205 protein-coding genes, 2 tRNA genes and 5 pseudogenes (2 of these 212 only partly in view) are annotated in these 230686 nt (G+C 69.9%); 114 read left to right on the top strand and 98 right to left on the bottom strand.

Going from position 1 to position 230686, the window contains the following annotated elements:
• Window positions 1-271: the 5' portion of an isoamylase early set domain-containing protein gene (locus ACQPYK_RS38775; RefSeq protein ID WP_433242827.1), read on the bottom strand. Its footprint begins 59 nt before the window's first position; the window shows 271 of its 330 coding nt (coding positions 1-271); the start codon lies at window positions 269-271; the stop codon falls past the left edge of the window.
• 485 nt (window positions 272-756) lie between these two features.
• Here ACQPYK_RS38775 and ACQPYK_RS38770 point away from each other — a divergent pair, with 485 nt between their 5' ends.
• Window positions 757-1386 carry a uridine kinase gene (locus ACQPYK_RS38770; protein WP_433242824.1) on the top strand — a complete coding sequence of 210 codons (630 nt, stop codon included), beginning with the start codon at window positions 757-759 and terminating at the stop codon, window positions 1384-1386.
• 132 nt (window positions 1387-1518) lie between these two features.
• Here ACQPYK_RS38770 and ACQPYK_RS38765 read toward each other — a convergent pair whose 3' ends face one another.
• The 3 genes from ACQPYK_RS38765 to ACQPYK_RS38755 all read right to left on the bottom strand — a co-directional run bounded on the left by ACQPYK_RS38765 (window position 1519) and on the right by ACQPYK_RS38755 (window position 2914).
• Window positions 1519-1791 (bottom strand): hypothetical protein, encoded by a 273-nt coding sequence (locus tag ACQPYK_RS38765; protein ID WP_433242821.1) that lies wholly within the window; start codon window positions 1789-1791, stop codon window positions 1519-1521.
• Window positions 1792-1914: 123 nt separating this feature from the next.
• Window positions 1915-2151, bottom strand: coding sequence for a hypothetical protein (locus ACQPYK_RS38760; protein WP_433242818.1), 237 nt, complete (start codon window positions 2149-2151; stop codon window positions 1915-1917).
• 94 nt (window positions 2152-2245) lie between these two features.
• Window positions 2246-2914: a hypothetical protein gene (locus tag ACQPYK_RS38755; RefSeq protein WP_433242815.1), complete on the bottom strand. Its 669-nt coding sequence runs from the start codon at window positions 2912-2914 to the stop codon at window positions 2246-2248.
• A gap of 205 nt (window positions 2915-3119) precedes the next feature.
• Between ACQPYK_RS38755 and ACQPYK_RS38750 the strand changes: the two genes are divergently transcribed.
• Window positions 3120-4016, top strand: a complete 897-nt coding sequence (locus tag ACQPYK_RS38750; RefSeq protein WP_433242812.1) for a hypothetical protein — start codon at window positions 3120-3122, stop codon at window positions 4014-4016.
• Here the strand turns inward: ACQPYK_RS38750 and ACQPYK_RS38745 are convergent.
• Together ACQPYK_RS38745 and abc-f are read right to left on the bottom strand one after the other, a co-directional pair.
• A complete protein-coding gene (locus ACQPYK_RS38745; protein ID WP_433242809.1) occupies window positions 3994-4902 on the bottom strand; it encodes a Vgb family protein in 909 nt (302 codons plus the stop codon). The two genes, ACQPYK_RS38750 and ACQPYK_RS38745, sit on opposite strands and share 23 nt — an antisense overlap.
• 73 nt (window positions 4903-4975) lie before the next feature.
• Entirely contained in the window at window positions 4976-6586 is a 1611-nt protein-coding gene (gene abc-f, locus ACQPYK_RS38740; RefSeq protein WP_433242806.1) for a ribosomal protection-like ABC-F family protein, read from the bottom strand.
• Between the two features lie 133 nt (window positions 6587-6719).
• On the opposite strand from abc-f, the gene ACQPYK_RS38735 reads away from it, so the two are divergent.
• Complete coding sequence (locus tag ACQPYK_RS38735; RefSeq protein WP_433242803.1) at window positions 6720-7322, top strand: TetR/AcrR family transcriptional regulator; 603 nt, start codon at window positions 6720-6722, stop codon at window positions 7320-7322.
• Between the two features lie 7 nt (window positions 7323-7329).
• Here ACQPYK_RS38735 and ACQPYK_RS38730 read toward each other — a convergent pair whose 3' ends face one another.
• Window positions 7330-7791: a MarR family winged helix-turn-helix transcriptional regulator gene (locus ACQPYK_RS38730; protein WP_433242800.1), complete on the bottom strand. Its 462-nt coding sequence runs from the start codon at window positions 7789-7791 to the stop codon at window positions 7330-7332.
• Window positions 7792-7847: 56 nt separating this feature from the next.
• Here ACQPYK_RS38730 and ACQPYK_RS38725 point away from each other — a divergent pair, with 56 nt between their 5' ends.
• A complete protein-coding gene (locus tag ACQPYK_RS38725) occupies window positions 7848-8252 on the top strand; it encodes a VOC family protein (protein ID WP_433259046.1) in 405 nt (134 codons plus the stop codon).
• Between the two features lie 316 nt (window positions 8253-8568).
• Here ACQPYK_RS38725 and ACQPYK_RS38720 read toward each other — a convergent pair whose 3' ends face one another.
• The 5 genes from ACQPYK_RS38720 to ACQPYK_RS38700 all read right to left on the bottom strand — a co-directional run bounded on the left by ACQPYK_RS38720 (window position 8569) and on the right by ACQPYK_RS38700 (window position 13434).
• A complete protein-coding gene (locus tag ACQPYK_RS38720) occupies window positions 8569-9030 on the bottom strand; it encodes a hypothetical protein (protein WP_433242797.1) in 462 nt (153 codons plus the stop codon).
• 290 nt (window positions 9031-9320) lie between these two features.
• Window positions 9321-9470, bottom strand: coding sequence for a hypothetical protein (locus tag ACQPYK_RS38715; protein WP_433242794.1), 150 nt, complete (start codon window positions 9468-9470; stop codon window positions 9321-9323).
• A gap of 359 nt (window positions 9471-9829) precedes the next feature.
• Window positions 9830-11455 carry an ISL3 family transposase gene (locus tag ACQPYK_RS38710; protein WP_433258777.1) on the bottom strand — a complete coding sequence of 542 codons (1626 nt, stop codon included), beginning with the start codon at window positions 11453-11455 and terminating at the stop codon, window positions 9830-9832.
• A gap of 325 nt (window positions 11456-11780) precedes the next feature.
• Window positions 11781-12641 (bottom strand): alpha/beta fold hydrolase, encoded by an 861-nt coding sequence (locus tag ACQPYK_RS38705; protein ID WP_433242791.1) that lies wholly within the window; start codon window positions 12639-12641, stop codon window positions 11781-11783.
• A gap of 178 nt (window positions 12642-12819) precedes the next feature.
• Window positions 12820-13434, bottom strand: a complete 615-nt coding sequence (locus ACQPYK_RS38700; protein WP_433242788.1) for a TetR/AcrR family transcriptional regulator — start codon at window positions 13432-13434, stop codon at window positions 12820-12822.
• Window positions 13435-13835: 401 nt separating this feature from the next.
• On the opposite strand from ACQPYK_RS38700, the gene serS reads away from it, so the two are divergent.
• On the top strand, window positions 13836-15128 hold the full coding sequence (gene serS / locus ACQPYK_RS38695) for a serine--tRNA ligase (protein WP_433242785.1): 1293 nt from the start codon (window positions 13836-13838) through the stop codon (window positions 15126-15128).
• Between the two features lie 114 nt (window positions 15129-15242).
• Here the strand turns inward: serS and ACQPYK_RS38690 are convergent, their stop codons facing one another.
• Entirely contained in the window at window positions 15243-16463 is a 1221-nt protein-coding gene (locus ACQPYK_RS38690) for a hypothetical protein (RefSeq protein ID WP_433242782.1), read from the bottom strand.
• A 305-nt stretch (window positions 16464-16768) separates the two neighbouring features.
• Window positions 16769-19846 (bottom strand): class IV lanthionine synthetase LanL, encoded by a 3078-nt coding sequence (gene lanL, locus ACQPYK_RS38685; RefSeq protein WP_433242779.1) that lies wholly within the window; start codon window positions 19844-19846, stop codon window positions 16769-16771.
• A gap of 367 nt (window positions 19847-20213) precedes the next feature.
• On the opposite strand from lanL (ACQPYK_RS38685), the gene ACQPYK_RS38680 reads away from it, so the two are divergent.
• Window positions 20214-21125, top strand: coding sequence for a helix-turn-helix domain-containing protein (locus tag ACQPYK_RS38680; RefSeq protein WP_433242776.1), 912 nt, complete (start codon window positions 20214-20216; stop codon window positions 21123-21125).
• Here the strand turns inward: ACQPYK_RS38680 and ACQPYK_RS38675 are convergent.
• The 3 genes from ACQPYK_RS38675 to ACQPYK_RS38665 all read right to left on the bottom strand — a co-directional run bounded on the left by ACQPYK_RS38675 (window position 21117) and on the right by ACQPYK_RS38665 (window position 24012).
• Window positions 21117-21914, bottom strand: coding sequence for an SAM-dependent methyltransferase (locus ACQPYK_RS38675; RefSeq protein ID WP_433242773.1), 798 nt, complete (start codon window positions 21912-21914; stop codon window positions 21117-21119). The genes ACQPYK_RS38680 and ACQPYK_RS38675 overlap by 9 nt on opposite strands.
• 146 nt (window positions 21915-22060) lie before the next feature.
• On the bottom strand, window positions 22061-23257 hold the full coding sequence (locus tag ACQPYK_RS38670) for an FAD-dependent monooxygenase (protein ID WP_433242771.1): 1197 nt from the start codon (window positions 23255-23257) through the stop codon (window positions 22061-22063).
• A gap of 170 nt (window positions 23258-23427) precedes the next feature.
• The gene (locus ACQPYK_RS38665) at window positions 23428-24012 is read right to left on the bottom strand and encodes a TetR/AcrR family transcriptional regulator (protein WP_433242768.1); all 585 of its coding nucleotides are present in this window, start codon (window positions 24010-24012) and stop codon (window positions 23428-23430) included.
• A gap of 100 nt (window positions 24013-24112) precedes the next feature.
• Between ACQPYK_RS38665 and ACQPYK_RS38660 the strand changes: the two genes are divergently transcribed.
• From ACQPYK_RS38660 to ACQPYK_RS38650, 3 genes are all read left to right on the top strand, one after another.
• A complete protein-coding gene (locus ACQPYK_RS38660; protein ID WP_433242765.1) occupies window positions 24113-24244 on the top strand; it encodes an NAD(P)H-binding protein in 132 nt (43 codons plus the stop codon).
• Window positions 24245-24268: 24 nt separating this feature from the next.
• Window positions 24269-25144, top strand: a complete 876-nt coding sequence (locus tag ACQPYK_RS38655; protein ID WP_433242762.1) for an SGNH/GDSL hydrolase family protein — start codon at window positions 24269-24271, stop codon at window positions 25142-25144.
• Between the two features lie 242 nt (window positions 25145-25386).
• Window positions 25387-26163 carry a GDSL-type esterase/lipase family protein gene (locus ACQPYK_RS38650; RefSeq protein ID WP_433242759.1) on the top strand — a complete coding sequence of 259 codons (777 nt, stop codon included), beginning with the start codon at window positions 25387-25389 and terminating at the stop codon, window positions 26161-26163.
• A gap of 101 nt (window positions 26164-26264) precedes the next feature.
• Here ACQPYK_RS38650 and glpK (ACQPYK_RS38645) read toward each other — a convergent pair whose 3' ends face one another.
• Both glpK (ACQPYK_RS38645) and ACQPYK_RS38640 read right to left on the bottom strand, forming a co-directional pair.
• Window positions 26265-27782 (bottom strand): glycerol kinase GlpK, encoded by a 1518-nt coding sequence (gene glpK / locus ACQPYK_RS38645; RefSeq protein ID WP_433242756.1) that lies wholly within the window; start codon window positions 27780-27782, stop codon window positions 26265-26267.
• A gap of 36 nt (window positions 27783-27818) precedes the next feature.
• The gene (locus ACQPYK_RS38640; RefSeq protein WP_433259044.1) at window positions 27819-28586 is read right to left on the bottom strand and encodes an IclR family transcriptional regulator; all 768 of its coding nucleotides are present in this window, start codon (window positions 28584-28586) and stop codon (window positions 27819-27821) included.
• 323 nt (window positions 28587-28909) lie between these two features.
• On the opposite strand from ACQPYK_RS38640, the gene ACQPYK_RS38635 reads away from it, so the two are divergent.
• Together ACQPYK_RS38635 and glpK (ACQPYK_RS38630) are read left to right on the top strand one after the other, a co-directional pair.
• Window positions 28910-29737, top strand: coding sequence for an MIP/aquaporin family protein (locus ACQPYK_RS38635; protein WP_433242753.1), 828 nt, complete (start codon window positions 28910-28912; stop codon window positions 29735-29737).
• Window positions 29738-29779: 42 nt separating this feature from the next.
• Entirely contained in the window at window positions 29780-31297 is a 1518-nt protein-coding gene (gene glpK / locus ACQPYK_RS38630; RefSeq protein WP_433242750.1) for a glycerol kinase GlpK, read from the top strand.
• Between the two features lie 218 nt (window positions 31298-31515).
• Here glpK (ACQPYK_RS38630) and nhaA read toward each other — a convergent pair whose 3' ends face one another.
• On the bottom strand, window positions 31516-33405 hold the full coding sequence (gene nhaA / locus ACQPYK_RS38625) for a Na+/H+ antiporter NhaA (protein ID WP_433242747.1): 1890 nt from the start codon (window positions 33403-33405) through the stop codon (window positions 31516-31518).
• A 366-nt stretch (window positions 33406-33771) separates the two neighbouring features.
• Between nhaA and ACQPYK_RS38620 the strand changes: the two genes are divergently transcribed.
• The 9 genes from ACQPYK_RS38620 (at window position 33772) to ACQPYK_RS38580 (ending at window position 45717) form a co-directional block, all read left to right on the top strand.
• Complete coding sequence (locus tag ACQPYK_RS38620; protein ID WP_433242744.1) at window positions 33772-34809, top strand: ABC transporter substrate-binding protein; 1038 nt, start codon at window positions 33772-33774, stop codon at window positions 34807-34809.
• On the top strand, window positions 34806-36437 hold the full coding sequence (locus ACQPYK_RS38615) for a sugar ABC transporter ATP-binding protein (protein WP_433242741.1): 1632 nt from the start codon (window positions 34806-34808) through the stop codon (window positions 36435-36437). Before ACQPYK_RS38620 ends, ACQPYK_RS38615 begins: the two co-directional genes overlap by 4 nt.
• A 6-nt stretch (window positions 36438-36443) precedes the next feature.
• Window positions 36444-37556, top strand: a complete 1113-nt coding sequence (locus ACQPYK_RS38610) for an ABC transporter permease (protein ID WP_433242738.1) — start codon at window positions 36444-36446, stop codon at window positions 37554-37556.
• Between the two features lie 258 nt (window positions 37557-37814).
• Window positions 37815-39158, top strand: a complete 1344-nt coding sequence (locus ACQPYK_RS38605; RefSeq protein ID WP_433242735.1) for an ABC transporter substrate-binding protein — start codon at window positions 37815-37817, stop codon at window positions 39156-39158.
• Between the two features lie 31 nt (window positions 39159-39189).
• Complete coding sequence (locus ACQPYK_RS38600) at window positions 39190-40113, top strand: carbohydrate ABC transporter permease (RefSeq protein ID WP_433242732.1); 924 nt, start codon at window positions 39190-39192, stop codon at window positions 40111-40113.
• Window positions 40110-40937: a carbohydrate ABC transporter permease gene (locus ACQPYK_RS38595; RefSeq protein WP_433242729.1), complete on the top strand. Its 828-nt coding sequence runs from the start codon at window positions 40110-40112 to the stop codon at window positions 40935-40937. The genes ACQPYK_RS38600 and ACQPYK_RS38595 overlap by 4 nt, the downstream gene beginning before the upstream one ends.
• Window positions 40934-42682 (top strand): glycoside hydrolase family 36 protein, encoded by a 1749-nt coding sequence (locus ACQPYK_RS38590; protein WP_433242726.1) that lies wholly within the window; start codon window positions 40934-40936, stop codon window positions 42680-42682. The genes ACQPYK_RS38595 and ACQPYK_RS38590 overlap by 4 nt, the downstream gene beginning before the upstream one ends.
• Window positions 42679-43674: a LacI family DNA-binding transcriptional regulator gene (locus ACQPYK_RS38585; RefSeq protein WP_433242723.1), complete on the top strand. Its 996-nt coding sequence runs from the start codon at window positions 42679-42681 to the stop codon at window positions 43672-43674. Before ACQPYK_RS38590 ends, ACQPYK_RS38585 begins: the two co-directional genes overlap by 4 nt.
• 75 nt (window positions 43675-43749) lie before the next feature.
• The gene (locus ACQPYK_RS38580) at window positions 43750-45717 is read left to right on the top strand and encodes a hypothetical protein (RefSeq protein WP_433242720.1); all 1968 of its coding nucleotides are present in this window, start codon (window positions 43750-43752) and stop codon (window positions 45715-45717) included.
• A 121-nt stretch (window positions 45718-45838) separates the two neighbouring features.
• Here the strand turns inward: ACQPYK_RS38580 and ACQPYK_RS38575 are convergent, their stop codons facing one another.
• Entirely contained in the window at window positions 45839-47050 is a 1212-nt protein-coding gene (locus tag ACQPYK_RS38575; protein ID WP_433242717.1) for a cytochrome P450, read from the bottom strand.
• A 226-nt stretch (window positions 47051-47276) separates the two neighbouring features.
• Window positions 47277-48245 (bottom strand): aldo/keto reductase, encoded by a 969-nt coding sequence (locus ACQPYK_RS38570; RefSeq protein WP_433242714.1) that lies wholly within the window; start codon window positions 48243-48245, stop codon window positions 47277-47279.
• Between the two features lie 413 nt (window positions 48246-48658).
• Between ACQPYK_RS38570 and ACQPYK_RS38565 the strand changes: the two genes are divergently transcribed.
• On the top strand, window positions 48659-50215 hold the full coding sequence (locus tag ACQPYK_RS38565; RefSeq protein ID WP_433242711.1) for a hypothetical protein: 1557 nt from the start codon (window positions 48659-48661) through the stop codon (window positions 50213-50215).
• A 41-nt stretch (window positions 50216-50256) separates the two neighbouring features.
• Window positions 50257-51537: an esterase-like activity of phytase family protein gene (locus ACQPYK_RS38560; protein ID WP_433242708.1), complete on the top strand. Its 1281-nt coding sequence runs from the start codon at window positions 50257-50259 to the stop codon at window positions 51535-51537.
• Between the two features lie 68 nt (window positions 51538-51605).
• Here the strand turns inward: ACQPYK_RS38560 and ACQPYK_RS38555 are convergent, their stop codons facing one another.
• Window positions 51606-52331 (bottom strand): Mut7-C RNAse domain-containing protein, encoded by a 726-nt coding sequence (locus ACQPYK_RS38555; RefSeq protein ID WP_433259042.1) that lies wholly within the window; start codon window positions 52329-52331, stop codon window positions 51606-51608.
• Between the two features lie 276 nt (window positions 52332-52607).
• Here ACQPYK_RS38555 and ACQPYK_RS38550 point away from each other — a divergent pair, with 276 nt between their 5' ends.
• Entirely contained in the window at window positions 52608-54755 is a 2148-nt protein-coding gene (locus ACQPYK_RS38550) for an alpha/beta hydrolase-fold protein (protein WP_433242705.1), read from the top strand.
• A gap of 211 nt (window positions 54756-54966) precedes the next feature.
• Here the strand turns inward: ACQPYK_RS38550 and ACQPYK_RS38545 are convergent, their stop codons facing one another.
• On the bottom strand, window positions 54967-55311 hold the full coding sequence (locus ACQPYK_RS38545) for an MmcQ/YjbR family DNA-binding protein (protein WP_433242702.1): 345 nt from the start codon (window positions 55309-55311) through the stop codon (window positions 54967-54969).
• 242 nt (window positions 55312-55553) lie between these two features.
• Between ACQPYK_RS38545 and ACQPYK_RS38540 the strand changes: the two genes are divergently transcribed.
• From ACQPYK_RS38540 to ACQPYK_RS38495, 10 genes are all read left to right on the top strand, one after another.
• A complete protein-coding gene (locus ACQPYK_RS38540; protein WP_433242699.1) occupies window positions 55554-57446 on the top strand; it encodes an ABC transporter substrate-binding protein in 1893 nt (630 codons plus the stop codon).
• The gene (locus tag ACQPYK_RS38535) at window positions 57439-58479 is read left to right on the top strand and encodes an ABC transporter permease (RefSeq protein WP_433242696.1); all 1041 of its coding nucleotides are present in this window, start codon (window positions 57439-57441) and stop codon (window positions 58477-58479) included. The genes ACQPYK_RS38540 and ACQPYK_RS38535 overlap by 8 nt, the downstream gene beginning before the upstream one ends.
• Before the next feature lie 25 nt (window positions 58480-58504).
• Entirely contained in the window at window positions 58505-59404 is a 900-nt protein-coding gene (locus tag ACQPYK_RS38530; RefSeq protein ID WP_433242693.1) for an ABC transporter permease, read from the top strand.
• Between the two features lie 107 nt (window positions 59405-59511).
• Entirely contained in the window at window positions 59512-60501 is a 990-nt protein-coding gene (locus tag ACQPYK_RS38525; protein ID WP_433259040.1) for an ABC transporter ATP-binding protein, read from the top strand.
• The gene (locus ACQPYK_RS38520; protein ID WP_433242690.1) at window positions 60498-61451 is read left to right on the top strand and encodes an ABC transporter ATP-binding protein; all 954 of its coding nucleotides are present in this window, start codon (window positions 60498-60500) and stop codon (window positions 61449-61451) included. Before ACQPYK_RS38525 ends, ACQPYK_RS38520 begins: the two co-directional genes overlap by 4 nt.
• Before the next feature lie 12 nt (window positions 61452-61463).
• The gene (locus ACQPYK_RS38515; RefSeq protein WP_433242687.1) at window positions 61464-62417 is read left to right on the top strand and encodes a S66 peptidase family protein; all 954 of its coding nucleotides are present in this window, start codon (window positions 61464-61466) and stop codon (window positions 62415-62417) included.
• Window positions 62418-62703: 286 nt separating this feature from the next.
• Window positions 62704-63714: an endonuclease domain-containing protein gene (locus ACQPYK_RS38510; RefSeq protein ID WP_433242684.1), complete on the top strand. Its 1011-nt coding sequence runs from the start codon at window positions 62704-62706 to the stop codon at window positions 63712-63714.
• 34 nt (window positions 63715-63748) lie between these two features.
• Window positions 63749-64411 (top strand): hypothetical protein, encoded by a 663-nt coding sequence (locus ACQPYK_RS38505; RefSeq protein WP_433242681.1) that lies wholly within the window; start codon window positions 63749-63751, stop codon window positions 64409-64411.
• Window positions 64408-67824 carry a helicase HerA domain-containing protein gene (locus ACQPYK_RS38500; RefSeq protein ID WP_433242678.1) on the top strand — a complete coding sequence of 1139 codons (3417 nt, stop codon included), beginning with the start codon at window positions 64408-64410 and terminating at the stop codon, window positions 67822-67824. The genes ACQPYK_RS38505 and ACQPYK_RS38500 overlap by 4 nt, the downstream gene beginning before the upstream one ends.
• A gap of 271 nt (window positions 67825-68095) precedes the next feature.
• On the top strand, window positions 68096-68995 hold the full coding sequence (locus ACQPYK_RS38495; RefSeq protein WP_433242675.1) for an aminoglycoside phosphotransferase family protein: 900 nt from the start codon (window positions 68096-68098) through the stop codon (window positions 68993-68995).
• Here the strand turns inward: ACQPYK_RS38495 and ACQPYK_RS38490 are convergent.
• Window positions 68977-69300, bottom strand: a complete 324-nt coding sequence (locus ACQPYK_RS38490) for a hypothetical protein (RefSeq protein ID WP_433242672.1) — start codon at window positions 69298-69300, stop codon at window positions 68977-68979. The two genes, ACQPYK_RS38495 and ACQPYK_RS38490, sit on opposite strands and share 19 nt — an antisense overlap.
• On the opposite strand from ACQPYK_RS38490, the gene ACQPYK_RS38485 reads away from it, so the two are divergent.
• Window positions 69299-69757 carry a hypothetical protein gene (locus tag ACQPYK_RS38485; RefSeq protein WP_433242669.1) on the top strand — a complete coding sequence of 153 codons (459 nt, stop codon included), beginning with the start codon at window positions 69299-69301 and terminating at the stop codon, window positions 69755-69757. The genes ACQPYK_RS38490 and ACQPYK_RS38485 overlap by 2 nt on opposite strands.
• 132 nt (window positions 69758-69889) lie before the next feature.
• Here the strand turns inward: ACQPYK_RS38485 and ACQPYK_RS38480 are convergent, their stop codons facing one another.
• The gene (locus tag ACQPYK_RS38480) at window positions 69890-71707 is read right to left on the bottom strand and encodes an alpha/beta hydrolase family protein (protein ID WP_433242666.1); all 1818 of its coding nucleotides are present in this window, start codon (window positions 71705-71707) and stop codon (window positions 69890-69892) included.
• Window positions 71707-74505, bottom strand: coding sequence for a class IV lanthionine synthetase LanL (gene lanL / locus ACQPYK_RS38475; RefSeq protein WP_433242663.1), 2799 nt, complete (start codon window positions 74503-74505; stop codon window positions 71707-71709). The genes ACQPYK_RS38480 and lanL (ACQPYK_RS38475) overlap by 1 nt, the downstream gene beginning before the upstream one ends.
• A 766-nt stretch (window positions 74506-75271) precedes the next feature.
• Here lanL (ACQPYK_RS38475) and ACQPYK_RS38470 point away from each other — a divergent pair.
• Window positions 75272-75388: an ALQxL family class IV lanthipeptide gene (locus ACQPYK_RS38470; RefSeq protein ID WP_433242660.1), complete on the top strand. Its 117-nt coding sequence runs from the start codon at window positions 75272-75274 to the stop codon at window positions 75386-75388.
• A 241-nt stretch (window positions 75389-75629) separates the two neighbouring features.
• On the opposite strand, the gene ACQPYK_RS38465 is transcribed toward ACQPYK_RS38470, so the two are convergent.
• The 3 genes from ACQPYK_RS38465 to ACQPYK_RS38455 form a co-directional block, all read right to left on the bottom strand.
• Window positions 75630-78257, bottom strand: a complete 2628-nt coding sequence (locus ACQPYK_RS38465) for a BTAD domain-containing putative transcriptional regulator (RefSeq protein WP_433242657.1) — start codon at window positions 78255-78257, stop codon at window positions 75630-75632.
• 556 nt (window positions 78258-78813) lie between these two features.
• Window positions 78814-79308: a hypothetical protein gene (locus ACQPYK_RS38460; RefSeq protein WP_433242654.1), complete on the bottom strand. Its 495-nt coding sequence runs from the start codon at window positions 79306-79308 to the stop codon at window positions 78814-78816.
• Between the two features lie 221 nt (window positions 79309-79529).
• Window positions 79530-79766, bottom strand: a complete 237-nt coding sequence (locus tag ACQPYK_RS38455) for a hypothetical protein (protein ID WP_433242651.1) — start codon at window positions 79764-79766, stop codon at window positions 79530-79532.
• 180 nt (window positions 79767-79946) lie between these two features.
• Between ACQPYK_RS38455 and ACQPYK_RS38450 the strand changes: the two genes are divergently transcribed.
• The 4 genes from ACQPYK_RS38450 to ACQPYK_RS38435 all read left to right on the top strand — a co-directional run bounded on the left by ACQPYK_RS38450 (window position 79947) and on the right by ACQPYK_RS38435 (window position 84359).
• Window positions 79947-80567, top strand: a complete 621-nt coding sequence (locus tag ACQPYK_RS38450) for an L-threonylcarbamoyladenylate synthase (protein ID WP_433242648.1) — start codon at window positions 79947-79949, stop codon at window positions 80565-80567.
• A 92-nt stretch (window positions 80568-80659) separates the two neighbouring features.
• On the top strand, window positions 80660-81280 hold the full coding sequence (locus ACQPYK_RS38445; protein ID WP_433242645.1) for a hypothetical protein: 621 nt from the start codon (window positions 80660-80662) through the stop codon (window positions 81278-81280).
• 210 nt (window positions 81281-81490) lie between these two features.
• A complete protein-coding gene (locus ACQPYK_RS38440) occupies window positions 81491-83107 on the top strand; it encodes an FAD-dependent oxidoreductase (RefSeq protein ID WP_433242642.1) in 1617 nt (538 codons plus the stop codon).
• Between the two features lie 34 nt (window positions 83108-83141).
• Window positions 83142-84359: a cytochrome P450 gene (locus ACQPYK_RS38435; protein ID WP_433242639.1), complete on the top strand. Its 1218-nt coding sequence runs from the start codon at window positions 83142-83144 to the stop codon at window positions 84357-84359.
• 78 nt (window positions 84360-84437) lie between these two features.
• Here ACQPYK_RS38435 and ACQPYK_RS38430 read toward each other — a convergent pair whose 3' ends face one another.
• Both ACQPYK_RS38430 and ACQPYK_RS38425 read right to left on the bottom strand, forming a co-directional pair.
• Window positions 84438-85016: a hypothetical protein gene (locus tag ACQPYK_RS38430; RefSeq protein WP_433242636.1), complete on the bottom strand. Its 579-nt coding sequence runs from the start codon at window positions 85014-85016 to the stop codon at window positions 84438-84440.
• A gap of 161 nt (window positions 85017-85177) precedes the next feature.
• Window positions 85178-85813, bottom strand: a complete 636-nt coding sequence (locus ACQPYK_RS38425) for a TetR/AcrR family transcriptional regulator (RefSeq protein WP_433242633.1) — start codon at window positions 85811-85813, stop codon at window positions 85178-85180.
• A gap of 113 nt (window positions 85814-85926) precedes the next feature.
• On the opposite strand from ACQPYK_RS38425, the pseudogene ACQPYK_RS38420 reads away from it, so the two are divergent.
• Window positions 85927-86555: pseudogene (locus tag ACQPYK_RS38420) on the top strand (IS3 family transposase); the annotation flags it as partial.
• A 50-nt stretch (window positions 86556-86605) separates the two neighbouring features.
• On the opposite strand, the gene ACQPYK_RS38415 reads toward ACQPYK_RS38420, so the two are convergent.
• The 9 genes from ACQPYK_RS38415 to selD form a co-directional block, all read right to left on the bottom strand.
• On the bottom strand, window positions 86606-87697 hold the full coding sequence (locus ACQPYK_RS38415; protein WP_433242630.1) for a hypothetical protein: 1092 nt from the start codon (window positions 87695-87697) through the stop codon (window positions 86606-86608).
• Window positions 87694-88200, bottom strand: coding sequence for a SigE family RNA polymerase sigma factor (locus tag ACQPYK_RS38410; protein WP_433242627.1), 507 nt, complete (start codon window positions 88198-88200; stop codon window positions 87694-87696). The genes ACQPYK_RS38415 and ACQPYK_RS38410 overlap by 4 nt, the downstream gene beginning before the upstream one ends.
• 69 nt (window positions 88201-88269) lie before the next feature.
• A complete protein-coding gene (locus ACQPYK_RS38405) occupies window positions 88270-88656 on the bottom strand; it encodes a MauE/DoxX family redox-associated membrane protein (RefSeq protein ID WP_433242624.1) in 387 nt (128 codons plus the stop codon).
• Window positions 88653-89195, bottom strand: a complete 543-nt coding sequence (locus ACQPYK_RS38400; protein ID WP_433242621.1) for a hypothetical protein — start codon at window positions 89193-89195, stop codon at window positions 88653-88655. Before ACQPYK_RS38400 ends, ACQPYK_RS38405 begins: the two co-directional genes overlap by 4 nt.
• Before the next feature lie 18 nt (window positions 89196-89213).
• Complete coding sequence (locus ACQPYK_RS38395) at window positions 89214-89384, bottom strand: hypothetical protein (protein WP_433242618.1); 171 nt, start codon at window positions 89382-89384, stop codon at window positions 89214-89216.
• Between the two features lie 9 nt (window positions 89385-89393).
• Window positions 89394-89897 carry a hypothetical protein gene (locus ACQPYK_RS38390; RefSeq protein ID WP_433242615.1) on the bottom strand — a complete coding sequence of 168 codons (504 nt, stop codon included), beginning with the start codon at window positions 89895-89897 and terminating at the stop codon, window positions 89394-89396.
• Window positions 89894-90400: a hypothetical protein gene (locus ACQPYK_RS38385; protein ID WP_433242612.1), complete on the bottom strand. Its 507-nt coding sequence runs from the start codon at window positions 90398-90400 to the stop codon at window positions 89894-89896. Before ACQPYK_RS38385 ends, ACQPYK_RS38390 begins: the two co-directional genes overlap by 4 nt.
• Window position 90401: 1 nt before the next feature.
• A complete protein-coding gene (locus ACQPYK_RS38380) occupies window positions 90402-90974 on the bottom strand; it encodes a hypothetical protein (protein ID WP_433242609.1) in 573 nt (190 codons plus the stop codon).
• A 379-nt stretch (window positions 90975-91353) separates the two neighbouring features.
• Entirely contained in the window at window positions 91354-92349 is a 996-nt protein-coding gene (gene selD / locus ACQPYK_RS38375) for a selenide, water dikinase SelD (protein ID WP_433242606.1), read from the bottom strand.
• Between the two features lie 18 nt (window positions 92350-92367).
• Here selD and ACQPYK_RS38370 point away from each other — a divergent pair.
• The 5 genes from ACQPYK_RS38370 (at window position 92368) to ACQPYK_RS38350 (ending at window position 96502) form a co-directional block, all read left to right on the top strand.
• Window positions 92368-92461, top strand: a tRNA-Sec gene (locus tag ACQPYK_RS38370).
• A 46-nt stretch (window positions 92462-92507) separates the two neighbouring features.
• Complete coding sequence (gene selA, locus ACQPYK_RS38365; RefSeq protein WP_433242603.1) at window positions 92508-93770, top strand: L-seryl-tRNA(Sec) selenium transferase; 1263 nt, start codon at window positions 92508-92510, stop codon at window positions 93768-93770.
• The gene (gene selB / locus ACQPYK_RS38360; RefSeq protein WP_433242600.1) at window positions 93761-95494 is read left to right on the top strand and encodes a selenocysteine-specific translation elongation factor; all 1734 of its coding nucleotides are present in this window, start codon (window positions 93761-93763) and stop codon (window positions 95492-95494) included. Before selA ends, selB begins: the two co-directional genes overlap by 10 nt.
• A complete protein-coding gene (locus tag ACQPYK_RS38355; protein ID WP_433242597.1) occupies window positions 95463-95987 on the top strand; it encodes a rhodanese-like domain-containing protein in 525 nt (174 codons plus the stop codon). Before selB ends, ACQPYK_RS38355 begins: the two co-directional genes overlap by 32 nt.
• Before the next feature lie 350 nt (window positions 95988-96337).
• Window positions 96338-96502: a hypothetical protein gene (locus ACQPYK_RS38350; RefSeq protein ID WP_433242594.1), complete on the top strand. Its 165-nt coding sequence runs from the start codon at window positions 96338-96340 to the stop codon at window positions 96500-96502.
• Between the two features lie 21 nt (window positions 96503-96523).
• Here the strand turns inward: ACQPYK_RS38350 and ACQPYK_RS38345 are convergent, their stop codons facing one another.
• Window positions 96524-98302 carry a flavin monoamine oxidase family protein gene (locus ACQPYK_RS38345; RefSeq protein WP_433242591.1) on the bottom strand — a complete coding sequence of 593 codons (1779 nt, stop codon included), beginning with the start codon at window positions 98300-98302 and terminating at the stop codon, window positions 96524-96526.
• A gap of 118 nt (window positions 98303-98420) precedes the next feature.
• On the opposite strand from ACQPYK_RS38345, the gene ACQPYK_RS38340 reads away from it, so the two are divergent.
• The gene (locus ACQPYK_RS38340) at window positions 98421-98927 is read left to right on the top strand and encodes a tyrosine-type recombinase/integrase (protein ID WP_433242588.1); all 507 of its coding nucleotides are present in this window, start codon (window positions 98421-98423) and stop codon (window positions 98925-98927) included.
• A gap of 641 nt (window positions 98928-99568) precedes the next feature.
• Here ACQPYK_RS38340 and ACQPYK_RS38335 read toward each other — a convergent pair.
• The 7 genes and pseudogenes from ACQPYK_RS38335 to ACQPYK_RS38305 form a co-directional block, all read right to left on the bottom strand.
• Window positions 99569-100561: an AraC family transcriptional regulator ligand-binding domain-containing protein gene (locus ACQPYK_RS38335; RefSeq protein ID WP_433242585.1), complete on the bottom strand. Its 993-nt coding sequence runs from the start codon at window positions 100559-100561 to the stop codon at window positions 99569-99571.
• 176 nt (window positions 100562-100737) lie between these two features.
• Window positions 100738-101070 carry a hypothetical protein gene (locus ACQPYK_RS38330; RefSeq protein ID WP_433242582.1) on the bottom strand — a complete coding sequence of 111 codons (333 nt, stop codon included), beginning with the start codon at window positions 101068-101070 and terminating at the stop codon, window positions 100738-100740.
• A pseudogene (locus tag ACQPYK_RS38325) lies at window positions 101067-101792 on the bottom strand (NAD(P)H-binding protein); the annotation flags it as partial. The gene ACQPYK_RS38330 and the pseudogene ACQPYK_RS38325, both read right to left, overlap by 4 nt.
• Before the next feature lie 57 nt (window positions 101793-101849).
• Complete coding sequence (locus ACQPYK_RS38320) at window positions 101850-102830, bottom strand: NADPH:quinone reductase (protein ID WP_433242580.1); 981 nt, start codon at window positions 102828-102830, stop codon at window positions 101850-101852.
• Window positions 102827-102991 (bottom strand): hypothetical protein, encoded by a 165-nt coding sequence (locus tag ACQPYK_RS38315; protein WP_433242577.1) that lies wholly within the window; start codon window positions 102989-102991, stop codon window positions 102827-102829. The genes ACQPYK_RS38320 and ACQPYK_RS38315 overlap by 4 nt, the downstream gene beginning before the upstream one ends.
• 271 nt (window positions 102992-103262) lie before the next feature.
• On the bottom strand, window positions 103263-103712 hold the full coding sequence (locus ACQPYK_RS38310; RefSeq protein WP_433242574.1) for a class I SAM-dependent methyltransferase: 450 nt from the start codon (window positions 103710-103712) through the stop codon (window positions 103263-103265).
• Window positions 103681-103860 carry a class I SAM-dependent methyltransferase gene (locus tag ACQPYK_RS38305; protein WP_433259038.1) on the bottom strand — a complete coding sequence of 60 codons (180 nt, stop codon included), beginning with the start codon at window positions 103858-103860 and terminating at the stop codon, window positions 103681-103683. Before ACQPYK_RS38305 ends, ACQPYK_RS38310 begins: the two co-directional genes overlap by 32 nt.
• A gap of 374 nt (window positions 103861-104234) precedes the next feature.
• On the opposite strand from ACQPYK_RS38305, the gene ACQPYK_RS38300 reads away from it, so the two are divergent.
• Together ACQPYK_RS38300 and ACQPYK_RS38295 are read left to right on the top strand one after the other, a co-directional pair.
• Window positions 104235-104630, top strand: coding sequence for an MFS transporter (locus tag ACQPYK_RS38300; RefSeq protein ID WP_433242571.1), 396 nt, complete (start codon window positions 104235-104237; stop codon window positions 104628-104630).
• Window positions 104631-104896: 266 nt separating this feature from the next.
• Window positions 104897-108022: a BTAD domain-containing putative transcriptional regulator gene (locus ACQPYK_RS38295; protein WP_433242568.1), complete on the top strand. Its 3126-nt coding sequence runs from the start codon at window positions 104897-104899 to the stop codon at window positions 108020-108022.
• A gap of 16 nt (window positions 108023-108038) precedes the next feature.
• On the opposite strand, the gene ACQPYK_RS38290 is transcribed toward ACQPYK_RS38295, so the two are convergent.
• A complete protein-coding gene (locus ACQPYK_RS38290; RefSeq protein ID WP_433242565.1) occupies window positions 108039-108977 on the bottom strand; it encodes an ATP-binding cassette domain-containing protein in 939 nt (312 codons plus the stop codon).
• A gap of 643 nt (window positions 108978-109620) precedes the next feature.
• Here ACQPYK_RS38290 and ACQPYK_RS38285 point away from each other — a divergent pair.
• The 4 genes from ACQPYK_RS38285 to ACQPYK_RS38270 all read left to right on the top strand — a co-directional run bounded on the left by ACQPYK_RS38285 (window position 109621) and on the right by ACQPYK_RS38270 (window position 113860).
• Window positions 109621-110772, top strand: coding sequence for a hypothetical protein (locus tag ACQPYK_RS38285; RefSeq protein ID WP_433242562.1), 1152 nt, complete (start codon window positions 109621-109623; stop codon window positions 110770-110772).
• Between the two features lie 45 nt (window positions 110773-110817).
• On the top strand, window positions 110818-112041 hold the full coding sequence (locus tag ACQPYK_RS38280; protein ID WP_433242559.1) for a serine hydrolase domain-containing protein: 1224 nt from the start codon (window positions 110818-110820) through the stop codon (window positions 112039-112041).
• A gap of 240 nt (window positions 112042-112281) precedes the next feature.
• The gene (locus ACQPYK_RS38275) at window positions 112282-113406 is read left to right on the top strand and encodes an integrase core domain-containing protein (protein WP_433242556.1); all 1125 of its coding nucleotides are present in this window, start codon (window positions 112282-112284) and stop codon (window positions 113404-113406) included.
• A gap of 157 nt (window positions 113407-113563) precedes the next feature.
• On the top strand, window positions 113564-113860 hold the full coding sequence (locus tag ACQPYK_RS38270; protein ID WP_433242553.1) for a hypothetical protein: 297 nt from the start codon (window positions 113564-113566) through the stop codon (window positions 113858-113860).
• 392 nt (window positions 113861-114252) lie between these two features.
• Here ACQPYK_RS38270 and ACQPYK_RS38265 read toward each other — a convergent pair whose 3' ends face one another.
• Both ACQPYK_RS38265 and ACQPYK_RS38260 read right to left on the bottom strand, forming a co-directional pair.
• Window positions 114253-115797, bottom strand: a complete 1545-nt coding sequence (locus ACQPYK_RS38265) for a HEPN domain-containing protein (RefSeq protein ID WP_433242550.1) — start codon at window positions 115795-115797, stop codon at window positions 114253-114255.
• Window positions 115798-116261: 464 nt separating this feature from the next.
• Window positions 116262-117515: a pentapeptide repeat-containing protein gene (locus ACQPYK_RS38260; protein WP_433242547.1), complete on the bottom strand. Its 1254-nt coding sequence runs from the start codon at window positions 117513-117515 to the stop codon at window positions 116262-116264.
• Window positions 117516-118072: 557 nt separating this feature from the next.
• Here ACQPYK_RS38260 and ACQPYK_RS38255 point away from each other — a divergent pair.
• A complete protein-coding gene (locus ACQPYK_RS38255; protein WP_433242544.1) occupies window positions 118073-119152 on the top strand; it encodes an LAGLIDADG family homing endonuclease in 1080 nt (359 codons plus the stop codon).
• Between the two features lie 430 nt (window positions 119153-119582).
• Here ACQPYK_RS38255 and ACQPYK_RS38250 read toward each other — a convergent pair.
• A tRNA-Arg gene (locus ACQPYK_RS38250) sits at window positions 119583-119656 on the bottom strand.
• A 396-nt stretch (window positions 119657-120052) separates the two neighbouring features.
• On the opposite strand from ACQPYK_RS38250, the gene ACQPYK_RS38245 reads away from it, so the two are divergent.
• From ACQPYK_RS38245 to ACQPYK_RS38230, 4 genes are all read left to right on the top strand, one after another.
• On the top strand, window positions 120053-120853 hold the full coding sequence (locus tag ACQPYK_RS38245; protein ID WP_433242541.1) for a phosphotransferase enzyme family protein: 801 nt from the start codon (window positions 120053-120055) through the stop codon (window positions 120851-120853).
• A gap of 127 nt (window positions 120854-120980) precedes the next feature.
• Window positions 120981-121889 carry a cobalamin biosynthesis protein gene (locus ACQPYK_RS38240; protein WP_433242538.1) on the top strand — a complete coding sequence of 303 codons (909 nt, stop codon included), beginning with the start codon at window positions 120981-120983 and terminating at the stop codon, window positions 121887-121889.
• Between the two features lie 477 nt (window positions 121890-122366).
• Window positions 122367-123893 carry a cobyric acid synthase gene (locus ACQPYK_RS38235; RefSeq protein ID WP_433242535.1) on the top strand — a complete coding sequence of 509 codons (1527 nt, stop codon included), beginning with the start codon at window positions 122367-122369 and terminating at the stop codon, window positions 123891-123893.
• A 14-nt stretch (window positions 123894-123907) separates the two neighbouring features.
• Window positions 123908-124099, top strand: coding sequence for an SHOCT domain-containing protein (locus ACQPYK_RS38230; protein ID WP_433242532.1), 192 nt, complete (start codon window positions 123908-123910; stop codon window positions 124097-124099).
• Between the two features lie 248 nt (window positions 124100-124347).
• Here ACQPYK_RS38230 and ACQPYK_RS38225 read toward each other — a convergent pair whose 3' ends face one another.
• Window positions 124348-125424 (bottom strand): 1-acyl-sn-glycerol-3-phosphate acyltransferase, encoded by a 1077-nt coding sequence (locus ACQPYK_RS38225; protein WP_433242529.1) that lies wholly within the window; start codon window positions 125422-125424, stop codon window positions 124348-124350.
• Between the two features lie 40 nt (window positions 125425-125464).
• Window positions 125465-126298, bottom strand: coding sequence for a patatin-like phospholipase family protein (locus ACQPYK_RS38220; protein ID WP_433242526.1), 834 nt, complete (start codon window positions 126296-126298; stop codon window positions 125465-125467).
• 120 nt (window positions 126299-126418) lie between these two features.
• On the opposite strand from ACQPYK_RS38220, the gene ACQPYK_RS38215 reads away from it, so the two are divergent.
• From ACQPYK_RS38215 to ACQPYK_RS38190, 6 genes are all read left to right on the top strand, one after another.
• Window positions 126419-127720, top strand: a complete 1302-nt coding sequence (locus ACQPYK_RS38215) for an FAD-dependent oxidoreductase (protein WP_433242524.1) — start codon at window positions 126419-126421, stop codon at window positions 127718-127720.
• Between the two features lie 166 nt (window positions 127721-127886).
• On the top strand, window positions 127887-128795 hold the full coding sequence (locus ACQPYK_RS38210; RefSeq protein WP_433242521.1) for an ATP-binding cassette domain-containing protein: 909 nt from the start codon (window positions 127887-127889) through the stop codon (window positions 128793-128795).
• Entirely contained in the window at window positions 128776-129576 is an 801-nt protein-coding gene (locus tag ACQPYK_RS38205) for an ABC transporter permease subunit (protein ID WP_433242518.1), read from the top strand. Before ACQPYK_RS38210 ends, ACQPYK_RS38205 begins: the two co-directional genes overlap by 20 nt.
• Complete coding sequence (locus ACQPYK_RS38200; protein WP_433242515.1) at window positions 129576-130727, top strand: PucR family transcriptional regulator; 1152 nt, start codon at window positions 129576-129578, stop codon at window positions 130725-130727. The genes ACQPYK_RS38205 and ACQPYK_RS38200 overlap by 1 nt, the downstream gene beginning before the upstream one ends.
• Window positions 130728-130831: 104 nt before the next feature.
• On the top strand, window positions 130832-131161 hold the full coding sequence (locus ACQPYK_RS38195) for a hypothetical protein (RefSeq protein WP_433242512.1): 330 nt from the start codon (window positions 130832-130834) through the stop codon (window positions 131159-131161).
• A complete protein-coding gene (locus ACQPYK_RS38190) occupies window positions 131158-132135 on the top strand; it encodes a PGDYG domain-containing protein (RefSeq protein WP_433242509.1) in 978 nt (325 codons plus the stop codon). The genes ACQPYK_RS38195 and ACQPYK_RS38190 overlap by 4 nt, the downstream gene beginning before the upstream one ends.
• A gap of 319 nt (window positions 132136-132454) precedes the next feature.
• Here the strand turns inward: ACQPYK_RS38190 and ACQPYK_RS38185 are convergent, their stop codons facing one another.
• From ACQPYK_RS38185 to ACQPYK_RS38155, 7 genes are all read right to left on the bottom strand, one after another.
• Window positions 132455-133414 carry a quinone oxidoreductase family protein gene (locus tag ACQPYK_RS38185; RefSeq protein ID WP_433242507.1) on the bottom strand — a complete coding sequence of 320 codons (960 nt, stop codon included), beginning with the start codon at window positions 133412-133414 and terminating at the stop codon, window positions 132455-132457.
• Window positions 133415-133488: 74 nt separating this feature from the next.
• Window positions 133489-135186 carry a serine/threonine-protein kinase gene (locus ACQPYK_RS38180; protein ID WP_433242504.1) on the bottom strand — a complete coding sequence of 566 codons (1698 nt, stop codon included), beginning with the start codon at window positions 135184-135186 and terminating at the stop codon, window positions 133489-133491.
• 86 nt (window positions 135187-135272) lie between these two features.
• Entirely contained in the window at window positions 135273-136043 is a 771-nt protein-coding gene (locus tag ACQPYK_RS38175) for an HAD family hydrolase (protein WP_433242501.1), read from the bottom strand.
• Window positions 136033-137115: an ABC transporter ATP-binding protein gene (locus ACQPYK_RS38170; RefSeq protein ID WP_433242498.1), complete on the bottom strand. Its 1083-nt coding sequence runs from the start codon at window positions 137113-137115 to the stop codon at window positions 136033-136035. The genes ACQPYK_RS38175 and ACQPYK_RS38170 overlap by 11 nt, the downstream gene beginning before the upstream one ends.
• The gene (locus ACQPYK_RS38165; RefSeq protein WP_433242495.1) at window positions 137112-137966 is read right to left on the bottom strand and encodes an ABC transporter permease; all 855 of its coding nucleotides are present in this window, start codon (window positions 137964-137966) and stop codon (window positions 137112-137114) included. Before ACQPYK_RS38165 ends, ACQPYK_RS38170 begins: the two co-directional genes overlap by 4 nt.
• Entirely contained in the window at window positions 137954-138835 is an 882-nt protein-coding gene (locus ACQPYK_RS38160; protein WP_433242492.1) for an ABC transporter permease, read from the bottom strand. The genes ACQPYK_RS38165 and ACQPYK_RS38160 overlap by 13 nt, the downstream gene beginning before the upstream one ends.
• 3 nt (window positions 138836-138838) lie before the next feature.
• Window positions 138839-140002, bottom strand: a complete 1164-nt coding sequence (locus ACQPYK_RS38155) for an ABC transporter substrate-binding protein (protein ID WP_433242489.1) — start codon at window positions 140000-140002, stop codon at window positions 138839-138841.
• A gap of 297 nt (window positions 140003-140299) precedes the next feature.
• Here ACQPYK_RS38155 and ACQPYK_RS38150 point away from each other — a divergent pair, with 297 nt between their 5' ends.
• On the top strand, window positions 140300-141055 hold the full coding sequence (locus ACQPYK_RS38150; protein ID WP_433242486.1) for a GntR family transcriptional regulator: 756 nt from the start codon (window positions 140300-140302) through the stop codon (window positions 141053-141055).
• A gap of 71 nt (window positions 141056-141126) precedes the next feature.
• Window positions 141127-141393, top strand: coding sequence for a DUF6504 family protein (locus ACQPYK_RS38145; RefSeq protein WP_433242483.1), 267 nt, complete (start codon window positions 141127-141129; stop codon window positions 141391-141393).
• 190 nt (window positions 141394-141583) lie between these two features.
• Here the strand turns inward: ACQPYK_RS38145 and ACQPYK_RS38140 are convergent, their stop codons facing one another.
• Both ACQPYK_RS38140 and ACQPYK_RS38135 read right to left on the bottom strand, forming a co-directional pair.
• Window positions 141584-142246, bottom strand: a complete 663-nt coding sequence (locus ACQPYK_RS38140; RefSeq protein ID WP_433242480.1) for a DUF4328 domain-containing protein — start codon at window positions 142244-142246, stop codon at window positions 141584-141586.
• A 124-nt stretch (window positions 142247-142370) separates the two neighbouring features.
• The gene (locus ACQPYK_RS38135) at window positions 142371-143021 is read right to left on the bottom strand and encodes a response regulator (protein ID WP_433242477.1); all 651 of its coding nucleotides are present in this window, start codon (window positions 143019-143021) and stop codon (window positions 142371-142373) included.
• A gap of 115 nt (window positions 143022-143136) precedes the next feature.
• On the opposite strand from ACQPYK_RS38135, the gene ACQPYK_RS38130 reads away from it, so the two are divergent.
• Window positions 143137-143952 carry an ABC transporter ATP-binding protein gene (locus ACQPYK_RS38130; protein ID WP_433242474.1) on the top strand — a complete coding sequence of 272 codons (816 nt, stop codon included), beginning with the start codon at window positions 143137-143139 and terminating at the stop codon, window positions 143950-143952.
• Window positions 143949-145904, top strand: a complete 1956-nt coding sequence (locus ACQPYK_RS38125) for an FtsX-like permease family protein (protein WP_433242471.1) — start codon at window positions 143949-143951, stop codon at window positions 145902-145904. The genes ACQPYK_RS38130 and ACQPYK_RS38125 overlap by 4 nt, the downstream gene beginning before the upstream one ends.
• Window positions 145905-146181: 277 nt before the next feature.
• Here ACQPYK_RS38125 and ACQPYK_RS38120 read toward each other — a convergent pair whose 3' ends face one another.
• Window positions 146182-147201: an LLM class F420-dependent oxidoreductase gene (locus tag ACQPYK_RS38120; RefSeq protein WP_433242468.1), complete on the bottom strand. Its 1020-nt coding sequence runs from the start codon at window positions 147199-147201 to the stop codon at window positions 146182-146184.
• A 103-nt stretch (window positions 147202-147304) separates the two neighbouring features.
• Between ACQPYK_RS38120 and ACQPYK_RS38115 the strand changes: the two genes are divergently transcribed.
• On the top strand, window positions 147305-148846 hold the full coding sequence (locus ACQPYK_RS38115; RefSeq protein ID WP_433242465.1) for a sulfatase family protein: 1542 nt from the start codon (window positions 147305-147307) through the stop codon (window positions 148844-148846).
• On the opposite strand, the gene ACQPYK_RS38110 is transcribed toward ACQPYK_RS38115, so the two are convergent.
• Window positions 148727-149530: a FadR/GntR family transcriptional regulator gene (locus ACQPYK_RS38110; protein ID WP_433242462.1), complete on the bottom strand. Its 804-nt coding sequence runs from the start codon at window positions 149528-149530 to the stop codon at window positions 148727-148729. The two genes, ACQPYK_RS38115 and ACQPYK_RS38110, sit on opposite strands and share 120 nt — an antisense overlap.
• A gap of 69 nt (window positions 149531-149599) precedes the next feature.
• Here ACQPYK_RS38110 and ACQPYK_RS38105 point away from each other — a divergent pair, with 69 nt between their 5' ends.
• The 13 genes from ACQPYK_RS38105 (at window position 149600) to ACQPYK_RS38045 (ending at window position 167267) form a co-directional block, all read left to right on the top strand.
• Complete coding sequence (locus tag ACQPYK_RS38105; RefSeq protein WP_433242459.1) at window positions 149600-150427, top strand: (Fe-S)-binding protein; 828 nt, start codon at window positions 149600-149602, stop codon at window positions 150425-150427.
• Complete coding sequence (locus ACQPYK_RS38100) at window positions 150424-151836, top strand: lactate utilization protein B (protein ID WP_433242456.1); 1413 nt, start codon at window positions 150424-150426, stop codon at window positions 151834-151836. The genes ACQPYK_RS38105 and ACQPYK_RS38100 overlap by 4 nt, the downstream gene beginning before the upstream one ends.
• Window positions 151833-152525 (top strand): LutC/YkgG family protein, encoded by a 693-nt coding sequence (locus ACQPYK_RS38095; RefSeq protein ID WP_433242453.1) that lies wholly within the window; start codon window positions 151833-151835, stop codon window positions 152523-152525. Before ACQPYK_RS38100 ends, ACQPYK_RS38095 begins: the two co-directional genes overlap by 4 nt.
• A 349-nt stretch (window positions 152526-152874) precedes the next feature.
• Window positions 152875-153417, top strand: coding sequence for a GNAT family N-acetyltransferase (locus ACQPYK_RS38090; RefSeq protein ID WP_433242450.1), 543 nt, complete (start codon window positions 152875-152877; stop codon window positions 153415-153417).
• A 170-nt stretch (window positions 153418-153587) separates the two neighbouring features.
• Entirely contained in the window at window positions 153588-154415 is an 828-nt protein-coding gene (locus tag ACQPYK_RS38085; RefSeq protein WP_433242447.1) for a sirohydrochlorin chelatase, read from the top strand.
• A gap of 72 nt (window positions 154416-154487) precedes the next feature.
• Window positions 154488-155624: a nicotinate-nucleotide--dimethylbenzimidazole phosphoribosyltransferase gene (locus ACQPYK_RS38080; RefSeq protein ID WP_433242444.1), complete on the top strand. Its 1137-nt coding sequence runs from the start codon at window positions 154488-154490 to the stop codon at window positions 155622-155624.
• Window positions 155625-155890: 266 nt separating this feature from the next.
• Window positions 155891-157123, top strand: a complete 1233-nt coding sequence (cobA, locus tag ACQPYK_RS38075) for a uroporphyrinogen-III C-methyltransferase (protein WP_433242441.1) — start codon at window positions 155891-155893, stop codon at window positions 157121-157123.
• Window positions 157120-160542, top strand: coding sequence for a GTPase (locus ACQPYK_RS38070; RefSeq protein ID WP_433242438.1), 3423 nt, complete (start codon window positions 157120-157122; stop codon window positions 160540-160542). Before cobA ends, ACQPYK_RS38070 begins: the two co-directional genes overlap by 4 nt.
• A 112-nt stretch (window positions 160543-160654) precedes the next feature.
• Complete coding sequence (locus ACQPYK_RS38065; protein WP_433242435.1) at window positions 160655-162298, top strand: GTP-binding protein; 1644 nt, start codon at window positions 160655-160657, stop codon at window positions 162296-162298.
• Between the two features lie 386 nt (window positions 162299-162684).
• Window positions 162685-163404, top strand: coding sequence for a single-stranded DNA-binding protein (locus ACQPYK_RS38060; protein WP_433242432.1), 720 nt, complete (start codon window positions 162685-162687; stop codon window positions 163402-163404).
• Window positions 163405-163768: 364 nt separating this feature from the next.
• Complete coding sequence (locus tag ACQPYK_RS38055; protein WP_433242429.1) at window positions 163769-165067, top strand: GGDEF domain-containing protein; 1299 nt, start codon at window positions 163769-163771, stop codon at window positions 165065-165067.
• A gap of 26 nt (window positions 165068-165093) precedes the next feature.
• Window positions 165094-166758, top strand: a complete 1665-nt coding sequence (gene ettA / locus ACQPYK_RS38050) for an energy-dependent translational throttle protein EttA (protein ID WP_433242426.1) — start codon at window positions 165094-165096, stop codon at window positions 166756-166758.
• Between the two features lie 68 nt (window positions 166759-166826).
• A complete protein-coding gene (locus ACQPYK_RS38045; protein ID WP_433242423.1) occupies window positions 166827-167267 on the top strand; it encodes an acyl-CoA thioesterase in 441 nt (146 codons plus the stop codon).
• Between the two features lie 209 nt (window positions 167268-167476).
• On the opposite strand, the gene ACQPYK_RS38040 is transcribed toward ACQPYK_RS38045, so the two are convergent.
• From ACQPYK_RS38040 to ACQPYK_RS38025, 4 genes are all read right to left on the bottom strand, one after another.
• Window positions 167477-169006 (bottom strand): glycoside hydrolase family 13 protein, encoded by a 1530-nt coding sequence (locus tag ACQPYK_RS38040; RefSeq protein WP_433242420.1) that lies wholly within the window; start codon window positions 169004-169006, stop codon window positions 167477-167479.
• A gap of 29 nt (window positions 169007-169035) precedes the next feature.
• A complete protein-coding gene (locus ACQPYK_RS38035) occupies window positions 169036-169434 on the bottom strand; it encodes a globin (protein WP_433242417.1) in 399 nt (132 codons plus the stop codon).
• Between the two features lie 20 nt (window positions 169435-169454).
• Window positions 169455-170330, bottom strand: coding sequence for a mechanosensitive ion channel family protein (locus ACQPYK_RS38030; protein ID WP_433242414.1), 876 nt, complete (start codon window positions 170328-170330; stop codon window positions 169455-169457).
• A 521-nt stretch (window positions 170331-170851) separates the two neighbouring features.
• Entirely contained in the window at window positions 170852-171136 is a 285-nt protein-coding gene (locus ACQPYK_RS38025) for a hypothetical protein (RefSeq protein WP_433242411.1), read from the bottom strand.
• A gap of 338 nt (window positions 171137-171474) precedes the next feature.
• Between ACQPYK_RS38025 and ACQPYK_RS38020 the strand changes: the two genes are divergently transcribed.
• The 3 genes from ACQPYK_RS38020 (at window position 171475) to ACQPYK_RS38010 (ending at window position 175733) form a co-directional block, all read left to right on the top strand.
• Complete coding sequence (locus tag ACQPYK_RS38020; RefSeq protein ID WP_433242408.1) at window positions 171475-173037, top strand: XRE family transcriptional regulator; 1563 nt, start codon at window positions 171475-171477, stop codon at window positions 173035-173037.
• Window positions 173034-173528 carry a GNAT family N-acetyltransferase gene (locus tag ACQPYK_RS38015; RefSeq protein ID WP_433242405.1) on the top strand — a complete coding sequence of 165 codons (495 nt, stop codon included), beginning with the start codon at window positions 173034-173036 and terminating at the stop codon, window positions 173526-173528. Before ACQPYK_RS38020 ends, ACQPYK_RS38015 begins: the two co-directional genes overlap by 4 nt.
• Before the next feature lie 165 nt (window positions 173529-173693).
• Entirely contained in the window at window positions 173694-175733 is a 2040-nt protein-coding gene (locus tag ACQPYK_RS38010) for a tetratricopeptide repeat protein (protein WP_433242402.1), read from the top strand.
• A gap of 127 nt (window positions 175734-175860) precedes the next feature.
• On the opposite strand, the gene ACQPYK_RS38005 is transcribed toward ACQPYK_RS38010, so the two are convergent.
• The 4 genes from ACQPYK_RS38005 to ACQPYK_RS37990 form a co-directional block, all read right to left on the bottom strand.
• Entirely contained in the window at window positions 175861-176892 is a 1032-nt protein-coding gene (locus ACQPYK_RS38005; RefSeq protein ID WP_433242399.1) for an ABC transporter ATP-binding protein, read from the bottom strand.
• Window positions 176889-177692, bottom strand: coding sequence for an ABC transporter permease (locus tag ACQPYK_RS38000; RefSeq protein ID WP_433242396.1), 804 nt, complete (start codon window positions 177690-177692; stop codon window positions 176889-176891). The genes ACQPYK_RS38005 and ACQPYK_RS38000 overlap by 4 nt, the downstream gene beginning before the upstream one ends.
• Before the next feature lie 49 nt (window positions 177693-177741).
• Window positions 177742-178656: an ABC transporter permease subunit gene (locus tag ACQPYK_RS37995; RefSeq protein WP_433242393.1), complete on the bottom strand. Its 915-nt coding sequence runs from the start codon at window positions 178654-178656 to the stop codon at window positions 177742-177744.
• A gap of 242 nt (window positions 178657-178898) precedes the next feature.
• Entirely contained in the window at window positions 178899-179993 is a 1095-nt protein-coding gene (locus tag ACQPYK_RS37990; protein ID WP_433242390.1) for an extracellular solute-binding protein, read from the bottom strand.
• A gap of 312 nt (window positions 179994-180305) precedes the next feature.
• Between ACQPYK_RS37990 and ACQPYK_RS37985 the strand changes: the two genes are divergently transcribed.
• From ACQPYK_RS37985 to ACQPYK_RS37970, 4 genes are read left to right on the top strand one after another with little or no spacing between them, the layout of a single operon-like run.
• Entirely contained in the window at window positions 180306-181754 is a 1449-nt protein-coding gene (locus ACQPYK_RS37985; RefSeq protein ID WP_433242387.1) for an aldehyde dehydrogenase family protein, read from the top strand.
• Window positions 181739-182641, top strand: coding sequence for a CoA-transferase (locus ACQPYK_RS37980; RefSeq protein WP_433242384.1), 903 nt, complete (start codon window positions 181739-181741; stop codon window positions 182639-182641). The genes ACQPYK_RS37985 and ACQPYK_RS37980 overlap by 16 nt, the downstream gene beginning before the upstream one ends.
• A gap of 34 nt (window positions 182642-182675) precedes the next feature.
• Window positions 182676-183458, top strand: coding sequence for a CoA-transferase subunit beta (locus ACQPYK_RS37975; RefSeq protein ID WP_433242381.1), 783 nt, complete (start codon window positions 182676-182678; stop codon window positions 183456-183458).
• Window positions 183455-184273: a citrate/2-methylcitrate synthase gene (locus tag ACQPYK_RS37970; protein WP_433242378.1), complete on the top strand. Its 819-nt coding sequence runs from the start codon at window positions 183455-183457 to the stop codon at window positions 184271-184273. The genes ACQPYK_RS37975 and ACQPYK_RS37970 overlap by 4 nt, the downstream gene beginning before the upstream one ends.
• Window positions 184274-184366: 93 nt before the next feature.
• On the opposite strand, the gene ACQPYK_RS37965 is transcribed toward ACQPYK_RS37970, so the two are convergent.
• A complete protein-coding gene (locus ACQPYK_RS37965) occupies window positions 184367-184846 on the bottom strand; it encodes an NUDIX hydrolase (protein WP_433242375.1) in 480 nt (159 codons plus the stop codon).
• Between the two features lie 169 nt (window positions 184847-185015).
• On the opposite strand from ACQPYK_RS37965, the gene ACQPYK_RS37960 reads away from it, so the two are divergent.
• Entirely contained in the window at window positions 185016-186611 is a 1596-nt protein-coding gene (locus ACQPYK_RS37960) for an alkaline phosphatase family protein (protein ID WP_433242372.1), read from the top strand.
• Between the two features lie 188 nt (window positions 186612-186799).
• Here ACQPYK_RS37960 and ACQPYK_RS37955 read toward each other — a convergent pair whose 3' ends face one another.
• Window positions 186800-187432, bottom strand: coding sequence for a DUF47 domain-containing protein (locus ACQPYK_RS37955; RefSeq protein ID WP_433242369.1), 633 nt, complete (start codon window positions 187430-187432; stop codon window positions 186800-186802).
• Window positions 187429-188367: an anion permease gene (locus tag ACQPYK_RS37950; RefSeq protein WP_433242366.1), complete on the bottom strand. Its 939-nt coding sequence runs from the start codon at window positions 188365-188367 to the stop codon at window positions 187429-187431. Before ACQPYK_RS37950 ends, ACQPYK_RS37955 begins: the two co-directional genes overlap by 4 nt.
• Window positions 188368-188515: 148 nt before the next feature.
• Here ACQPYK_RS37950 and ACQPYK_RS37945 point away from each other — a divergent pair, with 148 nt between their 5' ends.
• The 5 genes and pseudogenes from ACQPYK_RS37945 (at window position 188516) to purU (ending at window position 193387) form a co-directional block, all read left to right on the top strand.
• Window positions 188516-189619: a pyridoxal-phosphate-dependent aminotransferase family protein gene (locus ACQPYK_RS37945; RefSeq protein ID WP_433242363.1), complete on the top strand. Its 1104-nt coding sequence runs from the start codon at window positions 188516-188518 to the stop codon at window positions 189617-189619.
• 30 nt (window positions 189620-189649) lie between these two features.
• The gene (locus tag ACQPYK_RS37940) at window positions 189650-190573 is read left to right on the top strand and encodes a LysR family transcriptional regulator (protein ID WP_433242360.1); all 924 of its coding nucleotides are present in this window, start codon (window positions 189650-189652) and stop codon (window positions 190571-190573) included.
• Window positions 190574-190619: 46 nt separating this feature from the next.
• A pseudogene (locus ACQPYK_RS37935) lies at window positions 190620-191879 on the top strand (FAD-dependent oxidoreductase); the annotation flags it as partial.
• 202 nt (window positions 191880-192081) lie between these two features.
• The gene (locus ACQPYK_RS37930; protein ID WP_433259036.1) at window positions 192082-192477 is read left to right on the top strand and encodes a glycine cleavage T C-terminal barrel domain-containing protein; all 396 of its coding nucleotides are present in this window, start codon (window positions 192082-192084) and stop codon (window positions 192475-192477) included.
• 55 nt (window positions 192478-192532) lie between these two features.
• Entirely contained in the window at window positions 192533-193387 is an 855-nt protein-coding gene (gene purU, locus ACQPYK_RS37925; protein ID WP_433242357.1) for a formyltetrahydrofolate deformylase, read from the top strand.
• Window positions 193388-193419: 32 nt separating this feature from the next.
• Here the strand turns inward: purU and ACQPYK_RS37920 are convergent, their stop codons facing one another.
• The gene (locus tag ACQPYK_RS37920) at window positions 193420-194409 is read right to left on the bottom strand and encodes a helix-turn-helix transcriptional regulator (protein ID WP_433242354.1); all 990 of its coding nucleotides are present in this window, start codon (window positions 194407-194409) and stop codon (window positions 193420-193422) included.
• 94 nt (window positions 194410-194503) lie between these two features.
• Here ACQPYK_RS37920 and ACQPYK_RS37915 point away from each other — a divergent pair, with 94 nt between their 5' ends.
• Both ACQPYK_RS37915 and ACQPYK_RS37910 read left to right on the top strand, forming a co-directional pair.
• Window positions 194504-194902 carry a VOC family protein gene (locus ACQPYK_RS37915; protein WP_433242351.1) on the top strand — a complete coding sequence of 133 codons (399 nt, stop codon included), beginning with the start codon at window positions 194504-194506 and terminating at the stop codon, window positions 194900-194902.
• Window positions 194903-194906: 4 nt separating this feature from the next.
• Window positions 194907-195023: pseudogene (locus ACQPYK_RS37910) on the top strand (IS481 family transposase); the annotation flags it as partial.
• 190 nt (window positions 195024-195213) lie between these two features.
• Here ACQPYK_RS37910 and ACQPYK_RS37905 read toward each other — a convergent pair.
• Window positions 195214-197286 carry a prolyl oligopeptidase family serine peptidase gene (locus ACQPYK_RS37905; RefSeq protein WP_433242348.1) on the bottom strand — a complete coding sequence of 691 codons (2073 nt, stop codon included), beginning with the start codon at window positions 197284-197286 and terminating at the stop codon, window positions 195214-195216.
• Between the two features lie 333 nt (window positions 197287-197619).
• On the opposite strand from ACQPYK_RS37905, the gene ACQPYK_RS37900 reads away from it, so the two are divergent.
• Genes ACQPYK_RS37900 through ACQPYK_RS37890 form a run of 3 tightly spaced genes read left to right on the top strand, consistent with a single transcriptional unit; the run spans window position 197620 to window position 199232 of the window.
• Window positions 197620-198129, top strand: a complete 510-nt coding sequence (locus tag ACQPYK_RS37900; protein ID WP_433242345.1) for an HNH endonuclease — start codon at window positions 197620-197622, stop codon at window positions 198127-198129.
• A 53-nt stretch (window positions 198130-198182) separates the two neighbouring features.
• Window positions 198183-199004 carry a GNAT family N-acetyltransferase gene (locus ACQPYK_RS37895; protein WP_433242342.1) on the top strand — a complete coding sequence of 274 codons (822 nt, stop codon included), beginning with the start codon at window positions 198183-198185 and terminating at the stop codon, window positions 199002-199004.
• 15 nt (window positions 199005-199019) lie between these two features.
• Window positions 199020-199232, top strand: coding sequence for an FmdB family zinc ribbon protein (locus tag ACQPYK_RS37890; RefSeq protein ID WP_433242339.1), 213 nt, complete (start codon window positions 199020-199022; stop codon window positions 199230-199232).
• A 978-nt stretch (window positions 199233-200210) separates the two neighbouring features.
• Here ACQPYK_RS37890 and ACQPYK_RS37885 read toward each other — a convergent pair.
• The 3 genes from ACQPYK_RS37885 to ACQPYK_RS37875 form a co-directional block, all read right to left on the bottom strand.
• Complete coding sequence (locus tag ACQPYK_RS37885; RefSeq protein ID WP_433242336.1) at window positions 200211-200717, bottom strand: helix-turn-helix transcriptional regulator; 507 nt, start codon at window positions 200715-200717, stop codon at window positions 200211-200213.
• A gap of 81 nt (window positions 200718-200798) precedes the next feature.
• Window positions 200799-202637 (bottom strand): dihydroxy-acid dehydratase, encoded by a 1839-nt coding sequence (ilvD, locus tag ACQPYK_RS37880; protein WP_433242332.1) that lies wholly within the window; start codon window positions 202635-202637, stop codon window positions 200799-200801.
• Between the two features lie 594 nt (window positions 202638-203231).
• Entirely contained in the window at window positions 203232-204056 is an 825-nt protein-coding gene (locus ACQPYK_RS37875) for a nuclease-related domain-containing protein (RefSeq protein WP_433242329.1), read from the bottom strand.
• A gap of 152 nt (window positions 204057-204208) precedes the next feature.
• On the opposite strand from ACQPYK_RS37875, the gene ACQPYK_RS37870 reads away from it, so the two are divergent.
• From ACQPYK_RS37870 to ACQPYK_RS37855, 4 genes are read left to right on the top strand one after another with little or no spacing between them, the layout of a single operon-like run.
• Entirely contained in the window at window positions 204209-205630 is a 1422-nt protein-coding gene (locus tag ACQPYK_RS37870) for an amidase (RefSeq protein WP_433242326.1), read from the top strand.
• Between the two features lie 39 nt (window positions 205631-205669).
• Window positions 205670-205960, top strand: coding sequence for a hypothetical protein (locus ACQPYK_RS37865; protein ID WP_433242324.1), 291 nt, complete (start codon window positions 205670-205672; stop codon window positions 205958-205960).
• 2 nt (window positions 205961-205962) lie between these two features.
• On the top strand, window positions 205963-206328 hold the full coding sequence (locus tag ACQPYK_RS37860; RefSeq protein ID WP_433242322.1) for a DUF5130 family protein: 366 nt from the start codon (window positions 205963-205965) through the stop codon (window positions 206326-206328).
• Window positions 206329-206348: 20 nt separating this feature from the next.
• Complete coding sequence (locus ACQPYK_RS37855) at window positions 206349-207104, top strand: Pycsar system effector family protein (protein WP_433242319.1); 756 nt, start codon at window positions 206349-206351, stop codon at window positions 207102-207104.
• On the opposite strand, the gene ACQPYK_RS37850 is transcribed toward ACQPYK_RS37855, so the two are convergent.
• A complete protein-coding gene (locus ACQPYK_RS37850; protein WP_433242316.1) occupies window positions 207105-208067 on the bottom strand; it encodes a hypothetical protein in 963 nt (320 codons plus the stop codon).
• An 85-nt stretch (window positions 208068-208152) separates the two neighbouring features.
• Complete coding sequence (locus ACQPYK_RS37845) at window positions 208153-209319, bottom strand: MFS transporter (RefSeq protein ID WP_433242313.1); 1167 nt, start codon at window positions 209317-209319, stop codon at window positions 208153-208155.
• A gap of 49 nt (window positions 209320-209368) precedes the next feature.
• On the opposite strand from ACQPYK_RS37845, the gene ACQPYK_RS37840 reads away from it, so the two are divergent.
• From ACQPYK_RS37840 to ACQPYK_RS37830, 3 genes and pseudogenes are all read left to right on the top strand, one after another.
• Window positions 209369-209731, top strand: a complete 363-nt coding sequence (locus ACQPYK_RS37840) for a MerR family transcriptional regulator (protein ID WP_433242310.1) — start codon at window positions 209369-209371, stop codon at window positions 209729-209731.
• 398 nt (window positions 209732-210129) lie between these two features.
• On the top strand, window positions 210130-210672 hold the full coding sequence (locus ACQPYK_RS37835; protein ID WP_433242307.1) for a DUF6596 domain-containing protein: 543 nt from the start codon (window positions 210130-210132) through the stop codon (window positions 210670-210672).
• Between the two features lie 383 nt (window positions 210673-211055).
• A pseudogene (locus ACQPYK_RS37830) lies at window positions 211056-211256 on the top strand (DUF998 domain-containing protein); the annotation flags it as partial.
• Between the two features lie 740 nt (window positions 211257-211996).
• Here ACQPYK_RS37830 and ACQPYK_RS37825 read toward each other — a convergent pair.
• Both ACQPYK_RS37825 and ACQPYK_RS37820 read right to left on the bottom strand, forming a co-directional pair.
• Window positions 211997-213358, bottom strand: coding sequence for a serine/threonine-protein kinase (locus ACQPYK_RS37825; RefSeq protein ID WP_433242304.1), 1362 nt, complete (start codon window positions 213356-213358; stop codon window positions 211997-211999).
• Between the two features lie 31 nt (window positions 213359-213389).
• Window positions 213390-213719, bottom strand: a complete 330-nt coding sequence (locus ACQPYK_RS37820) for a hypothetical protein (protein ID WP_433242301.1) — start codon at window positions 213717-213719, stop codon at window positions 213390-213392.
• 60 nt (window positions 213720-213779) lie between these two features.
• On the opposite strand from ACQPYK_RS37820, the gene ACQPYK_RS37815 reads away from it, so the two are divergent.
• Window positions 213780-214487, top strand: a complete 708-nt coding sequence (locus ACQPYK_RS37815; RefSeq protein ID WP_433242298.1) for a winged helix-turn-helix domain-containing protein — start codon at window positions 213780-213782, stop codon at window positions 214485-214487.
• A 28-nt stretch (window positions 214488-214515) separates the two neighbouring features.
• Here the strand turns inward: ACQPYK_RS37815 and pepN are convergent, their stop codons facing one another.
• The gene (pepN, locus tag ACQPYK_RS37810; protein ID WP_433242295.1) at window positions 214516-217083 is read right to left on the bottom strand and encodes an aminopeptidase N; all 2568 of its coding nucleotides are present in this window, start codon (window positions 217081-217083) and stop codon (window positions 214516-214518) included.
• Window positions 217084-217304: 221 nt separating this feature from the next.
• On the opposite strand from pepN, the gene ACQPYK_RS37805 reads away from it, so the two are divergent.
• From ACQPYK_RS37805 to ACQPYK_RS37795, 3 genes are all read left to right on the top strand, one after another.
• Window positions 217305-217925 (top strand): mycothiol-dependent nitroreductase Rv2466c family protein, encoded by a 621-nt coding sequence (locus ACQPYK_RS37805; protein ID WP_433242292.1) that lies wholly within the window; start codon window positions 217305-217307, stop codon window positions 217923-217925.
• 279 nt (window positions 217926-218204) lie between these two features.
• Entirely contained in the window at window positions 218205-219614 is a 1410-nt protein-coding gene (locus ACQPYK_RS37800) for an aldehyde dehydrogenase family protein (protein WP_433242289.1), read from the top strand.
• Window positions 219615-219745: 131 nt separating this feature from the next.
• Entirely contained in the window at window positions 219746-220183 is a 438-nt protein-coding gene (locus ACQPYK_RS37795; protein ID WP_433242286.1) for a hypothetical protein, read from the top strand.
• 31 nt (window positions 220184-220214) lie between these two features.
• On the opposite strand, the gene def is transcribed toward ACQPYK_RS37795, so the two are convergent.
• A complete protein-coding gene (def, locus tag ACQPYK_RS37790) occupies window positions 220215-220703 on the bottom strand; it encodes a peptide deformylase (protein ID WP_433242283.1) in 489 nt (162 codons plus the stop codon).
• Between the two features lie 97 nt (window positions 220704-220800).
• Here def and ACQPYK_RS37785 point away from each other — a divergent pair, with 97 nt between their 5' ends.
• Window positions 220801-221268 carry a ribose-5-phosphate isomerase gene (locus ACQPYK_RS37785; protein WP_433242280.1) on the top strand — a complete coding sequence of 156 codons (468 nt, stop codon included), beginning with the start codon at window positions 220801-220803 and terminating at the stop codon, window positions 221266-221268.
• A gap of 85 nt (window positions 221269-221353) precedes the next feature.
• On the opposite strand, the gene ACQPYK_RS37780 is transcribed toward ACQPYK_RS37785, so the two are convergent.
• A complete protein-coding gene (locus ACQPYK_RS37780) occupies window positions 221354-221530 on the bottom strand; it encodes a hypothetical protein (protein ID WP_433242277.1) in 177 nt (58 codons plus the stop codon).
• A gap of 93 nt (window positions 221531-221623) precedes the next feature.
• A complete protein-coding gene (locus ACQPYK_RS37775) occupies window positions 221624-222853 on the bottom strand; it encodes a GNAT family N-acetyltransferase (protein ID WP_433242274.1) in 1230 nt (409 codons plus the stop codon).
• Between the two features lie 119 nt (window positions 222854-222972).
• On the opposite strand from ACQPYK_RS37775, the gene ACQPYK_RS37770 reads away from it, so the two are divergent.
• Complete coding sequence (locus ACQPYK_RS37770; RefSeq protein WP_433242271.1) at window positions 222973-224085, top strand: PP2C family protein-serine/threonine phosphatase; 1113 nt, start codon at window positions 222973-222975, stop codon at window positions 224083-224085.
• Between the two features lie 17 nt (window positions 224086-224102).
• Here ACQPYK_RS37770 and ACQPYK_RS37765 read toward each other — a convergent pair whose 3' ends face one another.
• Entirely contained in the window at window positions 224103-224708 is a 606-nt protein-coding gene (locus tag ACQPYK_RS37765; protein ID WP_433242268.1) for a response regulator transcription factor, read from the bottom strand.
• 193 nt (window positions 224709-224901) lie between these two features.
• Between ACQPYK_RS37765 and ACQPYK_RS37760 the strand changes: the two genes are divergently transcribed.
• Both ACQPYK_RS37760 and ACQPYK_RS37755 read left to right on the top strand, forming a co-directional pair.
• On the top strand, window positions 224902-226212 hold the full coding sequence (locus tag ACQPYK_RS37760) for a M50 family metallopeptidase (protein ID WP_433242265.1): 1311 nt from the start codon (window positions 224902-224904) through the stop codon (window positions 226210-226212).
• A 97-nt stretch (window positions 226213-226309) separates the two neighbouring features.
• Window positions 226310-226831 (top strand): MarR family winged helix-turn-helix transcriptional regulator, encoded by a 522-nt coding sequence (locus ACQPYK_RS37755; protein ID WP_433242262.1) that lies wholly within the window; start codon window positions 226310-226312, stop codon window positions 226829-226831.
• On the opposite strand, the gene ACQPYK_RS37750 is transcribed toward ACQPYK_RS37755, so the two are convergent.
• From ACQPYK_RS37750 to ACQPYK_RS37720, 7 genes are all read right to left on the bottom strand, one after another.
• On the bottom strand, window positions 226818-227324 hold the full coding sequence (locus ACQPYK_RS37750) for a DinB family protein (protein WP_433242259.1): 507 nt from the start codon (window positions 227322-227324) through the stop codon (window positions 226818-226820). The genes ACQPYK_RS37755 and ACQPYK_RS37750 overlap by 14 nt on opposite strands.
• Window positions 227325-227491: 167 nt before the next feature.
• Window positions 227492-227938, bottom strand: a complete 447-nt coding sequence (locus tag ACQPYK_RS37745; protein WP_433242256.1) for a hypothetical protein — start codon at window positions 227936-227938, stop codon at window positions 227492-227494.
• Window positions 227939-227986: 48 nt separating this feature from the next.
• Window positions 227987-228307 (bottom strand): hypothetical protein, encoded by a 321-nt coding sequence (locus tag ACQPYK_RS37740; protein WP_433242253.1) that lies wholly within the window; start codon window positions 228305-228307, stop codon window positions 227987-227989.
• A 16-nt stretch (window positions 228308-228323) separates the two neighbouring features.
• Window positions 228324-229037, bottom strand: a complete 714-nt coding sequence (locus tag ACQPYK_RS37735; RefSeq protein ID WP_433242250.1) for a hypothetical protein — start codon at window positions 229035-229037, stop codon at window positions 228324-228326.
• Window positions 229038-229354: 317 nt separating this feature from the next.
• Window positions 229355-229483: a hypothetical protein gene (locus ACQPYK_RS37730; protein WP_433242247.1), complete on the bottom strand. Its 129-nt coding sequence runs from the start codon at window positions 229481-229483 to the stop codon at window positions 229355-229357.
• Window positions 229480-230088 (bottom strand): GNAT family N-acetyltransferase, encoded by a 609-nt coding sequence (locus ACQPYK_RS37725; protein ID WP_433242244.1) that lies wholly within the window; start codon window positions 230086-230088, stop codon window positions 229480-229482. Before ACQPYK_RS37725 ends, ACQPYK_RS37730 begins: the two co-directional genes overlap by 4 nt.
• A gap of 320 nt (window positions 230089-230408) precedes the next feature.
• Window positions 230409-230686 carry the 3' portion of a coiled-coil domain-containing protein gene (locus tag ACQPYK_RS37720; RefSeq protein ID WP_433242241.1) on the bottom strand. 646 nt of this gene lie beyond the right edge of the window, so only the last 278 of its 924 coding nucleotides appear in the window; its start codon lies off the right edge, out of view; the stop codon is at window positions 230409-230411.

Raw genomic sequence — 230686 nt, 5'->3', positions numbered from 1 at the left:
GGCGTCCGCCGTGCTCGTCGTGGTGGTCGGCGTCGGCGTCGTCGAACCATACGCCGCCGTCGGCCAGGTAGCGGAAGCGGATGGGCTGCTGCGACGGGACGGTGAGACTCACCTGGTAGGTGCCGTTGTCCTTGCGCTGCATCGGGTGGGCGTAGGGGTCCCAGTCGTTGAAGTCGCCGACCAGTGAGATCCCGCCCAGGGGCTGGTCGGCCGGCACGGTGAAGGTGAGTTTGACCTGCCCGTTCTTGGTTGGCTTACCGCGTTTGATCATCGAAGTTCTCCTGACATCACTGTCTCCATGGGTGGCCGGCCGTGGTCGTGGTGACGGTGGGGCGCGAAGGCCGCGCCATCTCCCCGAATGTGCGTCCTCCCGGACGGGCCACGATCGGGAAGCCGACATCAAGTCACGGACAAGCCGGTAACGATCCACATGGTTAGTTACCGTCTGTGATGACTTAACAACATGGTGTATCGACTTTTGGGCGGTATAACGTCCGACTTTGACGAGATCATGGTGGTTAACCGGTCCACGGGACGCGCTCAGAGGATTTTTGCCCTTCTGGCTCCCGTGTCGGGATTGAGGTGAAGAAGGAACTGGCGCCGCGATGGCGGCGCGGGTGGTGCGCGTGCCGGGATCGGCGGCGCGGGCAACCCCGTGTACTGATATCGGCGGCGCGGGCAACCCCGTGTACTGGTATCGGCGGCGCGGGAAAAGCGGTGTGCCGCCTCCCTGATCCCCGGTGAAAGATGGGCCGTATGAACATACGGCCCATCTCGCCGTCGCTGCTGGTCGAAGAGCTCGCCGACCGGATAGCCGCGGAGCCTTCGGGTTCCTGGGTGCGGGTGGCGCTCGACGGCGCACCGGCGGCGCAGCCGGAACGGCTCGCGGACGCGCTGGTCGACCCGCTCCGCCTGCGTGGCCGCGAGGTTCTCCGGGTGTCCTCCGGTGACTTCCTGCGTCCGGCGTCGCTGCGCTTCGAGTACGGCCGGACCGATCCGGACGTCTTCTACACCGACTGGCTCGACACGGGAGCCCTGTTTCGCGAGGTGCTCGGCCCGCTCGAACCCGGCCGCTCGGGCAAGGTGCTGCCGACGCTCTGGGACAGCGTCACCGACAGGGCCACCCGTGCGCCCTACGTCACCGTGCCGCCGGGCGGGGTGCTCCTGCTGGACGGTGCCCTGCTGCTCGGCCAGGGGTTGCCGTTCGATCTGACCGTTCATTTGTGGCTCTCACCGGGTGGCCTCGCCCGCCGTACTCCCGAGGAGTGGCGGTGGACCCTGCCCGCCTACGCGCGCTACGAGCGGGAGGCCGAGCCGGTCGGCGTCGCCGACGTCGTCGTCCGTGCCGACGATCCGAGGCATCCGGCGATCGTCAGGCGGTCGTGACGCCCGGCCGGCGCCGTACTCGCGGGTCGCGACCGATGTCCGACGTATGAACGGATTGCGACCGATGTCCGACGCGTGAGCGGGTCGCGTTCCCCCGGAACGCGACCCGCTCACACGCGCCTGATCGCCTGACTAGACCCCGGCGCGCGAGGGCATCCTGCTCTCGCCGTAGGTCTCCTCGAGCATCTCCCCGCTCATTCCGCGCGAGTCGGTATGCGTCTCCTCGATCCGCAGCGCGATTCCCAGCGCGAAGAAGGTCGGCGCCCACTGGCCGATGAAGATCCCCCACCGGTCGGCGCGGTCCATTCCGGCGTTCTCCATCGAATTGGAAGCCAGCCAGGACGCGAACGACAGACCGATCGAAGCAGCCCCCGCCGTGTACATCATGCCGGACTTTACGCCCATCTTGTGAAGCATATTGATCATTTTGTCCCCCTGATGATGGTTCGTCCTTATCGTTACCACTTGATGTCAGATGTAACCGATCGTCGGGAAACGTGATTCGCCGTGCCGTACCCGGCGGATCGATCAGGGGCCTCCGGGACGGGTGTCACCGGCCTCGTCTGCCTGCCTGCGCAGCTCCTCGCGGCGGCCCTCCAGCTCGTCGGCGAGGGCGTCCTGCTGGTCGGCCATGTTGATCAACGCCGACCGCTCGGCGGCGTCCGTCGGGCCGATCTCGCCGACCTGTCTGCGCAGCTCGGAGGCCTCGGTGCGCAGTCGCGACATGTCCTTCTCCACCTGCCTGAGTTCCTCTTGAATGCTCATTCGTTGTCCATACCCCCGCTTTCGGCCTCGATTCCAGAGGACCGGCCGCGATCGAGACCCTCGGAGCGCGGCCGGCGTCGCCGCAGGCGAACGGTCAGCGTCGCCGCAGCCGGTAGGCCAGCGCCCCGGCGACCGCCAGCACCAAGACGGCGGCCACCGCGTACGGCGGGCGCCACCAGGAGTCCCGTTCCACGGCCGCGGTGGTGGTCGCGTCGTTCAGGGATCCCATCGCCCGGGGGGACGGGGAGGAGAAGGACGCAGACGGGGAGGAAGGCACGGTCGGCAGGTCGGCGCCGCGGCCCGCACGGAAACCAGGTGGGTGGACCTCGCCCCAGTAGTCCTTCCGCGGTCCGATCGCCTTCCGCAGGTCTCCCGGGACCGGATCGACCTTCAGGCTCCCCGGCACGGTGAGGGTGCCGATCGAATAGGGGGCGAACCACCCCTGGACGGCCTTCACCTTCCAGGTCCCGGCCGGCAGCGAGACCGCCGCCGCGTAGTGGGCCGGTTCCCGCAGCTCCACGCCGGTGAAGTGGACGCTCCTGGTCCCGTCGATGAACGTCAGCCCGACCTCGCCCAGGTCGGGGCCCTGATAGGGGTGCGTGCCGTGCTGGAGCAGCCAGAAGCCGAGCGTGTAGGTCGTGTGCGGGCGCACCTCCGCCGGAACCGGGTCCATGGAGGTGATCGCCCAGCCGCCCGCCCGGGCCGGTGCCGCCAGGGCGAGCACGGGGGTGAGGATCGCCAGGATCAGCAGGATTCTTCTCATACCGGTGATACACCGGCCGGACCGGCCGGGTTCCGGCGTGCGGCGGGATCGCGGTCTCCTGCCGCATGCCGTACTCCGCCGGGCATGGGCCGGCCGCCTTCGGCGGGATCGCGGTCTCCTGCCGCATGCCGTACTCCGCCGGGCGTAGGCCGGCCGCCTCCCGGCGGGGGATTGCCGGCGGATGCCGATGTCCGAGGCTTGGACCATGCACGGTCATCAGCGGTTCGGTTACGGCGTCGCGGCGCTGCTGCTCGCCAGCAGTGCCTTCCACCTGGTCGTCTACGCCGTCGACGGCGGCGGCTGGGCGGGGCCGGTCTCGTGGCGCAAGCCGATACTGTTCGGGTTCTCGTTCGGGGTGACGCTGGCCTGCCTGGTCTGGGTCACCGGCAGACTCCGGCCCGTCCCCCGCCGTGGCGGGTGGCTCGTCGGCATGCTCGGCGTGGCGAGCTTCGTCGAGGTCGCGCTGATCGGCCTCCAGCGCTGGCGCGGCGTGCCCTCCCACCTCAACTTCGCCTCTCCGGTCGACGCGGCGGTGTCCGCCACCCTCGCCGGGTTCGCGATCGTCGGCCTGATCCCGCCGATCGTCATCATCGCCTTCCTGGCGTTCCGCGGTCTGGACGCGCCGCCGAGCATGCGCCTGGCGATCCGTGCGGGCATGGCCGTCCTGCTGCTCAGCCTGCTCTCCGGCGCGGCGCTGATCGCCAACGGAAGGGCCATCGGACTGCCGCCCCAGGCGACCGATCTGTCGATCTTCGGCACGGCCGGGCAGCTCAAGGTGCCGCACGCGATAACCCTGCACGGCCTCCAGGTGCTGCCCGCGCTCGCCGCCCTGCTGACGCTGACCGCCTGGACCGAACGCGCCCGGACCCGGCTGGTCGCCCTGGCCGTCGCCGGCTACGGCGGGCTCGTCGCGGTGAGCGCGCTGCAGGCCGCGCAGGGGCTCGCGCCGGCCGACCTCACCGTGATCTCCGGAGTCCTGCTGACGGGGAGCGCCACCGCGCTCGCCGTCGCGGGAGCGATGACGCTGGCCAGGCTGCGAACGGGAGGGCGGACGGGATCGCCGGCCGCCGCTTCGCGTCTCAACGCGGAGCGGACGTACTGATCCGGGCGAGCGCCCCGGTCTCGAGCGCCACCCACAGCGCGCCGTCCGGACCGGCCGCGATACCGTGCGGCTCCGAGGACGGGGTCGGCAGCTCGTGCTCGTCGATCCGTCCGTCGGGAGTGATCCGCCCGACGCGGTTGGCGCCCCATTCGGTGAACCAGCAGTCGCCGTCCGGGCCGGCGACGATGGCGTGCGGTCGGGCCCCGCGGTCGGGGAGCGGGAACTCGTCGATCCGCCCGCCCGGCTCGATCCGGCCGATCTGACCCGCGCCGATCTCGACGAACCACAGCGCGCCGTCGGCGCCGGCGGTGATGCCCACGGGGGCGGCGCCGGCGGTCGGCAGCGGGTGGACCGTGATGTCACCGTCCATGCCGATCCGGCCGATCGCGTTGGCCTGGTTCATCGTGAACCACAACCCGTCGTCGGGGCCCGCGGCGATCGCGGACGGGAACGCCCCCGCGACCGGGAGCGGGAACTCGGTCACCGCGCCGCCGGTCGTGACGCGGCCGATCCGGCCGGCATCGGTCTCGGTGAACCACAGCGCGCCGTCGGCTCCGGACGCGATCCCGAACGGCCCGGCGTCCGGCGTCGGCAGCGGGAACGAACCGATCTCCCCCTCCGTGGTGATCCGGCCGATCCGGTGACTTCGGTACTCGGTGAACCACAGGGCGCCGTCCGGGCCGGAGGTGATGACCGTCGGCCCGCACGAGGCCGGATCGAGCCGGTGGGTGGTGAGCTCCCCGTCCGTGGTGATCCGGCCGATCAGGCCGTGATGGACCATCGTGAACCACAGGGCGCCGTCCGGCCCCGCGGTGATCCCGTACGGCCCGGCGTCGCGGCCGGACACCTGGAGCTCCTTCACGGAGACGGTCGGGACATGTGACATGGTGGGTTCCCCTTTCGGACCGGCTCCGGGCCGGGACGGATGACAAAGATCGTGCTGGGTCGGATGACGGGTCTCAGACGAGGCGGCCGTCGCGCATCTCGATCTCGGTGCCGGTGAACCGGCTGCGCAACGCGCGATCGTGGGAGACGACCACGAGGGCGCCCCGGTAGGCGCCGAGGGCCTCCTCCAACTCCTCGACGAGGGTGAGCGAGAGGTGATTGGTCGGCTCGTCGAGCAGCAGCAGGTCGGCCTCACCGGTCAGCAGCCTGGCCAGGGCGAGCCGCCGTCGCCGGCCGACCGACAGCGCCCCGACCGGCGTCCGCAGGTCCTCGGGCCGGAACAGGCCCATCGACAGCAGCCGGGCGCGGTGCTCGTCGGGATATCCGGGCCGGCCCTCGGCGTACGCGTCGAGGACGCTCCGCTCCGGAAGGACCGGAGGCGAGTCCTGCGGCAGGTGGCCGATCCGGCCCCGGTGCCGTACGGTCCCGTCGTCGGGTGCGAGGTCACCGGCGAGGATCCGCAGGAAAGTGGACTTGCCCGCGCCGTTGGCGCCGTGGACCAGCAGTCGCTGCCCCGGCTCGACGGTGAAGGAGTCCACCGAGAGCCGGTCTCCCACACGGACGGCGCGCAGCTCGGCGACCGATCCGCCGGCCGTGCCGTGCCTGAACAGCCCCGCGAACCGCAGGGGCTCCGGCGGCTCGGGCACCGGGTCGTCGTGAAGCCGGCGCAGGCGTTCCTGCGCCTGGCGGACCCGGCCGGCGACCGAGCTCTGCACCCGTCCCGCGTTGCGGTCGTAGGCCATCTTGTTGCCGTCCTTCATGGCCCGGCCGTGCGCGACGCGGTGCGCCGTGGTCGCCGCGAAGGTCTCCACCCGCTTGGTCTCCTCGCACCAGTCGGCATAAGCCTGCTCCCAGCGCTGCCGGGCCGCCGCCTGCTCGGCGAGGAAGCCCGTGTAGCCGCCGCCGAACCGGGTGACCCCACCCCCCTCGACCTCCAGGATCGAGGTGGCCACCCGGTCGAGGAAGAACCGGTCGTGGGACACCGCGACCACCGTGCCTCGGTGCGCCCGTAGCCGTTCCTCCAGCCAGGCCGTCGAGGCGGCGTCGAGATGGTTGGTCGGCTCGTCGAGCAGCAGGATCTCCGGGGAGGCCGCCAGCAGGCAGGCGAGGCCGAGCCGGGCCTGCTCGCCGCCGGACAGGCCGCCCAGCGGGCGGTCGCGGCCGAGGTGCCCGAGGCCGAGGTCGTGCAGCGCCTTGTCGACCCGGGCGTCGGCCTCGTAGCCGCCGCGCGCCTCGTAGGCGCTGAGCAGGTCGCCGTATTCGGCGAGCCGGTCCTCGGTGAGGTCGGCCTCCAACTCCCGCATCCGCCGTTGCATGGCGCGCAACTGCGCGAGCGCGGCGTCGACGGCGTGCTGGACGGTCTGTTCGGGGGGCAGACCGATGGTCTGGCCGAGATGGCCGATCCCGCCGCCGGCGGTGACGACGACCTCGCCGTCATCGGCCACCTCGACGCCGGCGATCAGCCGCAGCAGGGTGGACTTGCCTGAACCGTTCTCCCCGACGATCCCGACGCGCTCGCCGGGCTTGACGGTGAAGGAGACGTGGTCAAGAACCGGCTGCTCGCCGTACGCCTTGGAAACTTCTCGCAGGGTGAGTTGAGTGGACAGGACGGGCCTCCGGAACACGATGGGAACTGGTCGTCGCGGTGTTCGGTGAAAGGCCCATGGCCACTGCGCTCCTTCGCTGTCTTAATGCAACTGAGTTGTATTAAGATGGAGTATGCCCGATGTGCCGCAACATGTGCAACCGGAGGTGGTCATGACGTCGACCGGAGCGGTCAGGCCTGGCGGGCGCACCGCGAGAGTGCGCGAGGCCGTGCGCAGGGCCACCCTGGCCGAGCTGGCGGAGAAGGGATACGAGGGCCTGACCGTGGAGGGCGTCGCCCTGCGCTCCGGCGTGCACAAGACCACGGTCTACCGGCGCTGGGGCAGTGTGGAGGGGCTCGCCGCCGACGCCCTCGACCTGGCGGGGGGCGAGCCGTGGCCGGTTCCCGACACCGGCACGATCGAGGAAGACCTGCGGGAGCTGACCCGCCTGGTGGTGACCGGCTTCGCCGATCCCGAGACGGGGCCGATCTCGACCGCCTTCATCTCGGCCTCCGCGCGGAACCCGGTCGTCGCCGGGGCCCTGCACGCGTTCTTCGCCGCGCGCCATGAGCAGTCGGCGCCCCTGGTCACCCGGGCGGTCGAGCGTGGCGAACTGCCGGTGGGCACCGATGCCGCCGACCTGGTCAGGACCGCCGTCGCGCCGCTGTACTACCGGCTGTTCATCAGCGGCGAGCCGGTGGACGAGCGGGTCGCCGACCGCGCGGCCGCGGCGGCCCTGGCGGCGGCCCGCGCCGGGGTGCTACAGGAGCCCTGACGGCGCGTCATCGGCCCGTGGCCGGGCCCGGGCGGTCCGTCAGGTCCGCGTACACGCGTAGCAGCAGGTCGTGCAGCAGGGCGCGCTCGCGCTCGTCGAGGGGCGCCAGCACGGTGTCGCGGACGGCGGCGGCTTCGGCGGTGAGCGAGGTCAGCGCGGCGCGGCCGGCGGGGGTGGCCGTCACGCGGACGCGCCGCCGGTCCACCGGATCGCGGGTCCGCTCGGCGTAGCCGGCCGCGGTCAGCTCGTCGATCACCTTGACCACATCGCTGGGGTCGATGTCCAGCCGTGCGGCGAGGTCGCGCTGGGCGTGCGGGCCGAAGTCCGTCAGCGCGGCCAGGACCGCCATGTGCCACAGGCGCAGCCCCCTGCCCCCGAGTTGCTCGGCGAGCCGGACCCGCGAGGCCTTGCCCACCTTCGACAGCAGGTAGGTCGTCAGCGCGGTCAGGGTGGGCGGTGTCTCGTCCATGGTCTCTATTGTAGGGTTGAACCAATCATTGGTCATCACCTATGAATAGGGGTGTGATGGACGCACTTCACCCGCGCCTGCTGGTGGGCCGGTTCGCCGACTGCTTCCGGTTCTACGACGCGGTGCTGCCGGAGTTGATCGGGGCCAGGCGCACGCGGGGCGCCGAGAGCGGGCCGTACGCGAGCTGGGACGTCGGCACCGAGGGCGTGCTGATGCTGTTCGACCGCGCCGCGATGGCCGCGGTGACCGGCACCACCGGTCTGCCGGCCGAGGCGGCGGCCCAGGATCGGGCCATGCTGGTCAGCCGCGTCGGCGACGTGGACGCCGGCTTCGAGCTGTGCCTGCGCCACGGCGGGCGCCCCGTCGCGCCGCCCGCCGACCGCCCGGAATGGGGTCCCGGCCTGCGGACCGCGCATCTACGGGACCCGGACGGCAACCTCCTCGAACTCCAGTCGTACTGAACCGCCCCGGAAGGGGAGACGTTGCGCGCGGCACGGCCACCTGGCCGTGCCGTCCGCCGAGAGGCGTCCGCATGGCGCCGGTGACCACGGACGGCCAGAATGTGACCAGCAGCCATCCCTGACCCTTCGTATGACCCGTCACAGGGCGATGTCACATCCGTAACACGCGATGGCAACGCTCATAGGCTTGTGGTGGTCTGGAGTGCGGACGGGCAGGACCCGGAACATCGTCAGATGGCCGTCCACGGCGCGGACGGATGGGCCGGTGAACTCTCGCCCGTGGCCACGGTAAACGTTGTTTTCCCGGCCCGCTCCTTCAACGTTGGCCGTTGAGGAAGCCGATCACCACCGCGCCCCACCAGCAGACCTGGGAAATGAACGCGGTGGTGGCGCCCCAGGCCAGCAGGCGCGGCGGGAGCGAGGTGGGCCCGCCTTGCTCCATGCGCCGGCTGAGCAGCCCTGTCTGCAGGCCGTTGAGGGTGAGCAGGAGGACCAGCGCCAGCTTGGTGCGGGTGAGGGGAGAGGCGAGGTCGGGGTGGAGGATCACGCCGCTGACGACGAGCCCGGCAAGCCCCGTCCAGACCGGCAGGTGCAGGCGGGTGGTGCTGACCAGAATGTCACTCAGGGTGCAACGACCAACCATCCAGAGCAACCCGTGGTAGTCGGCGACCAGGACGGCGCCGAAGCCCAGCACCAGGGAGGCCAGGTGGACGAAGAGCGCAACGGTGCGCAGCGTGAGGTCGGCCTGCAGGTGAGCGGAGACCCATACACAGCCCAAGAGCGCCAAGCATGCCAGCAGCGCGGCCGCCCCAACCGTCCACCAAGAGTCATATAGGCGTAGCGGCCTGGCGGCCGGATGGGGTTTTGAGAGCACGACTGCGACAGACGTCTGCGGGGGGGACATGGGGTTCTCCTGGAACAGTGGAAGTTAGGCAAGGCACACCTAACACACTCGGCGAGTGTAGCGGGCTACGGTCGATCACTCCCAGCCGGGGATGAATATCCCCCGATACGCCCCAAAACACGATAAAACCCGGCTTGACTGGCGGGCCTGAGCGACCTGCAACGTCACCCCCGGTCGTTTTCGGCATGGGCCGGCAGGCCGCGAGCGCCTCCGGCGTACGGCGTCGCCGTCCCTGCGGCCACCACTTCCGCCAGGATGCGGCGATCCACGGACGCATCGACCGCGCTCATGGCCAGGCGCTGCGGCTCGGCCACTCCAGCATCTCAACCTCCGCCTGCACCGGACGGTCGACTGCGCGCCACCCCCAGGCTTGAGCGATCTCCCGGATCGATCGGCCCGCATGCCAATGCACCAAGATCTCCGCAATGTCGATCACGCGGAACGTCCTCCGCGCCATGATCGGCTCCCCCCGAGCCCCCTGCCGGACTACAAAAAGGATCATGGACGTCGCTGACCAGGTCCAGACGACACGCACACGCCGTGACTTGGCTCAATAGCCTGAACAAACTCCCAGGAGCTGGCTCAATACCCTGAGCGCGATCTTGTCGGAGTGGCTCAATAGCGGGCTCTTGGTCACTTTCTGGGGACGGTCACGTTGGGTGACCGTCCTGGCTCAGTTGAGCAGCGCGATCTTTCTGATCAGGTCGAGATTGGCTCGGCCGAACATGAGCCTCTTCCAGAATTTGATCTTGCAGATGATGCCTTCGACGGCGCCGGATGAGTAAGTCAGGGTGAGCCCGGCTCGGACCGCGTCGTAGTCCTGTTCGAGGCCGCGGGCGAGGGAGTGGAGGGCGGGCAGGTCGTCGGTGCGGACGGCGGTGATCCAGTCACCCAGGCGATGGCCTTGGCGTTCGGTCATCATCGTGGCGAAGTCACGGACGTGTCGTGTGGTGGCCGCCAGTTCGGGGCTGCGTTCCAGGATGCGGGCGAGGTGTTGGGTCTCGTGTTCGGTCAGGTGGTCGGGGTGGGTCATGATCCACCGGATGACGCGTCGGGGCTTGGGCGGCGCCGGGGCTGCGGGTGCGGGTCGTGCGCAGCTCGGGTCCGGACGCGTGGGCGAGGGCGGGGTTCCCCGGAATTGGTGTAGGTAACGGCGCACGGATTGGACACTGCCGGTCCATCCACGGGCCTGGAGTTCGGCGTGCAGGACGCTCGCGTTGGTGCGGCCTTCGTTCCAGCGCTGGTTGAGGTAGGGCTTGAATCCGTCGAGGGTGCCGGTGCGGTGGGTGGATTTGAACAGGACCTCCTCAAGGTTCTGGGCTCGGGTGAACCGGCCGACGGTCGCGCGGCCGATCCCCAGCCGCCGGGCGATCTCGGTCTTGGAGTGGCCTTCCTCCAGCAGGGCGTGGATGGCGGCGTATCGTTCCCGGTGACGGGCGACCACAGGGCGTTCACGTCCCAGCACGTCGTGAGCGCCGTCCTGTGGCGGTATCGGCTCGGCTGCCGGGTCGTGCGGCTGAGCGTGCGGGAGCGGCGTCTCCTGCGCTTCTTCCTGCGTCATGGGTTCCGATTCCGGTTCGCGCAGGTGGGCACGGTGGGCGATGACGGTCTTCTCCACCGCCTTGCCCAGGTCTTGCCACAGGTGGAACCTGTCGGCCACTTGCTGGGCTTCGGGCGCTCCCTGCCTGGCTCCGGCGGCGTAGGCTCCGGCACGATCTCGGCAGATCACGCGGACGCCGGGGTGAGCGCGAAGCCAGTCGGTGAGCGTGCCGGCCTCCCGGTCGGGCAGCACGTCGATGATCCGGTGCCGCCGGTGCTCATCGGCCAGGTCGACCAGGACGCTGGCGTAGGAGTGGCCTTTGCGTTTGGCCCAGTCATCGACACCCAGCACGGCGACCTGCCCCACCTCGGGGTCGGGCAGTGCCCTGATCAGCCGGAGCAGTGTGCACCGGGAGACGATCACGCCGAGTACACGCGCCAGCCGGCTCCCCGCGCTGCCCGCCAAGGCCAGCGCGATCCGTTCCAGTAAGACCCGTAATCCGGCCGTGCGCCGCTGATGCCGTTCGGTCAGCCCGTTCACCTGCTCGGCGAATGTGGTCAGCGGGCATCCGGTGTTGCCGCAGACAAACCGGCGGACCTCCAGCTCGATCAGCACCGGCCGCCCACCGCACGACAGGTCGTGCAACCGGCGCCGATACCGGTCGTGCACTCGCGATGAGGCCCGGCCGCACCCACGGCATTCGGCCCCTTCGGCACGCGTGCGCGCGACGATCCGTACCCCCTCGCCCTGGTCCTCCATTCGCTCCACGGACAGGCCATTGAGCTGTGGGAACAGAGTTGCCAGGAGGCGGGCCTGGTCGTTGGACGGGGCAAGCGGCACAATGATCCCTCTGCGGTCGTTCCGGATGATCAGATCGTGGTGATCCAGATCGTGACGGAACGGCCGCAGCCACGCGCACCGCGTTACATGATCGCGACTTTCACGTAATTGAGCCACCCACCACCGCTCGCTCCACGCAATGGAGCCGGCTCAAGCTGACGGCCTTGGATCGCGGACAGTCACCGCTCCCCAGAGAGTGACCAAGAGCCCAATAGCGTGACCGCTGACACAGAAGAACCTGTTCTTATCGCGCGGTGTGCCGGAGGATCGCGGCGGAGATGCGAGGCAACGCCGGTGGCGGGAGCTCGTGTCCCATTCCCTCGATGAGCAGGAACTCGCTGTCGGCGATCGCGGCTGCCAGAGCCCTGCCGTGGGCGACGGGCGCCATCGGATCGTCCGACCCGTGAATCACCAGAGTCGGGACGGTGATCGAGCCGACGAGCCCGGAGCGGTCACGCGAGGCGAAGACCGCGAGGATGTGGTTCTGCGAGGCGGGGGCCATGCCGGTGGCACCCTCGATCTCTCGTTCGATGACCGCGCGCGTGGCGGCCTCGTCGAACGCCGTCAACCGTCCGGAGAGAATGCGAGCCAGATCGAGGTGCGCCTCGACGCGCTGCTCCCGGGTGCTGGGCGGATTGGCGACCTGCTCGGCGTCCCAGGCGGCCAGCTGTGGATCCCGGGGCGTGCCCCGGAAGGTGTTGGTCGCGGGATCGAGGGGCTCGGCGCTCGACATGATGACCGTCAGACTGCGCAGCCGGTCGGCGTGCTCGAGCGCGATCTCTTGAGCGATCATGCCGCCCATCGACGCGCCGACCACGTCGGCGATGGCGATGCCCAGGCCGTCGAGCAGGTCGATCGCGTCCTGCGCCAGGTCGGTCATGGTGTACGGCCGGGCCTCGAAGTCGACGCGGCTGGACAGCCCGGTGTCCCGGTTGTCGTAGCGGATGACATGGCGTCCATCCTCTTGGAGGAGCCGGCAGAGCTCATCGGGCCAGGTGGTGCCTCGGGCGCCGAGGCCCATCACGAGCAGCAGTGCGGGATCGGCCGGATCCCCGAACGTCTCGCACCACAGACGGATCCCATCGGTCTCGACTACGCGTTCCACTGTGTTCTGCCCTTCGTTCTGGCTCGGACGGATCGTGGCGACCGGCATCACGGCGCTGTGACGTCCCGCACGAGGGCAAGCGCTCACGGACCGTCCGGCGAGTCCGTGTTCTCTTCCGTGATGCCTCTACGAGAAAAGTATACGCAGGTTAACCTTTTAACTTGAACGGTCGAAGCCCTCACTGCTCGGCCGACGCTTGCAGTACGGCGTGCATCTGCGCCCGCAGATGCACGCTCAACGCTTGGGCGTCACTGCTCAGCCGCGCGGCGAGCACCGATGTGACCATCCCCATGACGGAGGTGACGGCGATTCTCGCCGCGAGGTCGGACAGTTCCGGTCGCACCTCGATCAGCAGGCCGACCCATTCCTCGCGCAACCTTCGCATCTGGCGGTTGAGCCGCCGCCGGTCCCGCTCCGGCAACCACGGCAGCTCGCTCTGCATGACCAGGGTCAGATCCGGGTTCTCCACGGAGAACCCGGCGAACCAGTCCACCAGGGCGATCAGCGCCTCCCGCGGCTCCCGGTCCTGATCGGCCAGTACGGCCTGCATCCCCTCCTGCAGACGCTCCAGTGACAGCTCGATCAGGGCCAGGAGAATGGCCTGCTTGCTGGGGAAGTGCCGGTAGACCGCAGGTCCGGTGATGCCCGCCGCGGTTCCGATGTCGTCGATGCCGGTGTCGGCGTAGCCTCGCTCCACGAAGAGCCGAGCGGCCCGTAGCAGGATGACGCGCTTGCGCACCCCGTGCTTGCGCCCCTGCGCGATGAGCGATTCCAGCTCGTCGGACTCGGCCACTGGCATATCCTCCAGAGCAAAAAGGGAACTACAGTTAACTTATCCTGGTCGGCTCGCCGGGCCGGTCAACGCCCGGCCCGGCGGGATGAATTCTGCCGCAGAAGTCCAGGAACGCCCTCCGAAGCGCAACGGCGGCCCGGACGGCTGCGGGCTCCTGTGGGGACGGACCGTTGCCCCTGCTCATCCGGACACTTGCGACCTGGGTCCCATGTGCCTTACAGCCCGCGCTCCGTGCGCCTTACGGTCCGTGCTCCGTGCGCCTTACGGTCCGTGCTCCGTGCGCCTTACGCTCGCGCTCCGTGCGTGGCCGGGCCGTGTCCGGTACGGCGGCCGGACGTCCGGCAGCCGCGTGCGACAGAATTCGACTGTCCGAGACACCGCTCAACCGAATGAGGACTCTCATGCATGATCCTCGCGCCCTCCTGGAAATGGGGGACGAAGCCGTACGCCGCCTCGCCCGACGCGGCCACACCCTGGACCTCGCCCGGCTGGAAGGACTTTCCTCCCGGCGCAACAAGAGCGTCCAGTCGGCTGACGAGCTGCGTGCCGAGTCCAACCGCGTCGCCCAGGAGGTCCCGAAGGTCGCCCGCGCGGGCGGCGACGTCTCCGAACTCAAGGACCGTGCCCGCCGGCTCAAGGAGCGGATCCGCGACGCCGAGGCCGAGCAGGTGGCGGCCGAGGCCGAACTGCGCGACTTCCTGCTGGGCGTTCCCAACCTCCCCCTGGACACCGTGCCCGACGGTGACTCGGAGGACTTCGCGGTCGAGGTCCGCCGCCACGGCACTCCCACGTCGTTCTCCTTCGAGCCCAAGGACCACGTCGATCTCGGCGAGGCCATGGGCATCCTCGACTTCGGACGCGCCACCAAGCTGTCCGGGCCGCGCTTCAGCGTCGCCAGGGGCGCGGGAGCCGCGCTCGAACGCGGTCTCGCCGCCTTCTTCCTCGACCTGCACACGCGCCGGCACGGCTATACCGAGTGTTCGGTGCCCCACCTGGTCACACCCGAGGTCATGACCGGCACCGGCCAGCTCCCCAAGTTCGAGGAAGACCTGTTCAAGAGCGGCGTCGGGTCGAGGGAGCTCTATCTGATCCCCACGGCCGAGGTGCCCCTGACGAACCTGCACGCCGGGGAGATCCTCGACGCCGCGGCGCTGCCGTTCGCCTACACCGCCCACACGCCGTGCTACCGCTCCGAGGCGGGCTCCTACGGCCGTGACACCCGCGGCATCCTCCGTCTGCACCAGTTCTCCAAGGTCGAGCTCGTGCGGATCTGCGCGGCCGAGGAGTCCCAGGCCGAGCTGGACAAGATGCTCTCCCACGCCGAGGCCTGCCTGCGGGAGCTGGACCTGGCCTACCGGGTGATCATGCTCGCGGCCGGTGACACGGGGTTCTCCGCGCAGGTCACCTACGACATCGAGGTCTGGCTGCCGACCCAGCAACGCTACCGGGAGATCTCCTCCTGCTCCGACTGCGGCACCTTCCAGGCCCGCCGGGCCGCCATCCGGGTGCGCGACAAGGACGGCAGGAAGTCCTTCGCCGCCACCCTGAACGGCTCCGGCCTGCCCGTCGGCCGCACCATGGCCGCCGTGATGGAGCAGTACCAGCAGCGGGACGGTTCCATCGTCATGCCGGACGTCCTCGTCCCCTATGTGGGGTTCAAGGCGATCGGCCCCGACGGGACACCCCAGAGGTGACGCACCGGCTCCCGCCGCCGTGGGCGGCGGGAGCCGCCGTTGCGCCCGCCGCCGTTGCGCCCGCCGGCGGCCGTGCCCGCCGGCGGTGTGCGCGCGAGGCCCGGTGATCGGCCCTCAACGCGCGTGCGACAGCCGATGGAGGTCGCCCTGGATGAGGCGGAGCTCTTCCAGCGCCCGGCTCGCACCGGTCCGGCGCGACAGCGTCCACGCCTGGCGGGCGACTCCGGCCAGGCGCTCGCTCTCATGCGCGTCGGCGTACGCGTGCGCGAGGCGGGCCATGTTGTAGGCCGTGATGTAGTTCGACGGAGCCCCCGGGATATCCCGTTCCAAGATCTCGATCGCGTCGGCGGGATGGTGGAGCTGGATGAAGCATCCGGCGGCCAGGGCGTTGTGGAAGCCGGTGGAGTAGTCGAACCCGCCGGACGCGTCGTCCTTCACGTTCTCCTCGGAAGCCTCGGCCGTCTCCTCGGCCGACTCCTCCAGGCGGCGGTGGCACATGTCCTCGGCTCCCGCCATGGCGTGGCCCTGCGCCTCGTGCCGGCGGGCCATCGCGTCCAGCGGGGGCGGGGAGACGACGTGCTCGCGAGCGGCGACGGCGAGGTCGATCAGCCGCTCGGGGTTGCCCCGGGCGTCCTGGAGCCCGGCCCGGCGGGCCAGCGTGTAGGCCACCAGCCGCTCGTCCCCGGCCTGATGCGCCGCCAGCAGGGCGCGGTCCGACCACGCCAGCGCCTCGCCGAGGTCACCGGCCTCGTAGTGCATGCGGCTGATCACCTCGGCGTCCTCCGCGCTGAGCATGAGCAGCGCCTGGCGGACGCCCGACCTGGCGTCGCGGTGCAGCCCGTCGATCGCGGCGAATACGGGAGACAGGGCGCCGATCGTACGGGCCGGACGGAGATCGGGACGAAGATCCGGGCGGGAGTAGGCTCTCAGGACGGTCCGGAAATAGGCCACCGTCTGGTCGTCGGCCCGCCGGGGGTCCTCGATCGCCCGGCCGGTGCGCTCCTCCTCCTCGGCCGAGAACGTCCCCGCCATCAACGGGATGCCGGTCAGGTGGTGCCAGAGCGTCGTGCCGGCGGCCTCCCCGCTGAAGAGGTCCGCCTCGTTCATGTCGAAGGCCCGGCAGAACAGCTCCGAGTACAGCTCGTCGGGCCGTCGCTCGCCCGCCTCCCAGGAGCGGACCATCTCCACGAGCTCGTCATGGGAGGGCAGGCGATCACGGGTCGTGTCGTCCGCGGCCTCGGTCAGCCGTCTGCCGAGTTCCTGACGGCTCCACAGGCGGCCGTGCCGCCAGGCGCGCAGGCGGGCGGCCCAGGTCGGAATGTCGATGGAGATCATCGGTGCATCCTCTCGACACATGGGCGGGAAAAGACATTTAACCCACCCGGGGACATCCGCCCCCATTCTCCCCCGTTCATTGTCGGCTGTTTTCACAAGAATGCTAAAAACTCGGACGGCGACCGTATCGGCCCCGGCCACCGCACCCACTTCGCCGCGCGCCGGCGCCCTGCCCGCCCGTGCACGGGCGGGCAGGGCCCTGACCTCAGTTGTCGGTGCAGAAGGGGTGGATGCGGCAGTTCGTCAGCCGGGCCGCCTCCGTGGCGACCGGCTCACGCTCCTGCAGACCCTGGAGGTCCTGAACGTCAGAGGACATGGTTTTCACCTCCCTCGCCGATTCCACGGCCGCGCGGACGCGGCACCGCCTGTCCGAAACCGCCGCCTCCTGGGGGAAGGCGGTGGACCTGTGACGGGGAATCGCCGTCGTTCCCCATGACGTCGTCGAGCATCCACAGCCGCGCGTTGCGGTGACGCAGCCGGATGAGGAAGGCGAGGACGCCCGCCGTACCGCCGAGAAACGTCGGGGTGACCCTGGCGCGGGGGTCGGGCACCAGGAGCCTGCCGAAGCGGTTGACGGCTCTGGCCGCCAGGCACCCGGCCAGATCCTCCGCCCAACGGAGGTATCGGCCGTCGGCCGTGAAATCCGCCATGTCGAGGAGGAAGTCACCCTCGCCGGGAAGGCCGTGACACGGCACCGACCCCGTCTGCCACCGGGTGCGGTGGACCGCGACCGCCGCCTTCTCGGCCAGCAACAGCGCGGCCGGATCCCCAGTGGCGCTCCAGTAACGGATGAGGAAGGAACCGATTCCCGACGACCCGCTGCACCAGTGGGGTCGGCGCGGGCGAAGCGTGCGCGGCTCGTCCGGGAGGGTCGGCCACCACGCGGTGTCACCGTCGAGGTCGGCGTGCTCGTAGAGGGCGTGGGCCACCTCGCGCACGCTCGCCATCCAGTCCGGCCGGTCGAAGGCGATGGCGGCGTACAGCAGCGCCGTGCCGATGCCCGCGCCGCCGTGCGCGAAGCCGAGATGGTCCGCGCCGGCGAGGCCGGAGTCGAACGATCGAGGCGTGGGCCAGCGGGGACGCCCGTCCTGGTACGAGCGCGCCTCGTGGAGGTTCTGGAACATCTCGGCGGCCCGCGCGCGGAGCCCGGGTTCGCCCGAGCGCAACGCGACGCGCAGGACGGCCATGCCGCAGCCGGCCAGGCCGTGCGTCACGTCGGGGCTCGGATGGTCCATCGGCAGCCGGCTCGCCGCCCACAGCGCGAACTCCCCGGCCTCGCCGTCACCCGCGATCTCCGCCGCGTCGTACAGGGCCCAGACGGCCCCCGAGCGCCCGAAGTACAGGCCGGGACGCCATGCCTCCTCGTCGGCGAGGCGGCGGCGGAGCCAGCGGACGGTGGCGGCGACCGCGCGGCCGACGGCACCCGCCTGCGCCGATCGGCGATCGCCGGATTCGGGGTGGTGATCGCCATGTTCCGTGAGCGAGGCCAGTGCCAGGACGCCGAGGATCCCCGCCGCGCCCCCGTTCACCGCGCACGGGTCCGCCTCGACGCCGTCGGCGACGTTGGGCCACGGTGACGGGCTGGCGTCGCGGGTGTCCATCGTCTCCGTCAGGCGCGCGAGCCCGTCGGCGACGAGATCGTCGATCCTCGCCGATGTCCTGCTCTCCTCGTCCGCGGCGGCGGGGGAACGGCTCGTCCCGTCCGGGATCGTGGGGAGGCGGTCCCGGACGTCGGCGCAGGAGGGAGGGTGGTTCTGGACGTCGGCGCCGGCGTCGGTGGGGAGACGGTCTCGGACGTCGGCGTCGGTGGAGAGGCGGTCTCGGACGCCGGCGTCGGTGGAGAGGCGGGCCGGGTCGAGCGCGTCCAGGAACTCCGCGCACCTGTCGAGCGACCAGCGCCGGTCGGGCTCTCCCAGCAGCCCTTCCACCAGCGGGCGCAGCAGGGCCAGCGGGGGATTGACGGCGGCGACCCGGCCGACGTGTTCGATGATGCGCCGCCCGCTCGCCGGTCCCGTCACGTCGTCCTCGGCCAGTCCCGGGGCGGCGCCGACCACGAGGAAGTACACCAGCGCGCCGAGAGCGTACAGATCGGCCGACTCCCGCGGGGCGGGGCGGAACCGTCCGCTGTGGGGCGACAGCTCGGGCGCCAGGTAGTCCGGGGTCCCGCCCACCATGACGACGGTCCCCGGCTCGGCCGCGTGCTCGAGATCGACCAGGCGCAGATCACCGCCGGGCAGGAGCATCACGTTGTCCGGGGAGAGATCACGGAAGACGTGGCCGTGACGGTGAACGGCCCGTATCGCCTCGACGAGGCGGACGGCGACGGGCACGACCTCCGCCGCCCCGTTGCCGAAACCGCTGTGGCCGACAGGCCCGGCGTGCTCTTCCGCCCAGCGTCGCAGCGTGGTTCCGGGCACGAACTCCTCGACGAGGAAGACGTGCCCTCCCTGCTCGAAGAAGTCCACCACGGCCGGCACGACGCCCGTGGCGGCGAGAGCGTCCAGGCAGGAGCGCTCGGCCCCCAGGCGATCCCGGGCGTCCTTGCCGCTGAGATCGGAACAGGCATGAGGACGCCCCTCCTTGACGATGACCTCCGCACCGGTCTTGGTGTCCTCGGCGATGTAGACGCCGCCCCGGTTGGCGTGCCGTACGGCCTCGCGGACGACGAAGCGGTCGTTCAGCACGACGGCGGACGGCTTCGGCGCTTCGGAGGTCCGCTCTTCCGACGGTGTCCGGGAGGTCCGGTGCTCCTGGAGAGCCGTGAAGGGGGACGTCGCGAAGGGCGGCGGCGAGAACCGCGGCAGCCGCTCGTCGCGGACCAGCTCTCCCTCCGGCGTGCGCAGACGCACCTCGTAGAATCCGTCGTTGCCGAGCATCCGGTGCCCGTCGAACGCCCCGTAGCGGTAGTGGACGATTCCCCCCGCCCGGTAGGGATGGTCGGAGAGGATCGCCGGGCCGGGAAGCCCTAGGGTGACCTCGTCCAGGTCGGCGGCCAGCCGTGCCGACTCGTCGTCGTCGAGCGGGTAGGCGGTGACGAACTTGCCCGCGTGGGCCCGGGGACAGTGCGGGGCCAGGAGTTCCCAGTAGTCGTCCAGCCGTGCGGGAAACTTGAAGGCGCATCTCGCCCCGATGAGCACCGGGGCGACGCGGGACAGCACGACGGGGGCGGAGAGCATCGTCGCGGACACATGCAGCTTCCACCCCTGCATGGGCATCGGATATCCGTCAGGGGTTACTTTGCACCAGAATTCTCCGTCACCGGCCGACCATCCATGGGCCCCCGCACGTCTGAGTTCGGCGATCACGATGTCGCGCAGGAGGTTTTTCTCACCGGAACGAGTTTTCAAGAGAAATCCTCCTTCGGCTATGGTGGCCTGCGGCATCTGGCGACAGGATCGCCCATTACTCTGGCGAATGACAGCAGGTTTGCGCTATTGTCATGGCGCCAGTCATGGTTTTGTGTAGGTTTACACCTATAAATATCTTTAATGAGATAGAGGGAGCCCGGGAATTCCCGGTCGTGAGCGTCGGCCCTCCGGTCCGTCGGGCCGTCGGCGAAGACCGGGGCGGGGTGTGACGATCTCCAGGCGAGCCTTTGAGGCGATTTAGGTAATTTGCCAGGAAGGTGTATTTTGTCCTGTGCACCCAGAGGGGCGAGTGCTCCGTGTGTGGGCCAGAATATGGTTGTCCGATTCTCGTTTCAGAATGTGAAACGGTTGCGCCATCCAAGAGTGGCGTCGGGGAGTGATCATGAGCACGGAACGTGCCGAGGGTGTGACGGCGCACGACGGCGTCCTCACCCGGTCCAGCGGCGGTCCCACCATTCTGCGCATCCTGCTGGGCACCCAGCTGCGGCGTTTGCGCACCGCCAAGGGCATCTCCCGGGAGGACGCCGGATACGCCATCCGCGCCTCCCACGCCAAGATCAGCCGACTGGAGCTGGGACGGGTCGGATTCAAGGAGCGTGACGTCGCCGACCTGCTGACCATGTACGGGGTCACCGCCCCCGACGACAGGGCGCCGCTGCTCGCCCTGGCCCGTCAGGCCAACGCCCCGGGCTGGTGGCACAAATACGGTGACCTGCTCCCCAGCTGGTTCGAGGTCTACGTCGGGCTGGAGGAGGCCGCCTCGGTCCTGCGGACCTACGAGGTCCAGTTCGTCCCGGGCCTCCTGCAGTGCCCGGACTACGCCCGGGCCGTCATCATGCTCGTGCACAACAACGCCGCCGCACAGGAAGTCGATCGCCGTGTCGCCCTGCGCATGGCCCGGCAGGAGCGTCTCACCCGGTCGGACGCGCCGACGCTCTGGGCCGTGATGGACGAGGCCACCCTGCGGCGCCCCATCGGGGGGCCGGAGGTGATGCTCGCGCAGATCGACCACCTGCTGGCGGTGACCGAACTGCCCAACGTGACGCTGCAGATCATGCCGTTCCACCGGGGCGGCCACGCGGCGGCGGGTGGTCCGTTCTCCATCCTGCGCTTCCCCGAGCGGGATCTGCCCGACGTGGTCTACCTCGAGCAGCTCACCAGCGCCCTCTACGTCGACAAGCTCGACGAGACCGACCACTACATGCAGGTCATGGACCGCCTGTGCGTCCAGGCCTACTCCGCGGCGGAGACCAGGAGGTTCCTGCGCGACCTGCGCGAGGAGCTGTCAGGCTGATTTCCGGCCGACCCCGCCGAGCACGAGCATCCGCGTGAACGGCGCGTCCATGCGGGGCCGCCACTTCGTCACGTCGACCAGGCCCGGCTCGACCAGGTCGAAACCGTCGAAGAACGGCAGGATCTCGTCGTGGAGCCGCATGTCGATCGTGAGGGGCCCGCCCGCCATCGCCGCGCGGGCCCGTGCGACGGCCTCGGGGTCTCCCTCGGCGCTCGGCTGGGAGATGGCGATGTGGCTTCCCGGCGCCATGCGCTCGCGGAACAGGCTCACGATCCTGGCGGGCACCTCGGGGCCGGGGAAGAACTGCAACACCGCCACGAACAGCACCCCGACCGGCTCGTCGAAGTCGATGAGCTTGTTGAGCTCCGGGTCGGCGAGGATGCTCTCGCTGTCACGGAGGTCGGCGCGGATGGAGACCACGCGGTCGTCGGTGGCCAGCAGCGCGTCGTTGTGCACGGACACGATGGGGTCGTTGTCGACGTAGACCACCTTCGCCCCGGGGTGGATCTCACGGGCGATCTCGTGGACGTTGGGTGAGGTCGGGATGCCGGTGCCCAGGTCGATGAACTGCCGGATGCCCGCCTGGGCCATGAACTCGACCGTCCGGCTCAGGAACAGCCGGTTGGCCCGGGCCAGCGGAGGATAGTCGGGCGCTTGGGCCACGAGCATGTCCGCGTAGTCGCGGTCGACGGCGTAGTTGTTCTTGCCGCCCAGCACGTAGTCGTACACGCGGGCCGGATGCGGGACCGTGGTGTCGATGCCGACGGGCATCGAATGATCATCGCTCACCCGGCCGAGTGTATCTACCACGCCTGAAATGATCGATGGTGCTTTTCCGGAGCCACCCTTACTTTTCGGGTGCCGCCCTTATCCGCCACTCGGGACGTCCGCCACTGGGGATGTCCGCCACCCGGGACGTCTGCCACCCGGACGGCTCAGTAGTCCTTGAGGTCGATGGCGACGGCCGCCTGGTGGATCTTCTCGGCGACCTTGGCCATCATGCGCTCCTTGCCGGGCATGCGGTTCATCAGCGCGAGCAGCTTCAGCGACAGCCAGACCTGCGCTCTGCTTGCCAGCACCATCCGCTTGATGTTGGCCGGTCCGAGCTTCTGGTTCTCCTCGGTGAAGTTCCGCATCGCCTTCTGGTAACCGTCGAACCCGGCCTCGTGGTCGCCGGCGGCGGCCAGCTCCCCGGCCAGGACGTAGGCGCCGACCAGGGCCAGACTCGTGCCCTGCCCGGAGGCGGGCGAGGCGCAGTAGGCGGCGTCTCCGACCAGCACCGTCCGTCCCTTCGACCAGCTGTCCATGTGGACCTGGCTGAGGGAGTCGAAGTAGAAGTCGTCCGCGTCTTCCATGCCGTCGAGCAGGCGGGGGACCTCCCAGCCCTCGCCGGCGTAGGCGTCGGCCAGAAGCCTGCGCTGCCGGTCGCGGTCGCGCCGGTCGTACGACAGCGGCTCGGAGGCGAACAGGAACATGGCCTTGGCCCCGGCGTCCCCGGCCGTGCTGTAGGTCAGCGCGGTCCTGCGGGGGGCGACATAGGTGAGCTCCCAGCGGTCGAGGTCCAGGTGGTTGGGAACGCTGAAGATCGAGACGTAGTAGCCGAGGTCGCGGACGAATCCCGCTTCGGGGCCGAAGACCAGAGCCCGGGTGGTGGAGTGCAGTCCGTCGGCGCCCACGATCAGGTCGAAGGAGCGGGTCCCGCCGCTTTCGAAAGTGACCCGTACTCCGTCGCCGACCTCGGTGACGGAGGTGATGGAGTCGTCGAAGAGATACTCCACCTCGCCCTTGGTCAGGTCATAGATGACGCGGTTCAGGTCGCCGCGCAGGATCTCGGCATCCTCGCCCTCACGTCCGCCGAAGGTGTCGCCGTCCATGCTCGCCAACCGCTTGCCGGTGGCGGTGACGATCGATCCGCCACGTACGTCGGTGCGCAGGCGCCGGATCTCGTCCATGACGCCCATGCGCTTGACCACCTCCAGCGCCGCGCCGCGGATGTCGATCTTGTAGCCGCCCTCCCGGATCGCGGGGGCCCGCTCCACCACCGTGGGGGTGAAGCCGTGGCGGCGAAGCCAGTAGGCCAGTGCGGTGCCCGCGATGCCGGCGCCCGAGATCAGGATGGTCTTGTCACGCATGGGGGGCTCCCTGGTCGGTGCTAGGTTCCGCCTGTGCAGCCGACAGTACTACCGTGTAAGACGCTTGTGCAATACGCCCGCCTAAGACATGTGTTTCAGTCTCGGACTCTGCTTCCCCGTCGTCGGCACGTCGTGGACGTGGCGTTGCACGGAGCCCACCGGAACGCCCGTCAGGGGGCGAGCGATTCGACGAGGGTGCGGGCGAAGGCCGCTGCCGCCTGTCTGTCGTCACGGTGTCCGGGTGTGGACATGTGGCCGAGGAAGGCATGCTGGAAACAGGCGCCGAGCAGGAGGCCCGCGGCCGCCTGGACGTCGGCGTCCGGTCGCAGGCGGCCCTGTTGCTGTTCGGCGCGCAGATACGCGGCGATCGCTTCGTTGACCTTGTGCGGCCCGACACCGTGGCGCTGCAGTTCCTCCTTGTGGGCGGCCAGAGTGTCCGGATCGGCGAACATCGAGGCGAACATCGGAAAGCCGCCGCCGTAGAAGGTGATGGCCGCCTCGGCCACGGCGGTGAGATTGCCCGCGACCTCCCCGGTTCCGACCTTGCCGTGCAGCGCCTCGCCCAGCCAGCCGAAGCCTGGTGACCGCTCTCGCATGACCGCCACGAGCAGGTCGGCCTTGTTGGCGAAGTGCTTGTAGAGGGCGGCCTCGGTGAACCCGGCGGCCCGTGCGATCTGTCGTGTGGTGACGTTGGCCAGACCTTGCTCGGCTATCACCTTGGCCGCCGCGTCGAGGATCACGTCCCTGGTTCCCATCCCTGCTCTTTCCGCTCGGTTGACGCTTGACATGGTTAGTAAACGCTCGCTAACGTCCTTCATCTAGCTAACGAGCGTTTACTAACCATGTGGAGTGTAGATGAAGCCGACCATCTTCGGGGCGACCGGCACGACCGGGCGGCACCTCGTGGACCAGGCTCTCGCCGCAGGCCATCACGTCACCGAGATCGTCCGTGACCTGGCCCGGTTGCCCCGGGCGGACCACCCATGACTTGAGCCGGTCATCGCCGATGCGATGGACGCCGACGCGATCGGCTGTCGGACCGTTCACGAAATCACCATGCGTTTTCACACATACAGGGAGAACATCATGGCCATTGCCGTCGCGCTGATCCTGCTTCTGCTGCTTGCCGGCGGACTGGGCTTCCTCATGTACCTCGCCTTCCGGCGCCGGCCCACTGGTTCACCGAAGAAGTTCCGTGCCCGGGGCCGCGGCCCGGACGCCCACACCGTCATGGTCGCTTTCGGCGACAGCATCACGCACGCCACCCTCAGCGCCGACTGGGTCGGCACGCTGCGCGACCGGCTCGGCCCCGACGGGTATGCGTTCGTCAACGCCGGCCTCAACGGCCACACCAGCGCCGACCTGCTGCGCAGACTCGATGAGGTGGTGGCCTGCCACCCGGACGCGGTGACGATCATGGTCGGCACCAACGACGTCCGCAACGGCGTACCGCTGGCGCAGTTCCGCGCCAACCTGGAAACGATCACCAGCCGATTGCTGGCCCGCACCACCGCCCGCATCGCGCTGTTGTCGGCCACGCCACTCGGCGAGAACCTGACCGGACAGGCCAACCGAACGCTCGCCGACTACAACGCCGTCGTCAAGCAGACGGCGGAACGGACGGGGGTCGATTATCTGCCGGTGCACGAGGGGATCGCTGAGCACTTCGGTCCAGGCGCCACCGCGTCGCAGTTCGCCTTCGGCTTCGGCCTGGCCTTCCGAGTAGCCGTGCGGCACTATCTGTTCCGGCGCTCGCTGGACGACATCACCCGCGGCAACGGTCTCACCATGCTCACCGACCACCTCCACCTCAGCGACCGGGCCGGCATGGTGGTGGCCGACCTTGTCGCGAACTGGCTGTGCCGCGTCCCCGCCCCCACACGTTGATCACATGTTCGGCTTGCGGGTGATCAGAGGAGGCGGGTGGGCCGACGCGAAGGAGCGAGGCGGGCCACGCCCATCCCGGGCGCGACCGAAAGCACCATCCTTACTCGTGAGTAATTAACGTGTAATGCGAGCTTGTAAATACGGTAAAACGGGCCGACATTCTGAGCAACGGAGTCGATCGGGGGAGAACCCTGGAGGCCAGCTTGAACGTCCCCCGCCGAACCCTCGCTCTCATCGCAGCAATGACGCTCCCGTTCGTCCCGGTGACAGCCGTGGCGGACACCTCGTCGGCTCCCCGGGCCATGGCCTCGATGGGCGACTCCATCACCCGCGGGTTCAACGCCTGCGGTTTCTACCTCGACTGCCCATCCCGATCCTGGTCCACCGGGACGGACTCGGGCGTCAACAGCCACTACCGGCGCCTCCTGGCCGACAACCCCTCCCTCGTCGCGCACAACGACGCCCGATCGGGCGCCAAGATCGCCGACATGGCGGGGCAGGCCCAGCAGGCGGTCTCCCAGGGGGTCGACTACGTCACGATCCTGATCGGGGCCAACGACGCCTGCACGTCGTCGGAGGCGACGATGACCTCGGTGGCCGACTTCGAGGCCAGATTCCGTACGGCGATGCACACGCTCACCGCCGGCCTGCCCGGCGCGGAGATCTTCGTCGCCAGCATTCCCGACGTCAAGCGGCTCTGGGAGGTCGGCAAGGGCAGTTCGTCCGCCCGCGCCACCTGGTCCACCCTCGGCATCTGCCAGTCGATGCTGGCCAGGGCGAGCTCCACCGACCAGGCCGACGCCGACAGACGCGACCGGGTGCGCCGGCGGGTGGCCGATTTCAACGCGGTGCTGGCCGGGGTCTGCGCCGAGCAGCTCACCTGCCGCTACGACGGCGGAGCGGTTTTCGGCTACCCGTTCGCGCTGTCCCAGCTCAGCCGTTGGGACTACTTCCACCCCAACGCCTCCGGCCAGCAACTCCTCGCCGAGGTGACCTACACGGCGGCCTTCGCGATGTGACGCCCCCGCTTCCCGAAGGAGTCCGAAGGGGTCCCGAGAGAGCGGGTTCCGGTTCGCGCCGCCGGCCGGGCCACGGCCCGGCCGGCGGCGCGAACCGATGCTCAGTGGCGGCCGGACACCGGCTTGACCCAGCCCAGGGCGCGTTCGACGGCGCGCTGCCAGTTGTCGTGCTCCACGGTGCGCAACCGCGGATCCATGCGCGGACTCCACTGCGCGGCCCGATGCCAGTTGCGCCGCAACCCTTCCAGATCCGGCCAGTAGCCCACGGCGAGGCCGGCCGCGTAGGCCGCGCCGAGGGAGACGGTCTCCACTGCCATGGGACGCACGACGGGCACGTCCAGGACGTTGGCGATGATCTGCATGAGAAGGTTGTCGGCGGTCATGCCGCCGTCGACCTTGAGCGTCCGCAACGCCAGGCCCGAGTCGGCGTTCATCGCGTCGACCACCTCCCGGGTCTGCCAGGCGGTCGCCTCCAGCACGGCCCGCGCCAGGTGACCCTTGGTGACGTAGGAGGTCAGCCCCACGATGACCCCCCGGGCCTCACTGCGCCAGTGGGGCGCGAAGAGGCCGGCGAACGCCGGGACGATGTAACAGCCCCCGTTGTCCTGCACGCTCCGGGCGAGCGTCTCGATCTCCGCCGCGCTGCTGATGAGACCGAGCCCGTCGCGGAACCACTGCACGAGCGCGCCGGTGACCGCGATCGGCCCTTCCAGCGCGTACACCGCCGGCTCCCGCTCGATCTGGTAGCCGACGGTCGTCAGCAGGCCGTGGGCCGAGCGGACCGGCGCGGTGCCCGTGTTGAGCAGCAGGAAGCTGCCGGTGCCGTAGGTGCACTTGGCCTCGCCGGAGGCGAAGCAGGTCTGCCCGAACAGCGCGGCCTGCTGGTCGCCGAGCGCGGCGGCGATGCGGACGCCGGGAAACACCCGCCGGGCCGTGCCGTACGTCTCCGCCGACGGGCGGATCCGCGGCAGCATCCGGCGAGGGACGCCGAAGAAGGCGAGAAGCTCCTCGTCCCACTCCAGGGTGGTGAGGTCCATCAACAGCGTACGGCTGGCGTTGGTGACGTCGGTGACGTGGACGCCCCCGTCGGGGCCACCGGTCAGGTTCCAGATGAGCCAGCTCTCCATCGTTCCGAAGAGCACCTCGCCACGCTCGGCGCGTTCCCGCAGGCCCGGAGTATGGTCGAGAAGCCAGCGGATGCGCGGCGCGGAGAAATAGGCGGTGAGCGGCAGGCCGCAACGCTCCGGCACCGCTTTCGCGCCGGGCAGCCGGGACAGCTCCGTCACCAGGTCGTCGGTCCGCGTGTCCTGCCACACCAGGGCCCGGCCGACGGGCACGCCGGTCCGTCTGTCCCACAGGACGGTCGTCTCCCGCTGGTTGGCGATGCCGACGGCCACCACCTGCTCGGGGCCGGCCCCGGCCTGGGCGAGCGCCTCGGGCCCGATGCGCTCCAGGTTGCGCCAGATCTCGACGGCGTCGTGCTCGACCCATCCCGGCCGCGGGAAGTGCTGCCGGTGCTCTCGCTGGGTCACCGAGACCAGGTGTCCCCGCTGGTCGAAGATGATGCACCGCGTCGACGTCGTGCCCTGATCGATGGACATCACGTAACGCGTGACCATGGCGTCCTCACCTGAACGTGGACGGCTGCGGGACGGTCAGCGCCGGGACGCCCCGAGGTCCCGGGACACGGCGCGGGCCGCGTCTCGAACATAAGCCACCAGAACCGGGTTCGGCTGCCCCTTGGCGTCACAGATCCGCTCGACGGCCCCGGAGATCCCCATGGCTCCCACCACCAGGCCGCCGTAACCCCGGATCGGCGCCGCGACGCCCGCCTCTCCCATGGCCAGCTCCTCGACCTCGGCGACCCAGCCGACCTCCCGCGCGCGGGCCAGGGCGCGGGACAGGAGCCGGGGCGCGGTGATGGTCCGGCGGGTACGGGCTTCCAGGCCGCCGGCCTGCAGGGCCGCCGCCGTCCCGGAATCGTAGGCGAGCAGTGTCTTGCCGAGCGCGGTGGCGTGCATGGGCAACAGCGATCCGACGTCGAGCGTCTGCAGGGTGTCGTCGGGCCGGAAGACATGGTGCACCACGAGGACCTGGCCGTCGAGGATCGTCCCGATCCTGACCGCCTCGCCGCTGCGCGCGGCCAGCGCGTCGGCCCAGTTGATCGCGCGCGAGCGCAGCTCGTTGACGTCGAGATAGCTGGTGCCGAGGTGGAGCAGCGCGGCTCCGAGCCGGTATTTGGCCGTCGCCTCGTCCTGCTCCACGAAACCGACGCGCTGGAGAGTGCGTACGAGGCCGTGGGCGGTGCTTCTGGCCAGGCCCAGCGAGCTGGCGATCTCACCGATGCCCAACCGGCCCGGGCTCCGGGCGAGCAGCCGCAGGATGGCGGCTCCCCGCTCAATCGACTGGACCGGGCCGGGCATGTGATCGGCGGTGAACGGGACGGCGGTCATTCGGCAATGTCGGCCCCCATCGAGAGACGGTCTCCGCTTCCCGGCGGCACCCGGGCATCCGGGCGCTGCCGCACAACCCGCCGATTTTACTATCCACCCGCATTCCTGACCAGTGTTCGACATTGTCGTCAACCTGCCGTTGACCCGCTCCTGTTTCGCGCTTAACGTCCCGAGCAGCCGAGAGGGACGCCCCCGGTGGCGATTTCCCCTCACGGCCGTCCGCTGGCACCCCGGGTTGCGCGTGGAGCCCGGACGCGGGCTTGTGACGCAGCACGGCACCGTGAGGAGAAGACATGGCGGAACGGCTGAAAGCTCGGGGACTGCTCGGCGAAATGGCCGCCGAGTTCGCGGGGACCATGATCCTGATCCTGTTCGGCGTGGGCGTCGTCGCCCAGGTCGCCGCGGCAGGGATCGGCGACCACGACAGCATCGCGTGGGCGTGGGGGCTCGGCGTCATGCTGGGCGTCTACACCGCGGGCCGGATCAGCGGCGCGCACCTCAACCCGGCGGTCACGGTCGCGCTCGCCGCGTTCAAGGGGTTCGAGTGGCGCAAGGTGCTGCCGTACTCGCTCGCGCAGACCGCGGGCGCGTTCGTCGCGGCCCTGATCGTACGGTGGAACTACAGCGAAGTGCTCACCGCGGCCGACCCCGGGCTCACGATCAAGACCCAGGGCGTCTTCTCCACGCTGCCGGGCAACGGAGCGTTGCCGGTGGGCACCTGGGGGGCGTTCCGCGACCAGGTGATCGGCACCGCCATCCTGCTGTTCCTCATCCTCGCCATCTCGGATGTGCGCAACTCGCCGCCCGGCGCCAACCTCACGCCGTTCGTGATCGGCCTGCTCGTCGTGGCGATCGGCATGGCGTGGGGCACCGACGCCGGCTACGCCATCAACCCGGCTCGTGACTTCGGACCCCGGCTCGCCTCGTTCCTCACCGGATACCAGACGGCCTGGCGAGATCAGTACGGCCAGCTCTACTTCTGGGTGCCCATCGTGGGGCCGCTGATCGGCGGACTGATCGGCGCGGCCCTCTACCAGGCCGTGGTGGCCCGCTTCCTGCCGCCCGAGCAGGAGCCCGGCGCGGGCCGGGTGCCGTCACCGGCCGACTACGAGACCGCCTGAAAGCCGTCGCCCCAAGCCGATCCTTGAAGGAGACATCACTCCATGGCTGACTTCGTCGGAGCCGTCGACCAGGGCACCACGAGCACCCGTTTCATGATCTTCGATCATGGCGGTAACGAGATCGCCCGCTACCAGCTGGAGCACGAGCAGATCCTGCCGCAGCCGGGCTGGGTGGAGCACAACCCGCTGGAGATCTGGGAGCGCACCAGGGCGGTGATCGAGACGACGCTGGCACAGGCCGATCTGAGCGCCGCCGACCTGGTCGCGCTGGGCATCACCAACCAGCGCGAGACGACCGTGGTCTGGAACCGCATCACCGGCCGGCCCTACTACAACGCCATCGTCTGGCAGGACACCCGTACCGACCGCATCGCCGCGGCGCTGGATCGCGACGGCCGCGGTGACGTCATCCGCCGCAAGGCGGGGCTGCCGCCGGCGACCTACTTCTCGGCCGGCAAGATCCAGTGGATCCTGGAGAACGTCGAGGGGGTGCGCACGGCGGCCGAGGCCGGAGAGGCGATCTTCGGCAACACCGACAGCTGGCTGCTGTGGAACTTCACCGGCGGCACCGACGGCGGCGTGCACGTCACCGATCCCACCAACGCCAGCCGGACCATGCTGATGAACCTGGAGACGCTGGAGTGGGACGAGGAACTGCTGTCGTTCTTCAACATCCCGCGCCGCATGCTGCCTGACATCCGGCCCTCCTCCAATCCCGACCTCTACGGCGTGACCCGCCGCTACGGGCCGTTGAAGGGGGAGGTTCCGCTGTCGGGGGATCTGGGCGACCAGCAGGCGGCGACCGTGGGGCAGGTGTGCTTCGAGGTCGGCGAGGCCAAGAACACCTACGGCACCGGTAACTTCCTGCTGCTGAACACCGGCACCGAGTTGGTGCGGTCGAAGAACGGTCTGCTGACCACGGTCTGCTACCAGTTCGGCGCCGAGCGGCCGGTGTACGCGCTGGAGGGGTCGATCGCGGTGACGGGGTCGGCGGTGCAGTGGCTGCGCGACCAGTTGGGCGTCATCTCCGGGGCGGCCGAGAGTGAGGCGCTGGCCCGGCAGGTCACCGACAACGGCGGGGTGTACTTCGTGCCGGCCTTTTCGGGGTTGTTCGCCCCGTACTGGCGTTCCGACGCGCGGGGCGCCATCGTGGGCCTGTCGCGGTTCAACACCAATGCCCACATCGCCCGGGCCACCCTGGAGGCGATCTGCTACCAGAGCCGTGACGTGGTCGAGGCGATGCGGCAGGACTCCGGCGTCGCCCTCGACGTCCTGAGGGTCGACGGTGGCGTCACCGCAAACGAGTTGTGCATGCAGATCCAGGCCGACATCCTCGGGGTGCCCGTCTCCAAGCCGGTGGTGGCCGAGACCACGGCGCTCGGCGCCGCCTACGCCGCCGGCCTGGCCGTCGGTTTCTGGAAGTCGACCGACGAGCTCAAGCAGAACTGGAACGAGGACCGGCGCTGGCAGCCGGAGTGGTCCGACGAGCAGCGCGCACACGGCTACGCCGGCTGGAAGAAGGCGGTCGACCGGACCCTCGACTGGGTCGACCTGTCCTGAGATCCGGACCCTCGACTGGGTCGACCTGTCCTGAGATCCGGACCCTCGACTGGGCCGACCTGTCCTGAGGTAAGGCGCGGCCCGGTGCCGGACTTCAGAGCCGCACTCGGGTGCTCGCGGTCACGGCTCGGGGCGGCACCCGGGCACCCGGGCCACGACCGGCCGTCCCCTTCGGGCACCTGGGGGCCACGACCGGCCGCTCCCTTCGGGCGCCCGGGTCACTGCTTCAGGGCCGCGCGCGCCCGGGCCGCCCGTACGGCGGCCGAGAGCGTGTCGATGTCGTAGGCGCCGTGGTGTCGCCGTCCGTTGATGAAGAACGTCGGCGTGCCCGACACCCCGCTCAGGTCGGCGGAGTCGACGTCCTCGGCGATCCGGGGGGCGCCGGTGTGCTCGTGGAGGGCGGTGCGGAACCGTTCGACGTCGAGCCCGAGGTCCTCGGCGTAGCGGATCAGGTCGGTAACCCGCAGGTCGTCCTGGTGGTCGAGCAGGAGATCGTGCATCTCCCAGAACGCTTCCTGCTCGGCCGCGGCCTCCGCCGCCTCGGCGGCGAGCTGGGCCGAGGGATGGACGTCGTGCAGGGGGAGATGCCTCCAGACGTAGCGGACGTCACCGAGGTCGGAGAGCAGCTCGCGGACGACCGGCTCGGCCTGACCGCAGTAGGGGCACTCGAAGTCGCCGTACTCGACCACGGTCAGCGGCGCGTCCCGGGGGCCGCGCAGGTGGTCGCGCTCCGGATCGACGGGCGCGGCGAGGTCGATGATGCTTTCGGAGGTGCCCAGCAGCGCCCGGATCCGGCGGCGCTTGGGCAGCATCGCGGTCACGCGGTGGACGGCCCATGTCAGGATGGGCGCGAAGAGCGCCGCGGTGAGGATGCCGAGCTTCGCCTCCTCCAGTTGCGGGCCGCGGAAGGCGAGGGTGGCGATCAGCAGGGACACGGTGAAGCCGATGCCCGCGATCGTGCCGGCGGCCGTGACGGCGGCCCAGCCGACCGGCGGGCGGACGCGGCCACGGCTCAGCCGCGTGACGAGCCAGGACGACCCGATGATCCCGATCGGCTTGCCCACGATGTAGGCCAGCAGGATCCCCAGGGTGATCGGTGAGGTGAGCGCCCGCGCCAGGAACGCGCCGCTGATCGTTATGCCCGCGTTCGAGAGGGCGAAGAGCGGCACGATCACGTAACTGGTCCACGGGTGGTAGAGCTGCTGCAGGCGCTCGTTCGGCGAGATCGTCGAGACGAGCCCCATGCTGGCCGAGCGTGCCAGCTCCGGCGTCGGCTGCTCGCGGAAGAGGCGGAACAGGTCCGTCGCGCGTTCGAGGTCGCCGCGCGCGGCCGGCGACGCGTAGGTCAGCAGCCCCATGGCCAGGCCGATGACGATGGGCTCGACGCCGGACTTGAAGAGCGCCACCCACGCCGCCGCGCCCAGCAGCGCGTAGGGCGGCCCGCGGCGCACGCCGGCCGCGCGGACGAGCAGGATCACCCCGAAGATTCCTATGGCGACCAGCAGTGCCGACGGCATGACGTGCTCGCTGTAGAAGAGCGCGATGACCCCCAGGGCGACGAGGTCGTCCACGACGGTGACCGTGAGCAGGTAGGTCCGCAGGCGCGCGGGGAAACGGGACCCGAACAGCGCGAGCATGCCGAGCGCGAACGCCGTGTCCGTCGACATCGCCGCGCCCCAGCCGTGCGCCGCAGGGGTGCCCGCGTTCATGGCGAGGTGGACGGCGACGGGCACGACCATCCCGCCGACGCCGGCGGCGAGCGGCAGCACGAGTCGCCGCCGGTCACGCAGCTCTCCCATGTCGAACTCGCGGCGCGCCTCAAGCCCGACGACGAAGAAGAAGAACGTCATCAGCCCGCTGTTCACCCAGTGGCGCAGGTCCTGGGAGACGTCGAGGACACCGGCGCGAACCGACAGCGGCATCCCCCAGACGGCCTCGTAGGACGACGGTCCGGCGTTCGCCCAGACGAGGGCGGCCAGCGTCGCGGCGAGCAGGGCCACGGCGCTGCCGGTCTCCATGCGGAGGAACTCGCGCAGCGGCGTCTTGAGACCGCCCGCCCAGGTGGTCCGACCGCACGACGGCGCCCCGGATTCCAGGTGTTCTGCCATTCCCGACGGTATCTCCTTCCCGCCGACGCGGGGCGGTCACCGGCCCCCGGCGGCCGACCCGTACGGCCTGGCCCCCCGGGAGCCGCACCGCTACCACCTGCCCTACCCGCTGAGCCGGTTCGCGCCCCCCGGTATTGCCGGCGGCTCACGAGAGTAATGACTTCTTTTCCCTTTATTAGTTTCACTGCAGCATTTACGGGGATTTGCTGGAAATAGTCGGCCATCATGGGTCTTCGTTGGATGAAAAGTTCTCCATGCGCGTCCCTCGCAGCCGACGGCAACTGCCGTCATCCATAGATCTGTGGCGGTAGCCGCCTGACAGACCTGTCGGGATCCCCCCTGAATGGTTTTCATCAGGAGGTCGTTATGGCTCGCTCACGTATCGTCTTCTCCCTTTCTCTCGTCGCGGCCATCGCGCTGGTGGCGCTCGTCCTCGGGGTGGTGGGAGGCCGGGCCACGAGCTCGGCCAGCCAGACGACGGGCGGAGGCGCGGCGGGAGCGGCGGGCGGCAAGAAGATCGATGTGATCATCAAGGCGAGCGATTCCTCGTTCTGGCAGACGATGATCGCCGGGGCGAAACAGTCGGGTGGTGACTTCGGGCTCAAGGTGAGCACCTTCGGCCCCACGTCGGAGACCAACATCGACCAGCAGGTGCAACTGGTCGAGAACTCCATCTCCCGGGGCGTCGACGGCCTCGTCATCGCGCCCAACTCCTCCAGCGCGCTGAACTCGGCGATCGACCGAGCACGCAAGGCGGGACTCAAAGTGATCACTGTGGACAGCCGCGTGACCACCGCCTCGGAGGGCTTCATCGGCACCGACAACCTCAAGGCCGGGATGCAGGCGGGCAAGCGCATGTGCGAGCTGCTCAAGGCGCGCGACAAGACGAGCGGCAGTGTCATGATCGAGTCCTCGGTGGCGGGCATCCAGTCACTGGTCGCCCGGGACACCGGCTTCAAGCAGGGCATCGCGGCCAACTGCCCGCAGGTCAAGGTGTCGCTGCAGCGTTACAACAACAACGACATCAACACCGCGGCCTCGCAGGTCAACGACGCGCTGACCGCCAACCGGGACCTGGCCGGGGTGTTCGCCGACAACAACACCTCGGGAGTGGGCGCCGCTCGGGCGATCCAGGACAACAACGCGACCGACACCGTTCCCGTCGTCGCGTTCGACTCCGACCCGCAGGAGAACGCCGCACTCGCCGCGGGCACCATCGACGCGCTCGTGGTGCAGAACCCCTACTTCTTCGGCTACCAGGGCGTCCTGGCCGCGGGCATGGCCACGGTGGGCCGTATCCCGCCGCGTGACATCGACCCCGGCGCGGTCGTCGCGGACAAGCGGAACATGAACGATCCGGACGTGAAGCAGCTGCTCAACCCGCCGACGATGAAGGCGGAATGATGAAAGAACCCGTCGTCGAACTACATGACGTGTCCAAGGCCTTCGGGCCCGTCCAGGCGCTCACCGACGTCTCTCTCCGGCTGGTCCCCGGCCAGGTGAACTGCCTGGCGGGGGAGAACGGCGCGGGGAAGTCGACGCTGATCCGGGTGCTGACGGGCGCGCTGCGCCGAGACAGCGGCTCCTACGAGATCGACGGCCGGTCGGTCACCACACCGACCCCCGCGTCGGTGCGCGCGGCCGGTGTCCAGGCCGTCTACCAGGAGCTCAGCCTCCTGCCGCATCTGTCGGTCGGAGAGAACCTGTTCATGGGGCGCCTTCCGGCCCGCACCGGGGTCATCGCCCGGGGCCGGCTGCGCTCCCGCGCCCGGGAGGCCCTCGACGAGGTCGGCCTGACGGACCTCAGCCCGGACACGATCGTGGAACGGCTTCCGGCGGCCACCCGCCAGCTCGTGGAGATCGCCAAGGTGCTGACCGCGGACTCGGTCAAGGTGATCGTGTTCGACGAGCCGACCACGGCGCTCACCGAGGCCGAGTCGGCGCGGCTCCTCGAACACATCCTGCGGCTACGCGAGCGCGGCATAGCGATGCTCTACGTGACCCACCGGCTCGAGGAGATGTTCGAGATCGGCGACTGGGTGACCGTCCTGCGGGACGGCAGCCTGTCGGAGGCCGGGCCGATCAGCGACTACGACGAGGACCGCCTGATCACCGCGATGGTCGGACGGGAGATCAGCTCGCTCTATCCGGAGACCCACCGGCACGCCGGAACACCCGCGCTGCGGGTGCGGGGACTGCGCCGGACCCAGGACTCGCCGAGCATCGACCTGGAGGTCGGATCCGGGGAGATCCTCGGCATCGGGGGCCTGCTGGGATCGGGCCGCAGCGAACTGCTGCTGTCCATCTTCGGCGCCGATCCCATCGTGGCCGGCGAGCTGGAGGTCGCGGGCAAGCCCGTGAAGCCGTCGGGGCCGCGCACGATGATGAACGCCGGAGTGGGGCTGCTCACCGAGGACCGCAAGGTGCTGGGGCTGCTGCCGGAGCTGTCGATCCGGGAGAACGTCACCATCGCCAGCCTGCGCAGCGGCTCGCGGCGCGGACTCCTGCCCGGCCGCGAGCAGGCCGAGGAAGCCGACCGGCTGCTCGACAGCCTGCGGCTGCGGGCCGGCTCCTACGAGCAGCCGGTGTCGACGCTGTCCGGCGGCAACCAGCAGAAGGTCCTGCTCGCCCGCTGGCTGCTCACCAAGCCGAAAGTCCTGATCTTCGACGAGCCGACGAAGGGCATCGACGTCGGGGCCAAGGGCGAGCTCTACGCGGTGATCGGCGACCTGGCCGCCAAGGGACTGGGGATCATCGTGGTCTCGTCCTATCTCCCGGAGTTGCTGGGACTCGCCGACCGCATCCTCGTGCTGCGTGACGGCGCGATCGCCGGCGAGCTTCCCGGAACCGCCAGTGAGGAAGACGTGCTCCGCCTGGCGAGCGGAGGCAAAGGCGCTGACGACGCCGTCTCCGGAAACGAGATCCCCACCCCCCGCGAGGGGACGCCCCCGGCACCCGTGCAGGGGACTCCGGCGACCTCCGACGCCACGGGCGCCGCCGTCTCGCCGACCCAGAAGACCGACGAGAGGTGAGCCGAGATGCCCAAGCTGATATGGCGCGAGCCCATCACCACCACGACGATCACCAGCCGGCCGCCGGCCGCCGAGGCGCCGGGGCCGGAGGCGGTGCCCAAGCCCCGTGCGGGGACGGGGGCGGAAGCGGAGGCGGTGCCCGCGCCGAAGGCCGAGGCGCCGCGACGCGTCATCACCCTGGGAGACATCGCCGGACGCGAGAGCGGGGGCCTCGTCGTGCTGCTCGTCGCGGTCGGCGCGCTCACGCTGGCCAGCGACGAGTTCCTCACCGCCAACAACCTGGCCAACCTCGCCCGGCAGGTCGCGATCTTCGGAATCATCGCGGTCGGCCAGCTCCTGGTCATCCTGACCGCCGGGATCGACCTGTCGGTGGGGTCGGTCCTCGGCCTGGCCGGCGCGTCCACCGCGCAGTTCCTGGTCGCCGGCGTGCCGATCTGGCCGGCGTTCCTGCTGGGGGTGGCGATCGGCACCGTCCTCGGGATCGTCAACGGCCTGCTGGTGACACACGCCAAGCTGCCACCGTTCATCGCGACCCTGGGCATGCTCGGCATCGCCCGGGGAATCGTGCTGGTCACCACCGACGCGCAGACCATCCAGGGCCTGCCGACCGCCTTCCAGACCATCGCCAACGGCACCGTTCTCGGCATTCCCAACCTGCTCATCATCGCCGTCGTGGTCACGGCCGTGGTGGGGTTCGTGCTCACCCGAACGGTCTTCGGCCGCTACATCTACGCCGTCGGATCGAATCCGGAGTCGGCCCGCCTGGCGGGTGTGCCGGTACGCACGGTGACGATCGCGGTCTACGCGATCTCGGGCACGCTCGCGGGACTCGGCGGGGTGTTGCTCGCCTCCCGGCTGGGAGCGGGCATCCCGACCGCCGGCACGGGCTTCGAGCTCAACGCGATCGCCGCCTGCGTCATCGGAGGCGCGAGCCTGTTCGGCGCGAAGGGCAGCGCGCTGGGCGCCGCCACCGGAGCGTTGATCATGGGTGTCCTCAACAACGGCGGGAACCTGCTGGCGATCAACGCCTTCTACCTCCAGATCGCCATCGGCGTGCTCATCCTCGTCGCGGTCGGGTTCGACCAGCTGAACACCAGGAGGGCGGCCACGAGCAGCTGAGCGGGGTCATCCGTTCCCGCGCCGGGCTCACCGGGACATGGGTGAAAGCGCAGGTTCACCCTCCCCGGCGGGCCGGTTCACCCTCCCGGCGGGCTCGGCAAGGCGGGGAGGGGGTCGCGGAGTACGTTCTCCGCGAGGTTGCGAGATGGCAGTCACGGCTTACTGAAATCTTTCGTTGAGATATTGCAAGTACGCGAACCGCGAAGATAAGGTTCCGGCGTGTCAAGCCAATCCCGCACACCCCCCAGGAGGCCGGACATGGCCCACCTTGACCGCCGCCGTTTCCTCCAGCTCGGCGCCCTGGCAGCCGGGAGCACAGTCCTCACCGCCTGCGGCGCGGGCTCCACGGCCGCCCCCGCGCCCGTCGGTCCGACCGGCACCGCCGCCACCGGTGACATCACCGTGTGGAGCTGGCAGGGTCCCGCCGCGACGATGAAGGCGTTGGTGCCCGAGTTCACGAAGGAATTCCCCGGGATCAAGGTCGACGTCCAGGACATCGGCAACCCGGCCATCTGGGACAAGATCACTACGGGTCTCGCGTCCGGCGGCCAGGGGCTGGGCGACGTGCTTCACATCGGCGTCGACTACCTGCCCGCCTATATCGAGAAGTTCCCGGACGGCCTGGCCGACCTCGTGCCGCTCGGCGCGGACAAGCACAAGGGCAAGTTCGCCCAGGGCATGTGGGAGACGGTGAGCCGTGACGGCAAGGTCTACGCCCTGCCGTGGGAGGCGAACTCGGCCGGCTTCTACTACCGGGCCGACCTGTTCGAGAAGGCCGGCGTCGACGTCGAGGCCCTGCGGACCTGGGACGAGGTCATCGAGGCGGGCATCGAACTCAAGGAGAAGACCGGCGTCCGGCTGATCGGCATCGACAAGCCGGCATCGGTGGGCGACTCGGCCGGCTTCTTCCAGACGCTCCTGCAGCTCCAGGACAGCTTCTACTTCGACATACAGGGCAACATCACGCTCGACACGCCCCAGGCGGTCACCGCCATGACGATCATCAAGAAGCTGAACGACGCGGGCCTGGTGGCCGACACCGCGGGCGGCTGGAACGCGATGATCAGCTCGATCAAGAAGGGCGCCGTCGCGGTGCAGGCGATGCCGACCTGGTTCGGCGGCATCATCGAGGAGACCGTGCCCGACGAGAAGGGCAAGTGGAAGGTCCGTCTCCCTCCGGCGGTCACTGCCGGCGGCAAGGTCTCCGCGACCGTCAACTCCACCCACCTGGCCGTCGCCAACACCAGCAAGGCCAAGGCCGCCGCGTTCGCCTTCGCGGAGTATGTGCTGACCAGGCCGGAGTCGCAGGTGAAGATCTACAAGGAGAAGGGCATCGCGCCCGCCCTCCTGGCCGCCTACGACGACCCGATCTTCCACGAGGAGTCGGCGTTCTTCAGCGGCCAGAAGAAGGGGGAGATCTTCCTCGACGCCCTCAATCAGCCGTCCTACGTGACGAACTACACCGCCGACTACTCCCGCGCGCTGAAGGCCGTCACCGACGCGCAGAGCAAGGTGCTGCTCAAGGGCGCGGACCCGGCCGCGGTCCTCAAGGAGGCCGCGGACCTGATCGCCCAGCAGACCGGTCGTAAGGTCCTGCGATGACGGCGGGAACGCCGAAACGGAGGAGCGATCGGTGAGTGCGGTGGTCTCCGAACGCGTCACCGCCGGGGCGCCCGCCAGGCCGCCCCGGCGGGCGCGCCACTCGGGAGCCAGGAGCGCCCCCTACCTGTTCGTGCTGCCGGCGCTCGCCCTTTTCGCGATCTTCAAGCTGTATCCGATCGCCTGGTCGTTCTGGCTGAGCCTCTTCCGGACCGACGGGGCGCTGCAGACCTTCGCCGGGACGGCCAACTACGAGCGACTCGTCAAGGACCCGCTGTTCTGGACCGCGTTGCGCAACACCGGCGTCATCCTCGTCGTCCAGGTGCCCCTGATGCTGGCCCTCGCGATCGGCCTGGCCGTGGCGTTCAGCTCGGTGCTGCTGAGGTTTCGCGCCTTCATACGGCTCGGCTTCTTCCTGCCGATGGTGACCGGGCTCGTGGCGTACGGCGTCCTCTTCGCCGTCCTGCTCAACCCGCAGTCCGGCCTGGTCAACTGGTTCCTCGGGCTCGCCGGCGTCCCCGCGGTGCCGTGGCTGACCGACACGCTCTGGGCGCGGATCGCCCTGGGCCTCGCCCTCACCTGGCACTACACCGGCTACAACGCGATGATCTTCCTGTCCAGGCTGCAGGCGCTGTCCAAGGACCACTACGACGCGGCGGCCGTGGACGGGGCGAACGCGTGGAAGAGGTTCAGGCACGTGACCCTGCCGGGGTTGCGGCCGGTCGTCCTGCTGGCGCTGGTCATGTCCACGATCGGCACGCTGCAGCTGTTCGACGAGCCGTACGTCCTCACCAACGGCGGCCCGGACAACAGCACGCTGACCCTGGGGCTCTACCTCTACAACAACGGTTTCCGGTTCTTCGACTTCGGCTACGCCTCGGCCATCGCCTACGCACTGGCCGTGATCATCGGGATCCTCGGCATCGTGCAGTTCCGTTTCCTGGGAGACAAGTCGTGAACCGCAGGAACGCGGCGGGCAGCGTCATGCTGACCTCGTCGCTGTTGATCGCCGTCGTCGTGGTGCTGGTGCCGTTCTACTGGCTGATCGTCGCCAGCACGCACAGCACGAACGAGGTCTTCGACAGTCCGCCGCCGCTGCTGCCGGGTGGCCACCTGCTGGAGAATCTCGCCAACCTGGAGGCCGGCATCGGCTTCAGCGGGGTGGTGCTCAACTCGGTGCTGATCTCCACGATCTACACGGTGCTGGCCGGCCTGGTGTGCACGATGGCGGGGTACGGCTTCGCCAAGTACGACTTCCGCGGCAAGGAGGTCCTCTTCGGCCTGCTGATGCTCGGCCTCGTCATTCCCAGCCAGGTCACGCTCGTGCCGTTGTTCAAGATGATGCTGGCGTTCGGCTGGCTCAACACCTACCAGGCGATCGTGCTGCCCAACCTGGCGTTGCCGTTCGGCATCTTCCTGATGCGGCAGTCGATGTCCGCGCTACCGGACGAACTGCTGTCCGCGGGCCGGGTCGACGGCTGCGGGGAGCTGCGGCTGTTCGTCCGCGTGGTGCTGCCGCCGATGCGGCCGGCTCTCGCCGCGCTGGGCATCTACCTGTTCCTCTACCAGTGGAACGACTTCGTCTGGCCCCTGATCGCGCTGCGGACGCAGAACGCCTACACGATCCCGCTCGCGATCGCCTCCCTGCAGGGCGCCACCGAGACCGACTACGGCCAGATCCTCGCCGGAACGGCCGTCGCCGCGCTCCCGATGGCCCTGCTCTTCCTTCTGCTTCAACGACATTTCGTATCCGGACTTCTCGCAGGAGCGGTAAAAGAGTGAGCGTCACGATCGCCGGGCTCGCGCCCGCCCCAACCGAGCACCTGCTCGACGACGTACGGCTGGCCGTCCTGACGCATGCGCCGGGCGCGTCGGCGAGCTGGGAGCTGACCACGCAGCAGGACGGTCCCGACCTGCTGGAGATCCACTCCGAGGGGGAGACGGAGATCCGGCTCTCGGTCCCGCTGGGCGACGCGGTGGGCTTCTGGCACCCCACCCGCTCCTGGAGCCGCCCGCTCGTCGCCGACTGGGCCGGCCTGGCGCACGTGTCGCTGGTCCAGGGGGGCGCCGCGGGCTGCCTGTACGACAGCGCCGGTCGCTCGATGCTCGCCTTCGCCGCCGTCGATTCGGTGCCGGAGGTCGTGATGCGCTTCGGCGTCTCCGAGGAGACCAAGACCTTCGTCGTGCACCTGACCGTGCCCGCGAGCGCCTCGCCGTACAAGATGATCTTCTCCAGGACGGCTCCGTCGGTCGCGGCGGCGATGCGCGGGCTGCGGACCTGGCTGGGAGCGGGGCTGGCGCCCGTGCCCGAGGCCGCGCGGCTGCCGGTCTACTCCACCTGGTACAGCTTCACCCAGGACGTCGAGGAGTCGGCCGTCGAGGCCGAGGCGGCGCTGGCGGCGGAGCTGGGCTGCGGCGTGATCATCATCGACGACGGATGGCAGGAGCTGGGGAACGGGCGAGGCTATCCGGGCGTAGGGGACTGGCGTCCAGACACCACGAAATTTCCAGACCTTGCGAGACACGTCGCCCGAGTTCGGGAGTTCGGGCTGAAGTATCTCCTCTGGATCGCCCCGCTGCTGCTGGGCCCGGAAGCCGAATGCTTCCCGGAGCTGTCGCCCTACGCTCCGGCTCCGGCCGGTGTGCCGGGCGCGCAGGTGCTCGACCCGCGCAGGCCCGAGGTCAGGCGGCACGTGGTCGAGCTGTGCACCTCGCTGGTCGCCGACTACGGGCTCGACGGGCTCAAGCTCGACTTCCTGGACGAGGTCATGGTCTACGCGGGCACGCCCGCGCATGACGCGGACATCACCGACGTCGGCACCGCCATGCACGTGCTGCTGACCGAGCTTCAGGCAGCGCTCGAAGCCATCCGGCCCGACGTGCTGATCGAGCTGCGCCAGCCGTACGTCGGGCCGGGCATGGCACCCTTCGGCAACATGCTCCGGGCCGACGACTGCCCGGTCGACGCGACCGCCAACCGGGTCCGCACGATCGACGTCGGCCTGCTCTCCGTGCGCGGGGCCGTCCACGCCGACATGCTGATGTGGGACCCCGAAGGGGAGGCGCGGAGTGCCGCCCGCCAGCTCATCGGCCCGCTGCACGCCGTGCCCCAGATCTCCGCGAGGCTCGCCGGGCTCAGCGAGGAGCATCGGCGGATGGTGGCGTTCTGGCTCGGCCAGTGGCGCAGGCTGCGGCCTCTCCTGCTCGACGGCGAGGTGGAGCCGGGCCGTCCGGACGAGCTGTACCCGGTCATCACGGCGTCACGGGGGGCCGACTGCGTGATCACTGTCAGCGCCGACCGGGTGGCCGTGCTGGACACCGCGCGGCACCGGCGGATCACGCTCGTCAACGGCACCGCCGCGGGATACCTGGTCCTCGATGTCACGGGACCGGGAATCTCGGTGGAGCAGACCGTCTACGACGCGGCCGGATCTATGATCGAGCGGGCCGAGCGACGGTTCGAGCCCGGTCTGTGCACGCTGGCCGTCCCGCCATCGGGGCTGGCGATTCTGGAGGAGACCCAGTGAAGATCGGCATCACCGAGGTGGCGGCGCGGGCCGAGGTGAGCGAGGCCACCGTGAGCCGGGTCATCAACCGCCGCTCCGGTGTCTCCGCCAAGACTCGCGAGGTCGTCGAGCGGGCCATGGCCGAGCTCGGCTACGAGCGCTCCACCCGGGGGCAGATCGTCGCGGTGATCACCCCGTGGCTGTCCAACCCGTTCTTCGCCGACGTCGCGGAGCTGATCGAGGCCGCGCTGGCGCCGCACGGGCTCAAGGGAGTGCTCTGTCCCGCCCTGCCGGGCGGCATCCAGGAACGCGAGTTCGTGACCGCGCTGGCCGACCACGGTGTCGCCGGGGTGGTCTTCCTGTCGGCCAGCAACACGGTCGAGAACGCCGACCCGGAGACGTACAACGTGCTGGCCGCGCGGCGGATCCCGTTCGTGGGGGTCAACGGCGGTTTCGAGGGGCACGACGCGCCGGTCTTCTCCACGGACGACCACCTCGCCGCCGAGCTGGCCGTGGAGCATCTGTTCGCGCTGGGGCACCGCAGGATCGGCATGGCCGCCGGTCCCGTCGGCAACCGGCCCGCCGATCGCCGGGTCGAGGGCTTCCTCGCCGCGCTGGAGCGGCGCGGGGTGGAAGACCCGGACCAGTGGGTGGTCCGGCAGTACTACACGATCGAAGGTGGCCAATCGGCCACGTCCACCCTGCTCAGGCAGGATGTCACCGCGATCGTCGCGGCCAGCGACTTCATGGCGCTCGGGGCGATACGAGGCGTGCGCAGGGAGGGCCTGTCGGTGCCCGGCGACGTCTCGGTCGTGGGTTACGACGGTTCCACGATCATGGAGTTCGTCGACCCGCCGCTGACCACGGTCCGGCAGCCCGTCGACCGTCTGGCCAAGGAAGTGGCCCGGAGCGTGGTCGCCCTGGTGAGCAACCGCGAGGTGCCGTCGGGCGAACTGCTGTTCAACCCGGAGCTGGTGGTGCGGGCGTCGACGGCGCCGCCGCGCTCCACCTGATTTCCTGAAATTTCGCCTCATCCAACCGTTAGCGCCCCGGAAATTCATCCGATCACCCCCTGAATCGGGAGACACATGAGGTACATCGTCTTGTCCACCCTGCTCGGCTCCTCCCTGCTCGCCGCCACGGCGCTGACCCCGGCCCAGGCCGCGCCGGGCGCCCCGCTCGTCGTGGTCAATCCCGGATTCGAGAAGGGGGTCGAAGGCTGGACGTTCACCCCCGGAACCGGAGTCGCCACCAACCTGCCGCACGGCGGCGCCAAACTGATCTACCTCGACTCCGGAGCGGGCAAGAGCGTCAGCCAGACCGTCGTCGTCCCCACCACGGGCCGCTACTCCGTTTCCGCCTGGATCGCCACCGGTGGCCCGGGAGGCACCTTCACCGTGCTGCGCAACGGCCGTGTAGCCGACACTGCGGCCGGCACTGCCGCCGGCACCATGACCCTGCCCGCCCGCTCCACCTACACCCGCTACACCATCTCCGACGTGGAGCTCGCCAAGGGCGACCAGCTGGGCATCGTGTTCGGCTCCGGCTCCGGCTGGGTGAACGCCGACGACGTGATGATCTCGCCCGTAGCGGCCGCCGGCCCCCGCGTGAGCTCGTCCAACACCGAGATCGTGGAGATGTTCGACTGGGCCAAGGCCAAGGCGGGCAGCTGGGTGCACCAGAGCGGCGCCCCGGGCCCGCTCAACGTCGACGAGCGCCAGCCCGGCGGCACCGGCGAGGGCACCTACGCCTCCACCTACTGGGCCGGATACGCCCACCGCAGCGGCTACTACTCCCGCGACTTCGCCCACCAGCTGGCCGGAGCGCACATCCTCGGCCTGGCCGCCGAGAACAAGACGATGCTCCGCTCCTTCGCCGCCTCCGCCACCGAGGAGCACAAGTACTACCCGGTGTGGGCGGTCAACTTCGACGCCTCCACCAACCTCTCCATCGACTACCGGAGCCCGACCAACTTCGTACGCGAGGTGCCGGCCACGTTCGAGCTGGTCGAGAAGGCCAACCACGCGTTCCGCTGGAGCGGCGACCGCGCCTACCTCGACGACCCCGTGTTCTGGGACTACTACAGGCACGCCACCAAGGAGTTCGTCGAGCTGCACGACGGCACCGTCCCCAACGGGCCCGTCAAGGTCGCCGAGGGCACCGGCAGAGGCATCTTCCAGGGGACGGCCAGCTACAACGAGGACGGCGAGCCACTGGCCGAGGCCGGTGACGGGATCGGCTCGCAGTACCAGGCGTACAAGGCGCTGGCCGACCTCGCCGCCCACAAGGGAGAGCTGAAACTGGCGGCGGAGTACGCGGCCAAGGCACGCGATCTCAAGCGCTACTTCAACGACACCTGGAGCAGGAAGCCCGGCAGCGCCGACCTCGTCCGCGCCTACACCGTCGACGGCACGCCGCTGACCGGCTTCGGCAAGGAGAACAGCTGGTTCATGCCGATGAAGGGGATCATCGACGCGGGCCCGCGCAACGACGCCTACCTCGATTTCATCGACACCGAGGCCTCCGGCCCGGAGGGGCCGAGCAACATCGAGGCGTTCACGTACCTGCCCGACACGTTCTTCAGGCACAACCGCAACGAGACGGCGTGGAAGTGGATGAAGAACGTCTACGACAGGCGCGAGGGCAGGCATGTCGTCAGCCGCCAGGGGCTCAACGGCGACTATCCCGAGGTGTCGTTCACCCTGGTCAGCCAGACGGTCGAGGGGCTGATGGGCATCCAGCCCGACGCCCCGCGGCGCACCGTCGCCACCCAGTCGCGGCTGCCCGCCGACATCGGCTGGCTGGAGGTGGCCGACGTGCCGGTCGGGGACGGCAAGGTGACGGTCCGGCACGACGGCCAGACCTCGACCACGTTCACGAACGGCTCCGGCCACCAGACCTTCTGGGAGGCGCGTTTCCCGGGCAGGCACCGCTGGCTGAAGGTCGACGGGCACCGCAGGATCGGCGTGCCCCGGGTGATCGACGGCGTCGACTACACCGTCGCGGTGGTGCCTCTGCGCGCAGCCCAGACCGCCACGGTCGAGATCGCCGACTGACCACGTCCGCCGCCGCCCCGCCGTACCGGCCTCCCGGCTTCCGGGATCGGCACGGCGGGGACCTCCTGACGACCAACGCCCGCTACTCGTGGTCGGCGGCGTGCCCGGGGTTCTCCGGCCGCTACCAGGTGACCGGGATGCGGGTGAACCCTCCGGTGAGAGAGGCCTCGCGCTGCACCAGCTCCTCGACGGGCACGGCGAGGGCCAGCGTGGGGAAACGGCGGAACAGGGTGCCGAACACCGTCCGCAGCTCCACCCGGGCCAGGCTCGCCCCGATGCAGTAGCGGCCCGCGTAGCCGAACGCGAGATGCGGGTCGCCCAGGTCGCGGCCGATGTCGAAACGGTCGGGGTCGGGGAAGGCCCGCTCGTCGCGGTTGGCCGCCGTCGCGGCGATGAGCACCGCCTCACCGCGCTTGATGGTCACCCCGCCGATGCTCACGTCCTCGTGGGCGTATCGGGGCAGGCCGTGGTTGCCCGGCGCGGCCACCCGCAGGATCTCCTCCGTCGCCGCGCCCGCCAGCGACGGGTCGGCGAGCAGGGCGTCACGCTGCGCCGGGTTGGCGAGCAGCAGCAGCACGCCGTAGTCGATCCGGTTGACCGTCGTCTCATGTCCGGCGAACAGCAGTCCCGCGGCGAGCTCGGCGATCTCCTCGTCGGGCGCGTCCATGGTGGCCATGTCGGAGAACACGTCGTTGGCGGGGTGCGCCCGCTTGTCGGCGAGGATGCCGCGGGTGTAGTCGGCGAGCTCGGCCATCGCCGCCTCGGAGCGCTCCCGGTCGCTCAGGTCCGTCATCGCGTCGGCCAGCTTCCTGAAGTGCTCGCGGTCGCCGTACGGCACGCCGAGCAGCTCGCAGATCACCAGCACGGGCAGCGGCACGGAGAACTCCTGCCGCAGGTCCACCGGGGACGGTAGCTCGGCCATGTGATCCAGCAGGCCGTCGACGAGCCGCTGGACATGCGGTTCGAGAGCGCTCATCCGGCGGGCGGAGAAGGCCGGGGCCAGCATCCGGCGCATCCGCTCGTGCTCGGTCTTCTCCGTCTCGATGTCGCCGCGCGGGCCGCCGATCAGGGGCGAGGCGGAGATCCGGGCGGCCCGCTCCGGGTCGGGCGCCGAGCGGCCGAGACGCTGGTCGGCGAAGGCCTGCCTGGCCTCCTCGTAGCCGGACACCAGCCAGGCGACGTCGCCCGCCTGCGTCCGGACCCGGGTCACCGGCCTGACGCTCCGCAGCGCGCCGTACATCTCCGGAACCGTCAGCGGGTCGTCGCGGGTGAACGGCAGTCTCGGCAGGTCGTCATCGGTGTGGCCGGTGTGTTCGGTGATGTGGTCGTCCATGGCCGGGAGGCACCCCCAAGGCTCGACGGCAGGGCCATTCTCGAACGTGTCATCTACCGGAGGATTCGGCAAGACGGCACGGCCTTCGAGATGCGCGGACCGCTCCCTTCGTCACCGGTCCCGGCACGGGGGGTTCCCGGCCGTGCGCGAAGGGTGTCTTCGGCGCGCAGGCCGAGCCGGTCCCCGAGCGCCTCCCGCATGGTCTCGCGGAGTCGCCGGGCGGTGGTCAGCCCCAGGCGAGCGTGCCGCGTTCGGCCCAGTAGGCGTCGGGGTCCTCGGCCAGTCCGGCGAGCCGCTCGTCGAGCTCCGCGTTCCATCCGGCCCAGATCGCGCCCAGGTTGTCGTGCAGCTGCCCGGCCGACACCGCGCCGCTCAGCACCACCGCGGCCCACGGCCGGGCGAGCACGGCCGCGAGCGCGAGCGCGTCCGGCGTCACCCCCCGCTCCCGCGCGGCGGACATGAGCGGGTCGGGCGCCGCGCGGGCGGTCAGCCGGCCGTTCGCCACCCCCTCTTTGACGATCACGCCCATCCCCGCCTCGTGCGCCCGGGCGAGCGCCTCGCCGGCCGAACGCTCCAGCAGGTTCCAGGTGGACTGCACCGTGTCGAACACGCCGGTCTCGATCGCTCGCACGATGGCGTCGGCCTGCCGCGGCCCGGTCGTGCTGAGCCCGATCGCGACGCCCTCGGCCCGCAACGCGCGCAGCTCGCCGAGCACGTCGTCGTCTTCGAACACGCCGCTGTCGACCGTCGCCGAATGGATCTGGTAGAGCGACAGATGCCCGCCGAGCAGCCCGCGCGTCTGGTCCAGCTGGCGGCGGAGCCGCCCGGCCGACAGCTCCTTCACCTCGTGCTGCTCGGCGTCCATCCGCCAGTCGCCCACGTAGGCGTATCCCCACTTCGAGCCGACCACCGCCGCGCCCGGGGCGATGCCGTGCTCATGCAGCCATCCGGCGAGGAACTCCTCCGCGCGCCCGTACGAACGCGCCGTGTCGAAGTAGCGCACGCCCGCCGCCCACGCCGCGTCGAGCACGGCCCAGGTCCGTGACCGCATCGCGGCGACCCCGCGGTCGTCGCCGAGATCCTCCTCGCGGCCGAGTGTGATGTAGGCGGGACGGCCCAGCGCGGCGAGGCCGAGACCGAGCGGCGTCACCGCCAGACCGGTACGGCCCAGCGGGCGCGAGACGAGTGCTGTCACGTCCTCAACATAACCAACGGCACCCGGTGGCCTCAGGAGGCGGGCGGCCGTGGGGCGCGCGGCGCGTGGCCGCCCGCGGGGTGAGCGTGGAGACCTGCGAGAGGGCCCTGACCGCGATCGCTCCGGTGAGGAATCCGCCCGCCGCGGCCGCGAACGCGTCGGGCGCCGCCTCGTGAACGCTGTGACCAGCGTCGATGATGATCGGCTCGGCATCATCGATGATCTCCGTTTAGGGTGGGCATCGCGCCGATGCCGCGCCACGCCGCCGACGACCCGGCCGCCTCTCCCCTGAGATCGGCGACGGTGACGGCTCGGCGGGAGCCGGTCATGCGGCGCGTCCGGTGACCGCGCCGGCTCATGTCCGGCTGCCGCGGTGCCGCGGCCATCGCAGGAGTCCCTTGGAGGTTCGGCAGGTGTCGACGTCGGCTCAGCCTGTCCCGCACCCCCCGGCGAAGGACCCGGCGGACGCCGCCGGGTCACGGCGCGCGCGGTTCGCCGGGCGGGCGGGACTCGCCATGATCGGGATCGCCCTCGCCGTCATGCTGGGCGTCGCCTTCCTCGGGCCGTCCGCGGCGGTGCCCGAGCTCGGCGGCGGTGACCCGCCCTGGTCCTTGCGGGCCGGCCCCTCCGACACGCCGGTGATCCTGTCGTGCTGGGCGGCCGTCATCGCCGGCGGCCTGGGCGTGGGCGCCGGGCTGTACGCGCTGCGCCGGGGGTGGCGTCCCGCGCGGGGGATCCTGCCCGCCGGCACGGTGGTCGCCGTCCTCGTCCTCACGCTCGTGCCGCCCGCCGGGTCGACGGACGTGCTCAACTACGCGGTCTACGGGCGCATCGCCGCCCTCGGGCACGACCCGTATGTGATGACCCCGGCGTGGCTGCACAACATGGGGGACCCGGTCGGCGAGTTCGCCCCGCTGGCGTGGCGCCGAGCCCCCTCGGTGTACGGGCCGCTGGCCACCTGGGCGCAGACGGCCGGTTCGTGGCTGGGCGGCGGGACGATGGCCGGCACCGTCCTCGCACTCAAGATCATGATCGGTCTGGCGTTCCTGCTGTCCGCTCTCATGCTCGACCGGCTGGCGGGACCGGACCGCGGTCGGCGGGTCCGCGTCCACCTGCTGTGGAGTCTCAACCCGCTGATGCTGTGGCACGTGGTGCTGGGCGGGCACATCGACGGCCTGGGGGTGTTCTTCCTCGTCGCGGCCTTCCTCGCGCTGCGCAGGGGCGGTGCGGTGGCGGGGCTGTCGGCGGGGGTGCTGCTCGGCGCGGCGGCCGCGGTCAAGGCGCCGTTCGTCCTCGCCGGCGCCGGTCTGGCCTGGGCGGCCCGCCGGCCGGCGGCCACCTTCCCGGCGATGGCCGCGGGCGTGTCCGCGATCCTGGCCGCGGCGTACGTGACGCAGGGGCCGGCGGCGTTCGGGAACGTGGTAGGCAAGATCGGTTCTCGCTCGCTGGCGGATCCGTGGCGTGTGATCACCGACCCGCTGGGCCTGGGGGCGCAGTCGTCGGTGCTGGAAGGGCGGCTCGCCCTCGGCGCCGCCCTCCTCATCGGTCTCCTGCTGTGCCGGCGGCTTCCCCCGGGACCGTCCGGCCTCGACTCCGTACGGCCGGCGCTGGCGTGGTGCCTGTGCTGGCTGCTCACCTCTCCGGTGCAGCACCCCTGGTACGACGCCATGCTGTTCCCGCTGCTGGCCCTCATGCCGGCCGGCCGCCTCGACGGGCTGCTGATCGCCCGGGGGATCGTGACCACCCTCATCTATCTGCCCGGCGCCTCCGGTCTCCTGCAGCCCACCGCGCTGACCGGGTGGATCCTGGAGATCTACCGTCCGTGGGTCGCTCCGCTGGCGGCCGACCTCATCATCGTCTGCGTCATCGCGCTGAGCCTCGCCGGCGCCCTCGGCTTCCGGCCGGCGTCGCCACGCGACTTCTCCCCGCGTTCATCGGGGCTTCAACATCAGGACGCGGAGCGTCGATAGCTTTCGGGTCCTGTCTCCTGGTCATCGATAGAGGAAGCGCCATGTCGCGTTCATTCATCGCCGTGCTGGCCGCCGCCGCGGCGCTCACCACCGCGGTCGCCGGTCCCGCGGACGCCGCGCCCGGACGGGAGCCGCGGATCGTCTCCGACGTGACGCTGCCCGCCCCGGACCTGGCCGCGTTCGAGCCCGGAATCGTCAAGGACGACAGAGGCGTCAAGCTGGGAGGCGTCGGCAGCGGCCTTCATCCCGCCGGGCGCGCCGGCGAGTACTGGATGGTGACCGACCGCGGCCCGAACGGCGAGCCGAAGGTCAACGGGGAGAAGCGCCGCACGTTCCCGGTGCCCGAGTTCGCGCCCGCGATCGTGCGCGTGGCCGTACGGCGCGGCGTGGCCAGGATCGTGGAGAGCCTCCCGCTGAAGAGGACCGACGGCACGCCGATCAGCGGCCTGTCGAACCAGGCCGGTCACGACGAGGTGCCCTACGGCTGGGACGGCCTGACTCCGCTCTCCTACGACCCCGCCGGGTTGGACACCGAGGACGTCGTCGCCGACGGGCGAGGTGGCTTCTGGCTGGTGGAGGAGTATTCCCCCTCGCTGGTGCACGTGGCCGCCGACGGCCGCATCCTGGCACGGTACGTGCCCAAGGGACTCGGCCTGACCGGGACGGGTTACCCGGTGTACGAGACGCTGCCCGCGATCTTCGCCACCCGTCAGCAGAACCGCGGCCTTGAGGCGCTCGGCATCTCGCAGGCCGAGCGTGCCCTGTACGTGGCCGTGCAGAGTCCGCTGGCCAACCCCGACAAGAAGACCGGCAAGGCCTCCGGCACCGCCCGGATCCTGCGGGTGGATCTGCGGACCGGGCGGCCCACCGGCGAGTGGGCCTACACCATGGAGAACGTCGCGACCTTTGACCCGGCCGCGGAGCAGGGCGACATGAAGATCTCCGCGCTCACCGTGCTGAGGCCGGGCCGCCTGCTGCTCCAGGAGCGCACCGACGCCGTCGCCCGCCTCTACACCGTCGACCTGCGCCGGGCGACCGACCTCCTCGGCGGCGTCCACGACGACCCGGCGACCACGCCGTCGCTGGAGGCGTCCCTTCCCGCCGGCGTCACCGTCGCGACCAAGTCCCTGGCCGTCGATCTGGCCGCGATCACCGGACTTCCCGGGAAGATCGAGGGTGTCGCGGTGATCGACCCCAGGACGATCGCGGTCGCCAACGACAACGACTTCGGCCTCGGCTCCTTCGGGGCGGACGGCCGCCTGATCGACTCCGGCGTCACCAGCCGCATCCTGACCATCCGCCTTCCCCGGCCGCTCCGGTAAGCGCTCCGGCCTCGTCGGGGCCCGCCGCCGTTCGCCGCCGGGACGCCGGACGGCGGCGAAACCGGAACCTACGGATGGAGACCGACCGCGCGCTCCGCCGACCGCACGATCTCCTCCAGGTGTCCGCTGTGCGCGCCACGCCAGTAGATCCGGCCGCACTTCGGGCACCGGCCGTAGACGTCGTAGGAACGCCGGGTCCCGGCCTCCAGCAGGCGTTCGATCTCGTGCTTGCCGACGGGCGCCAGCTCCCCGTTGCAGGCGGTGCAGCGGGTCCACGGCCGCAGCGGCGGTGCGAAACGCTCCAGCAGGTCACTGAGCTGGTCCTGCGGACTGGCGCCCCGTACGTAGGCGCCGAGCCAGAGCGCCCGGCGGCGCAACAGCCCGCGGTCCCGGGTCAGCAGCACGCGGCGCTCCGCGTTCGCCTCGGCGACCAGCGAGGGGTCGTCCATGTCGTTGTGGTAGCTCGCGTCCACGCCCAGCAGCCGCAGCCGCCGCGCGAGGGTGCCGAGATGGACGTCGAGCAGGAACCGGGGCGCGAGCTGACCCGGTTCGAGCGGCACCCGCTGGGGGCGGGGCACGGCGCGCACGTGGACCACGTCGCCGGCGGCGGGCTGGTAGGACGGGCCGACCGCCGCGCCGTCGACGGTCATGGGCCCCACCTCCGGCAGCGGGATGCCGAGCGATTCCACGACGTGTCCCAGCGTGGACGTTCCGTCGGGCGTCACGCGCTGCCACTCGCGACGGCGGCTCGCGGGCAGGAACAGCAGCAACTCGGCGGTGATACGCAGGCGCATGTCGGGTTCGACCACGTTGTCAGCATGCCATCTCGACGGCTTTCTCTTCGGCGACCGGCGATGCGCGGCACCTGCGCCGTGATCGTCTCGATGGATCGATCCACGAGTACGCACAGGTCGCCCGGGGTGACAGGGGTTTCGGCTTCCGCACGGTCGAACAGGCGCCTATTGACATCACCGAAGGGGGTGAGGAAACTCGCCGGAAACAACCTCGGCATCCCTCGTATGCGCACCACTTTGCTGTAAACGTTTACAGCACTATCAAGGAGTGACCCGATGGCCGTTTCGCGATGGCGCGGGCTCGGTGTTCTGGCAGCTCTGGCGCTCGTCGCCGCGCTCGCCGTACCCGGTCAGGCGCAGGTCGGCAGGAGCCGGACCGGCACGATCACCGCAGGCTCCGCCTACTCCGCCGCGCTCGGCGAACCCATCGCGTACAACGTCTACCTGCCGCACGGCTACGGCCGCGGCGCACAGCGGTACCCGGTGCTCTACCTGCTCCACGGCAGGGGCGACACGTCGCAGGCCTGGACCCGGGTCAAGGACACGCTGGACCGGCTGATCCAGGACGGACGCGTCCCCGCCCTCATCGCGGTCATGCCCGACGCGCCCTGGAGCGGCGGCGGCAGCTGGTACGTGGACTCGCGCTACACCGGCGCCGACACGCCCGGCCGGCCGGTGGAGACCGCCTTCACCCACGACCTGGTCGACCACGTCGACACCACCTACCGCACCGCGCCGATCCGCAACGCACGAATGGTCGGCGGCTACTCCATGGGCGGCTACGGCGCACTGCGCTTCACCCTGGCCCACCCCGACCTCTTCGGCGGCGCGCTCGTCCTCAGCCCCGCCGTCTACACGCCGCTGCCGCCGGCGGACTCCTCGGCCCGCGACTACGGCGCGTTCGGTCTCGGCGACCGGAAATTCGTCGACGACGTCTATGACGGGCTCAACTACCCGAACCTGCTGGCCAAGGTGGACCCCGACCTGCCCGTGCGGCTGTTCGTCGCGGTGGGCGACGACGAATACGCCAACCCGCAGCCCGCCGACGCGCACCACGACCTCGACTTCGAAGCCGAAACGCTCTACAACACCGTACGGCGGGCACCGGGCATCTCGGCGGAGATGCGCATCCTGGACGGCGGCCACGACTGGAACGTCTGGGCGCCCGCCTTCGAACAGGGGATGGCGAACCTCGGCCCCACCCTGAGCGTGGTCCCACCGGCCGGGCTGCCCGCGCCGCTGTACGGCACCGCCGGAACCGACTGGGCGGGCGGCGTGGCGGCGCAGGCCGACGGTTCGGCGACCCTCGGCCTGTCCGCCGGCGCCTCCGTCGACGGCCGGCCACACGCGGGCAAGCTCGACGCGGTGCTGGTGCGCCGTGGCCCGGACGGCGCCACACGGTGGACGAGGCAGCTCGGCACGGCCGCCGACGAACGCCTGTACGGCGTCGTCGCCCTTCCCGACGGCGGGGTTCTGGCCGCCGGCTACACCAAGGGCGACCTGGACGGTCACCACCCGGGCAACACCACCGACGACGCGTTCGTGGTGCGGCTGGACGAGAGCGGCGCCGTGCGGTGGCTGACCCAGTTCGGCGTGGCCGGTGCGGCCGATCGCGCCTACGGGCTCACCGCGGCTCCGGACGGCGGAGCCTACCTGGCCGGCTACACCAAGGGCGCACTGGCCGGGACGAACAGCGGCGACAAGGACGCCTTCCTGGCCCGAGTCGACGCCGACGGGCAGATCGCCTGGACACGCCAGATCGGCGGCACCGGCGAGGACAAGGCCTACGGCGTGGCCGTCGACGGCACCGGCGTCTTCGTGGTCGGCAGCGACACGGCCGGGCTGCCCGGCGCGCCGGCGCTCGGCGGGCTGGACGGCTGGATCGCCCGGTACGGCTCCGACGGCACCGCGCAGTGGGTGTCCGCCACGGGCGGCGCCGGAGACGACCGGCTCGGCGCGGTGGCGGTGACCACCGACGGCCTCGCGGTGGCCACCGGCGAGAGCGGCGGCGATCTGCTGGCCGTGGCCTACACCTCCGGAAACCAGCGGAAGTGGACGACGACCGTCGCCACCCCGGCCGCGGACGCGGGGGCCGGGGTGGTCGCCCTGGCCGGCGGCGCCGTCGAGGTGATCGGATACACCCGCGGCCGGGTCGGCGTGGCGGCGGGGGGCGCGGACGTGCTGGCCGTACGCCTGACCGGAACGGGAAAGCGGCAGGCGAGCGCCCAGTTCGGCACGGCCCGCGACGACGGCGTCGACCCGTTCGCCGAGCCGAACCTGTACGCGACGTCCACCCCGGCCGGCGAGGTGTTGGTGAGCGGGCTGAGCTACGGAACCGCGAGCGACGGCGCCGCGCCCGGCAACGGCGACGTGTTCCTGGCGGCCGTCGACCCCGCCACCGGTCTGCCGCGGGCGGCGGGTTAGCGGAGCGGGCCGGTGGCATCGGGTCGAGACCGATGCCACCGACCCCGGCATGCGCCCCGCCCGCGCGAGGAGGAGCCGTTCGATTTCCTCCACCGGAAACGCACTCCGGAGGGAGCCCGGCCCGCGCGAGGAGGAACCGGCCCGCGCGAGGAGGAACCGGCCCGCGCAGGAAGGACCCGGCCCGCGCGAGGAGGAGCCGTTCACCGTGCGGCTATCGCCCGCCCTCGTGCGCGTCGACCAGCTGCCTGGGCGCCGTCAGGCACCACGCCTCGGTGACCAGCTCGAACAGCTCATCCGATTCGATCCCCGCGAGGCGCACCACGACCCAGCCGAAACGCTCCGTGGTGAACTGGACCTCGAACACCTCCGGCCGCTCCGCCACCAGCGCGATCTGCTCCTCGATCGTCGCCTTCAACCCCACGGTCTGCGTCTTCTCCCACAGGTAGCCGAAGCCCTTGCCGCGCACCTTCAGCGAGATCCAGCTGCCGCCGTCGCTCTGCTGGACCTCGGGAAGCCTGTCCAGCATTTCCAGAAACTCATCGACGCTCACACCCATGGCCCACATCTACCAGAGCACTCCGACACTTATCCGTGCGGACATCTGTGCGGACATTCGGGCGCAGCGGCCCGGCGGAGCCGCGACCGTTCCCGACCAAGGTAGAGCCCGGCGGGCGCAGGACGCCGGACCATCGTGATTTTCGATGCTCAGGGTCATGAAGCGTGCACGGTTGTTGGGGGCGCGCCCTCCGGTCGCCAGCATTCGTTCACACACGCATGCCGAACGACCTGGAGACATCAATGGGGACAGGCAACACGCGGCGCAGGCTGACCCTGGCCGCCTGCGCGCTGAGCGGTTCGCTGCTGGTCAGCGCCGGAGTGTCGGCCGCGTCCGCCGCGTCGGCCACGTCCGCGCCGGCCGCGTCGGTCATGTCCGCGTCGGCCGCGTCCGCGCCGCAGGAGACCACGCTGCGGGTGAAGATGTCAGGCTCGGGCGTCGACACGCTCAACCCGTTCCTCGCCTTCTTCAACGGCGCCCTGGACATCTTCGGCTCGATCTATCCCGCGCTGAACTCGCTGGACGCCAAGGGCAGACCGGGCCCGTACCTGGCCGAGTCATGGACGCCGTCGCAGGACAGGCTCACCTGGACCTTCAAGCTCAGAGACGGCCTGAAATGGAGTGACGGCACGCCCATCACGGCCGAGGACGCCGCCTGGACGTTCAACCTCATCATGACCGACACCGTCGCGGGCACCGCCAACGGCTCACTGGTCGGCAACTTCGCCTCGGTCACCGCGACCGACCCCACGACGCTGGTCATCAAGACCAAGGCGCCGCAGGCCAACGTCACCTACGTGAGCATCCCGATCAGCGGCATCCCGATCGTCCCGAAGCACATCTGGGAGCCACGGGCCAAGAACCTCAAAGACGCCAAGAACGACACCTTCCCCGTCGTCGGCTACGGCCCTTGGACGCTCACGGAGTACAAGCCCGAGCAGTACGCGAAGTTCGACGCCAACAAGGACTTCGTCCTCGGCCGGCCGGGCTTCGACCACATGATCCAGCAGAGTTTCAAGTCGACCGACGCCGCCGTCGCCGCCCTGCGCAGCGGCCAGCTGGACTACATCAACGGTGTGAACCCGACCCAGTTCAAGGCGCTGCGGGCGGACAAGAGCCTGCTGACCGCCCGCGAGGTCGGCAACGGCTGGACCGGTGTCGAGGTCAACCACAACGCCCGCACCCGCACCGGCAAGAAGATCGGCACCGGCCATCCCGCGCTCGGCGACCCGGTGCTGCGCCATGCGATCTCGCTGGCCACCGACAGGAAGACGCTGGTCGCCAAGGTGCTCGACGGCATGGGCGGGGTCGGCTCCGGTTACCTGCCGCCGGCCTGGCCGCAGTGGAAGTGGCAGCCGGCCGCGGGCGAGGAGACGCCGTTCGACCTCGCCCGGGCCGGTGAGATCCTCGACGACGCCGGCTACACCAAGGGCGCCGACGGCGTCCGCGTCGATCCCAAGAGCGGCAGGCCGCTGGAGCTGCGCCTGGGCATCCACTCCGACGACACGGCCGACGCCGGCATCTCGACCTACCTCAAGGGCTGGCTGGAGACGATCGGCGTCAAGCTCAAGATCCAGACATTGAGCATGAGCGCGCTCAACAGCGACCTGGCCAAGGGCGACTGGGACCTGCTGATGGACGGATGGACCACCGGTCCCGACCCGACCTACCTGCTCGGCATCCAGACCTGCGCCACGCTGCCCAAGGACGACGGCACCGGCGGCAACACCGACGCCTTCTTCTGCGACAAGGCCTACGACGAGCTGTTCGGCAAGCAGCTCACCACGTTCGACCAGGACGAGCGGGCCAAGGTCGTCGCCGAGATGCAGGACATCCTCTACAGAGCCGACGTCGACCAGATCCACTTCTACGCCGACACCCTCGACGTCGCCCGCACCGACACCGTGACCGGCCTGATCACCGGGCAACCGGACGCGCAGGGCATGTACCCGGCGCAGACCGCGTTCTGGAGCTACCTCAAGGCCACGCCGCCTTCCGCCGAGGCGGCGACCGTCCCGGCCGGAGAGGACGGCGGCGGCGGTCCGCTGTGGATCGGCGGCGGCGTCCTGCTTCTCGCGCTCGCCGGCGGCGGGATCGCGCTCAAGCGCCGTTCGGGTGCGGGTGACCGTGAGTAGTCTGACCGCCGCGGGCCCGGCCAAGCTCGACGGGCGGCGGGTCAAGCGGTCGGACTTCCTGCCCTACCTCGGCTCGAAGCTGGCGGCGGCCCTGGTCAGCTTCCTCGTCACACTGGTCATCGGCTTCGTGATCTTCAGTCTGATGCCGTCCGACCCGGTCCGAACCCTGACCAGGGGCCGTCCCACGAGCGAGGCCCAGCTCGCCCGGCTCCGCGTGCAGCTCGGCCTGGACGACCCGATCTGGGAGCGGTTCCTCACTTTCGTCGGCAACACGCTCAAAGGCGAGCTCGGCTACTCCTGGCAGTTCCAGCAGTCGGTCTCGTCGCTGGTGGCCGACCGGCTCGGGCCGACCCTGCTCCTCATGGGCACGGCCGCGGTCCTGTCGATCGCGCTCGGCCTGTGGCTGGGCATCCGCAGCGGCTGGCGGCACGGCGGCCTGTTCGACCGGATCGCCTCCGGCGCCTCGCTCACGCTGTGGTCGGTGCCGACGTTCTGGCTCGGCATGATCCTGCTGGTCGCCTTCAGCGTAGGTGTGGGGCCGATCCCGAGCCTGTTGCCCGCGGGCGGGATGGACGACCCCGCGCTGCCGCAGGAGGGCCTGGCCCACGTCGTCGACGTGGCCAGGCACCTGGTGCTGCCCTGCCTCACCATGGTCCTGGTGGTCTTCGCCCAGTACGTCACGGTGATGCGTACCTCGATCATCGACGAGCTGGGCAGCCCCTACCTGCTGACCGCCAGGGCCAAGGGCCTGACCGACGACGCCGTACGGCGGCGCCACGCGGTGCCGAACGCACTGCTGCCCTCGGTCACGATGATCTTCATGCACCTCGGCATCCTGGTCAGCGGCGCGATCACGGTCGAGGCGGTCTACTCCTGGCCCGGCATCGGCTACCTGACCTACGAGGCGCTCAAAATCCCCGACCTGCCCCTGCTCCAGGGCACCTTCATCGTCTTCAGCGCGAGTGTGATCATCATGAACCTCCTGGCGGACGTGGTCTACCGCTTCCTCGACCCGAGAGTGCGGGCCCAGTGAAGCGCCTTCACCGAGGCGGCGTCCGATGACCGCCGTCACGCACGCCCCGGCCGTCGCCGGCATCCCGCGCCGGCACGCGTTCGGCCGGTTCTGCCACGCCTACGCCAGGCGGCCCGCCGGCCTGGCCGGGCTCGGCCTGCTCCTCGCCTTCGGCGCGCTGGCCCTGGCCGCGCCGCTGTTCATCGGCGACGACCAGCTCAACGTGATCAGGGTGGACGGACCTCAGCTCTCGCCGCCCGCCGACGGCTACCCGCTCGGCACCGATCAGGCGGGTCGCTCGGTCCTGCTGCTGGTCATCTGGGGCGCACGCGAGTCGCTCGGCATCGGCGTCATCGCCACCGCGCTCACCGTGGTCCTCGGCAGCGCGGTCGGCCTGCTGGCAGGGCACTACCAAGGCTGGACCGGCAGGGTCCTGATGCACGTGACCGACTGGTTCATCGCGCTGCCCAGCCTGCCGCTGGCCATCTCGCTGTCTGCCGTGCTCGGCCAGGGCGCGGCGTCGATCACGATCGCCATCGCGGTGACCTCGTGGACCGCGACCGCCCGCCTCGTGCGCGCCCAGACGCTCGCGGTCGAGGCGAGGCCCTTCGTCGAACGGGCCAGGGTGCTGGGCGCGGGCAACACACAGATCATGATCAGGCACGTGCTGCCCAACGTCATGCCGCTGATCCTGGTCTCCAGCACGCTCACCGTCGCCTCGGCGATCCTGTCGGAGGCCACCCTGACCTTCCTCGGCCTCGGTGACCCGACCAGCGTGACCTGGGGCTCGATGCTCCAGGCGGCGTTCGCGGGCGGCGCGGTCACGGCGGGCGCTTGGTGGTACCTGATGCCGCCGGGCATCGCGATCCTCGTGGTCGTGCTCGGCTTCACGCTCGTCGGCCGCGCCGTCGAGCACGTGCTCAACCCGAGGATGGCAGGCCGATGACGTCGAGGAGCGAGGCGCGGGGGCGAGTCCGGGCGCCGGAGACGCCGGCGACGGGCGGGGAACGGGTCCGGGTGCCGGAAGGGCCGGACGGACCGGCCGGGACCCCGATGCTCGACGTGCGCGACCTGCGGGTGACCTACCGCAACGGCGAGCGCGCCGTGCCCGCCGTACGCGGGGTGAACTTCACCCTCGACCGGGGTCAGACCCTCGGCGTCGCGGGGGAGTCGGGCTCGGGCAAGTCCACGATGGCGCTCGGCCTGCTGCGGCTGCTGGACCCCTCCGCCCAGGTGAGCGGTGAGGTGTTGTTCGAGGGCGAGGACCTGCTGACCGCCAGGTGGGCGCGGCTGCGCGCGGTGCGCTGGTCGGCGGCCTCGGTGGTGTTCCAGGGCGCGATGAGCGCGCTCAACCCGGTGCGCACGATCGGCGAGCAGATCTGCGAACCCATCCTGCTGCACGACAGGAGCGACCGGAAAGCGGCGCGCGAGCGGGCGGCCGAACTGCTCGACAGCGTCGGCGTGCCGTCGCGGCGGCTCGGTTCCTACCCGCACGAGTTCTCCGGCGGCCAGCGCCAGCGCATCATGATCGCGATGGCGCTGGCCTGCCGGCCCGACCTGATCATCGCCGACGAGCCGACCACCGCGCTCGACGTCATGGTCCAGGCGCAGGTGCTGGAGCTGCTCGGCGGGCTGGTGCGCGAGTCGGGCATCGGCGTCATCATGATCAGTCACGACCTGTCGGTGCTGTCGCACATGTGCGAGCGGCTAGCCGTCATGTACGCCGGGCAGATCGTCGAGATCGGACCGTCAAGGCAGCTCATCGCCGAGCCGCGGCACCCCTACACGCGGGCCCTCGGCCGGGCCTTCCCGACGATCGGCGACCCGGCCTCGCGGCTCGCGCCCGCCGGGCTGCCCGGCGACCCGCCCACGCCGTCGGAGCTGGCCGGGCTGGCCAGGCTCGGCGAGGGCAAGGGCTGTGCCTTCGAACCGCGCTGCCCCGAGGCCGTGGCGGCCTGCCGTACCGAGACCGTGGAGCTGCGGCCGAGCGGCCCGTGGCGCGAGGCCGCGTGTCTGCGCGTGCCGGAAGGGAGCGGGGCGTGAAACCCGTGCTCGAAGTCCGCGACCTGACGATCACCTACCCGGCGCGCCGGGGCGCCGCGCCCGCACGCGCCGTCGACGGGGTGAACCTGCAGGTACGGCAGGGCGAGATCGTCGCGCTCGTCGGCGAGTCGGGATGCGGCAAGTCCACACTGGCCAGAGCCCTGGTCGGGCTGGTCGAGCCGACCGGCGGCCAGGTGTTGAGCGACGGCGAGCCCCTGGGCTACTCCGCCGCCGCGCTGAAGGCCTACCGCCGCCACACCCAGCTCGTCCTGCAGGACCCGGGCGGCGCGCTCAACCCCAGGCAGAACGTCTTCGACGCCGTCGCCGAAGGACCCAGGCTGCACGGCCTGACCGATCGGCTCGGCGAGCGGGTGTACGCCGCGCTGGCCAAGGCCGGGCTGCGACCGCCCGAGGAGTTCGCCGGGCGCTTCCCGCACGAGATGTCCGGCGGGCAGCAGCAGCGCGTCGTCATCGCCGGGGCGCTCGCGCTCGACCCCTCGGTCATCGTCGCCGACGAGCCGGTGGCCTCGCTCGACGCCTCGGTCAGGGGCGAGATCCTCAAACTGATCCTGGAGCTGCGCGACTCGCTCGGCCTGTCCGCGCTGGTCGTCAGCCACGACCTCGGCCTGGCCTGGAACATCGCCGACCGGGTCGCGGTGATGTACCTGGGCAGGATCGTCGAGACCGGCACGGTCGAGGAGGTCCTGCTGCGTCCCCGCCACCCCTACACCCGGGCGCTGCTGTCGGTGCTGCCCGATTCGGGTGAGCCCGCCGTGCTGCTCACCGGCGAGCCGCCGGACCCGACCTCCGTTCCCGGGGGCTGCCGTTTCCATCCCCGCTGCCCGCTCCGGGCGGCCGAGCAGGAGCCGCTGTGCGAAAGCCGTGACCTGCCCGTCCTTACCGGCGAACCGTCGCCCGCCAGCCTCGCCGCCTGCCACCTCGTCCGCTGAAGGAGTTCTTCGATGACCGCTTCTCCCCGTTCTTTCCGCCGTCCGCCCGCCCTGCGACCCGGCGCCCGCGTCGCCGTCATCGCCGCCAGCAGCCCACCCGACCAGGCCAACCTGGATCGGGGCCTGGCGGCGCTGGAGGAGGTCGGTTTCAAACCCGAGGTGTTCGCCTCCTCACGGGCCGGCGGGACCGAGTACGACTACCTGGCGGGCGACGACGTCCTGCGGGCCGGTGACCTGGTCAAGGCGCTCGGCGACCCGGCCTTCGACGCGGTTTTCTGCGCCGGCGGCGGATACGGCATGCAGCGCACGCTGGAACTGGTCGACTGGTCGAAGATCGACGCGTCCAGGCCGAAGGTCGTGGTGGGCTACTCCGATGTGACCGCGCTGCTGGAGGCGATCGCGGTCAAGCTCGGCTGGGCGTCGCTGTTCGGGCCGATGGTCGCCTGCGACGGCTTCTACCAGGGACCGGGGGAGTACGACTTCGACGAGCTGATGAAGCTGCTGTTCCATCCGGAGACGGTGACGGAGCTGGTCTTCCCCGACGCCAGGACCGTCGTGCCCGGTGTCGCGGAGGGTCACACGCTGGGCGGCACCGCCACGCTGCTGGCCGCCTCGCTCGGCACCGACACCTCGTTGCCCGCCCGGGACGCGATCCTCTTCCTGGAGGACGTGGACGAGGAGTTGTTCCGGATGGACCGCTACATCACCCAGCTTCGCCGGGCCACCTACAGCGACGGCGTGGCAGGGATCCTGCTCGGCACGTTCACCAACTGCGGCGAGCCGCGTGACGTGGAGCGCATGCTGGTGGAACGGCTGAGCGACCTGGGTGTGCCGGTCCTCGCCGGGGCGGACATCGGGCACGGGATCTCGATGCAGACCTATCCGATCGGCGTACGGGCCCGGCTCGACACCGAGGCGGGCAGGCTGCGTTTCCTGGAGCCGGTGCTCACACCCCACGAGCCCTGACGGCCCGCGGTGTCCGACCGCGGGACCGACCGCAGGACATTTTGCTAAAAATGCCTACGCCCTCCTGTGTGCTCCCCTAATCTCTACAAGATTGGATCATCCGTACATCAAAGGAAACGGCGTGGCGCAGTCATGGGCCGAGCTGCCGATGTGCCGTGCCGTGTGGGTGCGAGAGGCGAATTCCGCGATCGGCACGGTGTCGGCGGACGCATTACCCGAGGGTTTCCCCGCGATATTCTCCTACTTATGGAGTAAAGGGCGAAACGTACCGGAAAATGTCGAAGACGTGCTTCGCGAGCTGGAAAAGGCCGTCGTCGAGCTGTTTCCCGCATGGCTCCCGGGCGCCGAGGGCATCGGTGGTCCGGGGGGCGCCGCGGTGCCCGCCGTACGCGAGCTCGCCGGGCGGGCGGCGGCCGGACGCCGCCACCTCGCTCCCTTCCTGGCCGAACTCGCCGCGCGATCCCTGACGGGTACGGAGCCCCGCGACCGCCGCCCGCGCACAGCCGAGGTGCGTGCCGCGGGACTGGCCCTGGCGTTCGCCGCCGGTTTCCGCCGCCCTCGCACGTCGATCCTCGTCCACGTGCCCGAGGGGCTGTCTTCCGCCGAGGAGGAGACGCTGGTGTCGGCCGGCGAGTGGCTCGCCCAGCGAGGTGGGTTCGGCGTCTGGTTCACCGGCGCCCGGCCGGTCGCCGTCGACCGGATCCAGGCGGTGACCGTGGAACCCGCGCCGCCTCCATCGTCCGCGCCGCTTCCACCGTCCGCGCCGCTTCCACCGTCCGCGCCGCTTCCACCGTCCGCGCCGCTTCCACCGTCTGCGCCGCCTCTATCCTCCGCGCCGCCTCCACCGTCCACACCGTCCGTGCCGCTTCCATCGTCTGCGCCGCTTCCACCGTCCACACCGCCTTCGGGAGGCGTGACTTCAGGGCCCGCCGGTTCTCCCGTCGCGGGACGTCCGCATCCGGCCAGCCTCGTGGAGTCCGCGCTGGAGCGGGCGCTCGGCCCCCACTCCTGGGCCGCGGGGCGAGCCTGGAACCAGACCTACCTGCCGCATCCGCTGGCCAATCCCATCCGGGTGGACCTGATGTGGCGGGACGAGCGCTGTGTCGTCGAGCTCGACGGGCCCGAGCACCGCCACCTGGACAGGCTCGCCGACGACCGGTCGCGGGACGCGCGGCTGCGAAAGGACGGCTACGCGGTCCTGCGTTTCACCAACGAGCGGGTCATGGCCGATATGCCGGCCGTACTCCGTGAGTTGAAGCGGTTCCTGCAAACTCACCGTGGCACGTGCGAAGGGTAAGAACATGCCGGAAACAGGAATTTCATTCTCTGATATGACGATTTTGATGGCCTTGATGGTCGAGGTGGAGGAGGCTTCCAACCCCGTCCTCAAAGAGCGCTACGGTCTGACCCTGACCGGAAAGCAGCGCGAGAGGTTGAACGCCCTCAAGCTCGTCGAGAGCCGGAAACGAGACCGAGCCTTCGTCCATCTCCTGTCCGACGCGGGCTGGGCCAGGATGGCCGAGGAGATCCGGTCCGGCATCTCCGTACCCGGCGGCTCGGGCGGACCGATGAGCCGCGTCCTGCTGGCCTTGATGCACAGACTCCTGACGCGGACCGGGCAGAGCCCCGCGGACCTTTTCCTCCTCCCCGCGAACAATGCGCCCGTTCCCGCTCCTGTTCCCACGCCCGTTCCCGCTCCTGATCCTGCTCCGGCTTCCGCGAGCGAGGAAGGGGACGTCACCGCTCGCATCCGCGCCGCCTACGCCGAGTTGGCCGCCGAGCCCGGCGCCTGGGTCGGCCTGGCGCAGCTGCGACCGCTGCTCGGTGACCTCGCCAGGGCGGAGGTCGACGGCGCGCTCAAGGGGATGATCCACCTGCCGGAGGTGAGCATCGTGCCGGAGAACAACCAGAAGGTCCTCACCCCGGAGGCCAGGGCGGCGGCGGTGACCGTCGGCGACCAGGACAAGCACCTGATCTCGATCGGGGTGCGATGACCGGCCGCGAGCTCAAAGCGCTCCAGACGCTCAGGTTCAACTGGGCCGAGGGCCCGGAGGACGTCTGGAGTCCCTCGGACTTCCACGTGGAGGGTCTGAACCGGACCGTGGAACGTGCCATCCTCGGCGGCCTCGCCGACGTGGTCGGCGGTGGCGCGACCAGCCCGATCGGCCTGGTCCTGAGCGGGCAGCGAGGCTCGGGCAAGACCCACCTGCTCGGCTGGGTCCGCGAGCGGATCCAGCAGGAGGGCGGCTACTTCTTCCTGGTCGGCCTGCTGGACGCGCGAACCTTCTGGGAAAGCACGCTGGTCTCCATGCTCGACGGCCTCTCGCGGGACGGCAGCGAAGGAGAGAGCCAGCTCAAGATCCTGTTGCGGCGGTTGTCCGAGCTGGCCGACGTGCCGCGCTGGGTGCAGCGCGAGGTGATCGGCAACCGTCCGGTGACGCGTGAGGGGCTCGACGCCTTCGCCGACGGGGTGCGCCGGTTCAACCCCCACGCCGGCAAGGACGCCAAGGACACCCTGCGCGCGCTCGTGCTGCGCGCCGGCGCCGACTACGCCGCGCAGGACGTGGGCGACGGTTTCCTGTCCGCGCTGCCCGAGGAGGAGCCCGGTGAACGCGCGGCCTGGGGGATCCGGCAGTTCCCGAAGACACCGCAGGAGATCATCAAGGACCTCTCCCGTCTCCTCGCGCTGACCGGGCCGTCCGTCATCGCCGTCGACCAGATCGACGTGCTCGTCGCGCAGTCCCCGGTCGCCGGTAACGGTACGGCGGTGCACGACTGGCACGACCTGATCGTGGTCGACCAGATGGCCGGCGGGCTGATGGCGCTGCGCGAGACGACCCGCAGGACCCTGACGATCCTGTCCTGCCTGCAGCAGACCTGGACCCTCGTCGAGAAGTTCGCCACCGACACCGCTCGCGACCGGTTCCGGATCATGCCCGACCTCAAGCCGCTCCCCGACGCCGAGACCGCCCGCGCCCTGGTCGAGAAGCGCTTCGCGACCCGGTTCGCCGAACACGGCTTCGAACCTCCCTACCCGACATGGCCGGTACGGCCGGCCGCGTTCGACGGTGCCGGTGAATACACCCCGCGACAGCTCCTGATCAGGATCGACGAGCACATCGAGGCCTGCCTGGCAGACCAGGAGGCACGGGAGCTGGAGAGCCTCGACCGGGCCGCCGGCCCGCAGCCGCCGCGTGTCCGGGAGACCTCCGACTTCACGGGCATCGACGCCCGCTTCGCCGAGCTCAGGCGGCAGGCGCAGGTGGCCGACGCCCTGGACGCCGCCGTCGAGGACGCCGTGATGCCCGCCCTGCTGGCAGCGGGGCTGTCGGCCTGGATCGACGGGCTCGGCGAGGCCGGACGCCGGTTCAGCGTCGATCCGCCGCCCAGCAAGAAGCCCCCGCTCCATGCCCGCCTGCGGCGCACCCTGGACGAGGAGACCGAGGACGAGGCGCACTGGGCGTTTCGCGCCATCGCCGCCACGCACCCGGTCGCCGCGCTGAGCCGCCTGCGTGCCGCCTCGGTGATGGCCGGACTGAACGCCGAGGTCCCCAAGCGGCGGCTGTTCGTGCTGCGCACGGTGCCCTGGTCGAAGGGGCCCCGCACGCTCGCGGCCGTCGCCGCGTTCGAGCAGGCGGGCGGCAGGGTGCTCGTGGTGGAGGAGGAAGACCTCCGGTCCCTGGCCGCGCTACGGCAGCTGTACGCGGACAACCCGCCGGACCTGCGGGCCTGGCTCGCCGCGCGGCGACCGGCGCACGAGGTCAAGCTGCTGCGCGAAGCCCTCGCCGACGCCGACGTCGTGCACGCCGGTGTCCCGCACGTCGACGTCGTGCACGCCGAACCCGTGCATGTCGAACCCGTGGTCACCGAACCCGTGATCACCGAACCCGTGCACGCCGAATCCATGGTCACCGAACCCGTGCACGCCGAATCCATGGTCACCGAACCCGTGCACGCCGAATCCATGGTCACCGAACCCGTGCACGCCGAATCCATGGTCACCGAACCCGTGCACGCCGAATCCATGGTCACCGAACCCGTGCACGCCGAATCCATGGTCACCGAACCCGTGCACGCCGAATCCATGGTCACCGAACCCGTGCACGCCGAACCCGCGGTCGCCGCGTCTGTGATCGCCGAACCCGCGGTCGCTCAGGCGGGCGGCACGCCGTACATCCCGCTCGGCGGCACCGTTCCCGACGGGCGGCCCGTCGGGGTCGAACTGGAGGCCCTCAGGAAGCACGCGGTGATCTTCGCCGGGTCGGGGTCGGGGAAGACCGTCCTCATCCGGCGTCTGGTCGAGGAATGCGCGCTCCAGGGCGTCTCGGCGATCGTGCTCGACCCGAACAACGACCTGGCGCGGCTCGGGGACGGCTGGCCGGAGCCGCCGCCGCAGTGGGTTCCCGGTGACGCGGAGAAGGCCGCCGACTATCTGGCCGCCACCGATGTCGTCATCTGGACGCCGGGCCGCATCGCCGGACGGCCGCTCAGCTTCCAGCCGCTGCCCGACTTCGCGAGCGTCGCCGCCGACGCCGACGAGTTCGCCGCGGCGGTGGACGCCGCCGTCGCCTCGCTCGTGCCGCGTGCCAAACTCGACTCCAGAACGGCCAGAGCCCAGCACGGGCAGGCCGTGCTCAGGGAGGCTCTCGCGCACTACGGGCGCGGAGGCGGTCAGGGGCTGCCGGGCCTCATCGAGCTGCTGGCCGCTCTGCCGTACGGCGTGAGCGGGCTCGCCAACGCCGAGCGGATCGCCGCGGACCTGGCACAGACCCTGAAGGCGGCGATGGTCAACGACCCGCTGTTCGCCGGCACGGGAGCCCCTGTCGACCCCGGTGTCCTGCTCACTCCGCCACCGGGCAGGCGGGCACGGGTCTCGGTGATCAGCTTTGTCGGCCTGTCGTCGGACGAGCAGCGCCAGGGCTTCGTCAACCAGTTGCAGATGGCGCTGTTCGCCTGGATCAGGAAGCACCCCGCAGGTGATCGCCCGCTGGGCGGCCTGTTCGTGATGGACGAGGCGCAGACCTTCGCGCCGTCGGGTGCGATGACCGCCTGCACGCAGAGCACGCTGACGCTGGCCGCCCAGGCCCGCAAGTACGGCCTCGGCCTGGTGTTCGCCACCCAGGCACCCAAAGGGCTGCACAACCGGATCCCGGGAAACGCGACGACCCAGTTCTTCGGCCTGCTCAACGCCCCCACCCAGATCGAGGCGGCCAAGGAGGTGGCCCGGTCCAAGGGCGGTGAGGTCGCCGACATCTCCCGGCTGATGACGGGGCAGTTCTACCTGGCGCCGGAAGGGGCCGCGTTCGTCAAGACGAGGGTCCCGCTGTGCCTGACCCACCACCCCAAGGCCCCTCTCACCGCGGAGGAGGTCGTCACCAGGGCGAGCACCCGCGGGGAACACCGCTGAGGCGCGCGCGCCGCGTTCGGCCGGGCCGGCCGGGTGAACACCTCATCCGGCCGGCCCGTATCCGTACCTGGGCGAAAGCCGCCGATTTGGACCTCCCCGGGAAACGCGCGATCGGCGCTCCGGGGGCGCGTGCGCGTCTCCATCGGGATACGACTTGACAGGCGCGTCCGGAATCGGTCCGATGAACCTCGGCCGGCGTGCGGCGGGAACCGCCGCCCAGGCGCGTCGTCTGTACCATGCGGCGGCTTCACTCCAGGTCAGGAAGGTGTTCATGCGTTCCGGCAAGATGCATGCGGACGAGACAGACCATGACGTCCCTCTGGTGCGCCGGCTGGTCGCCGCGCAGTTTCCGCAGTGGGCGGACCTCCCCGTCGAGTCGTTCGATTCCTCCGGCACCGACAACGCCATCTACCGGCTCGGCGACGACATGGCCGTGCGTCTACCCCGCAGGCCTGGTTCCGCCGCGCAGGTCGAGAAGGATCTGCGGTGGTTACCGAGGCTCGCTCCACTCCTCCCTGTGCCCATTCCCGTCCCGCTCGGTGCGGGAAAGCCCGTTGAGGGCCATCCCCTGCCGTGGTCCGTCTACCGTTGGCTCGACGGCGAGAACCCGTCCGCCGACTGCCTGACCGAGCCGAGCCTGCTCGCGAAGGATCTGGCGGAGTTCGTCACCGCGTTCCGCCGGATCGATCTCCCGGACGGACCGCCCGCCTACCGAGGTGGGCCGTTGGCGGTGCTGGATGCTCCAACGCGCGCTGCGATCGACGAACTGCGAGGAACGGTCGACACCGACGCGGCGACCGCGGCGTGGGAGACCGCCCTGAAGGCTCCCGAGTGGGCGGGTCCACCCGTCTGGATCCACTCCGACCTGATGCCAGGAAACCTGCTGGTCGTGCAAGGACGGCTCAGCGGCGTCATCGACTTCGGCACCGCGGGCGTAGGAGACCCCGCCTGCGACCTGATCGTCGCGTGGAACCTTCTCCCGGCCGGCGTGCGCGACGACTTCCGCACGGCCCTCCAGGTCGACGACGCGACCTGGGCACGCGGACGCGGCCGGGCCCTGTCCATCGCACTCATCGCGCTTCCGTACTACAAGGACACGAATCCGGTCTTCGCGGCGAACGCACGGCACGTGATCCATGAAGTCCTCGCCGATCACGAGAACGCTCCGTGAAAGACACCCGGACAGGCGGGCCAAGCCATCGCCGCGATCGGCGCGAAGCCACCGGTTCGCGATGTGACCTCGGTGAGCACACGCGCCTGACCGGTCGGCTGATCAACGGCTGACGGCACGCGGAGATCGAGGTCGGGCAGCGACGTTCGGCTCGTGGACAGCGGCCTCGGTCGCGTCCCGGCCGTCGTCGCCGACGAGGGGTAGGAGATCGATTTTTCCAAGCGTTCTATGCGCCAGATCGGATGACGCGTTCGGCGTTGGGCGGCGCGTAACCGCTGGCGGACCCCGGTAACCTTGGCCGCCATGTCCAAGTTGATAATGAACGGGCGAGTTCCTGGATTGCTCGCGATGGTCGCTCTGACCGTTGCCGCCTGCGGCGGCACCGACGAGAAGGCATCCGCGTCGCCCCCCGCCGCTCCTCCCGCGTCGAGCCAGTCACCCGCGGGATCTCCCGCGTCCGAGACGCAGGCCCACGAGGTCACCCTGGAGGTGAACGGCAAGGGCAAGCTCTACCAGCCGATCGCCTATTTCGCCGACACCAACGGCAGCGAGTCGGATGTCACCCTCCCCTGGAAGAAGACCGTGACAATCGAACTGACCAAGGCTGAACAGAAGGCCGGCTATCTGGTCTCCGTCATCCCCGGCTCGGTCCGCGGTTCCAACGGCATGCTCGAACCGGCCAAGTGCCGCATCCTTGTCGACGGCAAGGTGGTCGCCACCAACGACAGCGGCGAGAACACGTGTAAGCACACCTTGAGGTGAGCCGGGCTCGTTCCGCTTGACGTGCGGGGGCTGTGCTCCGGTCGTGCTCTGATCGTGCTCTGATCGTGCTTCGGACGGCCGAAGCACGGCACCGCTGCTTTTCGCGCCTCAACGGGGCGAGCCTTTCGCGCCTCAACGGGGCGAGGTTGCTGCGGTGCGGAAGAACTCGAGCACGTGGCGAGTGATGGCGTGTTCGCCGCTGCCGGACAGCGGGTCGTGACCCGCTCCGGGAACCTCGAGGTAGGTCATGGGCGCGCCGTGGAGGTGACGGGTCCGGAGCAGCCGGTCGTGCAGGCGACGAGAATGGCTGACCGGGATGATCGGATCCTGTTCACCGTGCACGATGAGGAGCGGTAGCCGGATGCGGTCGGCCAGCCGGAGCAGATCACGTGGACCGAGGTCGTCATCCCGGATCTCCTCGCGACCGCCGAGCCGGTCTATCAGACTGCGGACCGATCCCGGCCCGTCCTCGTAGAGCAGCGCCCCGGACAGGAAGGGCGCGACGACCGTGGCACGGTCCCACAGGCCCGGCTCCGCGGCCGCGGCCAGCAGCGCCAGGTACGCGCCGTAACTCGCCCCGTAGAGCATGGGCCGAGGCCGGTCCGGGCCGCGCTCGGCGACCAGAGAACGGCCCAGGTGCAGGATGTCGGCCAGGTCGGGACCGCCCCAGGCACCGTGGACGGCGTAGCGGTGGGTCGCACCGTATCCGGTGCTTCCCCGCTGGTTGGGCGCCACCACCGCGATGTCCTCGGAGGCGAAGCGCTGGAACAACGGGTCGAATCCGAGCCGCCAGGCGGCCTCGGGGCCTCCGTGAAGCGCCACCACCAGGTGCCGGCTGCTGACCGGGTCGCCGTACACGATGGCCTCCGTGGTCCCCGCCGGCGCGGCGTACTGCCGCGTCCGGGCGGCGGTCCATCGGGACCGGTGCCCGTCGCAGGGAGCGAGGGGACGTGGCCGGGACGGTTCCGGAACGGTGATCACGCCCGTCGGACGGTCCGAGGCGCTGTGGATCAGTCGCAGGCCGCTGCCGGACCAGTGGGCGGTCGGATGCAAATCGCCGGGGGGCAGCTCGATCTCGCTCGTGTTGTCCGCCACCAGGTCGTGGACCAGCAGGTGGGAACGGGCACGTCGGATGACCGACAAGGCCAGGAGCCGTCCGGTGGGATCCAGCGCCAGCGGAGTGACGGTGCCCTCGATCCCGTTGAGCCGATCGGGGAAGGCCGCCGGCCCCCGGTCGCCGAGACGGCGGACGCCGAGCCGGTGGCCGCCGTCCTGTCGTGCGGCGGTGAGAAGCACTCCGCCGTGCGGCGCGGCCAGCAGCAGATGTTCGCCAGCGGGCAGGCCGAGGGCGGTCAGGTCGCGTTGCGACAGATCCAGGACCATGGTGCCGGCTCCGGGCTCGGTGGAGACCAGCGCGAGCCTGTTACCGCTCTCATCGAGCCAGACCCCTCCGCCGACCGGGTACGGCAGCCGGACGATCCGTTCCAGTGGAGCGGTCCGACCGGACAGGCGCCACACCACGGTGTTCGTGTCCCCGTCCGTCTCCAACACCAGGGCCGGGATCCGGGCCGTGCCGGGTAAGAGCCGGAGACCGCCTCTCCGGACACTGATCAGCTCGACTTCCTCGACCGTCTTCCCGCTGTCCGGGTGGGGGACGAAGGTGAGCCGCGAGCCGTGGGCGCCGGACCGGCACAGCAGGAGGTCGCCTTCATCCGTCGGGAGCGGCACGCTCGCCATGGTCTCGCCGTTCTGGGTGCGCACCCTCCGGGGGCGGGGCGCGAGACCGGTGAGGTCCCACAGTTCCGGGCTCATCGGGGAATCGTGGTCATCTGCGGCCAGGCAGGCGGCGTACCGCCCGCCGGGGGAGAAACGGAAGTTCAGCCTGCGGACGAACGGCCGCTCCTGCTCGCCGGTCGCGCCGCCGGCCCGGCTCTTCGTTGCCGAGATCATCACGCCCCGGCCCCGCGGGCCCGCGCACCGTCGTCCATCTCGGCCATCCACCGGCGTGGCCCGCCGTGGCGCAGCCGGTACAGGAAGTCCAGCACTCCGGCCAGCCCGGTGTTCCAGCCCATGGAGATCTCGGTGTCGTTCTCGTCCGGCACCACCAGCAGTCCGTCGCGCAGGACGGTGCGTGTCCACAGGCACGCGGCCAGTTCTTCCGCCCGCTCGTGATAGGCGGGCTCGCCGAGCAGGTCGGCCATGTCGAGCAGGAACAGCCCGTCACCGGCGAGGCCGTGGCAGGAGGCCGTCCCCGAGTTCAGCCGAGCGTCGTGTACGGCGACCGCGGCGCCATGGGCGGCGTCCCGGAAGCGCCGCTCTCCGGTCGCCGCATACAGGCGTACGAGGTAGGTGCCGACGCCGGAGGATCCGTTGCACCAGTGCGGCAGCTTCTGCCCATCCAGCGGGCCCGACGCCCACCAGGCGGCCTCGCCCTGGTATTCGGCCGCCGCCACCAGGGTCTCCCCGGCGAGCACGGCGGTCTCCAGACAGTCGTCACGATCGAGTTCGACTCCGGCGGTCAGCAGGTACGCCGCGATCCCGGCGACGCCGTGGGCGAAGCCGTAGTGTTCGGCACCCGCCAGCTTGGAATCGAAATCCACGGGAATGGGCCACGTCACCGTTTCCGGGGTCTGCTTGGCCGCTTTCAACAGGCCGTCGGCGCATGCGTCCGCCAGGTCCCGCAGCCGTGTGTCGCCCGAGGCGCGCCACAGGTGCAGCAGCGCCATCCCCGTCCCGGCTGCGCCATGGCAGATGTCCGGGTTCGGCCAGGTGGTCGGCAGGCTCAGCCCCAACTCCAGGCCGGCGGTGCGCAGGCTCTCATCGCCGAGCGCGCGGCCCGCCTCGTACAGAGCCACGGAGATACCGGCCCGGCCGAAATACAACCCCGGTGAGGGCCGGCGCTCGCGTGCCAGCCGCCGCACCGTCCAGTTCGCGGCCTTCCGCAGTCCGGTCGTCAGATCGGCACGTGTTTCCGGCGGCAGGGCGTCACCCGCCCGAGCGGGATCCACCAGCGTGGCCCATAGCGCGATCACTCCGGCCGAGCCGTACTGGACGGCGCACGGATCAGCCGCCAGGGCTGAAGCCGAGGGCCACAGGTGGGCGGACGGTGCGGTGTCCGTCCCGGGCGACATGGCGCGCAGCGAGTAGGCGATCCCGTCATGGAGCAGGCGGTCTTGCTCGGCCACCCCCAGGCGGAAGCCCTCCGTCCGGGGAGAGGAACCGATCTGCTCCACGTCGATCTCATCGAGAAACGCCCGTACCCGCCGCAGATCCCAGCGCTGTGCGGGATCCTCCCGCATAAGGCCCAGGATCAGCGGAGAGAGCGCGGTCGCCATCGGGTCGCCCGCGCTCGCGACCCGCGTCACCGTTTCCATCCGCTCGTCCCAGGAACGGGAACCGGCGGGCTGATCCTTCAGATGGGGCGGGGAAGAAGCGACCGCGGACAATACCGTCGCCCCCAGCGCGTACAGGTCGGCTTCCTCACCGAGGGCGGGACCGTACTGCGCCGAGTTCATCTGTTCGGGCGGCGCGAAGCCGGGAGTGTAGGCGTAGGAGACCGGGGTGCCGGGTACGGCGGCCATCTCCAGGTCGATCAGGCGGCAGTCGCCGTCGGTGGTCACGATGACGTTGCTAGGCGTCAGGTCGCGCAGCACATAGCCCTGTCCGTGAACGGTGGCGACCAGTTCGACCAGGCACCGCAGGACGGATACCACGGTGCCCGGCTGGTCGCGGGCCGGCCGCTCGCGGTGGGCGCTGTTCGACCATGTGTTCAGCGCGGTGCCCTCGACGCGCTCCTGCGCCAGGAACAGGTTGTCGTTCTGCTCGAAGAGCAGCACCGTGCGCGTCGTGATGCCCAGCGGTCCGAACAGGTCGAGCATGCGCGCCTCGTGGCGCATCCGATCACGTTCGTCGCGGCCGTCGAACCAGGCGCCCAGATGCGGGCGCGCCCGCTTGATCACCACCTGAGCGCCGGTCGCGCGGTCCTCCGCCAGGAACACCCCGCCTTTGGCGCCGTGCCGGATCGCCTCGCGCACGACGAACCGATCGGCCAGCAGGACCGCCTCCGGCGCGGTGGTCCTGACCGGGGCACGGCCTGAGTCGAACGGGCAGGTCGCCCACGCCGGCGGGGAATACCACGCTTTGCGCTCGTCGGTCCCATGAGTGCCGTCAGGCGCGACGAGCCGTGAGGCGTAGTAGCCGTCATTGTCGAGCACGCGGGGCGCGGAGAACACCCCGAAGCGGTAGTGCACCAGACTGCCCGGCCGGTAGACCCGGTCAGAGAGGATCGGCGAGCCCGGCAGGCCATAGGTGGCCTTGTGCAGCTCTTCCGCGATCTCCACGGCCGCCTCGTCGTCCGGTGGATACACCGTGATGAACTTGCCCACCGAACCGCGGCCCTGATTGCGTCCCACGAGCCGGACCAGCTCGTCCACCGTGGTGGCGTACTTGAACGGGCAGCGACGACGCCCCAGTACCCGTACCGCGCGCGACAGCACCAGCGGTGCCGACAGCGGCGTGGCCGACAGGTGGAGCTTCCAGCCCTGCGCCTGCGTGGCCTGTCCGGCAGGAGTCACGTACGTCCACGGCGAATCGACCTTGAACTCCCATCCTGGGGCGTCCTCGGTCTCCGAGCCGCCCGTCCCGCCCGTCTCGTTCGTCACCCGGCGCAACGTCGCCCGGGCGATGTCCGCCAGGACGTGACAATCCACGCGGGAGATGCCGTCCACGGCCGCACCAAGCTCACTCACAACGCCGAGTCCCCTTCGTCTTCGTCTGATACGTGCCGAGGTCGAGCCGCTCGTTTGATGTGGCCGCTCGAATCTCGTCCATGACGGGTTCTTTCGCGCCTTCTCCGGGCGCTGACCAGGTTGCCGGCAGGGGCTTATCGCGGCCTTAAAGACTTCCGCCGCTTCCAGCCGTGACGGCTATAAGCAACCGTTAAGGACGGTTTGGGCGAACTGCCGCCCGGCCCGGGGAGGTCTGGGCACGGCAACAGCGTCTTCCGTCCCGGCGATTTCGGTGATTGACGAAATTTGAAGACAAGAGTCGGGAGCGCTATGTCATTCCAGTCGAAAGTGATTCATAAGTGCCCGCCACGATGCTGTCCCCGTACGACGAATTCGCCGTACCGGCACGGACGCGGGATGCGGTCTCGGTTGAGGAACTTGTTTGAGGAACTTGGTTGAGGAATTCGGTTGAGGAAGAGGACGAAGTGAGCGGCGATTCGGTCGGCACCGAGGCAGACACCACCCGGTGGGCCGATGGACTCGACGTCCTGGCAGGTCAGTGACGGAGGCGGCACGTTGGCGGGCCGATGGACCCGACGTCCCGGCAGATCCGTGGTGGAGACGGCACGTTGGCCGGCCCCCGCGCAGAAAGTTCCCACCCGCGCCGGTGAAGCGGCACGGCAGGAACCACGCCGGGTCCGACCACACAGACTCCGCCGGATGGACCGGCGGTTACGGAGATCGCCGCGGTATCGGCGGGGGTCCTCCGCGATGAAAGGGAAAATCAATGGAACTCGACATCAACGCCCTGGACATGCTTCCCGGCGAGACGGAGAGCGCTCTGTCTCCGTGCACGGTCACCTGCGTTACTCTCGCCTCCCTGATCACGCTCACCCTCTCCTGACGTCCACCGCAGGAACGGCCGGACCGGACACTCGCGGTAGGTAAGCGGTCGAAAGCGGGTCGCCTCGGCTGCAGAGGCATTCGTCGCGGGTGGGCGGCGGCCGAGGCGACACGCGGTGAACGTTCGACCTTCGAAGTCCTGCGCCGATGAGGGGCGTAGGGAAACGGTTTCTCGAGAGTCGTCCGGCACGCCGGCAGGTCGCCGACGGCGGCCTGGGCCGCGCCCTGCAAGCAGGTCATGGTCAGCCACGACCAGTCCATCGGTGGGGCCGGCCATCCAACGCGCGCAGTGTGGCCTCGAACTGCTCTACCAGTGACGACTCCACCGGCTCGTACGGGTTGCGCAGCGTCCAGACGGCCAGGGTGTCCAGGGCGGTCAGGGCGCGGGCGATCAGTTCGGGGCCCGCTCCGGCGCGATTGGCGACGCGTACGGCCTGCGCGCGGACCTGGCGGGCGGCCATCGCGTCTCCGGTGGTCAGCAGGGCGCGTACCTGGTGCAGCATGAGCTCCACGTGTTCGGCGGGGTCGCCGCCGCAGGCGCCGTGTGCGGTGACGGCCCGCCCCCACCAGGCAGCGGCCTCCTCGTACGCCAGGCGCAGGCTCGCCTGCTCGGCCGCCGCGCGGGCCCAGTGCGCCGCCTCCCGGTACGCCGCCGGACCCGCCTCGATCGCGTGGTGCGCGATGGTGGTCACGTCGGTGCTCGGCTTGGAGGACAGGGCGGTCATGACCTCCCGGTGGATCATCGCCTTGTGCAGGGGCGGGATGTCGCCGATCAGGGTCTCTCTGACCAGGTCGTGGACGAACGTCATGACGCCGTTACCGCTGATGATCAGTCCGGCTTGGGCGGCCCGGTCCAGCAGGCCGTAGACCTGCGTCGGCACCGAATCCGACGCCCGGCACACCTCCGCGACCATGCCGGGATCGAAGTTCCGGCCGATCACCGCGGCTGTCCGGAGCACGGCGGTCGTCTGGGGACCGAGCGCGGCCAGCCGTTGACGGATCAGGTCGGCGACCGCGTCGGGTACGGTGTCCTGCTTCTGTCCCTGGGCCAGGAGCAGGACGCTCTCATACACGAAGAACGGGTTGCCGCCTGTCCGCTCCGCCAGCCGCTCGGCAGCGGTGTCGTCCACCGTGACGCCCATCTCCTGGGCGAGGGTCCGGACCTCCGTGGTGTTCAGGCCGGTGAGCCGGATACGAATCAGATCGTACCGAGCGAGCTGGTACAGGACCTCGTCCACGGAGAGCTTGAAGGCGCCGGGCGGGGCGGTGTCGCGGTGCGTTGCCGGGTCGCGGTGCGTTGCCGGGTCACGGTGCGTTGCCGGGTCACGGTATGCGGTCTCGCGGTATGCGGTCCCATGAAATGCGGTCTCACGGAGTGCGGTCCCATGGAGTGTGGTCTCGCGGAATGCGGCGACCAGCGTCAGCGAGACGTTCCTGGCCGGACCGCTGGACAGTACGGCGATGTCCCTGAGTAGTTCGAGTGTGGCGGAGTCGGCCCAGTGCAGGTCGTCCAGGATGATGACCAGGGGCCGAAGCCGTGCTGCCTCGACGAGCCATTGCGCGATGAGCTGGTTGCGATGGCGTAACGCCGTCCCAGGAGGGCCTTTGGGCCACTCATCGTCCAGCACTCCAGCCAGCGCCTGGCGATCCGGCGGCGGGACGATGTCGGCCAGCTCGCGCAACACCTGAAGCCACGGCCAGAGCGGCGGAACGCTCTCTGCCTCATGGCAGCGACCCCACAGCACCAGGCAGTCGAGTTCAACGCAGTCGTTGTGAAACGCCTGTAGCAGGCGGGTTTTGCCTATGCCGGGTTCACCGCTCATCGCGGCCATCACCACGCCGTTGCGGTCCACCAGGAGGGGCAGGGTCCTCAACTTCGCGAGCTGTCGTCCCCGGCCGACCAGATGTCCCCACTCGGCGCGCCCAGCGTGCGCGGCAGGCTCGACCCTGCTCACGTCACCGACCGGTGGGGACACCTCGGCGGGGAGAACCGGCGGGGACATCTCGGTGGGGGGAAGGGAGGGCGAGAGGGAGACGGGCTCGGGAGGGGACGCGAGCGTGTGCGCCTGCTGGAGGATGTCCTTCTCCAGCGCCTGCAGTTCCGGGCCGGGATCAAGGCCGAGCTGATCGGCGATGAGCTTTCTCGCTCGGCGTAGCGTGGCCAGCGCGTCGGCCTGCCGTCCGCTGCGGTAGAGGGCCAGGGCCAGTAACCACCACAGCCGCTCGCGGAGGGGGTGTTCGCCCGCCTCGGCCTCCAGCCCGCGGATCACCGTCTGGGGACGGTTGAGATCCAGTAGCGCCTGAGCCCGGCGCTCGACCGCGGTGAGACGAAGCTCGTACAGCCGGTTCACCTCGGTGATCGCCCACAATTCGCCGGCGAACTCGCCGTACGGATGGCCGCGCCAGAGCGTCAGCGCCTCCTCCAGGTCGGCCAGCGACTCCGAGGGCGGGTGATGTTCCGTATCGGTGATGAGCTTGCTGAATCGCAGTGCGTCGACGTTCTCCGTGGCGAGCATGTAGCCGGGCCGCCGTGCGACCAGGAGTTGCGGGGGAGTGCGGGGAGACCTTTGCGGTTCGATGGCCCGGCGCAGGTTCGACACCTGGACGTGAATCGAGGCCAGCGCGTTCACTGGTGGCGCGCCGTTGTAAAGATCGTCGATCAGTGTGTCCGTGGAGACGACTGTGCCCGCCGCAGCCACCAGCCGGGCGAGGACGGCTCGCTGCCGAGGCCCTCTGAGGCTGACGGGAGTCTCGGCGTGGACCTCGAAAGGGCCCAGAACCTGGAATTCGATGTTCCGTGTGGCCCCGACCCGCTCGTGAAGCAACTCCTCGATCCCCCTGCCCGAGCACCATGCTTCACCGTTTCGCACATCGCCTCCTGGTGGAGAAAGGTTTGCGACGACAGTCTTATGATCGCTAGCGATTCGCTCCGGCTCGTCACCCATGAGACTGATGACGAGTCAGCCGCCAGCGGGACGTCTGGGATTCAGGTGTCGAGTTTTTACGAGGTTGACCGCATGGGTCACATCCAGCGAAGTGGTGTACGAACCGACCTTCGCGTGATCCTGTTTCTGTCGGTTAAGCGGTAAGTGTCTGTGTTAGTGGGCTCTGCCCTGGCCGAGCGTCGCAGGCACCTCAGGGCGTGTTCCAGGACGTCCCGGGCATCTGGGTGGGGTCGCAGGCAGGAGCGGACCGGTTCGTTCAATGCATTTGAGAGGGCATGGGCGGTCCATCCTGAACCGCTTGGGACGTCCTGGGGCCGCAAAGGAAAATGCAACGGGGAGCAGTCAGGCAAGACGTCACGAGACGCTGGCGTTGATCGACCAGGACGCCGGTGACGGCTGGGAACATTTCCCTTCGGAGATCGGCAAGACCAGCAGCTCGGAGATCGGCAAGACCAGCAGCGATGACTACGTCATGTGTGGGTCAGCGAGGCCCGCCGTACAAAGACACTCGTTCGTCCTTGTCGTGGTCGATCTCCTCTGTCAGAAACAAGTCGCGTCGCCATGGCTGGTAGGCGATATTGACGGTCCATTGCTCGTAGTACCACTCGGTGCTGTAGCCGCTGCAACGGAAGTTGGCCCGGTAGCGGCCGTGCTCTCCGGGCTGAAGCAAGAACACCCGGCCGGGGAAACGGTTGGTCGGGTATGCGGCCCACACTTGGGTCCGCACCACTTCGACCGCTGCTCCGGACAACGTGAACGGCAGCCCATCGAGCCGCGCCGGAAATGTGTGGCTGCCGATGACAGCGGTCGGCGCGTATCCGGTCCGTTCCTCGGCGAGGAGATCATGGACGACGAGTGGAGCGTCGGGCATCGGTGGCAGCTCGAACGTCGAGGGGATCTCGCGTCGCCGCGTGGCTTCCGCGGCGCCACGTGCTCGCTTGGCCCACCGGACCACGATCCGCTGCACGATCACCATGCTGTCCCCCCGGCCCTGTTCGGCAAGCATAGGCACTGGCAAACCGCATCAGCAGCCCGGGCACCACCCCTCAGAGCGGTTCCTCCTGCGCCGACGCCTTACGGCGATCCTCCTGGAACGGGCGGCTACGGCGGTGAACTGCAACCCGAACTGCAACTCCACACACAGTCTTGGCCCTGCCTGCAGTCGCCATGCCCTCCAGGCATTCACATGTGCGGATGTCACTCAGCCGACTGGCGTCGTCCTTTCCGGATCTTTCGCAGCAACCACACGACGAAGGTCACGATTCCCAGCAGGACGAGCCCGCCGATGAAGGGTGGCATGGAGCCGCGGCCCAGCACGTCCGCCAGCCACGGCAGGTCGAACAGCGCGGATATTCCGAAGATCACACCGAACCCGATCAGCCCTAAGAACATCGTGAAGGCGAATTTTGTAGCGGCTTCCCGCAGGCGGCGCATCCGGAACCTTTCGTCGGTTGACGGGATCTCCCCCGGCGCGCAGGAGGTCGTGCAGCGCTTGGGGCTTGGGGCTTGGGGCTTGGGGCTGGGAACGGCGGGTGACGGGCGGCGGGTGACGGGTGACGGATCGACAGTGGTCGCGTGCCATGTGCCGGAGGGTTCGCTTCTAAGCTCCCATGCATGGCAAAGTACTTCGACGTGCATCCGGACAACCCGCAACCTCGGGTGATCCGTCAGGTGGTTGATCTCCTCCATGCGGACGGGCTGATCGCATACCCGACCGACTCGTGCTTCGCGTTGGGGTGTCGGCTGGGCAACAAGGATGGCATCGACCGGATCAGGGAGATCCGCCATCTTGGTGGCGACCATCACTTCACCCTTGTTTGTAGGGACTTCGCCCAGTTCGGGCAGTTCGTTCACGTGAGCAATGCGCTGTTCCGCTCGATCAAGGCGGCGACTCCCGGCAGCTACACGTTCATCCTGCCCGCGACGAAGGAGGTGCCGCGACGGTTGCTGCATCCCAGGAAGAAGACGGTAGGCGTCCGGATCCCCGAGCACGTCGTCACGCAGGCGTTGCTGACCGAGCTGGGCGAACCACTGCTGTCGAGCACCCTGCTGCTGCCTGATGAGACCGAGCCCATGACGCAGGGCTGGGAGATCAAGGAAAGACTCGACCACGTGGTGGACGCTGTGATCGACTCCGGCGAGTGCGGTGCCGTACCGACGACGGTCGTCGACTTCTCGCAGGACGAACCCGAGATTCTCCGCAGAGGCGCCGGAGACCCGTCCCGCTTCGAGTAGGTGATCGGTGCCTGTACCGCGTCAAAATTCAATCGCGAAGGCTCTGAGCTGTGGTTTGGCTGTGCCCGGCCTTGGCGACAAGACCACACTTTGTGCCTTTTCGCCTGCTCTATCTGATCACGGTCCGGGTGTTCGGCTGGCTGATGTCGCTGGGCCGTGGCCAGGCGTCGAAGGACGTGGAGATCATGGTGTTGCGGCATGAGGTGGCGATGTTGCGGCGTCAGGTCGGACGGCCGAAGCCGGATTGGGCCGATCGGGCGGTTCTCGCGGCGTTGGCCCGATGGTTGCCGGCGGTGCTGCGCGCTCATCGGCTGGTCACTCCGGCGACGTTGCCGGCGTGGCATCGTCGTCTACTCCACCGGGCCTGGACCCATCGGCATCGGCCCGGGCGTCCAGGGACGAGTCGGGAGATCCGGGGCTTGATCGTTCGCTTGGCGTGGGAGAGCCCAGCGTGGGGTCATCGACGGGTGCACGGGGAGTTGGTGCGGCTTGGCTTCCAGGTCAGCGACGTGACCGTGCGGCGCATCCCGCGCTCGCGCCGCTTCGGCCCGGCGCCCCGACATCTCGACACGTCCTGGCGGGTCTTCCTGCGCTCGCAGGCCACAGGACTTCTGGCCTGCGATTTCTTCCATGTTGACACGATCTTTCTGAAGCGCCTGTACGCGTTGTCCGTGATGAGGTCAGCACGCGGCGCGTGCACGTCTTGGGCGTGACGTCCCATCCGACCGGGGTGTGGACCGCGCAACAGGCCCGCAATCTCCTGATCGTCCTGATCACCTGCCGCCGGCAGCGGGAGATGCCCGCATGACCGCGAAAATATCCAAACCATGACTTTCCCCTATTTATCGCCGAGAAGGTATCGGGTAAGGGCGAACAGATGGGTCTGGCGGCGTGTGCCGGCCCGGCTCGACGGGGGTGTGGCTGTGAGAGTTGTCGTTGATCTCACGCGCTGTCAGGGCTACGGGCAATGCGTCTTCCTGGCGCCGGACGTGTTCACGATGCACGGTCAAGAAGCCCTCATGTACGACACCGACCCTGGCGATGACCAGCGTGAGCGGGTGCTGCAGGCGGCCGCGGCCTGTCCGGTCCAGGCCCTCCATGTCGACAGGCTGGTCACCCAGCACCGGACCGTCGATCCCGAACTGTCCCACCCCACCAGCGACGGCGACGGGGAGTTCAAGCGCAGCGGCCACATCGTCATCGTCGGCGCCTCCCTGGCCGGTGGCCGGGCCGCGGGCGTCCTGCGCAGGGACGGCTTCAAAGGCACGGTGACGCTGATCGGGGACGAGCGGCACCAGCCGTATGATCGGCCGCCGCTGTCCAAACAGGTGCTGACGGGCACGGTTGACGCCGAACGCACCATGCTTCCGCACCTGCGTGAGACCGACGTCGAATGGCTGGCCGGGACCCCGGCGACGGGGCTGGACATCGCCGCCAAGCAGGTGGAGCTCGCTGACGGCCGACGCATCGGCTTCGACAAGGTGCTGATCGCCACCGGCGCGCGGGCCAGGCCGTGGCCGAACCCGGCCGAGGCCGCGCTCGACGGGGTGTACGTGCTGCGCACGCTGGAGGAGGCGGACCTGATGCGCCGGCGGCTGGCCGCAGGCGTCAACCGGGTGCTGATCATCGGGGCGGGGTTCACCGGCTCGGAGGTGGCGTCAGTCTGCCGCGGCCTGGGACTGGAGGTGACCGTCGTCCAATCGGGTCCCGCTCCGCTGGTCGGCGCGCTCGGCAGGGTGATCGGCGACATCGTCGCGGACATGCAGCGCGAGGCGGGCGTGGATCTGCGCTGCGGGGTCACGGTCACCGAGCTGGAAGGCGACGCGCAGGGACGGCTGACCGGCGCGCGGCTGTCTGACGGCAGCACGGTCGAGGCCGACATGGCGGTGGTCGCGCTCGGCGCCGTCCGCAACGTTGAATGGCTGGAGGGCTCGGGCCTCGCGGCGGGGCCCTGGGGGGTGGCCACCGACGCCGGCTGCCGCGCCGTCGACCTCAACGGCCTGGTCACCGACGACATCTTCGCTGCCGGTGACGTGGGACGCTTCCCGCACCCGGTCTACCACTACCAGTTCATGTCGCTGGAGCACTGGGGCAACGCCGTCGCCCAGGCGGAGATCGCCGCTCACAACATGCTCAGCGACCAGGCCCATCGCTGGCCGCACCTGTCGCTGCCGGTGTTCTGGTCCAACCAGTTCGGCGTCAACATCAAGTCGGTGGGCGTGACGAGCATCGCCGACGAGGTCGTGATCGCGCAGGGCTCGGTCGAAGCGCGCCGGTTCGTCGCCGTGTACGGCTACCAGGGCAGGATCACCGCCGCAGTCACCTTCGACCAGGCGATGTGGCTGGACTTCTATCGCAACCTCATCGAGCGGGCCGCGCCGTTCCCGCCCGACTACCGCATGGCCGGCAGATCCAACGTGCTGCGGCCGGTCCCGGCGGAGGTCCCGCAGCGGCTGGCTCCCGCCGAGGGCGCCACCGTCGTGGTGACCGGCCACGACCCGGCCGAACGCCGCGTCTCTCTGCTACGGCATCAGCCGTAGCACCCGCGAACCACCAGACAGGGGAGGCACCTCCGTGGAGCCGGCACGCATCTACGAGCAGATCCATCAGTTCGCCAACCGGGCGAACCCGTACCCGCTGTACGCCGAGCTCCGCAAGACCCCCGTGGTGCGGCTGGAGGACGGCAGTTACGTCGTCAGCACCTACAACGAGATCGTCTCGCTGCTGCACGACCCGCGCGTCAGCTCGGACAAGCGCAAGGCGGACAACCCGCCGCCCGCCGAACCGCTGCCGCCCTCCTTCATCGGCACCGACCCGCCCGAGCACGACCGGCTCAGGTCGCTGGCGATGCGGCACTTCGGGCCGCCCCACGCCCCGCGCACGGTGGAGAGCATGCGCGGGGAACTGCACGAGATCGTCAAGGACCTGATCGACGGCATCGCCGGCAGGACGCGGACCGACATCGTCGACGACATCGCCTACCCGTTCCCCGTCACCGTCATCTGCCACCTGCTCGGCGTGCCGCGCGAGGACGAGCCCAAGTTCCACGTCTGGTCCGAGGAGATCGTGGAGACCGCCGGCGCCGGCGAGGGCGACACGGACGAGCGGGCCAAGCGCAACCAGGCCGCCCGGCTCGCGCTGGGGACCTACCTGGGCGAGCTCGCCCAGACTCGCCGCCAGAACCCGGGCGACGACCTGCTGTCGGGACTGGTCACCTACGAAGGGCCTGAAGGAGCGCTGTCGGCGCCCGAGGTGGCCATGACCGGTGCGCTGCTGCTGTTCGCCGGGCACGAGACCACGGTCAACCTGATCACCAACGGAATGCTGACCCTCCTGCGCAATCCCGGGCTGCTCGAACGGATCCGCGACGAGCCCGACCTGATCATCCACACCATCGAGGAACTGCTGCGCTTCGAGCCGCCGGTGCACTTCCTGCCGCAACGCGTCGCCCTCGACGACATCACACTCGCGGGCGTCACCATTCCCAAGGGGGCGAACATCGTGCTGGCCCTCGCCTCGGGCAGCCGCGACCCCGCGCACGTCCACGATCCCGACATCTTCGACCCCGACCGTCCCTACATCCAGCATCTCGGCTTCGGCGGGGGCATCCACTACTGCTTCGGCGCCCCGCTGGCCCGGCTCGAGGCCCAGATCGCGCTCCGCGAACTCGCGAAACGACTGGTCAACCCGCGCCTGGTCATCGACCCACCGCCCTACCGCCCTGGCTCGACGCTGCGCGGCCCGCGCCATCTCCACGTCGAGTACGACAAGGTCCTCCCCTACCAGCCCTGACCAGCCTGCGGGGTGCAGCAGGTGTTGGAGGTGCCCGGCCGGGCCGAGCGCTATGGGCCGCGGGCCGATGATCCTTCATCAGACGCCCACAGCACCTGCGGACATGGGCGATCTAGGTATCAGCTCGGTATCAACGGTGAACGGTGTCAACGACGGCTGAACCTTGGCTCTGGCACGAGTTCGCAGGTCGTCGGGGCGGCTCATGAGCCAGGAGGCCAGCCGGCGTGGTGAGGGCGGGATGCGGTCGGGGTCGGGGTCGGCGCGACCCTGGTTGAGGTAGCGAACCAGCAGGTTGGCGCTGCCGGTGTAGCCGCGCTGGCGGATCTCGGTCGGCGGGTGAGTCACCGGCACGCCGGGCTCTTCGGCCAGTCGGCGTCGCAGGTGCTCAGGGTAAGGGTCGACCAAGGTGGCTCCGTACTTGGGCGGACGCAGGAGATCGTCGGCCGAGGCGACGCGGGCGTAGCGTTTGACCGTGTGAACCCCCAGGCGGCGGGCGCATTCGCCCAGTCCGAGCCCCTGGTCGAGGAGGGTGTGGACCTGCGCGTGCTTGCGGCGGGTCCGTTCGGCGAGCGCACCGGTGCGGCCGGCCGGCACCACCGCCAGGTCCACGATCAGCGCGGCCAGACCCACGGTGCGGTGGGCGTAACGGGCCGCCACCTGCGGGACCTGCTCACGGAACGTCTGCCTGATACATCCGCGGGCTTCGCACACCGGTCGGCGTATGCGCAAGGTCGACGACCATCGTGCGGCTACCGACCGGTACATCCGCCAGAGGCCGCGCCTGCCGGAAGCAGGGATCGAGTGAGGTGTTCAGGTCGTCAGGCGGTCTTCCGTGGCGGGGTGAGCAGACGGTCGAGCAGGAGGTGGAGATACCTGCGGAAGTCGCTGCGGGCTTGCTGATCATCGGGGCCGAGGCGGTTGCCCTTGTCGTCGAGTACGTCGCCGCAGCAGAAGCCTTCGACGCACCAGATCATCGTCCACAGGACGTACCTGAAGTCAGCAGCGTCGTCGATGTGTCCGGCCTCGAGGGCGGGTTGGATGCTCTCGTGGATCTGGGCGTGCAGCGGCCAGACGTAGCGACGCTCGAGGTCGGTGATGTCCCGGGCGTCGAAGAGGCTGCGGTGCGCCCAGAGTGCGGGGATTTGCGGGTTGGACGTGCAGAAGTCCAGATAGTTGTCGGCCAGTGCGTGGATCATCTGGGGGGCGTCGGCGGGGGACAGCGGAGCGAACTGGGCCATGACCGTCTCGATCGCGCCGCGATCGGCCTCGTGGGCACGTTCCATGACGGTGAGGTAGAGGTCCCGCTTGCTCCCCACCTGGGAGGTCACCGTGGCGACATCGAACCCGGCGGCCTCCGCTATCTGCTGAAGGGAAGTTCCGTCATATCCGAGAGCCGCGAACATGCGAGTCGCGATCTCCAGGATCGTTTCTCTCTGGTCGGCAGCAGTGGTCATGAAGCGGACAGTATGGATGGAATTCGTCAGGGTCAACCATTTGACGGGCAAGGGCAGGCCATCTGTCGACCCGTTCGTGGAGCAGAGACGCCAAGGCGCCGCCTGATCCTGTACCGCGTCAAGCGGCCCGTGCCGCAGCCGATGCCGAGCTCGCGAATCGGATCAGGAAGATCCACGCGGAGTTCGACGGTACCTACGGCAGCCCCCGCGTCACTGCCGAGTCGCGCCGGGACGGGGCCCGCGTTGACCACAGGCGGGTGGAGCGGGTGATGTGCGAGCACGGCGTCATCGGGCTCCACCTGCGTAAGAAGGTCCGCACCACCGTGCCGGAGCCGGCGGCGCAGAAGGTTCCCGACCTGATCAAGCGGGACTTCACCGCACCGGGGCCGGACCAGCGGTACGCCGGTGACATCACCTACCTCCCCCTGGCCGAGGGCCGGTTCCTGTACCTGGCCACGGTCATCGACCTGCATTCTCGGCGGCTGGTCGGCTGGTCGGCTGGTCGATCGCCGATCACATGCGCACCGGCCCGGTGACCGACGCGCTGCGCGCAGTCGCCGCCAGGCGAGACGCTCAGGGGGCCAGGTGCCGGCCCTCCGCCCGGGCCGCCCGCCTGGCCGTCTTCGCTTGGATCACCCGATACAACACCCGAAGGAGGCATTCGAGCCTGGGCTACCTCAGCCCGATCGACTACGAGCAGCAGCCCGGTAGGGCGCTGATCGCCGCAGGTCAACCAACCTGACGAGGTTTCCGTGTCCAACAGGTAGGTGAGGGAGTCCGGCCGAAAAGATGTTAGTGCCGGGCCGCTCCCGGAAGGACGATGGAAGCCAGGCCGGGGACCTCGAACAGCAGCCGGCGCCCGGATGGCGAAAGGGACTCCAGCTTCTGGTGTCCGTTCCTCTGGTCTTGGGGAACCTGGATGATCGCGAACCCGTCAGCCACTGGCCCGACCGGATATTGATCGGCTAGCAGCGGCATGCGAGCCACCCTCTTACCCGTGATGTCGAATTCCAGGACCGTCACGGCGTCCCCGGAGTGCGCCAGGGTGAAGATGCGCTCGCCACTCACCTGGATCCACAATCCGTGGTCGGCGTCGGCGAGGACCCCTGCCTCGGAGGCCAGGACCATGGTGCGCCCAGAGTCCGCGAGCTTGAGCGTCACCCGATCGAGTGGCGTCTTGCCGTACTGACTCTCGTCGAGGAGGAGCAGTTCACCCGAGGGCAGCACGCCGACCGGCTCCTGTCCCATGGACAGCTCGGGCTTGGTGATCCGACCGCTCCCGAGGTCCAGTTCCGCGTACGCGCTGACGTCCCCACTGGCGTGGTAACCAAGGATGAGCCGGCGGGAGTCCGCAGACCAGGCCCATGGGCTGTACGCGCTGTCCTCCCTGCCACCCGCTGGAGGCTGGAGTGTGTGCACCGTGCCCCCCAGTAGGTCCCTGACCTCGTATCCGCCGGTTGTGGGCTGTCCTAGCCAGCGCCCGTCGGGCGACAGCGTGATGTTGCCCGGGGGATTGACGGTCCGCTCTCCCAACACGTGCTGCTGGCCGTTCTGAAGCACCAGGAAGGTGGGGCAGGCGGACCGGCACGCCGTGTACACCATGGCACCCGGCCCGACGGAACCGGCGGAGGGCAGCCTCGGTGCGGTGGCGGGCGGTTTGATCACGTGCGTGGGTGACGCCAGGGTCGTCGCGACGTCGGGGGGTCCGGACAGACGTTGCTGGAGGCCGATGCCGCCGGCGATCACAAGGACGGCGGCCGACCCGGCGACCAGTGCCGCCTTCCCGGCTCTACGCCTTCGCAACACGCTGAGTGCTCTGCCCGCGTCGGCATAGTTGTGCGTGTCCTGGTCGAGTTGACGATAGGCGTCACCGAGGGGGTTCATGAGCGCACCTCCACTTCGAGCAGTTGGGGAGCCACCCGTCGTAGGCGCTTGAGCGCGTCGTGAGTGTGGCGCTTGACCGTCCCGACGGAGCAGCCCAGTTGCGCGGCGACCGCGCTCTCTGAAAGGTCCTCGTAGAACCTGAGATAAAGCACGATCCGCTGCTTCGCACCGAGGACGCCCAGCGCTCGCAGCAGTGCGACCTTCAGTTCCGTCTGGGCCGACTCATCCACGGGAGGCAGGGACTCGGGAAGGTCCGCGGTGGGGAAGAAGGCCAGCCGCCTGGGGCGTCGCCAGGTGCGCAGCTGGTTGAGCATGACCTTGCGTACGTAGGGCTCGGGGTCGCCCTCTTTCGTCAGCTTGCGCCATCGGGCCGCGACCTTGACCAGGGTCTCTTGCACCAGATCTTCGGCAAGGCCGTGGTCTCCCGTGAGCAGGAAGGCCGTACGCGACAGAGCCAGACCACGCGCGGCCACGAACTCGCCGAACCCCTCGTCGTCTGTCACCGGCCTGCCTTCCGTCGAGAACGCGTCATCTACAACACTCACGAACCCCCACAGAAGGTTGAGCCTGTTTCAGATTGCGGCGGCCCATAGCGTCAGGCCCATCAGCAGGACCAGGGCCGCCCTGGCCCATGTCCGGATCGACGCTTGCTCCTTCGAGCCGAAACACAGGCACGGCGCTTGCTCTCCTGCCACCAGGAGATATGTTTGCGCCGCGGTGAAGGACATACCCAGGCAGGTTCCCGCCACGCCCACGGCCAGCGCGGGTGCGGGAGAGAAGGCGGCGACGGCGGCGAGCGCCTCCACGGTTACCACCATGAAGGCGCTCATCTGACCGATCCGTCCGTGCAGCCCGAAGTTCGCCAGCCCGCCCTGGAAGGCGACGAAGTTGCGCGCCTTCCCAAGGACGGCCAGTGCCAGGATGACGCCCAGCATGAAACGGACAGCGATGACGATCATCCGATCACCAGCACCGCCACCACGGGCACCACGAGGATGACGAACAGGAGCTTCAGCCGCGGCAGGGTGAAATGGAACGCCGTATCCGCCGCCGTCTTGTTCCGCGCCGCGACGAAGGTCAGGAGCATCAGCGTCCTCCCTGCTGCGAAGCCGACGCCCGCCATGAGCGCCTCCTGCCACGAGGCCAGGAACACGATCGAGAGCGCCATGATGTGCGGCAGTCCCGTCGGAGAATACGTGCGCATTCCCGTGCCCATTTCGGCGCCGAATTGTACGGCCCCCCAGAACGGAATCCTGGTGACGAACTGCGGCACCAGCCGTGCGTTCTGGAGCAACGGGAAAGAGAGCACATCGAGTTCGCGAAGCAGGAAAACAACTGCCGCTATCGCGACCAGGATCTGCAGAACCATCAGAGGGAACGGAGCGCGAAGAAGAGAGCCGATGACCACGAAGGCGAATGTGGTGGCGGCCGCGCCTATGAACAACCCGGCGATGAAGCCGGCGATATCAGCACCCCGCCGGACCGACGAGGACAGCACCCAGGCGCTGTTGAGGCTTCAAACAGAGCCGGAGAGCGAGAAGCCCGCGACGAGCGCAGCCACCAGCCAGGTGAAGCCTCTGGTGTCGGCGCCCGCTAGGCCGAACGACAGGACCAGCGCCTCCGCCGCCGTGATCAGCGCCAGGCCAGGCACCAGCAGGCGGAAGGACGAGGCCGTGGAGTCGGTCATGGAGCTCAATCAGATCGCCGTGCGGCAGATGGAGAAGCGATAGACGTGGCCGCCGCCGCAGTCGTTGTACTCGTACCAGCCGTCCGAGCACATGCGGCGGAGGCTGGAGGTGCCGCCGCCGTACCACTTCCACGCGTTGTTACCGGCGCAGGAGCTGGGCTCGTGGGTGTAGCGGAAGTTGTAGCAGGTGCCGGAGCCGCCGTCGTTGCGATGCCACGAGCCCGAGCAGTTGCCCGAGTACAGCGCCGACGAGGGGACGCAGACCGAGGAGGCGTCCGCGTAGCCATGGCAGTCCCCCCACGCGGTGTAGGCGCCGGCCGTGGCGCTGCGCGGTTTCGACCAGGGCAGGAGGTCGAGGGCGCCGAGCCCGGTCGCCACCGCGGCTCCCGTGGCCATGCCCAGCACGCGCCGCCTGCTCCAGCCTTCCCGCTTGGCGCCCACTTGAGACGGGAGCGCCTGCTCGGGCATCTCGTGGGCGCTGGGGATCTGGTCGAGGATCGAGATCTGCTTCACAGCTGCATTTCCTTTCTGGTCGCTACCGCTCGCTCGACGATCTCCGCCAGCGCCTCTCCTGAGCCCACCGGGGAGGTGAAGCTCACCACACCCTGCTCGTCGACGACGAGCAGGGCCGGGGTGTACGGCACACCCGCCGCCCGCCAGAGCGCCGGATCCTTGATCACTCTGATGGTGTCCGGCAAGGGCTTGTCGAATCCCGGATCGTCCGACAGCACCGCGAACGACAGGTCCGATGGGAGTGTCGCAGCCAGCTTGGCGGCCGCGAGCAGGACGTCGTCGCAGATGGGGCAGCGACGGTTGACCTTGATGACCATCGACGTGCCGCCGGGGACGGCCAGGGCGCTCGCCTGCGTGTCGGGTCCTGCGGCCAGGCGCAGACCGACGCCGCTGTAGGTGGCGAGCTCCAGTTCACGCACCCGCCGGTAAAGCCCGGCGCTCGCTGCGAACAGCAGGCCGACGAGGATGGCCAGGACGATGACCACCGCCGTCAACGGGTCCACGTCAGGACTTCCACTCGACGCGCTTGACCTTGCTCAGGAAGTCGGCGGCTGTCTCCGGCGTACCCGCCGCCGCACGGGCCGACACGCCTTGCTGTCCCTGCTTCGGGGCGTCCCACGGGAACAGGGTCACCATGGCGGTGTCGGTGACCAGGAGGAACGGCGTTTCCTGGCCAGAGGGCGGAGCGGGCAGCCTCCATATCTCGCCCGAGGCGGCGCTGTATCCCCGCCACTTGGGGATCTTGTTGACCTCGGTGCGCTTGGCCTCCACCTTCATGGTGCCGACACCTGCGATCGTGGTCAGGTAGATCGCCGTGGAGAGATCGAAGCGCCGCCCCGCGTCGGCCGTCAGGCCCTCCGGAGTGTCGTTCCACGTCACGCGGCTGAACGTCTCGACGATGTCGGCCGACTCCCACTCGGGGTTGTAGAAGAGCGCGTGCGCCATGTGCCACGGCCCCAGCCAGGCGGCCCACCTGGCGTCGGCCGGGTCCTCGCAGTCGTAGACGACGACCTCTCCGCCGGCCAGCGAGAACCGCTCGCGCTCCCGTCCGCGGACCGAGGCCACCGCGGCGGTCAATGCCGACTTGTGGGCGATTTCGAGCCCCCAGGTTTCGGCGGTCGTATTCCGTCCTCCGTATTTCGGGGAGTAGCGGACGTGGCCGCCCCAGGGAGTCAGCGACCCCGCCTCCGCGTCGTCGACCTCGAGATGAAGGAAAGTGTTACCGACCGTCCGGACGGTAGAAACATGCCCCATTAAGACCCGGCCTTTCATGGCAACTTCTGGAGCTAGATCATTTCCGACGAATCTTCACATGATCGAATAGTTGGGGTCAAGGATCAAATATGTCGCATGACGCTCACCCACGGTGTTCTGGCGGACGGCTAGGTCGAAGTGATCTAAATAGGATCTTTCTCGACATGTTGGAATAAATCACGCACTATCAGTATTACGGTCATTACTTCGCGACCAGTATGTGTTCGCCACGAGGTACGAGTTCGCCTATCACGGGAAAGCCCGGTATCTCGCCGGCTACCAGCAGGCCGCCCGAGGTCTGCGCGTCGGCGAGGAGGAGCCGCTCGTTCTCCGACAGGTCGCCGAAGTCGCAGTGCGGGGCGATCCAGTCGAGGTTCCGGCGGGATCCGCCGCTGACGTATCCATCGCGGACGGCCTCCCGGGCTCCCTCCAGGTAGGGCACGGCGGCGCTGTCGACGACGGCGGTGACACCGCTCGCCCTGGCCAGCTTGTAGAGATGGCCGAAAAGGCCGAAACCCGTGACGTCGGTGGCGCAGCGCACCCCCGCGGCCAGCGCCATCCGGGAGGCGTCGCGGTTGAGCGTCGTCATCGCGGCGATCGCCTCGGGAAAGACCTCCCCGGTCGCCTTGTGCCGCGTGTTCAGCACCCCGATGCCGAGAGGTTTGGTCAAGGTGAGAGGGACTCCGGGCCGGCCCGCGTCCACGCGCAGCAGGCGGCCGGGATCGGCGAGGCCGGTGACGGCCAGCCCGTACTTGGGATGGGGGTCATCGATGCTGTGTCCTCCCGAGAGATGGCAGCCCGCCGCCTGCGTCATCGCGGATCCACCGCGCAGCACCTCGCGGGCGATCTCGAGGGGCAGGACGTCGCGAGGCCAGCCAAGCAGGTTCAGGGCCATGACGGGCTCGCCGCCGACGGCGTAGACGTCGGAGAGCGCGTTGGTCGCGGCGATCCGGCCGAAGTCGTACGGATCGTCGACGACAGGTGTGAAGAAATCCGTCGTCGTGACGATGGCCCGGGTGTCGCCGTCCACGTGGAGCACCGCGGCGTCGTCACCATGATCGACTCCTAGCAGTAGCCGGCCGATCAACGGAGCGGAGGATGGCGAGAGTCCAGCGACCAGATCCTCCAGCTCACCCGGAGGGATCTTGCAGCTACAGCCGCCTCCATTGCCGTATTGCGTGAGCCTGATGTTGTTCATGGGACTATGATCAACTACGGAGGCGTTTAGGCGTCTGGTGGCCCTCCTGGTCTTCAAAACCAGTGGCGCCGAGCATCTCGGCGCGGCGGGTTCGATTCCCGTCCGCCTCCGCTGATCACCGAGTCCGGGGATGGTCGCGAGTGGATCGACGGAGTTCTGTGCCGCGGACCGACGTCATGCTGGCCGACCACCGGCTGGCCGCCGCCCAGGAGACGCTCGGCCGTACCCTCGTTAAAGGCGCGGTCGCGAGCGCCCAGCAACGTGTCCGCGAAGGCCTCGCCGACCCCGGCGGCGCCGTGGACGCCGCGCTCGCCCTCCTACCGGCGACCGCCGGCGGCCTCAAGCACGTCGTCAACGCCACCGGTGTGCTCGTGCACACCAACCTGGGCCGGGCTCCGCTCTCACCCGCCGCCGTCGCGGCGGTCACCGCGGCCGCAGGCTATGCCGACGTCGAGTTCGACCTCGCCGGCGGCCAGCGGGCCAAACGTGGCCGTACGGCCCTCGCCGCGCTGGCGCATGCCGTCCCCGAGGCGCAGGCCGTCCATGTGGTCAACAACAACGCGGCGGCGCTGTCACTCGCGGCGACAGCGCTCGCGCAGGACAAGGAGATCGTGGTCAGCCGCGGCGAGCTGGTGGAGATCGGCGACGGCTTCCGCCTGCCCGAGCTGCTGGAATCCACCGGTGCCCGGCTCCGCGAGGTCGGCACCACGAACCGGACCGTCCTGCGCGATTATCTGGAGGCGTGCGGTACGGAAACCGGCTTCATCCTCAAGGTGCACCCGTCCAACTTCCGGATCGAGGGGTTCACCGCTGACGTTTCGATCGATGAGCTCGCAACCGCAGGGCCGCCGGTGGTCGCCGACATCGGCTCCGGATTGCTCCGGCCGGACCCGCTGCTCCCCGACGAGCCTGACGCGGCCGGCGCGCTGCGCCAAGGAGCGGCGCTGGTCACGGCCAGCGGTGACAAGCTGCTCGGCGGCCCCCAAGCGGGACTCCTGCTCGGCGACGCCGACCTCGTGGAGCGGTTGCGCAGGCACCCTCTCGCCCGCGCGCTCCGGGTGGACAAACTCACCCTGGCCGCGCTCGAGGCGACCCTACGCGGCCCGCGCCCGCCCTTGGACCGGTATCTGCACGTCGACGTCGGTGAGCTCACCGACCGTGCGAAGCGTCTCGCCCGCCGCTTGGGCAGACGCGCCGAGGTGGTGGCGACGATCGCGCGGGTGGGCGGCGGTGGCGCGCCAGGGGTGGCGCTGCCCAGCGCGGGCATCGCCGTGGACCAGGCGCTGGCCGTACGGCTGCGCTCCAACGACCCCCCCGTCGTCGGCCGGATCACCGGCGGGCGGCTGGTGCTCGACCTGCGCGCGGTGGAGCCAGGACAGGACGAAGTCATCGCCGCCGCGGTTGAACACGCGTGCACGTGATCGCCACCGCCGGGCACGTGGACCACGGCAAATCGACGCTGGTCCGGGCGCTGACCGGGATGGAGCCCGACCGCTGGGCCGAGGAACGCCGCCGCGGCATGACCATCGACCTTGGGTTCGCCTGGACCACGCTCCGATCGGGTGAACGGATCGCCTTCGTCGACGTCCCCGGGCACGAGCGGTTCGTCACCAACATGCTGGCCGGAGTAGGGCCGTGCCCGGCGGTGATGTTCGTCGTCGCGGCCGACGAAGGTTGGCAGGCCCAGTCGGCCGAGCACCTCGCCGCACTCGACGCCCTGGGCGTACGGCGCGGGCTGCTGGTCGTCACCCGAGCCGACCTCGCCGATCCGGAGCCCACTCTGAGGCAGGCTCGCGGCCGCCTCGAAGAGACGGGCCTGGCCGGCATCGACTCCGTCACCGTCAGCGGATTGACCAGGCAGGGATTACCCGAGCTGGAGGCCGCCCTGGCACGGCTCGTGGCCGCGCTTCCCGAAGCGGACACCAAGGACGCGGTTCGGTTGTGGATCGACAGGGTCTTCACCATCAAGGGAGCCGGAACCGTCGCCACCGGGACGCTGGCCGGAGGGACTCTCCGCGTCGGCGACGACCTGGACGTGGGCGGGCATCGGGTCAGGGTCCGCGCACTCCAGACACTCGGCGAGAAGGTGGAGCGGGTCTCCGCGACCGCCCGCGTCGCCGTCAACCTCCGGGGCGTCGACCGCGACGACCTGTCCCGCGGCATGGCCCTGCTGACCCCGGACGCCTGGATGCCGACCCAGGTCATCGACGTACGGCTGGACGCGGGCATGATCAACCGAGGCGACGCGGTCCTCCACCTCGGCTCAGCGGCCGTTCCCGTCAAGGTCCGTTTCCTGGGCACCGGCACCGCCAGACTCACGCTCAGCCGTCCCCTGCCGCTCAGGACGGGCGATAGGGGCCTGCTCCGCGACCCTGGCCGGCGGGAGATCGTCGCCGGACTCCGCGTGCTGGACATCCGACCCGCTCCGCTGCGGCGCCGGGGCGCCGCGGCCGCTAGGGCGGCCGCGCTCGACGAGGTGGACCTGCCCGATTCGGCGACCCTGCTGCGCTGGTACGGCCTGCTGAAAGGAGCGGAGCTGACCGCGATGGGCTGCTCACCCGGCGGCACCCCCGTGGTCGGTGACTGGTTCGCCGATCCAGACCATTGGTCGGCCCTGGGACTGCGGCTCAAGGATCAGGTGTCGCGGCGACCCCCGCTCGATCCGGGCATCACCGTGGACGCCGCCGCCCAGCTGCTCGGCCTGCCCGATCGCCGGCTCGCCGAAGCGCTCGTCACGCCGCCGCTGGTGATCGAGGCAGGACGGATCCTGCCCGCCGGTAGGTCCCTGCCTCCCTCGATCGCCAAGGCGGTCGCGGAGCTGGCCGCCGACCTCGCCGCGCGCCGCTTCGACGCCCCCACCGCCGAGCGCCTGGCCGAGCTCGGCCTGACCGGCAAGGCGCTGGCGGCCGCGCTTCGCTCGGGCGCGTTGACGTCGATCGGCAAGAACGTCGTCCTGCTGCCCGACGCGCTGGACAGGGCGGCCGACACACTGGCCCGGCTGCCGTCCCCTTTCACCGTCAGCGATGCGCGGATCGCCCTGGCCACCAGCCGCCGCGTCGCCGTACCACTCCTGGAGTGCCTCGATGCCCGTGGAATCACTCGGCGTACCGACAATGAACTGCGAGTATGCCGCCCCCGCGACTGATGTCGACCGGCTGCTGGAACAGGCTCGCGCCGGACTCCATCGCCTGCCGCCTGCCGAGGCGTGGGCGGCGGTCGGTCGCGGCGCACTGATCGTCGACACCCGCCCCGAGTTCCAGCGCCGGGACGCGGGGGAGATACCCGGAGCCGTCATCGTCGAGCGCAACCATCTGGAGTGGCGGCTTGACCCCACATGCGGGTCCCGCATTCCCGAGGCCACCTCCCACGAGATCATGTGGATCGTGATCTGCGCCGAGGGATACTCCTCCTCGCTGGCCGCCGCGGTGCTGCGACACCTCGGATTGCTCAACGCCACCGACGTCATCGGCGGATTCGACGCATGGATGAAGGCCGGTCTGCCCGTGGTGCATCCCGCTCAGCCCACGGTGCCGCGCGGCCCGAGAGCCGCACCACCGGACATCTCTACCGCGCCACCGGCTGGCACATCGGTAGGGGCGATCACGCGCAGAGCAACAGCGAGCGGCACATCGCGATAGCAGACGGCATTGATCAAGCGGGATTTTTAATCCGTAGGTTCCGGCTTCGAATCTCGGACGCAACCCTCACCAGACACGGACGTTCGAACCCGCCGAGACAGGACTGGGGTTCCATCTTCGAAACTCTGGTGGAGTGAGGAGCCAGCCAGGCCCCGTGGGAACGCATCGGGAATGATCAACCGTAGGGAACCGGTGGCGGCCGTACACCACCGCACACAGCAAGAGAGCCCCTGACCGGCATACCCACTGGTCAGGGGCTCTCTCCTGCTGCTCATGCGAAGCGCGCCCTGCAGTGTGCCGGTTCAGGGCATAGGAAACCCATGTCGCAGGGCATGGGAAACCCCAGTGGAGTGCGTCTCGAGACAGAGGAAACTGTCGCGATCAAGAGCCTGGACGTTGTGTCCAAGGCCAGAGTCGTCATCACCGGAGAACTCCTCCGCGAACTGATCCTCGACCCCACCCGCGACTACCAACTCCAGAACATGAGAAAACCCCCGAACCCGTTCGACGCGTGACTCCTTCGCCGCCTGGTCGGCCTACGGGCCGAGGTAGACGTTCGGCGAGAGCCACGCCGGACGCGGCAGGTTGAAGTGCTCCTCGAGCATCAGCTCGGCCTGGGTGAGCGCGCCGTAGACCCAGCCCTGCCCGGTCGACCACGCCGATCCGCAGATGTAGACGTTGGCGTCGTGGATCGGGCGGCGCATCCGTGGCATGATCTCCCAGCTCTTCGCCCCCAGCTGCCAGAAGTGGTAGGCCACACCGTACGGGTCCTGCACCCAGTTCTGGAAGTAGGCCGCTGTCGGGTCGGGGATGCGGGCGCGGCGGCCGTGCAGCTCGCGCAGCTGGCGTTGCGCCTCGTCGACCAGTGTCCCCGGCGCCGAGGCATCCATCGGCCGCGGCGGCCGGGTCACCGCCACCGGGGCGAGGCGTTTCGGCCGCGTGAGCAGCTCGTTCCAGAACTCGACGTCGCTGAGGTCGTTGTAGGAGGCCAGCAGCAGGGCGTTGCGGTTGGCGCGGTCGGCCCCGGGCTGGTTCCCCTCGACTCCCCAGTAGTAGGTCTGACGCAGCGGAAGGTCGCTCACCGAGCGACCGGCGTCCAGACCTAGATCCTCCCACCACGGCCGGTCGTAGGCGAGGAAGAGCTTCGAGGCCGGCCTCGTGACGATCGAGCCGAGGTCGGACAGGAGCTGGCTACTGGAGAAGAGGAAGGTGTCCGGGTCCAGCAGCTCGATCGAGCGTTGGGGCATCGCCAGGATGACGTGGCGCGCCCGCACCCTGAGCGGCCGGCCCTCGGGCCACACGGTGAGGGCGAGGGCCAGCACCTCCTCGCCGTCGACCGTCTCCCGGTCGATCCGGCGCACCTGGTGGTGGAGGTGGACGCTCCCGCCCCCCGCCACGAACCGCCGGACGAGCTCCTCGGGCATCGTCTGGTAGCCGTCGCGCAGGAGCAGGTACTGCGGCGGTGGGGAGCCGACGAAGTCCGCCACCGACGCCTCCATCGCCTCGGCGCTGTTGACGTTGGACACCACCGACCCGTAGCCGAAGCCGTCGCGGAGGAACGACCACCCCTCTTGCCCGATCGCATCGAGCAGCAGGTTCCAGAACCCGATGTCGTACAGGCGCCGGCCCTCGGCCGACGCCGTCGGCTTGATCCTGTCCCACGCCCGGTGGTTCATCTGGGCGGCGTCGGGGACGAAGCGCTGGATGATCGACAGGAGCGCGTCGTCCGGCGTCGTGCCCCGGATCGCGGCCGGCAGGTCGTAGGGCACGACCCTCGGATCGGTGAACTGCCTCATGGTGAAGCGGCGCTGACGCAGGTAGACGAGGTTCTGCGGCTCGTCGACCGGGAAGGGGGCCGTCGGCAACCCGAGATGTCTCACCAGGTCGGCCACGACCGGCTGGTTGCTCAGGTAGCGCATCCCGCCGAGCTCGGCGTGCAGATGTGGCATGCCAGGTGGCGTCACCGAGAAGAGGCGGCCACCGACGCGCTCGCTGCTCTCGAACAGGCGCACCACGAGCCGGCCACCGCGACGCCGCCGCCGTAGCCTCATCAGCACGCCGCTGCGCCCGGCTTCCGGGCCGAGCAGCCGCCAGCTCGCGTACGCCCCGGATACCCCGGCGCCGATGACGGCGACGTCGATCACGTCGTCCCTGGCGGGCGCCGAGGCGGCCCGCGCCGTGGCACCCCGCGTTCCCTCGACGATGGCGGCAGTACCGACCGCCGCGCCCCCCTTGAGCAGGTCGCGCCGCGTGGGTCCGCTCCTCGCCGACGGCCTTTCGGCTTGGATGTCCTTGCTGTGGCTGTGGACGCTCACGTAACTCCCCCGGCGTGCTTACACCTGTTCCACAAAGTGGGGGTTGTGGTGATGTTCCATCTGATGGCCCTTCTTGTCGAGGCGACACCCCGACCGGGTCGTTTTGCGTGCAGATGGCATGGCTCGGACAGCAACACCTGGTGACCGGCTAGGGGAGATGCCACCGTGGCCTTCTGGAGGTTTCTCTAAGACGCGTCGTCGACCCCTTAGGGGGAAGCGGACCATCGCCGTTCCGCCTCCTCTGGTCGTCCTTCCGGGGCTCCACAGGCAGGCGCAGAAGATCGAGTGGGGGGCGGCGGGGGAGAAGTGGCAGGACTGGGATCTCGTGTGGTGCATGCCGGACGGGAGCCCCATCGACGCCAAGGACGACTGGGACGAGTGGAAGGGGCTCTTGAAGCTCGCCGAGATCGACAAGGACGCCCGGGTTCACGACGCGCGCCACACGGCCGCCACGCTGCTCCTGGAGCAAGGGGTGGACATCCGGGTCGTTCAGGTGATCCTCGGCCACTCCCAGCTCACCACGACCAAGCGCTATACGCACGTCACGGAGATCCTCGCCAGTGAGGCGGCGCTGTGGAGGGGACGATCGTGGCTTTGGGGTTCGGCTTCCCGAATGGCCAAGTGACGACCTACAACGCGCTTGATGAAAACGGCATGGAGTTCGCTCCTCCTGGCGACCGATACGTGCGGTACAAGCTCGGAACATCTGAGCCGTAGGTCCCCAAATGCCGTCCAAGGCCGTTCAGACCAGTTCACCACGCAGGTCGTCGACGATCCGGCTGTTCAGATCAGTCCAGCTCACTCCGAGGTCGTACGGCCCGTCGGCTTCCAGAATCGAAGCGCCGACGGTTTTACGGCTCGTGACCGTTTCTACGGTGACAGCGCCTCTAATCCGGCACGTGGCATGTTTACGATTCCCCCGCCGCCATGATCATCTCACGTATATCGCACGTCACGGCAGAGGCGGCCGAAGGCCCATCCAGCGGTCGATCAGCGTCCGCACCAGCCCCTCGCCAGTCGATCAGTGATCAGTTCCATGGGAGCGAGGAGGTTCTTATCGGCCGGTCCGCCCGCAACCGGCTTCGTCGCAGAACAGCCGCCGCGCCCACGCGAGATCGGCGCATGCGCGCTGCGACCTTGGCCACCTCGACCTGGCACGCGACCACACCGAACAGGCTCTGGACCTCTATATCTACACCGGCCTCGGCGTACCGGAGGCTGACGACGTCCGCGCGTCGCTGCTGACGCTCGGCTGAGCTCCCCTGATCAGGCCGGTGCCTGGCGGAGAGTGTGCGGTGGGTGGCCGTGCCAGCGGTGTACGGCGCGCCGCATGGCTCGCACGTCGCTGTAGCCGAGCCGGGCGGCGATCGCCTGCATGGGCAGGTCGGTGTCGCGGATCAGTTTGAGCGCTTGCGCCTGCCGTACCGTCTCGATCTCCTCGCGCCAGCTGGTGCCGTGCTCGCCGAGCCGGCGTTGCAGGGTGCGCGGGCTGATCGCGAGTCGCTGGGCGACCCGGTCCAGGGTGGGCGCGCAGTCTTCGGCGAGGGTGGTGTCGAGGGCCAGGCGGAAGGTGCCCAGCCAGTCCAGGATCGGCTTGGAAGCGGCCAGGACCTGGTCGGCGTGGCGTACCAGCACGTGCTCGATGCCCGGCTGGGACATCGGCAGCGGTGCGCGGGCGTCGTCGTCGAGGAATGTGAGGGAGTTGCAGGGCGCGTCGTAGTCGATGCTGGTGGTGCCGAACGCCTCGACCAGGTAGGTGTGTGCCCGTGGAGGACGGTGCCGGAAGGTGACCCGGGCCGGGACGATCGGCCGTCCGGTGGCCTCCCGCGCCCGTCTGAGCCACAACATCTGCGCGAAGATCTCGATGGCCTCGACCACGTCGGGTACGGCGGGGCCGGTGTGGTGCCGGATGACGAACAGCCGGCCGTCCTCGATCGTTTCGATCCGCTCGGTGCTTGGGTCGCCGAGCAGTTCGAGGTAGCCGAGAGCGCGGCTGGCGCTGGCGATGAGGTTCGGGCCGGTGGTGAACAGGTAGTCCCACACGCCGTAGGTCCCCAGCGGGGCGAGCGCGGCGGCGTTGACGCCGACGGCGGTGCCGAGCTCGTGAGTGACGAGTTGCTCCCACAGGGAGACCAGCGTGGGAGTGGAGGGTCGGGCCAGATCGTCGGCGAGCACGTCGGGCTGGAGGTCGGGCAGGTGGACGAAGCCGGCAGGGTCCATCCCCGCATGTGACAGCGTCCGCAGCAACATGCGTGCCATTCCGACCGAATTGGACCCTTCGTTCACAGGGGAAGTCTAGGGGCTGGCCTCTCTTTCGATGGCTTTGAGCTGCTGCACGGTCTCGAGGTCGGCGGGCGGGAGCGTCTCCAGGTCGAGTGACCTGACGCGTGGCGGCCGACACCCCTTCCCGTCACCATCCTTCATGCTCGGCGTATCTATGCGCCACCGCCGAGGCGCACGGGATGTTGCTGAGATACATGGGCGTCCTTCATCGAGATCCAGAGGGTGACGGCGACGCAGAGCCCCTGGAGTGGAACGCGCAACCACAACGGGGTGACCTCGCCGCCGTTGTAGGGCACGTCTGCGACGACGGCGTAGACGTTGGCCGGGAGCAACAGCAGGTAGAGCAACGCCAGATGCGCGCTCGCGGTGACCGGCGGCATGATGGCCATGGCATGGGCGGTACCGCCTCGCCACGTGGCGAGGCGGGTGACCCCGAGTGCCCTGGAAAGCAGCAGGGCACTCACCAGGACGACGAAGGCGGTCATGAGACGAGATGTCTGGAATGATCGCGGGCGAACTCGGCGAACGAACGCGCCGGGCGGCCGACGACCCCGGCGAAGTCGGGCGCGGTGTAGTCGCCCCAGCCGGACGCGTAGGCCCTGCCGTACTCCACACTGACCGCGGCGACCCACTCCGGCAGGCCAAAGTCGATCATTGTGGCGTAGGCCTGCTCGTCAGTGACGGGCTGGTAGGTGGCACCCACCGTGGCGGCCACCTCGTCCAGGGAGACACTCTGCGGCCCGGTGATGGTGTAGGTACGGCCGGCGTGCGGCTTCGGGTCCGTCAGCACAGTGGCGGCGAAGTCGGCGAAGTCGGCGAAGTCGGCGATGTCGCGCACGTCGATCATGCCGAGCCGGCCGTGACCGAGCCCGGCGTACATGGTGCCGCCGCTGACCGAACCGAGCAGGTTCTGCATGAAGAAGCCAGGCTTGACGATCGTCCAGTCCAGGCCTGACTCGCGCAGTTCGTGGTCGGACAGTGCGTGCAGACGGCCATTACGAGTGGGCGCGTCGTGGGCCGCGCCGATGGCTGACATGCGGACGACGTGCTTGATCCCGGCCTGCTTGGCGGCGTGGACGGCGTTCATGCTGGCATGCGGAGCCTGCGGGCCCATGGCGGTGAGCAGCCACAGCGTGTCGACCCCGGCGAAGGCCTCCGCCAGTGAGGAGGGCTCATCCAGATCGCCGATCACGACGTCGACATCGGAGGGCGCCGGAGACGTTGCCGCTGGCGCCTGTGATCAAGATGGTCATGGAATGCTCCTTCAGAGATGGATGACGACCCGGCCGGTGGCAGCGGCGCGTTCGGTGAGGTCGTGGGCCTCGGCGATGTCGTCGAGGGCGAAGCGGCCGGCGATCGGGTAGCGCAGGTCGCCCTGGAGCAGGGCGGCGGTGAGTTCGGCGGCCGCGGCCCGGTTGGCTTCCTCGGGGAAGTCGTCGTTGCTGAGGAAGCGCACGGTGATGTTCTTGAAGCCCAGGGGCCAGTACGGCACGGCCGGGTTGGCGTCGTCGGTGGCGTAGGTGGCGATGGTCCCGCCGTAGCGCAGGATCTCCAGGTCGGTGTCGATGTTGGCGCCGAAGGCCAGCTCGGCCACCCGATCGACTCCGCTGGGGGCGATCTGGAGAATACGTTTGGCCACCTCGCCTTCGGAGACGTCGATCGCGTGGTGGGCTCCGGCCTCCAGCGCCTGCTCGACGTAGGCCGCCTGCCGTACTGTGGCGATCACGAGTGCACCTCCGCGGCGCGCGACTGCGACAGCGGTGCGGCCTACGGCGCCCAGCGCGCCGGTCACCACGATCGTCTGCCCGGTCACCGGCCCGTCACCGACGATCGCACGGTGAGCAGTGATGCCGGGGATGCCCAGCCCGGCGGCCTGTTCGAATTCGACAGGCTCGGGCAGAGGTACGGCATGCGCCGCAGGCACGACGGTGTACTCGGCGGCGGTGCCGAAGGGCCGGTAGGACTGGGCCAGATACACCCACACCCGCTCGCCGAGCCGTACCGGATCCACCCCGACGCCGACCGCGTCGATCACGCCCGTGCCGTCGCCGTGTGGGATCACCCGGGGAAAGGCCATGGTGGAGCCCCACCAGCCGCGCCGCTTGCCCAGATCGCCCACGTGGACGCCGGAGACGGCCACCTTGATCCGCACCTCGCCGGACCCGGGCTCCGGGATCGGCATCTCGCCGACGGTCAGCACCTCGGCGGCCGGGCCCTGCCGCTCGTACCAGGCCGCGCGCATCATGCGCGCGCCTTGGGCGAGGAGTCGGGCGAGGAGTCGGGCAGGGGCCGCCGGCGGCGATGCAGTCCTCGGTATGGTTGTCGCTCGCGACCGGCGTCGGCGCTCTCCGACTCGGCGGCTTGCTGGGCTGAGGCCCTGGCGAGCATGGTTTCGATGGTCATCATGATCCCTTTGTGATGTTTTCAGGGGCTGCACTCGAAGGTATGGCTGGGGCGGGGTCTGTTGAGGGGCGTGTGGCCGCCACGATGGGGGCAATTCGCGTCATCGGCGCCATCCGGTCGGCTCCGGGCTGGAGCCGATCATGTGAGGCTCCCTGGATGACCCTCCTGACGGGCACGGAGCGGGCGCGATGGGAGAACCCCGTGCGGACGCACACGGCACTCTCCGCCGGAGGCGATGGTTTCCACGAGGCGGGATGGAGCTCGCAGATTGCGATCAAGGACGTTTTAGCTTTACAGCGAGGAAGGATGGCGCTTGGCGAAGCCTGTTGTAGGCGGCTTCGTCGATCTCCCGGAGGTCGGCCGTGGGGCGCGGTTCGATCAGTTGCTCCAGCACGAACCCTGCGGCCAATAGCTCGCCCAGGAAGGTCTCCGATGGCAGGCGCTGGTAGTGGATCGAGAGCTTGCTGTCTCCGAGGGGCAGGTCTCTCCAGTCGTGGCTGAAGTACGAGCCTCCGAAGTGGCGCCAGTCGGCTGTGGGATGGGTGGTCGACGCCAGGATCCATCCACCTGGCCGCAGGACACGGCGTAGTTCACCCAGCAGTTGCACGCGGTTCCTGACGTGCTCGTACACGAGGGCGCAGACCACCCCGTCGAAGGATGCGTCAGCGGCGAAACCGAGTGGCTCTTCGAGATCATGGAGAAGTGGCTCGGCATGGCCGTTCACGCGTGCGCGCGTGGCGCAGTAGGGTGGCGCTGCCTTCGATTCCGACCATCTGGGCACCGCGGGCCGAGAGCGCGGCCGCGTAGTGGCCTGCTCCACATCCGACATCCAGGATTCCAGCCCCGGAGACATTGCCTGCGAGTTGAAGCATTGCGGGTCTGTCGGTGTAGGCGTTGTAGGGGCTCGTCTCCGCATGTTCGGCGAAGTGATCGCCGAGTGCGTCATGGTAAGCGGTCGCCTTGTGCATCGGGACGTCATGGCGCGGCCGCAAGTTCGTCGCCATTGAGTTCCAGCTGAGACGGTGGATGCGTCCCGGGCACCGTTGCGAGTTTCTCCGCAGGCCCCGTGGCGGAGTGGCCTTCGCGGCGGTGCGGCGCTCGTTCGGTGAGTTCGGAAGCCGGAGGTTCGGCACGGCCAGCCGCGCCACCAGGTGCCCACGGCCTTGCTCGGCGGCTCGCAGTCGTTCTCACACACGATCACCACCTGTTGCTCGCACTCGGCGCAGAAGCGGCGATCAGGTAGGCCATGGCGGCACGCGCGGCCGCCGAGCAGGTCCCGAATGGCGCGGGCGGCGAGGGGCTCGTCGTCTCGGCCTGCTCGACCGTCGCCGCGACGGTGGCGGGCAGGCTGTCGAGCCACGTCCCGGTCAAGTGGCTCATCGGCCCGGGCCTCGTCCTGGTGGGCGCCGGCCTGCCGCTGACGACGGGACTGGACGCCGGATCGGACTGGACGCACCTCGTCCCCGGATTCATCGTCGCAGGCATCGGCAGCGGCATGGTCAAACCGCTGCTGGCCTCGACTGCGGTGGGCGTCGTACCGGTCCACCGCTTCGGCATGGCCTCCGGTGTGAACCGGACCTTCCGGCAGGTCGGCATCGCCTGTACTGCTCGATGTTCTCGTCGTCGCTGCACTCCGACCTGAGGGACCGGCTCGGCTCCACTCCGGAACTGCGCGGCTATACCGACCAACTCGTGGACGCCGTACGATCCCGGCCAGGTGATCGGCTCCGCGGCACCGCAAGACCGCGGCCGACTCGCCGCGGAACCCCCGGCAGAGAACCTTGTTCGGTGGGGGTTCCGAGACCCCTAGACCGCGGTGATGGGACGCGGTGATGGGACAGAGCCTGGGTCTGGGAGGCTGCCCTAGTGCATATTGTCCTGCTTGGGCCGGTTGGGGCCTTTGATGACGTGACGCCGATCGACATCGGCGGTGTCCGGCTGCGCATGTTGTTGGCCAGGCTGGCCCTGGAGGCAGGTCGTCCGGTGTCCGCCGACTCGCTGATCGATGATCTGTGGGGGGCGGAATCGCCGTCAGGGGCGGCCAGCGCGCTGCAGGCGTTGGTGTTCCGGTTGCGTAAGGCGCTGCGCGGGGCGGGAACGCTGAATTCCGTGGCGGGCGGCTACCGGCTTTCGGTGCGGGCCGAGGACGTGGACGCGCACCGGTTCGAGGAGCTGGCCGGGCAGGGCAGGCGTGAGCTGGCAGCGGGCCGGCACGAAGAGGCGGCCGCGGTGCTTGGTGCGGCACTGGGGTTGTGGCGGGGCGCGGCGCTGACGGATGTGCTGGAGGCGCCGTTCGCTCGTGGTGTCGCGGCGAGGTTGGACGAGGTGCGGGCCGCGGCTGCTGAGGATCGTTTTGACGCTGAGCTGCGGCTGGGCCGGCACGCCGAGGTGCTGGCCGATCTTGGGGTGGCAGGCGCCGAACGTCCGCTGAGCGAGAGGCTGGCTGTGCTGCGGATGCGGGCGTTGTCGGCGGCCGGACGCCAGTCGGACGCGTTGGCGGTGTATGAGGAGATCCGAGGCAGGCTGAGCGAGGAGCTCGGCGTCGATCCCTCGGCCGAGCTGCGGGAGGTTCATCTGGCCCTGCTCCGCGGCGAGTTGGGGCAGCCTTCGGTGCGACAAGAGGCCGTACCGAGCCGGCTTCCCGCGCAGCTGAGCAGTTTCGTCGGAAGGGATGGTGAGTTGGATCAGTTGGCTGAGCTGATGGCCGTTTCCCGGCTGGTGACCATCGTCGGGCCGGGCGGCGCGGGCAAGACGAGGCTGTCGCTGGAGGCGGTGACCCGGGATCGGGCTCACCAGCGCGGCCGGGTGTGGTTCGTGCCGCTGGCCGGGGTGAGCGCACCGGATCAGTTGGCCGACACGATGTTCGGCGCGCTCAGCTCCCAAGACAGCCGTCTTTACGAGGGAGGGCAGACGCGGCCGGTCACCCCGGTCGACCGGCTGGCCGAGCTGCTGGATGTCGGCGAGGCTGTCCTGATAGTGGACAACTGCGAGCATCTCATCGAAGCCGCCGCCGAGCTCACCCACGAGTTGCTCGCCAGGCTGCCGCGTCTGCGGATTCTCGCCACCAGCAGGGAGCCGCTGGCGATCACCGGAGAGGTGCTGTGCCATCTCGGCCCGCTGGAGTTGCCCGCGGAGAGGCCAGAGCCGGCGGAGGCGGCGGAGTCTGCCGCGGTGCGTCTGTTCATCGACAGGGCCGCTGGTGTCAGGCCCGGTTTCGTGCTGGACGATTCCACGGTGGGCGCGGTGGTGGAGATCTGTCGGCGGCTGGATGGTCTGCCGCTGGCGTTGGAGCTGGCCGCGGCCAAGTTGCGTTCGATGAGCGTGGAGCAGATCGCGCGGCGCTTGGATGATCGCTTCCGGCTGCTGACCTCGGGGAGCAGGACGGCGCTGCCGCGCCAGCGGACGCTGCTGGCAGTGGTGGAGTGGAGCTGGGATCTGCTGGAGGAGCCCGAGCGGGTGCTGGCCCGCAGGTTGTCGGTCTTTCCCGGTGGTGCGACCCTGGCCGCGTTGGAGGCGGTGGGTGCTGATGAGCTACTTTCGGCCGGGGACGTGCCGTATGTACTCGATTCGCTGGTGGAGAAGTCTCTGCTGAACGCCACCGACGACGGCGATGAGCCTCGCTATCGGATGCTGGAGACGGTTCGCGCGTACGCGGCTGCTCAGCTGGTCAGGTCCGGTGAGGAGGTGTCCGCGCGTTTCGCCGGGTATTTCCTGGCGCTGGCGGAGGAGCACGAGCCGTTGTTGCGGACCGGGCAGCAGCTGCGGGCGATCGCGCTGTTCGATGCCGAGCACGACAACATGGTCGCCGCGTTGCGAGCGGCCGTGGACGCCGGGGACGGGGTCACCGCGTCCCGGTTCGTCGGCGCGCTGTTCTGGTACTGGGGTATCAGAGGGATGAGCAGCCAGTTCGAGACGTTCCTGGCTGAGGTGCTGAGGTTGGGCTACGGCCTGCCCGATCACGCGCATGCCACCGTGGAGGTGGTGCGGCTGGCGGCGGGCAGCTCGGCGCACTCGGCGATCGCCGGCGTCGACTCCGCGGCGGCGCGGGAGTTCCATCCGGCGCTGCCGCTGGTGCGGATGTCTCAGCTGGCCTTCGCCAGCGGCGGCGCCGAACTCGCGCGACGCCGGCTGCGGCAGTCGTTGGACTCGCCGGACCCGTGGGTGCGGGCCAGCGCGCACTGGGCGCAGGACCTCGCTCTCACCGAGCAGGGCGATCTGTGGGCCGGCGCCCACGCCCGGCGGGAGGCGCTGCGCGGTTTTGAGGAGGTGGGCGATCGGTGGGGGCTGGTGATGAGCCTGCTCCCGCTGGGCCGGGATCATTCGCTGCGGGGTGAGTACGACCAGGCGATCGCCCTGCTGGAACGGGCAGTGGCGATCAGCTCCGAGCTGGGCTCCGAGGACTACCTGTATCTCAGCAGGGCCAGGCTCGCCCGTGAGCGCAGGCGCAGCGGCGATCTGGACGGCGCGCTGCGAGACATCCTGGCGGCGCGGCGCCAGGCCAGCGATCGAGGCCATCGGCGGCTGGAGGCCAACATCTTGGTGGGGCTGGCCAACCTGCACCGCCGTGCGGGCGACCTGAAGCAGGCCAACCATACCCTCGATGAGCTGGAGTCGCTCGGTCACCGCCGGGCGATCCCCGAAGAGATGGCCCGGGACCTGATCGTGAGCACCCGGATGGAGAACCGCCTCGCCGAGGGTGAGGCCGCCCAAGCACGCCAGTTGCTGCCCCAGGCGGCCGGTTCCCTGTTCGCGCAGGGCTCCAGCGCCGGCCTGGCCTGGGCGGCGGAGCTACTGGCCGGGCTGCTCGCGCTGGAGAACGACCCAGCGGGGGCGGCCACCGCGCTCGGAATGAGCCAGGCGATCCGCGGCGCCTTCGACCTCGGCGAACCAGAGCTGCGCGAACTGGTCACCAGACTGACCGACAAACTCGGCGAGCCCGGCTACCAGCAGGCATACCGCCGAGGCGCCGACCTACCGAGGAAGGACGCGCTCAACCGGCTGGCCGGGGAAGCCGGCCAGCCGGGGGCTCCGTGAGCTCTGGCCCTGTCCACTACACGGCTGGCTGTCCGGTCAGCGCCAGGAAGACCTCGTCCGGGCTGGGCAGGCGAAGCCCCAGCTCATCGACGCCGATACCGGCCCTGTCCAGCCGTCTGACCAGAGCGGAGGCCAATATCGGATCGGCGATCGGCACGGTCAGCAAGCCGGCGTTCGGATCGTGGGCGGGCGTGGCCCCGGTCAGCTCGGCCAGGATCGGGCGCACCGCGTCCAGATCGGAGAGCAGGGTCGTGCGCACCTGTAGCCTGTGACCGCCGACCCACCGCTTCAGCTCTTCCGGGCTGCCTTCCGCGACCACCCGGCCGTGGTCGATCGCCGTGATCCGGTCCGCCAGTTGGTCGGCCTCCTCCAGATACTGCGTGGTGAGCAGTACCGTGCAATCTTCGGTCATCAACCGCCGCGCGACCTCCCAGACCTCCTTGCGGGCATGTGGATCCAGCCCTGTGGTCGGCTCGTCCAGATACAGCACCTGCGGTCGGCCGACCAGGCTCGCCGCCAGATCCAGCCTGCGGCGCATCTCCTCGGAGAAGGTCCTGACCGGATGGTCGGCGACATCAGCCAGCTCGAACCCGTCCATCAACTCGGCCGCCCGCGCTGTGGCCTGCCGCCTCGACAGATCCATCAGACGCCCCAGTGACACCAGGTTCTCTCGGCCCGACAAGCTCTCATCCACCGACGTGCCCTGTCCGGTGAGCCCGATCAGGGCGCGGACCCGCACCGGGTCCTTCATCACGTCGTAGCCGCCGACCGTGGCGTGACCCCCATCGGGCTGTAGCAGTGTGGCCAGGATCCGCACGATGGTGGTCTTGCCCGCCCTGTTCGGGCCGAGGAGACCGATCACCTTTCCTGCGGGCACCTCCAGATCGACCCCGTCCAGGGCGACCGACTCCCCGTACCGTTTGACCAGCCCCTCAGCCCGGATCGCGTACGACATCGTTCGTTCCCTTCGGTCCTCAACGCGCCATCTGGCGGGGCACGGCCTTACGCAGCCCCATGGCTGTGATCGCCGGCTGGGTTGACTCGGTGGTCATGGTCCCCTCGTTTCACGGTCACTTTCTCGTCTGCCATGACCATGACGGGACCCGCTGACATCCCGCGAACAGACCGTATACAGCTCGCTGATAGATCAGCGGTGGTCCAGCGGCTGAGCCGGCGACCTGCGCGCGCTTGGGTGGCCAAACTGGAGTTCGCGTCGACGGACCGGGTCGCTGTCGTAGGCGGCCAACGCCCACCGTGGTGAAGGTGCGCGAGAGCGCCCTGGCCACAGATCGCAGCCGGCGCTCGTATGCCATGCCCAGGACGCTCATCTCGTTGTGGATGCCGGATGTGCTGACGAGCACGCCGGCGCCCTGATCGCGCAACATCAGGTGCCGTGTTCACCGCGTTGCGGGTACCCACGGTGACCCGTCGTCCGCTTGCTTTCCCCGCCTCGTTTCCAGGCTGGCTGACGTCATGCGGGAGCATCTCGATGGTGCCCGCTGATCTATCAGCGAGCTGTATACGGTCTGTTCGCGGGATGTCAGCGGGTCCCGTCATGGTCATGGCAGACGAGAAAGTGACCGTGAAACGAGGGGACCATGACCACCGAGTCAACCCAGCCGGCGATCACAGCCATGGGGCTGCGTAAGGCCTCTGGCCGCAGCAACACCATGCTGGACGGTATCGATCGCGCCGGTGGCCGCCAGGCAGACCATGGCGGCGCGGATCCTGGCCACGTTGATCAAGGCGGACGTCTCGTGATGTCCTTCCTCACCCCCTTGCGCACCTGGCACCGGCCACTGATGGTCTGCGCGCTCCTCATGCTGGGCCTCGTGCTGGCCGCCGGTGTCGGGCTCGTGGTGGACGGCCGGACGCTGCTGGGTGAGTCGGTGTGGGTCAAGCCGCTCAAGTTCGGCTTCGCCTTCGCCCTCTACGCGGGCACACTGGCGTGGCTGCTGACCAAGCTACGCAAGGGAAAGCGGCTGGGCCGGTGGATCGGCACCGTCTTCGCACTGGCCGCGACCGTCGAGGTCGGCGCCATCACCGTGCAGGCGGCGCGCGGCACCTTCAGCCACTTCAACGCCGAGCAGACCGACCCGATCACCCTGGCCCTGGTCCCCATCCTCACCTTCGGCGTGATGATCATTCTCATCACGCAACTGATCCTGGCGATCGTCGTACTGATCCAGCGCACCGGCGGGGCCTCGTTGAACCGAGCGATCCGCGCCGGGCTGGGATTGGCCGTCTTCGGCATGCTGGTGCCGGTCTACTGGCTGGTCGCCGAGATCCACCCCCGCACGGTGACCGACGCCAACGGCCACCAGGTGCCGATGTACCAGGGCCACGGCATCGGCGACCCCGACGGCCACGGCATGCCCCTCACCGGCTGGAGCGTGACCGGCGGCGACTTCCGGGTACCGCACTTCTTCGCCCTGCACGGCATCCAGGTGCTGCTCCTGCTCACCGCGGTGCTGGCCGCCCTGGCCGCCAAGCACGCCTGGCTGCGCGCCGAAAAGGTCCGCGCCCGCCTGGTCGGCAGCGCCGCCCTCGGCTACACCGGGCTGGTCGCGGTCGTGACCTGGCAGGCCTGGCGCGGCCAGTCCCTGATCCACCCGGACACGGCCACCCTCGCCGCCCTCGCCACGGTGGCGCTACTCACGGCGGCGGCCACCGTAGGGGTGATCGTCACCGCCAGGCACGCGAGCGCCGTACCGGCCGAAACCCCGAAGCGCGACCAGATGGCGCGCTGACGACCTCCCTTGACCTTGAGAACCGAACTCCTGAAGGAAACTGACATGACCACGTCCTTCTCCGCCAAGGCGGGACTGCTCCTCGCCGCAGTGACGATGGTGGGGGCCACCGTGGCGGCCCCCGCGGCGTCCGCGGCCCCCGCGGCCCCCGCGGCAGCCACACAGCCCGCCTCCGGCCACGCCGAAGTGCAACGCGCTCTCGACAACGCCGTGGCCGGCAGCGGCGCTCCCGGCATGGTCGCCGAGGTCCGTGACCGCCGCGGCAGATGGTTCGGCTCGGCGGGCGTGTCCGACACCACCACCGGCCGCAAGCGGCAGCAGCACGAGCGGTTCCGCATCGGCAGCACCACCAAGGCCTTCACCGCCACCGTGGTCATGCAACTGGTCGCGGAGCGGAAGCTGAAGCTCGACGACACCGTGGAGAAGTGGCTGCCCGGCCTCGTCCAGGGCAACGGCTACGACGGCCACAAGATCACCATCCGCATGTTGCTCAACCACAGCAGCGGGATCTTCAACTACGGCAACGACGAGGAGTTCTTCACCAAGGGCGTAGGTGAGGCCTGGTACGAGCACCGCTACGACTCCTACACCCCGCAGCAGTTGGTGAAGATCGGCCTGGCCAACGCCGCCGGGCCCTACTTCGATCCGGGCAAGGGCTTCGGCTACTCCAACACCAACTACTACCTGGCCGCCTTGATCATCGAAAAGGCGACGGGAAAGACCTACGGCCAGCAGCTGCACCAGCGCATCATCGGCCCGCTCGGCTTGACCGGAACCTACCTGCCGGGAAGTGAGGCGAAGATCCGCGGCGCCCACCCCCGGCACTACTCCACCCTGTTCTCCCAGGACCCCAACCCCAAGATCCACGACGCGACCGAGATGAACCAGTCCTTCTCCTGGGCGGCCGGCGGTATCGTCTCGACCACCGGTGACCTCCAGCGCTTCTTCGGCGCGCTGCTGGGCGGACGCCTGCTGCCGCCCGCCCAGCAGCACCAGATGTTCGACGACCCCGTCGACACCAGCGTGAACGGCAAGGCCTACCCGTGGATCCCCGCCACCCGCTACGGCCTCGGCGTCTTCACCCAGGAGCTGTCGTGCGGCGTCACGGTCTGGGGCAACGGAGGCGCGACCTATGGTTCGTGGGTGTACGCCATGGGATCGCGTGACGGCAAGCACCTGCTCACCAGCCAGGTCAACGGCGACTGGAGCGGACTGGGCGTCCTCACCAACGTGCTCGACGCCGAGTTCTGCCCGACCACGTCCCGATAGGCCGTACCGGGCCGTAGGACCCGGGGGCGGCTCAGAAAGGCGCCGCCCCCGGGTCCGTACCCGACCCTCAAAGACCCGATCATGACCGACCTCGCGATCTCCGCCACCGGCCCGCGCAAGGCCTACGGCGAGCTGCGGGTGCCGAATATTCATCCGTGCAGGCTAGAGACATGGTGGACGATCCGTCCTTTCGGGCGAGCGCTCCGAGCGCTGCGCCAGATATCGGCGGGATGATCGGTCGTGTTGCTGCGCTTGGCCTATCTCATGGTGACGACCACCTTTCTCATGGTGACGACCACCTTCTCGCTCCTGCGATTGCTGTCGACCAGCGATCGCGCCAAGGACATCGAGATCTTGGTGCTCCGGCATCGGCTGACCGTGCTGCAACGGCAGGTGAACAAGCCCGCGTTCACTCGGGAAGATCGGTTCCTTCTCGCGGGGCTGCTGCATCGTCTGCCGATGGACACGCTGCGGCGCCTCACGTTGTTGATCCGACCTGACACGATCATGCGCTGGCATCGTGATCTGCTGCGGCGCCGGCACGCCGCAGCCAGTGCTCATCGGCGGCGGGGACGCCCGCGCACTGTCCGATCCATCCGCGTCCTGGTGCTGCGGCTGGCCCGGGAGAACTCCTCGTGGGGCTACCGGCGTATCCACGGCGAGCTGGCTGCGCTCGGTATCAAGGCCGCGGCTTCCACGGTCAGGGAGATCCTCAAAGACCACGGCATCGATCCGTCTCCGGAACGGGAGCACACCGCCTGGTCCGATTTCTTACGCAGTCAGGCCGATGCGCTGCTGGCCTGTGGCTTCTTCGAGGTCCGCACGCTGATGGGGGCGCGACTGTACGTCTTGGCGGTCATCGAGCACGCCACCCGCCGGGTGCGGATCCTCGGTGTCACTGCGCACCCGACGGAGGAGCGGGTCATCCGGCTCGGCCGCAACCTCGTCATGGACCTGCAGGACGCGGGCACCGCAGCGAGATTCCTCATCCGTGACCGAGACGCCAAGTTCACTGCGGCTTTCGACGCTGTGCTGGCCGACGCGGGAGTACGTATCATCAAAAGCGGCGCACGTATGCCGCGAACGAACTCCGTCATGGAGCGATGGATCCAGATCTGCCGGCGCGAGCTGCTGAACCGGACCTTGATCTGGAACCAGCGCCACCTTCTGTATGCGCTGCGCGAGCTCGAGACCTTCTATAACGAACACCGGCCTCATCGGGCTCTCCGACAGGCTGCTCCGCTTCGACCACTCGTTGATCCCGGCATCGACTCGGCCTCGATCGCCTCATTGGATATCCGCCGACGTGATCGGCTCGGAGGTGTCCTGAGGAATACCGACACGCGGCTTGACCTGGCCGGATGATTAATCGGCACCCGCGCCGCGCCCTGCTGGCCGCCGTAGAAGCCCAGAAGTCGAGCGGCAAGCGTCTCGTGGCGTTCTTCGCGCTCATGTACTACGCGGGCTTACGGCCTAAGGAGGTTGTCCTCCTCAGGAAGCACAACATCATCCTTCCGCCCCCTTGGTCCTGGACGAGGAGGCCGGCCAGTGGGAGGAGCCGGGGGAGTGGGGAGAGTTGCACTTCGCCACGGCGGCCCCGTTTGCAGGCCGGGAGTGGACCGATGACGGCGCGCTCCGCGAGGAACGCTCGCTCAAGCATCGTGCGGACGGTCACAGCCGCACCGTGCCGATTCCGCCCCTCTTGGTCGGGATTCTCCGCACGCATCTGGCCGCGCCGTACGGCAGGGCCGCCGATGGCCGGCTGTTCTCCGGCGTGCGCGGGGGAGAGCTGCCCAGCATCGCCTACCGACGCGTGTGAGCCAAGGCCCGAGAGAATGCGCTCACCGGGGAGGAGGTCGCCTCACCGCTGGCCAAGCGCGTCTACGACCTGCGACATGCCTGCGTCTCCACGTGGTTGAACGCGGGAGTGGCACCCAGCAGGCGGCCGCGTGGGCCGGTCACAGCGTGGAAGTCCTGCTCAGGATCTACGCCAAGTGCATCGTCGGTCAGGACGAAGCAGCTAAGCGTCGGATCGCTGAAGCGCTCAGAGAGAACGAATGAATGGAATCAGCCAAAAGACTTGGGGGCTTATCCGGGGTGATTAACCGCAGCTACCCTCCGCTGGTCGCGACCACCATCCACGCCAAGACAGGCTTCCATCTCTGGTTGTGCGCTAGGCGATATTAACTTTGGGAAGGCTATGTTCGCAGATTAATTTTCAGGTATGCTGCCCGCCGCTAGGTGCTCAGGCGGCGGGCATTTACGTTGAACCATGTAGATTTCCGGAAGCCACTGTCGAGCTTGCCTAAGCAGGGTGCGGTAAAGATCGTAGTTCTCGATTCGTTCCCCGAGCCTTGAAGGCTCTACCCCGGCCTGCAGTAGAAGGGCTGCGGTGAGAACCCAGTAGAGCGTTCTCAAGAGGATTGCCTGCTCCTTCCATTCTGCGTCCTCAGGAGTGCCACCTGAACGAGGAGCCTGGTGAGCAAAGCCATTGCGGACCGCTTTGATGCGCTCCTCCCAATCTCTTGTAGTGTCGAGTTCCTGCTCATCCTGGCTCGGCGCCGTCAACCCAGCCGCTAGAGGAACCGCTTCGCGAGTGAGATCGGTGATGTAGCGCAACCTCTCGATGTAAGAGGGTGCATCAATGTGCATGAGTGCTTCACTGACACGCTCCTTTAGCTCTTCGGGGACCGCCTCTTTAGCTTGTCTCCTGGCCCTGTCTTTTTGGCTGCGGGTCATTACTTGAGCCCTCGGCTGAAGTCGACGATGCAGTCCTTCTGTGGCGATAGTCATCTCAAGAAGGCGGCTAGGTAGAGGACGTTCATGAGCGGTGATTGTCTCCGTCACAAGGGCCGGAATCGGGGCTAGGTCTGCCGAAATATCTAGCCATTTTGCTAGGTGATCAAGTGTGAGCTGATTGCGGGAGAGAAGGACCTGATGCGAGTAAAGGAGTGCGTCGGTATCCTCTTGAAGTTGTGGATGTTGTACATCTACCCACTCCTTGTCTTCATCCCGATAAAGCTTTAGCTCAATAGGCGGACAGGGAAAGCCGATGGCCATTGTGAACAGCTCAGTCATCGGTGTGACGAATTTCCGCCACCATTTGTCCACGGTGAGCCCATCAGGGTCGTTGAGCAGCAACTCGGCTGAGCGCTTGAACCCTGCCCCCTGCATCGTCGGCTCTTGGAGATTGATCTTCTCGCCGAGAACGAGCTCTCCGCCGCCTGTCACCATGACGGATGCTTGCTCGTGCTTTTCGTAGCGAGCGGTGATCTGGCTCCAGTCCTCCTTAAGTTCGATGGAGATACCCGGCAGGTTCGCCCACGAGTCGAGGTGCCTCACTCGCAGTCGTGCCATGGTGAAGGTTGTGTCAGCGCCCATCTGGTGTGGTCCTACGAGGACGTACTCGGCTCGAAACCGTTGTTCGCCTGGGTCGTGGACCACGCCGCCGATGATTTCCGAGCGGCCTGAGGTGAAGGCTCCAACAAGGGTGACCCTCCGAGAGGGGTTACGGAGCATCCCGTGGATGACGAGGCCGTCGTTCGTCTGAGCGTCGTCAGCTGGCACCATCGTCACGAACGGAGTGCCATCCGATGAGGTCGACCGGGACGCTTCTCGCATGGACGGTGTGAGCGGGTCTGCGAGCGTGAGCAAAGGCCAACGACCAGAAAAGTCGAGCCAGCCACCTACAGTCCGCTCGGGAGCGCCGGCCAGCCAGAAACGGCCAGAACGTCGAGTTTTTTCGTCTTGAGCCACAGACGTGACGGTACCGGTGCGTGATAGCTACAGTACTCGATTTTCTCATATTCGGTTACTGATGGTGATCGGGCCGTCATGGCAACCATGTCCCCCAGGAGCCACCTCTGTGCGAGCACAGAGCTACCTCACGGCGCCCTCGCGCGCGTCCTGTCGAGAGCTTCGGTGATCTGAGCACACCTTGAAGCCGTTTTGGAACCTTGGGTACATATCGACACAGCTATCCGCAGTCGCCCGCCGCTGACCGCACGTCACCGCACACACCGAGGAGCCCCTGTCCGGCGTTCCCGCTGGTCAGAGGCTCTCTTTTACTGCTCAGTCGATGCCGCGCCCTGCAGGATGCGAACCTGCGACCGTCCGATTAGAAGATAGGGCGATATGCACCCTGAATTACGGGCTTCATCTGAGAAAGCGCTGCTACAGTCCTCAGCTTCTCCTCCGGTTGGGCGGACATTGGGCAATAATCAAGCTTTTATCGCTGACGCCTCATCCAGGGCAGTCGCCATGCTGACTGTCTGCAACCCGTCCGTATCCACTGCCACCTTCCAAGTTGGCGGCCACTCCCGCGTCATCTCCCCGGCCATCGATGAGAGTCGTACTCCGCTTAGTTCGGCACTCTCCAGGCCCGTCGTCTCGTCGAACAGGACGCCTCCGGTGAAGGTCACCCCGGTGAACATGGCGCCGCTAGTGAAGGTCGCCCCAGAGAACCGAGCGCTGCGGGTGAAGCTCGCATCGGGGAACCGAGCGCGGCCAGCGAAGGCCGCCCCCTCGAACGCGGCGTCGCGGGTGAAAGTCACCTGGTCGAACTGAGCGCCGCAGGTGAAAGTCGCATTACTGAACTCGGCGTCCCTGGTGAAGGTTGCCCCGCCGAACCAGGCCTCCTGCATGAAGGTCGCGTCGCGGAAAGCGGCCACGTCGGTGAAGGTCGCACCGGTGAACAGGACGCTGCGGGTGAAGGTTGCACTGAAGAAGGCGGCACCGCGGGCGAAGGTTGTCCCGACGAACAGGGTATCGCCGATAAAGGTCGTCCCGGAGAACACGGCGTTGCTCATGCGGCAGTCGCAAAGGTTGAAGTCGATGAGAGTGGCACCGGTGAGGTCGAGACGAGTTCCCGGCCAGTAGCGAGAATTAGGGTCGGGGCCGCCTCGTTGCCACCAGTGGCGACGGTCTGGCGGCTGATAGCGAAGGTGGGCACTGAGGATGCGCTGGGCGGTAAGGCGTACCTGGGCTTCCTCGCGAGGGTCGCGCTTACTCCCGTCGGTGGGCGTCGTGCTGCGGGTGCGGGCGGCTCGCCGTGCGGCACGGATCTTGTCGTGCCGGTCTGGCTCTTGAGGCGGGGTATAGGGCATGCGCAGATAGGAGCAGATGAGGTCCACGATCGTCTGTCGCAGCGCGGGGGTGTCCTGGGCGAGCCGTTCGAGAGCGTAGAGGCCGGCGAGCCGAACAGGGGCGTCGTCTTTGCCGAGTTGCTCGGCGGCTTTGGTATAGAGCTCAGTGACGCGGCGTTCGCTGGCGTCGTGTTCGGTACGGTCGGCGACGATTTCGGTGTGCCGTTGTCGGCGGAAGGCGAGGGCCAAGGTAATGGCGGCGCCGACTCCCGCAGCGGCGGCAAGCGCGGTTCGGATGACCTCGTTGCGGGCGTTGACAACCGCGGCCGGATCCCGGATTGGGGGCAGGGCGGGGCTCACAGGGAGATTGGTGAGGAGCCACCAGGCCATGCCGAACGCTGTTGCGGCTACTGCAAGGGCGGCCAGGGTGATCCACCATGCTGCCGCTCGTGGTCGACGGCTTACCTCTGGCGTGGCGGAGGGCGCGTCCGGGTCGGGAGTCTGGTTGCGAGAGGGCCAGCGGGATATCACATCGCCATGACAGCCTAAGGCGGCGACGCGGCTCACCGATGTCATCAAGTCGAGACCGAAGCACGGTCGGTCAACACGTGAGCGGCGGAGAAGTGCAGGGTCATATGCAATCCCGCGTACTCCCGACCGTCCCGAGGGACTGCAGGGAACGCCTCGCCGGTTGCCGTACCAAGCGACTTCCTTTGTGAAGTGGATCTGACACTCTCTTCCTCAAGGCGGAACTGTCGGTGTTGTCATTACAGACGACTCGCATCATCATTCACTTCACACTCGCCATGCCGAAGGAGCCTTTTCGTGGCGCTGCAGTGCCGATGGTGAGGCTGCACTGGCGGCTGCGGCACCGTCATCGCTCACGTCGGCTTTGCCGACCGCGTGCACGGTGACGAATCAAGGCAAGAAGCTGGCAAGGAGCCGTTGTGATCGCGCAGGAGCCTCTAGCGCTCGATACCCCCGTCCCCACGCCCTCCGGATGGTCGACTATGGCGGATCTCAAAATCGGCGATTACGTGTTCAGTCGAGGCGGGAAGCCCATCCTGGTCTGGGGTGTGGCTCCGATCAAGCACGGGCGCCCGTGCTACCGAGTCACCTTCGACGACGGCGACTCGGTAGTGTCGGATGCCACACACCGCTGGTGGGCGTTCGATCGCAAGAGCAAGCAGCGGTGGGCTGAGTGGACTACCGACCAGATGGCCACGGCCAACTGGTACGGCGGCCTCCGTTTCGCGGTACCAAGGCCGGAGCCCCTGAAATGTGCTTCGGCGGACCTGCCACTCGATCCGTATGTCTTGGGCATGTGGCTCGGTGACGGCGACAGCAGAGTTGCCACGCTCACCGTCGGCCGGGACGACTTTGACGAGACGCTGCTGAACCTCGAAGAGGCCGGCATGACGACTTCGGTCTATGACTACGGCGAGGACAGGGGCGCCGTCCAAATCCGGTTTAACCACGGCCAGCGGTACGGCAAGCAGGGCACCTCACAGCATGCTCTACGATCCTTGGGCGTACTCGGCAACAAGCACGTACCGGATCTGTACTTGTGGGCTTCTCATGAGCAGAGGCTTGAGCTCCTACAGGGCCTTATGGACAGCGATGGCTACGTCAATGAACGAGGCAACTGCACCTTCACTTCATCCAGCCGAGCGCTTGTGGACGCGGTGGAGCATCTTGCCCGGTCCCTAGGGTGGAGGGCAGCGACCGGTGCCTGGCAGTCCGACGAGCGTTGGAAGAACCGAGCGGCCGGAACGTGGCGCGTCTCGTTTACGCCCTCGGGCGACGTGCCGTTCAAGCTCAAGCGCAAGTCATCGCGATGCCGTACTCTCCGCTCGGAGTCGTCTCGTGCGATCATGAGCATTGAGCCGGTGGACAGTGTGTCCGTCAGGTGTATCGCGGTCGATTCCGATGACCAGCTGTTCCTCGCTGGGCGATCAATGCTTCCGACGCACAATTACCCTCTCCATTGCCAGAAGCAGCCATCGTTGCGCTGCCTGTCAGGATAGCTTCGCTGGCTGCGCCGATTGGGGTGGTCTTCGTGGCGCCTCGATCGAGGCGTGTGCTCCAAGTTCTTGAGATCTAGAAGATCAGGCGAGCGCCATCAGGAGCAGCGGCAATAGCTCCGACCAAGGCGATGACGACGCCGACTCCCTTGTTGACCTGCGTCAACACGTCTGCCGTAGTCGCAACGCTCGGATTGTTCATGAACGTGGAGGTTAGTGGTCAAAGCTGCCGACGGGGGACTAACGGGTATCGAGGTGCTTACAGATGGCGAGCATGCAAGGGCGAGACCCGGAGCCAGCCCCGATCCTTGGCACGTATTTGGCACAGTCAGCCGCAGTCACTCGCCGCTGACCGCACACCACCGTACACACCAAGAGAGCCTCTGACCAGCATTGTTGCTGGTCAGAGGCTCTTTTTGCTGATCATGCGAAGCGCGCCCTGCAGGATTCGAACCTGCGACCGTCGGATTAGAAGTCCGATGCTCTATCCAGCTGAGCTAAGGGCGCTCCCGCCTAATTGTGCATGATCCGGGGAGTGTCCATGTATCGGATTTGCCCACGTGTCGCGAGGATCACTCTACGGGGCCGGCTGCGGAGGCCGTGAACACGGTGCCGGGGCGCCTCTGCCGAGGAGGCGATCGGCGGTTCACGAGCTTCCCGCCGGGCTCGGCGACCACTCGGAAACAGGGCGGGAGCAGGCCGGGAGCAAGTCGGAGACAGGCCGGGAGCAGCCTGTCGGGACGCTCCTGGCGCAGGTTGGGGACAAGCGCCGCAGCAGTCCTGCCGGATCCGTGTGCCGTCCTTCCGTATGCGTACCGGTAGATACCGACGGCCTTCGAAACACGAGCCGGGCTGTCCGAAACGGGTTTTCCCATCCGGTGGACCGGTCTAGGCTCGTATGCCATGTTCGCCGTCACGGTCCAAGAGGAGATCCCCCTGCTGGGCGGTGACGTGACCGACGGGGTGGTACGGGTCGGTGAGACCGTCCGCAGGCCCACCCGGCCTTCGACGCGTTCGGTGCACGCGTTGCTGCGGCACCTGGAGGCGGTCGGGTTCGACGGCGCGCCCCGAGTGGTGGGTCTGGACGGGCAGGGCCGGGAGGTCCTGACCTATGTCGAGGGCGACTCCGCCGCCGCTCCGTCGGCCGCCTACGCGGTCGCCGACGAGTCGCTGGCCGCGCTGGCGATGCTGCTGAGGCGCTTCCACGACGCCTCCGCGAGCTTCGTCCCGCCGCCGCGTGCCGTCTGGGAGGCCGGGTCCAACGACGACGCGGCTCCGGAGGTGATCGGTCACTGCGACATCACCCTCGACAACGTGATCTTCCGGGACGGGCTTCCCGCCGCACTGATCGACTTCGACATGGCCCGGCCGACGACCCGGCTGTTCGATGTGGTGACCACGCTGCGGCACTGGGCTCCGATCGCCGACCCGGTCGATCTGGAGCCACTACGGCGTGATCTCGCGGTCGGTCCGCGGCTGCGCCTGTTCTGCGACGCGTACGGTCTGACACCACGCGACCGCCGGCGTCTCCTCGATCTCGCCCGGCTCCGCTTCGACCGTTCCTACCACGCCATGCGCGTCAAGGCGGCCACCATGGGCGGCGGCTGGGCCCGCATGTGGGACGGGGGCGCCGGGGAGCGCATCCGCCGGGCCTGCGCATGGCTTGAAACACACCAGGATGAGCTCCATGCCCATCTCGTCTGATCGATCCCTTCCCCGGCTCTCCGTCGGCCGGCCCGCTGCTGAAGGTCCGTCCGGGCTCTCATCCGGTCGGTCCGGGTCCGGAAGTCCGTCCGGCCGCTCGGCGTCCAGGCGGGCCGAGGCGTTGGGGATGCTCGCCGGGGTGGCGATCGACGCCGTGTTCGGCGATCCGAGGCGCGGGCATCCGGTGGCGCTGTTCGGGCGGGCCGCCGCCGCGCTGGAGCGGCGGGTGTACGGCGACGCCCGACCGGCCGGGGCCCTCTACACCGCGCTGTGCGTCGCCCCGGCGGCGCTGCTGGGACTGGCCGTGTCCCGTACTGGACACCCGGTGGTGCGGGGCATACTGAGCGCCGTGGCGACCTGGTCGGTGCTGGGCGGCACGACGCTGGGGCGCGAGGGGGTGGCCATGGCGGAGCTCCTGGAGGCCGGCGACCTCGCCGGGGCACGAGGGAGGTTGTCGCACCTGTGCGGGCGGGACCCTTCCCTCCTCGACGCCTCCGAGCTGGCCAGGGCCACCGTCGAGTCGATCGCGGAGAACACCTCCGACGCCGTGGTGGCACCGCTGTTCTGGGGGGCGGTGGCCGGGGTCCCAGGGCTGCTGGCCTATCGGGCGGTCAACACGCTGGACGCGATGGTCGGTCACCACAACGCCCGGTACGAACGTTTCGGCTGGGCCTCGGCGCGGCTCGACGACGTGGCCAACTTCGTTCCGGCCCGGATCACCGGGGTGCTCACGGTTCTCGGCGCGCCACTGTCCGGCGGCTCGGCCCGCCGGGCGGCGGCCGTGCTGCGCCGGGACGGCCACCGCCACCCGAGTCCCAACGCGGGCCGGTGCGAGTCGGCTTTCGCCGGGGCACTGGACGTCACGCTCGGCGGCACCAACGTCTACGGCCATCGCGTGGAGCACCGGCCCGAGATGGGTGACGGGCCCAGGCCGTCGATCGGGGACATCCGCAGGTCGGTACGGCTGGCACGGGCGGTGGGCCTGGCCGCCGCCGGCCTCGCCGTCCTCGCGGCGCTCCGGCGCGCCCGCCGGTAGTCCCGGCCCGAGTGGGCTCGGCCCCTGACTCGAGCGGGCTTCCGAGGGCCTGTACCCATGTTCTCCATTGTGGATCGGAAGGTTCCCCGCTCTTGATCCGGTGGGGAAAGAGCGTGCTTCGCCGGTGGTCCCCGGCCCGAGTGGGCGTCTCGGCGTGCCGCGCGTCATGCTGGTCACCATGATTGTCGATCCGTCCGGGGAGCCGCCCGTGATCCTGGCCGGTGCCGGCCGCCTCAGGCCTGTCGTCGCCGTGACCGTGACCGTGCCCGTGTCTGCTGTGCCCGTGACCGCTGTGCCCGTGCCCGCTATGTCCACGGCCATCGTGCCTGTGCCTGTGCCTGTGCCTGTGCCTGCGCCCGTGACCGTGGCCACCGTGACCGTGCCCGCCGTGTCCGCGTCCGCCGTGTCTGCGTCCGCCGCGTCTGCGTCCGTGTCCGTGTCCGTCGTGCCGTCCACGGGATCGCGGACGGTGCGCGCATGAGAGGCTCCCTGCTGGTCGCCGGGACCACCTCCGACGCCGGCAAGAGCGTCGTCACCGCCGGGATCTGCCGCTGGCTGGCCCGGCGGGGGGTGAAGGTCGCGCCGTACAAGGCGCAGAACATGTCACTGAACTCCTTCGTCACCGCCGACGGCGCCGAGATCGGCAGGGCGCAGGCGATGCAGGCCGCCGCGTGCGGCCTGGAGCCCACCGCGGACATGAACCCGATCCTGCTCAAGCCGGGCAGCGACCGGCGCAGTCAGGTCGTGGTCATGGGCAGGCCGCTGGCCGATGTGGACGCGATGGAGTACTGGGACGTCAAGGACCGGCTCCGCCAGGTCGCCGTGGACGCGCTGGAACGGCTGCGCGGCACCTACGACGTGGTGGTCTGCGAGGGCGCGGGCAGCCCGGCGGAGATCAACCTGCGCAGGGGCGACATCGCCAACATGGGACTGGCCCGCGCCGCCGGCCTGCCGGTCGTCGTGGTCGGCGACATCGACCGGGGCGGGGTCTTCGCCTCGCTGTACGGGACGGTGGCCCTGCTGGAGCCCGCCGACCAGGCGCTGATCGCCGGATTCGTGATCAACAAGTTCCGGGGGGCGCCCGAGCTCCTCGCACCCGGTCTCGACATGATCAAAGACTTGACCGGCCGTGAGGTGTACGGCGTGCTGCCCTGGCTGGACGGCCTGTGGCTGGACGTCGAGGACTCCCTCGCCCTGGACAACCGGCCCGCGATCGGGGCGCGCACGCCGTACGGCAGGCAGACCCTGCGGGTCGCGGTGGTCAGGCTGCCGCGCATCTCCAATTTCACCGACATGGACGCCCTGGCCTCCGAGCCCGGCGTGGCGGTCCGCTTCGTGACCTCGCCGGCCGAGTTGGACGACGCCGACCTGGTGGTGCTGCCGGGCTCCCGCGCGACCGTCTCCGACCTGGCCTGGTTGCGCGCCACCGGCCTGGCCGACGCCCTGCGCGGCCGGGCCGTGCTGGGCATCTGCGGCGGCTACCAGATGCTCGCCCGGACCATCCACGACGACGTCGAGTCCGGAGCCGGCCGGGTCGACGGGCTCGGCCTGCTGCCTGCGACGGTGAAGTTCGCCGCGGGCAAGACGTTGGGCCGCCCGGTCGGAGAGGCGTACGGCTGCCGCGTCGCGGCCTACGAGATCCATCACGGCGTCGTGACGGTCGAGGGCGGCGAGCCCTTCCTGGACGGCTGCCGGGTCGGCCCCGTCTGGGGGACCACCTGGCACGGGGCTCTGGAGAACGACGACTTCCGGCGGGCGTTCCTGGCCGACGTGGCGACCGTCTCCAGCCGTGACTTCACCGCGGCCCCCGGCGTCTCCTTCGCCGCGTTGCGCGAGGAGCGGCTGGACGCCCTGGGCGACCTGATCGAGCATCACGTGGACACCGACGCCCTGCTGCGGCTGCTGAAAGGCGGTGCCCCGCACGGCCTGCCGCTCCTTCCTCCCGGCGGGGCATCCCACGAAGCGCCGGACTTCTCGCACAATAGAACTATGGAAGGTGAATGATGATGATCCGGATCGTGTTGATCCTCTTCATCATTGCCGTGATCGTCGCGGTGGTCCTGGGCGTCGCGCTGGTGTTGCGCGCGTCCAGGGCGCGCAGGATCGCCCTGGACACCCCGCAGGAGATCCTCAAACGCCGCTACGCGGCCGGCGAGATCGACGAGGACGAATACCTCCGCCGTATGTCCGGGCTCTCCCAGAACTGGTAGCCGCCAGGAGGCGCCCGCTCAGCGGCCGAGCGCGCGTGCCTCGAACCGTTTCGGGCGGATGCCGGTAGATGAGTTGGTTTCATCGTGCCCGGCGGCTTTTCGGTGATCCTGGAAGATGACCTTCACCGCGGGCCGAGGAGTGGGACGTCCGGACTCGAAGCCGTCGCCGCGGCCGCGGGAAAGGCCGTCGCGGGACGCGCCATGAGACCTCTCCGACCGGGTCCTGCCGGCCGCCGACATGGACGCGATCAAGCTCCGCAGCCATCCCTCGGACGACCTCCCCGCCCCGAGGAATTCCTCGCCGCCGGGGCGGGCAGGTTCTCGGCTATCCAGGCGTCGATCTTCTCCCAGTGGTCCATGAGCCAGCGGATCCGGCCTTCGCGGTCGCGGGGGATCTCGGCGGCCCGCACCCGCCACCACTTGGCCTTGATCTCGGCGCGCACGGGGAGCTTGCGCCAGATGTCGCCGAGCGTGACCAGGTCGTCCAGGCCGGTGTGGGCGACGAAGACCACGTCCGCGCTGGGGCAGGCCTCGATGGCGGCGATGGCCCCGTTGGGCCGGGGGGCGAGGAGGTGGTCCAGCCCGCGGGCGCGGGCGGCCTCTTCGGTCAGGCCTTTCTCCTCCAGGCGAAGGATGGCCCGCAGCCGGCGCCTGGGGGTGAAGTTCCCGCCCTCCGGGAAGATCACCAGGGCGTCGTCGGCGTCCATGCCGGAGGCCAGGCGGCGGATCTCGGCCAGGACGCCGCTCTCGGCGGTCTCGCGGGGGACGAAGGCGTTGGGCAGCCGGTTGATCACCACGTCCAGCGACGGGTCGAGCTGCAGGGCGGCCTTCATCACGATTCTCGGACGCCTGCCGTACACCGCGAGGAGGTGGTGGATGAGGAGGAAGGAGTCGCCAGGGCCGGCGTGACGGGACAGGACGACGACCGGCCGGGTGAGGCGGCGGGAGAGCTCGTCGGGGGTCAGCGGCGGCTCGTCGACCTCGACGCTGAGCTGGAAGATCCGTACGGCGACGCCGTATATCCGGGACAGGAACCAGCGGATCAGGGCGTAGTGCCGTTCCTGGTGCTCGTCCCGATGGAGCCGCCCGCCGAGGCCGGCGGCCACCCAGAGTCCCAGGCAGGCGACGAGCGCCATCGACTCCAGCGCCAGCCACGCCACCGCGAACCAGACCAGCCGGGTGCCGCGTCGCTGCGGTGGCGGCAGCCGCAGGGAGGCGGCGGCCACCACCAGCAGCCAGACCGGAAGCGTGACCACCGCGACCACGGTGAGCACGATGAGCAGGGGCGCGAGGATCAGTCGGCGCAGAATGCGGGGAGGGAGCATCGAGAGCCTCCTCCCTGGGCACGGCCCCGCACGGTACGGCTCAGCCGGGCGGGTGCTGGGCCAGGTAGTGGGACGAAGCCCGGTAGGCGCGTTCGATATACCCAGATATACGCGACGAATCCCGATAGCGCAGCTGGGAGAGGTCCATCCCGGGGCGATTGTCGCCGCCGGCCGGCATGATGTGGACCTCGACGTCGGCCGGGAGCGCGGCCATCTCCTCGGCGAAACGGTGACGGCGGGCGATCTCGAAGGCGGTCAGGCCGACCTCCCACGGCCGGCGCGGGGCGACCAGGGGGCGCTCGATCCGGCCGACGTGCAGGACGTAGACGCGGCGGGCGCCCAGAGCGACGGCGCGGCCGACGGGAATGCTGTGGACCAGCCCGCCGTCGAGGAAATGCTCGTCGCCGATGCGGATCGGCGGAAGCAGGCCGGGCACGGCGCAGGAGGCGAGGACCGCCTCGACCACGGGGCCTTCGAAGAACCAGTGGGCGGTGGCGCGTTCGACGGAGGCGGCCACGCACTGGAACGGCACGGCCAGATCCTCGATGCGGGAGACCGGCAGCATCTGCGTCAGCAGGCCGCGCAGCGGGCCGACGGAGTGCAGGTGGGTGCCGGACTTGGCGAGGGTGGACAGCCGGGTCATCCACGACCCGGCGAAGGCCGTGCGGACCACGTCGGACCGCCACAGCCCGGCCAGGCTCGCGACCGCGCCGGCGGGGTCGGCCGCGAGCACGACGCCGTTCAGCGCGCCCACGGAGGTGCCGACGATCACGTCCGGCTTGACGCCCGCCTCGTCCAGCGCCTGCAACATCCCCACCTCGTGGGCGCCGAGCACGCCTCCGCCGCCCAGCACGAAGGCCGTATCCACACTCATGGAACTCACGATAGGCGTCCGGCTGCGGGGATTCCCCGCCGCAGAAGATCATTAAGTTCATATATTCGGTGTTCCTGCAGGAGATTTCCCGGCGTCATTCTCGCCATCGTGGAGGCAACCATGATCCGTAAGACCGGAGAGCACGCGATCGTCCTGGGAGCGGGGATCAGCGGGCTGCTCGCCGCGCGGGTCCTGACTGATTTCTACGACCGGGTGACCCTCGTCGAACGTGACGCGCTGGGAGGCGACGGCTCCCGCAAGGGCGTGCCGCAGGGGTTCCACGCGCACTCGCTGCTGCCGCGCGGCCTGCAGATCCTGGAGGAGCTGTTCCCCGGTCTCACCGGGGAGATGCTCGCCGAGGGCGCCGTGCCGTACGAGATGATCGTGCAGCTTCGGATGATCATAGGGGGACACGAGTTCGCGAAGATGCCGACGGGTGATACGGGTGTGTCGTCGACCCGGCCGTTCCTGGAGAGCCACCTCCTGCGGAGGGTGCGGGGGCTGCCGAACCTGGCGACGACGGACCGCAGCCAGGTCGGCGGGCTCGCGACCAGGGAGGGCCGGGTCGTCGGCGTGCGGATCGCCGGTGACGACGGGGAGCGGGAGATACCCGCCGATCTCGTCATCGACGCGATGGGCAGGGGAGGGCGGACGCTCGCCTGGCTGGAGTCGATGGGATTCGACCGGCCGCAGGAGGAGACCGTCAAGGTCGAGGTCGCCTACGCGACGTGGTACCTCCGGCTTCCCGAAAGGGCGCTGGGGGAGGATCGCATGATCATCGTAGGGACCTACCCGGGCCGACCCAAGGGCGCCGCGCTCTGCGCGGTGGAGGGTGATCGCTGGCTGGTGACGCTGGGCGGCGTCGCGGGAGTGCGCCCGCCCGTCGACCCCGAGGGGTTCTTCGCCTGGCTCGACGAGGTGGCCCCGGCCGACGTGGCGGCGGCGGTGCGCGCGGCCGAGCCCCTCGGCGAGATCGGCACGGCCAGGATCCCCACCAGCGTGCGGCGCAGGTACGAACGGCTGAGCCGCTTTCCCGAGGGGCTGCTCGTCACGGGCGACGCGATCTGTAACTTCAACCCGATCTACGGTCAGGGCATGTCGGTCGGCGCGCTGTACGCGCTCGCGATGCGCGAGTGCCTGCGCGAGGGCACCGGCGACCTCGCCCGCCGCTACTTCGCCGCCGCCGCCAAGGCCCTCGACCCCGCCTGGCAGCTGTCCAGCGGCGCCGACCTGGCCCTGCGCGAAGCCGAGGCGGCACGAACCCCGCTGGCCCGCATGCTCAACGCCTACCTCGGCAGACTGCAGCGGGTCGCCGCCCACGATCCGCAGGTCGCGGTCGCTTTCAGCAGGGTGAGCGGTCTGCTGGACCCACCCTCGGCCCTCGTCCGGCCGGCCGTCCTGTGGCGGGCCCTGCGCGGCTGAGCGTCGGAGGTGGGGCGGGTGAACCGTGTGCGGCTGAGCGCCGGGAGCGGACGGGGCGTGTGCGGTTGAGCGCCGGAGACCGGTTCTGGATCCGGGCAACGAACAAGGGGTCAAGTGTCGTGATCCGGTCATGGCCGGGGTGGCGGCGAACCGGCACGATCGGTGCATGACATCGGTGGTGAAAACCGAGGGGCTCACCAAGTTCTACGGTGGGCGCCGGGGACTTGAGGATCTCGACCTGGAGATCCGTCCCGGAGAGGTGTTCGGGTACCTCGGCCCGAACGGCGCGGGAAAGACGACCACGATCAGGTTGCTCCTCGACGTGATCCGGCCGACCCGGGGCCGGGCGACCGTGCTCGGCGCCGACCCTCGCGACGCGCGGGTGCGCGGCCGGATCGGTTACCTGCCCGGAGAGCTGGCCCTGGAGGGCAGGGAGAAGGCGAGGGACTATCTCGCCTTCGTCGCGGCGGTGCGCGGCGGCGTGCCCGGACACCGGATCGAGACCCTGGCCGAGCGGCTGGAGGCCGACCTGGCGGTGCCCATGGGCAAGCTGTCCAAGGGCAACAAACAGAAGGTCGGGCTGATCCAGGCCTTCATGCACGAGCCGGAGTTCCTGATCCTGGACGAGCCGACCAGCGGTCTGGACCCGCTGGTGCAGCAGGAGTTCCTGGCGATGGTCCGCGAGGCCCGCGCCGCCGGCCGGACCGTGCTGATGTCCTCACACGTGCTGGCCGAGGTCGAGGACGTCGCCGACCGGGTGGGGATCCTGCGCGGCGGGCGGCTGGTGGCGGTGGAGGACGTCTCGGCGCTGCGGGAGAAGGCGGTGCGGCGGGTGGAGTTCCACTTCGACGCGCCGGTGCCCAGGGAGGCGTTCGAGAACCTGCCCGGCGTGCGGGACCTGCGGGTGGTGGGCGCCAGCGTCCGCTGTACCATCGACGGTCGCCCGGACGCGCTGGTGAAGGCGGCCGCCGGGTTCACCGTCGTGCACATGGTCAGCGCCGAGCCCGATCTTGAGGAGATCTTCCTCACCTACTACGGCGAGGAGGAGGAGCGCCATGCCCGCGCTGGTGTCTAAGAGCCTGAGGGACTACCGCAGAACGCTGGCCGGCTGGACCATCGGCATCACCGCGTTCTTCGGGCTGTACATGTCGTTCTATCCGAACATCGCCAAGAATCCCGTCCTGTACGGCCAGGCGGCGCTGGCCAAGTTCCCCGGGGCCATGCGCGACCTGATGGGAGGCCTGGAAGGGTTCACCACCGGCGTCGGCTACCTCCACAGCCTCGTCTACCAGCTGTTCGGGCCGATGCTGTTCGTCGCCTGCGCCGCGATCCTGGGCAACCGGGCCATCGCGCAGCCGGAGGAGTCCGGCACGCTGGAGTTGACCGTCACGTTGCCGATCGACCGCAGGAGGCTGGTCTTCGAGCGCTTCGCCGCGCTGGCCCTCGGCATGCTGGGGGTGGCGGCGGTGACGTTCCTCGCGGTGTGGGCGATGACGGCGGCCACCGACATGAACGTTGCTCCCGGCAGGATCCTCGCTGGGCACGCCGGGGTCCTCCTGCTGGGTCTGTTCTTCGGCGCGCTGGCCCTCGCTATCGGCGCGGCCACCGGGCGCAAGGCGGTCGCCATGGCCGTGGTGGGCGTGGTCGCGGTGGGCGGCTACGTGATCGAGAGCATGGGACGCAACGTGGAGGCGATCGCCTGGCTCCGGTGGGTCTCGCCGTTCCACTACTACCTGGACGGCAGGCCGCTCTACCAGGGCCTGCCCGCCGGCGACTACCTGGTCCTCGCCGGGGCGACGGTCGTCCTGCTCCTGACCGCGATCCTCGCCTTCGATCGGCGTGACGTAGGAGTCTGATGGACGAGGCCCCGAGGGTGCCCGCCGGACTGCTCGGCGGACACCTTCGCGTTCTGGCGGAGGCCGCCGCGACCGGGTTGCTGCCCGACCGCGGCGCGCTGGACGACTACCGCGTCGCCGGCGCGCGAGCCGCCGAGTCGGGCGTGCCACTGCGCGCGCTGGTGGAGAGCGCCCTGATGATGGCCGAATCCGTGGGCTCCGCCCCGCTGCCGGCCCTGAGACGGGCGGTCTCCGCCCTGATGGAGGGCTATGAGAACGCCCAGCGGCTGGCGCTGCGCCAGGAGGAGGCGGCGCGCAGGGAGTTCGTGGACGACCTGCTCCAGGGCCGGGCCGACCGGCTCGCCGAGCGGGCCGAGCACTTCGGCCTCCGGCTGGCCGAGACCTATGTGGTCGCGGTCGCCCGTCCGGCGAGGCCGGTGGACGGGATGGCCCGTCCGGCGAGGCCGGTGGACGGGGTGACTCATGGCGAGACGGCCCATGGCGGGGTGGCCGAGGACATGGCGCCGGACGAGATGGCGCCGGACGCGATGGCGTACGGCGCCGGACCGGCCCGGCGGATCGAGGAGGCGATGGTCGCCCGGTTCGGCTCGCACAACGTGCTGGTCGCGGTGCGCGACGGCGGGCTCGTGTGCGTCGCCCCCGGCAGCCTCACCGTCGCGCCAGGGGAGTTCACCCATCACGTGAGACAGATGTTCGCGCCCGGCTGGCGAGTCGGCCTGGGGCGGCCGCACCGGGGGCCCGGGGGAGTGGTCACCTCCTACCGGGAAGCCACCGGCGCCATCGACCTCGGCGACCGCCTCGACCTGCGGGCGTCGGTGCTCAAGGCGGCCGACCTACTGGTCTTCCCGGTGCTCCTGCGGGACAGGGCGGCCATCGAGGATCTGGTGACGACCGTGCTCAGCCCGCTGCTGCAGGCCAGAGGCGGTCCGGAGTCACTGCTCGGCACGCTGGAGGCGGTCTTCGCCTCCCAGGGCAACCAGACCGCCGCCGCGCGCAGGCTCGGCGTCAGCACCCGGGCGGTGACCTACCGGCTGGAACGGATCCGCCGTCTCACCGGTTTCTCACCCGACGACCCCACCCAGCGCTTCACCCTGGAGACGGCGGTGCTGGGCGCCCGCCTGCTGGACTGGCCGTCTCATCCGCTGGACTGACCGCGCCGTCCCGGCGGCTCCGGCCGGGACGATGCGCCGCTGGCCTCCGCCTCGCTCCGTCCCTAAACTGAAGATCGAATAAGGACGTCGACGGGTGAGTGCGCATGGACAGCGAGCAGCGGATACAGGTCAGGACGGACAGCCAGAACTCCTCGGGGCTGCGGTTCCAGGAGCTGGGGGCCGATTTCGAGGAGTATGTGGCGGGGCTCCGCAGCCATCTGCACGGGTCGAGCTTTCCCTGGCCGGGTGAGACGACGATCGTGGCGAGCCTCTACGCCCAGGTGATGAACGGCCTGGTCGACAAGGCGGACCTGCTCGCGAGAGAGCTCGGTGTCGCCGGCGCCGATCAGATCGTCATGGCGGGCAACTACGACACGGCCGACGCCTGCGGTATCGAGGCCGTCCGGCGCGTCGAAACGGAGTTCTCCGCGTGACCGCGCTGCTCGCGACGCCGGCGGCCCAGCTCGGTTTCTCCCTCATCGGGATAAGCCCGCCCCCGCCGTTCCCCTCGGCCTACGACGCGCACATCACGAGCTTCGAGCAGGCCGGTGCCCAGACCAAGTCGCTCAACGCCCACGCCGACGACGCCCTGTGGCGGATGGTGTCTCGCAACGAGGCGTCAGCCGTCGAGGCTTGCAGGACCAGGCTGACCGCCGAAGAAGGGCCCCTTCGGAGCCTGGAGCAGCTCGCCGCGGACTGCGGCGCGACCGTCTTCGCGCTGGAGGCCCTCCGGATCACCAGCACCGCCACCTGGGCGGCCATCGGGCTGTTCGCGGCGGCGGTGGGCGTCGCGGCGGCGACCGCCCTCTTCACCGGCGCCCCGATCTCGCTGCCCGGGCTCATCGCCCGGGCGCGGCAGCTGATCGCCGGCGCTCTCCGGCGTTTCGGCGCCATCCTCCAGAAGCTCTTCAAGTCACTCCTCGACCGGATCGTGGGCCGACGTTATGTCAACCTGAAGTCGGCGCAGATGACCGAGCAGTTCGCCGCCTCCGCCGTGTTCAGGAAGAAGGCCGTCGTGGGGGTGCGGGACGCGCGCGAGGGCGAGAAGATTCACACCGTCCTCGCCGACGGGACGAAGGAGACGGTCAACAAGGCGAAGAAGGGCGACAAGATCATCACTAATCCCCGCGGGGAGGAGTACATCATCACCGCCGAGAACTTCGCCAAGCGCTACGACGACATCGGGGAGGGCATGGCCCGGGCCAAGGGGACGGTCCGCGCCTTCCAGAACCCCGTCGGAAAGCCCGTCACGATCGATGCGCCCTGGGGTGAACGCATGGACGGTGACCGGAACGCCTGGTTCATGATGGCCGTCGATCCCAAGAAGACCCAGGTCATGACCGACGACAGATATATCATCGGCTCCAGGGAGTTCCGCGAGGACTACGAGCTGTGGTCCATCCTCTGACCGCCCCCGCAGGCGATCGGCGGCCTTCCCGCTCCGCCGGGTGCGCGGGCCGTACGGCCGCCGCCGCGCTGGGCGCCCGCCTGCCGGACCGGCCGGCTCACCGTCTGGACTGAGCGCACCGTCTGGACTGAGCGCACCGTCTGACTGAGCGCACCGTCTGGACTGAGCGCACCGTCTGACTGAGCGCACCGTCTGACTGAGCGCACCGTCTGACTGAGCGCACCGTCTGGACTGAGCGCACCGTCGCGGCGGCCGCCGCCCCGCCCGGCGGCGGTCGTGCTCGCGAAACGGCTCAGGGGAGCCGTGTGCGCGAAACGGCTCAGGGGATGAGCAGGAGCTTGCCCGTGGTGCGGCGGGCCTCCAGGTCCTCGTGGGCGCGTGCGGCCTCGGCGAGCGGATAGCGACGGGAGACGTGCACCTGGAGCCGTCCCGAGGCCACCCAGCCGAAGAGGTCGGCGGCCCGCCAGGTCAGCTCGTCGCGGGTGGCGACGTAGTGGGCGAGGGTGGGGCGGGTCAGGAAGAGGGAGCCGTGCTGGTTGAGGGTCTGCGGGTCGACGGGCGGGACCGGTCCGCTGGCCTGGCCGTACAAGGCCATCACGCCGCGCGGGCGCAGCGAGGCGATGCTGCCGTCGAAGGTGGCCGCGCCCACGCCGTCGTAGACCACGTGCACGCCCGAACCGGCCAGTTCGCGGACCGCCTCGGCGAAGCCGTCGTAGCGGAGCACCTCGTCGGCGCCCGCCTGGCGGGCCAGCTTCTCCTTCTCCTCGCTGGAGACCGTGCCGATCACCCGGGCGCCGCGCAGCTTGGCGATCTGGGTGAGCAGCAGTCCCATGCCCCCGGCCGCGGCGTGCACCAGCACGTCGTCGCCCGGCTTCACCTCGTAGGTGGAGTGGGTCAGGTAGTGCGCGGTCATGCCCTGGAGCATGAGGGCCGCGGCGGTGTCGGCCGCGACGCCGTCGGGCACGGAGAGCAGGCGGGAGGCGGGCACCACGGCCTTCTCCGCGTAGCTGCCCATCACGTTCGCCCAGGCCACGGTGTCGCCGACGGCGAACTCCCGCACGTCCTCGCCGACCGCGACGACGGTGCCCGCGCCCTCGTTGCCGGGGACGAAGGGCAGCGAGAGCGGGTAGCGGCCCATCCGGTGGTAGACGTCGATGAAGTTCACGCCGCTGGCCGCGACGTCGATCAGCACTTCACCGGGGTTCGGCTCGGGATCCTGGTGATCGGTGTAGGTGAGAACCTCGGGACCACCGGTGGCGGAGACGACTATGGCACGCATCGCGCTGGAACTCCTTCGCTCGGTCGAGTGCTTCGATCCTCCCCAACCTCGCGACGATCACTCGTTGTTCCCGGTCAGGGCCTGTCGGAGGCCGTACCCTCCGGACCTTCGAGGGTGCCGTGCATGGTGAAGTTGTCGAAGGAGGTCCTGAGCGTGGCCTTGCTCTTCTCGCCCACCCGGGCGATCAGGCCGACCTCGCCGGAGGACAGCGGGTTGGCGTCCAGAACGGACTGGACCCGCTCGCCGTTGACCCACATGATCAGCTGCACGCCCTGCGAGGTCTCCGAGCACTCGGCCTGGAGACGGGCGGGCTCCCCCGGGGGCAGGTCCACCTGGACGGGCTTGGTGAGCTCGCCTCCGGCGCTCTTGACGCTCTTGCGGATGCGGGCGTTGCCCGTGGTGTCGAGCAGGAACTCGTACCGGGTCGCCTCGTAGGTGTCCTCGCCCCGGCAGAACAGGCCGTACTCGCCCTGGCCGTTGCTGCCCTTGCGGACTCCGACGTCGACGCCGAGCAGCAGCCGGCGGGGCATGACGGGAGTGGGGCTGGCCGTGGGGTTGGGAGTGGCCGGTGGAGCGGTCGCGAAGGGGACCGGGGCCTTCTCCCGCAGGACGGAGTCGTCGCCGTCGACGTCGAGGGCGTAGTAGCCCTCGGGGGCGAAGCCGTGCTCGCCGCTCCCGTCGCTCTCGCTCTCGTCATAGGTGCCGCCGCTCCAGCCGTTCCCGCTCTGGGTGAAGTCGTTCTGGTAGAGCAGGCGAAGGTTGGTGGGCGGGCCGCCGGAGGAGAGCGTGAGGTAGAGGCCGAGGCCGCCCGCCGCGACCACGGCCGCCACCGCCGCTCCGGCGATCAGCCTGCCGCGTCCGGCCGGCCGGCCGGCCGGCGCGGGCGCGAGGGTCCGCCCCTCTTCGACGGGCTGCCCGGCGGGTACGGTTCCGGTCCACGGCGTGGTCGCGTGCATCGTGGGCGGGCCCTGCTGCCAGGTCGTCTGGACCGAGTGGGCGGTCTGCTCGGGAGCGGCCGAGCGGCCGACGAGGTGGTCGAGGACCTGCTGGGCGGTGGGGCGGTTGCGGGGGTCCTTGGCCAGGGCGTAGGTCACCAGCTCGCGCAGCGCGGGCTCCATGCCCTCCAGGGAGGGCTCGGTGTTCAGCACCTGGTACACCACCGCGGGCAGCGTCTCCCCGCCGAACGGCGCCTTGCCGCTGGCGGCGAAGGCCATCAGACAGCCCCAGGAGAACACGTCGCATGCGGGGGAGACCGGCTCGCCGCGCAGCACCTCCGGCGCCATGTAGCGGGGCGTGCCGATGATCTCTCCGGTGCCGGTGATCTCGCCGAGCGTGTCCAGCGCGCGGGCGATGCCGAAGTCGATGACCCGGGGCCCGACCGGGGAGAGCAACACGTTGGAGGGCTTCAGGTCGCGGTGCACGACCCCGGCTCCGTGGATGGCGGTGAGCGCGGTCGCCACACCGACCGCCAGCGCGTCGAGGCTGGAACCGCGCAGCGGCCCCCCCGACTGCACGGCCTCCTCGAGGTTGGGGCCGGTCACGTATTCGGTGACGACGTAGAGCTGGTCGCCGTCGAGCGCGGCCTCGATCACCGCGGCCGTGCAGAACCGGCGGACCCGCTGGGCGGCGTCGGCCTCCCGGCGAAAGCGCATTCTGAACTGCTCGTGCTGGCTGTACTCCGGGTTGATCACCTTGATGGCGACCCGCTGCCCCTCGGGTGACTCGCCGAGGTAGACCGTGCCCATCCCGCCCCGACCGAGCCGGCTGAGCACGCGGTATCGACCTATTTGTAGGGAATCACCCGGAGTGAGGTCGTTCACCGTCGTTCCTAACCGCATATACCGTCACATGAAGTGGCTCAGCTTACCGAGATCTTGCCTGCCGTCAGCAGCCGCAACAGCGGCAGGTCCACTTTCTCCAGACTGTCCACGGTCAGCACGCCACGCGGTGTTCCCACGCCGTCCACTGTGTCCCCCGCTGTGTCCTCCGCCCCGCCGTCCGCTGCGCCGCCCGTTGTGCCGCCCCGCACCGCGACCACCCGGCACCCCGCGGCTCGGGCGGCGGCGAGGCCGGTGGGGCTGTCCTCCACGGCCACGCACTCGGCGGGGTCCATCCCCAGCCCGGCCATGGCCTTCAGATAGGGATCCGGCAGCGGCTTGCCGCGCTCGGTGTCCTCGGCGGCCACGATCAGGCGGAACCGCTCCGCCCCCACCGTGCGCAGCACCATGTCCACGACCCGCCGGGGCGAGGCGCTGACCAGCGCCGCCGGCACGCCCGCCGCCTCCAGGTCCTCCAGCAGCCGGATGGCGCCGGGCAGTGGCGTCACCCCGCCCGCGATCCGCTCCGCGAAGGCCTCGGTGAGCCACGCTCCGACGGCCTCGACGGTCGCTCCGCCCGAGGAGTCCCTCTCCGGCCGCGCGACGTCCCGCGGCAGGAGGGTGACGCTTCGCCGTACGAGATGGGCGGCGGTGTGCTCGACGGGACGGCCGACCACGTGGGCGCCGTCGGCCTCGGTCAGGCCCAGGCCGAGTCGCGCGGCCACCGCCACGCACGCCTCCCACCACAGCCCCTCGGTGTCCACGAGTGTGCCGTCCATGTCGAACAGAACGGCGCGCAGCTCAGCCGACACTCGCGGTGTCCCCCGTCTCCGCGTGGGCCGGGACGGCGACGGCCGCGGCGCGTTCGGCGACCAGGACGGGCCGCCGCACGAGGCTGAGGTTCACCTTTGAGCCGGGGGCCAGCCGTACCGCGTCGTGGCCGGGCACGTCGCTGAGGACCTCCAGCTCGCCCAGCCGTACCCGCAGCCGCGCGGACGAACCGCGGAAGGACGACGCCACGATCAAGGCCTCGCCCTCCGCGTCGGGCGTGACGAGCACGGCCTCCGGGCGGACCAGCACGTCCACGTCGGGGGAGGCGGGCAGCGGGCCGTCCACCGCGAGCGACTGGCCCAGGACCGCGACCTCCTTCCCGGACACGCGGCCGGGGATGTGGTTCATCGTGCCGACGAACTCGGCCACGAACGGTGTGGCCGGCCGGTCGTAGACCTCGGCGGGAGGCCCGCACTGCTCCAGCCGCCCGTCGCGGAGCACCGCGACCCGGTCGGCGACGGACAGCGCCTCCTCCTGGTCGTGGGTCACGAAGATCGTGGTGATGCCGAGGTCGAGCTGCAGCCGGCGGATCTCCTCCCGCAGCGTGACGCGGACCTTGGCGTCCAGCGCCGACAGCGGCTCGTCCAGCAGCAGTACGCGAGGCTCCAGCGCCAGCGCCCTGGCCAGCGCGACGCGCTGCTGCTGGCCGCCGGACAGCTCGTGCGGGTAGCGCTCGGCGTGCGCGGGAAGGCCGACCAGCTCCAGCAGCTCCGCCGCCCGGGCGTGCCGCCGGGCGGCGGGCACCTTGCGGACCCGCATCCCGAACGCCACGTTGTCACGGGCGTTGAGGTTGGGGAACAGGCTGTAGGACTGGAAGACCATCCCCGCGTCCCGCCGGTTGGCGGGCACCCGGGTGATGTCCTCGCCGTCCACGAGCACCGCTCCGGCGTCGGGGTGCTCGAAACCGGCCACGCAGCGCAGGGCCGTCGTCTTGCCGCAGCCGGACGGCCCGAGCAGGGCCATCAGCTCGCCCTGCTCGACGGTGAGGTCCAGGCCGTCCAGGGCGACCGTGCGGCCGAACGTGCGGCGCAGCCCCCGAAGCTCGACGGTCATCGACGTTTCCTTCCTGCTTCCGAGACGGTGAGCAACAGCAGCCAGATCAGCAGCAGGCTGATGACGGACAGGGCCACCGACAGCTGCCCGTCGTTCCCGGAGACCGTCACGATCCAGACCGGGAACGTCTGGTAGCCGAGCAGGGCGGCGATGGTGTATTCGCCGAGTACCAGCGCGAGGGTGAGGAACGAGGCGCTGGCGATGGCCGAACGCATGTTGGGCACGATCACCCGCAACAGCACGTGCGGCCACGAGGCTCCCAGGTTGCGGGCCGCCTCCACCAGGGTGCGCACGTCGATCACCCGCAGCCCGGCGTCCAGCGACCGGTAGACGAACGGCAGCGTCAGCACCACGTAGGCCAGGACGAGCACGACGGGGAACCTCTCGTCCTGGATCGCGATCAGCGTCGCCCACAACGGCGTGGCGGCCAGCGCGTCGGTGCCGCCGCGCAGCGCCGTGCCGATGCCGACCGCGTAGGTGATCGGCGGCACGACCAGGGGCAGCGTGGCGACCACTTCGAGCACCGGCCGCAGCCGCGGTGCGCCGAGCCGTACGGCGAGCATCGCCGGAAGCGTCAGCAGCAGCACCGTCACGATCGTGGCGACGGCCAGCCCGAGGGAGACCAGCAGGCTCGGCACGAAGCCCGGCGCGGACAGGATCCGCCCGTAGGCGTCGAGCGAGAGGCCCTTCCCCTCGGTGTGAACGGTGAACCAGAACGACACGGCCATCGGGACGAGGAAGTAGATCGCGGCGACGCCCAGCACGACCCCCCGCCAGATTCGCGCCCGCCGGGGGCGCGCGGAGGCGGCCGGGCCGGGAGTGTTCTGCGCGACGGTGGCTACCGCAGCCATCGGGAGCTCCTCTTCTGCAGCGGCAGGTAGATCGCCATCACCAGGACCGCGACGACGATCATGTCGAGGCTGAGCGCGAACGCGATGTTCTCGTGGCCGATCAGCACGTCGCCGGTGAGCGCGTCCGCGATCTGCAGGGTGACCAGGGGGACCGTGCTGCCGACCATCGCCGCGGCGGTGGCGTAGGCGGCGAACGCGCCGCCGAACAGCAGGACGACCCCGCCGAGCAGCGCGGGGGTCAGCACCGGGACGCCGACGTGCCGCCAGAACTGCCAGGTGGTGGCGCCGTTGTTGTGCGCCGCCTCCCGCCACTGCGGGCGCAGGCCGTCCAGGGCCGGGGTCACGACCAGGACCATCAGCGGCACCGAGAAGTACATGTAGACCATCACCAGGCCCCAGAAGCTGTAGAGGTTCCAGCCCGCCTCGCCCAGCCCTGCGGCCTGGGTGACCACGCCGGAGTTGCCCAGCGTGGCGATCCACAGGAACGCCAGCGGCACGCCGCCGAAGTTGGCCAGCACGCCCGAGGCGGTCAGCACCGCCTCGCGCAACGCCCGGAACCGGGAGGTGACGACCGCCTGGGCCAGGAAGACGCCCAGGATCGCGCCGAGCACCGCGACCACCGCGGACAGCCGCACGCTGCTGAGAAGGGTGGCGAGGTAGTTGCCCTGCAGGCTCGCGGTCACGTTGGCCGTGCTGAGGGAGGACAGCCCGCTCTGCGGGTCCTTGACGGTGAACGCGCCGAGCAGCAGCGCGATCCCCGGAATCCCGAACGCCAGCGTCATGAAGCCGAGCAGGGGCAGGACGGCGAGCCACCCCTTGGATCGGGCGCGGTCGCCGCGGACGGCCGCGCCCCCGTCAGTCGTCGTCACGGGTCAGCCGGCGACGGCGGCGCCCCAGCCGCCGGCCAGGACTTCCTTGGCCTTGGTGACCTGGGCCTCGGTTGGGAAGGAGGGCTCGCCCTCGACCGGAGGCAGGTTGGCCTCGGCGGCCTTGTCGACCGAGCCGTCGGTCTTCATGGCGGGCAGCAGCACCGGGCGGGCGAATCCGCCGAGATAGAGGTTCTGGCCCTCGGGGCTGTAGAGGAACTCCTGCCAGAGGCGGGCGGCGGCCGGGTGCGGGGCGTCCTTGTTGATGGCCTGCGCGTAGAGCTGGAAGTATTTACCGTCGCTCGGGATGACCGTCTTCCAGTCGAGACCCTTGCCGGCCATCTTGGGGGCGTAGGCGGCGTTGTTGTAGTCCCAGTCGATGCTGATCTGGGTCTCGCCCTTCTCGATGGTGGCGGGGGTGGTCTCCACCGGGTTGAAGTTGCCCGCGGCCTTCAGCTTCTTGAAGAAGTCGAGGCCGGGCTGGATGTCGTCGAAGGAGCCGCCGTTGGCCAGGGCCGCCGCGTACACACCGGCGAACGCGGAGCCGGACTTGGTCGGGTTGCCGTTCATCGCGACCTTGCCCTTGTAGTCGGGCTTGAGCAGGTCGGCGAAGGTCTCCGGGCACTTGGCGATCTTCTTCGCGTCGCAGCCGATCGAGACGTAGCCGCCGTAGTCGTTGAACCAGAGGCCGCTCGGCTCCTTCTGGTTGGCGGGGATCTTGTCCCAGGTCTGGACCTTGTAGGGCGCGAACAGGCCCTCGGCGGCGCCGCTGATGGCGAAGGACTGGCCGACGTCCAGCACGTCGGGAGCGCGGTCCTGCCCCTTTCGGGTCTTCACCGCGTTGATCTCATCGGCGCTGGCGGCGTCGGGGGTCTCGCTCTCGATCTCGATGCCGTATTTCGCCTTGAAGGCTTCGATGATCTTTCCATAGTTGGCCCAGTCGGGCGGCAGGGCGATGACATGGAGCTTGCCCTCCTTCTTGGCGGCCTCGACGAGCTTGTCCAGCCCGCCGAAGTCGGCCGCGGAGGCTGCGGTCCTGGCGTCCGCTCCGGCCGCCGAACCGCCGCCGGAGGCGGACGGCGCCGTAGTGGTGGGGGCCGCCCCGCACGCCGTGGCGCCCGCGAGGAGGATCGCGGTCAGGCTTGCGAAGCGAATTCGAGATGCGATCACGTTGTCTCCCACAAGGGTCTCGCGCAATATGCAATGAAAGTAGGGGAACTTGTACAAACAAGCTAGACCTAGTAAGTCTGGAATCGGTTTCTGTTCGATGAACGCTCGAAGTACGTCAGCGGAATGTGGGAGCTGGGACTTCATGGACGGTTCCGCCTTGCTTAGGGTGGGGGCGGGTCGGCCGGCCGGTGCGCGCAGCAAAGGGAGCTCCTGGCCGGAGCCGGGTCAGGGCGGAGGGGCGGGCTTGAGGCGCGAGGCGAGGTCGCGCGGTCGGCGGGCGTCCGGACGGGGGCGGTCGTGACCACGCGCTACATGGGGATCGCGGCCGAGTTGCGGGATGCGATCGTGCGCGGCGAGTACGCCGTGGGGGCGCAGCTGCCCTCGGAGGCCGAGCTCGCCGTCCGCTTCGCGGCCTCGCGCGGCACGGTCCGCCAGGCGGTCGCCGTGCTCGCGACCGAGGGGCTGGTCGGCTCCCGGCAGGGGGCCAGACGCATCGTCCTCGGCCGCGAGCGCAGTCAGAGCTTCGCCGAGCTGCACAGCTTCGCGCAGTGGGCGCGGACGATGGGCTATCGGGTCAGCGGACGAGTGCTGCGGCAGCGTCGCCGGAGCGCGGACGCCACCGAGGCGGCACGGCTGGCACTCCAGCCGGGCGAGCCGGTGCTGTCGGTGCTGCGGCTCCGCTCGCTCGAAGGCGAGCCGGTGCTGCTGGAGCGGACCGTCTACGCGGGATGGATCGCCCCGGCCGTCGAACGGATCGACCCCGAGTGCGAGTCGATCACCCAGGCCCTCTACGACGGCGTCGGCCTCGTCTTCGCCTACGGTGAGCATCTCATCGACGCGGTCGCGGCCGGGGTCGAGGACTCCCGGCTGCTGGCCGTACGGCGGGGCAGCCCGTTGCTGCGCCAGCGGCGGGTCACCACCACCCACGAGGGCCGCCCGGTCGAGTGGTCCGACGACCGCTACCGTGCGGGCAGCGTGACGTTCAGCATCCGCAACTCGGTGGACGCCAATCCACTGGTGCGGCAGGTGGGGGACTTGCGCTCCACCCCGTGAGAACGTATGTTCGATACGGCATGGCCCGTCTTCCCCCGGGTGTCCGTCCGAAATCCGCGGGGAGAGGCGTCGTGAGCAGACTTTACGGGGACCCGATCGAGGTGTGGACCCGTCAGGGGCAGCCCGTCCAGTTCGTCTGGCGTGACCGGCTGCACGCCGTCCGCCGGGTCGTGGACCACTGGGTGGTCTCGCGGGAGTGGTGGAAGACCTCGGAGGGCGATCCGGGGGAGCGCCGGTTCTGGCGGGTCGAGGCCGGCTCCGGCGGCCGGCCCGGCACCTACGAGCTTCGCTTCGACACCGCCGGCGAGGGTTGGCTGCTGATGCGGGCGTGGGACTGACGCCCGCCCCGCCGTCGTCTGAATGCGGGCGGAGGACGGGTCCCGTCGTCTGATGCGGGGCGGAGGACCGACGTCCCGTCGTCGTCTGATGCGGGTACGGGACCGACACCCCACCCCGCCGTCGTCCCGCGCCCGGCACCCGGACCGATGCGTGAGTCGGCGGCCGGGCCGGTGTCCGGCGTGACGGGCCCTACCGTGCGGACACCTGCCTCGTGAGAACCTGCGGGGCACCCTGGGACGCGACCGGGACCGCCTGGGCTCGGCGGTGGTGCCGGGCGCCGGCGGTCTGGATCCGGGTGATCCATCGGACGGTCGCCGCGCACAGCAGGGCGGAGGTCGCGACGGCGGCCAGCTCGGTCGGGCCGAGGCCGGTCAGGTCGGTGTCGCCCGGAGCGGTGTCGAGCGGCAGCCGTACCAGGATCAGGGCGAGCGTGGCCAGCCAGCTCAGCCACCAGGCGGTGAGCAGCGCCACCCAGCGGGCGCGCCGGTTCGCCGGTGGCCGGCAGGCCCGCCAGAGGCGATGCACCAGCATCGGCGGGGCGACCAGGTTGACCGCGGGAAGAAACCAGCCGGCCAGCGCCGGGGCGGCGCCGGCGCCGGGGGCGGCGCTCCGCCGGGCCTGGACCAGCCAGGTCAGGTAGGTGGCGGCGGCGGTGATCGTGGTTGCGACGACGAGCAGCATCAGGACGGCGAAGACGGTGACCGCGCCGACGAGAGCCTGGGCACCGGAGGCGTGGGGGTCGCCGCCGAGTGCCGAGATCTCTCCGGCCAGCCGCCTGCCGCGGACCTGTTCGAACACCACCAGGGCGGCGACGGCCGTCACCTGAGCGGAGAGAGAAACGTAGACCGCCAAAGCGGACTTTTTGTGAAGAGATGGGACGAAGCGCATGTATATCTCCCCCCGGCATGCGCTGAAGGATCTGCCCTTTTCCTATCCCGTCAGCCCCATGGCTAATCAGCTCCCCGCCTCCGGCGGATCAGCTCACCACGCCCGACTCCCACGCCCAGGCCGCGATCTCCACCCGGTTCCTGGCGCCGAGCTTCGCCTGGATGCTTCCCAGATGCGTCTTGATCGTCGACAGCGAGACGAACAGCTCCGCGGCGACCTCCTGGTTGGTGCGGCCCCGGGCGACCAGGCGCACGACGTCCAGCTCGCGCTCGGTGAGCGGCTCGCCGACCGGCCGGGCGGCGCCGGCTCGGGGGTGGGCCAGGTGTTCGAGCAGGCGCACGGTCACCGACGGCGACACCAGCGCGTCCCCGGCCGCCGCGGCCCGGATCGCCTCGATCAGCAGCGTCGGCCCGCTGTCCTTGAGCAGGAAGCCGGTCGCGCCCGCGCGCAGCGCCCCGTAGACGTATTCGTCCAGGTCGAAGGTCGTGACGATGACCACCCGCATCGGATCGGGCACCCCGGGGCCGGCCAGGATCCGGGTGGCCTCAAGGCCGTCGAGCTTGGGCATCCGGATGTCGAGCAGGCACACGTCGGGCCGGAGCCTCCTGGCGTGTTCGACCGCCTCGGCGCCGTCACCGGCGGTCGCCACGACCTCCATGTCCTCCTGTGCGTCCAGAATCATCTGGAACCCGCTCCGCACCAGCATTTGGTCGTCAGCGATGAGCACCCGAATCGTCACCTGATGGATTCTGCCAGCTCGTCACGGACCATCCGACTTTCGGACGATGCTCCCGCAGGCGAATCCGACGGTCGGCCGATCCGCCGCGACGCCCCGGAGCGGGAGGGTCGTCGGCATGAGTGTTGTTCTTGAAGGGATCGGTCTGGTCAAGCGGTTCGGCCCGACCGTGGCGCTGGGCGGCGTCGGGCTGGCCGTCCACGGCGGCGAGGCCGTGGCGATCATGGGACCGAGCGGGTCGGGCAAGTCGACCCTGTTGCACTGCCTCGCCGGGATCATGAAGCCGGACGCGGGGGAGGTGAACCTGCTCGGTCGGCGCGTCGACACGATGGGCGAGCGGGAGCGCAGCGCGCTGCGCCGCACCCGTTTCGGCTTCGTGTTCCAGTTCGGCCAGCTCCTGCCCGAGCTGCCGGCCGAGGAGAACGTGGCGCTGCCGCTCATGCTCGGCAACGTCTCCCGTGCCGACGCCGTACGGCAGGCCCGCGAGTGGTTCGGCCCGCTCGGCCTCGGCGGCATGGAGGGCCGTCGCCCCGGCGAGCTCTCCGGAGGCCAGGCGCAGCGGGTGGCGATCGCCCGCGCGCTGGTCACCCGGCCCGCGGTGATCTTCGCCGACGAGCCGACCGGTGCGCTCGACCAGGGCACCGGCCAGGACACGATGCGCCTGCTGGTGGACGCCACCAAGCACAACGGCGCCTCGCTGGTGGTCGTCACCCACGACCCGGAGGTGGCCCGCTGGTGCGACCGGGTGGTCGAGGTCCGCGACGGTCAGATCCTCCCCACCCGGCACGGCGCCCGGCCCTCTCCCGATCACGACGGGCCCCACCCGTTCGCCGGCCACGACGGGCGGCTCCCGCACGACGCCACGCGGGAGTCTCACGGCCGGGACGCCACGGCAGAGCCGGAGACCCGGATGCTTCCCGGGGTGAACGGATGAGCGGGCTGATGGGACTGACCTGGCGGCTGCTGCGCGGCGGCGGCCGCCGCGGTCTGCTGGGCGCGGGGCTGACCGTCGTGGCGGTGGCGGTCTCCACCACGCTGCTGCTGTTCGCCGTGACGGCCAACCTCGCCTTCCAGGGCCGGGCCGACCGGGAGGCGTGGCGCAACCCGGTCAAGGCCACGGGCGACGCCGTGGCGATCGAGGCCGTGCGCAAGGACTACGTGCGCGACCGGCAGATCACCGTCGTGGACCTGGCGGCGCTGAAGCCGGGCGCCGCCCCGCCGCCCGGCCTGGCCCGCTTCCCCGCGCCGGGAGAGGTCTGGTTCTCCCCGGCGCTGGCCGAGCTGGCCCACAGGCTCCCGGCCGGCCAGCTCGCCGGCCGCTTCCCCGGGAAGGTGGCCGGGACGATCGGCGACGAGGCCCTCGTCCACCCCGGCGAGCTCGTCGCGGTCCGCGGCCAGACGCCGGACTCCCCGGCGATGGCCGCCAGGTCGTCGGACGATCCGCGCGCCGGTGTCGCGCCCATGAAGGTCTCCGGCTTCACCGGGCAGACGACGTCCGACGCGGAGGGCTACAAGGCGCTCGGGCTGATCGCGAGCGTGCTCATGGTCGTTCCGCTGCTGGTGTTCGGCGGCGCGGCGGCCAGGCTCACCGTGGCCCGCCGCGACCAGCGCCTGGCCGCGCTCCGGCTGGTGGGCGCGACTCCCGGGCAGGTGGTCGCGATGACCGTCGCCGAGGCGGTGATCACCGCCTTCGGCGGAGCGGTGCTGGGCGGGGTACTGTACGGCCTGGCCGTCCCGCTGCTCACCGGGATCGAGATCGGGGGCGGCTCCTGGTTCCTGTCCGACATGTGGCCAGGTGCGCTCGCCGTACTCGCCGTCCTGGTGGCCGTGCCGCTGCTGGTCGGCCTGTCGGCGGTGATCGGCCTGCGCCGGGTCGTGGTCAGCCCGCTCGGCGTCGCCAAACGGGAGACGCCCCCGGCGATGCGTTTCGTCCGGGTCGTCGCCCTGCTGGTGATCCTCGCCGTGGTGCCCACGCTCGGCATGAACGTCGGCGTCGGGGTGATCGCCGTCGTCCTGGGCCTCGCCTTCCTGGCCATCAACCTGGCCGGTCCGTGGGTGATCGGCATGCTCGGCCGGATCATCGCGCGCACCGCCCGCCGCCCGGCCCGCCTGCTGGCCGGGCGCCGCCTGGTGGACGACCCCAGGGCCGCCTGGCGGACGGTGAGCGGTGTCGCCATGACCGGGTTCGTGGCCGGGTTCATCGGCCTCCTCAGCCCGGACAGCGGTCTGTTCGGAGGCGCCGACGCCACCGCCCTGCACCTGTCGGTCCCCTCTTCGAAGGTGGCCGCGGTCACCGCCGAGGCCCGCGAGCGGCTGTCGGCGGCGGGGCTGCCCGCCAGGATCGACGTCGGCGGCGACGGCGGGACCAAGGTGCTCACCTTCTCTCTCCAGGAGCGCGACGCCGCGACGACCGACCGGGCGCGCACCGCGCTCGACGGCCTGGTGCCCGGGCACGGCGCCACCTCGGCCGCCGACGAGGAGTGGTTCAACGTCCGGCTCATCGGTGACATCGGCACCGGAACGGTCACCGTGCTCGCGGTCTCGTTCCTGGTCGCGATCGCCAGTGCCGGGATCACCGCCGCCTCCTCGGTCCTGGACCGCAGGCAGACCTACGCGCTGCTCCGCCTGGCGGGCACTCCGCTGGAGGTGCTGAACAGGGCCCGCCGCGCCGAGACGCTCATCCCGCTGACGGTCATGGGCGGCGGCGCCATCGCGGTCGGGGTGTTCTGCGCCATCCCGTTCGCCGCCTTTTCGATGAACGTCACCGGTGTGATCACCCTGTTCACCTGCGTGACGCTCGGTTTCGCCGGGGTGGTCGGCGCCGGAGCCGCCAGCGCCCCGCTCCTGCGCTCCGTCACCGCCGACCCCGCGCCCCGCCCGGACTAGCTATTCCTATTTAGCGGGTAGGGAAAGTTGCAAATATGCCGGTGGATCGTTACCGTCAGGTGGAGGGGGACCCCGGAGCCGGAAGGAGCCGTGGGGCCGGGCCTTACGCGGCGGGCGCAGACCTTCCGCCCGGGAGTTCCCCGCCGACGGGGCGCACCACATGGTCACAGGTGCCGCTCACCGGGACGGAGTCGGCGGATGAGGAGGCCCCCTCCTCCGCCGGCTCCTCCCCGTGGTGCGGCTCCGCCCGCGCGGCGCGGGCTCCCGGCGACCGCGGTCAGCCCAGGACGAGGTCGCGGATCGTCCTCAGCGAGGTCTCGTCGCGAGGGCCCATCACCAGCAGGCTGGTGACCGGGCTCCTGCGCCACGGCTCCAGGCGCTCGCGGATCCTCTCCACCGGGCCCACCAGGGAGATGCCGTCGGCCAGCTCGTCCGGGACGGCGTTGAAGGCCTCGTCCTTCCGGCCGGCCAGGTAAAGCGCCTGGATCTCCTCGGCGGTCTCGGCGTAGCCCATCCTGCCGATGATGTCGGCGTGGAAGTTGCGGCCCTTGGCGCCCATGCCGCCGATGTAGAGGGTCAGCATCATCTTCACGCCGTCCAGCGCCGCCTTGACGTCGTCGGTGATCAGCGTCATGACCATGGCGGCGATGTCGAAGTCCGGCCCGGCTCCGGCCAGGGAGGGGCCGTACATCCGCTCGATCTTCTCCGGGAACACGAACAGCGGCAGCCAGCCGTCGGCGATCTCGCCGGCGAGGGCCACGTTCTTGGGGCCCTCGGCGCCAAGGTAGAGCGGGATCTCCTCACGCAGCGGACGGGTGATCAGCTTCAGCGGCTTGCCGAGCTTCGCCCCGCCCGGGTAGGGGAGCGGGTAGTGCTCGCCGTCACTGGTCACCGGTTCCTCGCGGCGCCAGACCTTGCGCATGATCTCCACGTACTCGCGGGTGCGGGCGAGCGGCCTGGGGAACGGCCTGCCGTACCAGCCCTCGACCACCTGGGGCCCCGAGGCGCCGACGCCCAGCAGCAGCCGCCCGCCGGTCAGATGATCCAGCGTCATCGCGGTCATCGCGGTCGCCACCGGGGTCCTGGCCGAGATCTGCACCACGGAGGTGCCCAGCTTGATACGGGAAGTCCGCGCGCCGTACCAGGCCAAAGGGGTGAAGGCATCGCTACCGTAGGCCTCCGCGGTCCAGACGGAGTCGTAGCCCAGCCGTTCCGCCGTCTGGACGAGCTCGGTGGCGTCATCGGCGGCGCGCTGCCAGTAACCAAGGTTCAGGCCAAGCTTCAGATCGGTGCTCACGGAAGCCTCCAGGCGGATGACGGGCATCGTGATTAGAACATGTTCTAGCTTGGCCGGTCGAGAGTGAGGTGTCGAAATTCACCATTCTGGGAAACGAGAACCTGTGGTCAACGCTGTCCGCAAGACCCTGTATTTGATGTTGCTCGCCGTCCTCTGCGCCTCAGGGGTCGCTCCCGCCACGGCGCAGATCACCGGACAGCCGAACATCATTTTCATCCTCGCCGATGACCTGGATGCAGGGGATCTGCAGAAATTTCCGAACATCTGGAACCAGCTCGTCCGCCAAGGCGCCGGCTTCCAGCAGTTCTTCGTGACCAACTCCTGGTGCTGTCCCTCGCGTTCGTCGATCCTGCGCTCCCAGTACGTTCACAGCCACGGCGTGCTGACCAACACCGCGCCCGAGGGCGGCTTCACGAAATTCCATGACTCCGATCTGGAACGTTCCACGCTCGGCGTCTGGATGAAATCGGCCGGCTACCGCACCGGGTTGATGGGCAAATACCTCAACCACTATCCCGGGGGCTCCGCCGAGCCCACGTACGTGCCGCCGGGCTGGGACGAGTGGGACGTCCCGGTGCGCCATCTCTACAACGAGTACGACTACACGCTCAACGAGAACGGTGTGCTGACGGCCCATGGCCTCGCCCCGGAGGACTACCTGACCGACGTGCTCAGCCAGAAGGCCGGCGCGTTCGTCTCCCAGCAGGGCTCCGAGCCGTTCTTCCTCTACCTCGCCCCGATCGCCCCGCACAACCCGGCCAACTTCGCGCCCCGGCACGCCGGCGACTTCGCCGACGCCATCGCTCCCCGGACCCCGTCCTTCGACCAGATCGACGTGACGGACGAGCCTCACTGGCTGAACTCGCGCCCCAGGTTCAGCGCCCGGACGATCCAGGGCATCGACGAGCGCTACCGCCGCCGGCTCCGGGCCATGCTCGGGGTGGACGACATGGTCGGCGCCCTGATCGAGACTCTGAGAGCCACCGGAAAACTGGAGAACACCTATATATTTTTCGGCTCCGATAACGGGTTCCACCTGGGCCAGCACCGCCTCGCCCAGGGGAAGACGACGCCGTTCGACGAGTCGATCAAGGTGCCCCTCGTGGTCCGGGGGCCGGGCATCGCGCCCGGTGGCGTCATCGGCGACCTGAGCGCCAACGTGGACCTCGCCCCCACCTTCGCCGAGTTGGCCGGGGCCCAGCTGCCGGACTTCACCGAGGGCAGGTCCCTGCTGCCGCTCCTGCGCGGCCGGACACCCTCCCCGTGGCGGCAGAACGTCCTGCTGGAGTTCTACCGCCCGACCAGTGAGAAGTCGGCCCGGCAGACCCCGGTCCCGGCCTACCAGGGCATGCGGACCGCCCGCAACACCTTCGTCCGCTACTCGACCGGCGAATACCAGCTCTACGACAACATCGAGGATCCCTACCAGCTCCACAACCTCGCCGCCAAGGTCCCGCCCACGGTGATCGCCGAGTTCAACCAGCAGCTCGACGCCCTGGTGGCCTGTTCCGGCGCGACCTGCCGGTCAGCCGACTCCGTCCGGCCGCCCTCGTTCACCGCGCCCGCCTCGTTCGTCGGTCCCAGCTCGTTCCTCGGCCCGGACTCGATCCTCGAACCCGGACTCGTCGGGCCCCGGCGCCCATGAGACGTCCGGATAGGCACGCCGCAGATGGGCCTGTACGGCGGCCGACGCCTCCGCGCGGTCGCCGGAGGCGATGGCCCGGTGGATCCGGCGATGATCGGCCATGAGCTCCCTCGTGTCGCCGAGGCGTTCGACCGCCTCGACGGCGTAGCGGCGGACCGAGTCGCGCAGCGAGCGCATCATGGCGGCGATCAGGCGGTTTCCCGAGGCCTCGGCGATGGCGACGTGGAAGGCGATGTCGTGCTCGACGAAATCCTCGGCGGTCCTCGCGCCCTCCATCAGCTCCAGCGCGCGACCCAGGGCCGACAGGTCGGCGCCGTGGCCGGCGGCGCGCGCGGCGGACCACTGCTCGATCATCAGCCGGGCGTCGATGACCTCCTCGAGTGACAGGCTCGACAGGCCGAGGTGGAGGCGCAGCAGGTCGGTCAGGGCTCCGGCGGGCCGTGAGATGAGCACGGCTCCCGCGTCGGGTCCCCGCCCGACCTGCGAGGCCACCACGCCCAACGTCTCCAGCACGCGCATCGCCTCGCGCACCGACGACCGGCTCACCCGCAGCTGCTCGGCGAGCTGGCGCTCGCCCGGCAGGCGGTCGCCGACCGTGAGCCCGTCGTCCGCGATGCGCTCCTCGATCCGGGCGATCACATCCTCGAACGCCCGGGTGCGCCGGACGGGCTGCCATCCGTTCAAGGGCCCTCCTCTTGTGGCGAAATATGGTCAGACCATACTGTGGTCAGACCATAGAACGGAAGGAGCGCCGTGCGCGTCGCCCTGTTCATCACCTGCGTGAACGACACGCTGTTTCCCGGCACCGGGCGGGCGGTCGTGACGCTGCTGCGCCGCCTCGGATGTGACGTCGAGTTCCCCCAGGCGCAGACCTGCTGTGGCCAGATGCACGTCAACACCGGATACCCCGACGAGGGAAGGCGGCTGGCGCGGCACTTCGTGGACGTCTTCGCCGGATACGACGCGATCGTCGCCCCGTCGGGTTCGTGCGCCGCGATGGTCCGCGAGCAGTACCCCCGGCTGGCCCGGGCGACGGCCGGCGCCACCGCCGCCGCGGGAACACGGGCGGCGACGCAGGCGGTGACGCGGAGCTCCTCCGCGGGCGGGCGCGCCCCCACGCCGGGCGGCCCCGCCTCCTTCGCCGACGAGGTCGCCGAGCTGACGCCGAAGGTCCACGACCTCTCCGAGTTCCTGGTCGACGTCCTCGGCGTCACCGACGTCGGCGCCTACTTCCCCCATCGGGTCACCTACCACCCGACCTGTCACTCCCTGCGCGGCCTTCACCTGGGCGACCGCCCGACCCGGCTGCTGGAGCAGGTCAGAGGTCTGGAGCTGGTCCCGCTCCCCGGCGCCGAGGAGTGCTGCGGCTTCGGCGGCACCTTCGCGGTGAAGAACCCGGCCATCTCGGCCGCCATGTGCGGCGACAAGGTGCGCAACGTCACCTCCACCGGCGCCGAGGTGCTCTGCGCCGCGGACAACTCCTGCCTGATGCACATCGGAGGGACCCTCGGACGCCAGCGCGCCGGTGTCCGGATCATGCACCTCGCCGAGATCCTCGCCGCCACGGAGGCCACGCGATGAGCGGGAGCGGGACGTTCCTCGGGATGCCCGCGTTCCCCCGGAACGCCGCGGCCGCCGTACAGGACTCGCAGCTGAGGTTCAACCTGCGCAAGGCCACGCACACCATCCGCGCCAAGCGGGCCTCCGTGGTGGCCGAGCTGCCCGACTGGGCCGAGCTCAGGGCCGCGGGCAAGGAGATCAAGGACCACACCCTGCGCGACCTCGACCGCTACCTCCTCCAGCTGGAGGAGGCGGTCACGGCGGCCGGCGGCCACGTCCACTGGGCGGCCGACGCCGAGGAGGCCAACCGGATCGTCGCCGGCCTCGTCAAGGCGACCGGCGAGACCAGCGTGGTCAAGGTCAAGTCGATGGCCACCCAGGAGATCGGCCTCAACGAGGCTCTCCAGCGGGAGGGCATCGCCGCCTACGAGACCGATCTGGCCGAGCTGATCGTGCAGCTCGGCGATGACTGGCCATCCCACATCCTGGTCCCCGCGATCCACCGCAACCGCTCGGAGATCCGCGAGATCTTCCGGGAGAAGATGGCCTCCTACGGCCGTGCGGCGCCCGAGGGGCTGACCGACGACCCCCGCGCGCTGGCCGAGGCCGCCCGTCTCCACCTGCGGGAACGCTTCCTGTCCAGCAAGGTCGCCATCTCCGGCGCGAACTTCATGATCGCCGAGACCGGGACGCTGGTCGTGCTGGAGTCCGAGGGCAACGGCCGGATGTGCCTGACCCTGCCGGAGACGCTGATCAGCGTGGTGGGCATCGAGAAGCTCCTGCCGAGCTGGCGGGACCTGGAGGTCTTCCTCCAGCTGCTGCCCCGCAGCTCCACCGGCGAGCGGATGAACCCCTACACCTCCACCTGGACCGGAGCGGTCGAGGGCCAGGAGTTCCACCTGGTCCTGCTCGACAACGGCCGCACCCGGGTCCTCGCCGACGAGGTCGGCCGCCAGGCGCTGCGCTGCATCCGCTGCTCGGCCTGCCTGAACGTGTGCCCGGTCTACGAGCGTGCGGGCGGTCACGCCTACGGCTCGGTCTATCCTGGACCGATCGGCGCGATCCTCACCCCGCAGCTGCGTGGCATGGGCTCCGCGCTCGACGCCTCCCTGCCCTATGCCTCCACGCTGTGCGGCGCCTGCTTCGAGGCCTGCCCGGTGGCGATCGACATCCCCGAGGTCCTCGTCCATCTGCGTGGCAAGGCCCGCCATCCGCGAGCCGAACGGCTGGGCATGCGCGCCGCCGGCTGGGTGCTCGACCGCCCGGCGCGGCTGGCCGGCGCCCAGCGCCTCGGCGGCCGCCTGCGCAGGTTCGTTCCCAGGCGCCTGCCCGGCCCGCTGGCCGGCTGGACCGACACCCGCGACGTCCCCGACATTCCCGCCGAGTCCTTCCGCGACTGGTGGAACCGTACCGACGGAGGTGCCCGATGAGCGGCGGAGCGGCCGGACAGCACCCGGGAGTGTGGGCCGCGGGACCGGCTCCGGGCTCCCGGAGAGGACCCGGGACGGGCACGGGCGCCACGAGCAGGGAGCTGATCCTGGAGAGGATCCGCGCGGCCGTGGCGGGGGCGCCGGAGGTCGAGATCACCCGCGCCTACCGCACGTCGTCCGATCGGGACGGGATCGTCGAGCTGTTCGCCGAGCGCGTCGCCGACTACCGGGCCGTCGTGCACGTGGTGGAGGCGGACGAGACGGCCGGCGCGATCGCGGCGGCGCTGGCACGGCGGGGAGTCGCCCGGCCGGTCGTACCGGCGGGCCTGCCGCCGGAGTGGACGCCGCCGGAGCCGATCACCGATGACCCGGTGCTGAGCGCGGCGCAGCTGGACGCGGCGGGCGCAGTGGTCACCGCCTGCGCGGTGGGGATCGCCGAGACCGGCACGATCGTGCTGGACGCCGGCCCCGGGCAGGGACGGCGGGCGCTGACCCTGGTGCCGGACTACCACCTGTGCGTGGTGCGGGCCGGGCAGATCGTCGCGAGCGTGCCGGAAGCCGTCGGAAGGCTCGACCCGGCCCGGCCGCTGACCTGGATCAGCGGCCCGTCGGCGACCAGCGACATCGAGTTGAACCGCGTCGAGGGCGTGCACGGCCCGCGCACGCTGGAGGTGGTGATCGTCCGCTGACCCTCAGCGCCGGCCCTTCTCCTCCTTGCCGTACCCGAACGTCTCGGCCACGTCCGCCAGGTTGGCGAAGGCCCGCTCCGGCAGGGACCGGACGGTGCCGATCACCGAGCCGGGCGCGCCCTGCTCCTCGGCATGCGCGGGCCCTGCGCCCCGGGCGAGTCCCCGGTCTCGTGCTTTTGCCGTTCGTCCAGGCGCGGGCCGTGCTCGGCGCTTCCTCGTTCCATGGTCGTCGCCCCTTTCGCGTTCGGGCCAGGCCCCTACCCGTCCTTCATGGGCGAACATCCGGTTGCGCGGGCACCCCGGTCTGGGGTGAGCTGGGAGGCACCCGTTTTCGTGGCGAGGAGTGCGAGTGACCGCGTTGATACAGGGCTTCTCCGTCAGGACCGATCGGCTCACGCTCCGCCCGTTCGCCCCGGCCGACGCCGACCGGATCCGTGCCGTGATCGAGGCGCGCCACGCCTTCCTCCCGCCGGGCGCGCCCGGCCACGTGTCCGGCATCTCCCAGTGGCTCTCCCACGGCGTGCACGAGCTGTACCGATCCGGTCAGGGCGTCCATCTGGCGATGGACGCCGACGGGCTCGTCGTGGGCGCGATCAGCCTGTTCAAGACCCTGTGGGGAGCCGGAACCACCGAGGTCGGATACGGCGTGCACCCGCTGCACCGGGGACGCGGCTACGCCCCCGAGGCCGTACGCGGCCTGGCCCGCCGGCTGTTCGAGACCACGGACCTGCGCCGGATCGAGCTTCGCGTGAACCTGGACAACACCGCCTCCCTCCGGGTCGCGGAGAAAGCCGGATTCATTCGGGAAGGAGTGCTGCGCGCCGCGGAGATGGAGGAGGACGGTCCGCACGACGTCGTGGTGTTCGGCCTGCTCAGGACCGACACGACCTGATCGGGGCGGGTCGCCGGGCACCGCTCGGCACGCCGCCGCCGCGCGATCCTTCCGAGTGTGACCTATCAAACTTTGCCGATCCGTTACCTGTCCATGTCGCGGCGTTATCGGATATCCTCGCGAGTCGCCGTTGCGTATTCCCAGGTCAAGGTCATTGGAGTCCCGTTTCTATGAAGCCGCCGCTGCTGCTCATCGGGCAGGGCTCACACGATGACAACGGATCTGCTGAATTCGGCAGGTTCGTCCACCGGCTCCGCTGCCGCCTGGACCAGACGGCGGCCGCCGTGTCGGGCGGCTACATCTCCCGGGCGAGGCCGCGCCTGAGCGACTCGATCGCCTCGCTGGTCGCGCACGGGCACCACCGCATGGTCGCCCTTCCGCTGAGCCTCACCGGGGACATGCGGATCGGCGCCGACATCCCCGCGGCGATGGCCCGCGAGCACGAGCGCCACCCCATGCTCACCTGTGACTACGGCCGGCCCCTGGGCTCCGACCCTCGCATCCTGGCGCTGCTGGCCGAGCGCCTGGCCGACGCCGCGGCCGAGGTCGCCAGCCTCCGCCTGGTCCCCGCGGCCGCCGGGCCGCTCGACGACGAGCCCGAGCGCATCGAGATCGGCGAGACGGCCGTGGTCCTGGTCGGTGACGGCTCCACCAGCCCCGCCGCCAACGCCGACGTGCACCGGGTCTCCCGCCTGTTCTGGGAGACCCACGCCCACGAGTACATGACCGTGGAGACCGCCTTCGTCTCGCTCACCCCGCCCGGCGTGCCCGGCGGCATCGAGCGCTGCCGCCGCCTGGGCGCCAAGCGCGTGATCGTCGTGCCCTACCTGCTGTTCGCGGGCGGCGTGCTCGACCGCGTCTGGGCCCAGGCCATGGCCTACGCCGCGGGCCATCCGGAGCTGGACGTCCGCTGTGCCGACGTCATCGGCGACTGTGAGGGCCTGGCCGACGTGGTCATCGAGCGCTACGAGGAGGCGCTCAGCGGCATCGCCTGGTGATCCTTCCGGGAGGTCCCACCTCCGGTGGTGACTTTTTCCGGGAAATCCGGTTTCCAGGAGACACTGGACGCCATGACCATCCTTGAGCAAACCGTCGCCGCGATCCGGCCCGCCGACCCGGAGGCCCTCGCCGAGGCCCGTGCCCACCAGGACCGGCTGACCAAGCCCCGAGGCGCTCTGGGCGTGCTGGAGGAGGTGGCCGTACGGCTGGCGGGAGCGGCGGCTGTCAGCCCGCCGCCCCTCCCGGCCCCGGCGGCTCTGGCGATCTTCGCCGCCGACCACGGCGTCCACGCCCAGGGGGTGACCCCGTGGCCCCGGGAGGTCACCGTGCAGATGGTCGGAAACTTCCTCGCCGGCGGCGCCGTGGCCAACGCCTTCGCCGCCCAGATCGGCGCGTCGGTGACCGTCGTGGACGTCGGCGTGGCCGCCGACCTCGCCCCCGCGCCGGGCCTGACGATCAGCAAGGTCGCCTACGGCACGGCCGATCTCTCCCTCGGCCCGGCGATGACCGCCGAGCAGACGGTCGCGGCGCTGGAAGCCGGAATCGCCGTGGCCCGGCAGCTCGTGGACCAGGGGGCCCGCTGCCTGATCACCGGCGACATGGGCATCGCCAACACCACCGCTTCGGCCGCCCTGATCTGTGCGTTCACCGGACAGGACGCGGCCGCTGTGACCGGCAGGGGCACCGGGGTCGATGACGAGACCCTGGCCCGCAAGGTCGAGGTGGTCCGGCGGGCCCTGCGGGTCAACGGCCTGGCGGACGGCGCGTCAGAGGACGGCGCGTCGGACGGCTCGGTGGCGGCGGGGCTGCGGAACGCGTCCGGGGAGGGCCGGGCGAGGTCCGCGCTGGAGATCCTGGCCGCGGTCGGCGGGCTGGAGCACGCGGCGATCGCCGGATTCGTCCTGGGCGCGGCGGCGCTCGGGGTGCCGGTCATCCTCGACGGCGTCATCGCGGGTTCCGCGGCTCTGGCGGCTGCCGGGCTGGCTCCCGACGTGGTGGACCACTGTGTGGCCGGACACCGTTCGGCCGAGCCCGGCCACGCCGTCGCGCTCGCCCACCTGGGCCTGCGCCCCCTGGTCGAGCTGGAACTGCGGCTCGGAGAGGGCACCGGAGGTCTGCTCGCCCACCCGCTCGTCTGCGCGGCCGTCAGGGTGATGCACGAAGTGGCGACCTTCGATTCCGCCGGGGTCACCGACAAGGAGGCCTGACCTCGATTCCGCCGGGGTCACCGACCCGGAGGCCTGGCCTCGATTTTGCCGGGGTCACCGACCCGGGGTCACCGACCCGGAGGCCTGACCTGCGAAAGGTCGTCGAGCCCTGTCGGTGGATCATGGTCGGCCCCCGCTTCACCCCGCCGACATGCGGGCAGTCACCGTGTTAACACGGGGGAAGCGAGCGGCGGTCCGTTAGCCGGTAGGTTTACCTCCTAACACGCCATGCTCCACAGTTAATCGCGAACGGGAGATTTTTCACCATGTCGCCCTATCTGCTCGGTTTGCATCTTTCCGGGCGGCGTGTGCTCGTCGTGGGCGGAGGGCGCGTCGCCCAGCGGCGGGTCCCGGCGCTGCTTGAGGCCGGTGCCCTCGTCACCATCGTCTCCACGAGCGTCACCCACGCCCTCGACGATCTCATCGCGACCGGGCGAGTGATCTGGGAGGCCAGGCCGTACCAGGTCGGTGACGTGGACGGAGCCTGGCTGGTCCAGGCCTGCACCGACGATCGGGCGGTGAACACCGCGGTCGCCGCCGAGGCCGAGGCCAAGCGGATCTGGTGCGTGCGCGCCGACGACAAGGACGCCTCGGCGGCCTGGACCCCCGCCAGCGGACGGGTGGACGAGATCAGCGTGGCGATCACCGCCGGCGGCGACCCCCGCCGGGCGGCCGGGATCAGGGACGCCGTCGTGGCGGCCCTGCGCGACGGCACGGTCGGCGCCCGGCGCAACCGCGCCAAGCCGGTCGGCGTGGCCCTGGTCGGCGGCGGACCCGGCGATCCCGGCCTGATCACCGTCCGCGGGCGGCAACTGCTCGCACAGGCCGACGTGGTCATCGCCGACCGCCTCGCGCCGCAGGCCCTGCTCGACGAGCTCTCCCCGGACGTCGAGCTGATCGACGCCGCGAAGATCCCCTACGGCCGCTACATGGCCCAGGAGAAGATCAACGAGCTGCTGATCGAGCACGCGAAACGCGGCAAGTTCGTGGTCCGGCTCAAGGGCGGCGACCCGTTCGTCTTCGGCCGAGGCGGTGAGGAGATGCTGGCCTGCGCCCGTGAGGGCATCCCGGTCATCGTCGTCCCCGGGATCACCAGCCCCGTCGCGGTGCCCGCCGCAGCCAACGTGCCGGTGACGCACCGCGGCGTGAGCCAGGAGTTCCACGTGATCTCCGTGCACGTCCCGCCCGGCGACGCCAAATCCACCGTCGACTGGCCGAATCTGGCGAGATCCGGTGGAACCCTGGTGCTCATGATGGCCGTCGAACGAATCGGAACGATCGCCGAAACTCTCATCCGGGACGGACGTTCGCCAGAAACTCCCGTAATGGTGGTACAGGACGGTACTCTTCCCACCCAGCGCGCTCTTTCCGCCACGCTGTCCACCGTGGCGGAGCGCGTGACCGCGGCCGGGATTCGGCCACCTGCGATCGTGATCGTCGGCGATGTCGTGAAGGTCGGCCAGGAGGTCGAGATGGTTCGAGCGGAGCGGGTACCGTGAAGCCGGCTGCCAACAAGCCCACTCCTGCGGATGAGCGCGGCCCTCGCATTGCGGGCGCCTCCCAAGAGCCACCCGACGCCTCGCAGGACGACGCCGAGTCCCCCGGCGAGCAGACGGTCGTCTTCGGTGCCATCCGCTTCGACGACGATGACGTGACCTCCGGTCAGGCGGCTCCCTCCCCGGTGTCGCCCGCCGGCGCGAAAAGGGCCGACGGCCTCCCCGCCCCGGCCCCGGACGACCCCCTGGCCGCTTTCCGGGCGGCGGCCGCCGCGGCCGAGGCGACGATCGCGTCCCTGACCGGCGGCGCCGCGAGCTCCTCACGCGCGGGCGAGGGGAGCGGTCCGTCTTCGGGCGGCCCCGCGCGTGCCTCGCATGGGGACGGCGATGCCGCGCCGGGTGGCGCGGCGGTCCCGTCCCGGGGAGGCGCCCTCGCTCCCGGCGGCGTCTCCTCGTCCTCGCCGGCCGGTGGCGGCCGGTCTTCGGGTGGCCCTGTCGTCGCCGGGGGGACGGTGGGCGGTCCGGCCTCGTCTCCGGACGACGCCTTCGCTGCTTTCCGGGCGGCGGCCGCCGCGGCCGAGGCGACGATCGCGTCCCTGACCGGCGGCGCTTCTTCGCCTTCGCCGGGTGGCGTTCCTTCGCCGGGCGGCGCGCCGAACTTCGCCGGGGCCGGCGGGGTGTCCGGCTCGTCTTCACCGAGGGTCACCGGCGCCTCCTCCCCGGCCGATGGCCGGCCCGCGCCGGGTGCGGACGGCCGTACGATTCCTCCCGGTGCCGGTCGTGACACCGCGGTTCCCGCGCCGGATGGGGCGGTCGCGTCCTCGCCGGCCGGTGGTGGCCGGTCTTCGGGTGGCCCTGTCGTCGCCGGGGGGACGGTGGGCGGTCCGGCCTCGTCTCCGGACGACGCCTTCGCTGCTTTCCGGGCGGCGGCCGCCGCGGCCGAGGCGACGATCGCGTCCCTGACCGGCGGCGCGGCCGAAGCGACGATCTCGTCCCAGGACGCCGCGGCCGAGGCGACGATCGCGTCCCAGGACGGCGCGGCCGAGGCGACGATCGCGTCCCAGGACGGCGGCGCGGCCGTTCTCCACGAAGAGGCGAACGTCACACGCTCGTCCCAGGACGGCGATGCGGCCGTCCCCCGGGCCTCCGGCGCGTCGGCACGGGGTGACACCTTCGCCGCCTTCAGCGGAGACGCCGAAACCCCTGATCTCCGGTCAGAGTACGGCGAACCATCGTCCGACGCTGCTGGCGACGACTCCGCTCCGGCTTCTCCGGCGTCTTCGGACGGCGTCGCCGACGCCTCCTCCGCCGATCACGACGCTCCGACGCCCCTCACGGAGAACGCTCCGGCCTCCCTCACACGGAAGGCCGCGCGAGAACCCGAGACAGGACTCTCCAAGGCCGGCGCGGAAGCGAACGCGGGGCCTGCCGCGGCGACAAGCCCGGGCGACGCCGTCCCCGAATCCGAACCCGGCCCTGAGCTCCGGGCCGGAATCGGCCCGGAGTCCGATTCCGGCCTGGAGCTCGGGACCGAACCCGAATCTGGTCCCGAAGCCGAACCTGGTCCCGAAGCCGAAGCCGAAGCCGAAGCCGAAGCCGAAGCCGATGCCGATTCCGGCCCCGGTCCCGAATCCGATTCCGGCTTCGACGGCGACGGCCGCGTCGATGACGTCGGCGGCGACGGCTCCCACCGGAACGAGAGGTCCGAGGGCGGGCGGCATGGCCGACTGCGCGAGACGCCCCTGCCGGACGCCGTCTCCGAGGCCCTGACCAACGCGCTCACCATCCTCCGCAACAGCGTCACCGATCTCCGCTTCGGCCTGGATCTTCCCGGAGCCGAGGAGGCCAGGCGGACCCAGAGCGAGATCCTCGCCCAGCTTGACGACTACGTGATCCCGCGGATCCACACGAGCACGGCGCCGGCGCTCGTCGTGGTCGCCGGATCCACCGGAGCGGGCAAGTCCACGCTCCTCAACACCCTGGCCGGCGCGAAGGTCAGCGCCACCGGCGTGCGGCGCCCGACCACCGGTACCCCGGTCCTGGCCTGCCACCCCGACGACCACGGGTGGTTCGCCGGCGGAGAGTTGCTCGGCAGTCTCCGGCGGCAGGAGGCGCCCGATCCCCAAGCGGCCCCGGGCGGCCTGGTCCTCGTCTCCGCCGAACGTCTCCCCACGGGGGTGGCCCTGCTCGACACCCCCGACATCGACTCGGTCGTGGAGGAGCACCACGAGATCGCCCACCGGATGCTCGACGCGGCCGACCTGTGGATCTTCGTCACCACCGCCGCCCGCTACGCCGACGCCCCGGCCTGGCGGCTGCTGCGCCTGGCCAAGGAGCGCGGCGCCCGGCTGGCCATCGTGCTCTCCCGGGTGCCGCCCAGGTCCCGGGAGGTGGTCACCAAGCACTTCTTCCGGATGCTGACCGAGTACGGCCTCGGCGGGGTCGACCGCTTCGTCATCAACGAGAGCAAGGTCACCGACGGCATGCTCCCCGAGCATGAGGTCGCCGAGCTCCGGCTGTGGCTCACCGAGCTGTCGATCGACGACCAGCGCCGGATGCAGGCCGTACAGGCGACCCTGTCCGGGGTGCTCAACAGCTTCCGCACCCGGATCCCGGCCCTGGCCAGGCAGCTGGAGGCCCAGGTGGTCTTCAGGAGGGAGCTCCGCGGCGACGTGGACACCGCCTACGCCGGCGCGCTGGCCGAGATCGAGGAGGCGACCAGGAACGGCTCGCTGCTGCGTGGGGAGGTGCTCGCCCGGTGGCAGGACTTCGCCGGATCCGGCGACCTCATGCGGACCCTGCACCTGCGCAGGCCGGGCCGGTTCGCAGGCAAGGCGAGCCATCAGGCTCCCGAGCGGCTCAGCGCGCTGAAGTCCGCGCTCCGGGCCGCCGTGGAGTCCGTCGTCATCTCCGCGGCGCAACGGGCGGGGGAGGAGGCCGTCGCGCGCTGGCTGCAGCGGCCCGGCGCCGGGGAGACCCTGGCCGCCGCCCCCGGTCTCGGCGGCGCCTCCGAGGACCTCCTGCGCAAGGCCGGCAGGACCGTCGCCGCCTGGCAGGAGCACGTCATCGAGCTGATCCGCACCGAGGGCGTCACCAAGCGCGCGGTCGCCAGGCTGGTCTCGTTCGACGTCGAATCCCTAGCGCTGATCTTCGCGGTCGGGCTTCTCGGAGACGGTTCCACCGGGGCCGAAGGCGTGGTCACCGGCGCACTGCCGCGACGGCTGGTGCACGCGCTGCTGGGCGCCGAGTCGCTGCGCACCATCGGGTCCAAGGCCCGCAGCGACCTGCGTGCCCGGATCGGCATGCTGTTCGACGACGAGATGGCGCGTTACGTCCAGATCCTCGACGGCGCAGGCATTCCCGACGAGTCCGCCGCCACCCGCCTCCACCGGGCGACGTACAACTTTGAGGTCGCCCGATGAGGGAAGACGCACCCGGTGCGACGGGCGCGGTGTCTTCCCGGGTGTGCCTGCGGCACGACGGCTCACGAGAGACCGGCCGTCGGCGAAGTGAACGAGGAGCGGTAAGCGAGCGATGACCAGTGTTGGCACCACCCAGACACGACAGGGCCTCGGCAGCCGGCTCGCCGCGCTGGCGCGGCTCGTGGAACTGGGACCGGGCAGGGTCGATCCCAAACTCCTGGCCGAGACCGGGCAGTTGCTGCTGCGCGCCGGTGACAGGCTCAAGCTCTCCTCCGACCACACCGTGGTCGCGCTCGCCGGGGGCACCGGAAGCGGTAAGTCGACGCTGTTCAACTCGGTCTCCGGGTTGGAGCTGTCGCCGACCGGGGTTCGCCGCCCGACCACGGCGCGTACCCACGCCTGCGTCTGGGGCCTGGACGGTGCGGGCCCGCTGCTCGACTGGTTGCAGATCCAGTGGCGGCATCGTTTCGCCAGGGCCAGCGCGCTGGACAAGGGAGAAGGCCTGCTCCACGGGCTGATCCTGCTGGATCTTCCCGACCACGACTCCATCCGCGCGCTCACCGACACCGAGGCCGACCGGCTGATCCAGGTGGCCGACCTCGTCGTGTGGGTGCTCGACCCGCAGAAGTACGCCGACGCGTCCACGCACCGCCGTTATGTGACCGAACTCGCCGGGCACGAGGCGGTGACGATCTTCGTGCTCAACCAGGTCGATCGGCTGGAGCCGGACGAGCTGGCCGAGTGCGTCTCGGACCTGGAGAGCCTGCTCCGCCGCGAAGGAGTCGAGGACCCGATCATCGTCACCACCTCCGCGATCACCGGCGAGGGGGTGGACGGCCTCAAGGCGGTCCTCGCCCAGACCGTGGCCAGGCGCCGGGCGGCCGTCCAGCGTCTGGAGGCCGACCTCGACCGGATCACGCTCCGCCTGGCGAAGGCCATGCCCGCCGACGGGACCCCCGCTCCTTCGGCCTCGATCGACGACGCCCGCCGGATCGGCCTGACCGACGCGCTCTGCGACGCGGTGGGCGTGCCGGCGATCGGCGAGGCGATGGAGAACGTGTACGGCGTGCGGTCCATGGAGTGGGTCGGCTGGCCCTACACCCGCTGGATCGCCAAGCTCCGGCCCGACCCGCTGAACAGCCTGCGCCTGGGCGACCTCAGGGATGAGATCCGAGGTCTCACCGGAGGGTCGGTCAGCGCTCAGCCTGCCGAGGTGGACAACGCGGTGCAGGCCCTTGCGGACGGGCTGACCTCCGGCATGCACGAGGCCTGGCGCAACGGGGTCAGGGACGCCGCGCGTTCACGTTCGGCCCAGCTGCCCGAGGTGCTCTCCGAGGAGCTTTCCGAGGTCGCGCCGCGCCTCGACCGGGTCCCCTTCTGGTGGCGGCTGCTCCTCATCTGGCAGTACCTGCTGGTCCTGCTGTTCCTCGCGGGGCTCGCCTGGTTCGGTACGGCTCTGGCCTACGGCGTGTTCGGCGCCGGGGCGCCGCCGGCGGGCTTGACGGTGTTCGGTGAGGCGGCCTCGCTGCCGTGGGTCGGGCTGATGATCCTGTCCGTTCTCGGCCTCGGCCTGCTGACCGCGGTGGCCAGCCGTAACTTCGTCTCCCTCGGCGCGGGGAACGCGCGCGAGCAGCTCGAACGGGAGATGCGCCGCCGGGTCGGCGGGGTCGCCACGAACATGGTGATCGAGCCGGTGGAGCGCGAGCTGACCAGATACAACGAGTTCTACTCCGCCATGCGGGGCGTTCAGGGCTGACCTCGCCATACGGGGTTGCGGCTGAATTCCGCCATGCGGGGCGTTCAGGGCTGACCTCGCCATACGGGGTTGCGGCTGAATTCCGCCATGCGGGGCGTTCAGGGCTGACCTCGCCATACGGGGTTGCGGCTGAATTCCGCCATGCGGGGTGTTCAGGACCGAGCGCCGTCATGCGGGGTTGCGGGGCTGAGCTCCGCCATGCGGGGTGTTCAGGACCGAGCGCCGTCATGCGGAGCGTGCCGTCCATGGCTTCCGTACTGTCCACAGCTTCACGGTGCGCGTAGGCGGTAATCCACAGAGCGTGATTCGACGGCCCGTGCCGGCGGCGGCGCGGGCCATCGTGTTCTCCAGGTCACGGGCAATCGCCCGCTTTCAAGGGAGACACGATGAACGACATCCACGTCACGCTGACCGGCAACGTCGCGGCCCCACCGCGCCAGCACACCTTCCCCGACGGATCGCGGGTCACGTCGCTCAAGGTCGCCTCGACGAGTCGTTACTACGACAGGGAGAACCAGCAGTGGTGCAACGGCGAGACCACCTACTTCGGTGTCCGTTGTTTTCGAGGGCTCGCCGACAACGTCGCCCAGTCGGTCCGGGTGGGGCAGCCGATCGTCGTCCAGGGACGCCTGCGAATCCGCGAGTTCACCCATGAGGGGCAGCGTCGCTTCATGCCCGAGGTGGAGGCCAACTCGCTCGGGCATGACCTGCGCTGGGGTCTGGGAAGCTTCAGCAAGCCGCAGCGGGGAGGGGCGGCCCCGTCACTGGGCCGCGAGGAGCGCATCGAGCTCGACCGCGAGACGCACGACTGGGCCATGGGCGGCGACGCCCCCGCCGCAGTCGGCTCTTCCGGCGTCCTGAGCCTGGTCAGGACCGGGACAGGTGACGGGACAGGCGACGAGACGGGCGATGAGGAGACGGACGGCGCGGACGGTTCGGCGCGGGCGGGCATCACCTGGAATGGAGCGAACACGGAAGATCACGGCGTGTCCGTGGGGGAGACCGGGGCCGAACAGGAGAAGATGATCGACATGAAGGCGGAGATGACCGACGGAGGATCCGGCGACGAGACGCCATGGCCCGCGGAAGCGCGCATGGCGGCCTGAATACGGGTCACCGACGGCATGGACCCCGGGGGGCGGGCCGTGCGTCTTTTGAAAAGGGCTGAAAACGAGGGGGAGGGGGCATCGGCCGAGCGCGGTCGGTGCCCCGCCAGAGTAACGGGATGGCGCCGAGAATACGGCCGATGGTTTTTTGCCCGTGTCAGATGCTCGAAGCACCTGTCAGGTCCAGGTCACGCCCCGCAGCATGGCTGCTCCTTTCCCACACGGTCCGCTCACGGAGTGAGCGATTCCCAATCGTGGGCCTCCCGATGAGGAGACCCACTCTGCCAAAGGTAGCGGTTACCGTCGCGCGGCGCACACTCCGCAACTATCGTGTTACACATCGTTAGTCGGAGAAGGGGGCGACATGGCGGCACCCATTCACACCTCGGTCAAATCGTGCGGTGGTGTGGCGGCCTTGGCCAATCGTTGGCCCTTGCTCGGGCAACGGCGTGCATTGGTCGTCTACCTTTCCGGGATCGTAGCGCTGGACCTGGTCGCGATCGGGCTTTTCGCCCTATCGAGTGATTTCCACTGGCACGACCTGCTCACCTTCGCCGCGTTGATGGCATGCGGCGCCGTCTGCATCGAGGCGACCCGCAGGCTCGGGATGCCCGCCGGCGTCTCCCGCGACCTGCTCTCCGCCTGGTGGCTGCCCGCCGCACTGCTGCTGCCTCCCGTCTACGCGCTTCTCGCGCCCGTTCCGCTCCAGATCCTTCTGCAGAAACGGGTGCGCGAGACGGTCGTCTACCGGAGGGTCTTCAGCTCTGCCGCGATCGGCCTGGCCGGATGCGCGGCCTCGGTGCTGTTCCACGCGGTCGTCGGAGACCTGACCGCCCTGACCACCGGTGGCGGGGCGACGATCCTCGTCGCCATGGGCTGCGCCGTCCTGTTCACCGTGCTCAACACCGCGCTGATCGCCGTCGCCGCGCACACCGCCGCCCCCGACAGCCGCTGGCGGGAGGTGCTGTGGAACCGGGAGAGCCTGCTGCTCGACGTGGTCGAGCTCTGCCTGGGGGTCCTCGTCGCCATCACCTGCGGCCTGAACCTGGCGCTGCTGGTGCTGGCGTTGCCGCCGGTCGTCCTGCTTCAGCGCAGCCTGCTGCACGCCCAGCTCCAGGCGGCGGCCCGCACCGACTCCAAGACCGGCCTGCTCAACGCCGCGGCCTGGCAGCGCGAGGCGGACACCGAGATCGTCAGGGCGCGCCGCACCGGTGAGACGCTCGCCCTGCTGATCGTCGACATCGACCACTTCAAGCGGGTCAACGACACCTACGGTCACCTGATCGGCGACCAGGTCCTGGTCGGGGTGGCCGCCACCATCCGCAGCCAGCTCCGTGACTACGACGTGGTGGGCAGGTTCGGGGGTGAGGAGTTCGTCGTCCTGTTGCCCCGTGCCGATGTCACCGAGGCCCGCCGGGTCGCCGAGCGGCTGCGTTCCCGCATCGGCCGGATGGCGGTTCCGGCGGACGACAATATGATCACTGTGACCATCTCGGCAGGCGTCGCGGTCATGAGCATGCACGGCGACGACCTGATCGAGCTGCTCGCCGCGGCTGACCTGGCCCTATACCGCGCAAAGGAGCTCGGCCGCGACCGGATCTGCCTGCCCGCCACCGTGGTTCCCCCCGCCCGCAGGCCCGGTTCCGAGGCCGCCCCTAGCTAAGCCCGACAGGCCCTAAGCTAGAAGGCATGCCGGAGTACATCTACACACTGCAGCGCGTGCGCAAGGCGCACGGTGACAAGGTCGTCCTCGACGACGTGACGCTGTCGTTCCTGCCGGGCGCGAAGATCGGCGTCCTCGGTCCCAACGGCACCGGAAAGTCGACGCTGCTGAAGATGATGGCGGGTCTGGAGCAGCCGTCCAACGGCGACGCCCGGCTCATGCCCGGCTTCACCGTCGGCATGTTGCAGCAGGAGCCCCCGCTCAACGAATCCAAGACCGTGCTCGGCAACGTCGAAGAGGGCGTCGCGGAGACCAAGGCCATGCTCGATCGGTTCAACGAGATCGCCGAGCTGATGGCCACCGACTACAGCGACGAGCTGCTCAATGAGATGGGCAAGCTGCAGGACGCGCTGGACCACCGCAACGGGTGGGATCTCGACAGCCAGCTGGAGCAGGCGATGGACGCCCTCCGTTGCCCGCCGCCGGACGCCGAGGTCACCCAGCTCTCCGGTGGTGAGCGGCGCCGGGTCGCGCTGTGCAAGCTGCTGCTGGAGCAGCCCGACCTCCTCCTGCTCGACGAGCCCACCAACCACCTCGACGCCGAGAGTGTCCAGTGGCTGGAGTCTCACCTGGAGAAGTATCCCGGAACCGTCCTGGCCGTCACCCACGACCGTTACTTCCTGGACAACGTCGCCAACTGGATCCTGGAGCTCGACCGCGGTCGCTGCCACCCCTACGAGGGCAACTACTCCACCTACCTGGAGGCCAAGGCCGCGCGGCTCAAGCTCGAGGGCCAGAAGGACGCCAAGCGCAAGAAGCGCCTGGAGGAGGAGTTGGAGTGGGTCCGCTCCAACGCCAGGGCCCGCCAGACCAAGAGCCGGGCGCGTCTGCAGCGCTACGAGGAGATGGCCGCGGAGGCCGACAAGCACCGCAAGCTCGACTTCGAGGAGATCCAGATCCCGCCGGGCCCGCGTCTGGGCACCACGATCATCCGGGCCGAGAAGCTCACCAAGGGCTTCGAGGACCGCCTCCTGATGGACAGCCTCTCCTTCGACCTGCCGCGTAACGGCATCGTCGGCGTCATCGGCCCCAACGGCGTCGGCAAGACCACGCTGTTCCGGATGGTCACCGGCAGCGAGACGCCGGACGACGGCGCCATCGTCGTCGGCGACACCGTCAAGATCTCCTACGCGGACCAGAGCCGCGGTGGCATCGACCCGGCCAAGAACGTCTGGGAGGTCGTCTCAGACGGGCTCGACTACATCAAGGTCGGCCAGGTCGAGATGCCGTCGCGCGCCTACATCGCCGCGTTCGGGTTCAAGGGTCCGGACCAGCAGAAGAAGTCGGGTGTCCTGTCCGGTGGCGAGCGCAACCGGCTCAACCTGGCGCTGACGCTCAAGCAGGGCGGCAACGTGCTGCTGCTCGACGAGCCCACCAACGACCTCGACACCGAGACGCTCTCCAGCCTGGAGAACGCGCTGCTCGACTTCCCGGGCTGCGCGGTGATCACCTCGCACGACCGGTGGTTCCTCGACCGCATCGCCACCCACATCCTCGCCTGGGAGGAAGGCTCGAACTGGTTCTGGTTCGAGGGTAACTTCGCCGACTACGAGAAGAACAAGATCGAGCGCCTGGGCGCCGACGCGGCCCGCCCGCACCGTGTCACCTACCGTAAGCTCACCCGCGACTGACGCCGGTCATAGGCGCTGCCCGGCCCCCGCCGTACGGCGGGGGCCGGGCGGTCGCTAGCGTTTCGGATGTGTCTGGACAGAGCGTGGTCGACGATGTGAGCCGTACCCACCGGCATGTGTTCTCCCGAGCGGTCAGATTCGCCGACATCGACTCGCTGGGCCATGTCAACAACGTCCGGTTCTTCGACTACCTCGAAGACGCGCGGCTGGAGATGTTCCACATCGATCCCCACCGGGAGGGCGGGACGCCTTTTCGGGGGCTGGTGGTCGCCCGGCACGAGATCGACTACAAGCGTCCCCTCACCTTCCGCGCCGACCCGGTGCGGGTGGAATCGTGGGTGACGGAGGTCCGTCCGGTGCGCTTCACCCTCAACTACGAGATTCGCGACGATGAAGAGATCTTCGTGCGGGCCCGCTCGGTGATGGTCGCCTACGACGTGGGGAAGGCCGCTCCCCGGCGGTTGAACCCACACGAGCTGAGCTACCTGAGCAGGTTCGCCGCCGTCTAGCACGGCGCTCGCGCGTTCGCCGCCCAGTGCCGCGAGCTGGACGGCGAACCGGCCGACGCCGCCGGTGACCAGAGCGCGCCTGCCCAGGATCGGGACGGCTCGTTGTGTGCGCGACGCGGTGACGCCGGCCATCGGCAGGGCCGCCGGTCCGTCCCCGTGGGGCGGACGCGTTCGCGGGCGGCGGCTCGCCGGTGTGCGCGGGCGATGCCCTACGGGGTGTACAGCCAGGCCGCGGTGTCCGGGGGCAGCAGATGACCGTCCACCGGGGCGCTGCCGATCAGGACCCGCTCGTGCGGTGGCAGCTGCACCGGCTCGGACCCGCAGTTGATGACGCAGGTCAACAGGCCACGGGTGAAGAAAAGCGCGTCCTCGGGGGAGTCCAGCCAGTTGATCTTGTCGTTGAGCGAGCCGCGCAGCTCGCGGCGGGCGCGCAGGGCCTCCTGGTAGAAGCTCAGGGTCGAACCCGGATCGCTTGCCTGGCGTTCGGCGCTCAACGCGGCCCACTCGACGGGCTGGGGCAGCCAAGGTCGGGCGCTGTCGGGCGAGAAACCGTACGGCTCGGCCCCGCCGGACCACGGGAGGGGGACCCGGCAGCCGTCCCGGCCGAGCAGTTTCCCCGCGGAGCGGGCGAAGATGGGGTCCTGGCGCGAATGCGGAGGAAGGTCCTTCACCTCGGGCAGACCGAGTTCCTCGCCCTGGTACAGGTAGGCCGAGCCCGGCAGGGCGAGCATGGCCAGCAGAGCCGCCCTGGCGCGTGCGATGCCCGTCGTGGAGTTGGCCAGGCCCTCGCCGTACCGGGTGACGTGCCGGACCACGTCGTGGTTGGACAGCACCCAGGTGGGAGCGGTCACCGCGGACAGGGTGTCGTCGATGACCTTCCGGAACGCCGTCGCCGACCAGGGCGCCTCCAACCAGGCGAAGTTGAAGCTCTGATGCAGCTCGTCCGGGCGGACATAGCGGGCGAGGTCCTCGGCGGAGTCGGTCCACACCTCACCGATGGCCATCCGCTCGCCCGGATACGAGTCGAGCACCTTGCGCCATTCCCGGTAGACCTCGTGCACCTCGGGCCGTCCCCAGATCGGTGACTCGGCCTTGAACGCCTGGTCCGCCGCAGGGGTGTCAGGCAGGCCTTCGGCCTTGTAGAGGCCCATCGCCACGTCGATCCTGAACCCGTCCACTCTCCGGTCCAGCCAGAACCTCAGCACGTCGAGGAACTCGGCCTGCACCTCGGGGTTGCGCCAGTTGAAGTCGGGCTGCTCGGAGGCGAACAGATGCAGGTACCACTGCCCGTCGGGCGTCCTGGTCCAGGCCGGGCCGCTGAAAGTGGACTGCCAGTTGTTGGGCGGCAGCTCTCCGCCGTCGCGGAAGAGGTAGCGCTCGCGTCCCTCGCCTCGCAGTGCCTGCTTGAACCACTCGTGCTCGGAGGAGCTGTGGTTGGGCACGATGTCGACGATCACCCGCAGCCCGTGGTCGTGGGCGTCGGCGACGAGGGCGTCAAAGTCGGCCAGGGTGCCGAACAGGGGATCGACGTCGCGGTAGTCGGCGACGTCGTAGCCCCCGTCGGCCATGGGGGAGCGGTAGAAGGGGGTCAGCCAGATCGCGTCGACGCCCAGTTCGGCGAGGTAGGGCAGACGCTGCCGGATGCCGGCCAGGTCGCCGACGCCGTCTCCCGAGGCGTCGGCGAAGCTGCGAACATAGATCTCATAGACGACGGCATCACGCCACCAGGGGATTTCCATGTGCTTGGGCTGCCCCCAGTCGCCGGATTTTATGCGTCAGGGGCGTTGACCATACTGTGCGCCGCGTAGACGAGGTAGTCCCACAGGCGCTTCTCCAGCTCGTCGGGGAGCTCCAGCGAGACCACCGCGTCGTGCATGTGCTTCAGCCAGGCGTCGCGCTCGGCCGATCCGATGACGAAGGGGTTGTGCCGCATCCGCAGCCGGGGGTGCCCCCGTTGCGCGCTGTAGGTGTTGGGCCCACCCCAATACTGGATGAGGAAGAGGCGCAACCGGTCTTCGGCCCCGGCGAGGTCGTCCTCGGGATAGAGCGGTCGGAGCAGGGGATCTTCCACGACTCCTTCGTAGAAGCGGTGGACGAGACGCCGGAAGGCCTCCTCGCCGCCGACCGCGTCGTAGAAGGACTGTGATTCCTCGGGGATAACGGACACGTCTCCAAGCCTAAGCGACGTCAGCCGGCGATCGGGATGGAGGCCCGATCAAGGGCGGCCTTGATCCGGAGGCGGAGCTCGCGGGCGATCTCGGACTGCCGGGAGGGGATCGTCTTGGCGTTGATCCGGAAGACGATGGCCGTATCGGAGATCTGCTCGATCCCCCACACCTGGGGCTCCTCGACCAGGACGCTGTCGCGGTAGGAGGGGTCGGCCCATATGTCCTCGACCACCTGCCTGAGCAGGTCCTGGACCGCGGGGATGTCGGAGGCGTAGGCCACCGGGACGTCCACGGTCGCGCGGGACCACCCCTGGGACTCGTTGCCGACCCGGGTGATGGTGCCGTTGCGGACGTACCAGACCCGGCCGTCGCTGTCGCGCAGGCGGGTGATGCGCAGGGTGACCGCCTCGACGGTGCCGATCGCGGCACCCGCGTCGATCACGTCGCCCACGCCGTACTGATCCTCCAGGAGCATGAACATGCCGGCGATGAAGTCCTTGACGAGCTCCTGGGCGCCGAAGCCGACGGCCACGCCGACGATGCCGACACTGGTCAGCAGGGGGGCGATGGGGACCGACAGCCGTTCCAGGATGGTCAGGGCCGCGGTGCCGAGGATGACGATCGAGGCGACCGGCCGTAGCACCGAGCCGATGGTCTCCGCGCGCTGCCTGCGCCGCTCGGCGGCGACCGCGTCGAGCCCCTCCAGCGTGACCGTCTGCTTACCGCGCAGCCGCCCGGCGATCGAGCCGCCGTTGGAGGAGGATGCGCGCTTGACCACCCGGGTGATCAACCGGTTGGCCACATTGCGCAGGATGAGCGCGATGACCACGATGAGCATCATGGCGATCGTGCCCGCGATCGCGGGAGCCCAGGTGGTGGGCACAACTGACTGCACGAGGTCGCAGATTACCCCACCTTCTTTCTCGCATCCCTTGGTTAGGCTTGTGCTCATCTCGATGAGCTTCTCGACCCCGGCTCCGCCGGTGGATGTGGGAGCGGGGGTGGGGGAGTGGGCGAGCAAGAACACGGAGCAGATCCCTCTCGGATCGGGTCGGTCGGCAAAGTGGGCAAGTCGCGTTGCCTACCCATATTGCCGACCGAACCGGCCGTCGTCACATCACGCCGGGGAAGACGGGGGTATCCGGACCCGGACCGCGGTGGGCGGGTTCGGACACTCCGGCGACGGGCGGCCCGGTCGGGACACGCACCCGGAAGCGTGTCCCGTGCCGTTTCCGAGGGGGATCTCTCCGATCACCGTCCGGACGAGTCCGGACGGCAGCCTGGGCTTGCCGGTTTCGGGGCCGGCGAGGTGCCCAGCGTCCGAGGACGCTCCGCACCGGTCACCTCACCGGCCCCGTTGAGCCGCGGTGGCGCGATGGACTCGGATGGCTGCGACCCCACCGAGGCACCGCTCTGCTACTCCCCCACCGCGGCGAGAACGCGTGCGACCTTGGTCGCGGCACCGGCCGGATCCTGCGCCGTGTGCATCCGCTCACCCCAGGACCACCAGTAGTACCAGTCCCGGTGGCTGGGAGCGGCCTGTGCTCGGCAGGTGACGTTCTCCGCCAGGCTGGTCGCGTTCGGGTTGATCACGCGTACGAAGGCGCGTCCCGACTGGGTCCGCACCACGCGAGCGTGCAATCCGCGAGAGTCAAGTTCTGACACCAACCGCTCCAGGTGCCCGAAGTCGTCTTCCCCCACCTCGTCCCTCCTCTTGTCGCCCGTCCTGCACCGAATCGTGTTCGCTTGGTTACGCGAATCGATGCTGGTTGGCCAAAGATGACTCACCTGGGGCGATGGGTCAACGGAGGGAAAACCAAGATCAGGGTAGGCCTTCTCCCAAGTAGGTTGAAAGAAGCAGTCCGGTGGTGGACGATCCTTAGCCGATGGCTCTATTCGAGCGTTCCGGGTGAGCCAAAGTTGGTCCATCATTCTCGGTAGGCACAGTGCGACACTTGAATCACACTGAGTCAACGGGGAGAGGACCGGTCGGGACCAGTGTGCCAGCCAGCCCAGCTGGCCACGAGAGAGGGGCCGGTATGTCCGGCAGGCAGCACAGGGAGACAGAGCTAGCGCGGCAGATCCGGGCCAGAGGCCTGGCGGCAGGGCGTAACTCGGCTCAGATCGCCGAGGAGATCCACGACAGGTGTGGTCCCCAGTTCGGGACCACGCGTATCAAGGGTCATCGCCTGGCGCACGGCGTCGCTCTCGCCGACGTGATCGAACAGATACGGGCGCTGTTCGAGCGCGACGGCAAGTCGGCGCCGGGGATCGGGGAGACGCTCCTGTCCGCTTACGAGAGCGGGCTGAAGCGGCCCGGTCCCGAGTATCTCCACTACCTGTGTTCCGCCTACCGGGTCGAGCCGGCCTCCCTCGGGTACGACGGTCCGTGCATCTGCGGTCATGGTCATCAGGTGCCCGGTGCCGTCCGAGGTGATCTCCAGGATGGAAGACCCGACACTTCCCCTGGTCCGCGCGAGCTGTTGATCCAGCCGATCGGTGGCGACCCTTCCGCGGACGGGGGCGAGGAGGACGAGAACGTGCTACGGAGGACGCTGTTACAGCTTCTGGCCGGCACCGGCGTCGCGCTGGACGGACAGGTGCTTGGATCTGTGGAGAACATTCGCAGGAGGATGGACGAGACCCTGGTGTCGGCCACCGTCTCACCTGCGATGCTGGATCAGTGGGAGGAAGCCACCATCGGCTTCGGCCGCCAATACATGAACACGCCGCCGCTGCGACTGCTGTGCGACGTGTTGCTGGAGTTCAGCGCCGTGCGCAAGGCCATGGAGCGGCGCCAGCCGGTTGACCTGCAGGAACGGCTGTGCCGCATGGCGGCCCAGCTCGCCGGTCTCAGTGGAATGATCATGGTGAATCTCGGTGATCACCGGATGGCCCGGTCCTTCTTCAGGACCGGCAGGATGGCCGCCGACGACACCGGGGACCGTGCGCTTCGTGCCTGGGTCATCGCCCGGGAGGCGCTGGTCCCGCTCTACTACGGGGATCCGCGCGAGGCCCTCAACCTCGCCAGGAAGAGCCGTGACCTGGCGGGCCAGACGCCGTGCGCGGCTCAGGCCATGGCGCCGGTCTTCGAGGCCCGCGCGCTGGCGATGATGTCGGGGTCGGGCAGGAAGGACGTGGTCGACCAGGCCAAGCGGGCGCTGTCGCGGGCCAGGGCGGCGTTCTCCCAGATGACCGCGGTCGATCAGGATGACGCGACCTTCGGCTACACCGAGCGTCAGCTCTACTTCCACCAGGGCGACGCGCTGGTACGGCTGGGGCAGGCCATGGAAGCCGACCTCATCCTGGAGCAGGCCCTCACCAAGTACGGCCCGGACGACTGGCTCGATCCCACGATCATCAAGTTCGACCGGGCCAAGTGCAAGCTCCTCGAGGGCGACCTGGAGGAGGCTCTGGACATGGCCAAGAGCGCGCTGGCCGAGCTGAGCGAGGGGTGCAGACCCGACATCCTCATGCAGCGCGCCCACGAGGTCGCCAGGGCGGTGGAGGCCAAGGACCCCCATCATCCCGAGCTCAAGGTCTATCTGGAGGCGTTGCGGGCCGCGCCGACGGTGGACCCGACCGCCGGCGGCAGCCCATGAGGCTTCGGCGTTATCGCTGGTCCGACCTCGAATCGGTCTGGGCGCTGCACCAGATCTGCCTGGCTCAGGTCGGTCTCGCACAGGGGGACGGCGTCTACTACGAAGACGACTTCCCGCGGATCAACGAGATCTACCTCGCCGACCGGGGGGAGTTCCTCGTGGGCGAGGTCCCCGGCGGGCGCGTCGTCGCGATGGGCGGCCTGCGCCGCATCGACGACCAGACCGCCGAGCTGTGCCGCATGCGGGTCCATCCGGAGTTCCAGCGACGCGGATTCGGCGCGCAGATGGTCGTGGCGCTGGAGGCGCGGGCGGTCGAGCTGGGCTACGTGCGTCTGCGGGGGGACACCACGCTGAACCAGCCGGCCGCGATCGAGCTCTACCGTAAGTACGGCTGGCGCGAGATCAGCCGGGAAGAGCGCGGCGGATGCGTCGTGCTTTATGGGGAAAAAGATCTCGTCGAAGCCATGTCCCATCTTGCTCCATTTAAGTGAATTTAAGACCGATTTATCGTTGAGCGTTGCGATCTGGCGAAATGCAAGAATACTTATTCTTCGTACCTGTAGTCATTTTCCCGTGGGGGGTACGATGAAGAAGATCATTGTTCGCAAACCCGGCACAACCCGGCTGAGTGGTGCTTCCAGCGTCATCCATAAAGGGTGAGGGACCACCTCTGGGCGATCGGGCCGCTTACGGGTGACCGTACGGATCCGTCGTCCCTCGTGGTGAACGGCCACCGGCGGTCACGTGGGCCCTACACGGTCGGTGGCGCGATCCTGCGCGCGGTCGTCCCTGAGGCTTTGCAGCGGCTTCCCGAGCGCGTCGCGTTCCACGACATCGAAATCCGCAGCGTGGCCCCCGATCTACGTGATCGGGTGGCCGCGCGACGGCAGACCGTGGACGCGCGTCTCGATGACGACGAGCGGATCCTCGTGCCCGCGCCCCGCCGCACGCTGCGGCTGGCCAACGGCGTGGCGGAGTTTCTGGGCGCGTTCGTGGGTGTCAGCGGACCTCGGACGCTGGTCGTGGAGAACGTCGACGAGGCCGACCCGACCGATCTCGAACTGCTCGCGGTGCTGGTCAGACGACTGGACCCCGCGCTGCTGGCGGTGGTGCTCCGGTCGAGGCGGCCGCCGCCGCGCTGGTTTCGCGGCCGGGTGGCGAGCCCCGGCGGGCCCGAGTCCGAGCCCGAACTCGCGCTTGAGGCCGAATTCGAGCCGGTGCCGGCTCACGAGAGCCGCACGCCCGTGCCGCCGACCGCCGCCGCCCACGTGGCCTCCGACTGCACCGACGAGCGGTCGCGCGCCGCCTACGAGGTGCTGGACCCGGCCGAGCGGGCTCGGCTGCACGACCTGCGGGCCGATGAGCTGGAGTCCACCGGCGAGTTCTCCCCCCGCCTGGGCGCCGTCCCCTTCCACCGGGAACACGGGGCAGATCCCCGGGGTCGTGGAGCCGAGGCGCTGTGGACGGCCGTCGATCACTGCGTCCGGGAGGGCTTCCTCGACGCGGTGGGCGAGCTGGGGCGACGCGGACTACGGCTGGCCGAGCCCGGGTCCGACCTCTGGTGGCGGTTCACGCAGCGCACGGCCACCGCCCTGGCGGCGCTGTCGCGCCCGGAGGAAGCCCGTGATCTGTACGAACGCGCGCGCCGTGGCAGCCAGGACCCCGTGGTGCACGCGGCGTCGGCGTACGGCACCGCCATGCTCGACGCCCGTCACCCCGATCCGGCCCAACGGGACCTGGGACGTGCCATGGGCTGGATCAACCAGGCCGTGGCCATCTCCACCCTGCTGCCCGACCGGCAGGAGCGCGCCTTCAAGCTGGGCTTCGACCGCAACGGGCAGGCTCTCATCGAGACGCGGAGGGGGGAGCCGCGCAGGGCGCTCGCGCTGGTCGAGTCGGCCATCGAGCTGGCGCGGCAGGACCTGCCGCCGGAACGGCATCCGATCCACCGCATGGTGCTGCACGCCAACCGAGGTCGCCTCCTCGCCGAGCTGGGGCAGGCGAAGGAGGCCCTGGACGACTACGCGGCGGCGATCGCCGCCGACCCGTTCTTCGCCGACCACTACCTGGACCGGGGCAACCTCCTGTTCCGGCTCGGGATGACCGATGATGCGCTGGCCGACTACGAGGCCGCGATCCGGGTGAGCCCGCCGCTGCCCGAGGCCTACTACAACCGGGCCGAGCTCCGGCTCGCACGGGGGGAGCTGGAAGCCGGCCTGGCCGATTTGGACCACGTGCTGGAGCTGGACCCCGATTACCTGGACGCCTACATCAACCGGGCGGGCGTGCGGGCCATGCTCGGACTGCAGGCCGAGGCGCGGGCCGACGTGGAGACCGGGCTGGCGCTCATGCCGGGCAATCCTCACCTGCTGACCGTGAAGGGGCAGCTGGACACCGCGTCCGGGCGGTTCGAGGAGGCCGCGCGGGCCTTCGACACGGCGCTGGAGAGGGCCCCCGGCCTCGGCGCGGCCTGGGCCAACCGGGGCATCCTCCGCTACGAGACCGGTGACGCCGAAGGCGCGGTGGCCGACCTGTCCAGGGCGATCGAGATCGAGGAGAGCCCGGAGCTGTACTTCAACCGGGCGACCGCGCTGCGGGCGCTGGGCAGGGCGGAGGCGGCGGAGGGCGACCTGCGGCGCGCCCTCGACCTCGATCCCGCGGACCCGGACGTGCGTGCCGCTCTCGGCCTCGGCTGACGTCGTGGTCACCGCTGCGCCGGTGGCCCGCTGAGATCCCCGATGGCGAGGCCGTGCCGCGGCCACAGCGCGATCACAGCGCGATCATGGCGCGATCACGGTGGGTGGGCGGATCCGTGAGACGCGTCTAGGCGGGGAAGATCTGGACGTGGCCCGGGTCCACGCTGAGCCGTACCTCGTCGCCGGGGGACAGCGGCGCGGCGGCGCGGGAGGAGAGGTCGGCGAAGACGGTGGCGGGGGAGCCGTCGATCTCGACGTGGAGGTAGACGCGGGTGGTGGCGCCCAGGAAGACCGTGACGTCGACGACCGCGCGGGCACCGGGGCCGTCGGCGGACACCGACACGTCCTCGGGACGGAACATGCACAGCACCCGCTCCCAGGGGGCCTCGACGTCGAAGGCGCCGCCCGCGGTCACCCGGCCGCCGCTCGCCTGCAGTTCAAGGGTGTTGCGGTTGCCGACGAAACCCGCCGCGAACCGGGTGGAGGGGGCGGTGTAGATCTCCGCGGGCGCGGCGCACTGCTCGATGCCCCCGGCGTTCATCACCGCGACCCGGTCGGAGACGGCCAGCGCCTCGGCCTGGTCGTGGGTGACGAAGACCGTGGTGATGCCGACCTGGTGCTGGATGCGGCGGACCTCGTCGCGCAGGCGGTGGCGGACCTGGGCGTCCAGCGCGGACAGCGGCTCGTCCAGCAGCAGCACCTCGGGCCTGGGAGCCAGCGCGCGAGCCAGCGCGACCCGTTGCTGCTGGCCTCCGGAGAGCTGGTTGGGCAGCCGGTCGCCCTGCTCGGAGAGGCCGACGAGATCCAGCATCTCCTCCACCCGGGTGGCGATCCGGGCCTTGGCCTCCCGGCGCACGGTCAGCGGGAAGCCGATGTTGCCGCGCACGGTCAGGTTGGGAAACAGCGCGTAGGACTGGAAGACCATGCCGATCGGACGCCTGCGGACCGGCACGCCGGTCATGTCGGCGCCGCCGATGGTCAGCCGCCCGCCGTCGAACTCGGTGAGGCCGGCGATGCAGCGCAGCAGGGTCGTCTTGCCGCAGCCGGACGGGCCGAGCAGGGCCAGCATCTCCCCCTGCTCCACGCTGACGTCCACCCCGGCCAGCGCGACATGGCCGGCGTAGCGCTTGGTGATGCCCTCAAGGACGACGTGACTCATCGCAGAGTCCTTCCGATGGTGCTCACCCGGCCGCGTCCCAGATGGACGACCAGGGCGGACAGGGCGAACAGGAAACCGAAGGTGAAGATCGTGACGACGGCGAGCGCGTTGGGGTCGCCGAGGGTGCGGGAGACGAACTGGCGGGCCGACCAGATCGGCAGCGTCTCGAACTTGGCTCCGACCAGGATCTTGGCGAGCGCGAACTCGTTCATCGCGGTGGCCACCACCAGTAGCGCGCCGGAGACGACTCCACCGCGGATCGCGGGCAGGATCACCCTGGTCAGGGTCTGCAAGGGGCTCGCGCCGCAGGTGGCGGCCGCCTCGCTGAGCCGTACGGCTCCCGCCGCCAGCAGCGAGCTCTCCACCGCCCAGTACATGAACGGGAAGGCGATGGCCGCCGTCGCCGCCGCCAGCAGCCAGAACGTGCCGAACAGGGCGGGGGCGAACGTCGCGGTGACGAGCTGGACGCCGGCGCCGATGACCACCCACGGGATGGCGAACGGGATCACCGCGATGGTCTGCACGACCGAGCCGATCCTCGGATTGTGCACCACCGACCAGTAGGCGGCGGGCACCACCAGCAGCACGTCGACGACCACGACCACGGCCGACAGCAGCAGGGAGCGCAGCAGTGCGGCCGTCACGTCCGGTTCGCCGAAAACGCCGAGCCAGTGATCCAGGGTGTAGCCGTCGGGCAGCGGGGTGTCGGTCCACCGGGTCGCGACCGAGTACAGCAGGGCCGCCAGCAGGGGAAGCCCGAAGTAGAGGCCCAGCAGCCCCAGGAAGAGTCGTCTTCTCATCGCTCGCCCACCGCTCCTCGTCCGCCGCGTGCCGGGTCGGTCCATGGGGTCACAGCCATCTCTGCGCCCGCCTCAGTGAGAGCCGGTAGAGCATGGTCGCCCCCACGGCCAGGAGCATGAGCAGCACCGACAGCACGGCGGCGCGTTCCAGGCCGAACACCGACGACTCCAGCGTGGTGCCGATCTGCAGGGTGATGAGCTTCTGGCTGCCGGGGCTGGCCGCGACCGCGTAGGCCACCGCGTAGACGCCGATCGTCCAGGTGAAGATGAGCAGCCAGCCGGCGACCACGAACGGCGACAGCACGGGGACGCCCACGTGGCGCCAGAACTGCCGGCGGGTGGCGTGACAGACCGCCGCGGCCTCCTGCCAGTCGTCCTTGAGCACGCTCAGCGCGGGGAGGGTGAGCAGCACGAACATCGGCACGTTGAAGTACAGGTAGACGATGTTCATCCCGGTGAACGAGCCGGTCGAGGGGAAGGGATCGTCGATCCCGAAGACGCCGCCGAGGATCAGGGTGAGCATGCCGGTGGAGCCGATCAACGCGACGAAGCCGAAAGCCAGGCCGATGCCGGCGAAGTTGGAGGCCACGTTCATCAGCGACAGCCAGAACGCCCGGCCGCCCAGGCGCATCCGGGTGATCAGCCACGCCGCAGGGGCGCCCAGCGCGGTGGCGATGGTCGCCTGCACCACGCCGAGGGCGAGGGAACCGACGACGGCCTGCCGGTCCACCGGGTTGCCGATCACCTGCCGGATGTTGTCGAAGCCGTAGCCGCCGCCGCGCAGCGCGAACGTGTCGTTGACCAACCGGGTGGCGGGGAGCACGAGCATCACGAACGTGAACAGCAGCAGGGGGAGTGCGGGCGCCCAGTTCGCCAGGATCTTCCTGGTACGGCGAGCGCTCCGTGGCGGGATCGAGGCCGCGGGCGGGGAAGACGGTTCGGGCGGGGTGGAGACAAGCCCCACCGAGGGAGGAGTTGTCCCATCCGGGGTGGTGATTTTTTCTCCAGACAAGTCGCGGGTGCTGATTTTTCCTCCAAAAGAGGATTTATCCATACCTGTGTTTTTTGCGGTGGAGGATTCTCCCCCAGGGGAAGCGATGCTTCCTATCCGGGTGGGGATGTTTTGCCCCGGGGTGAGGGCCCTGCCGGCACCCGCCTGCGGCGGGAGGATCGCTCCTCCGGCCGCAGGGTCAGGAATGTGCTGGGTCACGCGAGGACCTTTGCCTCCCAGTCGGCGACGATCTGCTCGGGGTTGATCTTGGTGATCTCGATCTCCTTGACGGGCGCGTAGGCGGCGTCCGGCAGCCAGTTGGCCTTGGCCTCCGCCGGGAGTCGCAGGTCGCCGTTGAGGGCCCGGATCGGGCGGGCGCCGAACTTGGCGAACAGGATCTGGGCCTCGTCGGACAGGACGTAGTCCAGGAAGCCCTTGAGGAAGTCACCCTTGGCGGTGTTGTACCTGTTGATGATCAGGCCGGACGGGGACCAGACGGAGCCGTCACCGGGGATGATCACTTCCACGTTGACGTTCTTGGCCTTGAGCGCGCTCTTCTGGGCCAGACCGTTGAAGTCGTAGTTGATCTGGATCGGGGCCTCGCCCTTCTCCAGGCTCTCCTCGCTCATCTTGACGTCGCTGAGGTTGCCGGCGTCCTTGAGCTTCTTGAAGTAGTCGTAGGCCGGAGCCAGGTCGTCCACCGCGCCTCCGTTGGCGATCGCGGCGGCGACGACCATGGCCTGGCCGGTGCCCGAGGACGCCGGGTTCTTCGTGGCGATCATGCCCTTGTACTCGGGCTTGAGCAGGTCGGCCCAGCTCTTCGGCGGGTTGGCGACCTTGTCGGTGTTGACCACGAACGCCGGCACGCCCACGAAGGTGGCCACCCAGCCGCCGTCCTTGGCCTTCTGCCAGTCCTTGAGCCTGCTCGCCGACGGCGGCAGGTAGGCGGGGACGACCCCCTTGGCCTCGGCCACCGGGCCCCACATCAGGCCGATGTCGCTGGCGGTGCCGACCGGGTTGCTCTTCTCCGCGTCGATCCGCTGGATCTCCTCGGCCGAGGACATGTCGGTGTCGGCGTGCTTGCAGGTGCCGTTGTGCTTGGCGCAGAACGTCTTGACGACCTCGCCGTAGTTGGCCCAGTCGGGGGCCAGGCCGTAGGTGGGCAGGTCGGCCCCCTGAGCCGCGATCTTGCCCGCGTCCGGCGCGGCGGTCCAGTCGTAGTCACCGGCGGTGTCGGCGCCACCGCACGCGCTGAGGGAGAGCAGGGCCAGGACGGTCGCCGAGGCCACGCGCAAGCGGAGATTTCTCATAGAAAATACCCTTCTGGGAGCTTTACGCACTGAACCATGGCGTTTGTCGGCCTTCCCTGATCGACGATTAGTCCACCGGGCTGTTTCGATCAGATGAATTCGGGGTTAACGGCACCTGCCTGCGAAGGACCACATGTTTTTCGAATGTCTAGCCCAGTGACGCGGCCCGGCCAACGTGTCATTTGTTGATCCGGCCCATAGGCAAAGCGGTATAGCCCCTGCCTATGGAGGGCATCGGTTAATTCCCCCTTGTGAGAGCGGGGAGCGTGCGGTGAGGCTGACCAGGACAGCCGCACGGTGGAAAGGAATCCGATGGAGAGTCGCTACCTGCTCAACCACATAGGCGGTCAGTGGCGCCCACCGGAGAGCGGGCAGACCCGGCCCAACATCAACCCGGGTGACCTGTCGGACCACATCGGCGACTTCGCCGAGTCCGGCGGCGCCGACGTGGACCTCGCGGTGGAGGCCGCCGCGGCGGCCTTCCCCGCCTGGAAGGCGCTGGGACCGATCAGGCGGGCGGAGTACCTGCGAGCCGCCGAGCGGCTCATCGAGGAGCGCGCCGAGGACTTCGCCCAGGCGATCACCCGGGAGCAGGGCAAGCTGCTGAAGGAGGCGCGCGGCGAGGTCCGGCGCGCGCTGGCCATCCTCGACTTCACCGCGGGCGAGGCCCGGCGGCTGAACGGCGATACCACCCCGGCCGAGGAGCCCCGGACCTTCTCCTACACCTTCCGCTCGCCGCTCGGTGTGGTGGGGCTGATCACGCCGTGGAACTTCCCGCTGGCGATCCCCATGTGGAAGGTGGCCCCGGCGCTGCTGTCGGGCTGCACCGCGGTGTTCAAGCCGTCGCCGTTCACCCCGCTGACCGGCGCGCTGCTCACCGAGGTCTTCGCCGACGCGGGCCTGCCCACCGGAGTGCTCAACCTCCTGCAGGGGGACATCGCCGCCGGCGAGGCGCTGGTCGCCGACGAGCGCGTGGCCGGGGTCAGCTTCACCGGCTCCCTCCCGGTCGGCCTGGCCATCCACACCGCGGGCGCGCCCCGGCTGCTGCGCACCCAGCTTGAGCTGGGCGGCAAGAACGCCGTGCTGGTCCTCGCCGACGCCGACATCGAAAACGCCGTCAGAGCCGTCCTTCATGGCGCGTTCGGCCAGTCCGGCCAGCGCTGCAGCGCCACCTCGCGGGTGGTGGTGGACGTGCGGGTCAAGGAGGAGTTCCTGGAGCGTCTCGTCGGGAAGGTCTCCGCGCTGAAGGTCGGCATCGGCACCGACGCCGGTGCCGACATCGGCCCGGTGGTCAACGAGGCTCGGATGCGGGCCTGCCTGGAGGCGATCAGGACGGCGCAGGAGTCGGGGGCCAAGGTCGCGGTGGGAGGCGGGCGCCACACCGAGGGCGTGCCCGGCGGCTGCTACGTCCAGCCGACCGTGCTGCGCGATGTGCCATGGAACAGCGAGATCGCCCAGGAGGAGATCTTCGGCCCGGTGCTCTCGGTGGTCGACTGTGACGGTTTCGACGACGCGATGCGCATCTCCAACTCCGTCAGGTACGGCATGAGCGGCACGATCTTCACCTCGGACATGTCCAAGGCGTTCGAGGCGCTGGAGCGGTTCGAGGCGGGGATGCTGCACGTCAACCGGCCCGGGGTCGGCGCCTACGCGCACCTGCCGCACATGGGCTCGAAGATGTCGCAGTTCGGCCCGCCGGAGTGCTCTCCGCAGGTCTGGGACTTCTACACCGAATGGAAGTCGGCGTGCATAAGCTACTGACCGCGCCGGAGGCGATCTCGCGGTTCGTCGAGCCCGGCGCGGTCGTGGGCATGGGCGGCCAGAACATCAACCGCTGCCCGATGGCCCTGGTCCACGAGCTGATCCGGCAGCGGATCGGCGGGTTGACCGTGGTCGGCTGCAACCTCTCCCTGCCGTTGGACATGCTGGTGGCCGCCGGGCTGGTGGCCAGGACCGAGCAGGGCACCGGCAACCTGGAACGCTACGGCACGCTGTTCGCCTGGCGGCGGGCGGTGGAGCGGGGCGAGGTGAGCGTGGGCGACCACAGCCACCTGGCCATGGCCACCCGGTTCGCGGCCGGTGCGCTCGGCCTGCCGTACCTGCCGACGCGCAGCCTGCTCGGCACCGACCTGCTGGCCGACATGGTGGCGGCGGGATATGCCCAGCAGGAGGTGGACCCGTGGAGCGGCAGTCCGCTGGTGCTGCTGAAGGCGATGACCCCGGACGTGGCGATCATCCACGCGAACCGAGCCGACATTTCTGGAAATGTCGTCATTGAAGGTGTCACCTCGCACGAGGTGGACATGGTCCGGGCGGCCAAGGCGACGATCGTCTCGGCCGAGGAGATCGTCCCTGCGGGGACGTTCACGGATCGGCCCGAGCAGGTCACGATTCCCGAGGTCTACGTCACGGCCGTGGTCGAGCAGCCGTTCGGCGCCTTTCCCACCTCGGTCTACCGCGCCTACGACTTCGCCGAATCGGAGATCAGGCAATACCAGGCGCTCGGCAGGGCCGGAGACGGAGAGCTACGTGACTGGCTCACCGCCAACGTGCACGCCGGGCCCGACTTCGATGCCTTCCTGGCCCTCCGCGACCCCGGCGGTTCGCTCCGGTCCCGGCTGGCCGACCAGATGAGGAGCCTCATTTGAGCGAGTCCACCACCCGCCTCCGCCGGGAGCGGGCATGACGACCCAGACCGTCGGGGCTCTTCCTCGCGAGCTGCTCGTGGTCGAGGGAGCGCGGCAGATCAGGGACGGCGACCTGGTGATCGTCGGGACAGGGTTGCCGCTGCTCGCCGCGACGCTGGCCCAGCGCACCCACGCCCCGGACGCCAAGCTCGTCATCGAGTCCGGGGTGATGTTCCCCCGGGTGGTGCCGACCCCCGTCTCGGTGGTCGACCCCCGGTTGATGCACGGCGCCTCCCGCCACGGCTCGCTGTTCGAGGCCCTCGGCGGCCTGGTCCAGCGGGGCCTGGTGCGCACGGGTTTCCTCGGCGGAGCCCAGGTGGACGAGTACGGCAACATCAACTCCACCTGGGTGCCCCGCTCCAGCGGTGAGCGCGTCCGGCTGCCCGGCAGCGGCGGCGCCAACGACATCGCCAGCCACTGCCGCCAGGTCGTCGTCCTCACCGACCACGAACGGCGGCGCTTTCCCCGGCGCTGCGACTACGTCACCAGCCCCGGCTTCCTGTCGGGTCCCGGCGCCCGCGCCGAGGCCGGGCTGCCGCCGCTGGCCGTCAAAGTCGTCACCGACCTGTGCGTCATGGAGGCCGAGGACTCGACCCTCATGGTCACCGCGCTGATGCCCGGCGCCACGGTGCGGGCCGTACTCGACAACACCGGGTTCGCCCCGGCGTTCTCCCCCGAACTCACCACCGTCGTCCCACCGGACCCCGAGCACCTGCGCCTGCTGCGCGAGGAGCTCGACCCGGCGTGCGTGTACTTCCCCGAAAGGAAATCCCGTTGACCGACAAGAAGCCGTTCGCCTGGGAAACGGCCATCGCCTGGAAGAACAAGGACCGCATCGTCGTACGCGGTTACGACGTCAACGAGCTGACCGGCAACATCACCTTCGGTGAGCACTTCCACCTCGTGCTGCGAGGAGAGCTGCCGACGCCCGAGGTCGGCCGGATGACCGAGGCGATCATGGTGAACATGGCCGAGCACGCCATGTCGCCCTCCTCGGCCACCGTGCGCTTCGCCACCGCCGGCGGCGCCGAGCTCAACTCCGCGGTCGCCGCCGGCGTCGCCGGCATCGGCCGCCTGCACGGCACCGCCGACCGGCCGGCCGAGATGTTCCTCGCGGTGGCCGAGCGGGCCGAGCACGACGGGCTGGCCGACGCCGACGCCGCGGCCAAGGTCGTCGCGGAGATGCGCGAGCGCCGCCAGCGGATGCCCGGCTTCCACCACGCCCAGCACATCCGCGACCCCCGTACCGTCCGCCTGCTCGGCCTCGCCGACGAACTGGGCGTCACCGGACGGTACGTCACCATCGCCCGCGCGATGGAGGACGCCACCGAAGACGTCTTCGGCCGTCGCATCTGGATCAACGGCCCCGGCGCCATGGGCTGCATCGGCCTGGACATGGGTTATGAGCCGCTCCAGCTCAAGGCGCTGTTCATCGTCTGCCGCTCCCTGTCGCTGTGCGCCCACTCCATCGAGGAGGCCACCCGGGAGAAGGGCTGGCGCGCCTCGGCCAACTCTCACATGGTCCAGCCGCTCGACCTGGCGATGCAGGGACCGGACAACTACGACGGTCCCGCCGACCGAACCCTGTCCTGAGAGGGCCCGGCGATCCCTGCGAGGGGGCAGGAGAGGTCTTCGGAGGTCCGGGGAAGTTTCCCGGGGAGCCCGGATCGGCCCGGATCGGCCCGATCAGCCCAGCCGGGTGATCCGGGAGACGACCTCCATCAGGTCCGGAGGCTCCAGCGGGTCGGCGAGCCCGGCCATCTCCGCCGGGGAGAACCAGCCGAATCCCAGATAGGTGTCGTCCTCCTCGGCGGTGAACGCGCCGGGGGCCACCTCGGGGGTGCCGTCGAACCGGGCCAGGTAGAACCGCTCGGTCTTGGCGTAGTGGACGCCGAGCCAGTCGAACTCCCGGCGCACCGGCACCCACCGGTCCAGCACCGCCTCACCCGGCAGCCCGGTCTCCTCCGTCAGCTCCCGCCGGGCCGCCTCGAAGGGGCTCTCGCCCGGGTCGATCCCGCCACCGGGCGGCTCCCACAGGCTCCTGCCGCCGACCGCGTCATGCCAGTGCATCAGCAGCACCCGACCGTCACCGTCCACGCAGACCACCCGCGCCGCGGCCCGGTCGCTCGCCGGGGAGTCGCCCACGCTCGCCTGAGAGTCGCTCATAAGCCCGGCACGCTATCACCATCTATGCGGCCAATCCGTCTATAGCAACTGCTGAAAAGCGTGTTGACCTGCGGAGACGTCCTCAACCTGGCAGCCTTTACGCGGTCAACCGTGCCGGAGGTCCCTCGCGTAGAGCCGGAATGCTCCGGCCCAGCGAGGAAGGACGTTCATGCGTTTTCGCAACGCGGTGGTGGCGGCGGCGGTCGCGGTCATGATCCTGATCCCGGCGACGGCGGCCCTGGCCGAACCCGGCACTCCCACGCCGGTGCCTCCCGCCCCGAGCCCCGCGCCGGAGAAGATCCTGAACACCACGGCCGCCCGCGCCGCCCCCATTCCGGTGCCGGACGTCCCGTACGGCATCAGCGCGAGCAAGGTGCTGGTGATCGGGGTGGACGGCCTGCGCCACGACCGCATCGCCGCGGCCGACGCGCCGAACCTCGACTCGCTGATCGCGCACGGCGCCTTCGGCACCAGCCTGCTCTACACCGACCCGATGGCCGCCACCTCCAGTGGTCCCGGCTGGTCCACGATCGCCACCGGAACCTGGCCGGACAAGCACGGGGTCAGGAACAACGTCTTCGCCGGAAAGCGCTACGACCTCTACCCCGACTTCCTCACCCGGCTGGAGAAGGTCGACCGGGCCTACTCCACCTACGCCGCCATGGACTGGAAGGCCCTCGGCGACCAGGGCACCTTCGGCGCCGGCATCGACGCGCGGATCGTCCTCAACGGCGACACCTCCGGATATCCCGCCGAGGACGGACGGATCGCCCAGGTCTCCGAGAAGGTGCTGCGTGAGCGCGATCCGGACGTCGCCTTCGTCTACTTCGGCAACGTCGACATCACCGGCCACCACAGCGGCGCCGGCAGCCAGGCCTACCTGAACGCGATCGCCACCGTCGACGGCTACGTCGGCCGTCTCCTCAGCGCGATCCGGAGCCGTTTCACCTTCCACAACGAGCGATGGACCGTGATCGTCACCACCGACCACGGCCACACCGACGTCGGCGGGCACGGTGGCTCCAGCATCGAGGAACGCCGTACCTTCGTCCTCGCCGCCGGCCCCGGCATCGCCGCCGGGTCCACCCCCTCCGACACCCGCCTGGTGGACGTGGCCGCCACGGTCTTCGGCCAGCTGGGCCTTTCGCTTCCGGCGGGTCTGGACGGCAAGTCCGTCGTGCGGCGTTCCACCGACCCGTTCGACCGCCTGTCCCTGCGCGGGCGGGTTCACGAGAGCGGCATCCCGACCGAGGCCAGGGGGTTCACCCACACCCCGCCCGCCGGCTGGTCGGTGGACAACAGGGGCCTGCCCTCCGGCGGCGTCGAGGAATGGCGCGGCTGGTCGTTCACGACGGACGAGTTCTGGTCCCGCGCGCAGCGGGACCAGTGGCGGGAGCTGTTCGTCCGGGGCCGCGGCGTGTTCGCCGTGGCCGACTCCGACGAGTGGGACGACCGCTCCCACGACACCGGCACCTTCAACTCCACGCTTGTCAGCCCGCCCTACCCGGTCGCGGGCCGTTCCTCGGCGAGGATCGGCTACGTCACCCACTACCGGCAGGAAGGCGACCAGAAGGCCCAGGTCCTGGTCTCCTTCGACCGAGGAGGCACCAAGATCGTGAAGGTCTACGCCGCCGACGCCGTGGCCAAGGTCGAATCCCTTTCCGTGACCATCCCGACGGGCGCCACGAAGATGACCGTCCGCTTCCGCTATTACAACGCCGACAACAGCTGGTACTGGGCCGTCGACGACCTGCGCGTCTCCTGATCCACCGGGCGGGCCGTACCACCTGATCCGGTACGGCCCGCCCCCGGGCGATCCCGTACGGCCCGCCCTGCGGGTCATCGGGTACGGCCCGCCCTGCGGGTCATCGGGTACGGCCCGCCCCGGGCGCGCTCGCCGACCCGCTTCCCACCCGACGGCGTGCGGAGCCGCGCGGGAAGGGGGCGGGGAGGTCAGCGTTTCATCGCGCCGTCGGCGATGGCGTCGGCGGCCTCGCTGATCGCGGCGCCGACGATCTCCAGGCGGCGGACCAGTTCGCGCTCCTTCATCGTCTCGGCGCTGATCGTGCCGGAGAAGATGCGGGCGATCTCGTACTGGTACATGCGCCGGAGGGTGCCGCCGACCTTCTTGGCCTCCAGCGCGTCGTGGGTGACCACGGACGGGCGGGAGGCCAGGTCACGGACCGCGGACTCCAGGGCCTCGATGCCGACGATCACCTGATCGAGCATGGGGGCGAAGCGCCGTTGGTCGCGGACGCGGTAGAGATGCGACTCGCGGACGAAGTCGCGCAGGGAGTCGAGCACGTCGTCGATCGAGCGGGACAGCCGGAACAGGTCCTCGCGGTCGATCGGCGTCACCAGGGAGCCGGACAGCTCCTCCACCAGGCGGGCGCGTTCGGTGTCGCCGCGATGCTCGACGGCCCGCATCTGCTCGTGGGCGTCGGTCCGGCCGGTGTCGCCGCTGATCATGGCTACGGCCAGCCAGGCGCCCTCCTTCGTGGCCTCCAGCTGCCCGATCAGCGCCTCGGCGAGGGCACTGTCCATCCGGCCCGTCATCAGATCCCGCACGCGTCGTAGTCGTTTCACGCGATCACTCCTCGGACGACGAGCGCCGCCGTCGCCGCGAGCAGCCCGCTCACCGGCAACGTCAGCGTCCAGGCTAAGACGATCTTCGTGGCGGCGTGCCAGCGCACCCGGCCCGAGCCTTCGGCCACCCCTGCGCCGACGAGGGCTCCGGCGATCGTCTGGGTCATGCTCACCGGTGCGCCGATCACGGCGCAGCCGATCACGGCGGTGCCGCTGGCCAGCTCGGCCGTCACGCCGTGCAGCGGGCGCGAGGCGATGATCCCCCGGCTGAGGGTACGGCCGGCACGCGGCAGGCCGTACAGGGCGCCGGCTCCGAACAGCGCCGCCACGACCAGGCAGACGAGGAGCGAGGGGGTGCGCAGGTCGAGGGCGAGCATGAAGACGGCCAGCATCTTCTGGCCGTCGTTGGCCGCGTAGGCCAGGCACTGCAGGGCGAAGCCGGCGCGATGCCACCGTCGCAGCGTGCGGCCGTGTGCCCGCCGTACGAGCAACCGGCTCATCGCGACCGCCAGCAGCCCGCCGGCGAACGGCGCCGCCAGCGCGACCGCGAGCACGAACACCACCGCGCCGCCCGACACGGGCAGGTTCCAGCCCAGGCTCGCGCCGGTGATGGCGCCGACGATGGCGAGGGTCAGGCTGGTGGGCAGTCCCCGGCTGCTGAGGAACGCGACGACGGCCAACGCGGAGAGCACGGCGACGACCAGCGCGACCTGGCCGTAGGGACCTTCCAGGCTCGCCAGCCGGGTGGTGAAGGTGGTGGCGACCTGGTGGGTCAGCAGGGGGACCAGCGCGACCGTGACCATCATCATGATCACGCCGGTCATCGGCGGGATGCTAGGGATCTTGAGGCCGGTCGCCAGCAGTGCGCCACCGTCGTTGACGCCGGTGACGACCGCGAAGAGTCCGGCGAGCGACGTCAGGGCGACCAGGCTCACGCTTCCACATCCCAACTGAACGGCAGGTGAAGGGCAAGGCCGGTTCGGCTATGGGGTCCATAGGCGAATGACGGCTGCCCTCGCTCGCGGTCCATGGGTAGCGTCCCCAATACACCGATACGGACACACCTACCCAGAGGCCGAGTGGATGATGGACGAAGAGCTCATTCTGTTGAACCCCGGACCGGCGTGTACCTCGCAGCGGGTCAAGGACGCCCTGCTCCGCGGGGACCTGTGCCACCGTGAGCCGGAGTTCACCGAGTTGCTCACCCGGATCCGCGAGGGGCTTCCGCGCTGCCTGAACCTGGCCAACACCCACGAGGCACTGCTGGTCACCGGCTCGGGCACGGCCGCCATGGAGATGGCGGTGATCAGCTCCGTCCGTGAGGGCCGCTCGATCCTCGTCGTGAACAACGGCGTCTACGGCGAGCGCATGATCAAGATCGCGGCGGCGCACGGCATCCCGGTTCACGAGGTGCGCAGCGAGTGGACGGTTCCGGCCGATCCCGGGGCCGTCCAGGCCGTGCTGGCCGAGCACGACGACGTGGACGCGGTCGTCTGCGTCCACCACGAGACCACCACCGGCCTGATCAATCCGATCAAGGAGATCGGCGAGATCGTCGCCGGCACCGGCGCGCTGTTCGTGATCGACGCGATCAGCGGGACCGCGATCGAGGACCAGGACCTGGCCGAGGTCGCCGGTGACGTCATCTGCGGCACCGCCAACAAGGGGTTGCACGGACAGCCCGGCATGTCGTTCATCCTGTGCAGCGACAAGTCCCTCGAGCGCATCGCCGAGGTCCCGGTGCGGTCGCTCTACCTCAACGCGGCCGGCTACCTGCAGGGCCAGCGCAGGGGCGACGTGCCGTTCACCCCGGCGGTGCAGGTCTGCTACGCCCTGGACGAGGCCATCGCCGAGTTCGAGGAGGGCGGCGGCTTCGCGGCCAGGACCAAGCTCTACCGGGAGCGGGCGGCACTGGTCCGCGGCCAGTTCGCCCGCCTGGGGCTGAAGGTGCTCGTGGACGAGCCGTACCGTTCAAATACCGTCACAATGATTCATCTTCCGGACAAAGTCTCGTATGTCGCTCTTCATGATGAGCTGAAGAAGCGTGGCTACGTTATCTACGCCGGTCAGGGGCAGCTGTCGGCCGACTTCTTCCGCATCTGCACTATGGGGGAGATCCCCTGGCATCGGCTGGAGCAGCTCGAACAGGCGCTTCGCGAGTCGATCGACGCCGCTCGCAGCGTGTGAGGCCCCGGGCCGGGACAGGGGAGGGACGACATGCAGCTCAACCTGCACCGCCTGTGGATCTTCATGACCGTGGTGGAGTGCGGTGGCTTCTCGGCCGCCGCGCAGAAGCTCTACCTGAGCCAGCCATCGGTCTCCCACCAGGTCCGCCAGCTTGAGCAGTCACTGCGCACCACCCTGATCGACCGCAGCGGCGCGCGGATCCGGCTGACCCCGGAGGGAGAGGTCATGCTGGCCTACGCCAAGCGTGTCTTCCTCCTGGCCGACGAGGCCGTCACCGCGATCCGCCAGGTCTCCGGCCTGCAGACCGGGACCCTGGTCGCCGGCGGCACCACCACGGTCGGCACCTACCTGCTGCCGCCGCTGCTGGCCGCCTTCCGCGACCAGCACCCCGGTATCGAGGTCGGCATCTACGTCGGCAACGGCCAGCAGGTCGAAAAGCAGCTCGTGGACGGCGAGATCGGCGTCGCCGTGCTCGCCGGAGAGCCCGGCGCCGCCCAGCTCGTGCACGAGCCGATCCTGCAGGACCGGCTCGTGCTCATCACCGAGCCCGGGCACCGCCTCGCCGCAGCGGGTACGGCCGAGCCCGGCGACCTGGCCGGGGAGCGGTTCCTGCTGCGCGAACCCGGCTCGTCCACCCGGGAGCTCCAGGAACAGGCCCTGGAGGTGTGGGCACTCGACGAGGCCCGCCGTGCCGAGATCTGGGGACCGGAGACGATCAAGCAGGCGGTCGCGGCCGGGCTCGGCGTCTCGCTGGTCTCCGAACACTGCGTCGAACGGGAGCTGGCCGACGGACGGCTGGCCGCCCTGGAGGTCGCCCCGGCGCCCAGCCCCAGGCCGATCGTGCTCGCCCACCGCCGGGACCGCCTGCTGGCCCCGGCCGAGCAGGCCTTCATCGCCCTGCTGCGCGGCGTGCGCAGCTGGCCGGGACAGAACCGTCTGAGGAGCATCTCTTGAAGGACGCGCGGATCCGACGCGACGAGCCGGCGGCGGGAGACGGCCGATGAGCAAGGTGCTCCCCTCGCGTGCCCGGGCGGTCATCGTCGGCGGAGGCATCGTCGGCTGCAGCGTGGCCTACCACCTGGCGGAGCTCGGCTGGACCGACGTCGTGCTGCTCGAACAGGGACAGCTCTCCTGCGGCACCACCTGGCACGCGGCCGGACTCGTCGGCCAGCTGCGCGGCACCCGGAGCATGACGGAGCTGATCCGCTACGGCACCGACCTCTACGGCCGTCTGGAGCGGGAGACCGGGTTCGGCACCGGCTGGAAGCGGTGCGGCAGCGTCAGCGTCGCCCGGACCGCCGAACGGATGACCCAGCTACGGCGGACCGCCGCGGCCGCGCGGAGCTTCGGAGTGGAGTGCGAGCTGATCTCCGCCCGGGAGGCGGGCGAGCTGTGGCCGGCCATGCGCACCGACGACCTGGCGGGCGCGGTCTGGTTGCCGGGTGACGGCAAGGCCAACCCCTCCGACCTCACCCAGGCGCTGGCCCGCGGCGCTCAGCGCCGTGGCGTCCAGGTGGTCGAGCGCGTCAAGGTGACCGGCTTCTCGGTGCGAGACGGCCGGGTCACGGGCGTGCGGACCAGCGAGGGCGACATCGAGACGGAGGCGGTGGTCAACTGCGCCGGGCAGTGGGCCAAGGCCCTGGGCAGGCTGGCCGGGGTGACCGTGCCACTGCACTCGGCCGAGCACTACTACATCGTCACCGAGCAGGTCGCCGGGGTGCACCCCGACCTGCCGGTGCTGCGCGACCCCGACGGCTACACCTACTTCAAGGAAGAGGTCGGCGGCCTGGTCGTCGGCGGCTTCGAGCCGGATGCCAAACCGTGGGGCATGGACGGCATCCCCGAGCCCTTCGAGTTCCAGCTCCTGAACGAGGACTGGGACCAGTTCGCGATCCTCATGGAGAACGCCGTCCAGCGGGTCCCGGCCCTGGACACCACCGGCGTGCGGATGTTCTACAACGGGCCGGAGAGCTTCACCCCCGACAACATGTTCCTGCTCGGCGAGGCGCCCGAGCTGCGAGGTTTCTTCGTCGGCGCGGGATTCAACTCGGCGGGGATCGCCTCGGCGGGCGGCGCGGGCAGGGCCCTGGCCGAGTGGATCGTCAACGGCGAGCCGACCAGCGACCTGTGGGCCGCCGACCTGCGGCGCTTCGCCCCGTGGGCGGGCAACGACGCCTGGCTGCACGACAGGGTCAAGGAGACCCTCGGCCTGCACTACGCCATGGCCTGGCCCAACCGCGAGCTGGAGACCGCCCGGCCGCTGCGCCGATCCCCGGTCCACCACCTGCTCCGCGACGCGGGAGCCTGCTTCGGCTCCAAGATGGGCTGGGAACGGGTCAACTACTTCGGTCCCGCCGCGCCGTACACCTTCGGGCGGCCGGACTGGCAGCCGCTGGTCGACGCCGAGGTGCGGGCTGGCCGCCGGAGACGTCACCCAGGCCGGCCACTACGCGATCGAGGCCATGCGCCTGGAGAAGGGCTACCGGGCCTGGGGCCGCGAGCTCGGCCCCGACGTCACGCCGGCCGAGGCCGGTCTGCGGTTCACCTGCAGGAAGGACGGATCCTTCCGGGGAGCGCAGGCGGCCGCCGCGACGTCCGGCCGCCGGGTCGTCTCGATCGTCCTGGACGACCCCGACGCGCGGCTCTGGGGCGGCGAACTGCTGCTGGCCGACGGCGTCCCCACGGGACACGTCACCTCGGCGGCCTACGGCCCCACCCTCGGAAGGGCGGTGGCCTTGGGCTTCGTCGGCGACCACACGGTGGGCACGGTGCAGGTGGAGGTGGGCGGAGCGCTGTACTCTGCCCAGATCGGCGTGAAGGCGCCGTACGATCCGACCTCATCGAGGGTGAAGGCATGACTGAGCGACCCACAAGGCCCGGTGCGGGCTCCGCGCGGCTGAGCGGGGGGGGCCTATGAGCTCCACCGGCCAGTTCGTACTGACGTTGTCCTGCTCGGACCGGCCCGGTGTGGTGGCCGCGGTCTCCGGCCTCCTGGCCGCGCGGGGCTGCAACATCATCGAGAGCCAGCAGTTCGGGGACCCCGTCGCCGGGCGGTTCTTCATGCGGGTGCAGTTCGTCTCCCCGATCTCCGACGCCGAGCTCCGCACCGCCTTCGCCGCGCTCGCCCCCGACCTCGGCATGGATTTCAAGCTGCGCGACCTGGCCGTCAAGCCGCGCGTGCTGGTGATGGTCAGCAAGTTCGGTCACTGCCTCAACGACCTGCTCTACCGCACGCGTTCCGGCCTGCTCGACATCGAGATCGTCGCGGTGGCCTCCAACCACCCCGACCTGCGCCCGCTGACCCAGTCCTACGGCATCGACTACCACCACCTGCCGGTCACGGCCGAGACCAAGTCACGCCAGGAGGCGGAGATCCTGAGCCTGGTCGAGCACTACCAGGCCGACCTGGTGGTGCTCGCGCGCTACATGCAGGTGCTGTCGGAGGACCTCTGCGCCAAGCTGGCCGGAAACGTGATCAACATCCATCACTCGTTCCTGCCGTCGTTCAAGGGGGCCAAGCCGTACCACCAGGCCCACTCCCGCGGGGTGAAGCTGATCGGCGCGACCGCCCACTACGTCACCCCCGACCTCGACGAGGGGCCGATCATCGAGCAGGAGGTGGCCCGGGTCAACCACACCCACTCCGCCGAGGACCTGGCCGCCATCGGCCGCGACGTCGAGTGCCAGGCCCTGGCCCGCGCCGTACGGTGGCACGCCGAGCAGCGCGTCCTCCTCGACGGTCACAAGACCATCGTCTTCCCGCGCTAGCCGTGCCATCTCATGACATTGGTTCCTCGCTGTCAGGCTTGACGGGCGTAGGACGTGAGGCGATCGGCGAGCACGGTGACGAGGTCGCGCAGCTCGTCGGGGCGCTCGATGACGAACGGCCGGTCGAGTGAGGCGAGTACCGGAGGCAACCAGTCGAGCCGCTCCGCCCGCAGCTCGACGCGCAGCCAACGCTCGGTCGCCCGGTCCTCGCCTGCCACGGGCGCGTACTCCTCCAGGCTCGCGACGCTGGCGGGAAGGTGGGCGCGGATCTGCCCGACCGTCCCGTGGATCCGCAAGGTCACCTCATGCCGGTACTCGGCCGTGGCGAACGCTGACAACACGCGCTGTGCCGGACCGGGACCCACGGGCGCTTCGAATGAGCCTGGCAGGGTCCGCGCGTCTGCGATGCGGTCGAGCCGGAAGGTTCGATCCTGGCCGATCTGGGCGTCCTTGCCCGTGACGTACCACCGGCCCGCATGGGCGACGATCCCGTACGCGTGCAGCATGCGTTCGCTGCGCCGTCCGTCGCGGTCGGTGTAGCGGATCGAGACCGGTCGGCGGTGGCGCACCGCATCGGCGATGGTGAGCAGGACCTCGGCGTCCGGGGTGTCGAACTCGCCGGGCTGATCCGTGAAGGCGAGAGCTTCCAGGAGTGTGTCGAGCCGACGGGCGATGTGCTTGGGCAGCACCCGCCGGATCTTCGCCGATGCCGTCTCGCTTGCCGTGTGCTGCGTCGTCGTCAACCCTGCTCGGCGGCCCGCGACCAGGCCGAGCAGCACGGCCAGCGCCTCGTCGTCGCTGAGCATGAGCGGAGGCAAGCGGTACCCGGGGGCGAGCCGGTACCCGCCGTAGCGGCCGCGCACCGATTCCACGGGTACGTCCAGGTCGATCAGCTGGTCCACATACCGCCGCACGGTGCGCCCTTCGACGCCGAGCCGGTCGGCTAGTTCGGCCACCGTCCGGGTGCCGCCCGACTGCAGCAGCTCTAGGAGTGTCAGCACACGGGCGGTGGGTCGAGGCATGTTCGCAGCCTACCTGTGAATATAGGACCGATTCTGTCCACTATTTCCCCTAGCCTGCGCAGTGCACGCCTCCAGCACAGCCAAGGAGATCCCCATGGACTTCGTCTCGATCCGCATCATCACCAGCGACGTAGCGCGCCTCGTCGAGTTCTACGAGCGAGCCACAGGGGCGCGGGCGACGTGGGCCACCGAAGACTTCGCCGAACTCAAGACCGCGGGCGCCACCCTCGCGATCGCCGGCACCCGCACCGTCCCGCTGTTCGCCCCGGGCTCTGCCCGCCCGGCGGACAATCACAGCGTGATCACCGAGTTCCTCGTCGACGACGTGGACCACGTTCACCAGAACCTGACCGGCTTCGTCACCGACTTCGTCACCGAGCCCACCACGATGCCCTGGGGCAACCGGTCGCTGCTGTTCCGCGACCCCGACGGCAACCTCGTCAACTTCTTCACCCCCGTCACCCCGGCGGCCATTGAAAAGTTCGCACGCTGACGCCACGCACAGCCGCTACCTCACCGACAACGGCGCGTGCTACCGGTCTACGACCTGGGCTGACGCGCTCGCCGCGACCGGTACGAAGCACAAGCGGACCAAGCCGTACACGCCGCGCTCGGCGGCCGACCGCCCATCAGCCGGACCGCCGGGAGCGACTACCGGATCGTCTTCGACCAGCCGCCCGAACCACTCGCGGACATCCCGCAGCAGCTCACCTTCGAGGACTTCGTGTAACCAAGGTCCCGAGACACCACGGCTAGCCGGGCTCCCGGGACCGGATCACGGTCCCGGGACGCGCGTCCTGCCGGCTAAGAGGTCAGGCCCGTGTGGTGAGCCATGAAGGTGAGCTGGTCGGCGGCGAGCTCGACGGTCTTGCTCACCGCACGGGCGCCGTGACCGACCTCGGTCTCGTTACGGAGCAGGATCGGCCGGTCGGAGGACTGGGCGTGCTGGAGGGCGGCGCACATCTTCCAGGCGTGCAGCGGGTGAACCCGGGTGTCGGACTGGAAGACCGTGAACAGCGTGGCCGGATAGGAGACGCCCTCGCGGACGTTGTGGTAGGGCGAGTAGGCGTACAGCCAGGCGAACTCGTCCGGCTTCTCGGCGGAGCCGTACTCGACGTTCCAGGTCGCGCCGAGGCCGAACAGCTCGTAGCGGACCATGTCGAGCAGCGGGGCCGAGCAGACGACCGCGGCGTACAGGTCGGGGCGCTGGGTCAGCGCGGCGCCGACCAGGAGGCCGCCGTTGGAGCCGCCGGAGATGGCCAGCCGGGAGGCGGTGGTGACGCCGCTGGCGATCAGGTGCTCGGCCGCCGCGTGCAGGTCGTCGTAGACGTTCTGCTTGTTGCCGAGCATCCCGGCCCGGTGCCACTCCTCGCCCTGCTCGCCGCCGCCGCGCAACTGGGCGATGGCGTAGGCGCCGCCCGCCTCGACCCAGGTCAGGATCGACGCCGAGTAACCGGGGGTCATCGAGATCCCGAAGCCGCCGTAGCCGTACAGGATGGTCGGGCGCGGGCCCTCGACGCCGGGCTTGGAGATCACCAGCATGTGGACCTCGCTGCCGTCGGCCGAGCGGTAGGTCACCTGCTCGGTGTCGACGGCGGGCACCTCGACGGAGCCGGGGGAGGCGGCCCAGAGGGTGGTCTCGCCGGTGCGGGCGTCGTAGCGCTGGATGGTCGGCGGGGTGGTGTTGTCGGTGTAGCCGAACCAGGCCTCGTGGCCGCCCTCGGGGCGCTCGCTGATGCCGCCGATCGTGCCCAGGCCGGGCGTCGGCACCTCCCCGACCCGCTCGCCGGTGCCCAGGTCGTGGACGGAGATCTCGCTGATCGCGTGGCGGGTCCAGCCGACCAGCATGATCGGCTGCTCCAGGTCGTCGAGGATCGCGTAGTCCGACAGCACGGCCTCCGGGTCCTGGGGGATCAGGTCGCGCCAGTGCTCGAAGGCGGGGGTGGCGGGGTCGGTCACGCAGATCCGCCCGCGCGGGGCGTCGCGGTCGGTGAAGACGTAGAGCCTGCCGTCGCGGCCGAAGTGCAGGGCGCTCTGGGCGTCCACGTCCTGCTGGACGACGACGAGATCCGGGGACTCGGGAGAGGAGGCCGACAGGTCGGCGACCCACAGGTCGTTGCGCGGGGCCGTGCCGCGGGAGGCGGAGATCTGCAGCCAGCGGCCGTCGCGGGAGACCGCGACGCCGTAGTAGTTGGTCTTCTCCATGCCGTCACCGAAGATCAGGACGTCGTCCTCGGTGGAGGCTCCGACCTTGTGCAGGTAGACCCGGCGGTGGAACTGCTCCTCCCCCTCGGGAACCTCGGTGGAGGGCAGCCTGCGCACGTAGTAGAACGCCTCCCCGCCGGGCAGCCAGGCCACGGGGGAGTAGCGGCACCGGTCGATCGGCCCCTCGATGCGATCGCCGAAGGCGACGTCCATGAGGTAGAGGCTGGACTCCTCGTCACCGCCCACCGAGATCTGGTAGGCGAGCAGGCGGCCCTCCTTGTCGGGCTGCCACGAGTCGAGCGTGGTGAGACCGGTCGGGTCGAGCGCCATCGGATCCAGCAGCACCCGCTCGGTGCCGTCGGGGTCGACGGTGTAGAGGACCGCGTGCTCCTGCTCCGGGGTGCGCCGCATGAAGAAGCGCCGCTCCCCGCGCCAGACCGGCGCGCCGACCGAACCGCACTTGAGCAGCTCGGCGATCCGCGACTTGAACCCCTCCCGCCCGGCCAGCGCTCCCATCCCGGCGGAGAACAGCTGTTCCTCCTGCGCCAGCCACGTCTTGGTGGCGGGATCATCGGGGTTCTCCAGCCACCGGTAGGGGTCAGGGACGGGGGTGCCGTGCAGGTCATCGACGACCTCGTCACGGCCGGCAGGAGGATATGGCTGTCGCGTCATGGCAGGAACCCTACGACCTCGGGACCGCACCACGGGCCCATTGCGCGAGGGGCGTAGTCGATCAGCTGCAGGAGGAGTTAAAAACCAGTAATGCGGGCATAAAACGTACCAGGCGTCCCTTCAGTCATTTATGGGTGGCTCATTTATGGGTGGCGGGAACGACGATGCAGAAGCCAAAATTGGTTGAGGACGGTGCCGTGGTGACCATCCGCTGGGCCGTCCGGCGGAGGTCCTCGTGACGGAAGCGCCCGGGCCCCAGGAGGGGCCGCCAATCGGGGCACGCGACGGCGTGCCCCCTCTATTGACGCGTCGTGCGGCGGGAGAGGCTCGCTGATGCGCCAAGTCCTGCTACTCAACGCCACCTACGAACCTTTGACCACCCTCTCCCTGCACCGCGCGGTCGTGCTCGTGCTGAGGGAGAAGGCGGACGTCGTGCATCGCGACGGGCGGGGCGCCGTGTTCCGTTCGGCGAGTCGCACGCTCGACGTGCCGTCGGTGATCAGGCTTCGCCGATATGTCCGCATCCCCTACCGGTCGCGGATTCCGCTGACCCGAACCGCGCTGATGCGCCGGGACGACTACCGGTGCGCCTACTGCGGCCAGCGGGCCGAGACCATCGACCACGTGATCCCACGCTCGCGGGGCGGCCCGCACACTTGGGAGAACTGCGTGGCCTCGTGCACGTCGTGCAACCATCGCAAGGCCGATCGGATGCTGGAGGAACTGGGATGGTCGCTGAGCGTCGTCCCGGTGGTGCCACGCGGCGTCCACTGGAGGCTGATCGGCGCGCACAGCGTCGGCGACCCCCTGTGGGCGCCCTACCTCGCGGAGAGCGCGGCCTGACCGCGGCGTGATATCCGTTCGCCCCGGCCCGTCCGGTTCGGCAGAATCGACGTATGGGATGGAAGTTCACCTCCGATGTCGAGGTGTATGCCGGGGCGGCGGAGCCGTGGTTGCTGCGTGATCCGATCCGCAACACCGTCCCGCTCACGGTCCTGCGCTCGATCCGCAGCGGCCTGTGGGGCGACGACGTGCTGATGGCCTGGCTGGAGCGCGACGGCGAGACCGTCGCCGCGGCGACCCACACGCCGCCCCACCCCCTGCTGCTCGCCGACGTCCCCGTCGAGGCCGTCCGCGAGCTCGCCCCCCTGCTGATCGAGGCCGAGCGTGCGATCCCCGGCGTCTCCGGGCCGCTCGCGCAGGCCGAGGTGTTCGCCGCCGCCTGGTGGCGGCCCGAGGCCGGGCGCCGTTCCGAGCGCCTCTACCGGCTCGACGCGCTCGTCGCGCCCTCGCCCTTCCCGCCGGGGGCCGCCCGCACGGCCGTCCCCGACGACCTGGAGCTGCTGGTCCGCTGGGGCACCGAGTTCCAGATCGAGGCCGACGTGGCCGTCCCCTCCGACCTGACCGCGCTGGTGGCCAGCAGGATCAGCCGTGAGGAGCTGGTCGTGTGGGAAACCGGCGGGCGCGCCGTCGCCTTCGCCGGTACCACCTCGCCCATCGCGGGCGTGTCCCGGGTCGGCCCGGTCTACACGCCCCCACACCTGCGCGGGAAGGGGTACGGCGCGGCGGTCACCCATGCCGTGACGGCCAAGGCGCGGGCGGCCGGCGCCGCGCAGGTCCTGCTCTTCACCGACCTGGCCAACCCCGCCTCCAACTCGATCTACCAGGCGATCGGTTACCGACCGGTAGCCGACTACGCCTCCATCGTTTTCACCTGAAGTAATCTAGGTGCCATGCCGCGATACGACTTCCGCTGCCGCGCCTGCGGCTCCACCTTCGAGCTCTCCCGCCCGATGGCCCGCTCGGGCGACCCCGCGCTCTGCCCCCAGGGGCACGACGACACCGTCAAGCTGCTGTCCACGGTCGCCATGACCGGCGGATCCGGCGCCCCGGCTCCCCGGCCGGCCGGGGGCGGCGGGTGCTGCGGCGGCGGATGCTGCGGATAGGTCCTCGCGCCGCACACCGCGGACCCGCCTGAGCGCGCCGACCACGAGACGGGCGACGCGCTCGACCGTGGTGATGCCCGTGTCCTTGCGAGGGCTCCGCTCCGACAGCACGGCGACCAGCAGATCGTGGTCGTCCGAGCGGAGCCTGCCGACGCTGTTGACGGTCCACAGGCCGCCGTGCATCCGGGCCGGAAGCCAGCCGTTCTTCAGCGAGAGACGCTCTCCGGCGGCCGCCGCGGCGCTCACGCCCCAGGCCTGGTGAGGGACGACCGACGACATCAGCGCCATCGCGAAGCGCCGGTTCGGCGCGTTGACCGGACTCGCCGGAGAGCTGAGCGCCGAAAGTATCCTGAGCTGCTCGGACGGCCTGCTCCTGGTCGCGCCCCAGTAAAGTCCCGGACCCGGCCAGGTGTCGGCGGCCCCGAGCCCGCGCAGCACCCGGGTCAGGCCGAGCTGGCCGCCGACCGCGACGTAGAGCTCGTGCGCGGCCTGGTTGTCGCTCCTTCTGATCATCACCTCGGCGAGTGAGCGCTCCTGCCGGGTCAGCGGACGCCGCGCCGCCTGCGCCTTGAGCAGCAGCGCGGTCAGGATGGCGACCTTGGCGACGCTCGCCAGCAGGAAGTGCCCGCTGTCGTGGTAGGTGTAGCCGATCCCGGTGGCCCGGTCGAACACCGCGGCCGCCGTACGGCCGGGACGGGCGTCCAGATAGTGATCCAGCGTCCGGGTGAGGTCGCGGCGCTCGCTCGCGCCGAGCCCCGCCGCAGCCCCATCCGGCTCGGTGGCGGCGGGCGGCGCCGTCCGCGCGACCGCTCGTTCCGTCGCCCGCGCGGGGACGGGCGGCGGCCCGGCGGACGCCGACGCCCGGGCGCAACTGCAAACGATCATCGTCACGACGACGAGGGATGTCCCCCGAACCCTCATGGCCGGAGTCTGTCACCCGGCGTGCGCGATCCCGCCGAGTGACAGGTCAAGATCCGGCTATGCGGCGCGGCCGCCGTACATGGAGCGCCGTTTGCCCTGGAAGGGCAGGAAGCGGTCGGCCAGGTGCGGCTGAGCGGGCAGGAAGGTGGGCTCGGTGGCGACGATCCGGTCGAACCGGAAGGCCCGGATCCCGTGGCGCATGCGGCACATGCCCACGAGGTACCAGTGGTCGCGGTGGACCATGCACGTCACCGGGTCGACGTCGCGGACGGTGATCCGGCCGGACACGTCGCGGTAGTGCAGGCGGACCACGAGGCGGGAGGTGATGGCGTTGGCGATGGTCCGGGCCCGGTCGGCGACCGGGGCGGGCATCGGGTCGGTGAGGGTCGACAGGGTGGTGGCGATGACTTCGTCGTCGAGCTGCATGTGCTCGAACGCGTGGCGCAGGCCGCTGCGGGCGGCGTTGGCCTGCGGGCCCGAACCCAGGTGCGCCAGGGACAGGGCGAGGGCGGCGATCTCGGCGGTCGTCAGCGGGCTGGCGGAGGGCTTCATGACGTTAGCCATACCCAAATGATACGGACGAGCACCGACATTTTTCGAAAGTCCTGTCGGGTACGGCATGCCGTACCCGACAGGAACACGACGTCAGCGTGACAGCTGCGACAGGTCCCGCGAGGCCCCGGTGGAGGCCGAAGTGGTCAGCGCGGCGTAGGCCTGCAGCGCGGCGCTCACCGGGCGGTGACGGTCACGCGGCCGGTAACCGCCCAGGTCGGCCACGAGCCGCTCGCGGCGGGCCGCCAGCTCCTCCTCGGCGACCTTCAGCTCGATCGAGCGGCCCGGGATGTCGATCTCGATGATGTCGCCGTCCTCGACCAGGGCGATGACGCCGCCCTCGGCCGCCTCGGGAGAGGCGTGGCCGATGGACAGCCCGCTCGTGCCGCCGGAGAAGCGCCCGTCGGTGACCAGGGCGCAGGCCTTGCCCAGACCCTTGCCCTTCAGGAACGAGGTCGGGTAGAGCATCTCCTGCATGCCCGGCCCGCCCTTCGGCCCCTCGTAGCGGATCACCACGACGTCGCCGGCCTCGACCCGGTTGTTCAGGATGCCCTCGACCGCGTCGTCCTGGGACTCGAAGACCACGGCGGGCCCGGAGAACTTCCAGATCGACTCGTCGACCCCGGCGGTCTTGACGATGCAGCCCTCGGTGGCGATGTTGCCGTAGAGGACGGCCAGACCGCCGTCGCGGGTGTAGGCGTGCTCGGCGTCGCGCACGCAGCCCTCGGACCGGTCGAGGTCCAGGGACTCCCAGCGGGCCTCCTGCGAGTAGGGCTTGACGGTGCGGACGTTGCCGGGGGCGGCGTGCCACAGCTCCAGCGCCTCGGGCAGCACGCCGGCCGACTGCGGGTCCCAGTCGTTGAGGTAGTCGCCCATGGTGCCGCCGTTGACGGTGTGCGCGTCACGGTGGATCAGGCCGGCCCGGTCGAGTTCGCCGAGGATGGCGGGGATGCCGCCGGCCCGGTGGACGTCCTCCACGTGGTACTTCGCGGTGGCCGGGGCGACCTTGCACAGGCACGGCACCCGCAGCGAGATCTCGTTGATCTCCTTGAGGCCGAAGTCCACCTGGGCCTCGCGGGCCGCGGCGAGGATGTGCAGGATCGTGTTGGTCGAGCCGCCCATCGCCACGTCCAGCGCCATGGCGTTCTCGAAGGCGTCCTTGGTGGCGATGCTGCGCGGCAGGACCGTCTCGTCGTCCTGCTCGTAGTAGCGGCGGGTGATCTCCACGAGCTGGCGCCCGGCGTCCTGGAACAGCTTCTTGCGCGCCTTGTGGGTGGCCAGGATCGTGCCGTTGCCCGGCAGCGCCAGGCCGATGGCCTCGGCGAGGCAGTTCATCGAGTTGGCGGTGAACATGCCACTGCACGAGCCGCAGGTCGGGCAGGCGTTCTCCTCCATCTCCAGCAGCTCAGCGTCGGAGACGGAGTCGTCGGCCGAGGCGATCATCGGGTCGATCAGGTCGAGCTTGCGGCCGGCCGTCTTGCCGGCCTCCATGGGGCCGCCGGAGACGAAGACCGTGGGGATGTTGAGCCGGAAGGCGGCCAGCAGCATGCCTGGGGTGATCTTGTCGCAGTTGGAGACGCAGATCAGCGCGTCGGCGCAGTGCGCGTTCACCATGTACTCGACCGCGTCGGCGATCAGCTCGCGGCTGGGCAGCGAGTAGAGCATGCCGCCGTGGCCCATCGCGATGCCGTCGTCGACCGCGATCGTGTTGAACTCACGCGGGATGGCGCCCGCCTCGCGGATCGCCCCGGCGACCACGTCGCCGACCTCGCGGAGGTGGACGTGGCCGGGAACGAACTGGGTGAAGCTGTTGGCCACCGCGATGATGGGTTTGCCGAAGTCACCGCCGGCCACACCCGTCGCCCGGAGCAGGGCCCGGGCTCCGGCCATGTTCCTGCCGTGAGTGACCGTACGAGACCTGAGGGCGGGCATAGGGCTTCTCCCATCATCGAAACCGAGTCTTCAAATGGTACGGCTACCGCTCGGTGCTTGAGACGGCTGTCCACCACACGAGACGAGCGGCCGGCGATCCCCTGGTGGGCGACCATGGCGCGAAACCGTTCCCCGGTGGCGTGCCGCGAAGGTGTCCGGACGTCGACGGGAACGTCTCCGGTCTCGGCGCGGCGGCGATGGCGCCGGCGCGCGACGACCGGTGGGGCCGAGGTGTGTCCGGCTCCTGTAATGACCCTACCGAATGTCTCGCCGATGCTCGGGACCGCATCGCGGTCGAGGACGGCGCGGGCGCCGGGCACAGGGAGGGCGCAGAGGGCGCAGGGCATAGGGCACAGAGGGCAGGGCGCAGAGGGAGATGCGGCGGAGGCACAGGGGGAGGTGCGGCGGGGGTGCGAAGAGGCCGGAGGCGCGGGAAACGGGAAAGGGGCGCGGGAGTCGCCGGTGGAAGGCCGATGGAAAGAGGGACGGGAGCCGCCGGCGCGGGCGCCCGAGGCGCTACGCGCGGTGGCTCCCGTCAGGTCTGTCGGAGACGTGCGGGATCGGCCGCCGAGGGCCGGGACGGCGCGGAGCCGGTCAGGGTTCCGGGTAGCGCGCGGGCAGGACCCGCTCGGCCGCCTCGTAGATCCTCCCGATCTCGGCGTCGGTGAGTGACCGTTCCCGCTTGGTGATCCATTTACGGACACGGCTGCCGTCGAAGACGTCGACCTCGCGGACGTTGAGGATCTTCCACGGGATCGCCGGGCCGTAGATCGCCAGGGACGGGACGATCGTGACCTGGTGCCCCAGCGCCCCGCCGATCAGCTCGGCCGCCTGGGACGCCTCCCAGCGGGCCTCGTCGAGGCGGGGTTTCTGGTTGAACGGCCCATGAAACAGCTTGCGATGCGACTGGACGCGGACCGGCAGGCGCTTGTCCCATTTCTCCGAGTCGACGGCGTAGACCCCGGTGGGCCCCACCACGAGGTGGTCGATCTGGGCCTCGCTGTCGGGGATCGCGCGGGCGTGCAGGGTGCGGTAACCGCTCCGTTCCAGCCTCTTGAGCTGGGCCTCCGTCCGGCGCTCCGCGACCGAGGCGCGCCGCCAGGCGGGCACGGTCGAGTTGGAGCGGGCGCGCAGCACCGTGTCGACGATCGCGGCCGCCACGGCCGCGGTGACGCCCAGCCGCCAGCTCGACAGCAGAATGCCGGCGAGCACCCCGACGCCGACCGCGATCAGAGCACGTCGACGCAGGTGGCGGTACTTGGGGTGGTCGAGCAGGCTGCGCAGGGATGCGCGCTCGACGGGTGCGTACGTAGACGCGGGCGGAGTGGGTCGAGACGTCGGCCTGTCCTCGGCCGGTCGGTCGCTGACCCAAATAGGTGACGTAGCGTTACCGTCTTCTGGTACTTGACCGGAATCCACGTAACTCACGGTAGCTGACGTCCATGGGGGTGCCTAGTATTGGGTATCTCATACTTTTGTGACCACCATCACTCGCTTGGCGCCGTTCTGATCCGGGTATCTACTCATTTCCTCTCTAGATAACCGGGCCGTCTGCGCTTACTGTGCGGGGCGTGGCTCACATACATGATCTTACCGCGCTGGAGCAGGCGGCAGCCGTGCAACGCAGGGAGATCTCGCCGGTCGAGATCACCGAGCACTACCTCGACCGCATCGCACGGCTGGACCCGGAGGTCGGCGCCTACGTGACCGTCACCCCCGAGATGGCCCTGGAGCAGGCGCGCAAGGTCGAGGCCAGGGTGCTCGCGGGAGAGGACGGCTCGCCCCTGCTCGGAGTGCCGATCCCGATCAAAGACCTCAACCTGGTCAAGGACGTGCCGATCCATTTCGGTTCGGCCACCTACGACGACTTCGTGGCTCCGGTGGACGACAGTGTGGTCGAGCGGCTGCGGGCGGCCGGGACGATCATGCTCGGCAAGACCGCGACGCCCGAGTTCGGGCTGCCCTGTTACACCGAGACCTCGCTGTCCCCGCCCAGCCGGACCCCCTGGGACCTGTCCCGCTCCGCCGGAGGCTCCAGCGGCGGCGCCGCCGCCGCGGTGGCCGCCGGCCTGGCCCCCGCGGCGCAGGGCAGCGACGGCGCGGGCTCCATCCGGATCCCCGCCTCGGTCTGCGGGCTGTACGGCATCAAGCCCACCCGGGGCCGGATCAGCTTCGCCCCGATCATCCCCGACCTCGCCGGCCTGTCGACCAACGGCCCGATCAGCCGGACCGTGGCCGACGCCGCCGCGCTGCTCGACGTGATGACGCACCACAACCCCGGCGACCTCTACCACGCCCCGCCGCCGGAGCTCGGCTCGTTCCAGGTCTACGCGGGCCGGGATCCGGGCCGCCTGCGGATCGCCCGCTACGCCGAACCGCTCGTCCCCGGCGTCGAGGTGGACCCCCAGGTGCTCGCGGCCTACGAGCACGCCTCGGCGGAGCTGGCGGCGCTCGGGCACGAGGTGGTGGACATCGCACCGCCGTTCGCCCCGGACCTGGTGCCACAGTTCGTGACGCTCTGGTACGCGTTCGCCTGCATGCACCCGGTGGACCTGGGCAAGCAGGACCGGCTCCGGCCGCTGACCGCCTGGTTGCGCCGGCGCGGCTTCGCCACCCCGGCCCCCGACTTCCTGCAGGCCCAGTCGGCGTTGCAGCTGGCCACCCGGTTCGGGCTGATGGTCACCGACCAGTACGACGCGGTGCTCACCCCGACCGTAACCCAGCCGCCCCGGCCGGTGGGCTGGTTCGAGGACGTCGAGGACCCGGAGGAGACCTTCGAGCGGATGAAGCGGTTCGCCGCCTTCCCGGCCGTCTACAACGTCAGCGGGCAGCCCGCGGTCAACCTCCCCTTGCACTGGACGCCCGAGGGCCTGCCCGTCGGCGTCATGCTGGCCGGCCGGTTCGGTGACGAGGGCACGCTGATCTCGCTCTCGGCGCAGGTCGAGGCGGCCCGCGGCGGTTTCTGGGGGGAGCGCAGGCCGGCGCTCTGGTAGGTCTCGACGAGTTCTCACCGCGGGTCTACCGTTGGTCGTGTGGACGCACTCCAGGTCCTCGGATTCCTCGTCGGAGCCTCCGCGAGCCTGTTCCTGCTCATCGCACTGCTGGTGACGCTGCCCGGCAAGGTGCGGGAGAGCACGGCCCACACCACTTCGGCGGGCGCGGTGTGGTTCGGCGGCCCGTTCCGCAGCGATCGGGACGGCAGCGCCCCCGGCCTGGTGCTGGTGGACGAGCAGGCCGCGCGTGCGCCGCGGATCGACTGGGTCTCGCTGGCGGAGCTCTCCGAGCCGGGACGGGGTGTCGGCGGAGCGTCGGCGAGGTGGTGACGGTGACCCGAACCCTGAGCCCGATACAGGCCGGCGAGGTCCGGGAGGCGCTCCGCGCCGCCGAGCGCCGCACCGGCCTGCGCTTCGCCGCCTATCTCGGACCTGCCATCGGCCCGTGCCGTCACTTCTCCGAGCGGCTGCACGCCGCGCTGGGCGAGGAGGCCGGTCGGGCGGTGCTCGTCTTCGTGGATCCCGAAGGGAGGGCTCTGGAGATCGTCACAGGTCCCCAGGCCGGACGGAGGCTCCTGGACGGGGAGTGCCGTCTGGCCGCCGCGTCGATGGCGGCCGCCATCGACATGGGGGATCTGGCGGGCGGGCTCGTCGCCGGAGTGACGCTGCTGGCGGATCTGGCTACCCGCCGCAGGTGACCTTCTCGCATAATCGGGTAGTGCTGAGGATCGTGCGCGACACGCTGGCCGGCCGGCTCTCCGAGGAATTCAAGAAATCCGAGGAAGAAACCGTGCCGGTTTCCGGGGAGGGCACGGTGAGCCGGGGGCGAGACGAGGCCCTCTCCTACATCGTGGCGGTCCTCGCCGACGTGCGCGACGACATCGGCAGGGTGAACCGCAAGGCCGCCGTCCTGCTCGCGGCGGCCGTCCTCGGCGTGGTGCTGGGCAACCGGTGGCGGCCGGGCGATCTGCCCAGCCAGGTGGAGTGGCTCTGGTGGGCCGGCGTCTTCTTCTGCGTGATGGGGATCCTGATGCTCGTCGGCACCCTTTATCCCCGTAGCGCGCGGCTGGCCGGGCAGACGGTGGAGCGCCGCCGTTCCTACGCCGGCCGCGTGCACGCCGACGGGCCGCCGCCCGCGGACTCACCGGTGGACGACTCCCGGGCCGGCGCCTTCGCCCGTAGCGCGCTCGCCGAGCTGAGACAACGCCTGGCCGGCCAGGACACCCGGCTCCGGGCCGATCGGCTGGTGCTGCGGATCAGGCGGCTCAGCGCCGTCGCGGACGCCAAGAGGCGCTACGTCCGCAGGGCGGTGATCCTGCTGGTGGTCTCGGTCGCCTGCTGCCTGGTCTCGGTGGTCATCGGCCAGGCCATGACGTCGTGGGACTTCTTCGGCAGGCCGATGGCTCCGGCCATCCTGCCGACGCCCGCGGCGGGCCCCTGCGTCCCGCCCGGGGTCTGCGGCGGGTCCGCCTAGTCAGACCCGCAGCAGCTTCACCAGATGGGCGGCGATGTCGGTCAGCAGCGTCGAAGGGGTCACGGGCGCGGCGGCGACCGCGGAGAAGAGGCTGGGCAGGCCGGGCAGGGGGAATCCGTCGTCCCTGGTGGCCTCGGCGCCCACCTCGTTCTTGCCCAGGATCGTCCGGCTGCGCTCCCAGGCGTCGAGGACCTCCTCCGGAGAGGGCACGCCGAACCCATGGCCCACCGGCGCCGCGTGGCGCAGCCGCACCAGGGGAGTGTCGGCGAAGGTCAGCGCCACCCGGGCGCGCGTGGCGAGATCCTCGCGGTGGCTCTCCTCCACCCAGTCCATCGCGGTGCAGGGGTTGCGGCAACCGGCCACGCAGGTGGCCAGCGCGCCTGCCACCTGGCTGTGCTGCCGGTCGAAGTAGGCCCGCCAGCCCTCGGCCGGCTCCCCGGCCACCCGCAGGGTCCGGTTGGCGGCCGACTGCTCGGACTTCGTATGGTCGCACTCGCGGTCGCCGATCACACCGAACCTGCTGCCCGGTGCGCTGAGGCCCTGCGGCCAGCGCGCCGGATCGCCCGCGTTGCCGAGCACCGGCTCGAAGGCGAGCAGCGGGAGGTACTCGCTGGCGATGTGGATGGCGGCGACCATGGGACTCAGCTCGCGCCGGTGCCACCGGACCGCGATCACCTCCAGCAGCAGCCCGTAGGCCGGCCGCAGCGACTCCAGCGCGCCGCGCGGCTGCTCCCGCGGGGTCTGCGGCATGGTGCAGGCCCGCGCCCGGCGTCGCATGTCGGCGGGTACGGCCCGAGCCTCGACGGCGAAGTCCTCCGCGTCGAGCGAGAGCAGCCGCTGCCCGAACTCGCACACCGCCTCGATGGCCTCCGCGTCCCCGACGACCTCCGGTGCGAGTGCCCTCAGGTCGCCGAAGGCGTGTCTCCGGGCCAGGGAGACGAGCAGATCACGTGCCGATTCCACTTGGCAACCTTCTCATGGCACGTGAGTGCCAGAGGGGGCGCTATCTGGACAGAGGGGTAGTGTGACTCATTTCCGCAGATAGAGCCTATTTTTGCAACCATCGGGCAGTGGCGGCCGTACGGCGGGGCACGGCCAGGTAGGATAGCAGCAGCCCGGCGGCGCTGAGCACCGCTCCGGCCAGGCCCGTCCAGCGCAGTCCCGCGACGGTGACGACGCCGGCACCGATCACCGAGCCGACCGCGTGGGCCAGCATGAACGCGGCCACGTTGACCGTGACCGCCAGGGTCGGGGCGGCACCCGCGCGTTGCAGGATCAGGGTCTGCAGTGGCGCGATCGTGGCGGTGGCCAGCAGTCCGAGCCCCATTACCGCGGCCGCCGCCGGCTTGTGCACTACGGCCAGCGGCATCACCGCCAGCAGCACCGTCAAGCATGCGAAGACGCCGCGCAGCGTCGCCCCGACGGCCCGGTCGGCGAGCCGTCCGGCGATGAGGTTGCCCAGCAGGCTGCCCGCCCCATAGGCCAGCAACAGCAGCGAGACCATGGGCGAGGTGAATCCGGTCACCTGGGTCAGCATCGGCGCCACGTAGGTGAACACCGCACCGATCCCGGCGAACCCGACGGCCGTGGTGGCGATGGACACCAGCACCGGCCGCCGGGCCAGCACCGAGAGCTCGGCGGCCACTTCGGTGGGCTGAGCCGGGATGCGCGGCAGCGCGAACGCGAGCAGCGCCAGGCAGGCCAGCGCCAGCGCGGCCAGCACGGCGAAGGGGAAACGCCAGCCCAGATCCTGCCCGAGCATCGAGCCCAGCGGCACGCCGAGCAGGCCGGCCACGGCCAACCCGGAGGTCACCGCGGCGATCGCGGATCCGGCCCGCCCGGGCGCGACCGTGGTGGTGGCCACGATCAGCGCCAGCGCGAAGAACGTGGCATGGCTGATCGACGAGATGACCCGCCCGGCCAGCAACACCGGATAGTTCGGTGCCAGCGCGCTCACCACGCCGCCCGCGACGAAGACCGCCATCAGAAAGAGCATGAGGCCCTTACGCGGCAGCCGCACGGTGAGTATCGCCACCAGCGGTCCGGCGATCACTGTGCCGAGCGCGTAGGCGGTCACCGCTTGCCCGGCGACGGCGACGAAGATTCGCAGATCGGCGCCGATCTGCGGCAACAGCCCCGCGACCAGGAACTCGGCGGTGCCGACGACGAAGACGCTCACGCACAGAGCGGCCAGCATCGGAAACGTCTTTTTCATGCCGGGAAGTTAAGCTCTGACATCCATGTCAGAGTCAGATGGAGGCGTTGTGCGGATCGGGGAGCTGTCGCGTCGCACCGGGGTTCATGAGCGATTGCTGCGTTATTACGAGCAGCAGGGCCTGCTCTGGCCGGAACGCGCGCCCAGCGGCTACCGCTACTACCAGGAGTCGGATATCGACACCGTCCTGCGCATTCGCCGCCTGCTGTCGGCCGGGCTGAACACCGACACCATCGCCCTGGTACTGCCCTGCGTGCGGGTCAAGTCCGGGAACCTGGTACCCGTCTGCCCCGAGGTGATCGACGACCTGCAGCGTCAGCGCGAACGCATCGACCGCGCGATCGAGGAGCTGCAGACCTCGCGTGACCTGCTCGACGCCGTCATCGCCGCCGCACCCCTCGCACTTTTGTGATCTCGGGCCGCGTCGGGGGCGCCGGCTTCGTGCGGAGCCGCCATCGAGGTGCCCACGCGGCTCTTCATCCGCGTGAGAGAAAAATATCGGGGAGGTCGTGTCCATCCGGCCGGGGTCCGTTCGTGGTGATGGCGTGCGGCGGCCCTGCCGTACGACGAACACCACGAAAGGCAAGACCGTGAAATACATGCTGCTGATCAACGCCGGCATCGCCGACCAGGACGACGACGAGTGCACCACCGAGAACTGGATGGCCTACGACAAGAACGTGCGGGAGGCCGGCATCTGGGTCTCCGGCGAGTCCCTGGCCGATCTGGTGACCGCCACGACCGTGCGCGTCGGCAGGGACGGCGCGCGGACCGTGACCGACGGACCGTACGCCGAGACCCACGCCCGAGGTGGCGCGGGCTTACCTGGTGCCGGTGGCGACGATGGCCAAGCGGATCGTCCGGGCGAAGAAGAAGATTCGCGAGGCCCGCATCCCGTTCCGCGTGCCCGGCGCGGACGAGCTGCCCGAGCGGTTGCCCGGCGTGCTCCAGGTGATCTACTCGATCTGCACCGAGGGCTACGCGGCCAGCTCGGGTCCCGACCTGCAGGGGCTCGACCTCGCCGAGGAGGCGATCCGGCTGGCCCGGATCCTGCGCCGGCTGCTGCCCGCCGAGCGGGAGGTCGCCGGGCTGCCGGCGCTGATGCTGCTGACCCACGCCCGGCGCGAGGCCCGTACCGGCCCTGACGGCGAGCTGGTGCTGCTCGACGAGCTCGCCGGCGAGCCGCGGCTGCACGACTACCACCCCCATCTGGTCGCGCGCGCCGACCTGCTGCACCGGCTCGGCCGCCTTCACGAGTCCGCCGCCGCCTACCGGGCGGCACTTGAGGTGGCGGGGAGCGAGCCCGAGCGAGCCCACCTCCGGCGCCGCCTTGCCGTCGTCGAAGAATCCTGAGGAATTTCGCCGGCGGCTGTCCATCCGGCCACGTCTCGTTCGTAGCAATGCCGTACGTCGCTCGCGGGCTTGCCGTACGTGCAAGCCCGCCGCACCCCATGCGACGACCCGTGACGTGAAAGGACCACCATGACCTCCCCCTCCGCCCCCTCCGGACGCACGACCGGCGGACCCGAAGCCGCGACCAGCGGACTCACGACCACCGGACGCACGACCGGCCGACCCGAGCCAACGACCATCGAGCCCGAAGCAACGCTCTCCGGCTCAGGACCCACGACCTTCCGCCACGAACCCGCAAGCGCCCGTCTTGAAGCCGCGAGCGGTGCGGGCGACCTGCCGGCGGGGCGGTCGAGAGCGCCGGTGCTCACGGTCAGAGCGCGGTACTGCTGGGCCGCGGTGCGGTCGCCGGGTTCCTCTTTCCCGTCGTGTCCTTTGCGCAGGCCTTCACCCGGACCGGATTCGACCTGCGGCGGCACGCGCTGAGCGCCCTCGCGCTCGGCGACCTCGGCTGGCTGCAGAGCGCCAACTTCGCGCTCACGGGCCTGCTGGCGTGCGCCTTCGCGATCGGCGTCCGGCGGGCCTTCCGTCAGCCTCGCCGCCAGCCTCGCCGCCTTCGTACTGACGGTGCCGCCGTGGGGCGAGGACAGCGCCAGCCTGCGCTTCGCCGCCGGCGCGGTGCTCATCTCGGCCTGGCTCACCGCACTCTCCCTACGGCTTCGGAACAACTGATCGAGGAGGATTCGCCGTGCGACGTGGCGGCTTCAACCGCATGGTCGCCGATCCGGCCCGGGGCGGGCGGCCCGGTTCGAGTCCCGGGAGCTCATCGCACAGCTTCGCGAGACCGCCGGCTCAGCTCGCCGGGCGCCAGGGGCCGGCCCGCTCGACCCGCTGGTGGACGGCAGAGGCGAACTTCGCACGTTCGCACCGCGTCTCATCCGATATGACTCCCCGCCGCGCCCTTGTGAAACTGATCGTGATGGCACTTCTGCTCGGCGCGGCACTCGGCATAGGTGTGTGGTGGGGGCTGGCACTGCTATGGGACGGAGGCCCCGCAATGCCCTTCGGCCCGTAGACGACTCGACGCTGTGCGCGAGGTGACCCGCGTCCTCGATGACATCCTTCGGGAGATGCGAACCCTTCGTGGGCTTGCACCAGGAGGGCCGATTTCTTCCCGGTCTTGTGGATGCGGTTGAACGGCCCGAAAGCGGCCCGGGGCGGCCTGACGCTCTACATGATCCTCAAAGAGTTCCAGGCCCTGCCGGCCACCTGGACGGGCCGATGCCCCACCTGCCGGCAATGACCGCCCTGACCACCTGACAAAGCACTACCGGGGCCGGTAGGCCTCCAGATAGGCGCGGACCCGTTCGGCGTGCCGGAGCCACTTCGCCGGGACGCCGCCCGCCTGCCGTACCGTGGTGGCCGAACTGCGGTAGACGCCCACGAGGTTGAGCGCGGGGTCGCCCGGCACGTCACGCACCTTGGGGCCGACCGTGCACAGGTAGCGCCCCATCGCCGGGATGGCCACCTCGGGGTCGAGCGCGCCCGCCATCGGCGAGCGCGAGTAGCTGGCGGGCAGGTAGGGCTCCAGGACGTCCGGCGTCCACCGGGCGATGCCGTACTCGTGGGCGGCGTCGTCGGCGAGCTCGCGGTCGAATCCGCTCTCGGCTCTGAGCATGGCGGCGATCAGTGCGGGGCTCAGCCCCGGCACGTCGGTACACCAGGTGCCGGCCTCCGCGATCGCGGCCCGGTACTCCTCGGGGATGTCGGCGCCGGCCCGGAACCAGCGCTCGTACTGCTGCCTGCCGTCGCGCAGTACGGCCAGCGTGAGGCCACCCGCGGCCAGGGCCGCGACCGCCACCAGCGCTGCCAGCGCGCGTCTGGCCGCCCGTGCGGGTCTGGCGGGCGGCGCCGGCGGCGGCGCGGGCTCGCCGGTGGCCTCGGCCAGCGCCGCGGCGAAGGTCCGGATGTCCGGCCAGCGCTGGTCGCGGTCATCGGCCAGGGCGCGGGTGAGGACCGCGCCGGCGGGGGAGGGGATCGGGTCCGGTGACCGGCCGGGCGGCTCGCCGGTGATCAGGTGGTGGGCCAGCGCGGCCAGGCCGTAGACGTCGGCGCGCTCGTCGGTCGGGGAGCCGTGCCGTAGCTGTTCGGGCGCCGTGTAGCCGGGGGTGCCGCCCGGCAGGGTGAGGCCGGAGGTCTGCGCCAGATCCCCGGCGATGCCCAGGTCGGCCACGATCAGCCGCTCTCCGCCGTCAGGCAGGGAGCGGATCAGAATGTTGGCGGGTTTCAAATCCCGATGGACGATGCCGTGATCGTGGAGGGTGGCCACACCGGCCGCGATCTCCAGGATCTGGCGCACCGCCTCGGCGAGCGGTGCGGGCCCGCCGGCCAGCCGCTCACGCAGGGTGCCGCGGTCGGCGTGGCCCATCACGAAGAACGGCCGCCCGTCGGGCAGCGCGCCGATGTCGTGCACCTGCACCACGTGCGGCGACTCCGCCCGGCGGATCATCCGGGCCTCCTGGGCGAACCGCCGGCGTATCCGCTGGTGGTCCGCCCAGTGCGCGGCCAGAACCTTGACGGCGACGGGGGCGTTCAGATCGTCGTCGTGCGCGAGCCACACCGTGGCGAACGCACCCTGACCCAGGAGCCGCTCGACGCGGTAGCGGCCGATCTTGAGGGGGACTTCCATTCACCCATCGTCGCCTGTCCGTGACTTTCTGTCAGCAGTTGGGGATCTCCGCACCCCCGTTGTCCTTGGCCTCGTCGTTGCCCCAGCGGCTGAGATAGTACGCCGAGACGTAGTCGCGGCCGCCGGTGTCCATGTCGGTCAGCAGCCACCAGTGGTTGTACTCCCGGTCGTTGCCCACCCGGTCGCCCCAGCGCTTGCAGAACACGTAGTTGGTGCCGGCGTAGAGGAATCCCCCGTGGTAGAAGCCCGTCGCGGTGCTGTGGGTGTCCACCCAGTACTTGGTCTCGGCGTGGACGGCCGGAGCGGCGGCCATGATCGCCGCTCCGGCGAGGAGCGCGGTGGCGACTGCGGTGATGCGCATCCGTGTTTCCTTTCTCGTTAATCTCTGTGCCTGCTCACAGTTTGCGAAAGGATCGTCACCGTGGGTATCTGTAAGGTTTCAGGGATCATCGTCCAGCGGGATGAGCATGTGCTGCGGGTCGCCCCGGGCGAGCACGTCACCTTCGGCAGGGGAACGGCGGACCTGGTGCTGGCCGACCCCGCGGTCTCCCGGCTGGCGGGCCGGATCGACGCGGTGGACGACTACTGGATGATCTCCAACCTGAGCCGCTCGGCGACCTACGTGGTGGACAACCCCGAAGGGGGCGGCGAGTTCGTCAAGGTGCCCGCCGGGCGCGTGCGGGCCCCGATCCCCTTCGAGCTGGCCAGGGTCCGTCTGCCCGCCGAGTCGGCGTCCTTCCTGGTGTTCGCCCCCGAGCACGTGCTGCTGCACCCCGACGCGCCCCGCGAGGGGCAGGAGACCGTGCTGGCCTTCCCCTTGGACGTCACCGCCAAGTATTTCCTGGTGCTGGTCGCTCTCTGCGAGCCCCGCCTGCGCGACCCGCTCTCCACCGTGATCCCGACCGTTCCGGAGATCATCTCCCGCCTCGCCCACCTGGGCCTCGGCCGTTCGGCGGTCAACTTCCACATCGACTACCTCGCCCGGGTGAAACTCCGCGTGAAGTCCCCCGAACAGCCCGGCAAGTCCGACTGGCAGCGCGCCGCGCTCGTCTCGCTGGCGCTGCGGCACGATCTCGTGACGGCCGGGCACCTGAGGTTGCTGGAGACACACGGACGCCCCTCGCCGTGACGGCGAGGGGCGTCCGGGCCGGGCGGGATCAGGCCGCCGAGGTGTCCTTGGCCTGTGCGCGCAGGGCGCGGCTGATGCCGTCGGCGCCCTCCAGCAGCAGGCGCTTGAGGGCGTGCGGAGGCTGCTCGGCCGAGATGAGGTCCTGGGTCCTGGCGACGGTCCGCGGGGAGATGGCCAGGGCGGGGAAACAGCCGTTCGCGAAGCTCTGGGCGCTGTCGAAGGTCCAGGTCTTCCAGATCCGGCCGATCTCCTCGAAATACTTCTCGGCGTACGGCTCCAGCAGGTCCGGGTGGTGCGGGTCCATGAAACCGATGATCGTCGAGCGGAGCAGGGCGCCGCTCAGCTTGCCCTCGGTCATCACGGCCCAGGCCTTCGCCTTGCCGCTGGCCGTCGGGATCGCGGCGCGCGACAGCGCGGCGGAGCGCTCGCCGGTGGCCGTGGGGTCGCGCAGGAGCTCCTCGGCGATGGCCTCCTCGCCCAGCACGCCGCCGGAGACCAGAGAGTGGACCAGCGTCCACCGCAGGTCGGTGTCGACGGTCAGGCCGTCGAGCACGGCCGAGCCGTCCAGCAGGCCCTTGATGAAGGCGAGGTCCTCGGCGGAGGTCGCCACCGCGCACAGGGCGTTGACGTAGGCGAGCTGGTGGTCGGAGCCGGGCTCGGCCGCCGCGACCAGGGAGCGCAGCGAGGAGGCCAGCAGGGCCAGGCCCTGGGCGCGCCAGGCCGGGTCGGCGTACTGCTGAACGGCCAGGCGGGCCTGACGGAGCACGGTCTGGGTGACGGTGATGTCCTTGATCGACGCGATGCCGGAGTTGACCAGGGCGACGTAGTCGTGGGTGGACATCTCGGCGTCACGGGTCATGTCCCAGGCGGCCGACCAGCACAGGGCGCGCGGCAGGGACTCGGTGAACTTGGCGATGCCGCCGTTGACCAGCGTCTGCAGCGAGCGCTCGTCGAGCCGGACCTTGGCGTAGGTCAGGTCGTCGTCATTGATCAGGACCAGGTCCGGCTGGACCTCGCCGACCAGCTCGGCCACCGCCGTGCGCGCGCCGACCACGTCGAGCTCGACCCGCTTGGTGCGGACCAGCGCGTCGCCCTGCAGGGAGTACAGGCCGACGGCGACGCGGTGCGAGCGCAGCGTCGGGTAGTCGGCCGGTGCCTCCTGCAGCACGTCGAACGTCAGGAAGCGGCCCTGCGCGTCGGTGGTGAACGACGGGCGCAGCGTGTTGACCCAGGAGGTCTCCAGCCACTCCTTGGACCAGGAGGACAGGTCGCGGCCCGAGGTGCGCTCCAGCGCCCCGAGCAGGTCCGCGAGCGTGGTGTTGCCCCAGGCGTGCTCGTTGAAGTAGTCGCGGACACCGGCCAGGAAGTTGTCCAGTCCCACGTAGGCGACGAGCTGCTTGAGCACCGAGGCGCCCTTGGCGTAGGTGATGCCGTCGAAGTTGACCTCGACCGCGTGCATGTCGACGATGTCGGCGGCGATCGGGTGCGTCGAGGGCAGCTGGTCCTGGCGGTAGGCCCAGGCCTTCTCCACGTTGGCGAAGGTCGTCCACGCGCCCTGGCCCCAGCGGGTGGCCTCGGCCTGGCAGAGCACCGAGGCGTAGGTGGCGAAGGACTCGTTCAGCCACAGGTCGTCCCACCAGCGCATGGTGACCAGGTCGCCGAACCACATGTGCGCCATCTCGTGCAGGATCGTCTCGGCGCGGCGCTCGATGATCGCGTCGGTGACGCGGGACCGGAAGACGTAGTCCTCCAGGAAGGTCACGCAGCCGGCGTTCTCCATCGCGCCCGCGTTGAACTCGGGCACGAAGAGCTGGTCGTACTTCCCGAACGGGTAGCGGACGCCGAAGACCTTGTGGAAGAAGTCGAAGCCCTGCCGGGTGATCTCGAAGAGGTTGTCGGCGTCGAGGTGCTCGGCGAGCGAGGCCCGGCAGTACAGGCCCAGCGGGATGCCGTCGTGCTCGGAGGTCACCTTGTGGTACGGCCCGGCGCACAGGGCGGTGATGTAGGTCGACATCACCGGCGTGGCGGGGAAGTGCCAGCGCTTGGCGGCCTGGAGCGCGCCGTGGCGGCCGTGGTGCTCCTCCAGCTCCTCGGCGGAGTCGGGCGCCGCGTTGGAGATGACCTCCCAGTAGGAGGGCGCGAGCACGGTCAGCTCGAAGGTGGCCTTCAGATCGGGCTGGTCGAAGCAGGCGTACATCCGGTGGGCGTCGGCCGTCTCGAACTGGCTGTGCAGGTAGACGCTCTTGTCGACCGGGTCGACGAAACGGTGCAGGCCTTCGCCGGTGCGCGTGTAAGAACAGTCGGCGTCGATGCGCAGCTCGTTGGTCTCGGCCAAACCCGGTAGCGGCAACCGGCCGGTCTCCGGGTCGTAGCTGCTCACGTCCAGCTCGGCGCCGTTCAGTACGGCCTTGCGCACCCTGGCGCCGGCCAGGTCGATGAACGTCTCCGCACCCGCCTGAGCGCTGGTGAAGCGGACCGTGGTGACGCTTTCGAAGCGCTCCTCGCCCTCGGTCAGATCCAGCTCCACCGCGTATGACTGCACACTGAGCAGACGTGCGCGCTCCCGGGCCTCGTCACGGGTCAGATTGCCTGCCACTACCGCTCCCTCGTCACAACTTCCCCCGCTCCGTTGCGCAGGGATTCCTGAATCCTGCCATGCGAGTCAGAAGATCGCCGCCTTGGAGGTCAATACACGGGCTGATTGCTTCGCCGGAGGCCAAAGCGGCCCCGCAAGGTAATAATCCCCCTGCGGAATAGGAAACTCGGTGCCATGGGTTGTCGCTACGTGAAGAACCTTCACGATCAGAAAGCTGAGAGATGACTGAGCGCACCCCGGTCGACCTCTGGTTCGACCCCTTCTGCCCGTACGCGTGGATGACCTCCCGGTGGCTGCTGGAAGTGGAGAAGATCCGGCCGATCGAGCCGCGCTGGCACATCATGAGCCTCAACGTGCTCAACGAGAACAAGGATGTGCCCGAGACCTACCGCGAGATGATCGCCAAGGCCATCGGCCCGGTCCGCGTGGTCACCGCCGTGCAGGAGAAGTACGGCTCCGAGACCGTCGGCCGGCTCTACACCGAGCTCGGCACCCGTTTCCACAACCAGGGCAGGCTCAAGGAGCTCGACAGGCTCCGCGAGACCGTCGAGGAGGCGCTGGAGGCCGCCGGGCTTGAGCGCGCGTTCGCCGACGCGATGGACTCCGAGGAGTTCGACGAGGCTCTGCGCGCCTCGCACGACGACGGCATCGGCCGGGTCGGCCAGGAGGTGGGCACCCCGGTGATCGCGGTCGAGGGCGTCGCGTTCTTCGGCCCGGTCATCTCGCCCGCGCCCAAGGGCGAGGAGGCGGGCAAGCTCTGGGACGGCGTTCGCCTGGTGGCGGGCATCGACGGTTTCTTCGAGCTCAAGCGCTCCCGCACCCGGGAGCCGATCTTCGACTGACCTGCGCCTTCGTCCCGCCCCGGCGCGTCCGATCGGGGCGGGGCAGGCACCGTGGGCCGATCGCCTCGCGCTTATCCGGATATTACAAATTTTTAATGATGTCGGTAATTCATCGTTTACTCGCGTGCTTCGCCGTACTCTCATCGCAGAGGGCGGCCGAGCGCCCGACGCGGTGAGGGGCCGCATCCGGTTGAATTGCGATCTTCATGCAGTTAAGCGGGCATCCCCTGACCTGCTGGGCTCTCGCCTTATGACAGTCCGCACGCAAGGATGAGAGCCATGCGTCACCTTTATCTGAACGGAGCCTGGCGGCCGTCGGCGTCGGGCGAGAGCATCGACGTCGTCAACCCCGCGACCGAGGAGACGGTCGACAGGGTGCCCGCGGGATCGCCCGCCGACGTCGAGGCCGCGGTGGCCGCCGCCCGCGCCGCCCTGCCCTCGTGGTCGAGCACACCTTCCGCCGAGCGGGGCAAGATCCTTGACGCGGCCGCCGACCTGATACGTGAACGCTCCGACCAGATAGCCAGAATCATCACCACCGACATGGGCGCGCCGTACAACGTGGCGATGAAGGTGCAGACGCTGATGCCGGCCGGGGTGCTGAGCTCCTACGCCCGGCTGGCCGAGACCTACGCCTTCGAGGGCGGCCGGATCGGCAACTCCCGCATATTCCGCGAGCCGGTCGGGGTGGTCGCCGCCATCACGCCGTGGAACTATCCGCTTCACCAGATCGTGTGCAAGGTGGGCCCGGCGCTGGCCGCCGGCTGCACGGTGGTGCTCAAGCCCAGCGAGGTGGCGCCGCTGGTGGCCTTCGCCCTGGCCGGGATCTTTGACGAGGTCGGGCTGCCCGCGGGGGTGTTCAACCTGGTGAGCGGGTACGGCCCGGTGGTGGGCGAGGCCTTGGTCACCCATCCCGACGTCGACATGGTGTCCTTCACCGGCTCCACCCGAGCGGGGCGGCGGGTCGCCTCGCTCGCGGCCGAGACGATCAAGCGGGTGGCCCTGGAGCTCGGCGGCAAGTCGGCCAGCGTGGTCCTGCCGGACGCCGACCTGGCCGCGGCGGCCAAGGTGACGGTGGCCAACGCCTTCCTGAATTCGGGGCAGACCTGCTCGGCCTGGACCCGCATGATCGTCCACCGGGACCAGTACGACGACGCCGTCGGTCTCGCCGTCGAGGCCGCCGGGAAATACACCGTCGGCGACCCCTTCGACGAGCTCACCCGCCTCGGCCCGCTGGTCTCCGCGACGCAGCGCGACCGGGTCGTCCGCTACATCAACCGGGGCCAGGAGGAAGGCGCCCGGCTGATCATCGGAGGCGCCGACCGGCCCCTGGAGCGGGGCTTCTATGTGGAGCCCACCGTCTTCGCCGGGGTGGAGCCGGGGATGGTGATCGAGCAGGAGGAGATCTTCGGCCCGGTTCTGACGATCATCCCCTACACCCGCGGCGAGGAGGAGGCCGTCGCCATCGCCAACGGCACACCGTACGGCCTGGCCGGCGCGGTGTGGGCGGGCAGCGAGGAGCAGGCGGTCTCGGTCGCGCGGCGACTGCGCACCGGCCAGGTGGCCGTCAACGGCGGCCAGTTCAACCCGCTGGCCCCCTTCGGGGGCTACAAGCAGTCGGGACTCGGGCGCGAGCTCGGCGAATTCGGCCTGGAAGAGTACCTGGAGATCAAATCGGTCCAGCTGTGACCGAGGGCACCGTCCGGTTGCCCGGTTGCCCGTTTCTTCGAGATTGCGGTCCGGTCCGGGCCGGTTGTCGCCATGGAATGTTCTGGGTAAACCAGCCTTAAGGGAAGTTTCGTCTCTCCGAAGGGCCTCGGATGAAACTGGGCACCAAACGTCTGACCGCGTTCGACCTGGTGATCATCCTGGGAGGGCTGCTGCTGGTGCTGCTGGCCGCACAGAACCTCGGATCCGCCCTGGCCGCACTGCGGGGCCAGGGCACCTGGGGCACCTTCACCGCCGGCCGGGTCGAGTGCGTCCAGCACCCTGGGCACGAGCAGTGCACCTGGCTGGGGGAGTTCAGGAGCGGCGGGCAGGTGCGCCCGGAGATCGCGTTCTACGGCGCCGACCGGGAGACGTTCGTCCCCGGCCAGACGGTGGCGGCTTTCGACACCGGCCGCCGGGGTCACGTCTACGGTCCCGGCGGCTCCAACGAATGGATCATGGTCGCGCTGCTCCTCGTCGCCGGTCTCGGCCTGGCGGCCTGGCCCATGACGCGACGGCGACGCCGGTCCACCGGAGACCCGGAAGGCTGAGAACGCGCGAGAAGACCTTCCGGCCGCCCGGTCAGGGAGCCTGCAGCAGGACCTTCCTGGCGGCGTCCTTGGCCAGGCGGTCGACGTAGAGCATCCCCTCGAGGTGATCGGTCTCATGCTGGAAGCAGCGCGCCAGCAGGCCGCGGGCCTTGATCTGGACCGGCCGGCCCAGGCGGTCGAACCCGCGGACGGTGACCCCGGCGGCCCGCGGGGTTTTGGCGTAGATCGGAGTGCCGGTGTCGCGGCCGGGGACCGACAGGCAGCCCTCCTCGTCGAGGACCTCCGCGTCGTCGTCGACCGTCAGCACGGGGTTGATCAGGTGCCCCTTGCGGTTGCTGCAGTCGTAGACGAAGACCCGCTTCGACACGCCGATCTGCGGGCCGGCCAGGCCGACGCCCTGCGCGGCGTACATGGCGTCGAACATCTCGTCGATCAGGCGGCGCAGGTCGCGGTCGAAGTCGGCGACCGGCTCGGCCGGCGTGCGCAGAACCGGATCCCCGACCACTCGGATGTCACGCATGGAGACTCTCTCTTGTAAGGGCTGGAATGGCTAATCGGTCATTACTGTAGTCGGGGTGGGGGTCGAGCCGTCCACGTACACCTGCGAAACTGGGCGGGTGCGCGTCTACATCGGTGCCGACCATGCCGGCTATGAGCTCAAGAATCACGTCGTCTCCTGGTTGAAGGAGCACGGCCACGAGGTCACGGACTGCGGTCCGTTCGTGTACGACCCCGAGGACGACTACCCGCCGTTCGTGCTGCGCGCGGCCGAGGGCGTCGCCGAGGATCCGGGCAGCCTGGGAGTCGTCATCGGCGGATCGGGCAACGGCGAGCAGATCGCGGCCAACAAGGTGCGCGGCATCCGCGCGGCTCTGGCCTGGAGCGAGGACACCGCCAAGCTCGCCCGCGAGCACAACAACGCCAACGTGGTCAGCGTCGGCTCGCGGATGCACACGCAGGAGGAGGCCACCCGGTTCATCGAACTCTTCCTGGGCACCGCCTACTCGGGTGCGGAGCGGCACAGCCGCCGGATCGCGCAGCTCACCTCGTACGAGACGATCGGCCAGCTCCCGCCGCTGCCGTAGGTTCGAGCGGGCCAGGGCGGGCGTCGCCCGCCTTCTCCGGGCGCCGGCCGTGCACCGGCCCGTTCGCCGCGAGCGGGCCGGCGCCTCACCGGCGGCGCGACGAGTCCTTGCGCGGGCTCTCCTTACGCGGTGTCTCCTTGCGGGGTGTCTCGTCGCGGAGCGGCCGTCGGTCGGCGGCCTCCTGCTGCTCCTGCGTGGGCCGGGAGACGTCCCGGGCCCGCATCGTGGTGAGCGCGTTGATCTGCAAGCTCTGCAGTGCCATGCCTGTCACCATAACCCGCCCGGCCCGTGCCGAACGGCGGGGCGGCCCGGGCGACGCGGACGGCACCGGTGGCACGACCCGCGTCCGGACGGGTCAGAAGACCAGACCGGCCCAGGGGGCGGGCTCCCACGACATCGCGGTCGACAGCTCCCGTACGGCCCCGGCTCGCGACTCCCGCACCAGCCCCGCCGCCTGCAACGCCCCGAGCGGGCGGCCGCCGAGGTAGGCCGCGCCCAGCACGGTCACCGGGAGGGTCAGATCAGCCGGGTCGTCGGTGGGGACGCACCGGGCGCCGGAGGCGTCGGCCGACAGCCGCCAGCGGCGGGCGTTCCACGGGCACAGGGCGTCCTCGACCTCGATCACCACGTCCACGGGCGCCGAGTAACGGCGCTCGGGAAGCGCCCGCTCGACGTCCACCACGCGGACCCACAGATCATCCAGCCATCCCGCGTTGAGCCGGCGCGGCTCGGCCAGCAGGTGGATCAGCGGATCGTCGACCGGCCGCTGCCCGGCACGGACCCGCGCGACCAGGTCGCGCTCCAGCATGTGCCGCCACAACAACGCATAGGCGGCGGGGTCCAGGCCGAACAGCTCCCCGACCCGCAGCTCGCCGTCCGGCACGTCGTGCGGGGTGAAAGCCTGCTTGATCCGGAAGAGCGCGTAGCCGCGGGGCCCGGCGTCGTCCTCGACGACCACGGCGCGCAGCGGCCCGGCGCCTCTCTGGTCGGCCTCGTGATCCGACAGCACCGCGTCCCAGCGCGCGGGAGTGCGGGCGTAAAGGCCGGGACGGCTGTCGAGCACGGCCTCGAAGACCTTCTCGAAGACGGCTCTGGCCTCGGCGGGCTTGACGACGCGCAGCCGCAGCGAGGGGTCGGCCGGCGCGTGGGCGGCCAGCGCCGAGCTACGCGCGGGGATGTCGAAGAAGAGGTTGTCGGCGGCCCTGCCGTACCCGAAGCGCCCGTAGATCGCCGCCTCGGAGGCGTAGAGGGCGGCGACCGCCTCACCCCGCTCGTGCAGGTCGGTGAGCTGGCGGGCCATCAGCGCCGACAGGATCCCCCGGCGGCGGTGTGAGGGCAGCACGCCGACCGCGGTGACGCCGCCGACCGGGATCGGCCCGCCGGGCACCGTCATGGTGAAACTGCACACCGCGGTGACGCCCACGAGAAGGTCGCCGTCGAACGCGCCCAGCGAGCGGTCGAACTCCGTCGTGCCCCTGAACAGCTCCGCCCGATGCGGCGGGATGGCGCTGCCGAACGCCTCCTCGTCCAAAGTGATCCACTCGGACCATTCATTCTCGGTTATGGGGCGCAGGCTAAGACTCATTTTTCCTACGGTAGAGGGGACAAACCGTTCCGGCCATTCAATATCCGCCCTTAATGATCAAGGCATTGGTCAAGTGGGCTGCCCAAACGGGGTGGCGGCCCGATACAGTCAAACGCATTATGAGATCCCGCCCGGTCCCGCTGATCCCTCCGAGGCTCCGCGCTTTCTTGGTGCGGGTCCCCCTTCTGGTGCCCATCGTGCGATTCCTGCGCCATGGGCTGGCCCGCGACCGCAACCTGCTCATCGCGCTGATGGCGCTGACCCTGGCGAGCGGTGTCCTGGCCGCCCGGGTCTCCACGGAGTGGTTCTCTCCGGCGCTCATGATCCCGATCACCCTCGTCGGCGGCCTCCAGCTCCGGCTGCGCAGCCTGACCAAGCTGCTGTTCGTGGTCGCGGCGGTCCTGCTCTACGTGGGGGTGGCGCGCGGGGTGGGGCACATCGGTCCCGGCCTGCTGGCAACCTTCGGCTTCACCACCGTGCTGGCGGCGCTGATGGCCCGCACCCGCGGCAAACTCGGCGTGCAGGGGCTGCGCGGCGACGTGATGCTGCTGGAGCTGCGCGACCGGCTCAAGAGCCAGAGCGACCTGCCCGCGCTGCCCAAGGACTGGGCGTCGAAGGTGGTGCTCAAGCAGGCCGGCGGTTCCTCCTTCGGGGGCGATTTCCTGGTCTCCATGCGTGAGGGCGACATGGTGGAGCTCGCCCTGGTCGACGTGTCCGGAAAAGGGGTCGACGCCGGCACCAGGGCGCTGATGCTGTCGGGCACCTTCGGCGGCCTGCTCGGCTCGGTCACCGACTTCCTGCCCGCGTGCAACGCCTACCTGCACCGCCAGCGCGAGGCCGAGGGCTTCGTCACGGCCGTGCACGTGCGGCTCAACCTCGTCACGGGCGAATACGTGATCACCTCGGCCGGTCATCCGCCGGTGGTCAAGTTCGAGGCGGGCACCGGCACCTGGCGGGTCTCGCCGGCCAAAGGGGTGGTCCTGGGCGTCGTCCCGGACCTGCACTGCGAGCCGGACCGGGGAACGCTCCGCAAGGGCGAGGCGCTCATGCTCTACACCGACGGGCTGATAGAGCAGCCCGGCCGCGACATCGACTCGGGCCTCGACCGGCTGCTGGGCGAGGCCGACCGGCTGCTGCCCTCCGGATTCCGCGACGGCGCCCGCAACCTGGTCGCCTCGATGTCGGCGGGCCACAACGACGACTGCGCGCTGATCCTCATCTGGCGTCCCTGACCACGGCCGATACGAGGTCACAGCCACCCGGCGTCGCCGGCGATCCGCACGGCGTCGAGGCGGTTGCGGGCATGGGTCTTGCACATGATCCGCGACATGTGGTTTCGGACCGTTCCCACGGAGAGGAACAGCTGGTCGGCGATCTCGTTGGAGCGCGCCCCCCGGGCGGTGAGGCGCAGCACGTCCAGCTCCCGGCGGGTCAGCGGGTTCTCGGCCGACTCCAGGGCCGCCACCACGAGCTCCGAGTCCACCGCCCGGCGTCCGGCCGCGACGCGGCGCACGCCGTCCGCCAACTGCTCGGGCGCCACGTCCAGGCTCATGAAGCCGAGCGCGTGGACGGCGAACGCCCGGCGGACCTGGCCGGGGTTGGGGCGGCGGGACAGCAGCAGGACCCGGCAGCCGGGAGCCTTCTCGTGCAACCGCAGTGCCACGGCGAACCCGTCGACGCCGGGAAGGTCCAGATCGATGACCGCCGTGTCGGGCTCGTGCTTCAAGGCGGAGGGGACGACCTCCTCTCCGCTGCCCACATCGGCCACGACCTTCAAGTCGGCCTCGCACTCCAGCGACGCCACCAGGCCTCGCCTGACCAGAGGGAGACGCTCGGCCACCAGGATTCCGATCAAAACGCTCCTCTCACTCCTCCTCTCGGAGGGTGATCGAATGATCGCTTAACGTCAACAAAGTGTCTCCATTCGACAAAGCATCCGCAAGTAGATCGATCCAGAACGCTGGTTTTCAGGGGATCGCGGTCTTGGATACTTCGGCTAGTCTCTGATGGGGCATTGTCGGTGAATCCGCGACCGGGGGTATGAACCTGTGATCTGGCTCTCCGTGATCGGGGTCGTCATCTTTCTTCTGGGATTGATGGTGTCGATCGGGCTGCACGAGATCGGCCACCTGGTGCCGGCGAAGCGTTTCGGCGTCAAGGTCACGCAATACATGATCGGCTTCGGCCCGACCATGTGGTCGCGCCGCAGGGGCGAGACCGAGTACGGCGTGAAGTGGATCCCGTTCGGTGGCTACATCCGGATGATCGGCATGCTGCCGCCCCGGCCCACCGACGCCCCCGGCACGGTGCGTTCGGTCTCCACCGGGCCGTGGCAGGGCCTGATCGAGAACGCCCGCGAGGTCGCGCTGGAGGAGGTCCGGCCGGGTGACGAGGACCGGGTCTTCTACCGCAAACCCTGGTGGCAGAAGGTCATCATCATGAGCGGCGGCCCGGCGATGAACTTCGTGCTGGCGTTCGTCCTGTTCGCCATCGTCATCATGGGCTTCGGCGTTCCGGTGCTGAAGCCGGTCGTGTCGGGGATGACCAAATGCGTCATCCCCTACAGCGAGTCACTGAAGCCCGGCCGCACCTGCACCGCGGCCGACCCGCCGACGCCGGCGGCGCAGGCGGGCATCAAGCCCGGTGACAGGATCGTCGCGTTCAACGGGGCGCAGGTGGCTTCCTGGGAGGAGGCCACCAAGAAGATCCGGGCGAACGGCGCCGGACCCGTCACCGTCGGTATCGTGCGGGACGGCAAGCCGCAGACGCTGCACGTCACCCTGATCTCCCAGGACCGGCCGGCGGTCGACGACCCGAAGAAGATCGAGAAGAACGTCGGCTTCCTCGGCGTCGCCCCCACGCAGGTCATGGAGAGGCAGAACTTCGGCTACGTGGTCGGCCACATGGTGGATCTCACCGGCCGGGTCGCCGAGTCGCTGGTCAACCTGCCCAAGAAGATGGTCGGCGTCTGGAACGCCGCCTTCTCCGGCGAGGAACGCGACCCCAACGGCCCGATCGGCGTGGTCGGCGCCGGCCGGATCGGCGGCGAGATCGCCGCCTCCTCCGCACCCACCGAGAACAAGCTCGTCGCCCTGCTGAGCCTGCTCGCCGGCTTCAACCTGGCCATCGGCGTGTTCAACCTGATCCCGCTGCTGCCGCTCGACGGCGGGCACATCGCGGGCGGGCTGTGGGAGGGTCTGAAGCGGGCCTTCGCCCGGGTGACCCGCAGGCCCGAGCCGGCACACGTGGACATCGCCAAGGTGCTCCCGCTGACCTACGCGCTGGCCTTCACGATGATCATTCTGTTCGGCCTGCTCCTCTACGCCGACCTGGTGAACCCGGTCCGTCTCACCGGCTGACCCGCCGGGCCGCGGCGGGCGCGGGGAGGGCCGGCGGTGGGTTCAAGGTGGGCCCACGGTGGGCTGGTCCGGCCGTACCCGCCGGTAGGGTTGTTTCGTGAGGGACGGGACGCCGGGAGCGGCGATCGACGTGGCGCTGTTTCGACTACGCCGGATCTGGGCGCGGCCGTTGCGCGCGCGCAAGCTCGGAGACCCGCAGCGGCCGGTGCAGCTGTCGAACGTGATGGTCGTGCACGCCGTGCACAAGCTGAGCCTGGACGTGCCCGAGGTGACCGTCGGCGCCGTCGCCGAGCAACTCGACGTGGATCCCTCCACGGCCAGCAGGCTGGTCAACGACGCGATCGGCGCGAGGTTCGTGGAGCGCGAGGAGTCCGCGGTGGACGCCAGACGGGCTCGGCTGGTGCTGAGCGAACGGGGACGCCGGGTGCTGGAGGTGGTCGTCCGCCACCGGCGGACCTACCTGGACGGGCTGATCGCCGACTGGGACCGGACGGACCGGGAGGCCTTCGCCCGGCTGCTCTCCCGTTTCGCCGAGGCGGCGGTGGCCCGCCCGGCGGACCTGGCCGACCTCGACCAGGTGATCGCCGATGCGATCGAGGAGCCCACTACTCTCCGGTGACGCCGTCGATCTGCTCGCGGATGACGTCGGCGTGGCCGTTGTGCCGAGCGTACTCCTCGATCATGTGGATGAGGATCCAGCGCAGCGAGACGTTTTCTCCCCTGCGCTGCTGCTTGCCCACGGTGTCCAGAGGCAGCCCCGCGCAGAGTTCGCGGGCATGGTCGATCTCGCTCTGCCAGCGGGCGAACGCCTCCTCGGCCGAGGCGGTGTCCACCAGGTCGAAATCACCGTCGGGATCCTGGTCGGACCAGTAGATCCCCGAGGTGTTCTCGCCGTTGAGGATGTTGCGGAACCAGTGGCGCTCCACCTCGGTCATGTGGCGGACCAGGCCCAGCAGGGAGAGGCTGGAAGGTGCGATGGAGCGCAGGCGCAGCTGCTCCTGCGACAGTCCGGCGCATTTGACGGCCAGGGTCTCCCGGTGCCACTCCAGCCACGCGTGCAGCATGGGGCTTTCATCGGCGATGTAGGGGGGATCGACGCGGTTGTCAGTCATGGGACTTCATCTTGTCGGCGCGCGCGGTCGCTGTCATGTCGTTTGTCCGCACCCTGGGGCGCCGGCACACGCCGCCGGTCGTCCCCCGTCATGGTCTTGCCGTACGGCTCGACCGGGCGATCCTCGCACCGGCCCGGTTCCTGTATCGGATCGGGCCGCTTCCGAGATCAGCCGAGGACGCCCTCGACCGCGGCGTTCGTCACCCTGTCGAGCGCGCGCTGCCCGGTCTGCTTGATCAGGGGGGCCGACATGCCGCCGATCCCTCCCAGAGCGACGGCTTCGGCGAGCGCGGTGGCGACGAGGCCGTACTGCAGGAGCGTGATGGCCTTGTGCGCGAGCACGATTCCCGCGCTCAACTCCAGGCCGAGGCCGGCGACGCGCATTCCACGGGTGGCGTCCAGGAGGTTCCTGTTCGGCCCTTCGGGATGGTCGAAGTTCTTCACGAAAGCGGCGATGTCCTCGCCCCGGTTGGTGGCTGCGACGGCCTTACAGCTCCCATCCCCGTCGGCCAAAGGCTCCAGCAGGCGATCGGCGTGCCCGTAGTGCGCTCCGCCCATGGCCATGAGGCCGTTCTCGTCGCCGTCCGGAAAGAGGTATTCCAAGAAGTTTCCCACTGCGGAAAGCGGGCCTTCTGGAAGCTCAAATCCCACTCGTCATCACCTTCACGCCAGGAGGCCGTCGAAATTCTCACCCGAGCGCTGGTCGCACGCGCGATACGTGGCGACCGTCGCCCGTAGACCGCTCTGGTAGGCGCGGTACTCGTCCAGGTTGGATCGCGCGCAGTCACTGATCATGTCGTGCACACCTCCATAGCACATGCCGATCGTCTGGCCGACGGCGTTGTTGGTGCCCCATGGCTGGCCGTAGGACGCCATCTCCTCGAGAAAGGTCTGCAGCCCGGCCTGGGTCCGTGCGTGGGCGGAGGCGATCCCCTCCGCCGAACGCCGCAGTTGCCGGTAGTCGATTTCCACCTCGGCGCTCACATCGCCCTCCTCGCTCTCACAACCGGGGCTGGACGCCGTCCATGAACGCGTTCAGCGCCTGTCCGTACGCCCGCATCTGCATGACGCCCGATTCCTGGAGCTCTCCGATCCGAGCCATGATCTTTTCGGGATCGGCTCCGCGGCGCTCCTGCAGCCTCTGCTCCACCTCGTCGATGGCCAGATTGACCGCGCGCACCAGATGATCGCACAACTGCGCTTTATCGGACATCGCCCGCTGCTGGATCGTCACCGACACGAGCCTGGGCCCGGGCCTGCAGATGGCGTGGACCATGCGGCGGTCGGTGAACCCCTCGCCCAGCGGTTCCTCCGCCTCGTCGAGGGCCACTCCGCCGACGGCCTCCAGCATGTCGATCAACTGGTCGAACATCTGCCGGAAGTCCAGGCTCGGCACGTCGGAGGCGACTTCCACCTCCTGCCGGAGTCTCCGGACGCTCGCCTGCACCGAGCCGGCGAGGTGGCTCATCCGCGCGTCGAGATCGTCGCGAATCTCCCTGAACTGCCGTGCCAGGGCCAGCGGATCGATCACCGGGAGAGGGTCTCGCCCGGCCGACTGGGCGGCGAAGTCGTCCAGCGCGGCGTTCACGGCTGAGAGCACGTGACCGGCCAGCTCCTCCGGAGCGGGGAGCGCCGACCGCGCGCTCATGGTGAGCGAGGTGAGCCGCCCGTCGGTGACGACCGCCCGGACACGGTCTACCCCGATGCCACGCATACCGGACTCCCGCCTCTTCTCCCGCTGAACTCGTGTCGATCTTGATATCACATGATCGTCCGCTTGACCGCGGCTGGGTCTTCGCCCGCGGGTGAATCGCGAGGGGCCGGTTTCCGCGCCGTAGGATGAACGGGCATCGATCGGACCCGCGATCGATTGCTCACGGCAGTGTGGAATCCACTTTGTCTGCCGTTCCATTGCTGCCCGGCTTTCTGGGCATTCTTCAGTGAGGGAGCTCCAAGCCGGCATCTTTCAGCGGTTTGGGGGTCGGAATCCCCTCGACCGAGAAGAGGCCTTTGCCGGCTCCGGCCGGAATCCTAGACATCGGCGACGGCCGTGCCGGTCACGACGTCGTGGAACGGGCCGACGGCCTTCGCCGCCGCACCCTTGATCCTCATGCGGTGGGAACCGATGAGCTGATCTCCCGTTGGCCGGTTCGTTCTCATGTTCCTTCGCGCCTCATGATCCACTGCGGAAGGTGGACGCGGGCCCGCTGCAGCGGTGGTGGAGTCTCTGCCTCGCCGACGATCACGAAGTCGTGTCTCCTGTAGAACTCGACCGCGGAGGTGTTTTTCGCCACGTGCAAGCTCACGGGCGCCACGGGAGGGATGTCGTTCAGAACCGTGCTGAGCAGCCGGTTCCCGTTTCCGTAACCCATTCGGCTGAACATGACGTACAAGCCGCTGAGCTCCATCCCGGAACTGTCGGGTGAGATCTCGGCGAACCCGATGATCCGGTTGTTGGATCGGGCCACGTACAGGCCGTCGCTGCCGGCGTCGGCCTTTCTGCTCCATTCGAGGATCTTGCGGGGCGTGAGGTCGTGTCTGACGAACTCGGAGAGAGCGCTGACGTCCATCCCCGGGACCTCGGCGTAGGTGGACTGAAAAGAGGATCGGTGGGCCTGGAGGATGCCCACTCCGTCGCCCGGCCTTGCCCGGTCTATCCGCACCGAGGGCCAGGCGACGTTACCGGTGGTCGTGCTCGGGTGGCGCAGGAACCTCTCGGCGGCGCCGAAGATGCCCCTGCCGGGCCTGACGGGAATCCTAGACATCGGCGACGACCCCGTTGAGCGCGATGCCGCGGATCGGGCCGCTCGCCTTCGCCGCCACGCAGGCGACCGGCGGCGAGATGAGCGGCGGATCCGTCCGACGCGTGGCCGGCTCCCGCGGGGCCGGCCGCGCCGACGCCACGAGACGAGGCGGGCGGGCGCGTTGTGACGAGTCCGATCGGACGAACCGTGATCTTGCCATACGCCATGCCCGTTCTTGATCGTTCTGTCGGTGAGAAGACAGGTTCGCACGAACTGCCCGTGGCGTACAACTGATCACAGCAGCGCCGGAAACGAGGCCGGGGCACGGGGGAAGGGGCGGGTCAGAACATCGAGATGTGGACGTGGTCGAAGTGGTTGGCGGTGACGCCGCCGCGGTCGGACATGGCGCGCCAGCCGGTGCCGGAGTTGATGCGCTGGCGCCAGATCACGTACTTGACGCCTAGGTTGGCCCTGTTCTTGAGAGCCCAGGCGGCGATCTCCTCGCCGAGCTTGACGTGGTCCGCCGAGGGTGTCGAGCCGCCGGTGCTCATCATGAAGTCGCAGGCGCGGCCGAGCGGGTGTTCGCCGCCGTCGTTCTCGGAGCGGTAGCAACCGATCT

The sequence above is a fragment of the Streptosporangium sp. CA-135522 genome (assembly GCF_050949235.1).
Taxonomy (GTDB): Bacteria; Actinomycetota; Actinomycetes; order Streptosporangiales; family Streptosporangiaceae; genus Streptosporangium.
This window is presented reverse-complemented; position numbering and strand designations above follow the sequence as displayed.

Excerpts from the sequence above, each read along its gene's own strand:
- ACQPYK_RS38770 (WP_433242824.1), top strand. The coding sequence starts at position 757 with ATGAACATACGGCCCATCTCGCCGTCGCTGCTGGTCGAAGAGCTCGCC.
- ACQPYK_RS38765 (WP_433242821.1), bottom strand. The coding sequence starts at position 1,791 with ATGGGCGTAAAGTCCGGCATGATGTACACGGCGGGGGCTGCTTCGATC.
- ACQPYK_RS38760 (WP_433242818.1), bottom strand. The coding sequence starts at position 2,151 with ATGAGCATTCAAGAGGAACTCAGGCAGGTGGAGAAGGACATGTCGCGA.
- ACQPYK_RS38755 (WP_433242815.1), bottom strand. The coding sequence starts at position 2,914 with ATGAGAAGAATCCTGCTGATCCTGGCGATCCTCACCCCCGTGCTCGCC.
- ACQPYK_RS38750 (WP_433242812.1), top strand. The coding sequence starts at position 3,120 with ATGCACGGTCATCAGCGGTTCGGTTACGGCGTCGCGGCGCTGCTGCTC.
- ACQPYK_RS38745 (WP_433242809.1), bottom strand. The coding sequence starts at position 4,902 with ATGTCACATGTCCCGACCGTCTCCGTGAAGGAGCTCCAGGTGTCCGGC.
- ACQPYK_RS38735 (WP_433242803.1), top strand. The coding sequence starts at position 6,720 with ATGACGTCGACCGGAGCGGTCAGGCCTGGCGGGCGCACCGCGAGAGTG.
- ACQPYK_RS38730 (WP_433242800.1), bottom strand. The coding sequence starts at position 7,791 with ATGGACGAGACACCGCCCACCCTGACCGCGCTGACGACCTACCTGCTG.
- ACQPYK_RS38725 (WP_433259046.1), top strand. The coding sequence starts at position 7,848 with ATGGACGCACTTCACCCGCGCCTGCTGGTGGGCCGGTTCGCCGACTGC.
- ACQPYK_RS38710 (WP_433258777.1), bottom strand. The coding sequence starts at position 11,455 with ATGGAGGACCAGGGCGAGGGGGTACGGATCGTCGCGCGCACGCGTGCC.
- serS (WP_433242785.1), top strand. The coding sequence starts at position 13,836 with ATGCATGATCCTCGCGCCCTCCTGGAAATGGGGGACGAAGCCGTACGC.
- ACQPYK_RS38690 (WP_433242782.1), bottom strand. The coding sequence starts at position 16,463 with ATGATCTCCATCGACATTCCGACCTGGGCCGCCCGCCTGCGCGCCTGG.
- lanL (WP_433242779.1), bottom strand. The coding sequence starts at position 19,846 with ATGCCGCAGGCCACCATAGCCGAAGGAGGATTTCTCTTGAAAACTCGT.
- ACQPYK_RS38680 (WP_433242776.1), top strand. The coding sequence starts at position 20,214 with ATGAGCACGGAACGTGCCGAGGGTGTGACGGCGCACGACGGCGTCCTC.
- ACQPYK_RS38670 (WP_433242771.1), bottom strand. The coding sequence starts at position 23,257 with ATGCGTGACAAGACCATCCTGATCTCGGGCGCCGGCATCGCGGGCACC.
- ACQPYK_RS38665 (WP_433242768.1), bottom strand. The coding sequence starts at position 24,012 with ATGGGAACCAGGGACGTGATCCTCGACGCGGCGGCCAAGGTGATAGCC.
- ACQPYK_RS38660 (WP_433242765.1), top strand. The coding sequence starts at position 24,113 with ATGAAGCCGACCATCTTCGGGGCGACCGGCACGACCGGGCGGCACCTC.
- ACQPYK_RS38655 (WP_433242762.1), top strand. The coding sequence starts at position 24,269 with ATGGACGCCGACGCGATCGGCTGTCGGACCGTTCACGAAATCACCATG.
- ACQPYK_RS38650 (WP_433242759.1), top strand. The coding sequence starts at position 25,387 with ATGACGCTCCCGTTCGTCCCGGTGACAGCCGTGGCGGACACCTCGTCG.
- glpK (WP_433242756.1), bottom strand. The coding sequence starts at position 27,782 with ATGGTCACGCGTTACGTGATGTCCATCGATCAGGGCACGACGTCGACG.
- ACQPYK_RS38640 (WP_433259044.1), bottom strand. The coding sequence starts at position 28,586 with ATGCCCGGCCCGGTCCAGTCGATTGAGCGGGGAGCCGCCATCCTGCGG.
- ACQPYK_RS38635 (WP_433242753.1), top strand. The coding sequence starts at position 28,910 with ATGGCGGAACGGCTGAAAGCTCGGGGACTGCTCGGCGAAATGGCCGCC.
- glpK (WP_433242750.1), top strand. The coding sequence starts at position 29,780 with ATGGCTGACTTCGTCGGAGCCGTCGACCAGGGCACCACGAGCACCCGT.
- nhaA (WP_433242747.1), bottom strand. The coding sequence starts at position 33,405 with ATGGCAGAACACCTGGAATCCGGGGCGCCGTCGTGCGGTCGGACCACC.
- ACQPYK_RS38620 (WP_433242744.1), top strand. The coding sequence starts at position 33,772 with ATGGCTCGCTCACGTATCGTCTTCTCCCTTTCTCTCGTCGCGGCCATC.
- ACQPYK_RS38615 (WP_433242741.1), top strand. The coding sequence starts at position 34,806 with ATGATGAAAGAACCCGTCGTCGAACTACATGACGTGTCCAAGGCCTTC.
- ACQPYK_RS38610 (WP_433242738.1), top strand. The coding sequence starts at position 36,444 with ATGCCCAAGCTGATATGGCGCGAGCCCATCACCACCACGACGATCACC.
- ACQPYK_RS38605 (WP_433242735.1), top strand. The coding sequence starts at position 37,815 with ATGGCCCACCTTGACCGCCGCCGTTTCCTCCAGCTCGGCGCCCTGGCA.
- ACQPYK_RS38580 (WP_433242720.1), top strand. The coding sequence starts at position 43,750 with ATGAGGTACATCGTCTTGTCCACCCTGCTCGGCTCCTCCCTGCTCGCC.
- ACQPYK_RS38575 (WP_433242717.1), bottom strand. The coding sequence starts at position 47,050 with ATGGACGACCACATCACCGAACACACCGGCCACACCGATGACGACCTG.
- ACQPYK_RS38560 (WP_433242708.1), top strand. The coding sequence starts at position 50,257 with ATGTCGCGTTCATTCATCGCCGTGCTGGCCGCCGCCGCGGCGCTCACC.
- ACQPYK_RS38555 (WP_433259042.1), bottom strand. The coding sequence starts at position 52,331 with ATGCGCCTGCGTATCACCGCCGAGTTGCTGCTGTTCCTGCCCGCGAGC.
- ACQPYK_RS38550 (WP_433242705.1), top strand. The coding sequence starts at position 52,608 with ATGGCCGTTTCGCGATGGCGCGGGCTCGGTGTTCTGGCAGCTCTGGCG.
- ACQPYK_RS38545 (WP_433242702.1), bottom strand. The coding sequence starts at position 55,311 with ATGGGTGTGAGCGTCGATGAGTTTCTGGAAATGCTGGACAGGCTTCCC.
- ACQPYK_RS38540 (WP_433242699.1), top strand. The coding sequence starts at position 55,554 with ATGGGGACAGGCAACACGCGGCGCAGGCTGACCCTGGCCGCCTGCGCG.
- ACQPYK_RS38530 (WP_433242693.1), top strand. The coding sequence starts at position 58,505 with ATGACCGCCGTCACGCACGCCCCGGCCGTCGCCGGCATCCCGCGCCGG.
- ACQPYK_RS38525 (WP_433259040.1), top strand. The coding sequence starts at position 59,512 with ATGCTCGACGTGCGCGACCTGCGGGTGACCTACCGCAACGGCGAGCGC.
- ACQPYK_RS38515 (WP_433242687.1), top strand. The coding sequence starts at position 61,464 with ATGACCGCTTCTCCCCGTTCTTTCCGCCGTCCGCCCGCCCTGCGACCC.
- ACQPYK_RS38505 (WP_433242681.1), top strand. The coding sequence starts at position 63,749 with ATGACGATTTTGATGGCCTTGATGGTCGAGGTGGAGGAGGCTTCCAAC.
- ACQPYK_RS38500 (WP_433242678.1), top strand. The coding sequence starts at position 64,408 with ATGACCGGCCGCGAGCTCAAAGCGCTCCAGACGCTCAGGTTCAACTGG.
- ACQPYK_RS38495 (WP_433242675.1), top strand. The coding sequence starts at position 68,096 with ATGCGTTCCGGCAAGATGCATGCGGACGAGACAGACCATGACGTCCCT.
- ACQPYK_RS38485 (WP_433242669.1), top strand. The coding sequence starts at position 69,299 with ATGTCCAAGTTGATAATGAACGGGCGAGTTCCTGGATTGCTCGCGATG.
- ACQPYK_RS38490 (WP_433242672.1), bottom strand. The coding sequence starts at position 69,300 with ATGGCGGCCAAGGTTACCGGGGTCCGCCAGCGGTTACGCGCCGCCCAA.
- ACQPYK_RS38480 (WP_433242666.1), bottom strand. The coding sequence starts at position 71,707 with ATGATCTCGGCAACGAAGAGCCGGGCCGGCGGCGCGACCGGCGAGCAG.
- ACQPYK_RS38470 (WP_433242660.1), top strand. The coding sequence starts at position 75,272 with ATGGAACTCGACATCAACGCCCTGGACATGCTTCCCGGCGAGACGGAG.
- ACQPYK_RS38460 (WP_433242654.1), bottom strand. The coding sequence starts at position 79,308 with ATGGTGATCGTGCAGCGGATCGTGGTCCGGTGGGCCAAGCGAGCACGT.
- ACQPYK_RS38455 (WP_433242651.1), bottom strand. The coding sequence starts at position 79,766 with ATGCGCCGCCTGCGGGAAGCCGCTACAAAATTCGCCTTCACGATGTTC.
- ACQPYK_RS38450 (WP_433242648.1), top strand. The coding sequence starts at position 79,947 with ATGGCAAAGTACTTCGACGTGCATCCGGACAACCCGCAACCTCGGGTG.
- ACQPYK_RS38425 (WP_433242633.1), bottom strand. The coding sequence starts at position 85,813 with ATGACCACTGCTGCCGACCAGAGAGAAACGATCCTGGAGATCGCGACT.
- ACQPYK_RS38415 (WP_433242630.1), bottom strand. The coding sequence starts at position 87,697 with ATGAACCCCCTCGGTGACGCCTATCGTCAACTCGACCAGGACACGCAC.
- ACQPYK_RS38405 (WP_433242624.1), bottom strand. The coding sequence starts at position 88,656 with ATGATCGTCATCGCTGTCCGTTTCATGCTGGGCGTCATCCTGGCACTG.
- ACQPYK_RS38395 (WP_433242618.1), bottom strand. The coding sequence starts at position 89,384 with ATGACCGACTCCACGGCCTCGTCCTTCCGCCTGCTGGTGCCTGGCCTG.
- selD (WP_433242606.1), bottom strand. The coding sequence starts at position 92,349 with ATGAACAACATCAGGCTCACGCAATACGGCAATGGAGGCGGCTGTAGC.
- ACQPYK_RS38355 (WP_433242597.1), top strand. The coding sequence starts at position 95,463 with ATGAACTGCGAGTATGCCGCCCCCGCGACTGATGTCGACCGGCTGCTG.
- ACQPYK_RS38340 (WP_433242588.1), top strand. The coding sequence starts at position 98,421 with ATGGCTCGGACAGCAACACCTGGTGACCGGCTAGGGGAGATGCCACCG.
- ACQPYK_RS38335 (WP_433242585.1), bottom strand. The coding sequence starts at position 100,561 with ATGGCACGCATGTTGCTGCGGACGCTGTCACATGCGGGGATGGACCCT.
- ACQPYK_RS38330 (WP_433242582.1), bottom strand. The coding sequence starts at position 101,070 with ATGACCGCCTTCGTCGTCCTGGTGAGTGCCCTGCTGCTTTCCAGGGCA.
- ACQPYK_RS38320 (WP_433242580.1), bottom strand. The coding sequence starts at position 102,830 with ATGATGCGCGCGGCCTGGTACGAGCGGCAGGGCCCGGCCGCCGAGGTG.
- ACQPYK_RS38315 (WP_433242577.1), bottom strand. The coding sequence starts at position 102,991 with ATGATGACCATCGAAACCATGCTCGCCAGGGCCTCAGCCCAGCAAGCC.
- ACQPYK_RS38305 (WP_433259038.1), bottom strand. The coding sequence starts at position 103,860 with ATGCTTCAACTCGCAGGCAATGTCTCCGGGGCTGGAATCCTGGATGTC.
- ACQPYK_RS38300 (WP_433242571.1), top strand. The coding sequence starts at position 104,235 with ATGGCGGCACGCGCGGCCGCCGAGCAGGTCCCGAATGGCGCGGGCGGC.
- ACQPYK_RS38290 (WP_433242565.1), bottom strand. The coding sequence starts at position 108,977 with ATGTCGTACGCGATCCGGGCTGAGGGGCTGGTCAAACGGTACGGGGAG.
- ACQPYK_RS38285 (WP_433242562.1), top strand. The coding sequence starts at position 109,621 with ATGACCACCGAGTCAACCCAGCCGGCGATCACAGCCATGGGGCTGCGT.
- ACQPYK_RS38280 (WP_433242559.1), top strand. The coding sequence starts at position 110,818 with ATGACCACGTCCTTCTCCGCCAAGGCGGGACTGCTCCTCGCCGCAGTG.
- ACQPYK_RS38260 (WP_433242547.1), bottom strand. The coding sequence starts at position 117,515 with ATGGCCTGGTGGCTCCTCACCAATCTCCCTGTGAGCCCCGCCCTGCCC.
- ACQPYK_RS38245 (WP_433242541.1), top strand. The coding sequence starts at position 120,053 with ATGTTCGCCGTCACGGTCCAAGAGGAGATCCCCCTGCTGGGCGGTGAC.
- ACQPYK_RS38240 (WP_433242538.1), top strand. The coding sequence starts at position 120,981 with ATGCTCGCCGGGGTGGCGATCGACGCCGTGTTCGGCGATCCGAGGCGC.
- ACQPYK_RS38235 (WP_433242535.1), top strand. The coding sequence starts at position 122,367 with ATGAGAGGCTCCCTGCTGGTCGCCGGGACCACCTCCGACGCCGGCAAG.
- ACQPYK_RS38225 (WP_433242529.1), bottom strand. The coding sequence starts at position 125,424 with ATGCTCCCTCCCCGCATTCTGCGCCGACTGATCCTCGCGCCCCTGCTC.
- ACQPYK_RS38220 (WP_433242526.1), bottom strand. The coding sequence starts at position 126,298 with ATGAGTGTGGATACGGCCTTCGTGCTGGGCGGCGGAGGCGTGCTCGGC.
- ACQPYK_RS38215 (WP_433242524.1), top strand. The coding sequence starts at position 126,419 with ATGATCCGTAAGACCGGAGAGCACGCGATCGTCCTGGGAGCGGGGATC.
- ACQPYK_RS38210 (WP_433242521.1), top strand. The coding sequence starts at position 127,887 with ATGACATCGGTGGTGAAAACCGAGGGGCTCACCAAGTTCTACGGTGGG.
- ACQPYK_RS38205 (WP_433242518.1), top strand. The coding sequence starts at position 128,776 with ATGCCCGCGCTGGTGTCTAAGAGCCTGAGGGACTACCGCAGAACGCTG.
- ACQPYK_RS38200 (WP_433242515.1), top strand. The coding sequence starts at position 129,576 with ATGGACGAGGCCCCGAGGGTGCCCGCCGGACTGCTCGGCGGACACCTT.
- ACQPYK_RS38195 (WP_433242512.1), top strand. The coding sequence starts at position 130,832 with ATGGACAGCGAGCAGCGGATACAGGTCAGGACGGACAGCCAGAACTCC.
- ACQPYK_RS38185 (WP_433242507.1), bottom strand. The coding sequence starts at position 133,414 with ATGCGTGCCATAGTCGTCTCCGCCACCGGTGGTCCCGAGGTTCTCACC.
- ACQPYK_RS38170 (WP_433242498.1), bottom strand. The coding sequence starts at position 137,115 with ATGACCGTCGAGCTTCGGGGGCTGCGCCGCACGTTCGGCCGCACGGTC.
- ACQPYK_RS38165 (WP_433242495.1), bottom strand. The coding sequence starts at position 137,966 with ATGGCTGCGGTAGCCACCGTCGCGCAGAACACTCCCGGCCCGGCCGCC.
- ACQPYK_RS38130 (WP_433242474.1), top strand. The coding sequence starts at position 143,137 with ATGAGTGTTGTTCTTGAAGGGATCGGTCTGGTCAAGCGGTTCGGCCCG.
- ACQPYK_RS38125 (WP_433242471.1), top strand. The coding sequence starts at position 143,949 with ATGAGCGGGCTGATGGGACTGACCTGGCGGCTGCTGCGCGGCGGCGGC.
- ACQPYK_RS38100 (WP_433242456.1), top strand. The coding sequence starts at position 150,424 with ATGAGCGGGAGCGGGACGTTCCTCGGGATGCCCGCGTTCCCCCGGAAC.
- ACQPYK_RS38095 (WP_433242453.1), top strand. The coding sequence starts at position 151,833 with ATGAGCGGCGGAGCGGCCGGACAGCACCCGGGAGTGTGGGCCGCGGGA.
- ACQPYK_RS38085 (WP_433242447.1), top strand. The coding sequence starts at position 153,588 with ATGAAGCCGCCGCTGCTGCTCATCGGGCAGGGCTCACACGATGACAAC.
- ACQPYK_RS38080 (WP_433242444.1), top strand. The coding sequence starts at position 154,488 with ATGACCATCCTTGAGCAAACCGTCGCCGCGATCCGGCCCGCCGACCCG.
- cobA (WP_433242441.1), top strand. The coding sequence starts at position 155,891 with ATGTCGCCCTATCTGCTCGGTTTGCATCTTTCCGGGCGGCGTGTGCTC.
- ACQPYK_RS38065 (WP_433242435.1), top strand. The coding sequence starts at position 160,655 with ATGACCAGTGTTGGCACCACCCAGACACGACAGGGCCTCGGCAGCCGG.
- ACQPYK_RS38060 (WP_433242432.1), top strand. The coding sequence starts at position 162,685 with ATGAACGACATCCACGTCACGCTGACCGGCAACGTCGCGGCCCCACCG.
- ACQPYK_RS38055 (WP_433242429.1), top strand. The coding sequence starts at position 163,769 with ATGGCGGCACCCATTCACACCTCGGTCAAATCGTGCGGTGGTGTGGCG.
- ettA (WP_433242426.1), top strand. The coding sequence starts at position 165,094 with ATGCCGGAGTACATCTACACACTGCAGCGCGTGCGCAAGGCGCACGGT.
- ACQPYK_RS38040 (WP_433242420.1), bottom strand. The coding sequence starts at position 169,006 with ATGGAAATCCCCTGGTGGCGTGATGCCGTCGTCTATGAGATCTATGTT.
- ACQPYK_RS38020 (WP_433242408.1), top strand. The coding sequence starts at position 171,475 with ATGTCCGGCAGGCAGCACAGGGAGACAGAGCTAGCGCGGCAGATCCGG.
- ACQPYK_RS38015 (WP_433242405.1), top strand. The coding sequence starts at position 173,034 with ATGAGGCTTCGGCGTTATCGCTGGTCCGACCTCGAATCGGTCTGGGCG.
- ACQPYK_RS38005 (WP_433242399.1), bottom strand. The coding sequence starts at position 176,892 with ATGAGTCACGTCGTCCTTGAGGGCATCACCAAGCGCTACGCCGGCCAT.
- ACQPYK_RS38000 (WP_433242396.1), bottom strand. The coding sequence starts at position 177,692 with ATGAGAAGACGACTCTTCCTGGGGCTGCTGGGCCTCTACTTCGGGCTT.
- ACQPYK_RS37990 (WP_433242390.1), bottom strand. The coding sequence starts at position 179,993 with ATGAGAAATCTCCGCTTGCGCGTGGCCTCGGCGACCGTCCTGGCCCTG.
- ACQPYK_RS37985 (WP_433242387.1), top strand. The coding sequence starts at position 180,306 with ATGGAGAGTCGCTACCTGCTCAACCACATAGGCGGTCAGTGGCGCCCA.
- ACQPYK_RS37975 (WP_433242381.1), top strand. The coding sequence starts at position 182,676 with ATGACGACCCAGACCGTCGGGGCTCTTCCTCGCGAGCTGCTCGTGGTC.
- ACQPYK_RS37965 (WP_433242375.1), bottom strand. The coding sequence starts at position 184,846 with ATGAGCGACTCTCAGGCGAGCGTGGGCGACTCCCCGGCGAGCGACCGG.
- ACQPYK_RS37960 (WP_433242372.1), top strand. The coding sequence starts at position 185,016 with ATGCGTTTTCGCAACGCGGTGGTGGCGGCGGCGGTCGCGGTCATGATC.
- ACQPYK_RS37945 (WP_433242363.1), top strand. The coding sequence starts at position 188,516 with ATGATGGACGAAGAGCTCATTCTGTTGAACCCCGGACCGGCGTGTACC.
- ACQPYK_RS37940 (WP_433242360.1), top strand. The coding sequence starts at position 189,650 with ATGCAGCTCAACCTGCACCGCCTGTGGATCTTCATGACCGTGGTGGAG.
- ACQPYK_RS37930 (WP_433259036.1), top strand. The coding sequence starts at position 192,082 with ATGCGCCTGGAGAAGGGCTACCGGGCCTGGGGCCGCGAGCTCGGCCCC.
- purU (WP_433242357.1), top strand. The coding sequence starts at position 192,533 with ATGAGCTCCACCGGCCAGTTCGTACTGACGTTGTCCTGCTCGGACCGG.
- ACQPYK_RS37920 (WP_433242354.1), bottom strand. The coding sequence starts at position 194,409 with ATGCCTCGACCCACCGCCCGTGTGCTGACACTCCTAGAGCTGCTGCAG.
- ACQPYK_RS37915 (WP_433242351.1), top strand. The coding sequence starts at position 194,504 with ATGGACTTCGTCTCGATCCGCATCATCACCAGCGACGTAGCGCGCCTC.
- ACQPYK_RS37905 (WP_433242348.1), bottom strand. The coding sequence starts at position 197,286 with ATGACGCGACAGCCATATCCTCCTGCCGGCCGTGACGAGGTCGTCGAT.
- ACQPYK_RS37900 (WP_433242345.1), top strand. The coding sequence starts at position 197,620 with ATGCGCCAAGTCCTGCTACTCAACGCCACCTACGAACCTTTGACCACC.
- ACQPYK_RS37895 (WP_433242342.1), top strand. The coding sequence starts at position 198,183 with ATGGGATGGAAGTTCACCTCCGATGTCGAGGTGTATGCCGGGGCGGCG.
- ACQPYK_RS37890 (WP_433242339.1), top strand. The coding sequence starts at position 199,020 with ATGCCGCGATACGACTTCCGCTGCCGCGCCTGCGGCTCCACCTTCGAG.
- ACQPYK_RS37885 (WP_433242336.1), bottom strand. The coding sequence starts at position 200,717 with ATGGCTAACGTCATGAAGCCCTCCGCCAGCCCGCTGACGACCGCCGAG.
- ilvD (WP_433242332.1), bottom strand. The coding sequence starts at position 202,637 with ATGCCCGCCCTCAGGTCTCGTACGGTCACTCACGGCAGGAACATGGCC.
- ACQPYK_RS37845 (WP_433242313.1), bottom strand. The coding sequence starts at position 209,319 with ATGAAAAAGACGTTTCCGATGCTGGCCGCTCTGTGCGTGAGCGTCTTC.
- ACQPYK_RS37825 (WP_433242304.1), bottom strand. The coding sequence starts at position 213,358 with ATGGAAGTCCCCCTCAAGATCGGCCGCTACCGCGTCGAGCGGCTCCTG.
- ACQPYK_RS37820 (WP_433242301.1), bottom strand. The coding sequence starts at position 213,719 with ATGCGCATCACCGCAGTCGCCACCGCGCTCCTCGCCGGAGCGGCGATC.
- ACQPYK_RS37805 (WP_433242292.1), top strand. The coding sequence starts at position 217,305 with ATGACTGAGCGCACCCCGGTCGACCTCTGGTTCGACCCCTTCTGCCCG.
- ACQPYK_RS37800 (WP_433242289.1), top strand. The coding sequence starts at position 218,205 with ATGCGTCACCTTTATCTGAACGGAGCCTGGCGGCCGTCGGCGTCGGGC.
- ACQPYK_RS37795 (WP_433242286.1), top strand. The coding sequence starts at position 219,746 with ATGAAACTGGGCACCAAACGTCTGACCGCGTTCGACCTGGTGATCATC.
- def (WP_433242283.1), bottom strand. The coding sequence starts at position 220,703 with ATGCGTGACATCCGAGTGGTCGGGGATCCGGTTCTGCGCACGCCGGCC.
- ACQPYK_RS37780 (WP_433242277.1), bottom strand. The coding sequence starts at position 221,530 with ATGGCACTGCAGAGCTTGCAGATCAACGCGCTCACCACGATGCGGGCC.
- ACQPYK_RS37775 (WP_433242274.1), bottom strand. The coding sequence starts at position 222,853 with ATGAGTCTTAGCCTGCGCCCCATAACCGAGAATGAATGGTCCGAGTGG.
- ACQPYK_RS37770 (WP_433242271.1), top strand. The coding sequence starts at position 222,973 with ATGAGATCCCGCCCGGTCCCGCTGATCCCTCCGAGGCTCCGCGCTTTC.
- ACQPYK_RS37750 (WP_433242259.1), bottom strand. The coding sequence starts at position 227,324 with ATGACTGACAACCGCGTCGATCCCCCCTACATCGCCGATGAAAGCCCC.
- ACQPYK_RS37735 (WP_433242250.1), bottom strand. The coding sequence starts at position 229,037 with ATGCGTGGCATCGGGGTAGACCGTGTCCGGGCGGTCGTCACCGACGGG.
- ACQPYK_RS37730 (WP_433242247.1), bottom strand. The coding sequence starts at position 229,483 with ATGAGAACGAACCGGCCAACGGGAGATCAGCTCATCGGTTCCCACCGC.
- ACQPYK_RS37725 (WP_433242244.1), bottom strand. The coding sequence starts at position 230,088 with ATGTCTAGGATTCCCGTCAGGCCCGGCAGGGGCATCTTCGGCGCCGCC.